We start from the raw sequence: 230,686 nt of genomic DNA on the forward strand, positions 1-230,686 counted from the left end.
TGAGACCCCGAGCTAACGCTCGGGGTTTTTTCGTTTTACGACCCCAAAAGCGTTGCTCGTCCGCTACGCTGTTCGTGCTTCGTCCGCTACGCTATTCGAACAGCGAACGTAGCGAGCGGACCAACAGCGCAGCGTACGAACAACGAATAACGCTTTTATCTTTCTTAGACTAAAGTCAACTAAGCATTTGCCTGATCCATTGCTATGCTGAATGGACTATAAGAAGTACTCATCTAGGAGAGGTAATTAGCATGAAAACGAACAAGACGTTGCTCGCAATGTTGAGCACCGGCGCGCTGTCCGGCTTAACCGTAATGAGCCCCGCCGCATTGGCACAAGACGAAAATGGCACGAATGTTGAAGCAGAAGAGCGCATTCAAGTTATCGGTTCACGCTTGTCGATGCGCACAGCCACCGACGGCACAGCACCAGTTGATATCATTTCAGGCGAAGAGCTATCAGCCAGCGGTATTACCGAAACTGCTCGTGCACTGCAATATGCAGTTCCTAGTTTTAACTTCCCAAGCTCATCGATCACTGATGGCTCAGACGCAGTGCGTCCAGCATCGTTGCGTGGACTGTCTCCGGACCATACACTGGTACTCGTAAACGGCAAACGCCGCCATATGAGTGCATTGGTTCACCTAAATGGTACCACCGGTCGCGGCAGTTCTAACGTTGATCTAAACGCGATTCCAATTTCTTCTATCAAACGTATCGAAGTGCTGCGCGACGGTGCAGCAGCGCTGTATGGTTCTGACGCGATTGCTGGTGTTATTAACATCGTGCTCAAGGATCAAGCTGAAGGTGGCTCGATCACCGCAAATGCCGGGCAAACCTATGAAGGCGACGGCGAACAGTACAAAGTTCATGGTAGCACCGGATTTGCCTTGGGCGATGATGGTCACTTTACCGTTGCCGCTGAATACCACCACAAAAATAAAACCAATCGTGCCGGCCTTGATCCGCGTCAACAATACCCTCTTGTTGATGGTGAACTCGACCCGCGTGAAGAAACGTTTGATCGATTGAACCACCATGTAGGTGCTGCATCCTTCGAGAACAAAGCCGTCTTTTTCAATGCCGCACTGGCAGTAGGTGAGGGCGAACTCTATGCCTTTGGTGGTGCGAGTGATCGAACGTCGCAAAGTGGTGCATTTTATCGTCGTGCGCTCGACAACCGAAATATTGTAGAAATTTATCCTGATGGTTTCTTGCCGTTATTGAGCCCTGAAACCCAAGACATGTCAGCTTATGTTGGCTATCGTTTTGATCTGTCAGGCTGGGCGGTCGATGCTAGCGCTGGTGTTGGCGAAAGTGAATTCCAGTACCGCTTAGAAAACTCTTTAAATGCTTCGATTGGTCCTAGCTCACAAACCGAATTTGACGCGGGAACCCTAACCACTGATGAATTTAACGCGACAATCGATTTTCAGCGTTTCTTTCCGTTCGTCAACAACTCCGATCTCGCCGTTGCCTTTGGTGTAAGTTACCGTGAAAACAGCTATCAAATCGCTGCAGGTGAAGAAGCTTCTTATCTTAACGGTGGCTATCAGAACCGTCCTGCGGGTAGTCAGGGCTTTACCGGTTTTAAACCTGAGTCAGAGGTTGATGAATCCCGTGATAACACTGGTTTCTACTTAGAAGTCGAAAATATGCTGACCGCCAATTTTCAATGGGGTGCAGCTGTTCGATACGAGGATTATTCGGACTTCGGTAGTAATACCAGCTGGAAGGTATCTGGTCGTTACGATCTAAATGATGAATGGGCAATTCGTGCGACGGCAAATACTGGCTTCCGTGCGCCGAGCGTACAACAGTTGTATTTCTCGAATATTTCTACCCTGTTTGTCGATCGTGGTGATGGCCTTCAGGCAGAGCAAAGCGGTACCTTTAATAATATTAGTCCAGTTGCCCAAGCTTTAGGTATTGAAGGTTTAGAGCCGGAAGAGTCGCAAAGCTTTAGCGCAGGTGTGGTCTATAACGGTTACGAGGGCTTTACCTTAACCATTGACGCTTTCCAGATCGCTATTGACGACCGCATTATCCTTTCCGGAGATTTGAGCCCAGAAGATTCTCCCGCCGTTGGCGATGCTCTTGCCGCAAGCGGTGCTGACAATGCGCGCTTCTTTGTAAACGCCGTTGATACCACCACCCAAGGTGTTGATGTGGTTGCTTCGCAAACATTTGAGCTTGAGCAGATGGGGTCTTTACGCGCACAACTTGCGTATGGCTACAATAAGACTGAGATCGATGACATTAATCTACCGGTCCTGCTCGACGGGTTAGAGGATAATCTGTTTGATGGTGTTGAGCGCACGCGAATGACACGTTCAGTGCCGCGCAATAGCGGTAGTGTTGCGTTTACCCATAATCTAGGTGATCTAGAAACTCGTCTAGCATTCAATTACTTCGGTGATTATGTTCTCGAGAACAACCAAGGTGTGCAAACTGAATTTAGCGCGAAATGGGTTACTGACTTGTCTGCCAAATACTTGCTTACTGACCAGTTAACGGTGAGTGCGGGCGTGCAGAACTTGTTCGATGAATATCCAGACAAGCAACGTCCAGAAAGTCAGTTCAACGGCATCTTTATGTATCCAAATACCAACGCGCCATTCGGCTTTAACGGTGGGTATTACTACGCTGAACTAACGTACAACTTCTAAAACTAACTGTGAATCGAGTTGTGAAAACCGCCACATAGTGGCGGTTTTTTTATGCCTCACACTTTTCCATAAACATAACCTGTTGAATAAAAAGAAATAAAAAGATGGCACGAATATTGAATAGACAAAGCATAGAAGTACAACATAAAACGTAGCAACCGCTTGAAGTGGTTTAGTTGGAGAACACTATGCGTAAACAATCAACTTGGCTTTGGGTTATCGCCGGACTGTTAGCTTTATTTCTTTTTGGTGACGAGATTTTAGGACTGATCGGTGCTGTGGTCGGTTTAGTGATTAGTATCGGCGTAACGGGTTTGGTTTTGGTCGCTATAGCGCTTGGCGCTTTTGCTCTGGTAGTTGCCATTGGAGGGAGCATCGCAGTCGGTGTTGCTGTTGCCGGCGTGGCATTGGTAGCAGTTCTCTTTAGTTGGCTATGGCCGTACCTGTTGCTGTTAGGGATTCTGTATTTGTTAGTTCGAAAACGCCCAAAAGCTGTGTAAACTAACCCCATGAATTAGCATGGGAGAATCTTGTGAAGCGATTACAACTATTGGCACTGGCAGCATGTTTTGTTTTGCCGCTGAGTGCTTGGGCCGATGTTACGGTCAGCGATGCTTGGGTAAAACCGACGATCCCAGGTACAGAAAATGGTGCAGGCTATTTTGTTATTCGTAACGACGGCGCTCAGGCCGTTACATTAATTGGCGTCAATAGTGATGCTTCACGTGCCAGCGAAGTGCACCAGCATGTTATGAATGAAGAAGGTATGATGCGCATGCGCCGCGTGCCTGAGCTTACTATTAATGCTGGAGAGCAGGTGGTTTTCCAGCCGGGTAGCTATCACATTATGTTTTTTGGTGTAAAAAATCCGTTTAGGGTGGGCGAAAGCGTTGCTTTTCAACTGCAATTCACCGATGCTGACGCGCTAGACGTTGTGGCCGAAGTGCGGTCGCTAAAATGATAGCTAGTCGAGTTTAAAGGAGTAAGGCATGCGCAAAGTAACTATGGCTATGGCGTTACTAGCCAGTAGCGTTGGTGTTGTGGTAGCACCGCAAGCGAATGCGGATACCGTATTCGGTGTTTATGCAGGTGTACAGGCTTGGCAAACGGATACCAGTGGGTCTTTTGGCTCTGAGCAAATGAGTCCTGATTTTTCGTTTGGTGATGAACAGCAGGGCAGCGCTTACATTGCCTTTGAACATCCAATCCCGCTCATCCCTAACGTGAAAGTTCGGCAAAATGACCTTACAACCGACGGTAGTCAGCTGCTCAACGAAGAATTTTCGTTTTTCGGCACAACATTTGCGGCCGATAGTCGCCTTGACTACACAGCTGACCTGAGCCACACCGACTACACGTTTTACTATGAACTCTTCGATAATGACTTAGTGTCGTTCGACCTTGGTGTAACTGCGAAACGCGTGGATGGTAGTATCGAAGTCCGAGGCCAACAAACGCTACAAGGGCAAAGTACCGACGGTTGGATCCCAACACTGTACAGTCAAGTGCGTGTTGGCATTCCAGCGACAGACCTTACGCTATATGGTCTTGCTAATGCGGTCAGTATTGAAGACTCAAAAGTAGAAGATTACGAGTTTGGTGTTGAGTATCGCCCTATCGAGAATCTCGCAGTCGATGTGAATCTGCAGCTGGGTTATCGCGTTTTCAATGTTGAGCTAGACGACCTTGATGGTATTTACTCAAACTTAGAGTACAAAGGGCCTTATTTAGGCGTTGAATTTCATTTCTAAGCGGTGCTAGCAATAAGCGCCGTTATTGATACGGCGCTACATTCACTGCATCCATTTGATAAGCGACAACAGCTAAATCACCTTCAGCACGTTCAACCTTAATCGTGCCTTCAACCCATACTGGATTAAAAGCTTGGCGAATCGGATAGCCTTCCGGAAAGCGCACGAGCACAACCTGATTGGGCGGTGGTGGTGGTACGTGGATGCAAGCTCCCTCATACGGCACTAACAGAAACTCCGTTACCTTGCTGTCTTCAGCTTGCAACTGCACCACGAAGCCTGGGATACGGATTTTCTTACCATCTAATGCTTCAACCACTGGCGCATTCATATCGGGCTGACCCATTGCTTCCGGGTTCATGTCGTAAAAGGCCTGACTGCGGACCGGTGGGGGCTTGTAGCCCTCAGGGACGAGGTCTTTCCATTCTGTTTCAGCAAACTCCTGTCCGTAAGCTGGCAGCGCAAACGCCACGCAGAACGACAACATACTTGCAAATAACCACTTCATAGCTTCACCGTAAGTCCGTCCGCTAACGCGTTGCGATAAGCGCGCCATGCGGGAAATAAACTGAGTACCGTTGCAGCAAGTAAGATTGCTAACAAAAGATACAACTCGCGCAAGGTTAGTACACTTGCGCTAACGTGGATACCGAGCTGTTGTTGCAATAGTTCGGCGCCAAAAATTAACACACTATAGAGGCCGACGGTACCCAACATGACACCGACCAAGGTTACGACAAATGCCTCAACGACTAATAACCCCAAAATCGTAATAGGTCCTGCGCCAATAGAACGTAAGACTGCCATTTCGCGGCGGCGTTCACGTAAACTCGCCAACAGTGTCGTCAACATCCCTAACAGACCCGTAATAACCACGAGTACTGAGATAGCGACCAGAGCGCGTTCAAACAGACTTAAGGTACGCCAAAAATTTTGTAATGCGAGGCCAGGCATTATTGCTGATAAAGCTTCACCACGATACGTGTTGATGGTGCGTTGCAGGCGTAAAGCAAGAGCGGGGTTTTCAAGGCCCAGCAATACCGCACTCAGGGTATAAACCGGAGGCTCTTGATGCGCTTCATGTTCATGTCGGTCATGTTGATGGTCTTCACCGGCGTGATCATCATGCTCATCGGCGGGAAGGTACTCACCATGGACAAGCCCTTGTGCCTCTAGCGGAATAAAAACGCCCCGATCAATAGGCGTGCCTGTTCGTTTAAGTACACCGACGACGCGAAATGGATGCGCATCGTGCTGGCTAAAGCTGATCTCGCCGGTACCGTGAGCGACGATGAGGTCATCATTGACTTGCAATTGCCGCTCACTTGCGGCTTCGGCGCCTAATACCGCAATGGTCAGCTCGTCGTGCTGCTGGAATGAGCCTCCTGCGGCAAACTGCAACGGCCGTTTGTTACCGTATTTAAAGCGCTCAAACAAAGCATCGGTGGTCGCAATGACCGGAAAGCCGTGAACACTGTCGCCCATCGCCATTGGAATATGCCAAGTCACGCCGGGTAGCTCGCGTAAATGCTCGTAGCTTTGCCAACTTAAAGTATTCGAAAGATTGCCAATATGGAAAACACTACTTAGCAATAATTCAGTTGAGCCAGTACGGGCTCCAACAATTAAGTCCGTTCCTGAAATTGTATTTGAGAAATTCGCTTGGGTTTGCACGCGTATACGCTCAACCCCGAGTAATAATAAGGTGCTTACCGCAATGGCTAAGATCGTCAGCCACACGCTACCGCGACGGTTCCACAGACTGGCTATTGCGAGTTTAAACATCGCGTCCTCCGCCGCCGTGGTTGATGTCGCTCAATTCGATAGCCCGCGGAAACAAAGGCGCTAACGTAGCGTCATGCGTGACGAACAATAACGTTGTTTGTTGCGCATCGCAGGCCTCAAAGAGGAGTTGAATAAAGTCATCGCGATGGGCTTGGTCAAGCGCAGACGTTGGCTCGTCGGCGATAATCAGAGCAGGGCTGCCAAGTAGCGCTCGCGCAGCAGCCACGCGCTGCTGTTGCCCCACGCTTAACTGGTGTGCGGGTTGCCGTTGTTGTGCCGCGGTTAACCCTAAACGGGTTAATAAGTTCTCTGCTTCCGCTGATATGGATTGTTGCGCAAGTCGTTGACGACGTGCTGGGGCAAACTGGCATGCGAGGGTCACGTTAGCCATTGCCGATAAATAGGGTAAGAGATTAAATTGTTGGAAAATATAGCCAATGTCATTTGCCCGCAAGCGATCGCGGCGATGCTGACTGAGACCTGCAAGATCCTCGCCAAGCACCTTTACTTGGCCTGGGCCACTGGTGTGAATGCCCGCAATAAGGCCCAGCAACGTTGACTTGCCGCTACCACTTGCACCCCGCAGTAAAACGCGTTCACCACGATTGATCGTTAGCTCTGGAATGCTCAGCAGCGGCAACTGAGCACCCGGCCACGTAAACTGAAGTTGCTTCAGCTCGACACAGGTGCTCATAGGCTTTATTTGGCTTGCGCGCGTTTAAACGAAGAAACGATTTCTTCTTTTGCTTCGTTGATATCGCCCCAGCCCTCAACTTTCACCCATTTGCCTTTTTCGAGCTCTTTGTAACGCTCGAAGAAGTGAGTGATTTGCGCTTTAAGCAATTCTGGCAAGTCGTTCACGTCTTGAATGTGATCGTACTCTTTGCTCAGCTTGCTGATAGGTACGGCGATAACTTTCGCATCTTCACCTGACTCGTCCGTCATTTTCAAAACACCAACTGGACGGCATTTGATGACCGAACCAGCTTGCAGTGGGTACGGTGTAGGAACCAGAACATCAACCGGGTCACCGTCGAGCGATAAAGTATCGTTGACGAAACCATAGTTCGCTGGATAGAACATCGGAGTCGCCATAAAACGGTCAACCCAAAGGGTACCGGTATCTTTGTCGACTTCGTATTTGATCGGATCTGCGTTCGCAGGGATCTCGATGATCACATTCACTTCATCTGGCAGGTTCTTGCCTGCACTTACATCACTCAAGCTCATGGTGTTTCCTATTGATAACTTAAAGTCAGAATAAAAGTTTTGGCCGCTTATTATACGTTGCTTGGCGCGGAATGCGAACCTTGCAGATAGCTCAAACAGGTATCTACTTCGTTTGCTGAGCCCAAAATAACGCCAATACGTTGATGGATGTGCTCAGGTTGTATATCTAAAATACGCTGTTCGCCGCTATGGGCTCGACCACCGGCTTGCTCAACCAGATAGGCCATTGGATTACCTTCGTACATCAAGCGCAGTTTGTAGGGTTTACCTGGCTTACGTTTGTCCCAAGGATAGGTAAATAAACCGCCGCGACAGAGAACGCGATGCACGTCGGCAACCATTGCGGCAATCCAACGCATATTAAAGTTCTTGCAACGTGGCCCAGTATCGCCTGCTAATAAATCGTCAATGTATGTACGCATTTCTGGCTGCCAATGACGGTAATTCGACATATTGATAGCGAACTCGCAGGTGTCTGCTGGGATCTCGACATCTTCATCGGTCAGCAAGAACTCGCCAACGGTCGTGTCTAGAGTGAACACTCGAACGCCCTTGCCGGTAGTGAACACTAACATCGTTGAAGGGCCATAAAGAACGTAACCCGCCATCACTTGTTCGCGACCTGGCTGTAAGAACATTTCAGTACCGGAGCGACCATCAGTTGGCGTTGGTAAGACCGAAAAAATCGTCCCGACCATGCTATTGATGTCGATATTTGAGCTGCCGTCGAGCGGGTCAAAGGCGACCAAATAACGACCGTCGTCAAAGCCTTCAACAATGCCTTCTTCTTCTTCGGAGGCGACCGCGCGGACAAATTTATTTTCGAGCAGAATATCTTTTAGCAGCTGATTGGCGAGCACATCGAGTTTTTTCTGTGTTTCGCCTTGGATGTTTTCGTCAAGCGTTGAGCCGAGAACACCGGCAAGTTCTCCCTGATGGAGTCGGTAGGAGATTTCTTTTGCACAAATCTGCAAAGTATTGATGACTGAGATTAGGCCTTCGGCGACTTGATCACGGCGTAACGTCGGTATTAAACGCTGCATAACATCCTCATTTGGTGGGCTGCTCAAAATCGCGGCTAAGTTTACCGCAAAAATAGGTAAATTGCCTGCAAGAATCTCCGTAAAAGTGTCTTGCATGCTACACTAGCCGCATTTTCGTGCACCGATAACGTAGAACGAGCTAAATTTTTATGCACATTCATATTCTAGGCATTTGCGGTACTTTCATGGGAGGAATTGCCGCTCTGGCAAAGGCGATGGGACATCATGTCACCGGTAGCGATGCCCACGTTTACCCACCGATGAGTGACCAACTGGCAGCATTAGGGATTACTGTTTATCAAGGCTACGACGCCTCACAGCTCGAGCCACGACCTGACCTTGTTATCATTGGTAATGTGCTGAGCCGCGGCAATGCCGCGGTGGAAGCGGTGCTTAACCAACGCATTCCGTATCGGTCTGGGGCACAATGGCTGCATGATGAATTACTGCAAGATAAATGGGTTTTGGCGGTGGCTGGCACCCATGGCAAAACGACAACCTCGAGCATGTTGGCGTGGATTTTGGCTTTCGCAGGTTATCAACCGGGGTTTTTAGTGGGTGGCGTGTTAGCTAACTTTGGTTGCTCGGCACAGCTCGGTAACAGTGATTTCTTTGTCATTGAAGCCGACGAGTATGACACAGCGTTTTTTGATAAGCGTTCGAAATTTGTACACTATCAGCCGTCGACCTTGATCCTCAATAATCTCGAGTATGATCATGCTGACATTTTCCCCGATCTCGCGGCAATTCAAACGCAGTTTCACCATTTAGTGCGAATTATTCCCGGCTATGGTCAAATTATTTATCCACAACAAGATGAAAATCTAAAAGAAGTTCTCAAGCGAGGCTGTTGGAGTGAACTGCAGACCCTAGGTGGTGACTGGCAATTTAAATTATTAAGCGACGATGCCACGCAATTCGAAGTCATGCATGGCAATGAGTGCGTCAAAGTGCAATGGCAAATTGTTGGTACGCATAATGCGACCAATGCCATTATGGCGATGGCTGCAGCGCATCACGTTGGCGTGCCACTTGATGTGGCTGGCGCAGCACTTACCGAGTTCAAAAATACCAAACGTCGCTTGGAGTTACTCGGTAGCCCCAATAACGTTGCGGTTTATGATGATTTTGCGCATCATCCAACCGCTATTCGACTAACCATCGATGCGCTTCGCGCAAAAGTGGGTGCCGAGCGCATTGTGGCTGTGTTGGAACCACGTTCGAACACCATGAAACGTGGTGTGCATGCGGCGGAACTTGCGCCAGCATTGGCGACTGCCGATGCTTGTTATTTGCTGCAGCCGGAAGGCATCGAGTGGCAGTTGAGTGACTATGTGCCTAATGCAGACATTAGCCACACCACCGATGAACTACTCGAGAAATTGGAACGTACTCTATCGCCTGGTGATCACGTTTTGATCATGAGCAACGGTGGCTTTGGCGGTTTGCACCAACGCTTGCTTAAGGCGTTAACAGCAGCAGAGGAGAATCACCATGAGTCGATCTAGTCAGGCAATAACACTCGCGATTACTGGCGCCTCGGGTGCACCTTATGCAGTGCGTTTGTTAGAATGCTTGCTGCAACAGCAGCAACAGGTTCATCTGCTGATGTCCAGTGCGGCGCGCGTGGTCTTTGCAACCGAGCTGAACTGGCAGTTACCGGCTGCGCCAAAAGCGATGGGTGATGCCTTGCGAGAACGCTTTCAGGTCACCGCTGAGCAATTGCAGGTTTATGGCAAAGAGCAGTGGTTCTCGCCTGTCGCCTCCGGTTCAGCAGCGCCGAAACGTATGGTGATTTGCCCATGCTCAACGGGAACCTTGTCGGCTATTGCCCACGGTGCTAGTGACACACTACTCGAGCGTGCTGCGGACGTGGTTATCAAAGAGCGCGGGCAATTGATTGTGGTACCACGTGAAATGCCGCTGTCGGCGTTACATCTAGAGAACATGCTTAAGCTAGCGCAATTGGGTGTCACGGTCATGCCTGCTGCACCTGGCTTTTACCATCAGCCGCAAAGCATCGATGATTTGGTTGATTTTGTGGTGGCGAGAATTCTTGATCATTTGCAGTTAGCACAAGAGCTGCAACCGCGTTGGGGCTACGATCAGTCAGCAGCGCGAGAGGAGTCATAACAGTACATGAAAGCTTTATCGATAAAAGACTTACGGAAGACGTATAAAGGTGGTTTCGAAGCGTTAAAGGGGATCAACCTTGAAGTTGAAGAAGGTGACTTCTTTGCGTTGCTAGGCCCGAATGGGGCCGGCAAGTCGACAACCATCGGCATCATTTCATCATTGGTGAACAAAACCTCGGGTGAAGTGAATGTTTTCGGCTATGACCTCGATACTCAATTAGTTGAACTGAAGCGACAAATTGGTTTGGTGCCGCAAGAGTTCAACTTTAATCAGTTTGAAACGGTGCGCCAGATTGTGGTGAACCAGGCTGGTTATTATGGTGTACCGCGTGAAGTGGCTCATGAACGAGCAGAACATTACCTCAAGCAGTTGGGCTTATGGGATAAGCGAGACTCACCTGCGCGCATGCTCTCGGGCGGCATGAAACGTCGTCTGATGATCGCTCGTGCCTTGTTACATGAGCCGCGGTTATTGATTCTTGACGAGCCCACCGCTGGGGTTGATATCGAGCTGCGACGCAGCATGTGGGATTACCTTGAAGAGATTAACAAGCAGGGTATTACCATCATTCTAACGACACATTATCTCGAAGAAGCTGAAACTTTGTGTCGCAACATCGCGATTATCGATCACGGAACCATTGTGGAAAACACCTCGATCAAGCGTTTGTTAGCTACCTTGAACCGTGAAACCTTTGTTTTGGATATCAGTCGGGGTGACGAGCAGCGTATTGAACCGCAACTCGATGGCTTTACCATGCGCCAAACCGATGATCACACTATTGAGGTAGATGTCGAAAAGTCGCAAGGCTTAAACAAGGTGTTTGAGCAACTAAGCGCACAAGAAATTAAAGTACTGTCGATGCGTAACAAAGCAAATCGCCTGGAAGAGCTGTTTGTTGATCTGGTAGAGCGTGGGCGAGCAAACAAATCTGCAGCAGGAGCGAAATAATGGCAGCGTCGTATAGTTTTATTGCCTTAAAAACCATCTGGATCAAAGAGTGCACCCGCTTTCTACGGATTTGGATTCAGACCTTGGTACCGCCAGCGATCACCATGACCCTGTATTTCATCATTTTCGGTAGCATCGTTGGTGAGCGGATTGGGGATATGAGTGGGCGGCCTTATATGGAATTTATTGTGCCTGGCCTGATCATGATGTCGATCATCACCAACTCCTACTCGAATGTTGCATCATCGTTCTTCAGTGCGAAGTTTCAGCGCAACATCGAAGAAATGTTAGTCGCGCCGGTATCGACACCGGTGATTATCGCTGGCTACGTTGGCGGTGGCTTGGCACGTGCGTTGATTGTCGCCGTGATCGTGACCGTGGTATCGTTCGCTTTCGTCGAAAACGTCAGTATTAATCACGCTGGGATTTTAGTGCTTACGGTGATTTTAACCTCGACATTGTTCTCGTTGGCCGGGCTTATCAACGCCGTTTATGCCAAAACCTTTGATGATATCTCAATTGTACCGACCTTCGTATTAACGCCGCTGACGTATTTGGGCGGGGTATTTTTCAGCATTAGTCTACTCCCCGGAGTGTGGCAAACCGTTGCGCAAGCGAACCCTATTTTGTACATGGTAAATGCGTTCCGTTATGGCTTTTTGGGCGTGTCGGATGTGAACGTCGGCGTGGCGCTAGGCGTGATTGTCGCGTTTAACATTGGCTTCTTCTTGACGGCGTACACGTTATTACAGCGTGGCGTGGGGATTCGCTCGTGACAGCAAAGGAATCGCGTCCAGTAACGACGAACCAGCACGGCAATCATGAAGATCTCACGCAAGTCGTTATGCGGCATTTGCGCTCGCCATTTAAAAAGCCGATTCAAGAACATAACCGTGAGGCTTTTGAGCAGGCTGCGCAACAGGTTGCGCAATGGTCCGGTCCGATCATATTGGATAGCTGCTGTGGCGTAGGTGAGAGTACTGCATGGCTGGCGCAGGAGCATCCCGAAGCACTGGTGATCGGCGTCGATAAATCCGCCCATCGCCTGCAGCGGCACGCCAATTATGAAACTTCTGAGCAAGGGCAGCGCTACTTGCTGGTGCGCGCCGATCTACAGGATTTCTGGCGACTTGCAGTCGAGCAACATTGGCAACTCGAGAAACATTACATTTTGTATCCAAATCCTTGGCCTAAAGCTGCTCACCTTAGCCGCCGTTGGCACGGCAGCCCAGTCTGGCCTTATGTTCTGGGCCTTGGTGGTGAGTTGGTCATGCGTTCAAATTGGGTCACCTATTTAACCGAAGTTGCGAGTAGTTTGGCGTTAGTGAACTGTGCCGCGAGTTTACAGCCGTTATTGGCCAAGCACGCAGCAATCACCCCGTTTGAGCGCAAATATCAACGCAGTGGCCAGCAACTTTGGCAATTGACTGCTAACCTACCCGAAGACGGTCGCTATTTTTCCGCGATCGAGGCAGAATAAGCAGTCCTGTAACCGTTGAGTTTCAGCTCTAAGGATGAAGCGTTGAGTGACCAAGTTTTTGCTGAAGTAAGTGAAGAAGCTCTCTTAAAGATCTTTACTTTGCCAGAGGCTCCAGAGTCGACCCTCGGTCGCATCGAAAAAGATCTTTCAGAAAACCTAATGGGCTTTCTTGGTGAGCATATTGTCGCGCGTGAGAAGCCTTTGCACGAGATCGAGCAGAACTTTTCGGCAAGTGAGGTACCGGAACAGCCGCGCTATGTATCTGATCACACAGAATTCTTATTGAATAACTTGGTTGCGCATTCGGTACACACCTCATCACCGCGCTTTATTGGGCATATGACCTCAGCCTTGCCTTACTTTCTGTTACCCCTGGCCAAACTCATGGTCGGCCTAAATCAGAATTTGGTGAAGATTGAAACTTCGAAAGCGTTTACGCCGTTAGAGCGCAACGTTTTGGGGATGTTACATAACCTGGTTTACGGCCGTGATGCAGATTTTTACCGACGTTGGATGCACAGCGCGCAGCATTCGCTAGGAGCAATGTGTTCTGGCGGAACAGTGGCAAATATCACTGCGCTCTGGGTCGCACGTAACTTGCTGTTAAAACCGACCAATGGCTTCGCTGGTGTCGCCGCTGAGGGGTTAGCGGCCGGTTTGTCGCATTATGGCTACCGTCGTTTAACGGTGATGGTGTCGGAGCGCGGGCACTATTCGTTGGCCAAGGCTGCCGACGTACTTGGTATTGGCCGCCACAATTTGATTGGTGTTGCCACCGATGACCACAACCGTATTCGTCTGGATAAACTACGTGAAGCCTGCGATCAAGTCGCCGCCGATGGTGGCAAAGTGCTTGCTATCGTGGGCGTTGGTGGCACTACTGAAACAGGTCATATTGACCCGTTGAATGAGTTGGCCGACTACGCCGCAGAGATCGGCGCACACTTCCATGTAGATGCCGCATGGGGCGGAGCCACGCTAATGTCGGCAAAACATCGTCAGCTCCTCGCTGGAGTCGAACGCGCGGATAGCGTGACGATTGATGCGCACAAGCAAATGTATGTGCCGATGGGTGCGGGCATGGTGCTGTTTAAAGAGCCAGGTATGGTCCGAGCGATTGAACATCATGCGGAGTATGTCATTCGTCACGGCTCGAAAGACCTTGGTGCGCATACCATGGAAGGCTCGCGTCCGGGGATGGCGATGCTGGTTTATTCAGCGATGCATGTGATGGGTCGCCGTGGCTACGAGCTACTTATTGATAAGAGCATTGAAAAGGCCAAAGCTTTTGCAGCGTTGATCGCCGCACAAGACGACTTTGAGGTGATTACTGAACCGCAGTTGTGCTTGCTGACCTACCGTTTTGTGCCGCGCCAAGTCAAAGCGGCGTTACAGCACGCAACTCCTGAACAAGTCAAGCGCTTAACCCCGCACTTGAATGCCATTACGCGGTTTATTCAAAAACGTCAGCGTGAAACCGGACGTTCGTTTGTGTCACGAACCAAACTGAACCCTGGTCATTATCATCGCGAGCCGACCGTGGTGTTTCGTGTGGTCTTGGCAAATCCATTAACGACCATAGAGATGTTGCGAGAGGTGTTGGAGGAGCAACGCGAAATCGCTAACGAGGCGATGAGTTTACGCGGTGCTCTCCATACCGAAATGCGTGAACTAGGGCTGTTAGCGCGCCAAGGGTAGCTTAGCGCGCGAACTGCAGGTTATCGATTAAGCGCGTGCGGCCTAAGAACGCAGCGACCAGCACGACTAATTCTTTATCGTCGGCCGTAGCGGCTTGCAAGTCTGCTTGCCGACGTAGTTCGAGATAATCCACCCGAAATCCGTTGTTTTCAAGCTGGTGTCGAGCGGTTGCGAGCGCAACCTCGTGGTCTACCCTTTGCTCAACAATGGCGGCCGCCAAAGCTCGAAGCGTTTGATAAATGAGCGGGGCTTGCTGGCGCTCAGATACCGACAGGTAACCGTTGCGCGAGCTTAGCGCCAAACCATCTTCGGCACGCTCTGTCGGCATGCCGATAACCTCCACAGGCATGCTCAGGTCTTGCGTCATTAAGCGAATCACTTGTAACTGCTGGAAGTCCTTTTCACCAAAGATGGCAACCTGGGGTTGTACCATGTTGAATAACTTGGCAACAATCGTCGCCACGCCACGAAAATGTCCAGGTCGGCTTGCGCCGCACAATATATCCGATAGCTGTGGTACTTCGATAAAGGTTTGCGCCGCTAGCCCGCGCGGGTAAACGTCGCTGACTTGCGGAGCAAAAACGCCATGCGCGCCTCGTTCGGCAAGGGCTTGACAGTCAGCGTCGAGAGTTCGGGGATAATTATCAAGATCTTCGTTGGCACCAAATTGTAGCGGATTCACAAAAATACTAGCGATCACGAGGTCAGCATGCTGTTTCGCTAAGTCGACCAACTTCAGGTGCCCTTCATGCAGGTTGCCCATGGTTGGTACCAAGGCAATGCGGCCTTGTTGCTGATCGCGCCACGCCCGTAACTCTTGCAGACTTTTAAACAATTGCATGGTCGTTAACCCTTGAAACTGTGTTCGGGGCCAGGAAAGCTGCCGTCTTTCACTTGTTTGACGTAAAGCTCAACGGCACCCGCAAGATCACCGGCCTCGGCTAAAAAGTCTTTCACAAACTTTGGTAAGTAGTCGCTATTTAAGCCCAACATGTCATGCATGACGAGGATTTGGCCATCGCAGTCTGGCCCTGCGCCGATACCGATTGTGGGGATGTCCAACGCCGCGCTAATGCGTTTGGCTAGAGAACTTGGCACACATTCAAGAACCAGAAGTTGTGCACCAGCTTCTTGTAGGGCGAGCGCTTGCCGCAACGTATTGTCAGCGGCACTTGCTTCTTTACCCTGTACTTTATAGCCACCGAGCACGTTCACTGATTGTGGCAACAGACCTAAGTGAGCACACACAGGAACACTGCGTTCGACGAGTTGGCGAATGGTTTCTAATAACCAATCACCGCCCTCGAGCTTGACCATGTTGGCCCCGGCACGCATCAATTTTGCGGCTTCTTGGCAGGCCTGTTCTGGCGTGGCATAACTCATAAAGGGCATATCCGCCATAACAAAGGCGTCTGGCGCACCGTTACGTACTGCGCGGGTATGGTAAGCAATGTCATCAACCGTCACTGGCAAGGTGCTGGACTCGCCAAGCACGACATTGCCCAGCGAGTCGCCGACCAGCATAAAATCAACACCTTGCTGCGCGAATAGTTTCGCGAAGGATGCGTCATATGCGGTGAGCGAGGCGATCTTCTCGCCTGCGGCTTTCATTTTTGCAAGTTTGGCGATGGTCGTTGCTGCCATGTTAGGTCCTTACCTAAGTACGTCGATGGCTTCGATTGTATCAGGTAATTTTTATGAGGTCATGGCTCGGTAAATGCTCGAGGAGTGAGCCGATACTTCGGCCATCAGGAAGCGTTAGGTCGGGTGCTATTTCGTGCAGCGGGACCAACACAAAATCGCGCTCGGTAAGGCCTGGGTGCGGCACGGTGAGGCGCGGATGGTGCAGGCTTACATCGGCAAACAACAGTAGGTCTAAGTCTAATGTACGTGCGCCCCAGCGACGATTGCGCACGCGACCAAATTCATTCTCGAGGTTTTGCAACAAGTCCAGTAATGCTAAAGGTGCAAGGTGTGTTTGCGCACACAACACGGCATTAACGTAATCGGGTTGATCTTGTGGACCCATCGGGGCACTACGATAAAAGCTAGAGCACTTGATGTGACTGAGTTCTGGCACCTGTTGTAGCCGCTCCAGCAGCGCAGTTAATGTCTGTACTGGATTACCTAAATTGGCGCCAAGTCCAACATAAATGGTACTCATGATTTAGGTGCATCACCGCTCGGTTTTTTACGCGGACCACCGCGGCGGCGGCCACCGCGACGGCCACGCTTTTTGCGTGCTGGCGCTGCGTTGTCATGGTTGGCGGGTGAGCTAGGCGAATGGTCTTTTTGTTGTGCGGTCCAAAATTCTGCTTGCGCAGTGAGCTGCTTGCGTTCTAACGGGGTCGCTGTTGCTGCGCGCAACAACAAGAAATCATAGGCGGCGCGAAAGCGCGGGTGGCTCAGTAGTGTTTGCACACGTTTACCTTTGGCACGCTCAAAGCGCTGCTGCATCTGCCAAATCTCCCGTGCCGGAATCGTAAAACGTTTCGGTACCGATACGGTCTGTACTTGGCGTCCCCAAACATCGGCGGCGGCGATGTTCATCGCATCAATCGGTGGCAAGCCACTCTCGAACATCAGCTGTTCCATACGTGCTTGTAACGGCCACCAAAGCAGCGCGGCGAACAAATAGGCTGGCGTTATACTCAGCCCTTGCTGAATGCGACTATCGGTGTCCGCGAAGGTCTGCCGAATCATCTGATAAGGTGCTTCATCGGGAGCTTCTAAGTAGCTTTTCAGCAACGGAAAGAGCTGTTGAAACAAATGATAGTCGCTGAGCATTTCGAAATTGGCTAACGCTTTACCGGCGGTAAAGAGCTTCAAGCATTCCTCAAACAGCCGAGCTGGGGGAATGTTTTGTAACAGTGCCGCGTGTTCGTTGATCGGCTGTGCAACGCTATCGTCCATACGCATGGACAGCTTAGTCGCGAAGCGGATGGCGCGTAACATACGCACAGGATCTTCGCGGTAGCGTGTTTCAGCATCACCAATCATTCGTAGTACGCCAGCTTCAATGTCGCGCACGCCATTGGCAAAATCGTAGATGGCGAAATCGGCAATGTTGTAATACAGAGCGTTGACGGTGAAATCACGACGTTGAGCGTCTTCTTCGATAGTGCCATATACGTTGTCGCGCACTAACATACCCTGCGCATCGCGCTTAGCATGTTTTTGTTCTTCGGTTTCATCGTCATGGTGGCCACGGAAAGTCGCCACTTCAATAACTTCGCGGCCAAACATGATGTGTGCCAAGCGAAAGCGGCGACCTACTAAGCGGCAGTTGCGGAAGAGCTTATGCACTTGCTCTGGGCTTGCATTGGTCGCGACATCGAAGTCTTTGGGCTTTAAGCCAAGCAGTAAGTCACGTACGCAACCGCCGACCAGATATGCTTCGTAACCGGCATTGTGCAACCGATAAAGCACTTTTAGCGCTGGTTCGGCAATGTCTTTACGCGAGATAGGGTGTTGATCACGGGAGATCACGATGGGTTTAGCAAGAATATTTGCCGGTAACTCGCTGTTTTGTTCTTTCGCGCCTAGCGCTTTTTTGGCGAGGGCTTTCATGCGTTTGATAATGGTTGTGTCTCCCTATTCGACAACTGTATTAAAAACCAGCGTATTGTAGCTTGTCCACGCCTTTCAGGAAAGATACTTTGCCGCCCAAACGGTCGTTGCTTGCTGCAACATTTGCGCCACGCTGTTGCCCGCATCAATATCGGTGATGCCAAGGAATTGCATGGCCTCTTGCAATTGTCGCCGAATCTCACTGCTAGCTAACGCTGGCGCATGGTTCTGCTTGCTCAACTTACGGCCATTAGCGTCAAGTGCCAATGGTACATGCATAAGTCGCGGGCGGCGGGTGCTTAATTGCTGCCACAAGGTCAGTTGCCAAGCCGTTGGCGTCAACAAATCAGCACCACGCACCAGATCGGTAATGCCTTGCTCGATGTCATCTACGACGACCGCAAGCTGGTAAGTATAAAGTTGATCGCGACGGTAGAGCACAAAATCTTCGGCAGCAAATGTCGGTTCAATCACCACTTCGTCCTGCCAGCGGTCAATAAACTGCGTTACCGGCTGGTCATTGCAAAAGCGAATCGCCGCGTTATCTGCGTTGCGATTCTTGGTACGACAATAGCCGGTGTAATAAGGGCCGCGCGTCTTTATCTGCTTGCGTGTGCAGGTACAGTAATAGCAGAGCTTACGTTCTTGTAGTTGGCTTAAAGCAGCGCCATACGCGGCGTCGCGGCGCGACTGGTAGAGTACTTCACCGTCCCAGTGTAAACCGAAGGTTTCGAGTTGCTTTAGAATGATGGTATCGGCACCGGCGACGGCTCGTGGTTTATCAACATCTTCGATACGTACAAGCCACTTGCCTTGGTGAGCTTTGGCATCGAGGTAGCTTGCGACCGCCGCAATCAACGAGCCGAAGTGTAGCGGCCCCGACGGGGTCGGGGCAAAGCGTCCACAATAAGGAAGAGCGCTGGCCACCTTAGGCGCCAGTAAGTTGCTTCTCTTTAATTTCTGCAAGTGTCTTGCAGTCTACGCAGAGGTCTGCAGTAGGTCGAGCTTCTAAACGGCGAATACCGATTTCGATGCCGCACTGATCACAGAAGCCAAAGTCATCAGCTTCGATTTTTTGCAGTGTTTTTTCGATCTTCTTGATCAGCTTGCGTTCGCGGTCACGGGTACGCAATTCAAGGCTGAACTCTTCTTCTTGCGCAGCGCGATCAACAGGGTCTGGAAAGTTAGCCGCTTCATCTTTCATGTGATGCACGGTGCGATCCACTTCTTCACGAAGCTGATTGCGCCAAACTTCCAAGATCTTGCGGAAGTGCGCACGCTGCTTCTCGTTCATATACTCTTCATTCGGCTGCTCTTGGTATGGTTCCAAGCCAGCTTGTGCCAAAATGCCATGAGCTTTTTTCGGCGTTCCTTGAGGCATTGTGGATCTCCTATATGAGATGGTTCTTCAAAAAGGTCGGTACATATACCAGAAAGCACAACCCTGCGCAATTTTATTTGTGCAACAGTCTGTTTAGTTGGTCACTGGTAAAGGTCCAACAGGGTTTATTCCATTTGCATCAATTGAACACTTAAGCGCATAAAATTCAACGCCTTTTTGCTTGGCGATTTGCGCTGTCTCGGCGTACTTTGGGTCGCAATGTCGTGCTGCGCTGACCTGTTCGACCGCACCGTGAAAGACACAATAAAGTACAATAGCACGATGCCCTTCTTCCACCATCGTCATCAGACTTCGCAAGTGGTCACTCGCACGCTGACTGACGGTGTCGGGAAAATACCCTTGCATGCCATCTGCCAGCGTTACACTTTTAACTTCAATATAAAGCTGTTGCCCTTCGGAATTACGTGCCAACCAATCAATCCGTCGATTATCGTAGCCGTAACGTTGCTCTGCTGTGAGCTCCGTGAGTTGGCCCAGTTCGGGTAAAAGCTGTTGCTTTAGGGCTTCGCCAACCGCTGTATTTGCGCGGTGGGTGTTGACACAAATGGTGTGACCATCGGAGGTTTCAGCAAGTTCCCAAGTGTAACGGTATTTGCGCTTTGGATTCCCAGAGTCACTCAACCAGACCCGCATGCCTGATGCAGCGCAGCCCGTCATCGCTCCGGTATTTGGGCAATGCACCGTCATGGAGTTATCAGGCGTGTTATGTTCGGCCCAATCCGGATGATAAACATCAGCCAGAAAGCGTTTATAGCGGCGCACTAAAAAAGCCTGCTGCAAGGGGTTGTCAAACTGCATTGTCAGCCTCATGTAGCTTAGATAGGATATACTTCAATTGATTCGCAACCATACTGGGAGCTTGTAACCATGTCTACTGCACTTGCTGTTTTTGTTGTTCAACAAGAGTTTTCGGATTCTGCTTGGAAAAAATCTGCACCGGTTATTGTCGGTGACCAAGGGGCAACGATTTATTTAGGCCAAGACGAGACCGAAAACTTACGTAAAGTGCAAAAAGCAGGTCGCCAGCTTGATAACCTAGGTGTGAGCTCAGTGCAGTTAAGCGGTGAAGGTTGGGACTTTGAGCGTCAGTGGGCGTTCGCTAATGGTTATACCGACACCCGTAGTACGAATAAGGTTGCATGGGCGAGTAACGCCGATGCGCTGAGCCAAACGCGTAACATCGTCAACTGGACGCGAGAATTGATTAACTTACCGCCGGCGGATATTTACCCAGAGTCGTTAGCACAACGGGTGGCTGACAAGTTAGCTTCGATAGCGCCAGACAAGGTCAGCAGTAAAGTCATTAAAGGTGACGAGTTGGTGCAAGAAGGCTGGATGGGCATTCATACCGTAGGCCGTGCAAGTAAACATGCACCTTGTATGTTAGTGGTTGACTATAATCCGAGTGGCGATGCAAACGCAGAGATCGACACTGTGCTGGTTGGCAAAGGCATCACCTTTGATTCGGGTGGCTATAGCCTAAAATCAAGCGAAGGTATGTTGGCAATGAAGTGCGACATGGGTGGCGCTGCCACTGTTGCTGGCGCTTTAGGCTTGGCCATCGAACAAGGTTTGCAGAAGCGCGTGCAACTGGTGCTGTGCTGTGCAGAAAACCTTGTTGACGGCACCGCCTACAAGCTTGGCGATATCATTACTTATAAAAATGGCGTCACTGTCGAAGTTGTGAATACCGATGCTGAAGGGCGTTTAGTTTTAGCTGATGGTCTGCAATACGCGGGTGAAGTCGGCGCTAAACGTGTCATGGATGCCGCGACCTTAACCGGCGCAGCGCAAGTTGCGGTGGGTAATGAGTACAACGCATTGTTTAGTGTTGACGATGAGTTGGCCAACCAAGCACTTAGTACAGCAGCTGCTCAGCGGGAAAACCTATGGCGTTTACCGTTGCAGCGTTGGCATCAGGAAAATACGCCTTCGGCGTTTGCCGACTGTGCGAATAGCCGTCCGCAAAAAGGTGGTGGTACTGGTGGTGCAAGTAACGCTGCTGGCTTCTTACTACGTTTTGCGCCAAATCAAGGCAAGGGCTGGTTGCATTTCGATATTGCTGGGGCCTATCACAACAGTGCGAACGCCATGTGGGCGACTGGAGCAACCGCTCTAGGAGTGCGCACTATTGCGGCTTTGCTACAAGACTAAGTTGGCCGCGTCAAAACTGAATGATTTACCGATAACTGCGCTGCTCCCAGAAGTAATAGCGCAGTTACCGGGACAAAAGCTGGTCTTGCAAGCACCGCCCGGTGCCGGCAAGTCGACCGCTTTACCGCTGGCCCTACTCCACGCCGAGGCGTGGCAGGGCCAACGTATTGTATTACTACAACCACGTCGGTTGGCGGCTATCGCTATTGCTCATTATCTTGCCCAACAGCTCGGTGAAGCGGTTGGCGAGCAAGTGGGTTACCATGTCCGCGGTGAGCAACGAAGCAGCTCTACAACACGACTGCTGATTGTCACCGAAGGTACCTTCACTCAATACCTACAACAAGATCCGGAGCTCACCGGCATCGGTGCCGTACTGTTTGATGAGTTTCATGAGCGCAATTTATTTAGTGATTTAAGTCTGGCGATGTTACTTGAGGCGCTGCCGTTGCGACCAGACTTAGGTTTACTGATCATGTCTGCGACACTGCCAGCGGAACATATCGCACATTGGCTTGGTGATGCGAAAGTACTCGTCAGCGAAGGTCGGCAACATCCGATCACCATGCACTACCGAGCGGTACCGCCACGCAGTGAGTGGTTACCCCATACCGCAACGGTAGTGCGTGAGGCGGTGCAGCTTGCCGAGCATGGGGTATTGGTTTTTTTACCAGGCTGGCGCGAGATCACCCACTTAGCTAAAACGTTAGACTTGGGTGCGAACATTCATGTGCAACCGCTGCATCGTCAGCTGACGCTTGCCGAACAACAGGCCGCCTTACGGGCGTTACCGTCGGGACAAAAGAAAGTGGTGCTGGCGACCAATATTGCTGAAACCAGTGTCACAATTCCGGGTATTGATGTGGTGGTCGACAGCGGCCGTGAGCGACGGGCGACGTTTTATCCGCGCCATGGTTTGACGAGACTGGCGACTGAGCGCATTAGCAAGGCGGCGGCAACGCAACGGGCCGGTCGTGCAGGACGATTGGGGCCCGGCCATTGTTTTCGAATGTGGGCTGAAGGGGATACGCAAGGTTTACGTGACTTTGATGCGCCTGCCATCGAAACCGAAGACTTAGCTGGCTTAGTGCTCGAAGCGAAACGCTGGGGTAGCGAGGTTAAGGATTTAAAGTTTCTGAGTTCACCCAATTCAGTACATTTGGAAGTAGGCGAGCACTTACTTAAGCAGTTAGGTGTGCTGGATGAGCGTGGTCATTTAACGAAGGTCGGTCAACAGGTTGCAGTCTTGGGTAATGAACCACGTATAGCGCGTATTGCGGTGGCTGCGCAGGATCTCGACGAGTGCACCCGAAGTAAGGCGGCGTTGCTGTTAGCACAACTTGACTATCCGGCAGCTCAGCAACACTTGCCGATAACCGCTCAGCAACTGGGCAAGCAAGCTCGACAGCGCTGGCAGTGGTGGCTACGTAAGTTAGATGTCACGGAGCGAGTCAACGAGATCAGTGCGGAGGAGGTCGCAACGATGGCATTGTGGGGCTACCCTGACCGGGTCGGTTTATGCCGCAGTGTATCTCGGAGCGCATCTCGAAACGCAAGTCATCGCAGTAGTAGCGATAGCTACCTTGTGGCCTACGGCGGTGGTGCTCAATTCCATGGGCAGGATACGCGCAACGGAGCTGCACTGATACTTATTCTGTCAATGCGGTTGAGTGAGCGCAGTGCCGACGCGATCATTGATGATTTTGTTGCGCTCGACCGCTCTCAGCTCGACCATCCGGCTCTCGATCTGCATTGGCAAACCGAGTTGGCGTGGCAAGGTCCACAACAACGTTTGCAAGCGGTCGAGCGGCAGCGTTTAGGAGCGTTAGTGCTGGCCGAACGGCCGGCGCAACAGCAACCTTCGGCGTCTGCGCGTGTGCATTTATTGGTGGAGTTGGTGCAACGCGAACACGCTATTTTAGCGAACTTGTTCGCGACTGATGAAGTGCAACAGTTTCTGGCGCGGGTCAATTTGGCGCGCCAGCATTTGGGCGCTGGCCAAGCGTGGCCAGACTTTCATGTTGAAGCCTTAAGGGAAGAGCTAGAAAGCTGGGCGGCGCCTTACTGGCAATCGATCCAGAGTTTTGCAGAGTTGCAACGTTGGTCACCGCTTGCGGCGCTGCAGGCGCGTTTGGATTATGCGCAACAACAGCAGTTAGAGCGCCTGTGCCCGACCCACTGGCAAGCGCCAAGTGGCGTGCGCCATCGTATCGATTATCAAAGTGAGCTGCCGACGGTTGCGCTGAAACTACAAGAAGTTTTTGGCGAACCGGTGTCTCCGACAATTTGTCAGAATCAAGTTACGCTTGTGCTGGAGTTGTTGTCACCGGCACGACGACCGTTGCAACGGACCGCTGATTTAGCAAGTTTTTGGCAAAATGCGTATCAACAAGTAAAAAAAGAGATGAAAGGGCGCTATCCTAAGCATCCTTGGCCTGATGATCCGCTACAAGCGCAAGCTACGCAAAAAACCAAGCGGATGTTAAAGCAGTAAGACAGAATTGGATATTGGAAGCTCTATGCGTTTTTTATGGGTTACTCTTGCAAAGTTAGCGGCCGTGTTTGTGGCGGTTTTAGGTTTCTATCTTATTTACCTAGATAGTTCCTTAACGAAGCGTTTCGCCAGCGAGCGTTACGAAGCATCCGCTATTGTCTATGCGCGACCGCTAGAACTTGCGCCGCAGCAACCTTTACGCCCACAACAACTGCTGCAAGAGTTACAACAACTGCGCTATCGCGAGAGTGCGACGCTGGCAGAAAGCGGTAGCTACCGTACCCAAGGCCGCAGCATTGAAGTTCATCGGCGTCCATTTGACTTTGCCGATGGCCCTGCGATGGCGCAAAAAGTTCGGGTGCAGTTTGCGCGTAATGGCGTTATTGAACAATTACAAAGTATGCCTGATGGGCGTGCATTGAATCGCTTTCAAATCGACCCTTTAGTGTTGGGACAAATCACTGCTGACAATGGCGAAGACCGCTTAATCGTTGGCCTTGAGCGATTGCCGAGTCTGCTGATCGAAACCTTATTATTGGTGGAAGATCGAGATTTTTATCATCATGCTGGTGTTTCACTAAGCTCTATCGGCCGCGCCGCGTTGGCAAATTTGGCAGCCATGGATACGGTGCAAGGTGGCAGTACCTTAACCCAACAGTTGGTGAAGAACCTTTATCTGAGCCGTGAGCAAACCCTATTGCGCAAGGCAAATGAAGCGCTGATGGCGCTGATCATCGACTTTCGTTTTAGCAAGGACGAGATCCTTGAGACCTATTTTAATGAGATTTATTTTGGTCAAGACGGCGGCCGTGCGATACATGGGGTTGGTCTTGCTAGCCGCTTCTATTTCGGAAAACAAGTCGAAGAGCTCAGTCCGGCCGAGATGGCGATGTTGGTCGCGATAGTGAAAGGCCCATCGTATTATAATCCGTACCGTTATTCTGAGCGGGTGCGAGAGCGCCGCGACATGATCTTGCAGCTCATGTTCGCGCAGCAATTGATCAATCAACGGACCTATCTAGCTGCGCTTGAAGAGCCTCTCGTTTCGTCGCGGCAAGAGCGCCAAGGGCGCACGTGGGCACCGCATTATTTAGCCCAAGTAAAACATGAACTGAGCCAGTTGCAAGTTCCTGAAGACTGGAACGAGCAAGGCTTACGCGTGTTTACTTATTTTGACCCGATGGCGCAGCAAGCGGTGGAAAACAGTATCGCCGAGCAGTTACCTCGTTTGAGCGAGAGTGAGGAATTACAAGTCGCTGCAGTGATCGCCAATCACCAACAAGCTAGTTTGAGTGCTATCGTTGGCGATCGCGACCGTCAGCAGCTGGGCTTCAATCGTGCCACCGGCGCAATGCGGCAGGTGGGTTCACTCATAAAACCCACGGTTTATGGGTTGGCTTTGGCGCAGCCTGGTAGTTATAACCTTGCCAGTATCGTGCAAGATACCCCCATAACGCTTGAGGCGGTTGATGGGCAAGTGTGGCAGCCAGAAAATTATGATGGTGAGTTTGTCGGCGCTATCATGCTTTATGACGCTTTAGCACAGTCACGCAATGTACCGGCAGTCAAATTAGCGCTGGAAGTCGGTATCGATACTATCGTGACGAAATTACGCCAAGGCGGCATAGACACGCCGATTCCGAGCGTTCCAGCATTGGCACTCGGTTCGGTGGAGTTATCCCCGTTGCAGGTGACCGAGCTCTACGGTGTATGGGCCCATTATGGTCGCTATCGTCCGTATACAACGATTGCTGCACTTACGAATCATGATGGCTTGCGCTTGTATGAACACCAGCCAAGTGCTGGGCGTGAGGTATTTGACCCGCTCAGTACGGCGTTGGTGAATTATGGTTTGCGTGGCGTAGTGAACGAGGGCACCGGCAAGCGCTTGGCAGAGCTGTTTGGGTTAGATGCTATCGCTGGTAAAAGTGGCACGACCAATGATTATCGTGATAGTTGGTTTGTTGCGTACGATGCTCAGCGCTTAATGACGGTCTGGCTCGGCCGAGACGACAATAAACCGATTCAGCTTACTGGGGCGACAGGTGCTTTGCCAGTGCTGGCCAATACCTTTAGCCAGTTGGGTGTTCAGCCCCTCGATGTTGCGCTGCCGGCGCCGCTTCAGTATCAAGCGTTCCATCCGCAAACAGGTATACCGATTCCTGATGGTTGCCGTGAACAACGAAGCTTTCCGGCATTTCCGGTGAACGTAGCCGAAGATATGAACTGTGCGGGAGAAATCGAAGAAAAGTCGTGGTGGGAGAAAATTTTCTAACCACCACGACATGCGGTATTTACAGCTCGGCAAAGGCGACTTTTGCGGCCGCCAAGGTAGCGTCGATATCGGCGTCAGTGTGTGCCGCCGACATGAAACCGGCTTCAAAAGCTGATGGCGCCAAGTAGACTCCCTGTTTCAGCATACTGTGGTAGAACTTCTTAAAGTGCTCCATGTTGCACGCAGTTGCCTGTTGGTAACTACTCACTTGCGGATCTTTGCTAAAGAAAAAGCCGAACATCGAACCCGCACGGTTGGTGGTGAATGGCACACCTGCAGCGTCAGCAAGTTGTTGCATACCAGTGACTAAGCGCTCTACTTTTGCAGTTAAGTCTGGGTAGAGCTCAGCATTATCGAGTTGATTCAGTGCAGCAAGTCCAGCTGCCATCGCAACAGGGTTGCCTGACAGTGTTCCCGCTTGGTACACAGGGCCTACTGGGGCGATATAGTCCATGATTTCACGCTTACCACCAAAAGCCCCCACAGGCATACCGCCACCAATGACCTTACCAAGGGTCGTCAGATCTGGGGTAACTTGGTAGAACTCTTGTGCGCCACCGCGGGCAACACGGAAGCCGGACATAACCTCGTCAAAAATCAGCACACTGCCGAATTCATCACAGATTTCACGCAGGCCTTCAAGAAAGCCTGGTGCTGGAGGAATACAGTTCATATTGCCAGCGACCGGTTCAACAATGATGGTGGCAATCTCGTTCCCGACTTCGCTGAAGATGGCGCGAACTGAGTTAAGATCATTAAAGGTGACCGTCAAGGTGTGCTTAGCGAAATCCTCTGGAATCCCTGGTGAGTTGGGCACGCCCAGCGTTAGCGCGCCTGATCCAGCTTTTACCAATAGCGCATCGGCATGACCATGATAGCAGCCTTCGAATTTGAGAATTTTGTCGCGACCAGTGTAACCGCGCGCCAAGCGGATTGCGGTCATCGTAGCCTCGGTACCGGAATTGACCATGCGAACTTTTTCGATCGATGGCACGAGTGAGATAATTTTCTCGGCCATGGTGATTTCGCTGGCGGTCGGTGTACCAAAGCTCAAACCACGTTCAACTGCAGCGTGGGTGGCCTCGCGAATCGCGGCGTTATTGTGCCCGAGAATCATTGGTCCCCAAGATCCGACATAGTCGATATAGCGCTGACCATCGGCGTCATACATGTAAGCACCGTCAGCCCGTTCAATGAAAATTGGCGAGCCACCGACGCCATTAAAGGCGCGGACTGGTGAGTTAACGCCACCTGGGATGGTGAGTTGGGCTTGGGCAAATAAATCTTCAGATCGAGACATCATGATCCTCTCTTGGTGAGTTAGACGTTGCGCTTGTCGCTGTACCAGTTGACTTCACATTCATACTTTTCAATTTGATCAGCGACCCCTAAGGTCAGTGCAAACAACGCCATACGAATCAGTACACCATTATCGGCTTGGCGAAAAATGGCGAGATTCGGATTTTGGTTAAGGTCATTATCCAATTCGTTGGCTTCGGCGCGCGAGTCACGCGGCAACGGATGCATAATGACGGTGTTCGGTTTGTAGTGCTTGGTGTAAATTTCGCTATTTAAACGGAATTTGCCGCGATATTGATCAGCTTCCGCAGGCGAAGTAAAGCGCTCTTGTTGAATGCGGGTCTGATAGACGATATCGGCGTCGGAACTACCACTTACTTGATCGGTAACAACAACATGGTGTCCGGCTTTCTCAATCACGTTCATCACACTATCGGGCATCATCAGTTCACGTGGTGAAATCAGCGTGAAGCGAATGTTGTTGTACAACGCCAGTAAACGCGACAGCGAGTGCACCGTGCGGCCAAATTTAAGGTCGCCCATCATGCAAATGTGCATGCCGTCGACAGCATGGCCGTGGTACGCCAGCTCTTTTTTAATCGTGTACAAGTCGAGGAGCGCTTGTGTTGGGTGCTCGTTGGCGCCGTCACCACCGTTGATGACAGGTACGCGACTACCCTCGGCAAACTCAGCTACTGAACCCGATTTGGGGTGCCGCATGGCAATGACGTCGCTATAGCTACTGAGTACTCGCGCTGTGTCATACAGCGACTCACCCTTGGCTAGTGCTGAGCTTTCCATTCCGGTGGTTTCACGAACTTCGCCACCTAGCAAATTGAAAGCCGTACCAAAACTAACGCGGGTTCGCGTCGAAGGTTCGAAAAATAAATTCCCGAGAATGGCGCCGTCGAGCACGCGTGTGCGCTTTTGTCGCCGTGCATAGGGCAGCATGCGATCCGCGACCTGAAAGATTTGCTCAATGCTATCGCGATTAAACTGCTCGACAGAGAGTATATTGGCGCCCGTAAAGTTCATAGCGTAAGGCCTCAGTGAGTTGAGAAAAGGTGTTCAAACACTGGGCCGCAATGATAGCAAAGAACGCCAACAAAAAGAATGTTGCGCTTAAAAAGGCTTCAGCACGGCTAACAGAATAATCGCAAACAATGCCAGCACCGGTATTTCATTGAAGACACGATAGAATTTATGGCTGCGGCGGTTGCGGTCGTGGGCAAAATCGGCAAGCAATTTAAAGCAATACATATGGTAGCCGTATAGCAAAGTGACGATAGCTAACTTTACGTGCATCCAACCACTAGCGGCAAACCAAGCGCTGCCGTAGGCAACGATCAACCACACCCCAAAAACGAGCGTAAGGATCGCGAATGGCGTGACAAAGTAGAGCAGGCGACGTTCCATCACCTTTAACTGCGCGCTGACTTCAGTTGATTCGGTTTGTGCATGATAGACAAACAGGCGCGGCAAATAGAAAATCCCGGCAAACCAAGCGACCATAAACGCTAGGTGTAATCCTTTGACCCAAAGCAGTGTCATTGTACGTTCCTAAGTTGTGAGTGGCGCTTCGCTAAGTTGCGACCCGAAGCGATGCTGCGTACTATGTCGTGCATTCCATGATAAGAACATCCGTTATGAATGAGAAGCAAAAATACATTTTCTTTGTGTTGCTTGGATTAGCTGGCTTAGCTATTGGCTATCTGCTCGGCGCTGGGCATAACTGGTATTTGATGCAGCGTGTTGCCGAGCTAGAGGAACGTGAGCTGACACTTTACGAGCAAGCGGAAACAGCCGATTACCAACGTCACATGGCCGAGGTAGAACTGGGCATCGAACAAGCCGCGAGCAAGCAATTACAACAGGAGCTTGCAGCTTTACAAGACGAAGTTTTAGCACAGAAACGTGAGCTGAGTTTTTACCAGAAGATTATGGCACCAGAGCTGACTGCTGCCGGTGTTGTGGTGGATGACTTTGAACTCAAACAACTGAGTGACGACAGACATTATCAGTTCCGTTTTGCGGTGTTACAAACGGAGCGGCAGCGAGGATTTGTAAAGGGGACGCTACACGCCACTGTCGAGGGGCGCGCGGAGGACGACCAGGTCATCACCTTAGACTTATATGAACTCGCCGGACTAAGCGCTGATCAACAAAGCTTCACGATGCGTTATTTTAAAGCGCAAACAGGAAGTTTTCGGTTACCCGTTGGGTTTGCCCCCGAACAGGTGCGTATTCGTGTACGTCTCGAGGATGGCTCACCACGTGAGCTCGAGCGGGTGTTTTTGTGGAGCGAACTAACGAGGGACAATACTTGACCGCTTTAGTCAGGTACGAGAAAATGAACGCCTTATAAGTGGAGGTAGTATTCGAATGACTGATGCAGCGCAAGCAATGCCGATTCAATTTACAGAAGCGGCAGCGAATAAAGTAAAAACCCTGATCGCCGACGAGGAAAACCCGGCGTTGAAGTTGCGTGTGTACGTGACTGGGGGCGGTTGTTCAGGCTTCCAATATGGCTTTACTTTTGACGAGAAAGTAAACCCTGGTGACATGGAAATCGAAAAGAACGGTGTCATTCTGGTGGTTGACCCTATGAGTCTTCAGTACTTAGTGGGCGGCACTGTTAACTACGAAGAAGGCCTGCAAGGCGCACGTTTCTTCGTTGACAATCCTAATGCGACAACTACTTGTGGTTGTGGCGCTAGCTTCTCTGTATAACTCGCAAGCGAGGTCTTCATGAGTTCTTACGCGGCGCATATTGCGACGGTTCAAGCACGTTTTGACGCAGCACTTGCTGCGACCGATTTTGACTCAGTTCTGGTGTATGCGGGACAACCTCGAGTTGCCTTCCTCGATGACAATCCCGCACCATTCAAGGTTAATCCTCTCTTCAAATATTGGATCCCAGTAACGGATAGTCCGAAAAGTGCGATTTTTTACACACCTGGCGAGCGGCCAGTTGTGTTTTTGTTCCAGCCGCGCGATTTCTGGCATGCCGCCGTAAAGATTGAGCCTGCGGAGTGGCAAGATCATGTTGAACTTGTGGTCATTGATGAGCTTGATAAGTTAACTGCTTATTTGGGTGACAAGCTAAAGGCTACTGCGTTTATTGGTGAAGATTTTGCTGAGCCAGTGAATAGCTGGCCAGTGCGTGCCCGTAACCCACAGAACTTGATTGATCACTTACATTTTCACCGTGCGTTAAAAACCGCCTGGGAAGTTGAAAACCTGCGTGTTGCCAATGAGCGAGCAGCGCAAGCGCACTTAGCGGCGAAGGACGCCTTTTTCGCTGGTAAAAGCGAATTGGAAATTCATCATGCCTACCTTGCGGCGATTAACTTTCGTGAAAGTGAACTGCCTTACAACAGCATTGTAGGGTTGAATGAGCATGGCGCAATCTTGCACTACGATGTCTATGAGACGGCCGCACCGCAAGAAAGTCGCTCATTCCTGATTGATGCCGGAGCCACCTATCGTGGTTACTGTGCTGATATCACCCGCACATACAGTCGCAGCGAAACCGGCTTCTTCGCCGACTTAGTCAACGCGGTCGACGCTGCGCAACAAGAATTGTTGAGCGAAATTAAGCCTGGCATTAACTACTATCAGTTACACGTGTCACAACATCTTAAGATCGCGCAAATACTGAGTGATTTTGAGCTCGTGCGTGGCTCTGCCGAGAGTATTTATGAGCAAGGAATTTCGAGTGCGTTCTTCCCGCACGGCTTAGGCCACTTTATCGGTTTGCAAGTGCATGATGTTGGCGGCTTCTTGCGTAACGATCGTGGCGATCTCTATGATCGTGATCCGCGTCATCCGTTCTTACGCTTGTTGCGTCCAATAGAAGCAGGGCAGGTGTTTACCATTGAACCTGGTTTGTATGTGGTTGATCAGTTGCTTGAAGCTTATGCTGATGCCAAGGAGCTGAATTGGCAACGGATTGATGAATTGCGGCCTTATGGTGGCGTGCGGATTGAAGATAGTATTGTGGTCGGTGAGAACGGCAACAATGAAAATCTTACCCGCGACGCATTTGCCAAGCTTTAAGGTAGATATAATCCGCCTAACACCGTGGCGCGGCTAGCGCCGGTCACGGTGGGTAAATTGCCAGGCTGGCGCAACATATATTGACGTGCCAGCCAGGCAAATGCCATTGCCTCTAAGTGTTGTGGGTCAACTCCAAGCTCTGCCACTGAATGCCAACTCGCCTGAGGGTAATTGTGGCGTAGACGCTGCATAAGATCCCGATTGAATGCGCCTCCGCCTGCGACATAAACTTTCTCAATACTATCTACCTGACATTGCTGTAAACCATGCGCCACTGACTGCGCAGTAAATTCCGCCAGGGTAGCTTGTAAGTCAGCACCATGCCAATGTGGAAGCTGCTCAAGATAATCCTCTAGCCATTGCTGATTAAAATACTCACGTCCGGTACTTTTCGGTGGCGCTTGCCGAATATACGGGTCTTGCATGAGCTTCTCGAGCAACCTATCGATGACTTTACCGCTGGCGGCATAATCGCCATTACGGTCAAAGGTGGTGGCAGCATCGGGATGTTGCAATTGAAACCAAAGATCAAGCAAGGTATTGGCAGGACCGGTATCAAAACCCAGCACTTCATTGTTCTGCGCTTGTAATACCGAGATATTGGCGATACCGCCGAGATTGAGTATGGCAATTGCGTTAGCGCCAGCAGCCTGTTGGCGAAAGAGCGCATCATGAAACGCTGGAACCAGCGGCGCACCTTGGCCGCCAAGCGCTATATCCTTGCGTCTAAAGTCGGCGACTACCGGAATTCCGGTAAGGGCAGCAAGCGTATTGGGATCGCCTAATTGCACGGTGTAGGGTGAAATCGCTTCGGGCATATGGCGCACGGTCTGCCCATGACTGCCAATCGCTTGGATTGCCGATGCCGGATAGCCCGCGACCTGTAGCAACCTGAGCACGAGTTCCGCTGAGAGCTCGGCGAATTGTCGGTCGGCTAAGGCCAGACGGTGCAGTTCATTATTGCCGGGCTTACATAAGGCAATGAGCTCGCTGCGTAGCGGTTCACCAAGTGGTGTATCAATGTGTTGTAGAAGCTTCGGCTGTGTGCCTTGAAAGTCCACCAGCACGGCATCAAGTGCGTCCATGCTGGTGCCTGACATCAGCCCGATATAGAGTTCCTGCTGCGCTTGCATACGACTGTATTAGCGCATGGCTAGCTGAACGCGTTTTTGGTCAGCCAGCATCGCTAAACGTTGTTCAGCGATCTTATTAAACTCAGGTAGCTCTTGCGCGGTGAGCGATTCTGCTTGTGGAAACTTCACGGTACGTGGATTGCGATGCACGCCGTCGACCAAGAATTCGTAATGTAAGTGGGCGCCAGTGACGCGACCCGTTGCGCCAACGCGGCCAATAACTTCGCCTTGCTTAACACGATCGCCGCGCTTCACGTGACGCTTGCTCAAGTGCAAGTACTTGGTCACATAGCGTTCGCCATGCTGGATAAAGACATAATTGCCATTCAAATTGTCATAGGCGCTGGCGATAACTTTACCGGCACCGGAGGACATCACCGGTGTACCAACATTCGCTGCGTAATCCGTACCGTTATGCGGACGTACCCGACCCGTCACTGGGTGCAATCGGCGCGGATTAAAGCTCGAGCTGATGTAAGTGAACTTCACCGGCGAGCGTAAGAATGACTTACGCATGGCTTTACCGTCAGCGGCATAGTATTCGCCATTATTGTGCAAAATTGCCTGATATTTGTTGCCTTGGTTGACGAATTCAGCTGCAAGAACCTTGCCATAGCCCGCAAACTCGCCATCGACATATTCTTTCTCGTAAATCACCGAAAATTCGTCGCCTTTACGTAAGTCGAGAGCAAAGTCGATGTCCCAACCAAAGATGTTGGCGATACTCATAATTTGATTATCGGTCAGGCCTGCGTTGATACCAGCGTTCCAGAAGTTGGAATCAATTTCAGCGTAGGCAAACGCTTCTTGAATCTGGACTTCTTTGGTCGCGATTTCGCTGACGTAACCTTGTTCAGTCTGGCTGACGATGAGAGTTTCAATTGGACTAATTTGGAACGCCAACTGAATGAGCTCACCCTCAGGGTCTTTGGCAAAACGCAGGGTGTCGCCAGGATGAATCTTCAGCAAATATTTCTCTGCTTGATCATCTTGCGTGAGTTTATAGAGCTGTTGCGGCGTAAAGCCCATAACATCAAAAATGCGTGCCAAGCTATCACCTGACTTCACTTCATAGCCGCTCCAGTGCACACTTGGTTGCACGGGTTCTTCAATAACCACGGTGTCGGCAGCAGTAGTGTCATCAAGCGCGGGCAATTGGCGGCCATCGACAGCTTGTGCGGCAGGTTTTGCTACGCCGCCTTTCACTTTTACTGGCACCTCAAGGCGCTCACCCAAAATGAGCTGCTTGTCGGCAAGACTTGGATCTGAGGTATTACGCGACGCTGTCGCTGGCTCTGATGGCAGCAACACAACTGTCAGTGTGGTCAACGCCACAGCGGACAAAAGAATTTGGTGACGGCGGGGCAACTGTGCGAACAGTCCTGCCATTCGTTGAGTAATGACCTTCATAAACTTCCTGCGGTTAGCGCACTTTATCTTCTTTACGACCACCTAATTTCCATTAGGTTTTGTTGCAGAATAATACGAAGTGTGACTATTTTCCAGTCGCTTTACCGTTATTTGCGCTTAAAACACCGCTTTAAATAGCATACAATGCCCCGTTTAGAGCTAAATGTTGACCGCATTTTTTGCCCAAGTTGGGGTGATGGTTTTTAATCAGGAGTGAAAAGAGCATGGCAATGTCAGTCGCGGATGCGCTTGCTGAAATCGCGCGTGGTACCGAAGAAATTCTGCTAACAGAAGAACTTAAAGAAAAGCTCGAGCAGGGTAAGCCGCTGGTGATCAAAGCCGGATTTGATCCAACTGCACCTGATTTGCATCTAGGTCATACGGTACTCATCAATAAATTACGCCTGTTCCAAGACTTCGGCCACAAAGTTGTTTTTCTGATCGGCGATTTTACTGGCATGATCGGCGATCCAACGGGCAAAAATGTGACCCGTAAGCCGTTATCGCGCGATGACGTGCTCGCCAATGCGCAGACCTACAAAGAACAGGTCTTCAAGATTCTTGATCCGACCAAAACTGAGGTACGCTTCAATTCTGAATGGATGAGTAAGTTTGGCGCTGACGACATGATTAAACTTGCAGCTCGCCAAACAGTGGCGCGGATGCTGGAGCGTGATGATTTTAAAAAGCGCTATAATACTGGCCAGCCGATCGCCATTCATGAGTTTTTATACCCTCTCGTGCAAGGCTGGGATTCTGTCGAGTTAAAAGCCGACGTTGAGATGGGTGGTACTGATCAGCGCTTTAATTTGCTGATGGGGCGTGAACTTCAGAAAGAAGAAGGCCAAAAGCCGCAAACGGTGATTATGGTTCCATTGCTCGAAGGTCTCGACGGTGTACAAAAAATGTCGAAATCCTTGGGTAACTACGTCGGCATTACCGAGCCTGCTAACGATATGTTCGGTAAGTTGATGTCGATTTCTGACGAATTAATGTGGCGTTACTACGAGTTGCTAAGCTTCCGTCCGCTTGATGAAATTGCTAGCTTTAAGCAGGCGATCGCTGACGGTGCTAACCCTCGTGATTACAAAGTTCTGTTAGCCAAAGAAATTATTGCGCGCTTCCATGATGCCGCAGCTGCGGATGCTGCTGAGCAAGACTTTGTGCAGCGCTTTAGTAAAAATGCGATTCCAGATGATATGCCTGAGCTTGAGTTGGCCAGTGACGACGGTAGTTTGGGCATTTGCAACTTACTGAAAGATGCAGGATTGGTGAATTCAACGTCCGATGGCATGCGCATGATTAAACAAAGCGCAGTCAAAATTGACGGTGAGAAAGTTACCGATGCAAAACTACAAGTACAGGCAGGAACCACGGCTGTTTATCAGGTTGGTAAACGCAAGTTTGCCCGTGTGACGCTCAACTAGTTATTTTCCGCATACCAGCGCTGGCCATCAGGCCAGCGCAAGAGCGTCATATGCTCACCCCAGACACAACCGGTGTCTAAACCAATTACATCATCACGCTGCGTGTGCCCTTGTAATGCCGCCCAATGCCCGAATACCAAGCTAAATTGTTGTGGCTGCCAGTGCGCAAACCAAGGCAATAAGCCTTGTGCCTTGGTGTCGTCGTTCGGCGCTGTTTTTACGGTTAAATTCAAACATTGCTGGTGATCAAGAAAACGCATGCGCGTGAACGCGTTAATGATGAAGCGGATGCGTTCTGGTCCGCTTAAATTGGGAGACCAGCAAGCAGGCTCATTACCATACATTTTGTTTAACCAAGGGCCGAGTTTTTGCATGCGCCAAGCGCGTTGCAGGCTCTCACTCACTTCGTCAGCGTAGCTTTTCGCTTCGGCGAGACTCCACTGGGGGAAGAGGCCCGCGTGGGTCATGACCACATCATCGGCATGTTGCAACAAAGGCTGTTGTACTAAAAAATCTATCCAATGACGTTGTTCTTCAACGGGTAGTGCAAGAATAGCGTCGAGTTTGTCTTTGGGGTTAGCCTTACGAACTCCGGTAAGTACCGCAAGGAGATTGAGATCATGATTCCCCAAGACACACTTCGCGGCACTGCCCAATTCGTGTAGACGCTCTAAACAGGCGAGTGAGTCGGGGCCGCGGGCGACGATATCACCCACACACCAAAGCTCGTCAAAGCGACGATCAAAGTTGACCGCCGCCAGTAAAGTATCGAGTTGTTTGACGCAACCTTGAAGATCACCAACGAAGTACCGAGCCATTGCGTTACCGAATTAGTGCAAAATATTCGGCACGGCAAGCCGGAACGAAGGGATTTTCGCTTCGAATTTACTGCCGTCTGCATTGACCATGCCGTAATGGCCTTCCATCGTGCCGATTGGCGTCGCTAACACCGTACCGCTGGTGTAACTGAAGGATTCGCCGGGTGCGATGTGCGGTTGTTCACCGACCACGCCATCACCAGCAACTCGGGTGATTTTGTGGTCCGCATCGGTAATTCGCCAAGCGCGATTCAAGAGCTGGACCGATTGCTCACCTTGGTTGGTGATGGTGATGGTATAGGCAAATACATATTGTCCTTTGTCCGGATCGGATTGTGCGGCAAGGTAATGGGTCTTAACGTCAATTACTATCGTACTCATAAGTCTCCTTGCTGTTCGTAATACCAGTTTGCTAAACGGCAGTAGTCGGCCACGCTCAAGGTTTCTGGACGTGCGCCAGGATCAATCCCCAGTTGTTCCAATTGCTCGGCTGGAATATGTTGCTTGAGGTTATTACGAATCGTTTTACGGCGCTGGTTAAAAGCCACTAAACAGAGTTGCTGTAGGGTTTTGCGGTCGTGGACAGGATGCGGCGGTTCGGTGTACGGAGTTAAACGTACGACCGCAGACTCAACCTTAGGCGGCGGGGTAAAAGCGCCTGCTGGCACGGTTAATACAGGTTCCACTGCACAAGCTTGCTGGACTGACACCGATAGCCGGCCATAGGTCTTACTGCCGGGCGCTGCGGCTAAGCGGTCGACCACTTCTTTTTGCAGCATAAAATGCATGTCTTGAATGCTTTCGAGTTGGTCTAAAAGATGAAAAATGATTGGCGTCGAAATGTTATACGGCAGGTTACCGAACACCCGCAACTTGCGCTCGTCGGTTTGAAACTGCCGAAAATCGGTTTTCAAGGCATCGCCGCGATAGACCGTCAGTTTCCGTTGTAAGAACGGGTGCTGTTCGAGTCGGTCGGCGAGGTCGCGATCCAGCTCAACCACCGTTAAGTGCTCGATGCGCTCGGTTACCGGCTCGGTTAATGCTGCGAGTCCAGGACCAATCTCAACTAACTGTTCATCGTTTTGCGGATTTATGGCATCGACAATGGCGTCAATGACCATGGTGTCGTGAAGAAAATTTTGTCCAAAACGTTTTCGGGCGCGATGACCGAGGTGGGTTTTACTCATGTAATTCTCATCAATTCTGTTGCTGCTGTAGTGCCATGTCGATGGCCGTCTGCAAAGCGTATTGGGCGCTGCCAATCGATATATCACCGCTGCCGGCTTTGTCTAGGGCGGTGCCATGGTCGACTGAAGTGCGAATAAAGGGTAACCCTAAGGTAATGTTCACCGCGTTACCGAATCCTCGATATTTTAGCACGGGCAGCCCTTGATCATGGTACATCGCGACCACTGCATCGGCATTTTTTAAATAGTGAGGCTGAAAAACCGTATCCGCAGGCCACGGGCCGCTTACCTTGATACCCTCTTGCTGTAACGCGTTGAGTGCGGGTGTGATGTGCTCTATTTCTTCGCGTCCTAGGTGGCCTTGTTCGCCAGCGTGAGGGTTCAAGCCACAAACTAAAATTTCTGGTTCGGCACAGCCAAATTTGCGTTGCAAATCGTCATGCACAATGCGCAACACGCGCTCAACGAGAGGGCGTTGAATGGCTTCGGCGACGCGTGTCAACGGTAAGTGCGTGGTGACGAGCGCCACGCGCAGACCGGGAGTGGCAAGCATCATTACGACTTGCTCGGTGTCACTTAACTCGGCAAAAAACTCTGTGTGACCGCTAAAGGAGATGCCAGCATCATTAATGACGCCTTTGTGGACTGGCCCAGTCATCACTGCGGCAAACTCTTGCGCAAGACAGCCACGGCCAGCATGCTCGAGTAGTTCGACGACGTAGCCGCTGTTTGCTGGATTAAGCTGTCCGGCAGTAACCGCAACTGCGGTGTCATGTTGCGCAACCACTAAGGTGCCCTGCGGCCATTGTTGTGGCGCACGCTGTGCATCATAAGCGACCAATGAAACGGCAAGACCGAGCTGTTGTGCTCGGTCTTGGAGTACTTGCTTGTCGCCCAATACCACCAGTTCGCAGGGCCAAGAATGCTGTGCTAACAGCACAGCAATGTCGGGACCTATACCGGCGGGTTCACCCGTACTGTAGGCGATGCGCATTAGCGTCACTCAGTGACCTCTTCAATGTAGGCTTGGTCGCGCATTTCTTGCTGCCAGTTTTCCAGTTCTTCTTGGTATTTACGACGGTACAGCAACTGGTATGCGCGGTTTTCTTTACTTCGCTCGGTGGCATCCTGTACTCGGCGGTCAAGCACCTCAACAATGTGCCAGCCAAATTGCGAGCGGAATGGTTCGCTGATTTCACCAAGCTCTGCGTTTTCCACAGCTTGCTTAAAGGCATCATCAAAAACGCTAGGGTCATTCCAGCCTAAGTCACCGCCTTGGCTCGCTGAACCGGTATCGTCAGAGTGCTCGAGTGCTAAGTCGGAAAACTCCGCTTCACCACTGATAATCTGTTGACGGAACTCGTTTAACTGCTCTTTGGCGCGTTTGTCAGAAAGAATAACCGAAGGGCGCAATAAGATATGGCGTGCCTTCACTTCTTCAATTTCGACGGTTTCAATACCGCGGGTATCGGCGACTTTAAGAATGTGAAAGCCAACACCACTTTTGATCGGACCAATGAGGTCACCTTTGCGTTTGTCGCGAACGGCTTCAGCGAAGAGCGTCGGCATGGCGTTAATGTTCATCCAGCCGAGGTCACCGCCTTCTAATGCCCGTGAACCAGCCGAAGAGCTGATCGCTGTTTCGGCAAAATCGCGGCCATCCCGCAATGATTGCAAAACGTTTTCAGCACGTTCTCGCGCTGTTTGCACTTCGTCACTGCTACTGCCATCACGCAGGCCAATAAGAATGTGGCTTAAGCGATACTCAACTTCATTGCTCGACATTTCTTCCATCATGCTGGTTAGGTTGGCAATTTCTTGTGGGGAAATGTAAACCCGATCGCGAACCGCATTACGCTGTAATTCACCAATGATCATCTCGCGTCGAATGGATTCGCGATAACCTTGCCACGTTGAACCAAGGCCGGTGATTTCGGCACGTAACTCTTCGACGGTGATACCTGCCTCGCGAGCGATGCTAGCAATGGTCTGCTCAAGTTGCGCATCGCTTACTTCGATACCATTGCGGCGCGCGATTTGGAGTTGAATTTCTTGTAAGACGAGGCGGTCAATTGCTTGCACTCGTAAAACATCATCACTGGGTAATTTAATATCCTGCTCAGCGGCGTTACGCTTAATTTGCACGAGCATAGTGTCGACTTCGCTTTGAAGAATGACGCCATCGTTAACGATGACGGCAACACGATCGAGCACTTCATTGGCTTGTAACGGAATGGTCAAACTTGCGAGGGTAAGCCACGCAATGCTCACTATTTTCAACATCTTAATCATGAAAACTACCTAGTTGCTTAAGTAAAACGGGTGGCGATAACCGAACAGACTCTGCTCAATGAGGTCGAATAAATTACTGTTATCGGACCCTAACCCCTTAATAATAAATTGTACACTGACGCCGTTATCAAATTCTGGTTGCTGATTCATCGGGTCAGTTGCTTGTAATTCTAAATTTCGGTTGATACGTCGATAAGCACTGACGCGTATCGCCCAACAACAATCGTTGTACTGTAACGCAAGAAGTGCGTCGTTGGTACGTTTCTGTTCAAGATCATAAAACCAGTTGCTGGCCACTTGCCAATTGGCTTTCACTTGGTAGACCGCTTGCAGGCCTAATTGTTCGATATCGTCGTTAAGAATATTTGTAACTTGCCGGTGACTAAATTGAATGAGGTTACGCTCATCGACACGGTACTCAACCGCAGTCTGACTTTTGCGGGTATTGTTTTGCTCCATGTCGTATTGCATTGCAGCATTCAAGTACACACGATTGTTGAAGCGAAAACGTGTTTCGAAAGCTAAGTCTGAGCGGTCATTCGCAATTTGACTCTCTTCCCCAAATAAGCTGACTTGGCTGTCATCAAAGTAGTAGATTTGTCCCGCACTAAAGCGCAGCAATTCACGGGCATTTTCGTTAAAGATACTGGTTGAAGCACCAACAGTAATTTGATTGGCGTCGGCGATACGGTCGAGGCCCGAAAAGCGCCGCGCGCGGAACAGACCTTGGTAGTCGTCCTGCATAAGCGTTGAATCGTAGATACCAATAGCCGATTGGTCACGGTAAGGCACGTACAAGTATTGAATTTGTGGCTGCAAAACTTGTTGGTAGCTGTCGTCACCCCAGGCAAAATCACGCTCTAGGTTCAAGCGTCCGCGGATGCGGAACTGCGGCACGGTGCGCGACGGATTTTCACCCAGCATCGGATTGTTTTGGGTACTAATTGCAGCTTGGTCGTAATAGGTGTAGCTGTAACGCAACTCGCTAAGGAAGTCGTAAGCGGGCTCTTCGAACGCGAGTTTTACTGCAGGCTCAATATGGAATCGTGTCGCGTAGTCGTTGCTATTGTCTTGATTCCGAAAATGAGTAAGTTCGGAAAACAAGTTGAGTTCAAGCGCACTTAAGGTCTGCCAGTCAAATAACGTGGTTAATTGCGGCGCCGTGCGGTACGGCGAACGATAGTCACCCAAAATCTCGAAATCTTCCGCCCGGAGCATTACCTGCGCATGCTCGCTATGATAATCAACCCGCGCGTGGCGATAGAGTTGTGCGTCGGCGCGGCCGGCAAACTCGCTACCAAAGTCATTTAAATAATCATCATCACTGGTGTCGAGAATATTAACGTACGAGCGCCAATTTGGACTCCAACGTTGTTGATGTTCGACGCGCCAAAGATAGCGTGAATCGTCGTTCGCTAAACTATCGTCGTTGTCGAGGTAAGCAACGTTAATTTGCCCAGAACCACCTTCAGTGAGTGCACGGTATTCACCTTGTAATTGCAACCCGCGTTCCGCCATATATCGCGGTGTAATCGTTGCATCTTGGTTAGGCGCAATATTAATGTAGTAAGGAATTTCAAACTCGAAGCCGTTTTTTTGCGAGGAGCGTACGGTTGGAAATAAAAAGCCTGACTTACGCTCATCGGTAATCGGGAAGTTGATGTAAGGGACGTACAAAACGGGCACACCAAAGAGTTCGAACTTCGCATGCCATGCTTCGCCCCACGCCTCGTCTTCACTTAACTTGATTTCGTCGGCACTCAGCTGCCATGCTGGTTGATCGGTTGGGCAAGTGGTGAATGTTGATCCAGCCAGCAGTACTTGTTCTGGTGAAATCGAAAGTAGCTCAGCGGTGCCGTGTGCACCGGTGTCGCGTAGCTGGTATTTGGCACCGGCTAAGTAGGCACGGTTATCGCCTGAGTTAAGCCGAAAATTATCACTACTGACTTGCACGTAGCCGTCGGTAAATTGGGTTGCACCGCTCGCATTGATATTACCCGACTCTTGATTCACTGTCGCCTGTTCGGTTAATAAGAATTGCTGATCAAGTTGAACTTGTACGTTACCGGTAAAAGATGCCAAAGTTGTCTCAGAATCGATGTCAGCTGCATCCGCACGCACGCCAATGGCTCCGGAGGCCAATTCATCAATGGGATCTAAGTCGGTGGTGACAAACAGCGGCGCTCGCACGGGGCATTGTTGCAAAAAGTCTGTGTTGTCTTGAGCTGTCGCGCGGCTGGAGAAACCAACAGTTAGCGCGAAACTTATGCCCAAGCAGGCTCCTTTGGTAATGTAATGCATGCGATAGCTGACTCAACGTTGTCCTTTCTAATGTGGAAGGTATGATAAAGCAAAATAACTAAGCCTGCCATTTGTGAACGAGGAAATAGCGTGGAAAATAAGCGAGAAGTGCAATTGCAAGCTTGGTGCGAATCGGTAACGGGTCAAGCTCAGCAGGATTTGCAGCCAGTTTTTGGTGACGCACGACCGTGGCGCTATTACCGCGTGACGGATGGTGTACGTAGCTTTATTGCGGTAGATACCCAAAATACCGAACAGGCGTTGCGTAATTATAGCGCTGTTGCTGACAGTTACAGTCAGCACGGGGTATTTGTGCCGGAGTTAGTTGCTGTTCACGAGCAACGCGGCTTTATGTTGATGACAGATTTAGGTTCTAGTCTGCTGTTAAGTCATCTTAGTGAACCTACGATGGTTTCGTGGTATTCCCAAGTGTACCCGCAACTGGCAAAAATCATGCAGGTTCAAGCGACAGAAGAGGGGCCTTTACCGACTTTTGGCGAGCAAGAACTTCGAGCCGAATTGGAACTCATGGCGCAATGGCTGCTCAAAGAGCATTTACAACTGCAACTCACTGCCGCAGAGCAAGCGTTGTGGCAAGATTTTTGTGAGCGCATGGTGAGCAATGCGCTTGAGCAGCCGCAAGTCGGTGTGCATCGAAAGCTGCACGCGCGCAATATTTTGGTGCAAGGTGAAGGCGAGCTCGCGTTTACCGGCTTTCACGATGCCGCCGTTGGACCGATCACCTACGATGCGGTAAGTTTGCTGCGCGATTGTTATGTGCGCTGGCCGCAGACCAAGGTTCAGCAACTTGCCGAGGATTGCTATTTCTATCTGCGCCAGACGCGCAGTGATCTCAACGTTGATCAAGCGACATGGCAACGTTGGTTTGATTGGATGGGCATGCAACGCCATTGCTACGTAAGTGGCCTGTTTGCGCGCCGTTATGAGCGTGATGGCAATCCCGGTTATTTACAAGATATTCCGCGAAATTTGGCTTATCTTCACGATGTTGCAGCGATTTACGCGGAGTTTGATGATTTTCGTGCATTTTTGGTTGAGCGCGTTATGCCCGCTTTTGCCCAAAGTGAGTAGTTACAGACGAGCAGTTGAGTTTGTTTTAAGGCGAAGGAGTAGACATGGTTTGGGGTAAAGTGCTGGGTGGATTTTTCGGCTACCTATTGTTGCGTTGGCCAGGTATTTTTCTGGGTGTTCTGATTGGTCACTGGTTCGACAAAGCGCTTGAGCAAAATATGCGCCAAGGTGGTGGGGCAGCAATGCAAAAGTCCTTCATCGACACCTTGTTTGCAGTGCTGGGGCATTTGGCCAAGTCCAAGGGCCGCGTAACCGAGCAAGACATCAACTATGTTTCGGCGTTGATGCAACATTTGAAACTTAACGAGTCAGCTCAGGCACAGGCACAAGAAGCTTTTCGCGAGGGTAAAAAAGCGGATTATCCGTTGGTGACCAAAGTTTCGGCGTTTCGTCGACAAGTGGGCTGGCGCAAAGATCTGTTGCAAATCTTTGTGGAACAAATTTTAGTGGTGGCCTTGCACGACGGTAAACTTGAGCAGGCGGAATACGACGTGTTGCTGCGCGTTACTCAAGCATTAGGTTTTCGCCGTGCGCAACTTGATTTGTGGCTGCAAATGGCGCAAGCGGGCCAGCGTTTTCGTGGCGGGCAAGGCGGAGCTGGGTATCAAGGCAGTGGTCCAAGCCAGAGCCCAAGTGAACGCTTAGACGATGCCTATGCCATTTTAGGGGTTACCCGCCAAGCAAGTTTTGCTGAGGTCAAAAAAGCTTATCGCAAACTGATGGCAAAGCATCATCCCGACAAATTAGCAGCACAAGGTCTTCCGCCCGAAATGCGTGAGTCAGCGCAGGAAAAAGCGCAAGAAATTCAAGCCGCCTATGAGCTTATTAAAAGTCAGCAGGGCAGTGAAAATTAATCGGCTGTTCGGTGTGCGGATGCAAGAAACCAATTTCCTCAGCATGTAATAGCAAACGTGGCGCTGCAGCATAAGCCTCAGCGTCAGCGTAAAACTTGTCACCTAAAATAGGTGTGCCGAGCACTTGCATGTGTACCCGTAATTGATGTGACCGGCCTGTTACCGGGAATAACAGTACTTCGCTTACCCCATCTTGATAGTTCACCACTTGATAACGCGTTTGCGCATGGCGGCCTTCGATCAGATCAATCATCTGTCGCGGGCGATTGGGCCAGTCGCAGCGCATGGCGAGTTCAATACTGCCACGCTGTGCCGGTAGCTGCCCAGCCACTCGTGCGCGGTAATACTTGCGTACCACCCGACGTTCAAACTGGCGCTGCAGATGCGCTTGTGCCTGCTTGTCAAGCGCCAACACCAGCAAGCCCGAGGTCGCCATGTCCAACCGATGCACAATACGCGCTTCTGGGAACACCCGCGTGACACGTGCCCAAACTGAATCGCGGTGGGCAGGATCTTTCCCCGGCACACTAAGTAGTCCCGCGGGTTTATTCACCACCACCAACGCGTCATCCTGATGCACCAGCGTCAAGTATGGGTCGGTAGGTGGCGCGTAATGAAGTAGCGTCATGCGGGCATGTTCACCATCACGCGCACACTATCAAGCTGTAACAGCGGCTGTTGGAGTGCCTGTTGCAGTTGCTGTTCACGCTCGGTCAGTGCATCAACTTCAGCTTGCCGTACCGCAGGGTTACGCTGTTTTAGTTCGTGTAACCGTTGCTGGGCAGCGTGCATGGTCTGCGTGAGTTGCTGTTGTGCTTGAACAACACGTTGCTGCTGTTGCTGTTCGGCTGGCTCCCATGCCGCCTTAATGTGCTGCTGTAGCTGCTGGCGTAATTGCTGCATAAGCTGTCGTGCTTGTTTTTTATCGACGAACTGTAATTGTTGGTCAAGGGCTCCAGCAGCAACTCGCGTGGTTAAATCACGACCTTGGCTATCTAACAGAACGCGCAAGCTTTGTTGCGGGTAAAACTCTTGTGCGACCAGATTCGCCGCAGTGGTGAGCTGGCTACTGAAGTTAAGTTCAACAAACCAAGCTCCAGCAGGTAAGGCACGGTTTTGCATCAATGCGACGCAGGTTGAACCATAGCTGTCACGTGTCAACAGCTCGAGCGCATGCTGCACTTGTGGATGGTCCCAAGTGAGGAACTCAACGTGTTCATGCGCAAGGGCATAGTCACGGGAAAAGGTTACAGTGATGCCTTCGTCGGGCAGTCCTGGCAAGGTCACGCGCATATGTTCAGTTGGCCGTAACCAACCGCTGTGATCGTTAAGGGCATCGTAATCAACCCCGAAGCGCGCCCAAAACTCTTGCATAAAGGTGGCGAGCTCAGCGCTGCGCTCATGAGCGGCGACTTCAGTGATAATGGCTTGCGCTTGCTGCGGACGAAATGCATTCAGCTCTTGCAGCTTGTCGCGACCATTGCCAATACTTTCGCGCAACTCTGCTGCGCGTTGTGCAGTAGCGTTCAGCAATGCGTCAAAAGCGTCAGCGTCATAACCGTCATCATCGCCAGAGGTGTTGATAAAACACGCCAGCTCGTTGGCAAAGGTGTCATAGATAAGTGACCCGACAGCATTGGGTTGCGCAAATGCTTGCATGGCTTCGTACCACTGCAACAAAAGGTCGTCACGCGTGCCGAGCACCACTGGCACATGAAGATGTACGGTGGCGCTTTGCCCAATTCGATCAAGGCGGCCTATACGTTGCTCGAGTAAATCTGGGTGAGTCGGTAAGTCAAATAATACCAAGTGTTGGGCAAACTGGAAGTTGCGCCCTTCGCTGCCGATTTCCGAACACAACAGAATAGGGCAACCTTCTTCAGGGCTGGCAAAAAATTCGGCGGCGCGGTCACGTTCTAGCAGCGTCATGCCCTCGTGAAACACTGCGGCATGAATGCCATGCTCGATGCGTAAATAATCGTAGAGTTCTTGTACGGTAAGTGACGAACCACAAATTAACACGACTTTTTCGTGTTTGTGTTGTTGCAGTAATTGACGTAACCAGTGTGCTTTTCCGGTAAAAGCATCAGCACCTTCGAGCTCGAGTTCAGTCAGTTCGTAGGTGTGCAAATGACGTTCCGGAAAACCGCCAATATGGGCTCGACTGTTGCGAAACATAAGCCGGCCAGTGCCGTAGAAATCAAGCAAGCGGTCGAGCAATTTCTCCGCACCATACTTGGCAAGGACTTCCGCCATTGGCGTGAGTGCTTGATAGTTTTCTTGCTCACGAAGAAATGCGGCAAAATCATGAAAGCGATCAGGGTCGAGTAACTGCAGCCGCGCAAAGTGTGCAGGCATACCTGCTTGCTCCGGTGTTGCTGTTAGGAGCAAAACGCTACTAATCGCCGCGGTAAGTTGCTGCAATTGGCTAAAGTGATCTGATGCGGGTTCGACGCGATGCGCTTCATCGACAATCAGCAGATCAAAGTCGGCGGTGAGCAATTGCGTCAACCATTGTGCGTCATCGAGTAAGCTTTGTGGCAGAAGGATGAGTTGCTCGGCGGCGAACACGTTCTCATGGTCGTCGCTTAAGGTCGCGCAGCGTTCTTTATCAAATAGGCTGAAGGCCAAAGCGAAGCGTCGTTTCAGCTCAACTAACCACTGATGGCATAGGCTATCAGGAACAATGATCAGCGCACGTTGGCTGCGACCGGTTAATAGACGGCGTTGTAAGATCATGCCTGCTTCAATCGTTTTGCCGAGTCCCACTTCATCGGCCAGTAACACGCGTGGCTGAAAGCGATCGGCAACGGTGTAGGCAATATAGAGTTGATGCGGAAGCAGTTGTGCTCGAGCGCCGATTAAGCCACTTACTTTACTTTGTTGCCAACGTTGCAGGTGTTGCTGCGCTTGTTGGCGCAGGCGATACATATCAAGGCGGTCGGTCTTGCCAGCAAGAATGCGTGTGAGCGGATGCTGGGTGGCAACCTGGGCGGCCAATTGTGCCTCGGGTAGGGTCACCTCTTCAGTCGTGTCTTCGCGCAGTCCGTGATAAGTGACAATATGATTGCTTACACTGATCTCGGTGACACGAAACCACCAGCCGTCAGCATGCTGACCGCGATCGTCGGGCAGTAACTGGTAGCGGGCCAAGGGAGCCTGTTGGCTAGCGTAGTGACGCAGCTCCCCGGTGGCGGGAAACAGCACAGTTAGCATGCGGCCATTGACCTGAGTGATCAGGCCGAGTCCTTGCTCGAGTTCGGTTTCGCTAAGCCAACGCTGGCCAGCAACAAACGCTTGTGCAGGATCTTGTACCGTGCTTTGGGTCATGCAAACTTCCTCTACTAACTGCGACTTGCAAAAAGGGCGCACATGGTAGCGAAATTTTTTTCATTCTTCACATCATTTTCATGAAATCTGCGCTAGTCTTAAAGTTGCTTGGCACGCAAAAATTATAATTAAACATTCCTGCTGCTTGAGGTTGCGCATGACAGAAACAACGCCCAAATATTATCTGTTAGACACCAACATCTTACTCCATGAACCCCTCGCTTTCCTGAATTTTGAAGAACACAACGTCGTCATTCCCATGGTCGTGCTGGAAGAGCTCGACAATATAAAAGATCGCCATAAAGATGTAAGCCGCGAAGCGCGCGTTGCCATTCGTTCGCTCGAGGATGCATTGAAAGACGCAAGTCCAGAAGAAATTTTAGCCGGTGTACCCTTGAGTCGTATGCAGGGGGCGCACCATGCTGAAGGTACGTTAGCAATTTTTCCTGACTACCAATTAAAGCAAACCGACTCGGTGCTGAACTTGTCGGAAAACGACCACCGCATTATTCAAGCAGCGCTTGAGTTACAAAAGAAGCATAGCCAAACCAAAGTGGTGTTGGTGACGAAAGACATCAACATGCGTTTGAAGGCGAAAGGTGCTGGCATCAAGTTTGTCGAGGACTATCGCACTGACCAATTGATCGATGATATTCGCTTTTTGTCAAAAGGCTTCGTCGAGTTAGAAGGCGATTTCTGGCAGAACGTTGGTGAAGTGACGAGTGTGCAAGAAGGCCGTGAGACGTTTCATGAAGTTGAACGTGCCGTGTTGCCGAGCGTGTTCCGTAATCAGTATCTAATTGATGAAACAGAGCATTTTGCCGCCAAAGTTGTGGGCTACGATAGCGAACAGGTGCGCATACACGACTTAGGTTTCGAACGCATGATGAGTTACCACGCGTGGGGTATTCATCCAAAGAATATTTATCAAGCGATGGCCATGAATGCCTTGCTCGACCCGAGTATCGATTTGGTGATTCTCACGGGGCCTGCAGGTAGTGGTAAAACCCTGTTGGCACTGGCATCAGCACTAGAGCTGGTGATTGAACAAGGTATTTACGAAAAGATCATTGTCACGCGGAACACGCCTGAGATCGCTGAGTCGATCGGCTATTTGCCGGGCACGGAAGAGGAAAAAATGGCGCCATGGCTGGCGGCCATTACCGATTCGTTAGAAGTGCTCCATAAACATGATGAAAGCATGGATTCGAGTCTTAACTACATTATGAATAAGGCGAACATTCAGTTTAAGTCACTGAATTTTATGCGCGGTCGGAGTATTCAAAACGCGATTGTCTTGCTTGATGAATCGCAAAATTTAACGGCTTCGCAATTGAAGACGATTATTACGCGTTGTGGTACGGGCACGAAGATTATTTGTTCTGGTAACTTAGCGCAGATTGATAGTTACTATTTGACGGCGGTAACTTCAGGCCTGACTTATATCGTCGAGCGTTTTAAAGATTATCCGGGCAGTGCGACCGTCAATTTGAATGGTGTAGTGCGAAGTAATTTAGCGCAATACGCTGAAGAAAACCTGTAACTCTATAGCGGTTAACGGTTCGCTAGATAGTCTTCCAAAATAAGCTGTGCGGCGGCACTATCGATTTTGTCCTTACTCAGCTCGCGGTAGCCGCCGCGAGCGAACAACTCCTCTTTCGCTGCAACCGTGGTCAAACGCTCATCTTGCAATTCAACCGGCAAGCCAAAACGACCGTGCAGGCGGTTGGCGAACTTTCTGGCTAAATCAGTAAGTGGTTGCTCACTACCATCCATGTTCAAGGGCAGGCCAACGACCAGTAATTGAGGTTGCCACTCGGCGATCATCTTCGCGACTTTCGCCCAATCGGGTTGACCATCCTTAGCTTTTAACGCCGGTAATGGCGAGGCGGTGCCGGTAATGGTTTGGCCAACCGCAACGCCGATATTGTGGGTACCGAAGTCAAAGCCCAGCAGTTGGCTCATGCGTGCCCAGCTCCCGGACCAAGTTGCCAAGCGTGAAAACCAAGCTTTTCAGTGGCTCGCTGCCAACGTTCACTACTTGGCGTGTGAAACAAGATAGCTGGGTCAGCAGGAATGGTCAGCCAACTGTTGTCGGCCAATTCACGTTCAAGTTGCCCAGCTTCCCAACCCGCGTAGCCAAGGGTAAGAATAAAGTTCTCAGGAGCTTGGTTACGTCCCATGGCTTCAAGGATGTCTTTGGATGTGGTGATCATGATGTCATCACTAATGTGCGCAGAGCTGTTCCAATCGTCGCTGGCGCCGTGCAACACAAAGCCACGGTCACGGGCTAGCGGACCGCCAGCAAATACTGGTTTGTCGAACATGACCGACTGTTCAGGCACGACGATTTCAAGTTGCTCGAGGACCTTGGCAACATTCAACTCAATCGGTTGGTTGATCACTAACCCCATGGCACCTTCTGCATTGTGTTCACAAATATAGGTGACCGAGCGATGGAAAAACGGGTCTTCCATATCAGGCATGGCAATTAAAAAGTGATTTTGTAAATTCGTCAGTGCTTCCATAAACCTCTCACCCTTAGCGCATTATGCTTTTTTACGCGCTTCAATGGCGGTAAAAAGTTGTCCAGCTATATTAATGTCATATGCGGCTTCGATCTCGCGCATACAAGTGGGGCTCGTCACATTTATTTCGGTGATGCGGTCGCCAATCACGTCCAAGCCCACCAATAACAAACCACGACGCTTTAGTTCTGGACCAACGCGGCGGGCAAGTTCCCAGTCGCTATCGCTTAGCGGTTGCGGTCGACCGCTACCGCCAGCAGCGAGATTCCCGCGGGTTTCGCCAGCCGAAGGAACGCGGGCGAGTGAGTAGGGCATGGGTTCTCCGTCGATAATCAGAATACGTTTATCGCCGTCTTTGATCTCCGGCATGTAGCGCTGAATCATGGCATAGCGGCTACCGTGGGCAGTCAAGGTTTCGATAATGACACCGAGGTTGTTACCGTCGGCACCGACACGAAAAATCGATGCGCCACCCATACCATCGAGCGGTTTCAAGATAATGTCTTGGTGTTCGTGATGAAACGCTCTAATTTGCTCGGCACGACGGGTAACGATGGTCGGTGGTGTCAGATCCGCGAACCAAGCGGTAAATAATTTTTCGTTGCAGTCGCGTAAGCTTTGCGGCTTGTTGACCACCAACGCACCGGCTTGCTCGGCCAGTTCTAACATGTAGGTTGCGTAGACATATTCGGTGTCAAACGGCGGATCCTTGCGCATCATGATGACGTCAAAGTCAGCCAACGGCTGCTCAACCACTTCACCAAGCTGATAAAAGTCGTCAGGTTGATCGACCACTTTGACCGTGCGACTGCGCGCCATGGGTTGCCCTTGTACCAATGACAAATCGTGCATCTCGAGATAATGGCATTGGTAACCGCGCGCTTGGGCTTCGAGTAACAGACGGAAGCTCGTATCCTTGTAGGTTTTTACGCTCGCGATAGGGTCCATAATCATAGCTAACTTCATGGTTGAGCTCCTGAGTAAATTAGTTTGCGCTGCCGGCGAGATCGCCGAATTGATATTGCACGACGGATAACGCTGTCAACGCTGCGGTTTCGGTGCGTAACACGCGAGGGCCTAGCTGCACCGCTTGGAATTCGGCGGCTGCAGCAGTTGCGACTTCGGCGTCGGTTAGACCGCCCTCCGGGCCAATGAGCAACTGCACCAGGTCGTTGCTAAGTTGTTGTTCACGCAAAGCCTTTGGCGCCTGCGGATCAAGCGTCAACCGCAGCGCTTGCGGTAAGTCTTGTAACCACTGCGCGAGTGACACAGGTGGATGCACCTTGGGAACCACAGCTCGGCCACTTTGTTCGCAAGCACTCACCACGATTTTTTGCCACTGCTGGCGCTTTTTTTCGAGTCGCTCACCACTGAGCTTAACGCCGCAACGTTCGGTAAATAATGGCGTGATGCTATGCACCCCCAGTTCGACAGACTTTTGCAACACAAAGTCCATACGATCACCGCGCGAAATGCCCTGGCCCAAATGAATCTTAATGGGTGATTCGCTTTGGTTGATTTGCAACCCAGTGATGCGAACCTCGACGTTTTTCTTGCTGGCGCTGACAATCTCGGCGCTGTAATCGTAGCCGTCGCCGGTAAAGACCTCGAGCGCTTGGCCCGCAGTCATGCGTAAAACACGACCTACATGGCTGGCTGCTTCATCGCCTAAAGCGAAGACTTGACCCTCTGCGAAGCTCGGTTGTTCACTATTTTCGGCTAAAGCATCAAGCAAAGGGTGATAAATTCGCGGTACTCGCATAACATGATCCTAATTAACTAACGTCATCATCTTATCAGAAGGAAACCCAACATGGCGACAAAGTACAACCTAAAACAGTGGGCGTATGCGGCAACAGTCATGGCCGCCGCCAGTAGCCAAAGCGCATGGGCTGAAGATGCACATAGCTATGCGAAATTGCAGGAAGTTACAACACCTCATCTGGAACTTGATTTGACCGTTGATTTTGAGGGGAAACAACTACGTGGTACCGCAACCTACGATTTGGTGCGCAAAAGTGACGATGCAACCACTGTGCACATGGACACGCGTGAGCTGACCATCAGCAAAGCAGAAATTTGGCAAGATAATGCGTGGCAAGAAACCAGTTTTAAACTCGCCGAACCCCATGAAACGTTGGGGCAAGAACTGACAGTAAGCATTGGTGAAGCTACGGACAAAGTACGCATTCACTATACAACTGCCCCCACGGCCAGCGGCCTGCAATGGCTGAGTCCTGAACAAACCAAAAGCGTTAAGTTTCCGTTTATGTTTAGTCAATCACAGCCGATCCATGCGCGCAGTTGGATTCCGATTCAAGACACGCCAGCGTTGCGCTTAACCTATGATGCAACCGTTCGCACTCCGGCAGGCATGTTGGCGGTAATGAGCGCTGATAATAGTCTCGATCCGGAGCTTGATGGCAACTATTCGTTTAGCATGCCACAGCCAATCCCGCCGTACCTGATTGCTATTGCTGCGGGCGAGTTAGTGGTGAAAGAGATCAGCGACAATGTCGCAGTTTTTGCTGAACCGTACATCATTGATGACGCTGCTTGGGAATGGGCAGATACCCCAGCGATGATCACCGCTACTGAAGAAATGTATGGGCCTTATCGTTGGGATCGTTATGACTTACTGGTTCTGCCACCGAGCTTCCCATTTGGCGGCATGGAAAATCCACGGTTGTCGTTCATTACCCCAACCGTGGTGTCGGGCGACCGCACCTTGATTAACCTAATTGCCCACGAATTAGCGCATTCATGGTCGGGGAACCTCGTGACCAATGCGAGCTGGCGCGATCTGTGGCTAAACGAAGGCTTCACCAGTTATGTGGAGAATCGTATTATGGAGTCGCTATTCGGTGAGCGCCGTGCGCAAATGGAATTGGCTTTAGGCTACCAAGATTTGCTCGACAATATGGAACGTTTGGCGCCGAAAGACACCGTACTCAATATCGAATTGGGCACACGCCACCCTGATGATGTGTTCTCGCAGGTTCCGTATGTAAAAGGCCAACTATTCTTGGTGTATCTCGAAAACAAGTTTGGTCGTGAGACCTTTGATAACTTCTTGCGTCAGTACTTCGATGACTTCGCCTTTCAAAGTATTTCAACTGCCGAATTCAAAGCGTATTTAGCGCGTCATTTATTGGCCAAGAACCCTGACGTCGTGTCGATGGACAAGGTCAATGAGTGGATTCATGAGCCGGGCTTACCAGCGGATGCGCCCAAGCCTACATCAAATGCGTTTGCGGAAGTTGAAAAGCAAATGCAACGTTGGTTAAAAGGTGGTCAGTTAACAACACAAGAGTGGACCACGCACGAATGGCTGCATTTCATTAACAACCTACCGCTGGATATTTCCAGCGTGAATATGCGTCGGCTTGATGAGCAGTTCAACTTGACGCAAAGCAAGAACGCAGAGATTGCGCATGCATGGTTAAAGTTAGCGATCGTAAAAAATTATGAACCAGCGCGGGATCGTTTGCGTAACTACTTGCTTACTATTGGCCGTAACAAACTGGTCAGCCCGCTTTACCGTGAGCTGGCGAAAACGCCCGACAATCTGAAATGGGCGCGCGAAGTTTATCAGCAAGCCAAGCCTGGCTATCATCCGCTCACGCAGACGGTGAATGAAGCCCTGCTTTATCCTGAACAGTAAGCAAAAAGGAGTACGCTATGCCACAAGCAATAGGTTACGCAGCACAGGCTGCAGACAAAGATCTGGAGTATTTTGAGTTTGAACGTCGCGACCCGACTGCGGAAGACGTTGAAATCGAAATTGCGTACTGCGGTGTTTGCCACTCAGACTTGCATCAGGCACGTAATGAATGGGGTGGAACTGTATTCCCATGCGTACCGGGACACGAAATCGTCGGCAAGGTTACCCGAGTCGGGGACAAGGTAAGCAAATTTAAAGTGGGTGATACTGTGGGTGTCGGCTGTATGGTCGACGCTTGTGGGCATTGTCATAGTTGTGACGAGGGCCACGAGCAATACTGTGAAAATGGTTTTGTTGGCACTTACAACGGCGAAGACAAGCATTTAGGTGGTGTCACGTATGGCGGTTACTCGAATCGCATCACCGTTAAAGAAAGTTTTGTCTTGCGCGTATCCGAAGGCCTTGATTTAGCTGGTGTTGCACCCTTGCTATGTGCCGGTATTACGACCTACTCACCATTGCGTCACTGGGGTGTTACCAAGGGCCATAAAGTCGGCGTAGTAGGGCTAGGTGGTCTTGGTCACATGGCGGTGAAGTTAGCAGCAGCGATGGGCGCCGAAGTGGTGCTGTTCACCACCTCGCCAGGTAAAGTAGACGATGGCAAGCGCTTAGGTGCTGATCATGTGGTCATTTCGAAAGACGAAGAGCAAATGAAAGCGTGGACCAATCAGCTCGACTTTATCTTAAACACCGTGGCAGCTCCGCATGACTTGGATGCTTATCTGAGCCTGTTGCGGTTGAACGGCACGATGTGTTTGGTGGGCGTCCCAGCTGAGCATCATCCGTCACCGGCGGTGTTCAACTTGATTGCTAAACGTCGCAGCTTGGCGGGTTCATTGATTGGCGGTATTGCCGAAACCCAAGAGATGCTCGATTTCTGTGCCGAACATGGCATCACCTCTGACATCGAAATGATTGCGATGGATGACATCAATGAAGCTTACGAGCGGATGCTAAAAAGCGATGTGAAATATCGCTTTGTCATTGATATGGCAACGTTGAAACAGAAATAAAGACTTTTAGACGTCTAAATGTGGAAAGTTGGGCGTGGTTTCGTTAAACTACGCCCAATTTTTTAGCTTAAAGATAAGTTGAGACCGAACACTATGGCGAAGCACCTTTTTACCTCTGAGTCAGTATCAGAAGGACATCCGGATAAAATTGCTGATCAAATTTCAGATGCAGTTCTCGATGCAATTCTTGCTCAGGACCCGCGCGCGCGCGTGGCCTGCGAAACTTACGTCAAAACCGGCATGGTGTTGGTCGGTGGTGAAGTTTCGACAACCGCATGGGTTGATATCGAAGAGTTGGCACGTAATACCGTCCGTGAAATCGGTTACACCCACTCTGACATGGGCTTTGATGGCGCTTCGTGCGCTGTATTAAATGCCATTGGTAAGCAGTCAATGGATATCAACCAAGGTGTGGATCGTGCGTCACTAGAAGAGCAAGGCGCCGGTGACCAAGGTTTGATGTTCGGTTACGCCTCGAATGAGACGGACGTGTTGATGCCTGCGCCGATTACCTATGCGCACCGACTCATGCAACGCCAAGCGGAAGTGCGTAAGAATGGTACGCTGCCGTGGTTACGCCCAGATGCAAAAAGCCAGCTGACTTTCGTTTACGAAGATGGCAAGCCTGTTGCAATTGATACCGTGGTGCTTTCTACCCAGCATGCTGAGGGCATTAGCCAAGCTGATTTGCGTGAAGCGGTGATTGAAACCATCATCAAGCCAGTGTTGCCAGAGGAATGGTTCCCAGTGAATCAAGAGCGGATTTTCATTAATCCAACTGGGAAATTCGTGATTGGCGGACCTATGGGTGACTGTGGCTTAACCGGTCGCAAGATCATCGTCGATACTTATGGCGGTATGGCGCGGCACGGTGGTGGTGCATTCTCAGGTAAAGATCCATCAAAAGTTGACCGCAGTGCCGCCTATGCGGCACGTTACGTGGCGAAAAACCTTGTTGCTGCTGGCTTGGCCGAGCGTTGTGAGATTCAGGTGTCGTATGCAATTGGTGTGGCCGAACCAACGTCGATCAGCATTGAAACTTTTGGTACGAGTCCTTATAGCGAAGAGCAATTAATCGCCCTAGTTCGCAAGCATTTTGACTTGCGCCCTTATGGTTTGATTCAGATGCTTGACCTGGAACGCCCGATTTATCAACAGACAGCAGCCTATGGTCACTTTGGTCGAGATGCCTTCCCATGGGAGAAAACTGACAAAGCGGAAGCCCTGCGAGCTGACATGTGACTGTTCCCCGTCCTTTCGGGCGAGGCTTCCAACTTCTTAGGCAGCAACCGGGGCATGGCCGGATTTACGCAAGCCTCCATTGGCAGGAACCGACAGTCCTTCGGCTCGTAGTTTAATAATACCCTGCTGCCGGATATTGATCGCGGCGTTGATGTCGCGATCAAGCCGTGCTGTACAAGCAGGGCATGTCCAGTTGCGCACCGACAATGGCAGAGCATCCACCTTGTGGCCGCAGTTGGAGCAGGTCTTGGAGCTGGCAAACCATTGGTCGACTTTGACGAGATGTTTGCCCTGCGCTTTGGCCTTGTACTCCAGCTTTTGGATCAAGCCGAACCAGCTTGCGTCTGCGATGTGCTTTGATAACTTACGGTTCTTCAGCATGTTTTTGACTTTCAATGTCTCGACCACCACCGCTTGGTTTTCGTCAATGAGTTGTCGGGACAGGTTGTGCTGGAAGTCAGCACGGACATTCGCTAGGCGTTCATACGCCTTAGCCAGTTTTAACCGTGCTTTCGTGCGACCTGTACTGCCTTTCTGGCAGCGAGATAAGGCTTTCTGCTTGCGTCGCAAGTTAGACTGGGCACGCTTCAGGAAACGGGGATTCGCGGTCTTGTTACCTTCGGAGTCGATAGCAAGATGAGTTAGCCCCATATCAACGCCCAGCACGGTATCAACAGTGTGCATTAGGGTAGGTGTTTTCAAGCCGTCGTCGAGCAACAGCGAGGCGTAGTATTTCCCTGTTACCGTGCGCGAGAGAGTGATGCTCTTGAGCTTTCCGTCCAATTCACGGTGAACCCGCGCCTTGATCGGATTCATCTTCGGCACTTTGATCCAGTTTGCGCCAGCACTCACATTCATGCAGTGGTAGCTGGATTGTTTCCCATGCTTGCGCTTGAACTTGGGATAACGGGCGGGGAGCTTCGGGTCAAAAAAGTTCTGGAAGGCTTTATCGAGGTTGATGCACGCTTGCTGGAGTGCAACTGAATCAAAATCCTTGAGCCAGTGATACTTGCGGGACTTTTTCGCCACCGCCAACAGCGGCTTAAGGTCTTTCTTGGCCTTAAGCTTCAGGCCATGGCGTTTGTATTGTGAGCTGATGACATGTAACGCCTTATTGTACACGAACCGCGTAGCACCGAACTGGCGGTTGAGAAATTCCGCCTGCTCGGGTGTCGGGTAGATGCGCACTTTGGTTGTTTTTAACATGGTCAGCAATACACTGTATATGCATACAGTATATTTGCACGTCACTACACTTGAGTCAAGACGACTTGCTACTATAAGAGAACGACTTATATCCCCTCCCGAATGAGCGAGGATTTACCGCGTAATTGCTAATTTGCTTAGAAGCCCCGAATTGTGGAGAATACGCGCACCTAGTGAGCATTTTTCTCAAGCAGCAATTTGGGGTTTTTCGTTATGACGACAGCAGTTTCTGAACGTAAGCATCTTGCCAACGCGATCCGCGCACTCAGCATGGATGCCGTACAACAAGCCAATTCCGGACATCCGGGTGCGCCGATGGGTATGGCCGACATCGCCGAGGTGCTCTGGCGGGACTACCTGAAACATAACCCTGCTAACCCCAATTGGGCTGACCGCGACCGTTTTGTCTTGTCGAACGGTCATGGCTCAATGCTGATTTACTCGTTGCTGCACCTAACCGGCTATGAGCTCAATATCGATGATCTGAAAAACTTTCGGCAGTTACATTCCAAAACCCCTGGTCACCCTGAGTACGGTTACGCGCCTGGTATTGAAACCACCACAGGCCCATTAGGGCAAGGTATCTCGAACGCTGTAGGCATGGCGCTCGCCGAGAAAGTGCTCGCGGCACAGTTTAACCGTCCAAGTCATGACATTATCGATCACTACACCTACACCTTTCTTGGCGATGGCTGCTTGATGGAGGGGATCTCCCATGAAGTTTGTTCATTGGCAGGAACGCTTGGTTTGGGCAAGCTCATTGCCTTCTATGATGACAATGGCATTTCCATTGACGGCGAAGTTGAAGGTTGGTTCACCGATGACACGGCAAAGCGTTTTGAGGCTTACGGCTGGCATGTGATTCGTGACGTAGACGGACATGATGCACAAGCCATTGACCAAGCCATACAAGCAGCGCGCGGCGAAACGGCCAAACCGACATTGATTATTTGCAAAACGATCATTGGTTTTGGGGCGCCGAATAAGCAAGGCAGCGAAAGTTGTCACGGTGCGCCGCTGGGTGCCGACGAAATTGCTGCAGCACGTAAGCAACTCGGTTGGAATTACGCTGCGTTTGAAGTTCCTGACGATGTTTATCAAGCGTGGTCGGCGAAGGACGCAGGTGCTGCGCAAGAAAACGAATGGAACCAACGGTTTGCTGCCTACGCGGATGCTCACCCAGAATTGGCGGCGGAATTGCAGCGTCGATTAGCAAACGAGTTACCGAGTGACTTTGCCGAGCACGCGCAAGCTTACATTGAGAAGTTACAAGCGGAGCCGGCAGACATTGCAAGTCGTAAAGCGTCGCAAAATGCGATCAATGCGTTTGCCCCGAAACTTCCAGAATTACTTGGCGGCTCAGCGGATTTGGCGGGCTCAAACCTGACCTTGTGGGATGGCGCGAAAGGCGTTACCGCAGAAGATGCTAGTGGCAATTATGTCTATTACGGCGTACGCGAATTTGGTATGTCGGCGATCATGAATGGTATCGCTTTGCACGGCGGTTTAGTGCCTTACGGTGCAACCTTCTTAATGTTCATGGAATACGCACGTAATGCGGTACGTATGGCGGCATTAATGAAGCAGCAAAGCATTTTCGTGTATACCCACGACTCGATTGGGCTCGGCGAAGACGGCCCGACCCACCAGCCGGTTGAGCAATTAGCTAGCTTGCGTATGACACCAAACATGAGCACGTGGCGTCCGTGCGATCAAGTTGAGTCGGCCGTCGCATGGAAAGCTGCACTGGAACGCAAAGACGGACCAACCGCACTGGTATTTAGCCGCCAGGGCTTACCACAGCAGGAGCGCAATGCAGAGCAGTTAGCGAATGTCGCGCGTGGTGGTTACGTGTTGCTTGATAGCCCCGCCGCGCCTGAACTTATTCTAATAGCTACAGGTTCAGAAGTTGCGATTACCATGGCTGCCGCGAAAACATTGCAGGCACAGGGTAAGCAGGTGCGTGTGGTATCTTTACCTGCCACCGATGCCTTTGACGCACAACCGGCCGACTACCGCGAAGCTGTGCTACCGAGTTCGGTAGCGAAACGTGTCGCGGTGGAAGCTGGTATTGCGGACTACTGGTATAAGTACGTGGGTCTGAATGGCCGCATTATCGGTATGACAAGTTTTGGTGAGTCAGCACCTGCTGGCGACCTGTTTAAGCATTTTGGTTTTACCGCGGAGCACATTGTTGCTGCTGCTGAGGAGTTACTTGCTGAATGAGCCAAGCCACTGCGCGGATAGCTATTAATGGTTTCGGTCGTATTGGCCGCAATGTATTGCGGGCCCTTTACGAGCGCGGCTATCGTGAGCAGTTGCAGGTTGTCGCCATCAATGAGCTGGCACCAGTATCGGCGATGGCGCACTTACTTAAGTACGACACCAGTCACGGTCGCTTCCAGCAGCCCGTGACGACGCCCGACAAGCATCAATTGCAAGTTGGCGATGATGTGATCAGCGTGTCTGCTGAAGCAGAGATTAGCTGCCTTGACTGGACACAACTTGGCATCGATATTGTGTTGGATTGTACCGGTGTACACGGTTCGCGCGAAGACGGCGCGCATTATCACGAATTGGGCATTTCGCGCGTACTTTACTCGCATCCAGGTGATCCAGATGTCGACTTTACCGCCATCTTTGGCGTGAATAGTGACCAGTTAACTGCGGCCCACAAAATTGTCTCCAATGGGTCATGCACGACCAACTGTAGCGTACCGGTACTGAAAGTACTCGACGATGCATTTGGCATTAAAAGTGGTGCGATTACCACTATTCATGCCGCCATGCACGACCAGCAAGTTATTGATGCTTATCACCAAGATCCGCGTTTGGCGCGTGCTGCTGGGCGTTCAATTATTCCGGTGGATACCCGTTTAGCGCGGGGTATTGAGCGCATCATGCCGCACTTTGCGGGCAAGTTTGAAGCCATTCAGGTGCGTGTGCCCACCACTAATGTGACGGCAATGGACATCAGCGTGACGGTGCGTGATGAAGTGAGTATCGACCGCGTTAACAGTCTGTTATCACAGGCGGCTCGAGGCAGTATGGCGAACATTTTGGGTTATATTGACGAGCCACTGGTCTCGATCGATTTTAATCATGACCCACGCTCAAGTATTGTGGACGGCACCCAAACACGGGTCGCCGACAAGCATTTAATTAAAGTACTGTGCTGGTGTGACAATGAGTGGGGCTTTGCCAATCGCATGCTCGATACGGCTCAAGTGATGCTTGCACAGCAGTCAGTTTCAACTTAACGAATAAGCAAGAGGGTGCAGGAATGTCTTCAGTCATCACCATGGATGATCTTGATTTAACCGATTTACGTGTTTTGATCCGTGAAGATCTGAATGTGCCGGTAAAAGACGGCAAGGTAACTTCAGACGCGCGTCTCAAAGCCGCAATTCCAACGATTCAGAAAGCACTCGATGCTGGTGCGAAGGTTATGGTGATGTCGCATTTAGGGCGTCCCGAAGAAGGCGTGTACGACGCACAATTTTCGTTGCAGCCGGTGGTTGATTACCTAAATGACGCATTGTCAGTGCCGGTTAAACTTGCCACTGATTACCTTGACGGTGTTGAGGTTGCGCGGGGCGAAGTGGTGGTTTTTGAGAACGTACGGTTTAATCAAGGCGAAAAGAAAAACAACGACGCTTTAGCGCAAAAGTTAGCAGCGTTATGTGACGTATTTGTGATGGATGCCTTCGGTACCGCGCACCGTGCCCAAGCTTCTACTCATGGTGTGGCGAAATACGCTGATGTTGCTTGTGCTGGACCATTACTTGCTGCAGAGCTTGAAGCATTAGGCAAAGCATTTGCAAATCCGGCTCGTCCATTAGTCGCCATTGTCGGTGGTTCCAAAGTCTCAACCAAGCTGACGGTATTGGAATCGTTGTCAGGGGTGGTAGACCAGCTCATCGTTGGTGGTGGTATTGCCAACACCTTTATTGCCGCGGCGGGTCATGATGTTGGCAAGTCGTTGTATGAAGCTGACTTGATGGACGAAGCAGCACGCCTAGTTGCTGCGGCACAAGCCAAAGGTGGCGATATTCCAGTGCCAACCGATGTCGTCACCGGCAAAGAGTTCAGCCCTGAAGCGGCCGCGGAAACCAAGTCAGTTAGTGATGTATGCGCGGATGATATGATTTTTGATATTGGTCCGGAGACCGCCGAGGCTTTTGCAAAAATTCTGCAAAATGCCGGAACCATCGTATGGAATGGACCGGTGGGCGTGTTTGAATTTGACCAATTTGGCGCAGGTACCAAAGCGTTAGCCGAAGCCATTGCGCAGAGCTCTGCATTTTCGATTGCTGGAGGTGGTGACACTCTTGCAGCCATTGATAAGTACGGCATCGCTGATAAAATCAGCTATATTTCGACCGGTGGCGGTGCCTTTTTGGAATTCTTAGAAGGTAAAAAACTACCTGCAGTCGCGATTCTGGAAGAACGCGCAGAGAATGGTTAAAAACCATTACGATTCAACGATCAGGAGATAACTCATGGCTTTAATTTCACTACGCCAATTGCTCGACCACGCTGCCGAGAACGGCTATGGCGTACCCGCTTTTAATGTTAATAACCTCGAGCAAATGCGCGCCATTATGGAAGCTGCGGATGCCACCGATAGCCCAGTGATCGTGCAGGCTTCAGCGGGTGCGCGCACGTACGCAGGCGCGCCGTTTTTACGTCACCTGATTCTTGCGGCAATCGAAGAATGGCCTCATATTCCAGTGGTGATGCATCAAGATCACGGCACCTCGCCTGCGGTTTGTCAGCGTTCGATTCAACTGGGTTTTAGCTCGGTAATGATGGATGGCTCGTTAAAAGAAGACGGCAAGACCCCAGCGGATTACGATTATAACGTTCAGGTTACCCAGACCGCTGTCGCCATGGCGCATGCCTGCGGTGTTTCGGTTGAAGGTGAGCTGGGTGTGTTAGGTTCATTGGAAACCGGTGAAGCCGGCGAAGAAGACGGTGTTGGTGCTGAGGGCAAACTTAGCCACGACCAACTGTTGACCGACCCTGAAGAGGCTGCCCAGTTCGTTAAGGCGACCAATGTTGATGCGTTGGCGATTGCTTGTGGTACTTCCCACGGTGCCTACAAGTTTAGCCGTCCACCAACGGGTGACATTCTTGCGATTGACCGCATCAAAGAGATCCACAAGCGCATTCCAACCACGCATTTGGTGATGCACGGGTCGTCTTCAGTACCGCAAGAATGGTTGAAAGTGATTAACGATTTTGGCGGCGAGATCCCAGAAACTTACGGTGTGCCTGTTGAGCAAATTGCTGAAGGTATCAAGCATGGCGTGCGGAAAGTAAATATCGATACCGATTTGCGTCTTGCGTCGACCGGTGCGGTACGTCGTCATCTGGCACAAAACACCAGCAACTTCGATCCACGTAAATTCTTAAAGGCCTCAACCGATGCCATGTTCGACATCTGTAAGGCCCGCTATGAGGCATTCGGCTGTGCGGGTCAAGCACATAAAATCAAGCCGATTTCGCTAGAAGAGATGTTCAAACGCTACGAAACGGGCGAATTGGACGCTAAAGTGAACTAATCGGGGTTCTTTTTCGAGGCAATCCCACGTTATACTGATGCGTAATGTGGGATTGTGAAAAAGACGAGGTGTTTGTGAACTTTAAGAAGACTTTGCCAGCGCTGGCTGTGTTTGCCTGTCTCGGCTTGCCGAGTGCCTATGCACAAGCGTCAATATTCATGTTTGACGATGCCAGCGACTTAGACACGGAAGAGAAAAAAGACTGGGATGCATCGGCTGAGCTCGGTTTGCTATTCACCTCCGGTAACACCAAAACCGAAACTTTCAAAACCAAGTTGAATGCTGCCCGTGATTATGAGAATTGGCGGCACAAGGGTGTTATCGACTATTACCGTTCAAAACAAGAAGATCAATCAACCGGTGAGACCTACACTACTGGCGATCGTTTGTTTGTTTCGGCGCAGTCTAACTACAAGTTTAGTCCGGAGAGCCGTTCTTCAGTGTTCGTGTTCGGTTCTTATGAAGAAGACAAGTTCAGTGGTTACGACTATCGCGGTACGGTTGCGGTAGGTTATGGCGCACGGTATCGATACAGCCCGACGTTATTTGCCGACTACGAAGTGGGTCCTGGTCTTTCCGTCAATAAACCGATCGTTGATGGTATCGCACAGGAGCAAGAAAGCAGCGCGATTCTTCGTCTGGCGGGAAACTTGGTCTGGGATATCACGAAAAGCTCGAAACTCAATGCGTTGGCTTCAACTGAAATAGGTGAGCAAAACACCAAGTCTCGTGGCGAGTTGTCGGTATCAGCCAACGTGAACAGCTCATTAGCCTTGAAGTTTTCCGTGGCTGCGAGCCATAACTCGTATTTAGAAGATCCCAGCAAAGAGAAGTTAGATACTGAAACCGCCGTGACCTTAGTTTACAGTTTCTAACCTCACTTGCTTTAAGCCTTCAGAGCGGGTTGCCGATTAGTCCTCGGCAATCCGCTTTTTCAAATGCACAGGTTGGTTACGTTTGCGCATGCGAATGTTGAGTAACTCAACGATCAATGAGAACGCCATCGCGAAGTAAACATACCCCTTCGGCACATGGAAGCCTAAACCTTCGCCCATTAAAGTAAAACCAATCAGAATTAAGAAGCTCAGCGCTAACATTTTGATCGTTGGGTGACGATCGACAAATTCGCCAATCGCTTTGGCGGCAAGCATCATCACCAGCACTGCAACCACCACCGCAATAATCATGACCGCGACATAATCGACTAAACCTACTGCGGTAATCACCGAATCAAGTGAGAAGACGATATCGATGACGGCTATCTGGGTGATAATGGCGCCAAACGTGGCCGCTTTCCCAGAGGTTTTGGTTTCTTCCGCACCCTCGAGACTATGGTGAATCTCTAAAGTACTTTTACCGAGTAAGAATAAACCACCGAAGAAAAGAATTAAGTCGCGCCCCGAGAAGGCAAAGCCGAGCACCTCAAATAACGGCTCTGTTAAGCCCATAACCCAGACAATACTGAGCAGTAACGCAATCCGCATGCCCATGGCGAGCAATAAGCCAATTTGACGTGCTTTCTGGCGTTGGCTTTCTGGTAAACGTCCAACCAAGATGGAAATAAAGATAATGTTATCAATGCCTAAGACAACTTCGAGTGCGGTTAAGGTCGCTAAAGCAACCCACGCCTCGGGTAAAAAGATCCATTCAAACATTTAGGTTTCTCTTACATTGTGATGGTATTGAATTACAATAAACGGGTTATTTCGCAAAAACAACGTGGAATACTCTTTGCGCAGCGCTTACATTTTGGCTAGTATGCGCACCCCGATAATGATCGGGAACACGATGATTCTAATAGCAGCAACAAAGGCGAACTTTTATGTCTGCAAACTCGTTTCTAGGTGTATTTGCAAAGTCACCGATCAAACCGATGATCGAGCACATTGAACAAGTGCATGACTGCGCAATGACTTTAAAACCCTTCTTTCAAGCCGTTTATGCCGGCAACTGGGATGACGCTGAAGAGCATCGCAAGGCGATTGTGAAAAAAGAAAAAGCCGCAGATGATCTGAAACGCGAAATCCGTTTGAACCTTCCTGGTGGTTTGTTTATGCCTGTCGAGCGCACCGATTTGCTCGAACTGGTATCGCAACAAGACCGCATCGCGAATAAAGCTAAAGATATTTCCGGCCTGATTACTGGACGTGAACTACAAGTACCAGAGTCGATGGTTGAAGGCTTTGATGCCTATCTGCAGCGCTGTTTGGATGCCACGGATAAAGCTAAAGAAACCATTGGCGAATTCGATGATCTGCTCGAAGTGGGCTTCAAAGGCCGTGAGCGTAAGATTGTTGATAGCCTGATTTCTGAGCTTGACAACATTGAGCAAGATACCGATGCCCTGCAAGTTAAACTACGCCGTCAGCTACGTGCGTTAGAGCAGGACATGAATCCGCTTGATGCAATGTTTCTCTACAAAATCCTTGATTGGGTCGGTGATCTTGCGGACCTAGCCGAGCGCGTGGGCGCGCGATTTGAGCTCATGCTTGCACGAGTCTAAGTCGGAGACAAACAATGGATATTATTTCAACTTATAACCTCACGCTGATTTTGATGGCAGCAGCGTTTGCTTTCTTTATGGCGTGGGGTATCGGTGCCAATGACGTTGCGAACGCCATGGGGACCTCGGTAGGTTCTAAAGCGTTAACCATCAAACAAGCGATTATTGTCGCGATGATTTTCGAGTTTGCTGGTGCGTATTTGGCGGGTGGTGAAGTTACCTCGACAATTCGAAAGGGTATTATTGACTCGGCGTACTTTGTCGATGCGCCTGAACTGCTCGTATTCGGGATGATTGGTGCACTCTTAGCCGCTGGTTTTTGGTTGCTTATCGCCTCTTACTTAGGTTGGCCGGTGTCGACAACTCACTCGATTATTGGCGCTATCGTTGGCTTTGCCGCCGTCGGTGTGAGCCCTGACTCGGTGGAGTGGTCAAAGGTATTAGGTATTGTCGGTAGTTGGGTGGTGACACCTATGATCGCCGGCCTCATTGCCTATTTTATTTTCATAAGTGCGCAAAAGCTTATTTTTGATCGGGAAAACCCACTCGACATGGCAAAGCGTTATGTGCCGTTTTATATGGCACTGACCGGCTTTGTTATCGCGTTGGTTACCATCAAAAAGGGTTTAAAACACGTTGGTGTGCAGTTTTCGACCTTCGACGGTATTGCCTTGGCGATAGGTATTGGTGTGGTGGTAGGAATCATCGGTAAAATCATGATCGGCCGTCTACGCTTTGACCCTTCGGCCGATAAAGACATGCATTACACTAACGTCGAAAAAGTATTTGCTGTATTGATGGTGGTTACCGCTTGTGCCATGGCTTTCGCCCACGGTTCAAATGACGTTGCGAATGCGATTGGTCCGTTAGCTGCTGTGGTGAGTGTTGTGCAAAGTGGTGGTGAGATCTCGAGCAAGGCCGCACTCGCATGGTGGGTATTGCCCGTCGGTGCAGTAGGTATCGTACTAGGCCTAGCAATGCTCGGTAAGCGCGTTATCGCAACCATTGGTAAAGGGATTACGCACTTGACCCCAAGCCGTGGTTTCGCCGCAGAATTAGCTGCCGCGTCGACGGTGGTTATTGCTTCTGGTACCGGTCTCCCGATTTCGACCACGCAAACCCTGGTGGGTGCGGTGCTCGGTGTAGGTATGGCGCGCGGTATTGCCGCATTGAACTTGGGTGTGGTTCGTAACATTGTCGTGTCGTGGGTAGTTACCCTACCGGCAGGTGCGATTATGTCGATTATCTTCTTCTTTATTTTGAAGACGGCATTTGGCGTTTAAGTCAACCTCGTCCACTATAGAAAGGCGGCTTCGGTCGCCTTTTTTTGTGCGCATAAGAAAATTTTTTGCCGTTACGAAAACTTTTTGTTGTTGGCGCTCGACTACAGTAGCAAAGAACAAAGGAACTCAATTGTGTTTGCACCATCAGATGAGCGGCTCGTGAGGCGAGCCTTAGAAAATAACAAACAGGCCTGGTTGCAATTGGTACAGCGCTACGAAGGATTAGTGTTTAACTACGCTCTGCGCATGAGCGGCAGTCGTGACGACGCCATGGATTTAATGCAGGACGTGTTTTTGTCGCTGTTCCGTAACCTAGCTGGCTGGCGTGGTGAAAGTTCATTCAAGAACTGGCTGATGAAAATCGCTCACCATCGCTGTATCGAGCACTTTCGTCGGCGTAAAGATTTTGCTGATGAACATGATTTTGAACAGCAAGAAAGTGAGCTGGATTGGCACAACCCTGAAGCAGTTTATCAAGGTCAGCAACGCACCCAGCAATTGGTGAAGGCCATGCAGGAGCTACCGATTGAGCAACGCATTGTGGTCGAGCTGAAGTTTTTTCAGCATTTGAAATTACAAGAGATTAGTCAGCAACTTGATGTACCGCTGAACACCGTGAAGTCACGCTTATACAAGGCGGTTGAACGTTTACAGCAGTTGGTGGAGGACGTATGAATAAGTCACATGAATTTGAAAATTGGATCCAGCAGACTGCCGATCAGACCAAAGCCGAACGCGTACCCGAGTGGCCGCGTGAACTGACCTTTCGCGGTCACGCCGAACAGCGTTTGCGCTGGTGGCAACGGCCTTTTTTACCACTAGCCTCACTGGCTTGCTCGGTGCTGGCGTTGCTAGCCATTGTAAGTCAGTTACAGGTGCAAGTGACCGATCAAGGCTTCAATGTTCACTTTGGTGGTGGGTTGACTGAACAACAATTACAGGCCGCAGTGACCGAGCGCATGAATGCTTACGCTGCTGAACAGCAATTGCAAATGGCCGATTACGCGGCGAACTTGCGTGAAGACTTCCGCGATGATGTGGCAGCCGCTAATCAGCAATTGGTGAATTATGTATTGACCACCAATCGCAGTGAGCGCCAAGAAGATATGGAAGACTTGATTCGTTATGTAAATGCACAGCGTGAAGACGATCAGGTTTACTTTGCTTATCAACTTTCACAAGTCACAGATCAGCTTATTGAGCCGGGTGACTTGGATACCACCCCAAATTTTGAGACGAAGGAGTAATACCATGCGCACCTTAATGGCGATTTCTGCGGTCGCGTTAGCACTGACGGCAAGTACAGTTGCTCATGCAGACCAACAACAACGTAATGAGCTGCGAAAGCAACTTGAAATCATGAACAGCATTTTTTCAACGGCACTTGAGCAGGAAAGTAAATCAGATCGACGTCATGTGATTTCACGTGACCGTTTAAGCTACAACTACTTAGCTGGTCAAGGCGTCGTGTACCGTACCCGGATCGGTGGTAACCGCATCATGTTTTTTGGCGGTGAAGTACCGATTCCCCCGATGCCTGATATGCCCAACATTGAAGGTATCGATAGTGTCGAAATTGAACTAGCGGTAACCGAAGGCTTAGCGGCAGCATCTGAAGCGCTTGAAGGCTTAGAAATTGTTACGGAAGATATTGAAGGTGACGGCGAAGGTAATATTCGCATCATTCGTACGGTGACTGATGAAGTCCGTGAATCAGCGGGTGATATGCGTGAACTGCGTCGTCGTGTACGTGACTTAGAGCTAGCCAAACGCAGTGCTGAGGGAGCTGAAAGCGAGGCGATTGAGAAAGAACTCGCACAAGCTCGGGTCGAATTGGAAGAAACCCAGCAAGCGTTGGAAACAGCGCGTGCGGAAATCGCTGAAGCGCGTCAGCAAGTGCGCAAAAAAGTAGAAGTGCGTAAAGCCGAGCGTGCAGAATTATTGCAGAAGCAACTGGCGAGTTTTGAGCAAACCATGGCGAGTACGCTGTGTGATTACGGCCGTACCTTGCGGGCGTTGCCAGCATCGGAGAACGTAACCTTTGTCCTCGAAGGCGCCGGCCAAGCAGAACAAGGCGGTAAGGACAAAATCTATATTTTCTCGAAAGGTCAATTAGATAAATGTGAATCGCCAAGTGATCTGTTAACCAAAGCAACGACGTACAACTTTTAACTGATCATTAGGATCGGTTGTCATCTCTGTTTGCACGCCTTCGGGCGTGCTTTTTTTTGCCCGTCAAAACAGGTAAAGTACGCGCTCAAAATAGCGGCAGTGATACCTATGGACGTAAAAGACTTTACCTTTGCATTACCTGATGAGCTGATTGCTCGTTATCCGCAGCCGGATCGCAGTGCGAGCCGTATGTTACGCCTTGATGGTGCAACAGGCGCAGTGGAACATTCACAATTCAAAGCGATTGTGGATGAACTGGAAGCTGGCGACCTGTTGGTGTTCAACGATACCCGTGTGATTCCGGCGCGGATGCTCGGTGAAAAGGTTTCGGGCGGTAAAATAGAAGTATTGGTCGAACGCTTGCTGGACGACCAACGAGTGCTGGCGCATGTACGTAGTAACCGAGCGCCAAAGCCTGGCGCCAAATTTATTCTCGAAGGTAAGGTTGAGGTTGAAATGGTGGCCCGTGAAGGCGCACTATTTGAACTTAAGTTTTTAACTGAAGCGCCGGTCTTAGAAGTTCTGGAAAGCTATGGGCATATGCCTTTGCCGCCCTATATTGATCGCCCCGATGAGGCGAGCGATCGTGAGCGCTATCAAACGGTCTACAATAAAAAACCGGGTGCAGTTGCCGCGCCGACCGCAGGTTTACACTTCGATGATGCGATTCTAGCGGCGCTCAAAGCGAAAGGTGTGCAGTTTGCATACGTAACCTTGCATGTCGGTGCCGGTACGTTTCAGCCGGTGCGCGTTGATAACATCGAAGAACATCACATGCACAGCGAATACGCTGAAGTGCCGCAAGAAACGGTTGCTGCGATCTTAGCGACCAAAGCTGCCGGTAAGCGTGTTGTGGCTGTAGGAACGACTTCAGTGCGCTCACTGGAGTCAGCAGCACAAGCGGCGTTAAAGAATGGTCAGCAGTTAGCGCCGTTTTTCTCCGACACCGATATCTTTATCTATCCCGGTTATGAATTCCAAATTATTGATGCCATGGTGACCAACTTTCACCTGCCAGAGTCGACCTTGATTATGTTGATTTCGGCATTTGCTGGACGCGAGCAAGTCCTCAATGCCTATGATCAGGCCATCCAAGAGCGCTATCGCTTTTTCAGTTATGGCGATGCGATGTTTGTGACCCGTAAACCGAGCTAAGGTATACTGGCGCCCTCGGACTGTTTTTCCGTGAATTAACCGAACGGTGATGAAATGAAGTTTGAATTATTGAAAACCTGTGGCAAAGCACGCCGCGGGCGCATGACTTTTGACCGCGGCGTGGTCGAAACGCCAGCTTTTATGCCAGTGGGGACGGCTGGAACCGTTAAAGGCATGACACCTGAAGAAGTGAAAGCAACAGGTGCGCATATCTGTCTTGGTAATACCTTCCACCTGATGCTACGTCCAGGTACGCAAATCATCAAACAGCATGGTGATCTGCATGACTTTATGAACTGGGATAAGCCCATTTTGACGGACTCTGGCGGCTTCCAAGTTTTTAGTCTTGGTGAATTACGCAAGATCACCGAAGAGGGCGTGACATTTCGTTCACCGATTAACGGTGAAAAAATTCTACTGACGCCAGAAAAGTCGATGGAAGTACAACGCGATTTAGGCTCTGACATTGTCATGATCTTTGACGAATGTACGCCTTATCCAGCGACGCAAGCTGAAGCGCGTAGTTCGATGGAGCTATCGTTGCGCTGGGCAGAGCGTTCGAAAACTGCCCACGGCGACAACCCTGCGGCGCTGTTTGGCATTATCCAAGGCGGCATGTATGAAGAGCTGCGGACCATTTCCTTGGATGGGCTGACCGATATCGGCTTCGATGGCTATGCAATTGGCGGACTGTCGGTGGGTGAGCCAAAAGAAGACATGATGCGCATTCTCGATCACATTGCGCCACAAATGCCAGCGGATAAGCCACGTTACTTGATGGGCGTGGGTAAGCCAGAAGACTTAGTTGAAGCAGTACGCCGTGGCGTGGACATGTTTGATTGTGTTATGCCGACGCGGAATGCGCGTAATGGCCATTTGTTTGTCAGTACTGGTGTCGTGAAAATACGTAATGCCGTACATCGCACTGATACGGGACCATTAGATCCGGAATGTGACTGCTACACCTGTAAGAATTATTCACGGGCCTACTTGCACCATTTGGATCGCAGTAACGAAATGTTAGGTGGCCGCTTGAACACCATTCACAACCTGCATTTTTATCAAAAAGTGATGCAAGACTTGCGTGATGCTATTGCCGAGGATCGTTTAGAAGCGCATGTGGCAGAATTCTATGCCAAGCGTGGTCTCGAGGTTCCGTCTTTAGCTTAAGTAACGCAGTGATCCCAGCCTTTAGGCTGGGATCGAACGTGCAATATCAATTACGTAGGGTTTGATGCCGGCGAAGAAAAACTCGACGGCAATGAGCATCACAATAAGTCCCATCAGGCGCATTAGAATCTTACTACCACTGCGGCCGAGCTTGGCTAATAATTGTCGGCCACTGGCGAGCACCACTGCCGTTAATGCGCAGACCAAGCCAATAGCGATAAACAGGCTAATGCTCGAAGAAGCTGTCGAGGCTGCGGTTTTACCTTCCTGAATGACCAAGATCACCATGGTAATGGCCCCAGGTCCGGCAATCATTGGAATGCCGATCGGCGTCACTGCCACGTCGGAGCCAAAATCCCCATCGGTTTCGCCATCGACCCGTTTAGGGACCGTGCGACCGCGTAACATCTCAAAACCCATCACAAAGAACAAAATACCGCCCGCGACCCGCAAGCCGTTCACTGAAATATTGAAGAAACTAAAAATAGCTTCGCCCAACAGCGCAAACACGCTTAAGGCAATAAAGGCTGTTACCGCAGCGCGCATCGCCACCCAGCGTGCTGCTTTGGGTGTCATGGTTTCGGTAAGTGCAATATAAATAGGTACGGCCGCGACCGGATTGATCATGGTGAACAGAGATGTGAATTGAAAAATAAAGGTTTCGAACATGCCAGACTCCCCACAAGCCTCTTGTATAGATCGACATTGCGCCGATAAGTAGCCGTATTGTATCAAGTTTTTAAAAAAGAGGTAAAAAATGTAGCAAAATAAGCTTGCTGCGACATAATTTGACGTGTAAAGGTGTCATAATCTGCTCACAAAAATAAAACATAATATACAACTTCTGTTGATCACGCTTTGGAAGCGGTGAGTCACCCGCATGAGTGTCATGTTGACCAGCCTGATTTTCATGCTTCACCGCTTCCATCCTTTCTCGCCACGCTTACCTTAAGAATTAAATTGATCGCAGGCTTTACATCAGGATCTGAACTCGCTACAATTCAGCACCATTTTTATTCGTCTTGGTCAAAAAGTGACCAAAGTTGATAACCAAACAACAGAATTTTCATTGAGGTGAGATTTTAATGCCAGTTGTTAAAGTAAAAGAAAACGAGCCGTTTGACGTGGCGCTGCGTCGTTTCAAGCGTTCTTGCGAAAAAGCGGGCGTATTGTCAGAAGTACGTCGTCGTGAACACTACGAAAAGCCAACTGCAGAGCGTAAGCGCAAGAAAGCAGCAGCGGTAAAACGTCACGCGAAGAAATTGTCGCGCGAGAATGCGCGTCGCACTCGTTTGTACTAAGTTGTTGGGTCGCATGCCGACCTTAAACTTTTACACCGCGACTGGTTACTGATGAGCAATCTGCTTTTACAGTGACTGCTGAGAGCCGAAGCCGTGTTTCACGCTTCGGCTTTTTCATTTCTGCAATAAGCGGTACAATCGTGCGACCTTCGCTCGATGACACATAAGGGAACCGCAGATACCATGGCAGGGCTGATTCCAAAAAGCTTTATCTATGATCTACTTGACCGCGCCGATGTGGTCGAAGTCGTGGATAGCCGTGTGCCGCTTAAAAAAGCGGGCCGTAATTATCAGGCCTGTTGCCCATTTCATAATGAAAAGACCCCCAGTTTCACCGTAGCTCCGGATAAGCAATTTTTTCACTGCTTTGGCTGTGGCGAGCATGGAAATGCCATTGACTTTTTAATGCGCTATGACGGTCTTGAATTCCCCGATGCAGTGGAAGAGCTTGCGGCAATGCTGGGTGTTGAAGTCCCCCGCGAAACCTCAGCCAACCCACAGGCAGAGGCGCGCAAAAGGCAGCAAGCCGCTGATGATTACCAGCAAATGGAACGTGCCAGCAAGTTTTTTGCCTATCAGTTACGCAATCATAAGAAGTCAGCTGAGGTTGTTGACTACCTTAAGGGACGTGGCCTTAGCGGCGAAGTCGTGAAGCAGTTCCAAATTGGCTATGCCCCCGATGGTTGGGATGATCTGCTGAAGAGTTTGGCAAAGGATCAAGGATCACGTGAACAGCTGGTCGACTTGAAGCTGGTTAATCGCAACGACAATGGCCGTTATTATGACTTCTTCCGCGATCGTGTGATGTTCCCTATTCGTGATCGTCGTGGCCGCGTGGTTGGTTTTGGTGGTCGTATTTTGGCCGGTGATGGGCCGAAGTATCTAAACTCTCCAGAAACGCGCATCTTTCATAAAGGCCGAGAACTGTATGGCTTCTATGAAGTAAAGCAAGCGCATCGCAATCTCGAGCAAGTCGTTATTGTCGAAGGCTATATGGACGTAGTGGCCTTAGCCCAGGCGGGGATTGACTTTGCCGTGGCATCGCTAGGCACGGCGACGACGACTGAGCAATTGCAGATGTTATTCCGCGCAACGAAGCGGGTGACCTGTTGCTACGATGGCGACCGTGCTGGCCGAGATGCGGCCTGGCGCGCGCTCGAAAATGCCTTACCGTTGTTAACCGACGGCCTTGAACTGAATTTTCTATTTTTGCCCGATGGCGAAGACCCAGATAGCTTAGTCCGCCAAGAAGGTGCCGAAGCGTTCACTGCGCGGTTAGCCGAGGCACAAAGCTTTACCCAGTACTTTTTCAATCATCTGACGGAGAGCCTTGATCTCACTACTGATAGTGGACGTGCGGCGTTGTTGAGCCAAGCGCGGCCGTTAATTGAAAAAGTGGCCAGCGATTATTATCGCGAAGAACTGTTACAGGAACTTGCCCGTTTGTTACGCCGCGAAGTCTCGCAAGTGGCGAGTCAAGTGAAGCAAAAACCACAGCATGCACAAGCGCCGGAAAAACTAAAAATGACGCCGATTCGGCGTGCCATAGCACTGCTCCTGCAGTACCCGCAACTCGGCCACGAAGTACCGCTGCACGAAGAGTTAGCGCAACTCAAATTGCCGGGCATCAACGTTCTGCTTGAACTGCATCGGCAGACGCGCGAGCAAAACGTTAACTCAGCGCAATTGGTTGAGCTTTGGCGTGGTCAGCGTGAAGAAAAGCTCTTACGGCAGTTGGTAAGTTGGGAGCATCATCTTGAGCAAGACAATATCAGCCAAGAGTTTTTCGATACCTTCTTATATTTCATTGATTTATTTGTTGAACAACGTGCGAATGAGTTGCTTGCCAAAGAGCAACAGGCGCCGCTGAGCGCAGACGAGAAGCGCGAATACATGGCATTGATGCAACATAAGGCGAAGAAGAACAGCGCACAAAGTTGAGAAAATTGACAAAAAGTAGTGAAAACCACTCCATCCTCAAGCAAACCAAAACCAATAAGCTCAAATTAAATCATTGTTTTTATTGGTAAATAGATAAATTTAAAAACTTGGCATTATCCTTGCTTAAATCCTTGGGTAACTACAAAGCTGTGAGCGTAGCGTACGCTAACTCCCTTTGTCTTCTCTGAAACTTAGTAATAAAGGAATAATAATGAAAACCATGAAAGCCTTAGCCGCTGGCGCAGTTATTTTTACTTCAGTTTTGACCTTACAAGGGTGTTTGATCGTCGCCGATGGGCACGGTGATAATGACTGGTCAACGAGCGACTTTCGTAAGTTAGAAGAAGAAAACCGTGCGCACATTGCTGCACTTTCTGCCGCAGCAACACCTGAGACAGTACGTGCGACCATGGGCACCCCAAACTTTGCTGATCGCACGACCATTGATGGCGTACGTTACGATGTACTTTACTATCGCACGCATCGCGTTGAAGGCGACGGCAACACCACTCGTGACGAGTGCACACCACTGGTTTTTGAGGATGGAAAACTCGTTGGTACCGGTCAGTTAGCATTGGACCGTATCCCACAACAGAATTGATTATTTTCTGGCTCGAAACTGCATAATCTGCTACACTATCCGGTCTTGAATTCGATACCTCAGTTTAAGACCGGTTTTTAGTTATCCATTTGAAATCACAGGTGGTAGATCTGTATGCAGCAGAGTCGTCAATCGCAACTCAGAATTCTTATTGCCAAAGGAAAAGAGCAGGGTTACCTGACTTTTGCCGAGGTCAACGATCATTTACCTTCTGAGATTGTAGATTCCGATCAAATTGAAGATATCATCGCCATGATTAACGACATGGGGATCAAGGTGTTTGAAAACGCCCCCGATGCCGATGACTTGATGATGAGCGAAGACACCGCAGACGAAGATGCTGCGGAAGCAGCGGCGGCAGCGCTCGCTAGTGTTGACGGCGAATTAGGCCGCACGACAGACCCTGTGCGCATGTACATGCGTGAAATGGGTACGGTCGAGTTGTTAACACGCGAAGGCGAAATCGACATAGCCAAGCGCATTGAAGAAGGTATTAACCAAGTTCAATGCTCAGTCGCCGAATATCCTGAAGCCATTAACTTCTTACTCGATCAGTGGGATCAATGTGAAGCCGAAGAAATGCGTCTTACCGACATCATTTCTGGTTTTATCGATCCTAACGAAGTCGACGAAGCACCGGTCGCGGCAACGCACATTGGTTCAGAGCTTTCGGAAGAAGAGCTTGAAGACGAAGATGATGATGCCGATGACGACGACGATGATGATGATGACGCAAATGAAGGCGGCATCGATCCTGAGTTCGCACGGCAAAAATTCGGTGAGCTTCGTGACCAGTACGAAAAGACCCGCGCGGCGATTAGCAAGCATGGCCGTGATCATGCCAAAGCCCGTACCGAGATTGATGCACTAAGCGATCTGTTCAAACAGTTCCGTTTGGTACCGAAGCAGTTTGACCGCTTGGTAAAAGACATGCGCGACATGATGCATCGTGTCCGTGTGCAAGAACGTTTGATTATGAAGATGAGTGTCGAACAGGCAAACATGCCGAAGCGTGCCTTCATGAAAGCTTTTGCAGGCAACGAGAACAGCACGGCCTGGATCGATGCCGCAATTGAGAGTGGCGAAAGCTACTCTGACGGCATCGCTGAGCTACGTACCGAACTTGAGCGTTGTGTGGCGAAACTGGCAGAAGTTGAGGTCGAAACCGGACTGACTATTGCCAAAGTTAAAGACATCAACCGTCGTATGTCGATCGGTGAAGCGAAAGCGCGTCGTGCCAAGAAAGAAATGGTCGAAGCGAACTTACGTTTGGTTATTTCGATTGCGAAAAAATACACCAACCGTGGCTTGCAGTTCTTGGATCTGATCCAAGAGGGTAACATCGGTTTGATGAAAGCCGTGGATAAGTTCGAATATCGCCGTGGTTATAAGTTTTCAACTTATGCGACCTGGTGGATTCGTCAGGCGATCACGCGTTCGATTGCTGACCAAGCGCGGACCATCCGTATTCCGGTGCACATGATCGAAACGATCAACAAGCTGAACCGTATTTCGCGTCAAATGCTACAAGAAATGGGCCGTGAGCCGTCGCCAGAAGAGTTGGCGGAGCGCATGGTGATGCCAGAAGACAAGATCCGTAAGGTATTAAAAATCGCTAAAGAGCCAATCTCCATGGAAACCCCCATTGGTGATGATGAAGATTCGCATCTTGGTGATTTCATCGAGGATACTACCCTCGATTTGCCAGTGGATTCTGCGACTTCGGAAAGCCTTAAAAATGCCGTTCGCGGTGTTTTGGGTGGCTTAACGCAGCGTGAAGCGAAAGTTCTGCGCATGCGTTTCGGTATCGACATGAATACTGACCATACGCTTGAAGAAGTGGGTAAACAGTTTGACGTAACCCGTGAGCGGATCCGTCAGATTGAAGCGAAAGCGTTACGCAAGCTTCGTCATCCAAGCCGTTCAGAACAGCTCAAGTCGTTCTTGGACGAGTAAGCCTGAAGTCGAACGAAAACGCCTCTGTAGTGTCGAACTGCAGAGGCTTTTTTATGCTTGAATTCGTGCTGGCCTGTAGCCAGTATAAATCCTGCTGATATGAAATTTGCCGCTATTTTTGTTAAGGTGGTGCTAATTTCGCTGAAAAGGATACTTTATGATCGCAATGGATCAGAACAAGGCTGATACACCGCAACCACGTCGTATCGTGGATGCGCATTTGCACATTTACAATGACGCGTATCCATTATTAGAAAATCAGGGCTTTTTGCCACCACCATTCTCGGTGGAGGACTACAAGCACCGTACGCGCGACTTACCTATTGTTGGTGGAGTGTTGGTGTCAGGCTCATCGCAAGGGTTTGATCAGAGTTATCTGAAGCCTGCGCTGGACCAGCTCGGTGACAATTTTGTCGCCATCACTAACTTGCCGAGTACCGTATCGGACGAAAAGATTTTGTCGTTACGTGATGCCGGAGTCCGCGGCGTACGTGTTAACTTAAAACGTCGCGTGGTCAGTGGGCTGGATAATTTAGTCGACTTTGGTATGCGTATTTGGGATTTAGCCGGCTGGCACCTCGAAATGTACGTCGACAGCCGTGAACTTGATGAAGTTGTGCCAAAGCTCATTAAGTTGCCAAAAGCATCGGTCGACCACCTTGGCATGGCACGCTCCGGTTTGTCACAGGTTCGCAAACTGGCCGAAGCTGGCGTGCACATTAAAGCCAGCGGCTTTGGTCGTACCGAAGTCAACGTAGCTGAAGCCGTACGCGCGCTCTACAAGACCAACCCAGACTGTTTGATGTTCGGTACTGACTTACCGTCAAACCGCGCTGAGCGACCATTCAACCTCAGTGACATCACCACAGTTGCAGCAGCCCTCGATGACGACGACGCCATCGACAAAGTATTCGCGCGCAACGCCGCCGAATTCTACGACATAAAGCTTTAAAAACAGCCCTTCGGGGTCATGACAAGCGGGCCAAAATTGCATATACTTGCGCCCGCTTGGTTAATCCCATGGGATTAACCACCTTCCTGAAATGGCCCCTTAGCTCAGTGGTTAGAGCAGCCGACTCATAATCGGTTGGTCCCCAGTTCAAATCTGGGAGGGGCCACCATATTTAATTGAGCCACTTCTCGGAATCGATAAGTTAGGGGAGATCCCCTATATCCCCAGTCTTCATTTGCTGCAACTCTGTAAACGTCAACAACGTTTAATTGGAGCATGATTATGAAACGAACTCTTCTTTCATTAAGTATTTTGGCGTCTGGGCTTATCAGCGTTGGGAGCGCAAATGCTGATGCATTATTGGGCCCTAAACTCTCACAAGATCTACAAAGCCTGACAGGGCCTTACGATGTAATAGTGTCATTTGAGGAGCACAACCAAATTGATGGTGTGCTACAGAACCTGGGAATTCCCTACATTGCAATGCAAACAATGCCCATGGCAGGAGCGACTGTAAGCAAGCTGCAATTGCAAGCGCTTTTGGCGAGTCCAGCTGTCAGCAGTGTCTATGCCAACACTCCATTAGAATACAGCAACTATACGTCGGGTGAAATTACTGGCGGGCATTATGTGCAAGACTTCTATGGTCTAGACGGACAAGGCGTGACAATTGCAGTGTTAGATTCTGGGGTCGATGCGACGCATCCGGATTTGGAGTTCGCAACCAAAACGATCGAGAACGTGAAAATTGTTGGCGATCTTGATTTGCTAGGCGGACGCAATGCATTTCTAGAAGGGGTACCAAACAGTGATACCTCGTCGGGTCACGGTACCCATGTTGCCGGCACCGTTGCTGGAACAGGTATGGCATCTATTGATGATACACGTAGAGCCTATTACCACGATGGTATTGCTCCAGGAGCAAGCTTAGTGGGGCTTGGCGCCGGTGAAGGCATTTCGATTCTGTATGCACTGTTGGGTTTCGATTACGCCATTGCGAACCAAGAACGGTTGGGTATCGATGTGATTACCAATAGTTGGGGCGGCGGCGACGGTGCCGAATTTGATCCAAACAACCCAATTAACAAAGCGTCATTTGAAGCGTATAAGAAGGGGATGGTGGTAAGTTTCGCCGCTTCTAACTCAGGGCCAGAAGAGGATACGCTGAATCAATATGCAATCGCCCCGTGGGTTATAAATGTTGCAGCGGGCACCAGTGATAAAAAACTTGCCGATTTTTCAAGTCGTGGCGTCGCGGGTCATCAGTATAAGTATCCCGATATCACCGCACCAGGGCAAGGTATAACCTCTACGCGCGCACCGAATACGGCAATCGGTGCGCTGGGCCCAGTAATTGACGCGGAAAACCCTGATTACCTTTTGTACTACCACACAATTAGCGGAACTTCGATGGCTACTCCATTTATTGCTGGGGTAACAGCATTGCTACTGGAAGCGAATCCAGCGTTGTCGCCGGACCAAATAGAGCAAATTATTAAAGATTCGGCTGAGCCGATGGATTATGCGCCGCATGAAGTCGGAGCTGGTTATATTGATGTTAGAGCTGCTGTAGACCTAGCAAGAGAAACGGTTGGTAATCGTATTGCATTTATGAATGGCGATACATTGTGGGCAAGTCAAGGAAGTTGGGCGCAAGCTGATGATAGTGCTCAAGAATTTGTTTATGTCGGAAAATGGCAAAGCAAAACAGATACCAGCGCATTCGAAGGAACGGTTTCTATAGCTAAAAACCCAAACTCGTCAGTTTTTGCTAAAGTACGAGGTGAACGCGTACGGCTTCATTTCTTAGCAACCAATGATCAGCCCGTCTCTATCGAACTTATTAGCGATGGCCGCGTGATGGGGGCTGAAACAATTTATGCGCGTAATGCTTCTGCAGGATCACCGCAAGATGTAGCGGTTGCATTCGATGATTTGGGTGACGGCATTCATGACTTAGAAGTTCGGGTTCTCGATAAGGGCGTGATGTTCGATCGGATGGATGTCGATGGCGCAATTTTGCCTCCTGATGTTAGCTTCACCCAAAGCCAACAAATTGATTCAGGAACAATGGGGGTTTCGGCGGAGAACCTTGAGGTTCAGGAATTCCCGCTAGAAATTGGCCCTAACGATGTCAATCTTACGTCCACATTGAATTGGACCGGCGTCGCTGACCTAGACTTTTACTTGGTTAACCCCGATGGTGTGGAAGTTGCATCAAGCGCGTCCTTGGAAAACCCTGAAGTTATCCAGTTTTGGACCGACATGGTGGGCACCTACACATTGCGTGTAACCGGTTATATTAGTGTCGCAACGCCGTTTACCATCACGACAGAAATTACTTCGGAAGTGCAATGAGCGACGCACATTAGGAAGGTTTAGATTACAGACTAAAAAGGCGCATTAAGCGCCTTTTTTAATTCAACACCTTTCGGTGCTACTATTGTGAAGCGGGGGACTTGAGTCGCCGTAAGGCGGTATAACCACTAAGAAGCGAAACGATTGTGAGAGCAACAACAAAAAGAGCGCTGGTTGTTGAAGGTGGCGCAATGCGCGGTATTTTTGCCGCGGGTGTGCTCGATGGCTTCATGCGCGATGAATTTAAGCCCTTTGATGTTGCCATTGGCGTTTCCGCGGGTTCCACCAACCTCATTGGTTATCTAACCGATGATTACCAACGCAGCTATCGCATTCTTACTGAGCTGGCGCAATCGAAAGACTTTATTGACCCAATACGCGGTATGCTCGGCGGACATTTGTGTGATGTGGAATGGTTGTGGCGTACGTCTTACGATCAAATTGAGTTGCACTTCGAGCACTATCTAGAGGGTAAAATCCCACTTTATGCGGTAACGACGCGCGTCGAAGATGGCGCACCTTGCTATATCCAAGTGAATCAGCAGAATATGCATCAACTGTTTCCGGCATCTTGCGCGATTCCGTTGGCATTTCGTGACTTCCCCGAAGTCGATGGGGTAGCGATGACTGACGGAGGTGTGGCGGATTCCATTCCGGTTTTGAAGGCTTATGAGATGGGGGCACGTGACATCACAGTGATTTTGTCGCGTGCCAAAGGTTATCGTAAAACCTCAGGTCGCTCGCTCGGCATTACTCGCCGTATCCTTAGCCAATACCCTAAGCTGTGTGACGCCATCGAAGATCGTGCTGAACGTTACAACGCCACCATCGACTTTATCGAAAATCCGCCCGCGGACTGCACGATTCACATTATTGCTCCACCCGAATATATGCCGGTCGGGCGTTTCACACGACAGCGCGAACGCCTTGAAATAGGCTACAACGCAGGCTTACGTACCGCGTTCGAGCATATCGATCACTTATAGTTTTGCGGCCCGTGCAGCATGCAGTTTTTTATAGCTTTCAACTAAGCGCAGGTGCTTGTCTAAACCGTCGAGCTGTATGTTGGTAGGGGTGAGTCCATGGAAGCGTACGCTGCCTTCGACAGAGCCTACCACAGCATCCATAGTGTCGTGGCCGTACATGCGACGAAGATTCACGATAAAGTCATCCAGCGCTAACTCATCGTCCAGTACAATCTCTAAAACGGCTTGAACGGCGCGATAGAACAGCACACGTTCAACGGTGTTGTCGTTGTACTGCAAGAACATTTCGACACAATCGAGCGCATCTTCGTGCTCGCCGAGAGCCAAGTAAATGAGCAGTTTCAGCTCTAAAATCGTCAGCTGACCCCAGACGGTGTTCTCGTCGAACTCAATACCAATCAAGGTGATGATATCGGTGTAATTGTCGAGCTGGCTTTCTTCTAAACGCTCAACAAGATCGCGTAATTGTTCGTCCGATAAGCGATGCAAATTAAGAATGTCTTCGCGGTAGTCGAGCGCCATATTGGTGTTATCCCAGACGAGGTCTTCGACCGGGTACACTTCTGAGTAGCCGGGTACCAGAATACGACATACGGGCGCGCCAAGGTCTTCATACACCGCGACATAGGCTTCTTTACCGATGTCGGCGAGGATTTGGAACAAGCCGTCGGATTCTTCGGCATTAGTGCCCGAGAAATCCCAATCGGCAAACTCGTAATCGCTGCGTGCACTGAAGAAACGCCAAGAAATCAAACCTGATGAGTCGATGAAGTGCTCGACAAAGTTATTCGGTTCGCTCACCGCCATGGAGTTAAAGGTGGGTGGCTGGAAGTCGTTTAAGCCTTCAAAACTGCGGCCCTGCATCAGCTCGGTAAGACTGCGCTCGAGTGCCACATGCATACTCGGGTGCGCACCAAAAGAGGCAAATACGCCTCCCGTTCGAGGATTCATCAACGTCATACACATAACAGGAAATTGGCCGCCTAACGAGGCGTCTTTGACCAAGATGGGATAACCCTGTGCTTCCAACGCTTGCACCGCTTCTACTAAGTCAGGATAGCGCGCCATCACTTCATTCGGCACATCGGGGAGGGCAATTTCGTTTTCGAGAATCTCGCGCTTCACGGCGCGCTCAAAAATCTCCGACAAACACTGCACTTGGGCTTCAGCGAGCGTATTGCCTGCACTCATACCGTTGCTGAGGTATAAGTTTTCAATCAGATTCGAGGGAAAGTACAGGGTTTCACCGTCGGAATGACGCTGAAATGGTAAAGCGCAGATGCCGCGGTCACGGCGTCCAGAATTGGTATCAATTAAATGTGAGCCGCGCAGCTCGCCTTCTGGATCGTAAATTGGCAGGCAATAGTCATCGAGTAATCCTTTGGGAAGGCTGTCGTCCTCGGTTAGCGCAAACCACTTTTCATTCGGATAGTGTACGAATTCGCTATTGGCAATCTCTTCGCCAAAGAACTGGTCGTTGTAGAAGAAGTTGCAGTTTAAACGCTCGATGAACTCACCTAGAGCTGACGCCAAAGCGGCTTCTTTGGTCGCACCTTTACCGTTGGTGAAACACATTGGCGATGCGGCATCACGAATATGTAGTGACCACACGTGTGGCACGATGTTACGCCACGACGCAATCTCTATTTTCATGCCGAGGTCGGCAAGAATTTGCGTCATGTTGGCAATGGTTTGCTCTAACGGTAGATCTTTCCCTTCGATGTAGGTGAGTGAGCCGCCCTCTGGTGCCCCCATCAATAGCGCCTGAGCATCTTCATCAAGGTTCTCGACCACTTCAATTTGGAATTCAGGGCCGGTTTGCACCACCTTTTTAACGGTACAACGATCAATGGATCGCAAAATGCCTTGACGGTCTTTGTCAGAAATATCCTCAGGAAGCTCGACTTGGATCTTAAAAATCTGGTTATAGCGATTCTCTGGGTCGACGATATTGTTTTGCGACAAGCGAATATTTTCGGTGGGGATGTCACGTGATAAGCAGTAGACCTTCACAAAATAGGCGGCACACATCGCCGACGACGCCAAAAAGTAGTCAAATGGGCTCGGCGCCGAGCCGTCGCCTTTATAGCGGATCGGCTGATCGGTGACCACTGTAAAGTCGTCGAATTTGGCTTCGAGGCGGAGATTGTCGAGAAAATTAACTTTGATTTCCATTGTGTGCGCTACTTATTGCGAGGGCGTGTGCCGTGAAAAGATTCAACAGCGCCTATTATCCACATTTTCACCCCTTTCGTCTGCGTGGAATTTTTCACCGTTATGTATTACGCTTGTCGGACAATAATAATTAAATAAACCGCAAAGACTTTTTTACATGACTGCATTGCTGCGCCAGCTGAGCTGGCTTCTGATGAGCTGGCTTTTGGTAGGCTGCATGGTACTGATTCTCAGTACTGCGGCGCATGCTGCCATTCCAACGAGCCAGATCGGCGCCGAGCCGATCAAGTTGGAGAGCTTTCCAATCGAGTATGCGGTTGCGCCACGTGACGCTATGAGCCTTAACGAAGTGCGCGCACTCACATTCACCCCCTATGAAAGCCAATTAGCACTCGGCACTGAAGCTAAATCAGTTTGGGTTCGGTTTCGTCTGGAGAACACTGCAAGTGTGCCACGGCGATTATTTATTCACTTCCCTGAGGCTTACCATAATCGTGCGGTAGGGTTTTATGAACTGCGCGATGGCTTGCTGAGCAACAAGGTTAAGATTGATCTGAATAACGTGACGCAACATCCGTCGATGATTCGTGAACAAGCGGTTTATGACACAACCCTTGCCGCAGGCGAAAGCGCGACGTTTTACGTGCACAGCTGGTCGTATTCGCATCAGTGGTTTGCGCTCAATGTTTATGATGAGCTGCACTCACGTAATGCCTTAGCGGGGACAATGCTTGATATCGCTCTAATGGTGGGTACCTTGCTGGCGCTGATCATTTTCAATTTCCTGCTGTATTTTTCATCACGATCAATCGAGAACGTTTACTACGCGCTCTACCTTATTTCTGGAGCAACTTGGATTGCATTATCGTACGGTTTGCTAGGCAATATGTTTGGCTTGTTCGGCGATATTGCCTTGCAGTTTCATTTATCGTTGATGGCGATGGCTGCGTTCCTGATCATGTTCATGATCGCGATCTTCGATACCAAGCGAAGCTTTCCTACCGAACACAAGATCCTTTCGTTGTTACTCGCGATCATTGTGGCTGACTTTGTCTACGGTATTTTTGATATCGTCGGCGCACTTAGCTATGCCAGCACCATTGCCGCAATCATGATTGTGGTGACCTTATCGGTTGGCCTGTCGATTTGGCGGAAAGGCCATCCGTTGGCAATTTATTTTCTTTTAGGGCACGGTTTCTTCTTTGTTTTTAATGCTCTAGCGGTGCTTTATTACAAGTCGATTCTGGATTTTAGTTATGTGACCAAGCACGGCGTAGGGATTGGCATTATGCTCGAAGCATTAATGCTGGCCTTTATTGTGGCGTATCGCATTAAGATGCTCGAACAGGTGAAAGCCAGTCAGGAGCAACTTCGTATCGAAGCACAAACGGATTCGCTTACCGGGCTCTACAACCGTCGTTACTTTCATGGCCGAGCGAATGAATTATTGGCAAAAGCTAAACATCAGGACGTGCCGTTGGTGGTGTTAGCGATAGACCTTGATGACTTTAAGCAGGTGAACGATGCCTACGGTCATTACGTTGGCGACCAAGTATTGGTGAAGCTTGCCGAGCTCTTACGTTCGTCCTGTCGCTCACACGATGTCGTGGCCCGCTTCGGTGGAGAGGAATTCGTGCTATTACTGTACCGCACGTCACTGAGCAGTGCCGAAGCCATTGCTGAAACACTGCGTCGGCAAGTACGGGAATTAAAGTTAGCGGCGGAGCAAGACGATCTTACGGTGACGGTGAGTATCGGGGTGAGCGAGGTTGACTTAAACGTGTCCTCGATCGAACTTGCGTTGCATGACGCTGATACTGCTTTGTACCAGGCGAAAGGTAATGGCCGCGATCGGGTCTGTGTGTACGGTGACGCGCAAGACGTTAGCCTTGCGCGGGAGTCGAACTAGTAGGGCAGCCGTGGGTCATTGTCAGCATAGCCACTGCCAATCACTCGATGAGCATCCAGTGAGGATAGCAACCGCGAACAGGCTCACAACTAAAGATAAGATCACACGCTGCAAAGCTTTGACTCCACAATAGCTATTTAACACTGTTTATTTCTGACAAAGATGACTAAAGGATCAATTAAACGATTGATATAATCAACGCACACGCGTTCAATTACAAATAGGATGATGAGATGGCGGATCACATCGTAGTCGTAGGTGGGGGGGCTGGCGGGTTAGAGTTAGTGACGCGGTTGGCACGTAAGTTCAAACGCGACAGTTCTGTCCACGTCACCTTAGTCGACCGTAATCTCACACACATTTGGAAGCCTTTACTTCATGAAGTTGCGGCTGGCGCTTTAGATGCAGATATGGACGGTGTTGATTATCGAGTGCAAGCAGCAACCGCGGGTTTTCGCTTTCAGCCCGGAGAGTTAATTGGTGTAGACGCAGAGAGGCAAGAAATAAAACTTGCCGCCATGTGCGATGATGCGGGTCACGAGATTGTTGCTGAGCGAGTCATTCCTTATTCCACACTCGTACTCGCAATCGGCTCGGTGACTAATGACTTTGGCACCAAAGGCGCGGCCGAACATTGCTATTTTCTTGATAGCGTTCAGCAGGCACGGCGCTTTCATCACACCCTAATGAATACGTTTTTGGCACTGCAGGCGAAGAAGTATCCTCAGCCGCTAAGTGTCGCTATTGTCGGTGCAGGTGCGACTGGTGTTGAACTTTCTGCTGAATTACATAAATCAGCGGAACTCATCCGTGCCTATGGTTTCGACGACTTTAATATGAGCCAATTACAAATTACTCTCGTTGAAGCCGGCGAGCGAATTCTACCTGCGCTACCCGAACGCATTGCCGCATCTGCGTTACAGGAATTAGAAGCACTCGGCGTACAGGTGCGAACGAATACGGCGGTCACAGAAATTAATGAACAAGGACTGATGACTCAGGATGGTGAATTGATTGCGGCACCCATTAAGGTATGGGCGGCAGGTGTTAAAGCGCCGCCTTTTCTTGCTCAACTGGCTGGGTTTGAATGTAATCGTGGTAACCAAATTCTGGCCCGACCAACACTACAAAGTTCGACCTTTGCTAATGTCTTTGTCTTAGGAGATTGTGCAGCGGTAGAGCAACCTGACGGTTCGCGCGTTCCTCCCCGTGCGCAGGCCGCACATCAGATGGCAAATCATATTTATAAAGCGATCTGTGCGCAGCAGCGTGGCATTGAATTACCGACGTTCCGGTATCGTGATCACGGCTCGCTCGTTTCTTTATCCAGTTACTCCGCGGTGGGGAGTTTAATGGGTAACTTGACCAAAGGCTCGATGAAAGTCGAAGGTTTGCTCGCTCGTATTATGTATAAGTCATTGTACCGTATGCACCAAGTCGCGGTGCACGGCTACTTCCGTACGTTGTTGTATATGCTCGCGCAGGTGATTAACCGACGTTTGCGGCCACGGTTGAAGCTTCACTAGCCCGCTCGATAGCACTGTTATTAAAATTTACTCGCTTGTTAACGCACTTTTGACGTGAACAAACACGCCATTTGCGTTAAGGTAACGTTTTTACAACAAACTGCGGAATAATAACATGAGCAAGAAAGGATGGGGCATTGGAGCCATTGTTGTGGCGGCGGGACTGATCGTTAGTCCAACAATCATTGGTTCGCAAACGGAGTCGAGTTTGCGTGAGCATGTGGAACTTTTCGATAAAGAACAGCCAGGCTACACGCTCGAAGTTGTGAGTTACGATCGCAGTTGGTTTAGTTCGCAAGTTGTTGTAAAGCTCGGTATCGATTTACCGAAGTTATTGGCCGATCCAGAGGCCGAAGTGCTGACCACTGATATTGAGTTATCGATTCAGCACGGCCCCATTCTTACCGACCAAGGTTTTTCAATGGGTTTAGCGGCGTGGCAGGCTGAGAATAGCGGTAAAGGTTTAGAAACCTATGTGCAGTGGGATCAAAGCCAGCCGTTTTACCTGCAACAAGGTAGCGTCAGCCTACTGGGCAATGCCGTCTATCAAGATTACATTCCGCGTTTGCAAAGTACCGACGCGATGCCAGAATTCGACTTCACACTGACTGAGTATCGTGGTGACGGTAACTACAGTAGTGGTAGCTTTGCTTATCAAGGGAACTACGAGCAGCTGTTATTCAATGTTGCCGAAGAGTTTGCGGTTGAGTTAAATGCGCTGGCAATGAATGTCGATGCCCAAGCCGACTTAAAGACCATGATTGTCGGCAAGTATTACCCTTCGACCGCGACGTTCACGATCGGGCAAATGCGCGCGGAATCTGCGGATGAAGAACTCTTTTTGATGAGTCATCTGGTGAGCGATATCACTCTTAAAGAAAGTGAGGATGGCCGCCTTGCCCACATACACATGGGCTATCGCGCCGAGCAAGTGTTTGTAGGAGGAACGGAGGCCACTGATCTGCGCATGCTGACTGCGGTTAATAATATCGATCGTGGTTTTATTGATGATTACTTCGAGACCATGAAGGAGTTCGTTGGTGAAGAAGATCCGCAGGTGCTTGAACAGCAAATGACGGCAATGATGGAGCGTCATAAAGAAGCTCTGTTGTTTGCACAGCCTGAGCTCGCTATCCCTGATTTTGGTTTCCGTATGCCCGAGGGCGAGCTTGACGGTTCCATGCGTATAGCTCTAGCAGAACTCGAACAAGTCCCGGCGCAGCTTGATGAACAGTTTATCCAGCAAAATATGGTTGCTAGTGCACGTGTTGCTATCGATAAGCCTTTAGCAGAGCGACTCGCTAAAACTTATGTGCTGAGCATGCTCGAAGCCAGCGGTCAAACAGAATTAGAGCCAGCGCAGTTGGAGCAAATGGCGACCCAACAAGCGACGATGCTGTTGCAAAATTTTGTGCAGCAGGGGCTGTTCAAAGTTGAGAATGAACAGTATCTGCTTGATGTCGAAGTTGCTCAAGGTTTACTAAACTTGAACGGTCAAAGCCTCCCGCTTGGCCAAATGATGTAACTTGAGCAACAGGAGTCAGCGCTATGATTCGCTCGTCGGTAAAACTGATTGGGGTGGTGCTTTTCGTCGGCATGCATCTAGGATCAGTCGAAGTTCACGCAGACGTTACCGAAGGTGTGACGATATGCCAAAGTGGTGACTGTGAGGCAGAATTGACCAAGCTTGAACGCTTTGCGCGTAAAGGTAGTGGTGACGCTGCGGCAGTGGTGGCGATTGCCTATGCGAGTGGCGATGGCGTCGAGCAGAACTTGGCGAAGGCGCAGACTTTCATTGAACGTGGTGCCAGTCGTCGTAATCCGTTGGCTATGTTCGTGCTTGCGGATTGGTATGCGAAAGGCTTTGTGGTGCAACAAGACGCAGAACAAGCACAACTGTGGCTCGACCGGGCTGCCGCCGAAAATTATGCCCCAGCTCAGTATGAAAAGGCTGTGCAGTTGTTGGCAGCAACGAATCGTACCGACCAACAGGCCGCGGTTCCCTTGCTAGAAAAGGCCGCCGAAGCAAACTTGTTAACCGCTATGTATGCGTTAGCACGGTTGTACCAAACTGGCACATTGGTTGAGCAAGACCTACCGAAAGCGGGGGCTTTGTATGCGCGTTTAGCGCGCTCAGGCCACACCAATGCACGTCAGCAACTACGTGTGGTCAACCAACAATTGGCGCCAACAGCATTTGCGCAATCAGAGCAAGGCGAGCGTTTGCAGGCCGCAGAACAGGCGATGGAGCGCATCACCGTTACTGCTGATGCTAGCTTGTATCGCACGCAACTTGGGCGTTTGGTTGAGCAACTCGAGCAGGCGCCAAATTTTGATAATCGCTCTATTGGCTCACGTATTCAGGGCGTAGGTTGTGGCGACACGGGGAGTCCGTGTGCTGTACTTCGCCCGCAGAAGGGGCAAAGTAGCCTTGCTGACGTAATGAGTGGTTCGCAGGGGAACTAATTTGAAGCTAGGGCGCTTTTGCTATATACTCCGCGCCCTATTTTCAATGCAATTGGAGAGCATCTTTTGCAACTGCTTACGCCACCCTAGACGTAACAGACCTTCCTTTTTTGCTGGCTCCCAGTGAGGCGGCACCTTTATTGATCGCAGCTCGCGATAAAACTATTTAATGAACCTTCTTTAGTTAACTTAAGTGAAAAAATATGATGAATACGATTCGTAGTCAGTGGCTAGCGAATATTCGTGGCGATGTGCTCGCGGGTATTGTGGTGGCGCTAGCGCTTATTCCTGAGGCCATCGCCTTTTCGATTATTGCTGGCGTTGATCCAAAGGTCGGTCTTTATGCCTCATTCTGTATCGCGGTGATTATTGCCTTTGTTGGTGGCCGTCCTGGCATGATCTCTGCTGCGACTGGGGCGATGGCACTGCTCATGGTGACCCTAGTCAAAGAGCATGGACTTGAATATCTGCTCGCAGCGACCTTACTGACCGGGGTGCTGCAAATCATCATGGGAGTGTTGAAACTCGGTGATTTAATGCGCTTTGTTTCGCGCTCAGTGGTCACCGGCTTCGTGAATGCTTTGGCGATTCTCATTTTTATGGCGCAGTTGCCTGAACTTACCAATGTGACATGGCATGTTTATGCGATGACCGCGGCAGGTCTTGGTATCATTTATCTGTTCCCGTACGTACCTAAAATCGGCAAGCTGTTGCCGTCGCCACTGGTTTGCATCATTGGCTTAACGGTGGTGGCGATGGTCTGGAACATTGATATCCGCACGGTTGGCGACATGGGTGAGTTACCGGATACCTTGCCGATCTTCTTATGGCCAGATGTGCCACTTAATCTCGACACCTTAATGATTATCTTTCCTTACTCTATGGGGCTTGCGGTGGTCGGTTTACTGGAGTCGATGATGACCGCAACGATTGTCGATGATTTAACCGACACGACCAGTGACAAGAATCGTGAATGTCGTGGCCAAGGCATTGCCAATATTGGTGCTGGCTTATTTGGTGGCATGGCAGGTTGTGCCATGATTGGTCAATCCGTTATCAATGTGAAATCAGGTGGTCGTGGGCGCTTGTCGACGTTGGTTGCCGGTGTCTTCTTAATGGTGATGATTGTGGTCCTTGATGAGTGGCTACGACAAATCCCAATGGCTGCGCTGGTGGCGGTAATGATCATGGTTTCTATCGGTACTTTCAGTTGGGATTCATTGCGCCAAATGCGTAAGCACCCGTTATCGACCAACATTGTTATGGTCACTACTGTCGTGGTGGTGGTGGCGACCCATAACCTAGCGATTGGTGTCGGCGTTGGGGTATTGCTAGCGGCCATGTTCTTCGCCAATAAAATTGGTCACTTTATGCACGTTAGTTCAACCATCGACAATGACGGAACTGTGCGTCATTATCAGGTTACTGGGCAAGTCTTCTTTAGTTCAGCGGACAAGTTTGTGGGGTCTTTTGACTTCAAAGAAGCGGTTGATAAAGTAGTAATTGATTTGACCAAAGCCCACTTTTGGGACATCACCGCCGTTGGCGCGCTTGATAAAGTCGTGATCAAGTTCCGTCGCGAGGGTGCCGATGTTGAAGTGATTGGCTTAAATGAAGCCAGTGCCACCATTGTCGACCGCTTTGGTGTGCACGACAAGCCGGGCGCCACCGATGAAATCATGGGCGGGCATTAAGCTGGCCGAGCAGAGGAGAATACGATGTCTTACGTAATTGGATGCATTGATGCCGCGACTGCGAACACTGCAGTCTGCGAGTATTCAGCTTGGTCGGCGAAGCAGTTATCGGCACCGTTGATGCTTTTACACGTACTCGAAGATCATGCCCGTGAGGTGAGTACCGACGTGACCGGGAATATTGGCCTCGGTACTCGCGAGGGTTTGTTGGAGCAACTTGCCGAGTTGGATGAACAACGGGCGAAGTTGGCGCTGAAGCATGGACATATGGTGCTGGAGCAGGCCGCACAAAAAATTCAGGCGTTGGGTGTTGAGAATGTACATCAACGGCAGCGCCATGGTGAGCTTGCCGAAACCTTGCTCGACATGGAAAGTGACGTTCGACTTGCGGTGATGGGCTTACATGGTGAGGACTCGGTGAACCAACTGCATAAAGTTGGCAGTCATTTGGAGACGGTGATCCGCATGGTACATCGCCCGCTGCTGCTAACCCCAGACAGTTTTAGCGAACCGAAGACGGCGATGTTGGCATTTGACGCTAGCGCAACCACCAAAAAAGGTGTCGAATTGCTGGCTCAAAGCCCGCTATTTAAAGGCATGCCAGTGCATATTGTCATGGTAGATGCGGACACTGCGGATAACCGTGAACGACTTGAGTGGGCGGCGCAACAACTGCGTACTGGTGGTCACGACGTTGCAACAGCGCTGCTTGCTGGCGATGTTGAACAAGCACTGCATACCTACCAAACTGAGCACAATATCGACATGATGGTGATGGGTGCCTTTGGGCATTCGCGCATCCGTCAGTTCTTGGTGGGCAGCACGACCATGCGTATGTTGCAAGAAAGCACAACACCGGTGTTGGTGTTGCGCTAACCTCGTTCTATGTAACTGCGTGCCGCTGTTGATACTGCGGTGCGCGGTAACGCTCTTCCCGCATAATCGCTGAAAGTCGGTCGACGGCTGTGCCGATGTCGGTATAACTGGTGTACAACGGCGTAAAGCCGACGCGTAAATAGTTAGGTGCACGAAAATCGGCAATGACTTTAGCGTCAATCAATGCTTGGCAAATGGCGTACGCTTCAGGATGCGCGAATGACAATTGACTGCCGCGTTCGGCGGTATTGCTGGGCGAGATACAGCTAAAAGTGTCCGCTAACCCGTTGGCGTCGAGTAATTCTAAAAACAACTCACTTAACGCCAGTGATTTATTTCGCAATTCCTGCAAATCAACATCAACAAATGCATCTAAGGCAGCATCGACTGCGCTCATGGCAAGTACCGAAGGTGTGCCACTCAACATCTGTTTGACTGTGGGCGAGGGCCGGTAAATGGGGTCAAAGGCGAACGGTTGGGCGTGTCCAAACCATCCGGCAATAGGCTGCTGCAGCTGTGTCAGATGACGCTCGGCAACATAGATGAAAGCTGGCGCTCCAGGACCACCATTTAAGTATTTATAGGTACAACCGACGGCGAAGTCGGTGCGCCATGCATCGAGCTCCACGGGCATTGCGCCAGCGCTATGCGCAAGGTCAACAATAACCAAAGCTCCTACCGCATGCGCCTGCTCTATCAGTTGCTGCATGGGTAAACGTCGACCGGTGCGGAAGTTAACTTCAGTCAACAAGACGACGGCTGTGGTTTCGTCGATAATGCGCTGCGGTTCAGCGAGTAAGTCAGTCTCGTCAACCTGCTGCAACTGACAACGTTGTTCGCCAAGGAGCTCGCTGAGCCCCTGCACCATGTATAAGTCCGTTGGAAAGTTATCAGCAGTAGAGACGACAGTGCTACGGCCCTTTTGTAGTCGTAGGGCAGCACTAAGCGCTTTAAAAAGGTTAACGGAAATGGAATCGCAACAGATAACCTGCCCCGGCGCAGCCCCAATCAATGGTGCAATTTTATTCCCTACGCTAAGCGGTAAATCGACCCAGTCATGCAGGTTCCAGCTCTTTATCGCATCATCGCCCCATTGCGCTTGTACCACTTCTTGCACGCGCTGCGCAGTTTGATGGGTTAATAGACCAAGCGAATTGCCGTCCAGATAAACCGTGTCTGCGGGGATTTTAAAAAGATTGCGCTTGGCCGCCAATGGATCTTCGGCATCACGGCGGGCAAGGGTGGCGAAGTCAATACTACTCATAAAAGCTTCCTAGTTCTGTGCGCTTAATTCTTTAAGTTGGGTGACGATAGTAAGCCATGCGTGGCTCTGTGGATCAATAACGTCGAAATGGCCAGCACCTGCAAGCCATTGCAGGTGCACGTTGTCGTGCTTGGCGTAGGTACGACTTTGCTGCGGTGGCACAATACTGTCAGCATCGCCGTGAAAAAGATAGACCGACTGCGCTGGTGCCATTGTAGCAGGATTGGCGGCTTGCCACGCAGCGGCGTCCGCACCCTCCATAAAGCTCTTACCCGCTTGTTGGCAGCCATTTTCGCCCTGCGCATAGGTGTGCAGATTGGTAATCGCTGCCAAACCGACGACACGGTCAACAAGCTGCGTGTTTTGCTGTGCCGCGAGCAACGCCAAATGCCCACCGGCGCTGTGTCCCATGAGGGTGACATCCCGCTGTGCGAACGCCTGCTCACCACCAAACTCTGCGACAATACGAGCTAAGCCCTGTTGGACATCGATAAATGTTCCTGGCCAACCGCCGCCGGTATCACCCACCCGACGGTACTCCAACGCCCAGACCTCAAACCCGGCCTCACGTAACGCGCTATTCATGGCATAGGTGTGGTCGATAGCGTAAGCGTTTAACCAGCAGCCGCCATGAATGCTTATGATGACCGGCGTTGATGACTGGTCTTTGCTAGTTTGCCAGCGTTCAACAAACTGTATCGGTGCTTCGCCGTAGTAATTACGTTGGTCGGGTTTGCTAAAGGGGACTTTAAGCACGTCATTAAAACTAACGTTGCTGCGCCGCGGTTGTGCGTCGTGAGCGGTTGGATCCAGTATGGCAGCCGCCGCCGGGCTGAGACTGACTAGGGCAAAAAGAAGTACCGACGCGGTAATGTGATATGCACTTAATTTTTTCATTATACAAGTTCAAGAAAATGGCTTTTTGATGTGATTTTTCCAGCATACAACTTGTAAGTCATTGAGACAATTAGAGTTGCAAAAATTCTCAAAAATGCAGCTATACTTTAGCTAGCAACAGACACCGCAGGAGGTGATTATGCGTACTTTAGTACTCACACTAGGCCTGTTGGGCGTTGCGTTGATCAGCGGATGTTCGAGCACGCACACAGCACAAGCACCAACCAAATTAGTTGTTGATCAGGACTACATCGCAGCAATTGAAGCTGCCTCAAAACGTTCAACAACCCAAAATCGTATTATTTGGGTCAACCCGCCAATGGAATATGTGGCAGATGATGGTACGAAACAACCTCAGCACTAAAGATAAGCTTGGACAGTATTGCTGACACGGACGTCATTTATTTTTGCGTAAACCGAGCCTCAATCGCTTGGTGCAACGCTTTTTTTCCGCCAAGCATAAAGACGACTTCGGCCACCACAAACAGTGGACCTATTGCTAACCCCATAATATCGTCGACAAACGCTGGCTTACGGCCTTCAAAATAATGCCCAATAAACTGAAATAGCCAGCCAATCACAAACAGGCTGATCCCCCACGTAAGCCATACTCCGGTTGCCAAAGCTGCAACTTGTAAACCAAGTATCACCGTGAGCGCAAGTAATAACGTCATGAGGATGCCGAGTGGTCGATCTAAGCGCAGATAAAAGAGTGAAGCCAAAACAGCGACGATCAGCGCAGGTGTGATAAACCAGCCATCAAAAGCCCAGTACGGGCGTGACAGTAGGATTTGCAGCGCGACGACAATCATCGGGATACCGACTAAGTGAGTGGCGATATTGCGACGATCACGATGGTAAGCCGCGTACTCTGCTAAATGGTCGGTGATTGTTTTCATGCTAGCGCTCCGCTTCTTGCTATAATTTTTTGCTACGATAAGTAACTGCTGTCACTATGCAACCTCTAACTACTATAAATAGAAATTAAACAGAAAGGAAAGAACATGCGCGATAAACTGGAACGTCGCTCATTTTTGCTGTTACTGGTATTGGTCAGTATTGCCTTTGGCTTGATCTTAGAACCCTTCTGGGGCGCCATTTTCTGGGCTTGCGCAGTAACGGTCATCTTTGCGCCGATGCAGCGTTGGGTACTCAGTAAAATCGGCGAACGGCCCAATACGGCAGCGTTACTCACCCTACTAGCACTCATGGCCATTGTTGTGATTCCGGTGATTTTACTGACCTCGGCGTTTGTCAGCGAGGGGGTACAGTTCTACCAGCGCATCGAGGCCGGTGAGATTGACCCACGGCAAATCTTACAGCGTTTGCGTGATGCCTTTCCTTGGGTGGATCAGTTGTTGGTGGAATTTGGTGTCGACACCAATAACTTAAGGGAGCGTTTGTCACAGGCGCTCGTGAGCGCGAGCCAGTTTTTGGCCAAAGAGACCTTTACCATCGGCCAGAATACCTTCAGTTTCCTGATCAGCCTTGCGCTGATGTTGTATTTAACCTTTTTCTTGCTCCGTGACGGTAAGAAGCTGGTGCACCTGATCATTAAAGCTTTACCGTTAGGTGACGAGCGCGAGCAAGCGTTGTTTACGAAGTTCGCTGAAGTGACGCGAGCAACTGTAAAAGGCAACCTTGTGGTGGCCATTGTGCAAGGCGCGCTTGGCGGCATCATTTTTTGGATTCTGGCTATTCCTGGACCATTGTTATGGGGCGTGGTCATGGCCTTCTTGTCGCTTATCCCCGCCGTTGGCGCTGCGATTATCTGGTTCCCAGTGAGTTTGTATTTGTATGCGACAGGCGCTTGGATTAGTGCAACCGTGCTAGTGGCCTACGGTGCTATTGTGATTGGCCTCGCCGACAATGTGTTGCGTCCTATTTTAGTGGGGCGTGACACTAAATTGCCAGATTACGTCGTGCTGTTTTCGACCATTGGCGGGATTGCGCTCTTTGGCATTAATGGCTTTGTGATCGGACCTTTGGTAGCAGCGTTGTTTATGGCGACTTGGCAAATCTTCATGAAGGACTTTAATGGCGAGCTGTGATGGCTCGCCGCACCACCATCCCGCGCCGTGCCACCACATAGCGCCGATGATTAGTCGAGCTGCGGTCGCTCATAGCCATGGCTCAAGCCATGCTTACTGAAGACCCATTGCCATACTTGTAAGTCACGCGTGCGGAAGGCACCGGCGCAGGAAAGTAAGTAGTAACGCCACATTCGATAAAAGGTTTCGTCGTAGTGTTTTTGTAGTTCGGGCCAATGTTGCTCAAAGTTAGCGCACCAGGCCATGAGCGTGGTGTCGTAGTCGGCACCAAAATTATGAATATCTTCCGTGCAAAAGAGCTCCCGAGAAGCATCGTCAATATGGCTCAGGCAAGGTAGTTCACCATTCGGGAAAATATAGCGATTGATCCACGGATCGGTACCGCGGACGTCGCGATTACGACCAATCGTATGCAATAAAAACAGTCCTTCATCGGCGAGGCAACGCTGGGCAACGCGCATAAAAGTGGCGTAATTCTTTTGTCCAACATGCTCGAACATACCAATGCTGACGACAGCATCAAAGGGTTCATTGATGTCGCGGTAATCCTGCAAGCGAAACTCAATGGGCAAGCCCTCACAAAGTTGCTGGCCTAATTCAACCTGGGCTTTGGACACGGTAAGTCCCACGCATCGCACACCGTAGTTCTCGGCGGCATACTTCATGAAACTGCCCCAGCCACAACCGATATCGAGCACGCGCATACCGGGCTTGAGTTGCAGTTTACGGCAGACCAGCTCAAGTTTGTCGCGCTGAGCGGCGTCGAGATTCTGCGCGCGCTGCCAGTAACCACAGGTGTACACCATGCGTTCATCGAGCATTGCTCGATAGAGGTCGTTACCTAAATCGTAATGGTGTTGACCGACTTGCCAGGCGCGGCGGGAACTCTGCAAGTTCAGAACGCGTGCCTTCAAATGGTGCCAGAGGAGCTTTAACGGGCGAATATGATCACCAAGATTGGCACGCAGAATGCGCTGAAACAGCACATCGAGCTGCTCACAGTCCCAGTCGCCGCGCATGTAAGCCTCACCAAGGCCAAGATTGCCTCGTGCGAGAACATCGGCAAACATGGCTGTATTGTGTACTTGCAAGTCCCAAGGTCGGGAACCATTCAGTTGTACATCCGCTTGTTGTAACAATTGAGCGATATAAGCTTCAGTTTTCATAACGCCTCCGCAGGTTGCCACTAAGTGTAGCTAAGCTGACAAAAAATGCAGCTAAGCGCAGGAAAGTTCTAGCTTAGTCAGAAACGGACTAGACTATTCATCATTAGCACCGTAGGGTTTCATAAAGAACACGGAAGAGGCAAGGTATGCGTAATCTAGTGATGGTGATTTTAAGTAGCGGCTTGTTGATTGGCTGCGCAACGTCGGTCGAACGCTTTCCAAAAGCGGATCTTGAGCGCAGTAAGCAGGTTGAGTTCATGCAACCTTACGAATTGTCGCGTACTGACGTCGAATTCGTAGATTTAGGTGTGGTGCGCGGCGAGTCTTGCCAGCGGCCATTACTCGACGGCCAAGCGTCGCAAGAAGAAGCCATGATTGCGATGAAATTAGCCGCTGCGGACAAACAAGCGAATCGCATCGTCTTGAAGCGTTGCCAGCAAGATAGTGAAGGTGGTTGCACCGCACGTTGGTGGTGTGAAGGTACCGCTTTTCAAGCGCGACCGTTACAATAGAACAAGCTAAACACTTAGGCTGTGAAGGAGTAGCTTATGCGTAATGCGCACCGTCCGATCGATTTGATTGGGCAGACTGACATGATCCGAGTCCGTTCATTGTCGGAACTTACCGGTTGTGAGATCTGGTTGAAACTAGAGTCGCAAAATCCGGGTGGTTCCATCAAAGATCGTGCGGCCCTGCAAATGATTCAAGATGCGCTGGCGAGTGGTGAACTGGAACCAGGAATGACCGTGGTTGAGGGCACCGCGGGTAATACCGGGATCGGTTTAGCGATTGTGGCGCGGTCACTGGGCCTCAATATGTTGGCGGTGATGCCAAACGATCAATCTCCTGAAAAAGAGCGCATGATTAGTTTGCATGGTGCTCAACTCAAGACGGTTGATCCAGTGCCGTTTCGCGACGATAACCACTTTTATCATACGGCCCGCAAACTTGCCGAAAGCCGTGATGATTACTGGTGGGCCAACCAGTTTGAAAATACCAGTAACGCGCGAGCACATTACCTGACCACGGGGCCGGAAATCTGGCAGCAGACCAACGGTGCAGTGGATATTTTTGTATCGGTTGCCGGAACTGGCGGTACTATCGCTGGTAACTCTATGTATTTGAAAGAACGTAATCCTGATGTGCAAGTTTGGCTTACTGATCCCGATGGCTCTGGTATTTATAGTTTTTTGAAGCAGGGCGAGTATGTTGCCAATGGCGGGTCTTTTACTGAAGGCATCGGCATTATGCGTCTCGTCGAAAACTTTAAACAAGCGCGCGTCGATGCTGCGGTTAATTTACCCGACCAAGACTTACTGGCATTGTCACGTTATGTGCGTGATCAGGATGCGATTGTGTTGGGCAGTAGCTCGGCACTCAACTTAGCCGGTGCGCTGCAAGCAGCGGCGTTACATGGACCGGGTAAAACCATCGTGACGTTTGCCTGTGACCTCGGCGAGCGCTCGGCGAGTAAGCTCTATAATGAAGCGTATTTGAAAAATCGCGGCCTTAACCTCGATCTTGAACCCATCAGTGAAATGTTGGCGCGCTATCGTGATAGCGGTGAACGGGTGTGGTACAAGCCTAGCTAAATGTTAACCGCATGCGGTAACCATCGGCGTGTCCGGGATAGTAGTCCGGAAGTAAATCCACCACTTCAAAGTCATAGCGGCGATAGAGTTCTATCGCCGCTTGATTATCAACTTTAACCTCAAGCGAAAGCGCTGTGGCGCCGTGTCTTTTCGCCAGTTCTATGGCGTGCTCTAACAGCATTCGGCCAACGCCCTTACCGCGCGCAATAGCAGCGACAGCGATGGAATAGAGACGCCACACCTTACTGTTTTTACGCGTCAGCAAGAGGCTGTACCCTTGCAGCTGTTGCTGTTCATAGAGCACAAACAGATGCGCACTTGGGCTAGTGATAAGTCGGCGAAAACTTTGCCGACCAAGCTGACTGTAATCAAATGTCGCCGCCTCAAGGGCAACCAACTGAGTTAAGTCGTCCGTTGTGGCGGCACGCAGTGTCGGGGTCATCACTTTTCATCCAAGCGTCGTGCGAAGTCGCGCATAATAATGTAATAAAGCTCGTCACCCAAGAGTAAGTCTTCAACACCGGCGTCAATGGACGGGTTATCGTTAATTTCAATGATCACCGGTCCTTTGTTGGTAACTTTCATGTCGACACCGTACAGTCCATCGCCGATGAGCCGTGTTGCTTGCAGTGCGGTCTTAATGACTTCTTTCGGTACTTGGTGTACGCCAACGGTTTCAAAACCGCCAGACTTACCGCGACTGCTCGCACTCGCGTGATTGTAGATTTGCCAGTGGTTGCGAGCCATCAAGTACTTGCAGGCGTAAATCGGCCGATTATTGAGTACGCCAATGCGCCAATCGAACTCTGTACGAACAAATTCTTGCGCCAATAAGATCGTCGATTTTTCAAAAAGATCGGCGGCGATCGCCTTAAGTTCGTCGATATTCTCCGCTTTTTCAACCCCAATCGAGAACGATCCGTCGGGGATCTTAAGCACCACTGGATAGCCGAGTCGTTCGCCAATCGCTTGATAGTCAATGGATTGTTGGCTCAGCAAAAGTTCAGTACGCGGCGTAGGAATGTTGTGCTTATCCAACAACTCTTTCAGGAAGACTTTATTGGCACATTGCAGAATCGAATGCGGAGCATCGATCACGACCATGCCATTCGCTTCAGCTTTCTTGGCAAAGTGATAGGTATAGTGGTTGATGCGCGTGGTCTCACGAATAAAGAGCGCATCGAACTCCAACAAGCGATTGTAATCCTCGGCAGTAATAAGCTCCGCGTCAATGTCTGCTTCTTTCGCTGCTTTAATGAATTTCTGCAACGCCTTGTTGTCACTGGTCGGAATCGCTTCTTCGGGATCATGTAAGATCGCCAAGTCATAGCGGTACTCTTTTGGCGTGCGCGCTTTACGCCAGACCCGTTTGCTGAAGCTATCGAGCGCATTCCCGAAAAACGTTTGTTGGGCGTCGTCGAGTTCACCAAGGTGACCAGCACTAATATTGGTGATAAACCAGCGCCCTTGATGGCTGAACTCGACCCACAGAATGGGGCAGGGATAACGGTCAAAAATCTGTCGCGCGAAACTGCTTAGTTGCGGGTTCTCGGCTTGACCAAAGCACACCAGTACGCGCTGCGTTTCAGTGGTGGATTGCTGACCAAGATACTTACTGATCTGTTTATCGGTATTGGCCGGTAGCACCAGTTGGTAGTGTGAGAAGTTCGCCAGATCATTAATCGTGGTTACCGATGGCAGCACGCGCTGTCCGCGGGCCTCAGCGAGTAAACTTACATAATAACCGGTCGACAAATAGCTTAAGTCACCGCACAAATTCAGAATTTGCGCACGTGCTTTGGCGTTTTGCTGGAGTAAATACTCACTCGCGGTAACAATAGATTGGCTTGGGTAGTAAGGTTGCCAATCGGTAATATCATCAAGGATGATCAAGGCTGAATTTTGCATAAGAACTCCGCACTAGAATTGCGCGCATATTTACGGCTAAATTGACGAAAATACAAGTAAAATTTTCATCTAAGCTTTACAAAAAAGGGTAGCAGATAAAAACCATTAAGCTATGCTTAAATGCAGCGTTAACTTAGGGGGCAAATGGATGCTGACTTTATTAGCTAGGCTATTGAAAGCGCTCAATTCTGAGTCCGGCGCATGGGCGTTAGCGATTGCCTTTGTGCTCGGTATGATTATGGGGTTCACGCCGTTATGGCGCGTCCATAATCTGGTGATTTTGCTGGTTGCTCTCCTCTTCCGTGTCAATTTATCCGGCTTTATTTTGAGTTTTGTCCTTTGTTCGGGGCTTGCGTACTTGTTAGACCCTGTTTTCCATTCGATTGGCTTTGCCATTTTGGCCGCTGAGAGTTGGCAGCCGGTGTGGCAGAGTATGTACGACTCAGCCTTTTGGCGCGTGGTGCAATTTCACCATACGATTACCTTAGGGAGCCTCGTTCTAAGTTTCGCCTTTGCGCCTATTCTGGCACTCGTTAGTTTTTGGATTATAAGCCAATATCGCCGGCGTATTCAGGCTTGGTTTAATAAGCTAAAAATCGTGCAGGCACTCAAGGCGAATCGCTTCTACACGATTTATGCGAACTTAAGGGGGTAAGCACATGGAACAGCATACCGTTCGTCGCAGTGCTTTTCGCTGGCCGGGTTTGGTCGCATTTCTCGTTATTGTTGGTGTCATTGCTGCCTTTTCGTGGTTGTTGCTCGACACCATTTTAAAGTGGTCGCTTGAGCGCACCTTGGGCACATTAAATGGTGCCGAGGTAAATATCGCTGAGGTAGACCATCAATGGGTACCGTTAAAAATCCGCATGAGTGATATTCAGGTGACCGACCCAGCGCAACCAGAGTTTAACCGTGTGGCCATCGGCGAAGCTTCTGGTGAGTTAAATTGGGAACAACTTTTGATGGGCCGTTTCCATTTTGAAGAAGTGGTGGGCACTGGGATCCGTGTCCACACTGAGCGTGACAGTGCTGGTGAAGTCTACCAACTACCCGATAAATCGCAGATGCAAAATTGGTTCGGCGAGAACATGGCTGACCTGCAACTGTCGATGCCATCGCTAGACGATGTTATGGCACGGGTGGATTTGCGTACCCCAGCGGCAATCAGTGAAGCGAAGGAAAGTTTTGAAACTCAGCGTCAAAGAGTTTCAGCGTTGATGGAAAAACTCCCGAGCAAAGAAAAACTGAGCCAATATGAAGCGCAGATGAAGGAATTATCTGAAGGTGATATTTCTACTCCTGCACAGTTGCAGCAACGCAAAGAAAAGTTCGAGCAGCTGAAAGAGCAATTTGCCTCGGATCAAAAGGCTCTGAAAGAATTTAAGGACGTTGCCAGTACCGCCGTCGCTGAATTAAAAACGCAAATGCAGAAAGTCAAAGCAGCGCCACAGCACGATCTTGATCGGGTTGGCGAGCTCATGCAATTGAATAGTGATGGCTTAAGTGAAATTACTGCCGTTCTTTTTGGTGAACAGGCGCGACGTTGGGCTGATTACATGTTGCTGGCCTATGAGCAAGTCATGCCCATGTTACAGCGATCAGCCGATGAGACGGCTGTTGAGCCCCCACGCGGTGAAGGCATTTGGTTTTCCTTCACCGGCGCGGATGCACCACCTGATTTTTTAATTAAAAAGGCGCGCACCGAATTTGCTGTGGGGCCAACGGTACTCGATGTCGACTGGGAAAATATTACCCACCAACATGAACAACTTGGACAGCCGACGGTCTTCCGTGCACGAGGGGAAAATAACGACTTGTGGACGCTATTGCAGCTTAATGGTGAGTTGGCACTCACTGCAGAAGGGGTCGATGCGCGGCAACAATGGAAGGTACAGGGCGTTAACCTCGCCAAGACCGCGTTAAGTGAACGTAGCGAACTTGCCGCAACCATTTTATCGGCGCTGTTAGATAGTGAGGGAAACATTGCCTTGCGGGACAGTCAATTTGACGGTAATGCCATTCTGCGCCTTGCGAATATGACCATTGAAGCGAGTGCCGAAAACCAGTGGGCGCAGGTCATAGCGAAGGCTTTAGAGAGCTTAAATCGTCTCGATATTAACGCCGACATCAAAGGTGCGTTAATGTCGCCTGACTTTAAGTTAAGCTCCGATCTTGATCGTCAGTTGGGGCAGGCTCTCAAAGCTGCGGCTATGGACGCTGCGGGCAGTGAACTCACCGAGTTACGCCAACGCTTGACGACGCAGTCAGATGGCTTTGTCGGCGAGTACGGAGATGATTTAAGCGAGTTGTCAGGCTTACTCACCGACGCCGAAAACCGTGAAGAACGCCTCCAAAGCTTACTCGAAGCGAAACTTCAGGATAAGCTCGAAGACAAAGTGAAGGACAAACTCAAAGGCATTCTCGGCGGCAACTAAACTAGAAAAGGGCGCGAAGGCGCCCTTTTTATTCACTCTCCAAAAATGCTCGTAACTCTTCAGCTTTACTCGGAATCGAAAAGAGCCCATCAAGATGCCCCCAGATGCCCTCGATTTCACTGTACTGTGGCTCCTTGCCTTGCTGCTTCAGTACGTCCACCGCTTTTTGAGCGAGATAAGGCTGTAGCAACAAATCATTGGTCGCTGGCATGAACAACGTTTTTGCTTGCACTTTTGCCAGCGCACTGGCTAAGTCACCGTCATGACCAGCGACAAACAGTTGATTCGCCCGAACCAGATAAAGTAAGTGATTACCATCTGCAAGTGGCGCACGGTTGGCGGAGTTCGCGAAAAGATAATCCAGCACAGGAGTGCTGTTCAGGACACTCTCTAACGCGGGTTTTGGCATCACTTCAGGCTGTGGCGCACGCATGTTCATAATGACTGGGTGCATGGCTTGCTGTGTGATCATGGCCAACGTACTAGTAATACCGGTCAATGGCGCTTCGCCACCGTAATAGTCGCCACCGTTAAAGTTAGGGTCGTGCATGATCGGGCGCGCCCAATGTTCAAGCGCCATAATGGTCCACGCATCCATGGCTCCAGCACCAATAACCGAAACCATTCGCTCGACCATATCGGGGTAGGCCACCGACCACTCTAGCGCTTGCAGCGAACCCATTGAGGCGCCAACCACAGCATGCAATTTCGCAATACCTAAGCTCTTGAGTAGCTCGTGCTGCACGTTCACGAAATCACGAATGGTCACTACTGGAAAATCAAGACCGTACGGTTCGCCTGTTTTTGGATTAATTGAAGCCGGACCGGTGGTAATGACGTTAGGGTCGTTGGGAAACGCATTGACTAAGGTATCAGAGCTGATGACGAAATAGTTATTGGTATCAATGGCCTTACCAGGACCGATGATACTGTCCCAATAACCTGGCATCACGTCTTCAGCAGCGTATTTACCCGCGGCATGGCTATTACCGGAGAAAAAATGGGTGATAAGAATCACATTATCTTTCGCATCGTTGAGTTCGCCGTAGCTCTCCCAGCCAATGGTCACTTGCGGGATCACTTCGCCAGCCAATGTCGTGTAGTTGTCAAAGCTAAAACGTTGCTTTTCAACTAACATCGGCGCGGCGGTTTCTTGTGCTGCACAGCTGACGCTGAACAGCACACTGCAAACAATCAGAAAACCAATCAGTAAACGTTGCATAAGGAGCTCCTAGTTAGCGTCCTGAGATTCGATAAGGTAGTTTTGGTAATGCTTACGCAGCTCGTTTTTCACCAGCTTGCCGGTACCAGTGTGGGGTAACTCAGTAACGATGAGTATGTCATCAGGCATCCACCATTTTGCGATTTTACCCTGCAAGAATTCGTACAGCGTGGCTTTATCTAACGCGTGGCCTTTGTTCGCCACCACCAGTAAAAGAGGTCGCTCATCCCATTTGGGATGTTTAACACCAATCACACAGCTTTCATTAACGGCCGGGTGTTGACTACAAATATTTTCGATATCGAGTGAGCTTATCCATTCACCGCCGCTCTTAATCACATCTTTTTTGCGATCGACCACTTTCATGTAGCCTTGCGCATCAATCACCGCGATATCGCCAGTGGCAAGCCAGCCTTCGGCAAAAGTGTCTGGGTCGTCACGTTGAAAGTAGCTACTGGCAATCCATGGTCCGCGCACCCGCAATTCGCCGCTGGTCTCTCCGTCGTGTGGCTGCGGTTCGCCGTCAGCATTGACGATCTGCATTTCCACGCCGAAGCATGCACGTCCGGCGGTGGTTTGGATGCGGTAGCGTTGCTCAGTTGGTAACGCCATAAGACTGGGTTCCGGTGGTGCTGAGCAGGCCAACGGGCCGGTTTCCGTCATTCCCCAAATGGGTTGCCAGTAGACGTCATACTGTTGGTCAAAGGTTTTCACTAGACCAAGTGGTGAGGCTGCCCCCCCGACACAAACGCGCTTCAGCGACGGTACGTTTAAGGATTTTTCACTTAAGTGATTATGCAAGGTCAACCAGATCGTCGGCACCCCGAGCCCAACGTTGACGTGTTCTTTGGTAATCAATTCATGCATGTCGGCGCCACTCATACCACTACCGGGTAACACCAGTTTCGCGCCCGCTAACGGCGCCGCATAAGGTGCGCCCCAAGCACCGGCGTGATACATAGCTACCATCGGCATGAGCACCGTGTTGGCGCGCAAGTCTAATAACTCAGCACTGGCGGTGGCTTGGGCATGTAACACCATCGCTCGATGTGAGCTGAGTACACCCTTGGGATGGCCGGTGGTACCAGAGGTATAGCAAAGTAGCGCAGCGGTGTCTTCATGCAGCGCAGGCCATGTATAGGTTGTGGGCTGGTCAGCAATTAATGGTTCGTAGGCGTACAGTGGTGTAGCCACCGCAGTAAGTGCTGGTTGTTGCTTGCTGTCGGCCAACACAACCACACCCTTCAAGTTCGGTAACTGGGCGACAACATCAGTCGCGAGTTCCGCAAAGCACGCGTCAACGAATAACCATTGCGCATCAGCATCCTGCATGATCCATGCAATTTGCTCGGCCAAGAGGCGCGGGTTGACCGTGTGCAAAACCGCCCCAATGCCACTCACCGCATAATAAAGTTCAAGGTGACGGTAAGTATTCCATGCCAAGGTGGCGACGCGTTCACCGGGCTTGATTTGCAACTCGTCGAGCGCATGTGCAAGCTGGCAGGTGCGCGCATAGCAATCTTGATAAGTGTAGCGATGAATATCACCTTCAATACGCCGACTAACAACTTCTTGCTGCGGGTGACGACGCACCCCATGACGCAGCAGATCAATGATCAATAGTTGGCTCGGCTGCATTGCTGCAGCCATCACCGGTGCGGGTTCTTGGGTTGTTTCAAACATGAATAACGACCTTCGCTTAAAACAGTTGAACTTAGAAGAAGTTGAACAACGCAATTGCGATGCTCAAGCCAATAAATGGCACTACCACTGTCACCGCAGCCACCGGCCAGTAGGCCGCCTGATGCGTTTCATTACAGATAGCGCGAATGGTCGTGACTACGTAGCCATTGTGTGGCAAGGAATCTAACGCGCCCGATGAAATTGCCACGATACGGTGGAGTTGGTCGGGATTGACGCCTTGGTCCATATAGTGCGGACCAATTTCCGGTAAGGCTATTGCTTGGCCGCCCGAGGCTGACCCAGTGAGGCCTGCTATCACGCTGACAGCCACCGCGGCGCCAACGAGTTCGTTGCCAGGCAAGCTGGTCATGAAGGTAACGGCGTCGGCGAAGGCCGGCGTCACTTTGGCAATACTGCCAAAACCTACCACGGCCGATGTATTACCAATCGCAATCAGTGCACCGGTTGAAGCTTCGCCGACTGCCCGTGACATATTCTGAAAATAGCGAAAGTTAATGACCGCAATGGCTAAAACGCCACCGCTTAAGGCGATAATCAGGGCATTTTGTTTCAAGTCTTCATGGAAGAGAAAGCTTAACGTCAGCACTACGATTAACGGAACCAAACCACTAATGGGCGAGGGCAATTCCCGTTCAACCAGCTCAGGATCGCTAGCGCGTTGCTGAAAGCTTTCACCTCGCGACACCGCGGCCTTGATCATTTTAGATAGCCACCAATAACCAATGACGAACATGATGACGGCGACCACTAATGATACCTCCCAGGCTGCATAGGGAGAGGTGCCGAGGTATTGAATCGGGATCCAGTTTTGAATTTCTGGCGAACCGGCAGAGGTCATGGTGAAGGTTACTGAGCCGAATGCCAGCGCGGCCGGAATAAACCGTCGTGGTAAGTCAGCATCTTTAAAGAGTGCTAATGCCATGGGGTAGACCGAGAAGGCAACGACAAAAACACTGACACCACCGTAGGTCAAAATGGCGCAGGCCAAAACGACGGCGAGTACTGCTTGTTTCTTGCCGAGTTTGCCGATAATCCAGTGGGCTACGCTGTCGGCGGCACCGGTATCTTCCATGAATTTACCGAAGAGTGAACCCAGTAGGAACATGAAAAACCAAGCGGCGACAAAACTAGCAAAGCCATCCATGTAGGCACTGACGAAGTTAATGTCACCTTGAAATAAGGGAACACCGCTGGTGAGCGCTACAATGACGGCGCATAATGGCGCGCTGATAAAAAGGTTCATGCCGCGCAGCGTAAGTACAATAAGAAGCACTAGGCCGCCGACTAATCCAATCATGCTTAACATGCATTACCTCGTTGTTATTATTTTTGACAGCAACATCATGCGTGAGACGCTGTTTAATTTACATAGTACTAACGTACAGAATACAAACTTGATTCTTTGCGCTAGGGTAAGCCTGCCATAAAAAAAATGTGCTCCGAAAGCACTTAACGATAACAGTACAACAATAACAGTTACCGGGAGAATGACACCATGAGTCAACCCAAGTTTCGACATTCCTTATTGGCCTTAGCAGTAGCGTCAGTGGTCAGTATGCCTGCGTACGCTCAACAAGATGAGCAAAGCGAAGAAAACGAAGCGAAAGCCTTAGAGCGTATTGAAGTTACCGCCCGCCGCAAAACTGAAAGCTTGCAAGATGTGCCAGTCTCGGTGTCATCGTTTAGTGCTGGTGATTTAGAAGAAGTGGGTGTTGAAGACATTACTGAGCTGCAGCAGCGGATTCCCAATGCAACGATTCAAGTCAGTCGCGGCACCAACTCAACATTAACAGCTTATATTCGCGGCGTCGGACAACAAGATCCACTGTGGGGCTTTGAACCAGGTGTTGGTGTTTACATTGATGATGTTTACATCGCACGGCCACAAGGCGCAGTTCTTGAAGTTTTTGACCTCGAACGCATCGAAGTGCTGCGCGGACCGCAGGGCACGCTGTACGGCAAGAACACCATCGGTGGTGCACTGAAATATGTGACTAAAGAACTCACTGGTTATGACGAGTTATCGGTGCAAGGTACCGTTGGCAGTTACAACCAACGCGATCTTAAAATTTCTGGTCAGACGGCCCTCGGCGACAACTTTTATGTAGGGGCGGCGATTGCCTCGTTACAACGTGATGGCTTCGGCGAATACGTTAATACCGGCGATGACAACTACAACAAGGACTTGTTGACTTATCGTGTTTCAGCGAAATGGCTGATCAATGACGCTATGGATCTGAAGTTTGCGTATGACAAAACCGAAGATGAGTCGAACGCGAAAGGCGCTTACCGCTTGCAAACCAGCGCCGTTACAGGGCAAGAGCCGTATGCTGATGTGTATAACTCCAACACAGCAATGCCGGTTGATAATTTAGTTGAGACTGAAGGTTGGTCGTTGACCTTCAACTGGGATTTCGATGCGAACTGGGGGTTCAAATCGGTGACTGCAAGCCGTGAAGGCTACACTAATACCAATATCGATTTTAACTCGACCGGTGAACCGATCTTCATGGTCCCAGCGATTTATGAAGATGAGCAATTTACGCAAGAGTTCCAGTTAAGTTATAGCAACAATCGTGACTTTGATTTTGTTGGTGGTGTTTACTTTTACGATGGCGAAGCCTGCGGTGTGTTTGGTACCGTCCTTCCTATGTATCTTGCGGCGTTCGGTGGTGTTACCGTGGATAACGGAGGCTGTGTAGATACCGATAGCTTGGCTTTCTATGGTCAAGGTACCTACCAAATGAATGACGACTGGAGCCTAACGCTTGGCGGTCGTTACACCAAAGACGAAAAAGAAGCTGATGTCTTCCGTTACACCTATTTAGGTGTGCACTATATCAATGACGGTACTGTCGGTACTGCCTATGACCCAGCGCAAGTTCGCGCTGCCTATGGCGACCCGTTTGCAGTGAACTCTGAGTTCAATAGTGGCGGTGACTGGAGCCGCTTCTCGCCGCATGTTGCAGTGAACTACCAAGCGACTGATGACGTGATGTTGTATGCGAGCTACAGCAACGGCTTCAAGTCGGGTGGTGTGGATATGCGCGCGGATAAGTCGCTCAACCCCACCATTGATGAGCCTTACGATCCAGAAATCGTCGACACCTTCGAGTTTGGTATGAAGTCTGAATTACTGGACGGCCGCATGCGTCTGAACAGTGCGGTGTTCTTCTCGGACTACACCGACATGCAGGTGACTGTGCAACGTGTTGTGGAAGCAGGTATCTCTTCACAAGTCCTGAATGCCGGTGAATCGACCGTAAAAGGTTTTGAAGTTGAGACCGTCTTTGCCGCAACCGACAGCCTGAACTTTACAGCGATGTTGGGTTACATCGATGCTGAATTCGATGCCGTTGTCTACACCGAGCCAGCGACTGGAGAGACCACCGATGTAACGGATGCATGGTCATTCCAAAACACCCCTGAACTCACCTACAACCTCGGTTTCAATCAAACCTTTGAGTTGGAAAGTGGACAGATCGTATGGTCGGGTAACTATGCGTTCCGTGATGACGTGCAAATGTTTGAAGCCGCCTCGCCGCTTGACCAAGACAGCTATGGTCTCTTGAATACAAGTATCGTTTGGTATTCAAACAGTGGTCAGTGGAATGTTGGGCTACATGGTAAAAACCTAACCGACGAAGAGTATCGTGTTGGTGGTTATAACTTCGGCCCAACCTTCGGTGATGACGCTGTCGTTGGCTTCTATGGCGACCCGCGTACCATCTCCCTGTCAGTGGGGTACAAGTTCTAAGCCCCCTGTTACAAGTGGTTACTTACTATCGGTGAGTTGATGGTAGGTAACCACTGACTTTTCTTTCTGGACACGCTAGCATGGTCATCAGTCTTAACCAATCCGAAACATCTATGGCTCGTGCAGTTATTGCTGATGATCATCCTTTATTTCGTGCAGCGTTAAAGCAAGCGCTGGTGGAAACCCTTTCCACTGATATCGCTGAAGCAGCAAGCTTTCCGCAGTTACTCGATGTTTTGCAGCAACAACCGCAACTTGAGTTGGTGCTGCTCGACTTATCGATGCCTGGCAACAAAGGTTTGTCGGCGATAACTTCGCTACGGAGCCGCTACCCAGACATCCTTGTGGTGGTGGTGTCGGCCAATGAGCAGTTGTCGGTGATTCGGCAGGCGATGGCCTTTGGTGCCAGTGCCTACATTCCGAAATCCATGCCGCTCGCTGAGCTGCAGGCAGCGATTCATCACGTGCTCGCTGGTGACACCTGGTTACCTGCGCATTTGCGCGACGCAGTCGCCAATAATGAAGCAACGCCTGAAGTGGATTTTGCGCAACGTCTAGAACTCCTGACGCCACAGCAATACCGGGTGCTCGAATGTTTAGCCGACGGCTTATTGAACAAGCAAATTGCCTATGAGCTGAACGTCCAAGAAACAACTATCAAACAGCATGTTTCGGCTATTCTGCGCAAGCTGGAAGTGACCAATCGCACGCAAGCCGGAATTGTGTTTAAGCAAATGTTGAGTGTTCCCGATCGTCATTCTTTGGTTGCTGACAACCAAGATTAATTCTGCAGATAACGCTTCAAAAGTCTCCGCAGCGCCGCTGGCTTTAAGGGTTTTGGCATAAAGCCAGCCTGCGCGGCAATCGCCTGTTCGCGCAGCACCTCATCTGGATCAGCGGAAATGACAATCGCATCAAGCTCCGCAAGTTGCGGTTGCTGGCGCAATTGATGAAGCACTTCAATGCCAGTCACGTTATTGTCCAAATGGTAATCGACGATTAATAAGTCAGGTTGTGCTTGGCCAGCATCATGTTGCAAGTTATCGGCGTTAACTGCACTGGTAACCTCAGCCCCCCAGCTTTCCAATAGCTGTTGCACAGCGGCCAGCATGCGCGTGTCATTATCGATAAGCCAGAAAGACCTGCCTTGCAAAAAGCTTGCCTCGCTGATGGGGTGGGGGGTAGCTATGGGAACGCTGGTGCTCCGCCAACGCTCGACGGGCAGCAACATCGAAAAGTCAGTACCTTGGCCGACCTTAGAGTTCACCTGCAGAGGAATCTCCAGTAGTTGCCCGAGGCGTTCGACAATGGCGAGTCCTAAGCCGATGCCTGGATTATCGCCTTGCGGCGAAACTTGATGAAACTCACGGAAGATCGCCTTCAGTTGATCCGGAGGAATGCCTTGACCACTATCGATAACATGCACACGGGCCGCCTTGTCAGAACGCCGACAGCCCACCAAAACTTTCCCTTGATGGGTGTAGCGAACCGCATTGGAGAGCAAGTTCTGTAACATCCGACTGAGCAGTTTACGGTCGGTGTAAACTTCCGCATTACAAGGAACATAGTGAATTTGCAGGCCTTTTTCGGCAGCGATAACACGCTGTGCCTCGACCACTGGCGCTATAACCTCATGCAAGTTTACGCGCTGCTTATTGACCGGTAAGTTACCCGCTTCCAGTCGCGTCATATCCAGCAACATCGTCAGCAGCTCCTCGGCATTTTGTAACGACTGTTGGATTTGCCGAGCAAGGACGCCGTGCTCGCCATCAAGGCGTTGGCGCAACATGTCACAGAATAGCGTTGCGGCATTAAAGGGTTGCATTAGGTCATGACTCACCGCGGCGAAGAAGCGCGTTTTACTCTCGTGCGCCCTTTCCTCAGCTTGTTTAGCTAACAAGAGCTGTTGGGTACGATCGGCGACGCGTTGTTCGAGTTCACGGTTGATGTCTTCGAGCTGCTCTTGCGCGGCCACCAAATCGGTAATATCTGTGTACGTCGTCACAAAACCGCCGCCTGGCATCGGTGCGCCTTGTAATTCGATATGGCGTTCGCCTTGCTGTCGTTGATACCGATAAGCGCTGCCTGAGCGCAGGTAATTCAAACGCTTGTCGACTTCACGCTCAAGATCAGCGGCGTGGCCACTTCCGAGTAAGCCGCGTTGTGCGTTGTAGCGCAGGAGCTCGGCGACTGGCATACCGGCATTGAGAAAGCCTTTCGGATAGCTGAAGATTTCCTCGTAACGTTGATTCCAGGCGACCAAACGTAAATCTTGGTCGACCACACTAATGCCTTGCGGAATATTCTCTACCGAGGCTTGTAATAATTCGCGATTGAATTTGTAGAGTTGCGAGGCTTGTGTGGCCCAGTTGACAACCTGCGAAATCGGCATCGCTGGCTGCTGGGTGACGGCTTCCAACAAAATCCGACTGGCGGCACTACCAATGACCGCTGCGAGCTCGCGCTCAACCCGGGCCAATATCGGTGTGGGCACCCAGTCTTCGGTGTCGGCACTGGTAAGATCAAGTTGCGCACGCTGCTGCAGTCGCTCAATCTCAACCGAGTCAAAAAAGCGCGCCAGAACTTGTCGCAACCGTCCCCAGTTGATGGGCTGATGTTGATAAAGCTCTTGGTGATGCAAGGTAGGGTTAGTCCAGTCGCGGCGCTGACTTGGCGGGGTCCGTAAGGTCGTCAACCATGACACCGCAAGATACAAGCCTAAGTTACAGCCCAGACTCAGTAGCACACCGTTCGCGAGTTCCACATCGAGTAAATCGCGCGAACTCGCCAACGAGGGCCAAAAGAGTAACCAGCCCCACAATGCGGTACCAGCCAGCAAGCCACTGACCACGCCATAATAACTACCGCGTCGCCAGACGAGGCCGCCGAGCAATGCTGGAGCCAGTTGCGCAAGGAGAGCCAAAGAGAGTAAGCCGGCGTTAACCAGCGGCAAATTCGCTTCGGTGAGTTTGTGAAAACCGAACGCTAAGACGATGATGGTGGCGATGGTCGACCGACGAATCGTTAAGATGCGATTCGGTGTGAAGGTCAATTTACGGAGTTTTCGCTGCGTGAGTTTTAGCCATAGCGGCATGATGACATCGTTCGACATCATGATGCTGAGCGCGAGTGTGGCGATAATCACCATGCTGGTCGCCGAAGCCAGGCCACCGATAAAAGCGACCGCAGTAATTGTTGGTTCATCGGCCAGCAGCAACAGTTGTAGCATGAAGGTGTCTTGCTGGGCTGCTTGCGGCACCAGTAACAGACCGGCAAGCGAAATGGGCAAAATAAATAAGTTAATGGCGAATAGGTAAAGCGGAAAAGCCCAGCGGGCGGTACGCAATTCTTCTGGGTCGGTGTTCTCGATGTAACTCACGTGAAACTGTCTTGGCAAGCAGAACATCGAGATCGCACCCAGCAGCACATGGGTAACATAGATGAAGGCGCCGTTGGGTTTGCCCTGCATCACCGTAGCTATTTCCGGTTGTTGTGCGGCTTGGGTAAATAGGTCGCCGACGCCATCAAACATGGTGTAGCTAACAAACAAGCCAACCAGTAGAAATGCGCCGAGCTTGATAACCGATTCAAAAGCAACCGCATCCATAAGTCCAGAATGCTGTTCAGCGAGGCTTAGGCGGCGGGTACCAAACAAGATAGCAAAGCCCATCATGGCTAAAGCGACGAGTGCGGCAACGTCACCAAACCACGGCAAGGGTTGGTCGACTAACCCGGTAACGGTGGCGAAGCTCCCGGTGACGGCGCGCAGTTGCAATGCGATGTAGGGGACGATGCCAATCAGCGCAAGCAGGGCCACGACGATAGCAAGGCTCGATGACTTGCCGTAGCGGTGGCTAATCACATCAGCAATCGAGGTGAGGTTCTTTTGCTTACAAACATGTAGTAAGCGCATTTGCACGCGATGAGCGAACAAAAAGACCGCGATTGCGCCTAAATACGTCGGTGCCATCGACCAGCCGTAATAGGCAGACTGCGTGATGGTGCCATAAAACGCCCAGGTGGTGCAGTGGATGCCTTGGGCGAGGGCATAGCGATAGGGCTTGATTTCATTCGGTGTTTTGCGTTCACCACGATAGGCGATACTGTAGAGCAACGCGATATACAGTATGGCAAGTATAACGGTGAGCGACGTGGGTAACATGGTTAACGCGACTCACCATGCTCTTGAAATACCGGCAAGTGCCACTGCCAGCGTATAGCACCAAGGCGCAGCAGCAAGGTGACAACACCACCGACTAACAGGGCCAGCAGCGGACTGTAGCCAGCAATAAGTACGTAAACGCTGGCGCCAATCAAACAGGTTGTGGCGTAGAGTTCGCCCTTTAACACCATGGGAATGTCGCGCGCCAGCACGTCACGTAACATGCCGCCAAAGCAAGCGGTCATGGTGCCCATGACCACGCAGATGATTGCAGGAAACTCAGCCATATGCGCTTTTTGTGCGCCCATCACAGTAAAAAAGGCCAATCCGAAAGCATCAGCCGTCAGCAAGGTTTTTTGGTGAATATAATCGCGAAAACGCAGCCACACAATGGTACCAAGCGCGGCGACAATAATTGTGTAAAGATAGGTGGGGTCGTAGGCCCAGAACACTGGTAAATCAAGAATCAAGTCGCGCAGAGTGCCGCCGCCAATAGCTGTGACCGAGGCGAGAACAATCACGCCAAAGCCGTCCATATTTTTGCGGAAGGCCAGCAGCGTGCCGGAAATAGCGAACACCGCAACGCCTAAATGATCAAACCAATAAAAAAAGAGTTCCATGGCGATAATCGACTGTTTTGCTCGATAAAAAACTCAGTTTGGCATGGATTGTTACGGATGCCTAGCAGTGACATGCGAAGATGACTCCCCTTCGCGCGATAAATTCGTTAGAATGCGGGACAATTTTTACAAAAAATTGCGATGTAGGGTTGTTTGTGTAACGAATAGCCCCATCTCAAAGTGATTCAATCTAACTCGATACGAATGAGGAAATTATGGACTTTTTAATCGGTACCGCATACGCACAAGATGGCGCAGCCCAGCAAGGTGGTGGTATGGAGCTTATCTTCATGCTGGTTATGTTCGGTTTAATCTTTTACTTCATGATTTATCGTCCGCAAGCGAAACGCGTAAAACAACATAAAGAACTTATCGCGAGCGTGAGCAAGGGCGACGAAGTATTGATGAACGGTGGCTTGGTTGGTCGCATCACTAAGATCACTGAAGACAAAGACTTTATGGTTATCGCGCTGGCTGAAGGCGTTGAAGTAACCGTGCAAAAATCGGCGGTAACAGCGGTTCTGCCAAAAGGAACCATGAAATCTCTGTAATAGAGATAAGGATGTAACGTGTTAAACAAGTTTCCGCTCTGGAAAAACCTGATGGTCATCGTCATTTTGGCGGTGGCCGCGCTGTATGCTTTGCCAAACTTGTACGGTGAAGACTTTGCGGTGCAGGTATCAGCAACCCGTACGACTACGGTGGATACGCAAGTCTTAGGCAAGGTTGAGGACACATTAGAAGAACTTAACATTGCACCTAAGTCGGTGGTCATGGAAGAAGGTCAGATTCTCGTTCGTCTGAATTCTGATAGTGAACAGTTGCGTGCTCGTGAGGCTATTTTAAAGTCGTTGGGTAGTGATTACGTGGTGGCGTTGAATTTAGCGCCGGCAACTCCTGCATGGCTTGAAGCTCTTGGTGCGACCCCGATGAAGCTCGGTCTGGATTTGCGTGGTGGTGTGCACTTCTTGATGGAAGTCGACATGAACGAAGCCATGCGCAAAATCCTCGGGCAGATGCGTGACACTATTCGTGCTGATTTGCGTGAAGAGCGGATTCGTTACACCAGTGTCGAGCGCAATGGTGATGACTTAATCGTACGCTTGCGTACCCCTGATGATTTTAACGCTGCCGCGGCCTATCTTGATGGCGCCTACGAAGGCTATATCGTCTTGGAAGACGAAGATGCACAAGAAATCACATTACGTATGACCGAAGCGCAAGTTGCCGAAACTCAAGACTATGCGATTTCGCAGAACGTTACCATCTTGCGTAACCGGGTAAATGAGTTAGGTGTTGCAGAGCCTTTGGTTCAGCGTCAAGGCGCTGACCGCATCGTGGTGCAACTGCCGGGTGTGCAAGATACCGCGCGAGCGAAAGAAATTCTTGGTGCTACGGCAACGCTTGAGTTTCGTTTAGTGGATACTGAAAACAGTGTCCGCGACGCGGAAATGGGTCGTGTACCTTTCGGTTCTGAGTTGTTCCCAAATCGTAATGGCGGCAATGTGTTGTTGGAAGAGGATGTCATTCTCACCGGTGATCACATTGTTAAAGCAAACTCAGCCTTTGATGAAAACCAACGCCCGTCAGTAAACATCACGCTTGATGGTGCCGGCGGTGACAAAATGTCGTTGGCAACGCGCGATAATGTTGGCAACCCGATGGCGACCCTGTTTATTGAGTTTAAGGCAACAGGTGAGCGTGATGCCGAAGGCAACATTATTTTTGAGCGCAAAGAAGAAGTCATCAATGTTGCGACGATCCAGTCGCGGTTAGGCAGTGTCTTTAGTATTACTGGTATCAGCTCGGTACAAGAAGCCCAGAACCTCGCGCTCCTGCTACGCGCCGGTGCCTTGATTGCACCGATTCAAATTGTTGAAGAACGTACGGTTGGTCCGAGTCTTGGTCAAGAAAACATTGATATGGGTACCCAAGCCATTATTTGGGGCTTTGTATTGGTCTTGATCTTTATGGTGATCTACTACAAAAAATTTGGTCTTGTCGCCAATCTCGCATTGGCCTCGAACTTGGTATTGATTATTGGTGTGATGTCGATGATTCCTGGCGCGACGCTGACGTTGCCAGGTATGGCAGGTATCGTCTTGACGGTGGGTATGGCGGTTGACGCCAACGTGCTTATCTTTGAGCGAATACGTGAAGAAATTAAAGCCAAGCGGAGTCCGCAGCAGGCGATTCATCACGGTTATGATAGCGCGCTATCAACCATCGCCGATGCCAACGTGACGACACTTATTGCTGCGATTATTTTGTTCGCTATCGGTACGGGACCCATCAAAGGTTTCGCCGTGACCCTAATGATCGGTATCTTAACCTCAATGTTTACGGCTATCGTGGGTACACGAGCTGTTATCAATGCCATCTGGGGTGGCAAACGCATTGATAAGTTGTCGGTTTAGGAGGCCACATGCACGAATTAATTAAAACCAATAGAACCATTCCATTCATGCGCTTTCGTTTTGGCGCATGGATCTTTAGTGGCCTGCTCTTAGTTGCGTCGGTTGTCTCTCTGGCAGTTAACCAGCTGAATTGGGGGCTCGACTTTACTGGCGGTACGGTTATCGAAGTCGGCTACGCGCAACAGGCCAACTTGAGTGAGATTCGCTCAACGCTCGATGCCAATGGCTTCGAAGGCGCTGTGGTACAAAACTTTGGCACCCAACAAGACGTTTTGATTCGTCTTGAGCCGCAAGAGGGGGTAAAAGCCCAAGAGGTTGGTGAAAACGTTTTGAGCGTATTGCGTGAAGCTTCAGCTGAAGAAGTGGCCATGCGTCGTATCGAGTTTGTTGGCCCTAATGTAGGCGACCAACTCACCGAGCAAGGCGGCTTAGCGATGCTAACCGCGCTGATCTGTATTTTGGCTTATATCGCGTTTCGTTTTGAATGGCGCTTGGCCTTAGGTGCAGTAGGCGCGTTGGCACATGATGTCATCATTACGTTGGGATTGTTTTCCGTTTTAGGACTCGAATTCGACTTGACGGTATTGGCTGCGTTGCTTGCTGTGATTGGTTACTCGATTAACGATACCGTGGTGGTATGCGATCGAATTCGCGAAAACTTTCGTAAATTCCGTAAAGGTGAATCCGAAGAAATTATCGATGGTGCACTGACCGATACCATGAGTCGTACAGTGATTACGTCATTGACGACAGTGTTAGTACTTTTGGCACTGTTCTTCCTTGGCGGTGCGCTCATTCACGGTTTTGCCACCGCATTACTGTTTGGTGTATTTATCGGTACTTATTCGTCGATTTATATTGCCAGCTCACTGGCACTTGCCTTAGGCGTAAGTCGTGAAGACCTAATGCCACCTGAAGTCGAAAAAGAAGGCGAAGATCTCGAGCCGATGCCTTAATCGGTAAGCAGGACAAAAGGAGAACGGATGATGCTTGTTGTGTTGTCACCCGCAAAAAATTTGGATTACGAAAGCCCGTTGCCGACGAAAGAGTACAGTCAGCCGCGGCTGCTTGAGTATGCCCAAGAATTGGTTGACCGTTGTCAGTCGCTAAGCCCGCAAGAACTCTCGTCGCTAATGAAAATCAGCGACAAACTTGCCGGCTTAAATGCTGCACGTTTTGCTGAATGGCATCAGCCGTTTTCTCCTGATAATGCGCGCCCAGCCGTCTTTGCTTTTGATGGTGACGTGTATACTGGCTTACAAGCTGAAAAAATGTCTGCTGAAACAATTGCCTTTGCTCAGGAACATTTACGCATTTTGTCGGGTCTATATGGAGTATTACGCCCGCTCGATTTGATGCAGGCTTACCGTTTAGAGATGGGAACCAAGCTTGACACTGCTCGTGGTAAAAACCTTTATGAGTTTTGGGGCAACGTCATTACCGATATGCTGAACGAAGATCTGAAAGCGATCGACAGCTCTATTCTGGTGAATCTGGCTTCGAATGAGTACTTTTCGAGCGTCGAGCCGAAGAATTTAACCGCCGAAGTAATTACTCCGGTATTTAAAGATGAAAAAAATGGCCAGTATAAAGTCATCAGTTTCTGGGCTAAAAAGGCGCGTGGCGCTATGGCGCGCTACATTATGAAAGAGCAGATCACTGATGTTGCGGGTTTAAAGCAATTCAATGCTAATGGCTACCGCTTCAATGCTGAGCAATCGAGTGACAACGAGCTGGTCTTTCAGCGCGCCGAACGCGATCAGTAGACGCTGGTAAAATTATCTTGAGGAGAAGACAATGAGTGATACAGACTTTAATGACCAAACAACGAATGGCGGAAAAAGTAAACTTATCATAGCCTTATTGGTCGTTATTGCGCTTGCTATCGCCATTATTTGGTATCTCTCGCAAGATTCACAGCAACCACCAGAACCAATGGAACAGCCTGTTGCGGTGACTGAGCCAGAGCCAGAGCCGGAACCTGAACTCGTCGCAGAGCCGGCGGAAACAGTGGAATTGGGCGAGCCTGAAGAAGAGCCCGAAACTGTTGAACCAGAGCCAGAAGAACCGGTTCGTGAACTTCCTCCTTTACAACAAAGTACCAGCGAAATTGTCGAGCGCTTGCGAGAACAAGAGCAGGTCGTTGAGCCTTTACAAAGCGAGCAATTGATCCGTGATGCGGTGGTGTTCGTTGATAATCTTCGCAACGGCATTGTGGTCAAAGAGGCCGCTGTTGTCGAAGGACCAAAAGCACAATTCCGCGTGTTGGAACAAGATGGCAAGATCTACATCGATCCGCGTTCGTATGACCGCTACAACACCTTAGTTGATTGGTTTGTTAGTCTCGACACTGACGTTCTTGTGAGAATGCTTGAAGATTACCGGCCATTAGCACAAGAAGCATTGGCGGAAATTGGTTATCCAGATACCGCTCCTGAAGTGGTTATCAATGAAGCCATTACGATGTTGATGGCGACACCGTCGGTGGGTACCGTCATTGAATTAACCGATGAATCGGTAATGTACCGCTTTGCGGACCCTGCTTTAGAAGCCTTACCCGATGCGCAGAAACAAATGTTGCGACTGGGTCCTGACAATATGCGTCGTGTGAAGCTAAAACTGGAAAGCTTGCGCAGCGCTTTAGAGTCAAGTCAATAAACCACGAAGATGACACACATTCCTGAGCACTTGCGTGCCCCTTTACCAACGCGTGGTAATCGGTTCAGTCGTTGGGTAGGTCGTGTTGGTATGCGCTTACTTGGCGGTTGGCGCATTGAAGGCGAGTTACCGAACACACGTCAAGCTATCATCCCGGTCGCTCCCCATACCTCAAATTGGGATTTTTTTGTCGGTGTTTTTGTGATGCTGGCATTGGGTTTAAAACTGTCTTTTCTTGGTAAGCACACCATTTTTCGTTTCCCGGTGAATGGCCTATTACGTTGGCTTGGTGGGATTCCAGTTGATCGGCGGGCTGCGCAAGGTGTTGTGGGGCAAATGGTGACTGAGTTTAGTCAACGTCACGAGCTGATTCTCGCATTGGCGCCCGAGGGCACACGCAAGAAAGTAACTGAGTGGAAGAAAGGCTTTATTCACATCGCTAAAGCTGCGCAAGTTCCCGTTGTTCCAGTTGCTATGGACTTTTCAAGGCGCGTTATCGATATCCGTCCGCCAATGCTGATCACGGGCGACATTGATGCTGAGCTAGCGCGCGTGAAGCAAGCGATTGCTCATGCACAGGGTAAAAATCCTCAACATGCCTGCTAGCAAAATTTGTGCTATTATCGCGCCGATTTCTTTAAAAGGATGCAATCATGAACGTTATTGAAGCTGGCATCGCAGCACCGGGTAAAAAATTTGCTCTGGTGGTTTCGCGGTTCAATCATTTTGTTGTCGACAGTCTTCTCGATGGTGCGGTGCAAACGCTCAAGCACTACGGGCAGGTAAGCGACGATGCGATTACTGTGGTGAAAGTGCCTGGCGCGTATGAGTTGCCTTTGGCGGCGAAAAAGCTAGCTGCCAGCGGTAACTATGATGCAGTTATTGCGATTGGTGCTGTGATTCGTGGTGGTACACCGCACTTTGATTTTGTTGCGGGCGAATGTAATAGCGGTTTGAGTCGTGTCATGCACGAGTTCAACATCCCAGTTGCGAACGGCGTTATCACCACCGATACCATTGAGCAAGCCATTGAGCGTAGCGGCACAAAAGCCGGCAATAAAGGTGCAGAAGCAGCTTTAAGTGCGCTCGAAATGGTCAATGTGCTAGAACAGCTTTAAGAGGATAGACAATGAAACCTGCTGCACGCCGTAAGGCGCGTAAATTAGCGGTTCAAGCCATTTATTCATGGCAGTTGAGTGAGAACAGTATGAGCGACATCGAAGCTCAATTTCTCACCGACAATGACACCAGTAAAATCGATGTTGATTACTTTCTGGCACTCGTACGAGGCGTTGCTGGCCAAGTCAAAACGCTTGACGAAGCTTTGTCACCGTTTCTTGATCGTCCGTTAGCGGAGCTTGATCAAGTTGAGCGTGCGGTACTTCGGTTAGCGGCGTTTGAGTTACGTGAACGTTTAGACGTGCCTTACAAAGTGGCAATTAACGAAGCTATTGAGTTAGCCAAGTCTTTCGGTGCGGATGAAAGTCACCGTTTTGTGAATGGTGTACTCGATAAAGCCATTGACAGTTTGCGCCCGACCCGCAAATAAGCTTCGCCACTATGGCATTTGGTGAATTTGATCTCATAGCCACTTATTTCACCCAGCGTTGGCCTCGTCGCGCCGATGTAGAGCTGGGTGTCGGCGACGACGGCGCCTTGCTTAAGGTGCCTGAGAATAACCAACTCGTTGTAGTTACCGACACCATGGTGTCAGGTGTTCATTTTGACCAGCAAACTCCAGCCCGCGCTATTGGCCATAAAATTGCGGCCGTCAATTTAAGCGACTTAGCTGCCATGGGGGCAGAGCCTGCTTGGCTGTCACTGGCCCTGACAATACCGGACATCGATCATGAATGGCTAACCAGCTTTAGCCATGGTTTACGCGAGATTTGCGACTATTACGGGTGTCAATTGGTAGGTGGCGACACCACCCGCGGACCCTTGAGTATTACGCTTACCGCGCACGGTTTCGTGCCCGATGGCTTGGCGCTCCGCCGTGACGGTGCGAAGCCTGGGGACTGGATCTATGTAAGTGGTACGCTTGGTGATGCAGGCTTAGCATTGGCCTGTCAGCAACAGCGTTGTGCGGTTTCGGATAGTCATTATCGGCGCGTCTTAGAGCGTTTGTACTTTCCGTCACCCCGAGTTGCCCTCGGGCAAAACCTTCGCGAAGTCGCCTCGAGTGCGATCGATATTTCAGATGGTTTGCGTGCCGATCTTGGCCATGTATTGAAAGCGTCCAACGTCGGAGCTCGCATTGATGTTGATGAAATCCCTCTAAGCTTAGCGCTCACCGAATCCGTAGCAGCGGATACAGCGATTCATTTCGCCTTGAGTAGTGGTGATGATTACGAATTGTGCTTCACGGTTCCTGAGAGTCGGCGGGGCGTATTTGACACCTTAATGGCGCGTCATCCGGCCAAACCTACCTGCATTGGGCGTATTACCAGTGAGCCTGGTAAACTGCGACTTGAGCGTGATGGTGAGCCATGGGAAAACCAAGACGCAACGCAAGCTGGTGGTTATGAACACTTCCGCTAAAGTCATGCCGAAGGTCACGGCGAAGACCTTGTTGCATCCTGTCCATTTTTTATCGCTCGGTTTTGGCAGTGGGCTGGCACCGAAAGCGCCTGGCACCTTTGGTACCTTGGCTGCTGTGCCGTTGGTGTTGCTGTTGCAAGGCTTACCGAGTTGGTTGTACGTTATGGTTGCCCTCGCCGCAGGGCTTGTCGGTATTGTCCTATGTCAACGTACGGCCCAGCATTTGGGAGTGCATGACCACCCAGCGATCGTATGGGACGAAATTGCCGGATATCTGTTGGCGTTGAGCTTTTTGCCTGCGACGTGGTTTAACTTACTCGCGGCGTTTGTGTTGTTTCGCTGGTTGGATATTCGTAAACCCGGGCCGATCGGTTGGTGTGATAAGCACCTTCACGGCGGGATGGGGATTATGCTGGACGACTTGTTGGCTGGTGTGGCCAGCGCAGCCATCCTACATCTTGGTCATGCGGTCGCGAATACGCTGCTCTAAGCCTTTAGCGTCAAGCCCAAGCTCACGGCGAACTTCATCCTGACCACCGTGTTTAATAAAGCTGTCAGGCAAGCCCAGTTGTAGCAGCGGCGTGGCAAGTCCTTGCTGATGCAGATATTCACCCACCGCACTGCCTGCGCCACCCGCAACGACATTATCTTCCACCGTTACCAGTAGGTCGTGCGCTGCGGCCAGTTCATTGATCAGTGCTTCATCGAGCGGCTTAACGAAACGCATGTCGACGACCGTGGCATCGAGTTGCTCGGCACATGGCAGAACGTCATGTAGTGCGGTACCGAAACTCAGGATGGCTACTTTGCCAGCGCCTTTCTCGCGCATTACTCGGCCTTTACCAATAGCGAGTTGCTGTAACTCGTCGTCCATGCCACAGCCAATACCATTACCACGAGGATAGCGAACAGCTGCGGGTTGTTGCAGCAGGTGGCCGGTGTAGAGCATATTGCGGCATTCGTTTTCATCGCTCGGTGCCATGATGACGAGATTTGGAATGCAGCGGAGGTAACTTAAGTCGAAGGCGCCCTGATGGGTGGGGCCGTCGGCACCAACGATACCCGCGCGATCGATGGCAAACAATACCGGTAAATTTTGTAAAGCAACATCGTGGATCAACTGATCATAACCACGCTGCAGGAATGTCGAGTAGATGGCAACAACTGGGTGATAACCACCTATCGCAAGGCCAGCACCAAAGGTCACCGCATGCTGTTCGGCAATAGCAACATCAAAGTACTGCTGCGGAAACTCTTGCGAGAACCGCACCATTCCAGAACCTTCGCGCATGGCTGGGGTAACCGCCATGAGCTTCGGATCACGCGCTGCCATGTCACACAACCAATCGCCAAACACCTGTGAATACGATGGGTAGGTGGCTTTTTTACTCGGCAGTGACGTGGTTGCAGGGTCAAACTTAGGAACCCCATGGTAACCGATAGGATCTTTCTCGGCAGGCTCGTAGCCCTTACCTTTGCGCGTTACGATATGGAGAAATTGTGGACCTTTGAGGTTGCGCATATTGCGCAAGGTGGACACCAACAAGTTGACGTCATGGCCATCAATCGGGCCGATATAGTTAAAGCCTAGCTCTTCAAAAATGGTCCCCGGCGCAACCATCCCTTTCATGTGTTCTTCGGCACGGCTGGCCAAGTGCTGAATACCTGGCATGCCTTGCAGCAGCTTCTTACTACTTTCGCGCACTGAGTTATAGAAACGGCCCGATAACACACGCGCTAGATGGTTATTCAAAGCACCAACGTTTTCTGAAATCGACATGTCATTGTCGTTCAAAATGACCAACATGTTCGGCTTGATGTCACCGGCATGGTTTAACGCCTCAAACGCCATACCTGCGGTCATTGCGCCATCACCAATAATGGCGACGACCTTTTGTTCGGTGCGTTCACGCTCAGCGGCAATCGCCATGCCAAGTGCCGCGCTAATCGAGGTACTTGAGTGACCCACGCTTAACGTGTCGTATTCGCTTTCTGGCCGCCACGGAAACGGATGCAGGCCATCTTTTTGTCGAATGCTGTGCAGTTGTTGTTTACGGCCCGTCAAAATTTTATGTGGATACGCTTGGTGACCAACATCCCACACTAACTGGTCATAAGGCGTGGCATAGACGTAGTGTAACGCCACGGTCAGCTCCACCGTGCCAAGTCCCGAAGCCAAATGGCCACTACTTTGACTCACCGAGTTCAACAAAAACTCGCGCACTTCGGCGCACAGCTGCGGCAGCTGGCGTTCGTTTAACGTACGTAAATCTGCTGGTGTATCAATGGTATCAAGCAGCGGATACGAACCGTGTGCGGTGTGCGAGGTAGATGACATGCGTTTAGTGATCCCGATTTAACAACTGTTCTGCGAACTTTTCTAGTAACTGTGTATTGTAGGGGATTCTTTGCAGGGCTTGAAGCGCTTTCTGGTGTAATTGCGTGAGCTTTACTTGGGCTTGCTCAAGACCCAGCAGCTGCACATAGGTGCTTTTATTGGCTGCTTCGTCTTTACCATTGGTTTTGCCGAGCGTTTCGGTGGAACTGGTCACATCGAGAATGTCGTCTTGCACTTGAAACGCCAATCCCAACCATGCGGCAAAATCCGTGAAGTCATCGTAGTACTGTTGGGCGTCATCATTACCGGCAAGTACGCCAAGTTGTACCGCGGCTTCTATCAGCGCCCCGGTTTTCAGTTGGTGTACTTGCGACAGTTCTGCTTCAGTCAACTGTTTACCCGTTGCCGCAAGGTCGAGCGCTTGACCACCGCACATGCCACGGCTGCCACTGGCGCGACTTAATACTTGCAACATGCGCAATTGGCGCTCCGCTGGCACCTCTAATTGAGCGCTGCTAAGGAGCTCAAACGCCAAGGTTTGTAAGGCATCACCGGCGAGGATAGCGGTTGCTTCGTCAAAGGCTTTGTGACAGGTCGGTTGGCCACGACGCAAATCATCGTCATCCATTGCTGGCAGGTCATCATGGATCAATGAGTAGGCATGGATGCACTCTACTGCTGCCGCGGCGAGATCGAGGGTCGTGTGTGGTGCGCTGCAGATGTCGCCAACCGCGTAGGTCAGAAATGGACGGACGCGTTTGCCGCCAAGCACCAACGCATAGCGCATCGCCTCATGCAGGCGAGTCGCTGGCGATGCGATGAGCTGTAATTGTTCTTCTAAAACGCGATTGATAGCTTCTCGTTGCGGTGCGGTCAAAGCTTGAAGGGTCACTACGAAGCTGCTCCTTGATCGTCTGCATCATTGGCAAAGGGTGCCAATTGTTCACCGTCTTGCTGTTGCAATAGCTGGCTTACTTTTTGCTCAGCTTGTTGCAGTTTTTCTTGGCTCACCCGCGATAAACGCACAGCCTTTTCAAACTCTTCAAGGGCTTTCTCGAGGGGGAGGTCGCCTTGTTCGAGTTGAACGACAATTTTTTCTAACTCGGCAATCGCTTGTTCTAATGTGACATCACTCATGTTGCCTACCTGACTTCGTACGTGTCTAAAAGTGCTCGCGCACAAGTTACCCTGATTCCGATGGACCGTCAAATCGGTTATACTAGCGCGTTTTTAGCATCCAATAAGTTGTTCGTTCATGAAATTTGTTATTCGCTTACACGCCGAGATCACCATTAAAAGTAAAGGTGTTCGCAAACGCTACGGCAAGGTCTTGGTAAATAACCTGAAAAAGATCCTGCAACGGGTTGAATTGCCCGCCGCGACCCCAGTAAAAGTACTCTGGTGTTGGGATCGCATTGAGGTCAATGTCGACAGTAATGATCCGCTCGTAGCCGAGCAAATAAGCGAAGAACTTCAGCGTATACCGGGCATCGCGTGGTTTAGCCGATCCCATGAGTTGCCGCTCAATGATCGCGAGCAGGCCGATTTTAAACCGATTTTAGCGCAAGTCTTAGCAACGTGGAGCGAACGGTTAACACAGCGCAGCTTTGCGGTGCGCGTGAAGCGTAAAGGCAAGCATGGGTTTAGCTCATTAGATTTGGAGCGCTATATTGGCGGTGGCGTGTTACAGCAAGTGGCAGGAACGCGGGTTGATTTAAAGCGTCCGGATGTTGAATTGCGTATCGAGATCGATAACGACGTGGTACGCGTGTTTGGTGACAAACAAGCGGGACTTGGTGGTTTTCCTTTGCCGACGCAAGAAACAGTCGTTAGTTTACTGTCCGGCGGCTTTGACTCGAGTGTTGCTAGTTTTCAATTGTTGCGACGTGGTGCGCGGACGCATTTTTGCTTCTTCAACTTAGGCGGCGATCGGCATGAAACTGGGGTACGACAGACGGCGTATTACTTGTGGGAAAACTATGCCAGCTCGCATCCATTAAAGTTTATCAGCATCGATTTTGCTCCCGTGGTTGAAGAAATTCTTACCCACGTCGACAACGGCCTGATGGGCGTGGTGTTGAAGCGCCAGATGTTGCGTACTGCACAGATTGTTGCGCGGCGTATTAATGCGAGCGCCTTAGTCACTGGTGAAGCTTTGGGTCAGGTGTCGAGTCAAACGTTGAGTAATCTTGCCGTGATTGACGAAGCCATTGATAGTCTTGTGTTACGCCCATTGATCACCATGGACAAGCAAGAAATTATCAATATTGCTGAACAAATCGGCACGGCGGATATTGCACGCAGCATGCCAGAATATTGTGGCGTGATCTCGGTGAAACCCAATGTGAAAGCGCAGCGTGATGCTGTGCTTGAGGCAGAGGCAAAACTCGACCCCGAGCTGTTGTACCAAGTCGTGCGTGCCGCCAATGTTGAAGAAGTGCGTCACATTGGTGAGCAAACAGATGAGCAAGCGCATGTGGTCGATAGCGTAGATGCGGCACAAGCGGGTGAGATTATTATTGATATTCGTAGCGCGGACGAGCAAGAAGCAAGACCACTTGACGCAAGCCAGTTAGGGGTCGCAGTGCAGCATATACCGTTTTTTAAGTTGGCTACGGCTTTTACGGAACTTGACGTTGATAAACATTATCTACTGTACTGTGAGAAAGGTGTAATGAGTAAGTTGCAGGCCTTGTACTTACAGGAACAGGGTTATGAAAACGTTGGCGTTTATCAGCCAAAACGCAAAGGTTGATGCAGTTCGTACAAGGATCAAAGATGCTGTCAAAGAATTGGGCAAGAGTTATTTTTCTAGTGTTGTTGGTAGCGGTTACCGCAGCCTTTTTAATGCAGGTTTCAAACGGCGACTTACCGCGTTTTGAACACTTGGACAAAGTCGTCCACTTTGGCGCATTCTTTGTATTGGCGTGGGCTTTTCACCATGCTTTTCCGATTCCGATTTGGCTCGCCTTATTGGTTTTAACAGGCTATGGCTTGTTGATTGAGTATGTGCAAGTGCTCTTACCTTATCGCACGTCAAGCTGGGCTGATCTGGCGGCTGATGCTGCCGGTGCTGCAACTTTTTATCTGATCACATGGTGGCGCTTTATGCGCCACCGTAAGCGCCGTACTAAGACTTCTTCTTAGACTTTTTAGCGTCGGCTTTTTTCTTTTTCTTCTTGGTTTTTTTCCGCGGGTCAGGGAATTTGTATTGCGGCTTTAACTCAGCGAAGACACGGCGTTCGATTTTACCATCTTGATAGCGTTCGATACGGCCGAGCAAATCGGCATCGTGTGCTTCAACGAGTGACACCGCAACACCATTCTTACCTGCTCGACCCGTACGACCAATACGATGTAAGTAGACGTCGGCCTGACGCGGTAGGTCATAGTTAACGACCAGTTCAACCGCTTCGATATCGATGCCACGTGCAGCTACATCAGTGGCGACCAAGGTTGCATCACCAAAGGTCTCCATGCGAGCGATGATTTTTTGCCGTTCATCTTGCGGCATATCGCCACGTAACGTCATGTTCTTAATGCCGGCACTCCAGAGTTTGCCAGAGATTTCATCGACCTTCTCACGGGTGCGTACGAAAATAATTCGTCGGCCAGGGTAATCTGGAAGTAACCGCAGCAAAAGTTGGAACTTGTGCTCAGCGGTGTCAGCTTGGTACCAGCGTTGTAAAATTTTTCCTTTCTCGCGTTTCGGCGGCTGCACAACAATATGTTCTGGGTCTTTTTGAATTGCCGCCGAGAACTTCAATACCCCAGAGCTTTCTAATGTGGCTGAAAACAGTAAGGTTTGTTTTAAGTGCAGCGCAGAGTGCACGATCATTTCAACGGCACTGGCAAAGCCCATGTCCAACATGCGGTCAGCTTCATCAATGACGAGCCATTCGATGTGCTCGAGTTCGTATTGTTCGGCGTTAAGCAGATCTAAGAGACGACCAGGCGTAGCCACCAAAATATCATGCGGCTGTTCCAACATTTGGTGCTGACTGCCATAATTCACCCCGCCAGTGACCAGCACGGTACGTAAACCTGACGTTTCTTCAAAAGCATCGGCTTGTTCGGCAATTTGCTGCGCGAGTTCACGGGTTGGGGCGAGAATCAGCACCCGCGCGCTGCCCGGTTGTTGCCTTGGAAAATCCAGCAAATGTTGCAGGGCAGGCAATAAAAACGCTAAGGTTTTGCCAGTTCCTGTGGGCGAGTTGACCAGCAAGTCCTGACCGGCCAGAGCCGCGGGGATAACCGCTTGTTGCACTTTGGCGGGCTTATTAAGCTCTGCGGCGACTAAGACGTCGATAAGGTCATCGTCGAGTTCGAGTTGATCCCAGTCAGGGGTCATGATGTCATCCTTTCATTGCAGCATCACGCTGTGGTTGGAGTCAAAATGGGCTTTCAATGCCAGCAATTTTATATCAAAGACGACCAATGTGCGATGAAAGTCAGCACCGATAGTCTGCTTTTAGGTAGTTATGTGCCCGTTAGTGGCGTTAAGCGGGTACTAGATATGGGCACCGGCAGTGGTTTGCTCGCTTTAATGGCGGCGCAACGCGCCCCTCAGGCACAGGTTGATGGTTTTGATGCTGATGCCGCGGCTGTTGCGCAGGCGCAAGACAATGCTATGCATAGTCCATGGCCAGACCGCATTCATCTGAGTCAGTGCTGTGTGACGACCTGGCAACCTGAGCAGCGTTATGATTTGGTGCTTTGTAACCCGCCTTATTTTGCCAACCACCTGAGCAGCCGTGATAGCGCGCGGGAATCGGCGCGGCAGGGCGTTGTCGCGCCGCAACAATGGTTGCTGTGTGCGCTGCGTTCGTTACATGCTACCGGTGCATTGTATTGGGTATTGCCGACCTCACAAGCGGCTGCATGGCAGACCCTCGCCGAGGCGCACGGGCTACACCTGAAGACTGAGCTAAGTATTCAAACGACGGTGAACAAACCGGTGAAGTTAGTGATTCAAGGTTGGCAGCTAGCTTCAGTTGCCGCGGTAGCAAAAGAAGCGTTGACGATTCATGATCAGAGCGGGGCGTACAGCGAGGCATTTCGAAAGCTGACCGGCGAGTTTTACCTCGCCGGTCGCAACACTTAAAGTGCGTATGATTTACAAACCGAGTGTGGCTTTACCTTGATTGAAGGTAATATCGACAGGGATGTTTGCTGCCGACAAACGATCCAGATCAGCTTGCAATTGCGGTGGTACGTTACCCATTTCAGCAAAAAGCTCACCAACGCCTGCGTAATCACCGTCACCTTGTAAGATGAGGATCTTCTCGGACAAGCTGTTCATTGCCGCTCGCATTGCTGCCATGTCGACCGCGTATTGACCTTGCTCGTTACGAGTAAAGGCACCCGCTTCAGCAAAGTAGTTAAAGCGGATCATGTTTGCTTTACCATGTGCACTTGAAGCGCCAAAACGAACTGAACGGAAGATACCTGCCAAGAAGGTGGTGTAGTAATCTTCCAATTGCCCTTCGGTAATCACGCCTTGCTCAAGCAATTGCGTCACCATGTACAGACCCAGAATGTCAGCTTTGCCTTCTTCTAGCGCAGAAGCCAGCTCTTTCAATGCCTGACGCACGGTACTCGAACCATCGATGGTGTTTTTGATGCCAAGTCCATGCGCGACTTCGTGGAACATGGTGTTCGCAAAGAACGCATCGAAGGTAATGTGTTGACGTTGTTCCGGTACGATAAGAACGTCGGCGATCGGCACGAGGATTTCGTCAAACTTCGCGCGCATCGCATTTTTTAGCTGCAAGCGGCGCGTGCCTTTTTCGAGCTGCACCTGTTCGTCGTTCGGCAGGTTGATGGCGATGGTCTTGCTACCCGCATTTGAGTGGCCAGCATAATAGACGACATCGTAGGCGTTTAATTGCGCGCCTGAACCCGGCATCTCGGCTTTGTATTCGTCGGCTACCGGCAAGCCACGTTGCAAGCTCGGCAAATACTCAGCGTATTTTTCGAGACGCTGGCTCCAGTCCATATCCTTGATAAGGACATAAGATTCAAAACCGGCGCGGTAACCATAAAGTTGATCTTCATAGGTTTCGATGGGACCCATGACGATGTCAATTTCGTTATCGGTCATGTCCATCCAAGCAAAGTCAGATGCCTGATAGCTATTGCTCTCGAAGGCATCAGCGCGCAACTTCAGGTAATTTGCAAAGGCTTGACTTTCAGCTAAGGTAGCTGCTTCACGCAATAATTCAGCGGCGGCTTTTAGTTGCTCGGTATAAGCCACGTTGTATGGAATCGAGTAAAGCTCGCCGTCTTGATTGCGACGCACCAGCGTGTACAAGTCAATTTTGCCGGCAAAAGTGGCACTTTCAAATTCCTCTTTGCTCATATCTGCAGGGTAGAAGTTGGCGCCAGCGGGCTTGGCATCAACACCCGTTAAAAACGGCTCATTATTATTGAGACGATCCCACGGTCCGTAATTGATTTCGATAAATCGCTTCACTTTCGGGTCATCAATGGCGCCAAGAAGCTCTTGCTTGTCGCCTGGGTAGGCTTGATCCCAAAAAAGCTCATCCATGATTTTTGAAGCATCGATGAGTAAGCCGATCATTTTTTTCTGGTCAGCGGAAAGATGACTTAAATCTGCAGTTAAATCGACCGGCTGGTAAATGTCCAGTCGTTGCGCGGCACCTTCCACTAGGCTGTGGCTGGTTTTCTCAGACGCCGGCTCGGTACTCGCAGGAGTTGTCTCATTTGCGGGTTGGCTGCAAGCTGACAGCAGCATCGCACTCGCAAGTGCGGTCAAAGTAAATCGTAAAGTAGTCATAATAAGTGTCTCTCTGTTTTTCTGCACATATGTTGTTGCACAAACGCACTTAATCTACGCTTATTTCGTCGTTAAATAAACCAACCAACTGTGGGTACAGTTCACGGATTTCGCCACTTAATAAAGCGAAGTCAGCGTCGATTTTTTCTTCTGCGCTGGCATCCACCAATTTGTCTTGTTCATCAAGTAGAATATCTGTCGCTTTAAAACGCTTAATCGCCATATCTTGCTCAATGACCATGGTGATGCGATCAGCCCAAGTAACGCCAAGTTTGGTGAGTTGTTTACCATGTTCAAGATGCGCCAAGATTTCCGGGCTGGTCAATTCATGGTTTTTACAACGAATGATGCCACCTTCTTGGTCACTGTCACGTAACTCGGCCTCGTCACCAAAATCAAAGTCGCCGGGGATTTCACTGTCTTTAAGCCATTTTGTAAAGTAAAGCTCGGTCGGATTATCACTAAACCACGGTTTCACCGGTAACGAGCCTAAACTACTACGTAATAAACCGAGAAAATCTTCCGCTTGGTTACTGGCTGAAGCATCGACAACGACAATACCCAACTGCATATCGAGCATACCCCAAGTTAACTTAAAGCGCGTGAAGGCCTGCGGCAGTAAGCGGTGAACCAAATCTTCTTTCATGGTTTGCTTTTCTTTACCGACGACACGCCGGCCTTGTTCGGCTTCGACGGCTTCAATTTGTTCTTCAAGTTGCGCATTAACGACGCTGCTGGGCAGCACTTTCTCTTCTTTACGTGCGCAAAATAAGTAGCTGTCACCAATTTTGTGGAACAGCACCTCACTGCGTGGGCCGAACGGCGACGACCAACCAAAGCTGGCGAGTTCACTGCGGCCACAAGGTTTAAAGCTATGCTCAGCGAGCGCTTGGTCAAGATCTGCCGATAGTTCAAAGTCTTCGGCTAACGTATAAATACGCAAATTACGAAACCACATACATCGTTCCTTGCTGTGAGAGTTGGGACCGTATTAACGATCGATAAATTGAATAGGCAGTTCGATGGTATAAGCCAAGCCCTCTTGTGGGGCCGACTTAATTGAAATTTTACCTTTGAATGTTTGTGCGACGAGGCTATGGATAATGTGCGTGCCTAAGCCACTGCCGCCACGTTCGCGGCGGGTGGTAAAGAATGGCGTAAAGAGCTGTTCTTGTTGCGACTCGGTAAGGCCTTTACCGTCATCTTGATAGTGCAAGTGAAGCACATCACCTTGCCGTGAAATGGTTAACTCAAGTTGACCTTGTTGGTCATCGTCAAAGGCATGAATAAGCGAGTTCAAGACTAAATTCGTAACGATTTGCGCTAAGGCACCAGCGTTACAGCGCACCACTATGTTGTCGGGGCAGTCGAGCGTGAATTGATGCGGTGTATTTTTAAAACGCGGGCGAAGCGCTTGCAGCACGCTCTCAATATAGTGTTTCACATTGATCTCGCGCACTGCGTCTGAGGTCTGATCCACGGCGACTTGTTTAAAACTACCAAGGAGTTCGGAGGCACGCGCCAAATTACTCTCAAGCAAAGTAATGCTTTCGCCGCCCGTGGTCAGAAAGTCACGTAGCTGACTCTCCGTCAGCTCGCGGTTCTCGAGTGCTGAACGCATGGCTTCGAGTTTTTCGCCGAGCACGCTTGCGGCGGTAATTCCAATGCCCAACGGGGTACCAACATCATGGGTAATGCCGCCGACCAAGCGGCCCAGAGCTGCCAGTTTTTCGGCTTCCAGCAATTGGTCTTGTAAGCGTTCTGAGGCGGTAACTGAGCTTTGCAATTGCAAGTTGGCTTCGCGCAAGTCTTCTTCAATGATTTTTCGTTGGCGAATTTCGCGTTCGAGCTTTTCTTGGCGTTGTTCAAGCTCATTTTTGCGCCGTTCAAGGTCGGTTAAAACTTGGCTTAAGCTCGACGTTTTTCGTGCCACCTCTTGTTCCAGCATGGCGTTTTGATCATCTAACTGGCGGTTGACTTTCAGCAGTTGCGCCTGCGTGCGTTTCAAGTCTTCTTGATAGTCTTCGATGTTATCGAGCAGTTGGTTGTAAGCTTGCTCAAGCATGGTGAATTCAGCGTGGCGGTTATTTTTCAGGTTAATCCGCGAGTGCTCGAGATCGTCCAGTCGAAAATTACGGATTTGCTGCGTTAACATTTCCATCGGACGGTTGAGCATACGACTGAAGGCAAGCGTAAACAGCACAATCAAAAAGGTACTTTTGATAATGGCATTGCCGAAAATAAAATAGAGACTAAAACGAATACGCTCGAGTGCGATATCACGCGTAGAGAATAGGGTTACATCACCGACGCGATTTGAGGTCCCAGCAAACTCAAAAATAATCGATGAGTAATAACCGAATAACCCGTTGTGTTCTTCAATCACGTAATCTTCAACGTCAGGCGCCAAATTGTAGGTGTTTACATTCTCCGTAAGCCCAAGCTTTACGATAACATCGCTGTTTTCATCGCGGATAATCACGCCAGCAATGGCAGGGATGTTGATCAAGCCCTCTGCAATGGCTTCGATCTGCGCGTTGTTGTACTCCCACAGCGAGCGCGCAACGGAGTTACTGAAGGTACTTTGCTGGTTTTGCAGTTCTTGTACGAGCTGACTTTTGGTATCGAAGTACTCGCCCATCACTTGCACACAAGTCACCACCAGTGTCAGTACAAAATAGACCGACAACACATTGGTGAGGAGGGATTTGGAAATCTTGGTGGTGCTCGACATCGACTCATCCATTAGTTAGCTGTGTTCAGTTTATCCCAACTATGGACAAGCGCAACCATTCCGATTGTCATCAAGTGTTCACATACGCGTCACCTAGGTGTCACATAACGTGCTTAAAGTGCGTTCACGAAATTCAGTTTCGGCTACAATCCAACGGAGATGAACATGAACCGCACTAAAGCTTTCGCTCTTTCTGCCTTTACCGCCTCTATGCTGCTTGCTGGCTGTGGTGGTGACATCAACCTAACCCCTACTTCAATCGATAACTCAGTGAACGAAGGTGGCGGTAGTACGCCAGACACCAACAACTGTGCATCGTATGAGTCGTCAGGCACCACCATCCGTGGTGAGAAAATCGGCGCAGACTGCGTTTATCCGCGTAGCTTCTCAACTCCAGAAAGTCCAGTGACCAGCGACATTCGTTTGGTCGAATTACCTGGTGGCGCGCACATTTTCCCAAATGGCTTGTACATCGGTGAAAACACCGAAGTCACCGCTGATGTCAATCGCGATGGACCAACATTGACCATTGATGCGGGTGTGACTGTCGCATTTGAAGATGGCGACTCGTTCGTGCGGATTGCGCGCGGTGCTAACATTATCGCTGAAGGCAACCGTAACGCACCGATCACTTTTACGTCAAAGCAAGAAGTTGAAGGTTTCGATATTGCAGAAAACGCCCGTGGTTTATGGGGTGGTGTGGTCATCAATGGCTTCGGTATCTCAAATAAATGTGACCAAAATGACCTAGCTAACTGCGTGTTACAGGGTGAAGGTGGCGCAGGTTTCTACGGCGGTGACGACAACGCCGATGATTCTGGTGTTATGAGCTATGTACTTGTTAAGTACGCTGGCTACGAAGTTTCTCTGGATAACGAATTGAACGGAATCACCTTCAATGCAGTCGGTTCAGGTACCACATTAAATCACATTCAAGTTCACAATAACCTTGATGATGGTGTTGAGTTCTTCGGTGGTGCGGCAAGCCTTAAGAATGTCGTATTAACAGGTAACGATGATGACTCACTTGACTGGGCTGACGGTTGGCAAGGTAAAGTGCAGTACATGCTTGTTAAGCACGCGGATGACCGTGCTAACCGCGCGATCGAAGGTGACGGTAACAGCGGCAATAACGATGCGACTCCGTATTCAAACCCGATCATCGCGAACTTTACGTCAATCGGTTCACTTACGGCAACCGACGGTTCTGATGAATCAGAGGGCGTATTGGTTCGTGAAGGAACGCACGGTGCGCTGTATAACTTCTTGATCACTGAAGCACGTGGTGAGTGTTTGGAAATCGACGATGCAGCAACCTTGACTGCAGCCGGAAACGGCGACCTTTCAATCCAGAACTCGGTTATCGCATGTACTGAAAACTTCAAAGACACCGAAACGCAAACGTGGTTTGAAGGTGGCACTGGCAACGTAACGCTTAGCGCTGGCGCAAGCGTGCTGACTTCAGGTTACGTTACCGCAAGCGACATGGCTGATGCTTCTGGGGCCCCAGTTACCGTTACACCAAAAACTGACTTAAGCAGCATTGACCCGTTCTTCGATGACGTTGACTTCGTTGGCGCGGTGAGCGAAGACGACGATTGGACCAACGGCTGGACCGTAGGCCTGCGCGACTAAACACGGATTAGGGGCACATGGATGTGCAGCTTTTCCCGTAATTCTCATGTCACGCAATCGGAGTTTCCTATGAAAAAGCAGGCTGTTTTAACTCAAAGTAAATTAGGCCTTGCCATCGCACTTGCGTTGTCAGGACCTATTGCTTATGCACAACAAGATACGTCAACCAGTGAAGACGCTACCATAGAAGAAGTCGTAACCACAGGAACACGCTTGCAAGGTTCGGCCGCGGCAGTGGTAGAAGAGCGCAAAGCGCAAGCCTTTGTTGCTGATATTCTTGGCGCCGAACAAATTTCGCGTACCGGTGATAGTGACGCGGCATCGGCGTTACGCCGGGTGACCGGTTTGACCCTTGTTGATGGCAAATTTATTTATGTTCGTGGCTTAGGTGAACGTTATTCAAGCACGCAACTTAATGGTGCGTCTGTACCTTCGCCCGATCCAACCCGTAACGTCATTCCTTTAGATATGTTCCCAGCAAGCATTATCGAAAGTATGTCGGTACAAAAATCGTATTCACCAGATATGCCGGCCAACTTTGGTGGCGGTAACGTGGATATTCGCACGGTTTCCATTCCAACCGAGGAAGTCTTTGATCTTTCGATCGGTACTGGCTGGAATACCAACCTTTCTGACGATGGTTTGAGCTACGCTGGCGGCAGTGATGACTGGCTTGGTAAAGATGACGGTACTCGAGCGCTATCACCTGAAATGTGGTCAGCGTTGGCGCGCTATCAAGAGTCTATCAATACCGCAAGCATCGCTAGTTTTGAGAATATTTCGTTGGCTGAAGCGGCCGAGATTAATCGTAGCTTAGCTGCTTCGTTGAATACTCAAAACGAGGTTTATACCAAGTCGATGGCTCCGGATATAAAAGGGTCTGTTACTTATGGCTCAAACTATGACCTTGGCAACGATATTACCTTTGGTTTCTTAGCTGCTGTTGACTACGACAGTGGCTGGTCAAATAACGAAGAAACCTCAGAAGTACTAGGTATTGCGAATGGTGAAGCAGTCGTAAACCAAAGCAGCGAGACGCGTGTGACGACTCAAGATGTTGAACTGAGCGGGTTGCTCAACTTTGGTATTCAAGTAGGTGATTACCATAAGCTTGAAACTTCAACGATCTTCCTACGCAACACTGCCGATCGTGTTGAGCAAGGCGGTATTGAAACGCCAAACTCAATCAATGAAGTTGGGCTTAGTTATTACGATACTGATATTCGCTACGAGCAACGCGAGCTTTTGACCAACCAGATCCGTGGCTCGCACTATTTCCCAGAACTATGGGGCTTTGCGTTGGACTGGCAGTACGCTGATTCACGCGCGAATCGTGATGCACCAGGTGAAATCTTTTACCGTCGTATCAACGACCGCGACTTAGGTGAAGGTGTGGGTGACTTAGCGTTCCAACAAACGCGCACGGCAACTACGATGCAGTTCCAGACCTTGCAAGATGATGCGCAAGACTGGCGTGTTGACGGTGAGCTGCCACTCTATCTTGCTGAGATGGAAATCTTAGTCAAAGGTGGCGGACAAGTTTCGAAAAAGGCACGTTCATCGTACTCGCGTCGTTTCGCCTTGAGTGCTGAACAGGTTAATAACGAAGACTTGGTCAATGTTGGTTATAACGATCTCTTCAGTGATGCCAACATCACCGACGCTGACTTTGGCCTTGCCCTATTTGGTGCGCCAACAGCAACTGATCCTAACTATCTTGCTGCACAGCAAATTGAAGCAGGATATGGCTTGGTTGATGTACAAGTGAATCAGGATTGGCGAGTCAGCGGTGGTTTGCGCTGGGAGCAGTATACGCAAGTTGCGGCACAGCTCGACATTCGCAATATGACCATGATTGGCGATCCCGCTGAAGCTGGTCGTATGGAAGACGACATCTACGGTTCTCTTGCCTTAACTTACCAGCTCAACGATGAAATGCAGTTACGTTTTGGTTATGGCAGCACAGTTGTACGTCCAGACTTGCGAGAGTTAACCGAAGTCATCTTCGTTGACCCGATCACCAACTTCAAAGTGCGCGGTAACAGCGAGTTGATGACCACCGATATCGATAACTTTGATGTGCGTTGGGAATGGTATCTTCCTTCTGGCGAAAATTACTCGGTAGCGGCGTTCTACAAGGATCTTGCTAATCCGATCGAGGCAGTGGAAGCGAAAGGTACCGACTCGGACCGAGTTATCACTTTCTTGAATGGTCAAGCTGGTGAAGTCTATGGCGTTGAGTTTGAATTCTTAAAAGACTTAACCCGTATCGCCGACGGCCTGTTTGTGACCGGTAACCTGACCTTGTCTGATTCTGAGATCAGCATTGCCAATACCGGTAACGTTGAGTTGACCAATAACACCCGCCGCATGACTGGCCATTCGAAATATGTGGCCAACTTGCAGCTCGGTTATGACTCGCTCAACGGCGAACACAGTGCCTCGTTGATCTACAACGTCGCCGGTGAGCGCATCGCCTTCGCGGGTGTGAGGCAGGGTGAAGTAGGTATCGATGATGCATTTGAGCAACCGTTCCATAGTCTTGATGCAGTTTACACGTACTACCCAGACTTCAATTCGAAACTGAAGTTTAAAGTACAGAACATACTGGGTGACGACGTTGAGATCGAGCAAAACGGTCGAACGATTCAGAGTCGTACGGTTGGTACTGGTATCAGTTTGGAATACAGCTACGCGTTCTGATTTGCTTGAACGTACGGGTTGATTTGGAACGGGAGCTTCGGCTCCCGTTTTTGTTTGTAGCCCGCAGTAGAACTGCGGGGAATATTGAATTTAACCTGCACAGTCGAAACGTGAGATTTGTCCCGTGGTAAAACCGCGGGCTACGCTACTTGTTGAAACCTAAGGCTAGATGGTTTCTAATCAGTAGCGAGCGAACAGCGAATAGCGAACAGTGAACTATGCAGGATTTAAAAGAAAAACTCGAAACCGCAGAGCAGTGGCTCATTGAACGCCCCGATATGGACACGCTGACCAAACTAGGCTTGTTGCTGCTTGGCGCTTGGATCGCCAATTTTGTGGTGAAAAAAATTCTGCTGCGGGGACTGCTAAACCTTATTAGCTACACGCCAGTCGGCAAAGACCGCCAAGCAATAGAACGTAATATTGTTGCGCGCATTGCCAATGTGGTGCCTGCTTTAGTCATTGCCTTTGGCATTACCTCGGTACCTAACCTCGTTGAAGAACTAACGATTGTCGTCACCAATGTTTGCTACGCATTCATTGTCATTACTATTGCGCGAGCGATTAGCGGCACGTTAACCATCGTCAATATGCTTTATGAGCGTCAGCCAGATGCGCATCAGCGGCCTATCAAAGGTTACATTCAAGTCGCGAAGATTGTGATCTATGCCGTTGCTGCGATTCTGATGATTGCGGTGCTGATCGATAAGTCGCCAGTTATCTTACTTTCCGGTTTAGGTGCAATGGCCGCAGTACTGATGTTGGTGTTCCAAGACACCTTACTGAGCCTTGTTGCCAGCGTACAGATTACCTCGAATGATATTATCCGCGTGGGTGATTGGGTCGAAATGCCGAATCTGAATGCCGACGGTGATGTGATTGATATTGCCCTGCATCAGGTGAAAGTGCAGAACTGGGATAAGACGATTACCTTTATTCCGACCCGCCGCTTTATTTCGGACCCGTTTAAGAACTGGCGGGGCATGCAAGAGTCGGGTGGTCGACGGATTAAACGGAGTTTGTTGCTGGATCAGCAAAGCGTGCACTTTCTCACTGAAGATGAGATGAAAGCGGTGAAGCGCTTTCGCTTGCTTAAGGATTACCTGAAAGACAAGCAAGCTGAAATCGATGACTGGAATCAACAGCTCAAAGATGAGGGTAAAGAGCCGGTCAATACCCGCCGAATCACCAACGTGGGTACGTTCCGCGCTTACGTGAAAAAGTATTTGGAAAATAACGAGCGTGTGCATCAAGAGATGACTTTGATGGTACGTCAATTGAACCCTACTTCTGACGGTTTACCGATTGAAGTTTATTGTTTTACCAACACCACAGCATGGACCGAGTACGAAAGTATCCAGTCCGATATTTTCGATCACCTGTTAGCGATTTTGCCAGAGTTTGGGCTTCGTGTATTCCAGCACCCTAGCGGAATTGATATGCGGGAAATGACACGAAACTTACATGAAACTGGCACAAAAGATTCATCCTGACATAAAACTGCCATAATACAGTCACCAAGCTGTCACAGAACTGACGTATCTTGCACACCATCATTCACAACGTGTGCAAGGTGTTTCCATGAACCCATGTTTCACTCGCACGCTGTTGGTGGCCAGCTTTTTCGCCACCGTTGGCGTTGCCAGTCCGCAAGTAACCGCGCAAGAGCAAGCACTTGACCCTGTGGTCGATGCTGCTAACGAAATCAACCAAGCCGCGCGCTCCTCACAACTTACTGTCGATAAGATTGCTGACACCACGCAAGAGCGCGTGCAGCAGTACAAGCAAATCAGCCGTCAAATCGAAGGTCTAGAGGTTTATGTGCAGCAATTGCAAAAGCAAATTGACTCACAACAAACCGAAAAGAGTGATTTGAATAGCTCGATCGACGAAGTGAGCGTCGTGGAGCGTCAGATCACGCCGCTGATGCTGCGTATGATCGATAGCTTAGCCACCTTTGTCGAGCTTGATGTGCCGTTCTTGCAAGAAGAGCGCACCAATCGTATCGCCAGTCTGCAGGACTTAATGGACCGCGCGGATGTTGACGTTTCGGAAAAATTCCGTCGCGTAATGGAAGCCTACCAAATCGAATCTGAATATGGCCGCACCATCGAAGCCTATAACGGTGCCAAAGAGATTGACGGGCAAAGCCAAGATGTCGAGTTCTTGCGTGTTGGTCGCACGGTACTGATTTATAAGACGCGCAACGGTGACACCATGGGTGTATGGAACCAGGAGCAACGTGAGTGGCAAGAACTGGATTCGAGCTATGCATCGAATGTGCAAGAAGCATTGCGGATTGCACGTAAACAGCTAGCGCCTGATTTACTCATGCTGCCGATTTTCCACGCCGACACCCAAGCAGGAGAATAACCTATGTTGAAGCTTAAACATTTACTCGTTGCGGCGGTGCTGGCGTTGAGTACTCCGGTGCTGGCGCAGGAACCGGTAAATCTAGATCAGCTATTGCAGCAACTCAAAGAAGGTAAATTTGCCCAATCGCAAGCCAATCAGGAGCGTGAAGCTCGCTTTCGTGCGCAAGCTGAACAGCAGCAACAAATTTTACGTGACGCGATTGCGCAACGCGATCAACTCGAAGCACTCAGTGCTGAGCTGGAGGGCGAATTTGAAGCCAATGAGCGTGATTTGGCGGCGCTCGAAGAAGCACTTACCCAGCGTATGGGGTCGTTAAAAGAATTGTTTGGTGTGTTGCAGCAAGTCGCCGGTGATACCGCAAGTACGCTGCAGAACTCCTACGTATCGGTTGAGTTTCCGGGGCGCAGTGATGCCTTGAGCGACCTTGCGCAGAAAATGGGTTCAAGCTCAAAACTCGCCAGTATTGAAGAAATCGAGTCGGTTTGGTTTGCCTTACAACAGGAAATGACCGAGTCGGGTAAAGTCAGCGAATTCGAAACCACCGTAACCTTGGCGAGCGGTGAGAAAGTCACCAAGCCAGTCGTTCGGGTTGGTACCTTCAACATGGTCGCTGACGGCAAGTACTTGGAGCTTATCCCAGGCACTGACGCTGTCGCAGAATTAGTGCGGCAGCCAAGTGGCCGTTATTTATCGACAGTTGAAGCGTTAGAGCAAGGCGATGACAATCCCGTACGCTTTGGCTTGGACCCAACCGGCGGTTCGATTCTAGGTTTATTGGTGCAAGCACCAGGAACCATGGAGCGTATCGAGCAAGGTTCAACTGTTGGGTACATTATTCTTGCGCTTGGCGCCATTGGTCTACTCATTGCCTTGGAGCGCTTTATTACCTTGACCCTGATGGGTGGCAAAGTGAAGCGTCAGTTGAAGCAGAACGAAGCGAATCAAGATAACCCGCTGGGTCGCGTTATGGCCGTGCAAGACAAGTATCCGCAAGTTGATACCGAGACCCTTGAACTGAAACTCAGTGAAGCGATTCTACGCGAAGTGCCGAAAATCACGCGCAACCTAACCTTCATCAAGATCATTTCAGTGGTCGCACCGTTGTTAGGTCTGTTGGGTACGGTGACCGGTATGATCAATACCTTCCAAGCTATCACGCTGTTTGGTACCGGTGACCCGAAACTCATGGCGGGCGGTATTTCGCAAGCGTTGGTGACGACGGTACTGGGCTTGGTTGTCGCAATCCCAATGACGCTGTTGTTTGCGACCCTAAACACACGCAGCCGAAATATTGTGCATGTCTTGCAGGAACAGGCCTCTGGCATTATCGCGGAGCGTTCTGAGCGGAGTCACTAAATATGGTGTTCTTCATCGACTTTTACAGTGCGATTCAGGACTTTGTTGAAACCGGTGGCCAGGTCTTATTGGTCATCGGGATCCTCATCTTCGTGATGTGGTTGATGATTCTGGAGCGCGTTTTTTACTACAGCCGTGGTCATCAGCAAGAGAAGCGTCGTGTACTCGAAAAATGGCAGCAGCGTGATGATAAATCATCGTGGAATGCTGAACAGATTCGGCAAGCCATGATCTCACGCGTAGCGCTCGCTTTAGGTGGCCGGGTTCCTGTTTTACAAGCCTTAGTGGCACTTTGTCCACTGCTTGGTTTGATGGGTACCGTAACCGGCATGATTGAAGTGTTTGATGTGATGGCCATCGCTGGCACAGGTAACGCTCGCTCGATGGCAGCTGGCGTATCGAAAGCAACAATTCCAACCATGGCCGGCATGGTCGGCGCTTTGTCGGGGGTGTTTGCCACCACTTGGCTACAGCGCACAGCAAAGCGGGAACGCTTAAAGCTTGAAGACCGCATGCTGATGGAACACCACTAGAGGGCTTATTTATGAAACAACATTTTGCCAATTTGATCGACGAAGAAGAAACGCAAATTGACATGACGCCCATGCTTGACGTGGTGTTTATCATGCTGATCTTCTTTATTGTTACCGCCACCTTTGTTAAGGAAGCGGGTATCGACGTCAATCGTCCAGACGCAGCAACCGCAGTGCAAAAGGATCGCGCCAATATTTTGGTGGCCATTAGTGAGACCGGTGAAATCTGGATCAACAAGCGTCAAGTGGATGTGCGTGCTGTGCAAGCCAATATCGAACGGCTTTACGCTGAGAACCCGCAAGGTTCGGTAGTGATTCAAGCCGATAAACTGGCGACCACCGAAACGCTTATTAAAGTGATGGACGCAGCCCGCGCCGCTGGCGTTTATGATGTCTCGATTGCTGCACAGGACGAATAGCTTATGCGTTTTCTAGCTGCACTTGCCGTAGCCGCTGTGGTGACACTCGGATTGTTCTATTTGATGCAATCCTTTATCACCGGTGGTGAAGGCGCAATGACCGAACCGCCAAAAGGCAGTGTGCTCGATTTTGTGCGGGTGAAGCCAGAAGAAGTGGTGCAAGAAAAGGAACGTAAGCCGCAACGGCCACCTGAGCCAGAGCAACCGCCGGAAGACTTGCCACAGCCGCAAATGGACAGCAGTGAACTCACCCCAGGTGAGGGGAGCTATGATTTCTCGGCAGTAGCGCAAGCGGACACCGGCCTTGCCGGTGGCATGAATCTTGATACCAGCGACGGCGAGTACTTGCCGATTGTAAAAGTACAAGCGGCGTATCCGCGCCGAGCTCTGCAACGGGGCATTGAAGGCTATGTAGTGGTTGAGTTTACGGTAACCAAGCAAGGTACCGTGCGTGACCCACGTGTAGTCGAGGCCGAGCCTGAGCAGATTTTCGATCAAGCCGCATTGGATGCAGTGGTGAAATTTAAATACAAACCGCGTGTCGTCAACGGCGAAACGGTAGAAGTTGAAGGCGTACAAAACCGTTTAACCTTTGAGATCGACGGTTAGGAGAAGAACCATGCGTAAATTAATCACAGCATTAGCCCTTGTCGTCCTCGCACAAGCGAACCTGCAAATTTTACACGCTCAAGAGACGAAGCGTGTACCAGCGCTGCGTGAGCAAGTGTATTCACAACTGGCACGGGCACAAGAACTCGCTGACAACGGCGATGTTAACGCCGGCTTAGCGGCGCTGAAGAACGTAGAGTCGAAGCTCAGTAGTATGAATAGCTACGAACGTGCCATGTTATGGAACTTCTACGGTTACATGTATTACGGCAAAGATCAGCTGGCGGAGGCGATTCAGTATTTCGCTAAAGTTGTTGACGAAGATCCGATTCCCGATGCGTTAAAACAAAACACCTTATTCAGTCTTGCGCAGTTAGCGTTGGGGCAGGGCGACTATGCCGCGACGCTCGAGTACCTTGACCGTTGGCAGCAAGTGGTTGGTGACGACCAGGCGCAAAAGGCCGATGTGTTGCGCGCCCAAGCACTTTATCAAAAAGGTGATTATCAACGCGCACTCAAGCCGATTCAACGTGCCATTGCCAGCGCCGAAGCAAACGGCGGGGCGGGTGACGAGAACTGGTATGTATTGCAACGGGCGATTCATTATGAGCTTGAGCAAACTGCTGCCGTAGCAACGGTTTTAGAAAAAATGATCAAGCACTTCAATAAGCCTGAATACTGGGTTCAACTTGCCGGTGTCTATGGTCAGCTCGGTAATGATGAGCAACAGTTAGCGATGCTTGAGGCTGCCTACCAGCAAGGTTTTCTGACCAAAGGCCAAGATTTGCAAATGTTGGTGCAAAGCTACTTTTTTGGCGGCATTCCTTATAAAGCTGGCAAAGTGATGGAACAAGCGCTTGCCGAAGGGAAACTCGAAGCCGATTTGCGTAATCTTAAACTGCTAGCGCAAAGCTGGATTGCGGCACGCGAAACAGACCGTGCGGTGGCGGCCCTCGAACAAGCGGCGGCGTTAAGCAATGATGGTGAGCTGGATGCCCAGCGTGCACAAGTGTTATTGAATGCGGAACGTTATCCGCAAGCAATCGCGGCTGCCGAGACCGCACTTGCCAAGGGTAATTTAGAGAAGCCGGGGACCATGCACTTGGTCATCGGCATGGCTGAATTAGAACAAGAGAACTATAATCCAGCGCTGCAAGCCTTCGCGAAAGCCAAAGCTTTTGACGATGCGCGTAAAGCAGCAGCACAGTGGGAACGTTATGCAACCTCCGAAAAAGAGCAAGCGGAGAGGATAAAACAACTGCAAGCGTCATAAATACGCCATAAAAGTTTTATCAAAACGAAAAAAAACTGACACATAGTCATTAAACTGTCATAAAAGTGCCATATGCTATGCGCGTATTGAGTAGGCGAGGGCCTATTTAACTCTCAACTTAGCAACGATGGTAACCGTTATGACAGTTAACTCTTCAATTTGGATGGTACTTCCGCTCGCACTCTTTAGTGGCGTAGCTGTAGCTCAGGACGAGAATCCAGTAAGTTTCGACTTTTATGGTCGTGCGAATGTTTCTTTGCAAAGCAGCGACGATGGGCAAGGTAGCGACAGTGAACTGAAAAGCAACGCTTCACGCATTGGCGTTAAGGGCGGTGCTCAGCTCAATGATGATCTCGAAGTCATCTATACATTGGAATGGCAGGTTGACCTTACCGATCTCGGTGGTGATGATAATTTGAAGTCACGCAACCAGTACGTGGGCTTGCGTGGTAGTTTTGGTGAGTTCACCGTCGGTCGCCGTGACACCGTACTGAAAACTGTGCAAGGTGATATTGATCAGTTCAGCGACTATGAAGCTGACGTCAAAGCCCTGTTTGAGGGTGAAAACCGCACCAGTAATACCCTGTCTTATTATTCACCTGCTTTCGCACAGTTCCGCATTGCCGGCTCAGTGGTATTAAGCGAGGGTGACGAGCAAGACGACGGTTATTCACTTGCGTTAACCTACGGCGACGAAGGCTTGGATGATACACCGTATTACTTTGGTGCAGCGATCGACCGCGACGTTGATGGTTATGATATCGAGCGTCTCGTGGGTTATACCAAAGTTGCTGATACCATGTTTGGTTTGATGTGGCAGCAGCAACAAGAAGTCATGGGTAGCAACGAAGCCGATGGTTTTGTCGCAAGCGTACAACATGCATTGGGTCAATGGCGCTTAAAAGCACAATACCAAATGATGGAATTTGTTGACGGCGACGATGACTCGATTGCGTTTGGTGCGGACTATAAGTTTAGTAAGAATACCAAAGTGTATGCTTGGTACACTGGCCGCGACTTGGACACTTTAGCGGCCGAGCAAACTTACTTCGCTGTGGGTCTTGAACACCGCTTCTAAAGTCTAATTTCTCTTGGCCGTAAAAGCCTTGTAGACTATCGCCATTATTCACCAGCTTGTTTGAACGATGGCGAACTTTCTTTATATTGCCGGCTACGTGCTGATTGGCTTACTGCTGCGACGGAGCCGGCAATTTCCGCAAAACTCTGGGCAAATCCTCAATGCCTATGTGATTTATGTTGCCTTACCGGCATTGGTACTGCAAAAAATTCCAGCCCTCACTTTTGGTAAAGAGTTGCTTTTTCCGGCATTAATACCATGGATATTACTCGCACTCACAGTACCGGTGGTCATGTGGATTGCACGGTGGCGGCAGTGGTCGCGAACGACGACAGGAGCGATGCTCATTGTCATCCCGTTGGGAAACACGTCGTTCGTGGGCTTTCCGATGATCGAGGCGTTTTTCGGCCCTGCAGGTATTCCTTATGCCTTGCTATACGATCAACTTGGCTCGTTCTTTATTCTCTCTATCTACGCCACTATTATTGCCGCAGTTTACAGTCATGCTGAAGGTGAACAGGCGCAACGCCCATCGGGCAAAACGATCGCTTGGAAGATCATTAAGTTTCCGCCCTTTGTTGCACTCATCGCTGCCTTTGCATTGCGCAGCATCGATTATCCTGACGTTATGCAGCACTTTATTGACTCGTTAGCCGTGACTTTAGTGCCAGTAATTATGGTTGCGGTTGGATTTCAGCTGCGGTTTCGCTTACCACAAGAAGATCGCGGTCCACTTGCTTGGGCGTTACTGATTAAGTTAGGCCTGATGCCGTTGGTTGCGTTATTGCTACTGTGGGGCTTTGGTTTAGAACAACTGGCGGTGCAAGTGACCATTATGGAGGCCGCGATGCCTGCCATGATCTCCGCCGGTGCCTTAGCCATTATGGCTGGATTGGCACCGACATTGTCAGCGGCAGTGGTCGGCTACGGAGTGCTGCTCTGTTTTGCGACATTACCGCTGTGGTACTTTATTTTGCAGGCTTTGCAGGGGCTTTAACCGCATCAAATTGGCCTTCAGCTACGCGTACCGAAAAAACTTCATCGGCTTTAAGCTGGGCGGGGTCGCGGATGACCTCGCCTTGTTGCGAGCGCACCACAGCATAGCCACGGGCAATCGTTTGCAAGGGACTGACTAACTGGAGGTTTTGTACGACGGTTTGTTGCCGTTGCTGCCAATGCTTTAGCAGTTGTCGCATTGCCAAGCTTTGCCGTTGCTGAAGTTGCTGCAGACGTTGATGTAATGGCGTCAGCTGCCGTTGCGGATGCACGGCAAGTAAACGCTGCTGCTGGTAGCTTAAGTGTTCGCGCGTTTGCCGTTGAGTGCGTTGCATCGCCACTGTCGCCCGTGCCACTAATTCATCAACGCGCTGACTATGTTGTTGTAAACGGCGTTGCGGGTGCTGTTGTTCAAGCCGATGTTGCCAATGTTGCAGGGTTTGTTGAATAAAGCTACGCTGCCGTTGCCAATAGTGTTGCAGTCGATGATCAAGTTGCTGCAAGCGTTGCAATACCTCACGTTGATCGCGACTGACTAACTCCGCAGCGGCTGATGGCGTAGGGGCGCGTACATCAGCAACGTAATCTGCGATGGTAAAATCGACCTCATGACCCACAGCACTGATGGTGGGCAGCGGACAGCTATGCAAAGCATAGGCTAATTGCTCATCGTTAAAACACCACAAGTCCTCAAGTGAGCCGCCTCCGCGGCTTAAAATTAAAACATCGACTTCATTACGCGCAATGGCACGTTGTAAGGCAAATAATAAGTCGTTGGCAGCAGCCTGTCCCTGCACCGCGCTGGGGTAGATGATCACTTCGAGACGCGGGTCGCGTCGTTTGAGGACTGCCAGAATATCGCGTATCGCCGCGCCGGTCGGTGAGGTAATCACCCCAACTTTACGAATCTTTTCCGGTAGTGCTTGTTTGTGTTCGGCCGCAAACAGGCCAGCCGCTTGTAATTTATGCTTTAACTGCTCATAGCGTTGCTGCAGCAAACCCGCTCCAGCGTCTTCCATGTGTTCAACGATCAACTGGTAATCGCCGCGTGGTTCGTACACGGTAAGTTTCGCGCGGACTAATACCTGCATGCCGTGTTGTGGACGAATCTTAGCGCGCTGATTAGCGTTTCGGAACATTGCAGCGCGGATCTGCGCACGCTCATCTTTGAGCGTAAAGTACCAATGACCCGACCCCGGCGCGGCAAAGTTCGAAATTTCGCCAAGCAACCAAATCGAGCCAAATCCTTGCTCAAGTACTTGACGTACTTCAGCATTCAATTGAGCAACGGTAAAAATGGCGGCATCAGGCATGAGGCGGAACCTTCGTTAAGTAGCGTTTAGCAAAAAAATTAGTTTACTGAAAAGCCGTTTACGAGTAAAATCTGCCCGCAACATTAACTCAGCTAGTGGGATGTTGCCATGCTACGAATCGCTCAAGAAGCTCTTACCTTTGACGATGTTTTACTCGTCCCCGGTCACTCGACCGTTTTACCTCATACTGCTGACCTGCGCACGCGTTTGACGCGCGGTATTGAGCTAAATATTCCAATGGTCTCTGCCGCTATGGATACCGTTACTGAAGCTGCCTTAGCTATTGCATTGGCGCAAGAAGGTGGACTGGGTTTCATTCATAAGAATATGACGATTGCCGAGCAAGCCGCCCATGTTCGTAAGGTTAAGAAGTACGAAAGTGGCATGGTTTCTGATCCTGTGACCGTCACGCCGGACACTACCCTTGGCGAAATTCGTGCGTTAAGTGTCGAACATGGCTTCCATGGATTTCCGGTCGTTGAAACCAACGGTGAGTTGGTCGGGATTATCACCGGCCGCGATGCTCGTGCCGAAAGCGACAACAGCAAGCGCGTTGCTACCATCATGACGCCAAAAGAAAATCTGATTACGGTAAAAGAAAGTGCGGAAAGCGAAGAAATTCTTGGCTTAATGCATAAACATCGTATCGAAAAGATTTTGGTCGTCGATGACGCGTTTCACCTGCGCGGTATGATCACCCTGAAAGATTTCACGAAAGCTGAAAATAAACCTAACGCCTGTAAAGACGAGTTGGGTCGTTTGCGTGTTGGCGCTGCAGTAGGCGTTGGTCCTGGTACCGAAGAACGTATCGCCGCATTAGCTGAAGCAGGTGTCGACGTATTATTGATTGATACCTCACATGGTCATTCGCAGGGCGTGATTGATCGCGTTGCCTATGTCCGCAAAGAATATCCAAACTTACAACTGATTGCTGGCAACGTTGCTACCGGCGCTGGCGCGAAAGCCTTGGCCGATGCCGGCGTTGATGCTGTTAAAGTAGGTATTGGCCCTGGTTCTATTTGTACCACACGTATCGTCACTGGCTGTGGTGTACCGCAAATTACCGCAATCAGCGATGCTGTCGATGCGCTAAAAGGCACTGGTATTCCGGTTATTGCTGATGGTGGTATTCGCTTTTCAGGTGACATCGCCAAAGCGATTGCCGCAGGCGCGGATTGCGTGATGGTGGGTAGCATGTTGGCGGGTACAGAAGAGTCGCCAGGTGAAGTTGAACTGTATCAGGGGCGTTACTACAAATCTTACCGTGGTATGGGCAGCTTAGGCGCCATGAATCAACGTCATGGTTCATCTGACCGTTATTTCCAGGCCAGCAATGAAGCCGAAAAATTGGTACCTGAAGGTATCGAAGGGCGCATCGCCTATAAAGGCCCTATTGCGACCATTATTCATCAGCAAATGGGCGGTTTGCGCTCGGCGATGGGCTTAACTGGCTGTGCCACCATCAAAGAAATGCGCACCAAGCCGCAATTCGTCCGTGTAACCTCTGCAGGTATGGGCGAATCACATGTGCACGATGTGCAAATCACTAAAGAAGCTCCAAACTACCGAATGGGTTAAGCCGACATGCAAGATATTCATGCGCATCGCATATTGATTTTAGATTTTGGTTCACAGTACACCCAGCTTATTGCGCGTCGTATTCGTGAAATAGGCGTTTATTGTGAACTTTGGGCGTGGGACGTCGACGCCGAAGACATCAAAAACTTTAACCCCAACGGCATTATTTTGTCGGGCGGTCCTGAGTCGGTCACCGAAGAAGGCTCACCGCGGGCACCTGAGTATGTGTTTGAAGCTGGCGTGCCGGTATTGGGTGTTTGCTACGGCATGCAAACCATGGCCGCGCAATTGGGCGGTAAAGTACAAGGCTCGCTTGAGCGCGAATTCGGCTACGCGCAAGTAGAGCGCACCGAACCTTGTCCATTATTCCACCACATCGAAGATGCGGTGCATGAAAATGGCAATCCGCTACTCGACGTATGGATGAGTCATGGCGACAAGGTTATTGAAGCGCCAGAGGGCTTTCATATTGTCGCACAAACGCCAACTTGCCCAATTGCGGCGATGGCTGATGACGCTCGCGACTTTTATGGAGTGCAATTTCACCCAGAAGTCACGCATACCCGTCAAGGTATGCGCATGCTTGAGCACTTTGTGGTCGAGATTTGTGAATGCGAAACCAACTGGACCGCTGCACACATCATTAATGACGCAGTGGCACGCATCCGTGAGCAAGTGGGCAACGGTAAAGTTGTTCTTGGCTTATCGGGCGGCGTCGATAGTTCGGTGACTGCGATGTTGCTGCACCGCGCCATTGGCGACCAACTTACCTGCGTCTTCGTGGATAACGGTTTATTGCGCTGGCAAGAAGCCGAGCAAGTCATGGAAATGTTCGGTGACCACTACGGACTCAATATTGTTCACGTGGACGCGGAGAATCGTTTTCTTGACGCTTTAGCGGGCGAACACGATCCAGAAGCGAAACGTAAAATCATTGGCCGAGTGTTTATTGAAATTTTTGACGAGCAAGCGACGCGTATTAACGATGTGTCGTATTTAGCACAAGGGACAATTTACCCGGACGTAATTGAGTCTGCTGGTTCGAAAACCGGTAAAGCCCATGTGATTAAGTCGCATCATAACGTCGGCGGACTGCCTGAAGATATGAAGCTTGAGCTGGTCGAGCCGTTACGCGAATTGTTTAAAGACGAAGTACGTAAGATCGGGCTCGAGCTTGGCTTGCCGTACGACATGCTGTATCGCCACCCGTTCCCGGGACCAGGCCTTGGCGTACGCGTTCTTGCAGAAGTGAAAAAAGAGTATTGCGATCTATTGCGTCGTGCTGATCATATTTTCATTTCTGAATTACGTAACGCAGGTATTTATCACGACGTAAGCCAAGCATTTGCGGTGTTCTTGCCGGTGCGCTCGGTTGGTGTGATGGGTGACGCCCGTAAATACGATTGGGTGATTGCATTACGCGCGGTCGAAACTATTGACTTTATGACCGCACGTTGGGCACATTTACCTTATGAACTATTGGAAAAAGTCTCCAACCGCATCATCAACGAAATCGATGGCATCTCACGGGTGGTCTATGACATCTCAGGTAAGCCTCCAGCCACCATCGAGTGGGAGTAAGTAGAATGGTGCGTTGGCTCGCCTTGCTAGCAATTTTGCTACTGGCTGGCTGCGCGCCGCAACCGCAGCCGGACCACCTTAGTGAAATCAAAGAACGGGGCGTGCTGCGAGTGGGAACGCTATTAGGGCCTACCACTTACTACCATGACTTCGAAAGCGAGGGCGGCCTCGAATATGCCCTCGCCGCCACTTTTGCCGAGCAACTCGACGTCGAGCTCGAAGTGGTTTCACGCTACAACGTCAATGACCTTTTCACGCTGCTCGATCAGGCGCAAGTTGATGTTGTAGCTGCTGGCTTAGATCGCACGCCACGACGTGATCGGCGCTATCGTTTTGGTCCTCCTTATCAAGAAGTCGCACAACGTTTGGTTTATCGTCAAGGCTCACGTGATCGCCCGCGCGACTGGTCACAAGTAGACGGAGAAGTGGTTGTGGTTGCCGGCAGTAGTCACCATGATTGGTTGCAACGCAATGGCAAGAATCACCCTAATCTCGAGTGGCGGGCGACCAATGAGCACGACGCCACTGAACTCCTGCGCTCAGTGATTGAAGGTGAAATCGCCTTTACCATTGCCGACAGTAATATTCTCGATATGCAACGGCGTTACTTCCCCAACATTAGTGTTGCGTTCACCGTACGTGACGACTTAGACATCAGTTGGATGCTGGCGCCTGGGCGTGATGGCTCTTTGTATGCAGAAGTCATCCGCTTTTTTGGTGAATTACGGGCATCGGGCGAACTGGCGCAACTGGTCGATAGACATTTTGGTCATGTTTCGCAGTTTAATTACGTCGATACGAGCTTTTTTATTGACGCAGTACAAACGACCTTACCCAAATATCGTGATTTCTTTGTTGAACACTCCGGACGACTTGATTGGCGTTTATTGGCGGCCATTTCGTATCAAGAAAGTTTATGGAACCCACGCGCGGTTTCACCGACCGGGGTGCGTGGCTTAATGATGCTTACTCTGCCAACGGCTGAAGCCATGGGCGTGACGAGCCGCCTGAACCCAGAAGAAAGTATTCGTGGTGGCGCACGCTATTTTGAGCGCATGCTCGATACCATTCCAGCACGTATTCCAGAGCCTGACCGCACGTGGTTTGCGTTAGCGGCCTACAATATTGGCTACGGACATTTAGAGGACGCGCGCGTATTGACTGAGCGTCAAGGTGCTGATCCTGATCGCTGGATCGATGTGCGCAAACGACTACCCTTATTACGACAGAAAAAATATTACCGTCAGACTCGCTATGGGTTTGCTCGCGGTGATGAGCCGGTGCGATACGTAGGAAACATTCGTCGCTACTACGATACCTTGGTTTGGTTGGATGAACGAGGACGCATCCCAGCTCAACCCCTAGATATTTCACTTCCAACTGGGAGTGGCGATAAGGCCCCATAATGCGAACAACAAAACGGTTAGTCCCGCATGCTCGTCGTCGAGCGTGGTTACGAAAGAAACGTCACTTGTTAAATGACCGCCGACAGAAATGGTTCCGGTTGTGTGAAAAAGAAGATTAAACCTTTATAATACGCGGCTGCGAAAAGTCGTAATTGCCATCCAATGCCAATCTGGAGAATGATCTGTGGAGATAGTACGCGGCGCCCCAGCCCTATCTGAATTCCGAACGGAAAAGTTACTGCAACGCTTACAACAAGCTAATGTGCCTGTACGCGATATTTATGCCGAATACATGCACTTTGTTGACGTTAAAGGTGCGCTTGATGAAGCCGATCGGCATGTGCTGAAAAAACTACTGACCTATGGTCCGGCATTAGCGCAGCACTTACCAGAAGGGCGCTTACTGGTAGTGACGCCGCGTCAGGGGACGATCTCGCCGTGGTCATCAAAGGCGACAGATATTGCACACAATTGTGGTTTGGCACAAATCCGCCGCATCGAGCGCGGCATCGCCTACTACTTAGAAGGCGAATTCACCGCTGAACAGGTAGCGCAGGCCGAGGCGGTTTTGCACGATCGCATGACGGAAACCGTGCTGCCAAGCCTGCAAGAAGCTGAAGTATTGTTTGCTGCGGCCGAACCAGCCCCATTGGCATCCGTTGATATTCTTGCCGGCGGACGTGACGCGTTGCAACGTGCCAATATCGACATGGGATTGGCCTTAGCTGACGACGAAATAGACTATCTGTATGAAAATTTCAGTGCGTTAGGGCGTAACCCTAACGACATCGAGCTGTACATGTTCGCGCAAGCCAACTCAGAGCATTGTCGCCATAAGATTTTTAATGCCGATTGGACCATTGATGGCAAAGAACAGCTTAAATCGCTGTTTAAAATGATCAAAAACACCTTCGAAGCGACGCCGGATCATGTGTTGTCGGCCTACAAAGATAACGCTGCAGTCATGGTAGGTTCAGAAGCGGGGCGCTTCTATCCTTATCCAGCAGGTACCGCAGCCGCAGGTGAGTACAGTTATTTTCACGAGCCTGTGCATATTTTAATGAAGGTTGAAACGCACAACCATCCAACGGCAATCTCGCCATTTCCAGGCGCAGCTACCGGTTCTGGCGGTGAAATTCGTGACGAAGGTGCAACCGGTCGTGGTGCTAAACCGAAAGCGGGTTTAGTAGGTTTTAGTGTGTCGAATTTACGTATTCCTGGTTTTGAACAACCGTGGGAAGAGGATTTCGGGAAGCCGGATCGCATTGTCACGGCGCTGGAAATTATGCTCGAAGGCCCGTTAGGTGGCGCAGCATTCAATAATGAATTTGGTCGCCCAGCGTTGACGGGGTATTTCCGTACCTTTGAAGAGCGCGTCACCAGCCATAATGGCGAAGAAATTCGCGGCTATCATAAGCCAATCATGATTGCTGGCGGTATGGGTAACATCCGCGAGAATCACGTCGAGAAGGGTGAGATCCCAGTGGGTGCCAAATTAGTGGTACTCGGTGGCCCAGCCATGAATATCGGTTTGGGCGGCGGGGCCGCTTCATCCATGACTTCCGGCACCTCCAGCGAAGATTTGGATTTTGCTTCGGTACAACGTGACAATCCAGAAATGGAACGTCGTTGCCAAGAAGTCATTGATCGCTGTTGGCAGCTCGGTGAGAAAAACCCGATTGCGTTTATTCATGACGTGGGTGCTGGTGGTTTGTCAAACGCGATGCCGGAGCTCGTTAGTGATGGCGGTCGCGGCGGCAACTTCGAATTACGTAAGGTGCCGAATGATGAGCCAGGCATGTCACCTTTAGCCATTTGGTGTAACGAATCACAAGAACGTTACGTGATGGCAATTGCGCCCGAGCGTATGGATGTATTCGCGGCCATTTGTGAGCGCGAGCGTGCGCCTTATGCGGTGATCGGTGAAGCGACCGAAGCGGAGCACCTGACTTTAACGGACGCGCATTTTAACAACAAGCCGATTGACTTACCGCTGGATGTGCTACTGGGTAAGCCACCAAAAATGCACCGTGATGTGACTTCACAGCGTGCCGAAGGTTGCGAGCTCGATAGCAAGAATATTCAGCTTGAGGAGGCTGCCGAGCGCTTGTTGCGGTTGCCTGCGATTGCAGAAAAGACTTTTTTGATCACCATTGGCGACCGTACGGTTACCGGTCTAGTGGCCCGTGATCAGATGGTTGGACCGTGGCAAATCCCAGTAGCAGATGTCGCCGTCACTGCAGCCAGCTATGACAGCTATGCTGGTGAAGCAATGGCGATGGGTGAACGCACACCGTTGGCACTTTTAGACTTTGCAGCGTCGGCCAAAATGGCCGTTGGCGAAGCGTTAACGAACATTGCCGCCGCTGATATTGGTGATCTCAAACACATAAAACTCTCAGCGAACTGGATGGCGGCAGCAGGCCACCCTGGCGAAGATGCCGGTTTATATGAAGCTGTGAAAGCCGTGGGTGAGGAACTTTGTCCTGCATTAGGTTTAACGATTCCAGTGGGCAAAGATTCCATGTCAATGAAGACCCAGTGGCAGCACGATGGTGAAGATAAAGCCGTGACTGCACCATTGAGCTTGGTGATTACTGCCTTTGGGCGCGTGCGCGATGTACGCCGCACGTTGACGCCGCAGCTACGCACGGATAAAGGTCCAACCAAGTTGCTATTGATTGACTTGGGTGCAGGGCAAGCGCGCTTGGGGGGCTCAGCATTAGCGCAAGTGTATCGTCAGCTCGGCAAGCACGCACCAACGGTTGATAATGCAGAGTTGTTGGCTGGTTTCTTTAACGCTACCCAGCAACTGGTGCGCGAGAAGAAACTTTTAGCCTATCACGACCGTTCAGATGGCGGCTTGTTTGTTACTGTTGCCGAAATGGCGTTTGCGGGTCACTGTGGTGTCAATGTGCGCCTTGATGGCATGCATGAACACGACTTAGCTGCGTTGTTCAACGAAGAACTGGGCGCAGTGATTCAGGTGCGCAGTGATGACGTTGAGAAAGTACAAGCCGTTTATGCCGATGCTGGTTTAGCTGAAGTCGTAAACGTCATCGGTGAAGCTACTGACGAAGACGTGGTGCAATTCACTCGTGATGGTCAAGTTGTGCTTGAACACGCGCGCAGTTACTATCGGAGTATCTGGGCGGAAACCACCCATAAGATGCAACGTTTACGTGACAACCCAGCGTGTGCTGACGAGGAATTTGCGGCGAAGCAGAACACCAAGGATACCGGGCTGTTTGCGGATCTGAGCTTTGACAGTAGCGAAGATATTGCGGCACCTTATATCAATACCGGTCGTGATCCAGTGGTCGCTATCATACGTGAGCAAGGCGTTAACTCGCACGTAGAAATGGCCGCGGCGTTCGATCGTGCCGGCTTTGCTGCCATCGATGTACACATGAGTGATATTCTGAGTGGTCGTGTGAGCCTTGATAAATTCAACGGCCTCGTGGCTTGTGGTGGTTTCTCGTACGGTGACGTTCTCGGTGCCGGTGAAGGTTGGGCTAAGTCGATTCTGTTTAATAGCCGTGCGCGGGACCAGTTTGCGGCATTCTTTGAGCGAGAAAAGACCTTCGCATTGGGTGTCTGTAACGGCTGTCAGATGCTCTCGAATCTACGCGACCTGATTCCGGGTGCAGAAGCATGGCCACATTTTGTCACCAACCGCTCTGAGCGCTTTGAGGCGCGCTTTAGTATGGTTGAGGTGCAGGACAGCCCGTCATTGTTCTTTAAGGAGATGGCGGGTTCGAAAATGCCGATCGCAGTATCGCATGGCGAAGGCCGCGCTGAGTTTAAGGGAAACAACCTTGCTGAAGTGAAGGCAAAAGGCCTTGTCGCAATGCGCTATATCAACAATGATGGCAGCGTTGCTAGCCAGTATCCAGCGAACCCGAATGGCTCACCAGAAGGCATTACCGGCTTAACCACCCCAGATGGTCGTGTATCGATTATGATGCCGCATCCTGAGCGTGTGTTCCGCACAATTGCCAATAGCTGGCATCCAGATGACTGGAGCGAAGATAGCCCGTGGATGCGCATGTTCCGCAACGCACGTGTGTATCTAGGTTAAGATGTCTCGTTAAAATGAAGCTTAGCGAATAAGTAATAAAAAACCCGGCGTGAAAGCCGGGTTTTTTGTTTTCGATAGTGCGACTTAGAAGTCGTACTGGAAGCCTAGGCGAACACTCCAAAGTGATGGAGAGCCGGCACGGCCTTGGACCGAGTTGATACGCGGCTTAATGTCTTCAAACACCCATTGGTTTTGGTCGTTGATATCGACTTCGGCAACGTCAACTGAACGTGGGAAGCTTGCTTCGTACAAGACACCCCAGTCGTCGTTCAACATGTTGGTAAAGTTGTCTACGACAAAGTAGATGCTTGATTTGTGACCTTCCATGAAGCCTGGTAATTCTTGCTCAACTTTAAGGTCAACTTTGTGCCACCAGTCACTGTTGAACTCGTTACGTGGTGCGATGCCGCCCGCGTATTGATCAAGACCTGCTTCTTGGATGAACGCCAAGAACTCTTCGATCTCAGCGGTTGATAAGCCATCACCCCAAACAACGTTACTGTCGTTCATACCGTCTGGTACGTACAGCAATGAACGACCGCGAGTGATATCGCCCACTGGTGCATTCATGGTGAAGCTATACGGACGACCTTTGTTGGCAGAGCCAAATACACTGAACTTGGTATCATAACCGCTCAGCCATTCTGCCGTATAAGTGCCACGGAAGGTGAAGCGATGCGGGATCTCATAGTTCGAGGTTGCAATGCCTGGATTTTCTGCGTCTGCTGTCGCTACACTTGTGTAGTTTGAGTAGGCTACAGAGCTGGTCATTGGATTCACGTCTTCAGCTTTGTTCCAAGCATAAGCAAGTGACCAATCGAAGCCCCAGTCGTGCTCTTTAGAAACTGCGAAGCTGATGCTGGTTTGGTCACCGGCATCACCATCGACGTTGGTCAGCAAGAATGCATCTGAGCCGCTACGAGAGTAGATTGGACGACCGTCGGGTGCCGTGCCTGATTGGACCGCACGTAAATCACGAATGATTGCGGCATCTTGCTTACGCGTGTGCAAGAAGTCGGCCATCAATACGTAGTCATTTTCAGTAACGTAGGTTGCGCCAACTGCGAATTTCCATTCATTTGGAATGTCGAAGCTTGGGTCTAATGCATTAACCGGACCACGACCTGCTGCTTCAGCAACTTCGTCGATCATTTCCAATGGGATATCAATAATCGGACTACCGTTGCCATAATCAAGATCGTCGAACATGTTGACGTCGAAACGGTTTGCTTCGTAAAGGGTCACACCATTGTTCGAATAGTTGTTCGACAACCAAACGTTCGGGTTACCACCTGAGTACAGACCAAAGCCACCACGAACTTCTAATTGGTCATTCACGACCCAGTTCACACCGACTCGGGGCTGTAACAACCCTTCACCATCTAGTGTTGCGGTGTTGGCATAGCCATAAGTGTCGAGGAATGACTGGTTTAACGCTGGTGCATCGCTGGTGGTGTACCAGTCGTAACGTAAACCCATTGTCAATGTCAGATCATGATCAATGAAGTAGTACTCATCCTGTGCATACAGCGTGTTGACAGCGTATTTGAATTGCGCAGCGCCATCGTCAGGGTTATTCGTACCTGCAGCGTTCTCATAAATCAAACGGTCAACGAAGCCGGCTTCAAAGTCATCGATTGAGGCGAAGCGATGCTCACCTTGGGCTTCTTGAATGAACAAGTTGAAGACGTCATAGCTTTCGTATTCATACCCAAAAGTGAAGGTATGGTCGTTGAGCAGGTAGGTCCCAGAGAGCTTATAGAAAACAGTGTCATAGGCCAGTTTGTTAGCATGACGCGAGTCGTCCGCACCAAGGTAGATGGTCGCGCCGTTGTGACGAATTTGCACTTCGCCGATTTCGTTGCCACCTAAAGGCATCACTGAGTTTTCAAGTTCTGAGTAGCCAGCACGAAGCTCGGTCGAGAAGTTGTAAGTCCAGTCAGAGTATAGCTGCGCAACGTACGAGTTAAACTCAGCACCACGTGAATAGAAGTGGTTTGAGAACTCGAGTTCGTCGTCGTCACCATCAGACTCAGCAATTGAGTAGCCATCATTAAAGTTATAGGTGAACTGTGCACGATGGTCTTGGTTGATGTACCAGTCGATCTTCGCCAAGAATTTTTCATCTTCTACGGGCAAGCTCGACGGGAAGCCACCTGGCTCAAAACCGTACACATCGCGCGCGATGCCTGCGATACGGTCAAGGTCGGCCTGCGTTACACCAAGGACTGGGGTCGCCACATTGGCATCTTCAGGACCGCGGTCGAAAGTATCAGAACCTTCAAGCTTCTCATAAGCTACAAAAGCAAAAAGTTTATCTTGAATCAGCGCACCACCGCCGTTAAAGCCGTAGCGTTTTTCATTGAACGCACCGACGTTCACTGACTCGCCTTCCAGCTCGTCGCCAGTAAGTGAGTCGTTGGTGTAGTCGAAGAAGACACTACCAAACAATTCATTCTCACCCGATTTGGTAACGGCGTTGATGTTACACGCGGTAAAGCCACCGTATTGCACGTCAAACGGTGCCAACTCTACAGCCACCTGTTCGATCGCATCGTACGAGAAAGGCATACGTTCGGTTGGGTAACCGCTCGAGTTCAAACCAAAGTTGTCGTTGGTACGCACACCGTCAACAGTTAGGCTGTTGAAACGTGGGTTCGCGCCACCACATTGAATATCGCGGGCGTTGGTTTCGTTGATGTAGATACGTGGGTCGATTTGTACCACGTCTTTGATATCACGATTCGCTGCCGGCTGCTCTTGTAGGTCGCTCAAGCTAAAGTTGGAAGCTGGGCTGCTTGAACCTGAAGTCATGGTCAAGCGACGGCCTGAAACTTCGATGCGTTCAACACTTTGTTGCGCAATTTGCACGCTGACGTTTTCAGTTTCACCAAGTGTGAGGAAAACGTTCTCGATAACTTCGCTGTTGCCCTGATTGTCAGTGACCGTAAGGGTGTATGGACCACCAACCGCAAGACCACGTGCTGAAAATAAGCCGTTAGCGTTTGCTGTTAAAGTGGTGCTGGTGCCGGTGCGCTCATCACGCAGAGTCACATTAGCGTTAGCGATAGTCTGACCAGTGTTCTCACTGGTGACCACGCCGCGGAGACTAGATGACGTTTCTTGCGCCGTTGCGGTTGCCGACAAGCCAATGGCGAGTGCGACCGCAGCAGCAATACGACTAGGTTTATTATTCAACATGATGTTGCTTTCCTGGGTTGTGGTTAGAACAAATTGTCGTTATTGGGTGTCAAATCCTAATTAACTTCTATGACAGTTTGATGAAATAGTAGTCAAAAAATAATCAATGCACACTTTTTTCTTCACGTTTCTTGTTCTTTGCATGTTCACGTTTTTTACGGAAAAAACTCTGCAAGATCGCAGCTGACTCTTGTTCGAGTACACCGCTAATCACCTCGACTTTATGGTTCATCGTGTCGTGGTTGAGAACGTCAATAGCCGTTCCAGTAGCCCCTGTACGCGGGTCGCTCGCGGCGAACACTAAGGTTTTAATGCGTGCGTGCGTAATGAGTCCAGCACACATGGCGCAGGGCTCTAGAGAAACGTACAGAGTGGTATCGACTAAACGGTAATTATTGAGAAATTGCCCAGCAGCGCGAATGGCTTGGGCTTCGGCATGAGCTGAGGGGTCACTGAGGCGAATAACTTCGTTATAGCCCTCACCAATGATGCTGTCATTGGCGACCACGACAGCACCAACAGGCACTTCACCGATAGCTTCGGCTTGCTGTGCAAGTTCAAGGGCGCGACGCATGTAACGTTCGTGGTCCATTAGCGATCTCTTAAATAAGAAAGCAATATGGCGCGCATTCTAAAAAAAAGCCCCCGCAAATGCGAGGGCTTTTTGTACATTTCTGTACTTTTTTACGTTCCAGTTGTTAGCAACTGGCTTAGAAGCGGTAGCGGATACCGATCTTCGCCTGCCACGTTGAACGCTCTGGAAGATAGCGAGTTGGTGCTTGCGTGACCAAGTCGAAGGCACGGTTGTTGTACGGCGTACCGTAAACATATTGGCCGTCATCGTTGATGTAAGCACTTACCAATTCACGTACGTTGTCACCGTATGGTAATACGTGTTTCTGACCAGCGTCTTTATCAAAAATAGCGATCAGGTTACGTACGTTGATGTACAACTCACCTTTGTGGCCTTCAGCAAACCCAGGAAGCTCTTGGGTATATTTGAAGTCCAAGTTAGTGGTCCATGGACCGCGTTCAGTGTTACGTGGCAAGTATTGACCTTCGTAACCTGTTAGGCCTGCGCGTTGGAGGTACTCCATAAATTGGTCGTAGCCAAAGCCATCTTCATATGCAACTGCTGGGTCATCAGCGCCAGTTGGAATATATGGCAAGTAAACTGATGAACGACCCAAAGGACCAAACGGCTGGTTACCAAAGCTTACGTCGCCGTAGCTATCGTACACGTAGCCCCAAGGACGACCAGAGTAACGTTCCCAGAACAGCCCGAAGGTAGAGGTGTAACCGTTAAAGATTTCAGTCTTATAGGTTACGTCCGCCATGAAGCGGTGCTCGACTTGGTAAGACGCAGTACCAGGACGAACGTTCTGACGATCCAATGCTACTGGATAACGATAGTTTGACAGTGCAGTACTTGAACTACCAGCTACAGCTTCTTGGATATCTTGGTTGGTGTAGCTAGCACGCATACTCAAACCGTTATCCCATGCTTTACCGAGCGTTGTCGTAAAGATTTGGCTCTTACCACCGTCACCATTGGTTAACATGAGGTCATAACGTTGTACGAAGCCATGATCACCAACACCGCTAGGTGTGTGGTTATCAAGTGGATCGTCGACCACGTAGATAATACGACCGCCGTCTACGGTGGTGCGTGGGTCACCATTCTCGTCTAACAATGGTACGCGAGTTAAGTCTTTCCACTGAACATCATCTTTACGACGAGTGTAGATGTACTCAACGCTTGCAAACCAATCATCGCCAAGTACTGGGATGCTGATGTTGTTGAAGTCAACAGCTAAACTTCCGCGCCAATCAGAAGGCAGGTCAAAGTCAGGATCAATGGCGTTTACATAGCCATCGGCAAGCAAACCGTCTTGGACTTCTTGCGGAACTTGAGTCGGATCAACGTTGTCGAAGAATACCGACCAAGGAACATCAGCCAAATAACGGTCAAACTGCGAGAAGGTCATCCCGTTATTGGTGTACGAGTTAGATACCCAAACATTTGGTCGGCCACCAGCGTAGCGCCCAAATCCACCGCGCAGTTGAGTATCATCGGTTAATTGATATTTGAAACCCATTCGCGGAAGGATCAAGTCCTTACCATTTAAGTTTTCAGTATTTGCAAAACCATAACGGGCCGCAAAGTTAGGGTTATAGATCGGCTTATCTTCAGCGTGCATGCGTTCATAGCGCACACCAAACATAACCTCAAGATCCCAAGTCGGCTGCCATGTATCTTGGATATACAGTGCTTGTGTACCTTGCGTGAAGTTCGCTGCGGCATCGTTGATATCGCCGGTTAAGCTTCCAGCATAATAGAAGTCACCCGCCTCTCGGTTGCGGAAATCTTCGATACTGTCGAACTCCCATGAACCTAACGCGTTCTGTACGAACAAGTTATAGATGTCGGTTTCTGAGAACGCATAACCGAAACCAATAGCGTGGTCACCCAGCAGGTATTCACCGTTAGCTTGGAATTCGATAGTGGTGTTTTCGCCTTCGTTGGCGTGACGTGAATAGTCAGGACCAAATTCGATAGCGTTACGACCGCCAACTTCCACGGTAACCATACCCATAGTACGACCGTTCAAAGGATCTTGAATCGCTTCGACGTTTTTGTGTGAAAGTTTAATGTCGCTCGAGAAGTTTGAGCTCCAATTTGAGTAAACCTGTACCGCATAAGCGTCAAGGATTTGCTCATTGTTGTACCAGCTTGATGACAACGTCAATGTGCCGTCACCGCCATATTGGTTACGAATCGAGTTACCGTCGGTGCGCTGATAAGTGAAGGCTGCACGGTGTTCGTTGCTGATGTTCCAGTCAAGTTTCACGAGAAGTTTGTTATCTTCTTCGTCTGCTGGAATATCCCAGCCGCCAAGCTGAGCATCAGTTAAACCGTAGATGTTACGTGCGATATCGAGAACTTCGTTAAGTTCTTCGGTAGTAATGTTCGCAATGTTAGCTGCATCTGAACCGATAGGACCACGGTAAGGTGCATTGCTCTCGTCTTGGGTTTCATAGTTCACGTAGAAGAACAATTTATCTTTAATGATTGGGCCGCCAAGACCAAAACCTAAAGTCTTCTCTTCATAGTCAACATTTGGTGGTAACGCATCTTCATCATAAATAGAAGCTTCTGCGTCGCCAGCCAAGCTGTCGCTGGTGTACTGATAAAAGATTGAACCAGTTAACTCGTTGGTACCCGACTTGGTTACCGCGTTAACTTTAGCACCGGTAAAGTTGGTGTCTTTGGCGTTGAAAGGTGCAACATCAACAGTGATTTGCTCGATCGCATCGATTGAAATCGGTGAACCTTGGGTTGGATAACCGTTGTTGTTCAAACCGAAGTCATCGTTCTGGTTGATGCCATCAACAGTGATAGAGTTGTATTTCGGGTTGTTACCCGCAACTACTAACTGGTCGCCGTCGCCTAACTGCGTAGCAAGTGGGTTCAAACGCACGATTTCTTTCAAATCACGGCTATAGGTTGGCAATGATTCGATTTGCTCTTCACCAAACGAGCTGCTTGAGCCGTTATTCAACTGTGCGTAGTTGATGGCCTGGCCCGTAACGCTAATGCGTTCAACGTTAGCAGCTTCAAGTTGTGCATTTAGGCGGAAAGTTTCGCCAAGCTTCAAGAACACTTCTGAATACTGTGCGTCTTGATACACGTCGGAATCGATAGTGATGCGGTAAGGACCACCAACACGTAAACCGCTAGCGATGAAGCTACCGTTATTATCAGTGTTCACCTGAGTGCGGCTACCTGATGGTACGTGTTCGATGACAACAGTGGTATTGGCTGCGCCGCTACCTTGTGGTCCAAGAATCTCGCCTCGCATTGAAGCTGAGGTGTCTTGTGCTACCGCTGTCGCTGAGGCAAAGCCTAAGGCAATTGCGACGGCACTTGCGGTGCGCGAAAATCGCAGAGATGTACTCATCTTTCTTAATTTCCTGGGTTGTGGTTTAAAAAAAATCTTGAAAGGCAATACCGCTTGATGTTGAGCCTTGTGAATTATGTCTACGCTTTTATAACACTAGCTTGTGTCAAAAATGTGACAGTATTTTAATCAACTTTGCTCGTAATTGCACCGATAAAGTGGAACTAATACAGTAAAAATATGTCATAGCGGCTCTTCAAATGTTGCAGGAATGTCTATGAAGCCTATTCTGTTCGGTGTTGTAGCTTTATTCGCTTTTTTCTTAAATGGGTGTGATGTGCCAAAAAAAAATTCTAAACCGCCGGTAACCCTGCGGGTCGCTACTTTTAATGTCAGCATGGATGCATCGAATTACCTGCCCGCAGAAAAATGGCAAAGCGAAGGGGCAGATGCTTTGCCCACGGCTCTCGCACAGCAACATCCGCAGGTTCGTGCCATCGCCGAAATCATTCAACATGTGCGGCCAGACATTATCGTCTTGAACGAGTTTGACTACCTACCTGATGCACAGGTGCTGGAGATCTTTCGTAACGAGTTCTTAGCCGTCAGTCAAAATGGTGAGGCCCCGATCGATTACCCGCATAGTTTTACCGCTCCGGTGAATACGGGGCGTGCGAGCCCATTTGACCTTAATCGCGATGGCGAAGCGAGCGGCGTAGGCGATGACGCTTGGGGCTATGGCAACTACGAAGGTCAATACGGTATGGCGGTACTATCGAAATACCCGATAGATCAGGCCGCAACGCGGACCTTTCAATTTTTTAAATGGCGCGACTTACCGGGCGCCTTGCAGCCGTTAGTGCCGAATACCCACGAGAGTTGGTATAGCCCTGCTGCTTGGGCACAAATGCCGTTGAGTTCTAAGTCCCATTGGGATGTCATGCTCGACGTTGAGGGGTATCCGTTACACCTCCTCGTAAGCCATCCGACGCCACCGGTGTTTGACGGCGACGAGAATCGCAACGGTCGTCGGAACCATGACGAGGTGCGTTTTTGGCACGAGTACGTCGGTGACCTCGACACCCAATATATCTACGATGATCAAGGTCGTCGTGGCGGCTTACCTGAGGCGCAGCGTTTCATCATTGCGGGTGATTTGAATGCTTCGATTGAAAGTGCGGATAACGTGCCGGGCACCATCGAGCAATTGCTCGAACACCCAGCTGTACAAGGTGATTTTGTACCTGAGAGTGCGGGTGGCAAGGCGCATACTCCGGACAATCCATTGGCGGCGCAGCATACTGCAGGTTGGCGTAAACGGGCGGACTATGTACTACCGTCCAGCTATGGTATTCGCATCATCGACGGAGGCGTGTTTTGGCCCACCAATGCGGAAGCGAAAGCGGACTTGGTCGCCGACCGTGAGCGTTCGTCGGATCACCGTTTAGTGTGGCTTGACATCCAATTGCAGTAATTTTCACAAAAATGTCGTAGATTCATAAAACTGTCATAAAGTAACGTAATAATGACGCTGCTTAAAAACGACTAGGTGAAGCACGATGTCACGAAAAATTCTGATTGTTGAAGATGAAGCGCCGATTCGCGAAATGCTTAGCTTTGTCATGGAACAGCATGGGTACCAAGCAGTTGAAGCGAACGATTATCAAGTTGCTTTAGAGAAAATTGTTGAGCCGTTCCCCGATATGATTTTACTCGATTGGATGTTACCGGGTGGTTCAGGCATTCAGTTAGCGAAGAAACTGAAAAGCGATGACTTTACCCGCAGTATTCCGATTATTATGCTGACGGCTCGCGGCGAAGAAGAAGACAAAGTGCGCGGCCTCGAAGTGGGCGCCGATGACTACATTACCAAGCCATTTTCGCCGAAAGAACTGATGGCCCGTATGCGTGCGGTGTTTCGCCGCGTATCGCCTACCGTTTTGGATGAACCTCTTGAAATAGAAGGTTTAAAGTTAGATCCCATTTCACACCGTGTGAGTGCCTTTAATGATCGCCTGGATATGGGGCCGACCGAATTTAAATTACTTCACTTCTTTATGACACACCCTGATCGCGTGTATAGTCGTGAGCAACTCCTCGATAATGTTTGGGGCACGAATGTCTACGTTGAAGACCGTACCGTGGATGTCCATATTCGCCGTTTACGTAAAGCTATCGAAATGCATGGCCACGACCGCTTGGTGCAAACTGTGCGCGGTGTGGGCTATCGATTCTCGCCACGTTAAAGTAGTGGCGACCGCAAGGGTAGGGCTCAATGGATAAGCGTTTTTCCGCAGTGTTTATTCTGCGCGGCTTCCTTTGGTATGTCGTGCCTTTAGCTGTGCTCGGCTGGCTGTTTGGTTATTTATGGCAAGTATTGAGCCTTGGCCTGATAGGGATTCTGGCTTGGCATTATTTCTACCAATACAAGTTGGTGGATTGGCTGTGGCACCGTCGCACCATGTTGCCGCCGAGTGCGCCCGGCAGCTGGAGTTATATCTATGATGGTATTTACCGCACCCAGCGGCGCAGTCAGCAACGGCGTCGCGCTTTAGCACGCATCTTACGCCGTTTCCGTGAAGCTTCTGAAGCTATTCCAGATGCCGCCATCGTGTTTCGTCGTGATGGCGGACTGATTTGGTGTAACAAGCTTGGGCAATTCTATTTCGGCTTAAAGTGGCCTGCCGATACCGGTATTCGTTTATCAAACTTAATTCGTCACCCCGAGTTTATTGCTTACCTGCAAAAAGGAGATTTTAGCGAAGCAATGTATTTGCCATCACCGGTGCGTGAAGACATCGAACTTGAAGTTCGTGTGATGCCCTACAGCGAAGATCAGTACCTACTGATGGCGCGTGATGTAACGCAACTGCGTCGATTAGAGCAAATGCGCAAAGATTTCGTCGCGAATGTTTCCCACGAATTAAAGACGCCATTAACGGTGATTCAAGGTTACCTTGAAATGCTTGATGATGACGTTAGTGCAATGCCTCCGGCATTAATGCAAAAAGCAGTCACCGATATGAGCGGGCAGTCAAAGCGTATGCGCAACTTGGTTGACCAACTGTTGTCGTTATCGCGTATCGACTCAGCTCGTGGTGATATTTTTGAGCGTGCCGTTGCGGTTCCCGACCTTTTACGCCGCATTCAGCAAGACGCCGAGCAGCTTAATCAAACCAAACAGCATAACTTACGCTTCGAGATTGCGGCCCAGAGCATGTACGGGCGTGAAGACGAGCTACGTAGTGTGTTTGCCAACTTAGTAACCAACGCCATTCATTACACGCAACCGGGCGGCACGATCACCGTGCGCTGGCGCCCAGTGGGCAAACAAATGGAGTTCAGTGTTACCGATAATGGTCCTGGTATCCCTGCCGAGCACATTCCTTTGTTGACGGAACGTTTCTATCGCATCGATAAAGACCGCAATAGCAGCAAAGGAGGTTCTGGGCTTGGCCTTGCCATTGTCAAACAGGCTGTTGAAAATCACCACTGTAAGTTAAACATCGACTCGGTAGTTGGCCGCGGTTCGACCTTCAGCGTGCGCGTTCCAGAGGAGTTGGTAATCACGCCTTCCTAGGCATGACAAAAAAGTGGCAGAAATATGACAAAAAAATAGAAGCTGTCATCAAAGTGTCACATTGACCTACTAAAATTCCCAGTGTTCATTAAGCAAAGCTAAGTTTTAATCCACTATTTTTGGCACTGACCTTAGCACTGACACTTGGAGTCATTATGAAAGTTAAATCAGTACTTCTTGCTTTAAGCGTAGCTGGCTTGGTAGCAACCTCTGCCCACGCCCAAAAAGCGACTGACAACCTCCCTGAATACGAGAAAGTAAGTGGTCTTTCTGGCAACCTTTCTTCTGTTGGTTCTGACACACTCGCCAACATGATGACCTTTTGGGCAGAAGAATTTAAACGTCTGTACCCGAACGTAAACATGCAAATTCAAGCTGCTGGCTCGTCAACTGCGCCACCAGCGTTAACTGAAGGCACTTCAAACTTTGGCCCGATGAGCCGTGGTATGAAATCGAAAGAAATCGAAGCCTTTGAAAAGCGTCACGGTTATAAGCCAACACCTGTTCGTGTAGCAATCGATGCCTTGGCGGTTTTTGTACACAAAGATAATCCAATCGAAGGCATGACCATTGCCCAGCTCGACGCTGTATTCAGTAACACCCGTTTGTGTGGCGCTACTGAACAAGTTCAGCGTTGGGGCGACTTAGGCTTGACTGGTAGCTGGGGCAACCGCGACTTGCAACTTTATGGTCGCAATTCAGTCTCAGGCACTTACGGTTACTTCAAAGAAATCGCGTTGTGTGATGGTGACTTCCGTGCCAACGTCAATGAACAACCAGGTTCTGCCTCAGTAGTACAGTCGGTTTCAACGTCGTTGAATGCGATCGGTTACTCAGGTATCGGTTATCTGACTTCTGGTGTGAAAACTGTACCTTTGGCGGTTGAAGAAGGTGCTGAGTATGTAGACGCAACCACAGAAAATGCGCTTGCAGGTAAGTACCCACTCTCGCGTTTCTTGTACGTTTACGTAAACAAGCATCCGAACAAGCCGCTTGACCCAGCCACCGCAGAGTTTTTGAAAATGGTGCTGTCGAAAGCTGGTCAGGTCATTGTTGACAAAGACGGTTACATTCCATTACCTAAAGTTGTCGTTGAGCAAGAGCTCGAAAAGCTCGGCTTGAACTAAAAAGAGCGCTATTTGCTATTCGCTGTTCGCTGTTTGAAAAAGCGAACAGCGTTTTTTTTGAGCTGGTGGTAGCCCGTGGTTCTACCACGGGGATTCTCGAAGTCAACGATCATGGTCAAAACGTCAGGTTTGACCCGTGATAGAACCACGGGCTACCCGAATCTCGGCCAGCAGTATTTCAATAAATTTCAGTTTTATGACGGTACTGTAACAATACTGTCATACTTTTCTACTATACTGCGCGCAATGAAATTTCTAACTTGCACAACCACTCGAGGTTATGATGGCGGCAGCAAAACCCTCTTTGGGAGCCAGCAATTATCGACTGATTAAAGATCGCGCGGCGCGCTGGGGCGTAAGCCTAGGCGGCGTGATGGTTTTAGTCGCATTGTTGCTCATCTTCTTCTATCTGCTCTATGTCATTGAGCCGATTTTCCGTGGCGTTGAAATCAACCATCAGCGTAGCTTCCAAACACCAGCCGAAAATGTCGTGGCAATGGGCATGGAAGAGCAATCGGAAATTGGTTATCAATTTACCGCAGATGGTGAACTCGTCTACTTTGCTTTACGCGCGAAAAAGGGTACCGAATGGGAGCCTGGTAAAGAGCTCATGCGTACCGCGGTAACCGCGCAAAAGCCGACGGCATTTACCAAAACTCAGCCACAAAATAACCGCTATGCGTTTGCCGTTCCTGGCGGTGCTGTGCGCATTATCGAGCCGAAATTCTCGAGCCGCTTTATTGACGGTGAAATGTTTGTTGAGCCGCGCGAAGTTGAACTCGACGCACGGGAACTACTACAGGTTGATCCGCAAGAAAACGACATCGTTAAACTTGCCTACGAATATGATGGCGAGTCTAAGCTGTTTGCGGCGCAAACCGCTGACGATCGAGTGCTCGTAAACTTCATGCAGGCGAAACGCAACTTTTTAAGTGGCGAAGTCGAAATGGAGTCGAAAGTAAGTGAATTGCCGATTAATGGCGGCGTAGATCAACTGCTCGTGACGCCAGATCTGCGCCAAGTGATGGTGCGCCAGAACAATCGCTTCTGGATTTTTGATGTGACCCGCACCGGTGCTGTAAAAGAGCGCCAACTGATTAATGTGGATAGCCGTCGATTTGGTGAAGTCACCTCGATGAGCTTATTGGCTGGCGCCAGTTCGGTATTGTTTGGCCATGCCAACGGTAAAATCACCCAGTGGTTTGAAGTGGCTGGCGATGATGGCCGTCGCTATCAGTTTATTCGTGATTTCCAAGCAGCAGAAAGTGCGATCACTGAAATCGTTGTTGAATACTATCGTCGCACCTTCTACACCATTGTCGAAAACGGCGAGGTGGGCGTCTTTCACACCACTTCTGAAGCTGAGCTTTATCGTGGTCATCCGGATGCGTTCAAAGCTCAAAACTTGGTGATTGACCCGCGCGCAAACACCCTATTGATGCGCGAAGGGCAGCAACTGCATGTTTTTAAGCTCATCAACGAACATCCAGAGGTGACGTGGAGCGGCCTGTGGCAAGAAGTTTGGTATGAAGGTTACCCAGAGCCGGACTACGTGTGGCAGTCGACCTCAGGCTCAGATGACTTTGAACCTAAATTCAGCCTCGTACCGATCTCGTTCGGTACCATCAAGGCCGCGGCCTATGCGATGTTGTTCGCGGTGCCCATTGGTCTTGCGGCGGCCGTTTACACTGCTTACTTTATGTCACCGAGCGTGCGCAAAGTAGTGAAACCTACCGTGGAAATCATGGAGGCACTGCCGACCGTTATTCTAGGTTTCTTGGCGGGTCTTTGGCTGGCTCCGTTGGTGGAGGCCTATTTACCGGGGATCATCGCGGTCATTGTGCTGGTGCCGCTGGCGATCATTCTATTCGCCATGCTCAGCTCGGTGCTACCACAGGTTATTCGCTCACGTTTGACCGATGGCAGTGCGGCGTTGGTTTTGGTGCCCTTGGTGGCCTTCGTAGGTTGGTTGTCGTTCCAGTTGTCACCGGTTATCGAGAACGTGTTATTCGACGGCAATGTGCGTCAGTACCTGACCAATGAGCTTGGCATTACCTTTGACCAGCGTAACTCGTTGGTGGTCGGTATTGCGATGGGCTTTGCTGTTATCCCGACCATTTTTTCGATTGCCGAAGATGCGGTATTTAGCGTGCCAAAACACTTGTCGAATGGTTCTTTGGCGTTGGGCGCGACTACGTGGCAAACCTTAACCAAGGTGGTGTTGCTCACCGCGAGTCCGGGGATCTTCTCGGCGGTGATGATGGGCTTAGGCCGTGCCGTTGGCGAGACGATGATCGTTCTCATGGCCACCGGTAACACACCGATCATGGATTGGAATATCTTTGAAGGAATGCGCACCCTATCGGCCAACATTGCCGTTGAAATGCCAGAGTCTGAAGTTGGCAGCTCGCATTACCGCATTCTTTTCTTAGCAGCCTTTGTGCTCTTTGTTTTCACCTTCGCGTTTAACACGGTGGCCGAACTTGTTCGTCAGCGTCTGCGCGATAAATACAGCTCGATGTAAGCGAGAGGATTTCCATGAAGCAATGGTTTAACTCAGGAAAACCCTGGATTTGGCTCACCGCAGGTTCTGTGAGTATCAGTCTGATCGCGGTTATCGGGCTGCTGATTCTGATTGGTTGGCGTGGTCTGTCATTCTTCTGGCCAGCACAAATCCATGAGATGGACGTGCGGGCGAATGATGGTTCGATTTCGACCATTATCGGTGAAGTCTACGACACTGAAACGATTCCGCTGGAACGACTGAAGGAATCAGGTGTTCAGCTGGATGACTTCAACGAAGTGGCGCTCGACCGTTGGTTGATCAAAATCGGTAACCGTGAATACGTACCGTTAGACTTTACTTGGGTACTCGAGCCGCAAATCGTGCGCGATGAAACCCCAGCGGACTTGGCTAAGCTCGAACGCTCGAAAGACGGTAACTTTTATGGTTATGTGGTCGATGTGCTGGAAAACGGCGAGTCAGTAGCGAACGGTGAGAACGTTCGTGCAGTACTTGAGCAGCGAATTGAACGCGTGGTCGAGATCAACGAGCAAGCCGCCGACCTGCAAGACAGCGAAATCGGCGCGATTAACTATCAGCTCAACCAGCTGCGGCTCGAACGCCGTGCGCTGGAACTTGAGGGCCAACTTACTGAAGCTGAAGAAGCACGCATTAGTGCTGCTGAGCAACAGCTGCGTGAAGACTACAAAGTTCTGGAAGAAGAGCTCTTCGCATTACGTGACCAAGCGAGCCGCGACGAAGTGGTGATGCGCGACATGCGTGGCGTTGAAGTCACATTGCCGATGTACCGTATGCTGGCGGTGTATTTTCCGAACGACATGAATCTGGTGGAAAAGCTCGGCCATTTCTTTGTCCAAATTGGTAAGTTCGTGAGCGAAGACCCACGTGAAGCAAATACCGAGGGCGGTGTATTCCCGGCAATTTTTGGTACGGTATTTATGGTGCTGTTGATGTCGGTTATTGTGACGCCATTCGGGGTAATTGCGGCGATTTATCTGCACGAGTACGCCGGTAAAAATGCGATTACTCGACTGATTCGTATCGCCGTGATTAACTTGGCGGGTGTACCGTCGATTGTTTACGGGGTATTCGGCTTAGGTTTCTTCGTCTACATGGTCGGTGGTTCGCTTGACCAAATCTTCTACCCAGAAGCCTTGCCGAGTCCGACGTTCGGTACGCCTGGTGTCATGTGGGCGGCGATTACCTTGGCGATTTTGACGTTACCGGTGGTGATTGTCTCGACCGAAGAAGGTTTATCGCGCATTCCAAGCACCTTGCGTGAAGGTAGCTTGGCGCTCGGCGCGACCAAAGCTGAAACCTTGTGGCGCATTATTATTCCAATGGCCTCTCCGGCAATTATGACCGGTCTCATTTTGGCCGTAGCGCGTGCCGCTGGTGAAGTTGCTCCGCTGATGTTGGTCGGTGTCGTGAAGTCGGCGCCAATGTTGCCGGTGGACGGTAACTTCCCGTACTTCCATCTGGATCGCAAATTTATGCACTTAGGTTTCCACATTTATGATGTTGGTTTCCAGAGTCCAAACGTTGAAGCGGCGCGCCCGCTGGTTTACGCCACCTCGTTCCTGTTGGTAACGGTGATTGTTGGCTTGAACTTAACGGCCATTGGCGTGCGTAACCATTTACGTGAAAAGTATCGCTCACTTGAGCATTAATTAACGAAGCAGAAGCGAAAAGGTCTTACTATGATTTCGGTAACTCCGACAAACAATCAGGCTGAGAGCCTCGATTTAGAAAATTTAACGGCGGATCAAACCGCTATGGAAATTCGCAATTTGAATCTGCACTACGGCGATGCTCAAGCTTTGCATGATATTTCCATGGCGATCCCACGTAACCGTGTGACCGCCTTCATCGGCCCATCGGGCTGCGGTAAGTCTACGTTGTTGCGTTGCATTAACCGCATGAACGATTTGGTTGAGATTTGTAAAATTACCGGCGAGATCCGTTTGCACGACAAAAACATCTACGACAAAGATGTCGACGTCGCTGAATTACGTCGTCGTGTAGGCATGGTATTCCAGCGCCCGAATCCGTTCCCGAAGTCAATTTACGAGAATGTGGTCTACGGTATGCGCTTGATGGGTGTGAACGACCGTCGTACCTTAGATGAAGTGGTCGAACGCTCATTGAAAGGCGCAGCGCTTTGGGAAGAAGTGAAAGATCGTCTAAACGCCAGTGCTTTCAGCCTATCAGGCGGTCAGCAGCAACGTTTGGTGATTGCACGTGCTATCGCGATTGAGCCAGAAGTCTTGTTGCTCGATGAACCAACGTCGGCACTAGACCCGATTTCAACACTGACGATCGAAGAGTTGATCACCGAGTTGAAAGAAAAATACACCGTGGTGATTGTGACGCACAACATGCAACAGGCGGCACGGGTTTCTGACCAAACTGCGTTTATGTACATGGGTAAGCTGATTGAGTATGCGGATACCAATACGCTGTTTACCACGCCAACGCAGAAGCAGACCGAAGATTACATCACGGGCCGATACGGCTAAGAGGAGCTGAATCATGGATAAATTAAATACTGGTAGGCACATTTCCGGCAAATTTAATGACGAACTCGATGCCGTCCGTACCCAGGTCATGAACATGGGCGGCTTGGTTGAGCAGCAATTACGTGACTCGCTGGTCGCGATTGAAAATTCGGATCACGAGCTCGCCGAGCAAGTCTTACAGCGCGACTACAAAATCAATGCGTTGGAAGTGCAGATTGACGAAGCCTGTGTGCAGATCATTGCCAAGCGTCAGCCTGCCGCTAGTGACCTGCGTTTGATCATCGCGATTTTCAAAACCATCGCTGACTTAGAGCGTATTGGTGATGAAGCCGAGCGCATTGCCCGCGTGGCCCTTGAGAGTTTCAACAACGACCAGCAGCAGTTTTTGGTCAGCCTTGAGAATCTTGGCCAGCAGGTGTTGGCGATGTTGCATGGCGTGCTTGATGCCTTTGCCCGCATGGACCTCGATAGTGCTTATGAAGTGCATCAAATGGATGCCCAAGCCGACCGTCAATACGAAGGCCTAACGCGTCAGTTGATGACTTACATGATGGAAGATCCGCGTGGCATTCCGAAGGTCATGAATGTACTTTGGTCAGCGCGTTCACTCGAGCGCATCGGTGACCGTTGCCAGAACATCGCTGAGTACATTATTTTCTTTGTCAAAGGTAAAGACGTACGTCACGTGTCGCCAGAATCCATGGCGCGCACCGTGGGGCGGCCGCAACCGAAACAAGAAGACTAAGCGCTGGAATATCCAGAAAGCCGACATTAAATGTCGGCTTTTTTATTAGTAGAGGACGCGCGCGCGAATGGTGCCTTCAATGGCGCGCATTTGCTCGAGCAAGTCGTCGGCGATGGTGCTTTCTTCTGGTGTGTCGACGTCAATGACCACGTAACCCACTTCGCTGTCGGTTTGCAGGTACTGACCGGAGACGTTGATGTTCTGCTCGGCCATGATTTGGTTAATTTTGGTCAGCATGCCCGGGCGGTTTTGGTGAATATGCAGCAAGCGACGGGCGCCGTGGTGCGCTGGCAAAGACACCTCAGGGAAATTAACTGCCGACAAGGTGGAGCCGTTGTCAGAGTAGTGGGCCAGTTTGCCTGCCACTTCAACACCAATGTTCTCTTGTGCCTCTTGGGTCGAGCCACCGACGTGCGGTGTCAGAATACAATTGTCGATGCCGCGCAATGGCGACTCAAAGATGTCGTTGTTGCTGCTAGGCTCAACTGGGAATACGTCGATGGCTGCGCCGCCTAAGTGACCGCTGCGCAGACTGGCGGCCAAATCTTCAATGTTGACCACGGTGCCGCGTGAGGCATTGATCAGCAACGCACCTTTTTTCATCTTGGCAAGCTGCGGGGCACTGATCATCCATTGGGTTTGCGCCGTTTCGGGAACGTGCAAGGTCACGACGTCGGCTTGTTCCAGCAGCGCATCGAGGGAACCTACCGAGAGGGCATTGCCCAACGGCAACTTGGTTTCGATGTCATAAAACCGCACTTGCATGCCGAGCTGTTCGGCTAAGATACTCAACTGACTACCGATATGGCCGTAGCCTACAATGCCCAACACTTTACCGCGCGCTTCGAATGAGCCATTCGCCGACTTGTCCCAGCCACCGCGATGGGCTGCAGCATTTTTCTCGGGCACGCGGCGTAACAACATAATAATTTCAGCCAAAACCAGTTCGGCAACGCTACGGGTATTCGAAAACGGTGCGTTAAAGACTACCACGCCATGACGACGGGCCGCCGCCAGATCCACTTGGTTGGTGCCAATACAAAAACAACCGACGCCAATGAGTTTTTCGGCCGCCACAAAGACCTTTTCGGTTAATTGCGTGCGTGAGCGAATACCTAAAAAGTGTACGTCTTTAATACGCTCGCAGAGTTCTTCTTCACTAAGTGAGGTTTTCACATACTCAATCGAGTCATAGCCCTGTTGTTTGAGTACGTTCACGGCACTCTCGTGCACCCCTTCAAGAAGAAGAATTTTAATCCGATCTTTGGCGAGCGATACTTGCGTCATGGTTGTTTTTACACCTTACTTCAAAGTTTCAATACCAGCGTCACTGGCCACGATAACAACGTCTGCGCCACGTTGGGCAAACAGGCCATTGGTGACCACGCCGACAATATTATTGAGCTGCTGTTCTAAATGGATAGGGTCAACAATGTCAAAGTTATGGACATCAAGGATCCAATTGCCGTTATCGGTGGTTACACCTTCGCGCCAAACTGGATCACCGCCGAGTTTGACGATTTCACGCGCCACATAAGAACGGGCCATTGGAATGACTTCAACAGGGATTGGGAAGCGGCCGAGACGGCCCACTTGTTTACTCTCATCAACAATACAGACAAACGTATCGGCCACCGCCGCAACGATCTTTTCGCGGGTGAGGGCAGCGCCGCCGCCTTTGACCATGCGTTTGTGCTCATCGATTTCATCGGCACCATCAACATAAATAGGGACTTCGCTGACGCTGTTGAGGTCGACGACGCGAATACCGTGTTGCTTTAAACGTTCGCTCGAGGCTTCTGAGCTGGAGACTGCCGCTTCAATGTCGTGTTTGATAGTGGCGAGGGCATCAATAAAAAAGTTAACCGTAGAGCCGGTACCGACACCGATGATGGCTTGCGGTGGTAGATTCGCTTTCACGTAATCCAGCGCAGCTTGTGCAGCCTTTTGTTTTAATTCATTTTTTTGTTGTTCAGATGAGGTAGCCATGCCTGCTTCCTAGGTGAGTGGGCTATGGCTTTTCAGTATACATTTTTAGCTTCTAAAGTCCCATACTTTTGTCGGGGTGATGACCCTAGGTAAGGGCACATCCCACGCTTCACAGGGCAGTCGCTCAACGAACTGGCAGTCATAGGCTAAACCGATAGGCTGTAAGTTCGGGTACAAGCCGGCGCGCCAACCCGCAAGAGTGCGATCGTAAAAGCCACCACCCATGCCCATGCGGTTGCCTTGGGCATCAAAACCGACCAAAGGAACCAGCAGTACGTTGAGTTGTTGCAACGGCACCACCCGCTGACATTGCAGCTTGGGTTCCGGAATGCCGTAGTTGTTGTGGCACCATTCGCTGTGTTCGTCAATGTGCAGCATCAGCAGGTGATGATGCACGATAGGGTGCAGCACGGGGAATGCAAGGTGATGCCCGCGGTGCTGTAGTGCTTGATTGAGCGCATGGGTTGGCAGTTCAGCGCGCACACTATAGTAACTGCCTATGGAGCAGGGTTGCTGGAGTTCTGCGAGAGCAAGTACGCGTTCTTCAATAGCTGCAGCAGCCTGCTCACGTTCTGCGGCGCTAAGCTGTTTCCGCGCGGCAAGCAACTCACGGCGCAATTGCTGTCGGCTGGGCTGGCTGCTATTCTGGGTGAATTGTCTGTTCATAGAGTGATTTATAGCATGTTGAAACGGGTTCTGACTACGCTAGTTTTGTCTACATTAATGTCTTCGCAGCTGCTGGCGGCACCGCCCAAAGCACCGCCACGTGGCGATCAAGGCGAAGGCCCCTACGACCGACTCATTTTGCGTGGCGTGAATCTGATCAACGGTGAAGGCGCACCGATGCAAGGCCCGGTGGATATCGTGATCGAGAACGATCGCATCAAAAATGTGGTCAGCGTGGGTAACCCTGGCGTTCCCATTCTTGAGCAGCGTCGCCCGAAGGCTGCGCCTGGCGATAAAGAACTCGACTTAACCGGACATTATGTACTCCCCGGCTTTATTGACATGCATGGGCACATTGGCGGCTCTGCCGATGGTATTCCTGCCGAGTACGTACTGAAACTATGGTTGGCCCACGGCATTACCACCGTGCGCGAACCGGGCAGTTTTAACGGGCTCGAGTGGACCAAATGGCACCAAGAACAGGCCGCGCAAAATACCATTGTTTCGCCGCGTATTATTCCGTATCTCGGTTATGGCATGAACAGCGACGAGCCGATTTTTAAGCCAGAGCAAGCGCGTGAGTGGGTGCGTGACATTAAACAAAAGGGCGCAGAAGGTATTAAGTTCTTCGGTGCGCGGCCGGAGATTATGGCGGCGGCCCTTGATGAAGCTGAGAAGCAGGGCCTTGGCACCATGATGCACCATGCACAGCTCAATGTGGTGCGCACCAATGTGGTCGATTCGGCACGCTTGGGTCTCGACAGCATGGAACATTGGTATGGCTTGCCGGAAGCGCTGTTCACCGAGCAAGTGATTCAGGACTATCCAGCCGACTACAACTACAACAACGAACAAGATCGCTTTGCCGAGGCAGGGCGCTTGTGGAAGCAAGCGGCTGAGCCAGGCTCAGAGAAATGGCAACAGGTACGCGATGAGCTGATTGCGCTCGACTTCACCATTAACCCGACGTTGACCATTTATGAAGCCAGCCGCGATTTAATGCGCGAGCGCCAAGCCATTTGGCACAACGAATATACCTTGCCGCAATTGTGGGAGTTCTTTGAACCAAGTCGCTATGCGCACGGCTCTTATTGGTTCGATTGGACCACCGATGAAGAAGTCGCATGGCGCAAGAATTACCAAAAGTGGATGGCGTTCCTGCAAGATTACAAGAATCACGGTGGGCGCATTACCACAGGTTCGGACGCTGGTTATATCTACAAAATCTACGGCTTTGGTTTGATTCGCGAGTTCGAATTATTACGCGAAGCGGGCTTCAATGCTTTAGAAGTGGTGCAGGCGGCAACTTTGAATGGTGCCGAAGCCTTAGGCCTTGAGCATGAAATTGGCTCAGTGGTGCCGGGCAAAAAAGCCGATTTGGTGGTGGTAGCTGAAAACCCGTTGGCGAACTTTAAGGTCTTGTACGGCACAGGGCACTTTAAACTGAACGATCAGAACGAGCCTGTGCGCACCAAAGGCGTTCGTTACACCATTAAAGACGGTATCGTTTATGATGCGCAAGAGTTATTAAGTGATGTGCGTCGCTTGGTCGCCGAAGCGAAGGCAGACCAAGAGTAAATGAAGGGAAAAGGGTGATCACCCAGGATGCCGCTGCGTGCTTTGGCCCTTGAACCCACTGGTTCAAGGCGGGGCGCAAATCAACGGCCGTAGGCTTCTCGATACATGTCGAGCTTGCACAATAGCCGGTCAGTGAGCCCCTTTACTGATGACATCGGCTCAGGGACATTAGCGTGCTGGCGCACATCCCAGGCGATCCTAACTTTTTACTTTCGCCCTGGACGCTGCTCGCTCGTGACTTGCTCCAGGGTTTCTTGCAGCAACTTAATCTTTTCTTCCAGCTCTTGAATGCGTTGGCGCTGTTCATGCTCGAGTTTGCTGCTCTCGTGGCTTAAATTTAGCGCCGCCATCACCGCAATTTGCTCCGGATGGCTGAGCTTGGTGGCTTGGCGAATATGCTCAAGCTTGTCATTCAGCTTGTCTGCTGCTTGCTGCAACGCAACTTCCTGCCCTTCAGGGCAATTCACTTTGTAGTGACGGTCCATCAACTTGATGTCCATGGTGCGTTGAGTCATTGCACAGTTTCCTTGCTGTTTTGTTGTCGTTTGCGCACATTATGCCATGCTTGAAGGGGCTTTGTCAGCTAGCCTGAAAAGTCTGACAGTGGTAGGATGCACAGCAAACCAAGCAAGAGAAGACAGCTTATGTCAGAGCGCAAATCGCCAGAAGATAAATCCGAACTCACCAGCTCGCAGAGCTATGATCGCTTAACGGAATTTTTTGAGCACCAAGGCTTACTTGCCAGTGGCGCAGAAGTCCACGGTTTGCTGACCGGCATGGTTGCCAGTGGCGCAAGCATTGAAGGTGATGAGTGGCTATTGTTACTCAGTGATTTGATTAATGAAGGGCAGTCGTTTAAGCCCGAGCTACGCGATCATGTAAAACTGATGGCGACCGAGACTTGTGCCAGTTTGCGTGATCCTGATTTGGGTTTTCAGCTTATTTTACCCAGTGACCACGAGCCGTTGCATGAACGTCTGCAAGCGCTTACCGCATGGGTGCAATCGTTCTTAGTCGGTTTTGGCGTCAACCAAACGAATTTGGCAGGACTTTCTGGTGATTTACGTGAAGCCATTGATGACATGGTCGAAATTGCCAAGCTCGATATCACTATTGAAGATGATGAAGAAGCCGAGCGTGCTTACTTTGAAATCATGGAATATCTACGGATTTCCGCCATGCTTTGCTTCAACGAACTTGGGCAAAACGCTAATACCACCTGTAAAACCAATAAGACCTTACATTAAGTTCTGCTGCAAGGAGCATTGTTGTTATGGCTGTAGCTGTGCCTGTCGAGGAATACCAACGCCGTCGCGAGCAAGTTCTTAAACGCCTTGCTGCCGGCGACGAAAAGGCGATCGCAGTGATCCCAAGCGCACACATGGTTACGCGTAGTAACGATACCGAGTATCCCTTTCGGCAAAACAGTGATTTCTTTTACCTGACCGGCTTTAACGAGCCCGATGCGGTGCTGGTGCTGGCGCCTGATGCGGAGTTGTCGGTGCAGTTGTACTGCCAACCGAAAGACCCGCAACAAGAAGTCTGGCATGGCCGCCGTTTAGGTGTCGCGCGCGCGGTAGATGCGTTAGGGGTCGATGTTGCCCACGCCGTTGATGAGCTTGATGAGCACTTGTGGCAACTATTGGATGGCGTCCACACCGTTTATTGCGACCAGAGCAATCAGGATTTTTTCCAACACCTGTTGGGCTTAGCGGCGGAATTACGTAGCAGCGGTAAACGCGGCGTGCAACCGCCACAACGCTGGCAGGATATTTCGCCGTGGCTGCACACCATGCGCTTGGTGAAGTCGAATGCCGAGCTTGAATTGATGCGTGAAGCGGCGCGAATTAGCGTGTTGGCGCATCAACGGGCGATGAAATTTGTCGCACCGGGACGTTACGAATACCAAGTTGCCGCCGAACTGCATCACGAGTTTGCTATGCACGGCGCCGCTGCACCAGCCTACGGCACCATTTGTGGCAGTGGCGAAAACGCCTGTATTTTGCACTACACCGAAAATAGTGACGCACTAACCGACGGTGATTTGATCTTGATCGACGCCGGCGCGGAATATCAAGGCTATGCTGCCGACATTACCCGCACCTTCCCGGTGAATGGCACATTTAGCGAGCCGCAAAAGCAGCTCTACGAAGTGGTGTTGCAGGCGCAATTAGTTTCGTTGGACGTTATTCGGCCGGGCGCTACCTTGCAGCAAGCCCAAGATGTTGCCGCGCATGCTTTAACCGAAGGCCTTGTGGAGCTTGGCATACTGCACGGTTCAGTAAAGGACAATATCGAGCAAGCGACTTATCGCCGCTTCTTTATTCACGGCTTAGGCCATTGGCTCGGACTCGACGTACATGATGTGGGTGATGCCCGTCGCGGCGACAAATCTACGCCGTTCAAGCCCGGTATGGTGCTGACTGTGGAGCCTGGGTTGTATATTCCGGCCGATGCCGATGACGTTGATAGTCAGTGGCGGGGCATTGGTATTCGCATTGAAGATGACGTGGTGGTGACCGCTGATGGGCATGAGAATTTGACCGCGGCGGTCCCGAAAACAGTGGCAGAGATAGAAGCGTGGATGCAGAACAAGTAACACCTGTAGTCATTGCTGGCGGTGGCCTCGTTGGCTCGCTGATGGCGTTTTTGTTTGCCCAGCAACGACCTGATGTTGTGGTGAAAGTGGTGGAGCCGCAAGCGGATGGGCCTGTGCCCGATAAGCGTACGATTGCGTTGGCTGCGGCCACCGTTGATTTGCTCAATGCACAGGGGATTTGGCAGGAGCTTACTGACGAAGCCGAAGCGATTAAGCACATTCATGTGAGTGATCGCGGCTATTTAGGCGCGACGCGGTTACACGCTGAACAAGAAGGTGTGGCGGCGCTAGGTTATGTTGTTCCCGCCGCCGCGCTCAATAAAGCCTTGTATGATCGCTTACAAGCGTTACCGCAGGTCGAGTGGCTTGCCGGCAGCCAAGTCACTGGGCTGGAACAACAGCAACCGCATTGCAATGTCACATTACAAACGCCGAATGGCGAACAGCAGTTAAAAGCCCAGTTGGTGGTGGGTGCGGATGGCCAGCGGTCATTTGTGCGCGAGCAACTTGGCATTGGCGTACAAACCACCGACTATGGGCAAGTCGGCATTATTGCCAATATTAGCTTGGACAAGCCACTGGCTGGCTGGGCCTACGAGCGCTTTACCGAGACGGGACCGCTGGCGTTGTTGCCCCTACCGAAGCAACAAGCGTCATTGGTATGGAGTGTCGCCGAAGAACAAGCTGAACAAGTGCTGGCATTGCCAGATGACGAATTCTTGGCGCAACTACAGCACGCCTTCGGTTATCGCGCTGGGCGCTTTACTGGCGTCGGCCAGCGCCTGCAATTTCCTTTGCGTCTGCATTTAGCTGAGCGCAGTGTGGCGCATCGGGCTGTGTTGATTGGCAATGCCTCGCATACCTTACATCCGATTGCCGGACAGGGCTTTAACCTTGGCGTCCGCGATGCGATTTGTTTAAGTGACCAGCTCGCCAAAGCCGATGATCTTGGCAGCTACGCAACGCTCGCCGCATATTGGCGCGAGCGTGAAGACGACTACAAAAACATCATCGGCTTGACCGACATGCTGGTGCGTGGCTTTTCCAATCACTACTGGCCGTTAACCAAGTGTCGCAACCTCGCGTTGCTCGGCCTTGATGCACTGCCACCGTTACGCCAAGCCTTTGCGCGGCAAACGATGGGGCTAGCGCCGTTAGCACGCAGAGGAGGTGCATCATGAGCCAACGTTTTATCGTCGTCGGTGGTGGCATGATCGGTCTCGCTACCGCGTTAGGGTTGCGTCAGCAAGGACATCGCGTGGTGTTGCTGGAACGCGGCGCACAGCCGCAGTACACCGAAACCACGGAATTGCGTGTGAGCGCGATTGCGCACTCTAGCCGCCAGTTGCTGGAACAACTTGGCGTGTGGCAACGCTTGCCCGCAGATCGGCTTGGGCCATACCAAGCCATGGAAGTGTGGGACCACGATAGTTTTGGCCGTATTCATTTTGCTGCGGCAGAGGTCAATCAACCGGATCTTGGCGCGATTGCTGAAAACAAAGTCATCGAGGCTGAACTCTGGCAAGCTGCCGATGAAGCGGGCGTTGAGTTACATGCCAATACCGAGGTGCGTCAACACGAAAATGCGGCACCGCAGGTTACTGTGAAAACCGCGACTGAGCAGTTCACCGCGGATTACCTGATTGCTGCCGATGGCGTGCAATCGCCACTGCGCCAAGCGGAGGGCTTACCGCTTACGTTTTGGGACTACGAACAGCAAGGCTGTGTGGCTGTGATCAAATGCGCTAAACCGCATGGCGGCTGTGCGCGGCAAGTATTTTTACCGAGTGGGCCAGTGGCATGGTTGCCGTTAGGCGATCCCCATCACGTGTCGCTGGTATGGTCTGCTGACACCGAAGTCGCCGCCGAGCTGAAAGGCTTGAACGACAAGGAATTTACCAAGCGACTGCAAGCCGCAAGTGACGGTGCGCTAGGCGAACTTGAGCTGGTGTCACAACGGGCTTATTTTCCGCTACGCATGCAATACGCGCGGCGCTGGCTAGCTGGGCGCATGATTGTGTTGGGTGATGCCGCCCATAGCATTCATCCGCTCGCGGGGCAGGGGGCAAATCTTGGCTTTGGCGATGTGCAGGCGTTGCTAGCGCTAACCACAGAAGCATTCAGCCACGCCGATTTACGCAATTGGGAACGTGAGCGCAAAGTCGCAGCAGTACAAATGATCACCGCCATGGAAAGTTTTAAACGTGGTTTTGGCCATGCCAACCCATTGCTGAAACTGGTGCGCGGCATCGGTCTGAAAATCGCCAATGACGTGGCACCGCTCAAACGCAGCCTGATCAAATCCGCTCTTGGATAAAGGCCGCTAACTGTTGTGCGGCGGAGTTTTCCGCCGCGCGCGTCGATAACATCACACCGACTTCGCCAAGCTCCGGCAACGGCGTGCCATCGGCGCAGCGCTGAATCTTTTCTAAATGCGCGGGTACCGTGCTCTGCGCCAACACGGTAATGCCCAGACCACTTTCAATGGCCGCGGTGAGCCCGCTAAAGTCCGTGTTGGTATAGGTAATGCGCGATTGAATACCGGCATTGCGCAAGGCGCGCAACGCACGACGCCGATAAATACAGCCATCAGGCGCAACCACCAAGGGCAGCGGTGCAGGTAACAAATGACTCTCACTATTTCCGACCCAGACCAGCGGCTCTTGCCGCAACTCCAGCCATTGCATGGGATTGACCCATTGCGCGGCGTCTTTGCCACCACTTTCGGTGAGCGCAATAATCACATCAAAATCATCGGCATTGGCCACCAACTGTCGACTTAAGGCAGAGCTCACTTCCAGCGCCACGTTCGGATAGCCTTGGGCGAATTGCCCTAAGACTTGCGGCAACAGCTTGCTGGCAAACTCGCTGGTCATGCCCAGTCGCACGCGACCACTCAACTCCGGCTCCGTCAGCCGCGCAATGATCTGATCATTAAGACTGAGCATCGCCCGTGCCGCCTCAAGCAGTTCGTTACCGGCAGGTGTCAGTTGAATACGCCCACCGGTGCGGGCGTACAAACGCATACTGAGCATCTCTTCGAGCCGCTGCAATTGCAAACTGATGGCCGGTTGCGAGCGGCCAAGCTGCTGCCCCGCGGCAGTGAAGCTCTGCAAATCATAAACGCTAACAAAGGCGCGAAGACTGTCCAAAGAGAGCTGTTGCATGACCCAAACACCCCAAAAATCGCAAAAATATAATTAGAAGTAATACAAGCTGAAACATTATTTACAATCCAAATAATAGCATAAGGAATTTTAATTTGTTGCCAGCGCCTTAGAGTTTTATAATTGCGCCCACTTTTACGCGAAACAACAGGACATCGATGCCATGGCAAATCGTACCCCTTTATTCGACGCGCATGTGAAAGCTGGCGCAAAAATGGTCGACTTTCACGGTTGGGACATGCCGCTCAACTACGGTTCGCAAATCGAAGAGCACAATGCTGTACGCAAAGACTCGGGTGTGTTCGATGTCTCGCACATGACCATCGTTGACGTTGCTGGCGCGCAAGCCAAAGATTTCCTGCGCAAAATGCTGGCCAACGACGTCGCCAAACTCTCAGTACCAGGCAAGGCGCAGTACAACAGCATGCTGAACGAAAAGGGCGGCGTGATCGATGACCTTATCGTGTATTACTTTTCTGACGAATCGTACCGCTTGGTCGTAAACTCAGCGACCCGTGAGCGCGACGTGGCGTGGATCGAAAAAGTTGCCAGTGCGTTCGACGTGACCATTACCGAACAAACCGAACTTGCCATGGTGGCACTGCAAGGACCAAAAGCAGCCGAAAAACTGCGTTTGGTGCTCGGCGACGAAGCCTTTGCCCCAGTGGACGGCATGCGACCTTTCATGTCGGTGCAGGTTGGCGACTTATTCATTGCCACCACCGGTTACACCGGCGAAGCGGGCTACGAAATCGTTTTACCAGCGAGCGAAGTTGAAAAACTTTGGGACGACTTGTTGAACGTTGGCGTCCAGCCATGCGGCCTCGGCGCACGTGATACCTTGCGTTTGGAAGCTGGCATGAACCTGTACGGCCAAGACATGGACGAGAACATTACCCCGCTGGAAGCCAACATGGGTTGGAGCGTGGCGTTTGAACCAGAAGACCGCAATTTCATTGGTCGTGAAGCACTCGAAAAACAAAAAGCCGAAGGCCACGACAAGTTGGTCGGCTTGGTGATGCGCGAAAAAGGCGTACTGCGTCACGGTCAGAAAGTTGTCGTTGACGGCGGCGAAGGCGTGATCACCTCAGGTACCTTCTCGCCAACGCTAGGCTTCTCGATTGCTATGGCGCGTGTGCCTAATTCTGTCGGCGAAACCGCCGAAGTGGAAATGCGCAAAAAATTCGTTACAGTTAGCGTGGTGAAGCCAAGCTTCGTACGCAATGGTAAGGGTCTTGTGTAAGCGAGCACCTGCGAAACACAACAGAACAACTAATTTGAGGATCACAACATGAGCTCAATTCCAAAGGAATTAAAGTACGCATCGACCCACGAGTGGGTCCGTAACGAAGGTGATGGTGTGTTCACCGTAGGTATCTCTGAGCACGCTCAGGACTTACTTGGTGACATGGTGTTTGTTGAATTGCCAGAAGTGGGCGACAACGTCGCAGCAGGTGACGACGTTGCCGTAGCTGAATCAGTGAAAGCAGCTTCTGACATCTACGCACCGATTGGCGGCGAAATTATTGCCATCAACGAAGACCTCGAAGATGCACCAGAAACAGTGAACAGTGATCCTTATGGCGACGGTTGGCTATTTAAGATGAAAGCCGACGACCCAAGCGAAGTAGAGAGCTTGCTTGATGCCGAAGGTTATCAAGCAGTTATCGACGAAGACTAATTTGGCAATGGATTGCAAAACCCCGGTCACGCTACCGGGGTTTTGTGTTTCCTGACCTGTGTTTTAACCCCGAACCGAGGGACGAGAAGTAAATGACCACAGCAACGCTCAAGCAGTTAGAGAATCACGGCGAGTTTATTGGCCGTCACATTGGCCCAAGCGCCGAAGAACAGGCTGAAATGCTCGCGCTATTAGGTGCCGACTCACTCGAAGCACTGACCAAAGATACGGTTCCTGGCGCGATTTTGCGCGAACCTTTCTTACAAGTGGGTGAGCCGTTATCGGAACGTGAAGCCCTGGCGAAGCTGAAGACTATTGCACAGAAAAACAAAGTGCTGACCTCGTTCATCGGTATGGGTTACTACGACACCTTGGTACCGAACGTTATTTTGCGTAACGTGTTGGAAAATCCAGGTTGGTATACGGCTTACACGCCGTATCAGCCGGAAATTGCGCAAGGTCGCCTTGAAGCGATTTTGAACTTCCAACAAATGACCATGGATTTGACCGGCCTTGACCTCGCCAGCGCGTCATTACTTGACGAAGCGACTGCTGCGGCCGAAGCTATGGCCATGGCGAAGCGCGTGAGCAAGAGCAAATCCAACGCCTATTTCGTTGCTGACAACGTGTATCCACAAACCATCGACGTGGTGAAAACCCGCGCCGAAATGTTTGGCTTCGAAATCATCGTTGCTCCAGCGCGTGAAGCGGCGGACCATGACGTGTTTGGTGCTTTGTTCCAATACCCTGACCGTTACGGCCAACTGCACAACCTCGAGCAACTCATTGCCGACGTGCAAGCCAAGAAAGGTGTTGTTGCAGTTGCGGCTGACATCATGAGCTTGGTGATGCTGAAAGCGCCGGGTGAAATGGGTGCCGACATGGTACTGGGTTCAGCGCAGCGCTTCGGTGTACCTATGGGCTACGGCGGTCCACACGCAGCCTTCTTCGCAACCCGTGACAAGTACAAGCGTTCATTGCCAGGCCGTATTATCGGTGTCTCGAAAGACAGCCGCGGCAAGCTTGCCTTGCGTATGGCCATGCAAACCCGTGAACAACATATTCGCCGCGAGAAAGCCAACTCGAACATCTGTACCGCACAGGTGTTGTTGGCCAACATGGCATCGTTCTACGCGGTGTACCACGGTCCACAGGGCTTGCGCACCATCGCTGAGCGCATCCACCGCTTGACTGACATTGTGGCACTTGGCCTGCAAGACAAAGGCGTGAAGCTGGAAACCTCACATTGGTTCGACACCTTGACCTTCAAGCTTGAAGGCAACCAGCAAGAAATCATCGACCGAGCCGTGGCGCATGGTTTGAACTTGCGTGTCGACGGCGAAAAAGTGTTTGGCGTGAGCTTGGATGAAGCCAAGACCCGCGACGACGTTGAGAACCTATTCACCGCCTTGTTCGGCGACGATCACGGCCTTGACATCGACATGCTCGACTCACGTGTCGGTTCAGGTGACGTACAGTCCATTCCATCGGAATTACAGCGCACCAGCGCCATCTTGGAACACGAAGTGTTCAACACGCACCACTCAGAAACTGAGATGCTGCGTTACATCAAAAAGCTTGAGAACAAAGACTTAAGCTTGAACCACAGCATGATCTCGCTCGGCTCGTGCACCATGAAGCTGAACGCGACCGCCGAAATGATTCCAGTAACCTGGCCAGAATTCGGTCAGTTGCACCCGTTCTGTCCTGAAGATCAAGCCGCCGGTTACTACGAGTTGCTACGCACCTTGTCGACCTGGCTCATCGACATTACTGGCTACGACGCTATGTCAATGCAGCCGAACTCGGGCGCACAGGGCGAATACGCTGGCTTGTTAGCGATTCAGAAATACCACGAAAGCCGTGGCGACGCGCACCGCAACATCTGCTTGATCCCAAGCTCAGCGCACGGCACCAACCCAGCATCTGCACAAATGATGGGCATGAAAGTAGTGGTCGTTGACTGTGACAAGAACGGTAACGTCGACCTTGACGACTTGAAAGCCAAAGCCGCTGAAGCCGGCGATAACTTGTCATGCATCATGGTCACCTATCCATCAACGCACGGCGTTTACGAAGAAGGCATTCGCACCATTTGTGACGTAGTTCATGAGCACGGTGGTCAGGTCTACCTTGACGGTGCCAACATGAACGCGCAAGTGGGCGTGACCTCGCCAGGCTACATCGGTGCCGACGTATCGCACTTGAACCTGCACAAAACCTTCTGTATTCCACACGGTGGTGGCGGTCCTGGCATGGGCCCCATCGGTGTGAAGAAGCACTTGGCGCCTTTCTTGCCAAACCACAGCGTCGTGCCGATTCACGGTACTGGCCTGAATAACGGTGCCGTATCTGCCGCACCTTTCGGTAGCGCGAGCATTTTGCCAATCTCGTGGATGTACATTGTCATGATGGGTTCACGTGGCCTGCGCGAAGCGACCGAAGTGGCGATTTTGAACGCCAACTACATCGCCAAGAAGCTGAGCGGCCACTATCCGATCTTGTACAAAGGCCGTAACGACCGCGTTGCGCACGAGTGCATCATCGACTTGCGCCAGTTGAAAGACGCCGCCGACGTTGCCGAAATCGACATCGCCAAGCGCCTACAAGACTACGGCTTCCACTCACCAACCATGAGCTTCCCAGTCGCGGGCACCTTGATGGTCGAGCCAACCGAGTCAGAGTCGAAGTACGAACTGGATCGCTTCATCGAAGCCATGATCTCGATTCGCGAAGAAGTTCGCAAAGTCGAGCAAGGCGAGTGGCCGCAAGACAACAACCCGTTGCACCACGCGCCGCATACCTTGGCCGACATCACGGACACTTCATGGGACCGCCCATACGACCGCCACACCGCCGTCTATCCAGTCGCCGCCGTAGCTGAGAACAAGTTCTGGCCATCGGTGAACCGCATCGACGACGTGTACGGCGACCGTAACCTCATGTGTAGCTGCCCGGCGATTGATGATTATCGGTAACGCCTGATGGTAGTTGATTTTGCATGATGATGAATGCCCTCCGCTTGGAGGGCATTTTTGTTTTGGGCAATAAAAAAGCCCCGAACTTTGAAAGGTTGGGGCTTTTTCGACAAATAGTTTACGAAGGATGGTGGCTAGCTGTTCGCCGCCTTTTTCTGACGCTCAACAACGGCATTTTGCTCTGCAATAGCGCCGTCAATCACGCGTGCGTAAACGCGTTTTTTCTCGCGCGATTTAGCGTTGTGTACGAAGTTCGATAGGTTCGAACTTTCGGTGGCTTTCTTTTTGAATATTCCAAGCATTGTCGATTACCTTACTATTTCCATGCTCTAACCCATCTTTGTACAGTCCTACTGTACCGTCAAGGGCGCGCTATTCTATCAGCTCAAGAAGCTGTTGGCGAGTGTATCGTTCTACAATGTAGCGCTCTATCTCGTCAACATTATCATGGTAGAAGCGCGTGTGCCCCTTATTGTTTTTTACCAACAAATCTACCTGTATTCGACTGCCAAACTTACCTTTTAGTTCAATTACGACAGTTTGCGCACCTAAGAACTGGTCAACGAACACCGCGGGTTCAATTCTACGACCTTCTTCTTTTTCCCGCTCCAGGTGAACCTGCCATAAATACTGAAACAGGTTGTTTCTCAGCTGGAAACTGTAGTTTATCCGTTAGCGTCCGCGCAATCTGCGTCCTGTTCGCTTTCGCGAACTTAATGGCTTGCGCAGCTATCTGTTCTTCATCTGGTGAGAGCTTCATCACTGCGGGCCCTCGTAATTGTAATGACGCTGCCACTGCTCTATTTCATGTGTCGTTTCGTTTAGCGTTCTAAACCAGTTCTGGTCAAGACATTCATTCCTAAACCTACCATTCAAACTCTCAACAAAGGCGTTCTGTGTTGGTTTTCCTGGCTGAATAAAACCCAACCTTACATCGTTGTTTTTGCTCTAAAAAAAACTGGCTTTGCTGGTAAATTCGGTTCCATTATCGCAGCCAATATGTTTTGGCTTGCTGCGCTCGTCGATAAACTGAGACAAAAAGCGCGATACTTGCTGTCCTGAAATCGATACTGAGACAAGTTGTCCAACCATTTCCCGGCTAAAGTCATCGACAACATTCAAGACTCTGAAACGTCGGCCACTTGCCAGCTGGTCAGACACAAAGTCCATCGACCATCGTTCATTCACACGTTGCGGTGCGTCCATAACGACGCGAGGTCGTGTCAGCTTTTTACGTTTCTTGGTCCGAACCTGAAGCCCTTGTTCAGTATAAAGGCGATGGGTTCGTTTCTTATTTTGTACAAACCCTTCGCGCTTAAGCAGCCATGCAACAGTGAATAGCTATACCGTGGATATTCCACGGCAAGCTCCTAGGCGAGTTGTTACCCGCTCGTCATCTAGCTGCTTTGGCTTATATCGGTACGTTGTTCTCAAGTTACATCTCGGATGTCTGGCAGTTGTTTGCCGAATATAGCCACAGTGACCGATTCTGATGCCTGATGGTGTTGAGCCATGGCCTGCAAATAAAGTGAACATTAAATAGACAGGAGTTTTATTGTGGTTTATATTTTTACTATTAAAAGTAAAAGTATAAACCTTTAGGGAGCAACCTGTGTTCGCAGAACGTTTCGTTCGGGCGCGTAAAGCGTCTGGCCTATCTATGCAAGCTTTGGCCGATAAGGTTGGGCTGTCGGCTAATGCGATCAAGAAATATGAGCATGGTGATGCCATGCCTTCTTCGTCTAATTTAATGAAGCTGTCCAAAGCTCTGAATGTGCGCAGTGAATACTTTTTTCGACCTACTAAAATTGAGGTTGAAGGTATTGAGTATCGTAAGCGCGCAAGCATTTCGCAAAAGATCCTGAATAAGATTCGAAGTGATGTGCTGGATCAAGCGGAGCGGTGGTACGAGCTTTTAGATCTTTTTCCTGACTCAGCTAAACCTATTGCTAACTTTGAGCTACCGCAAGATCTTCCAGAATCAATCACCGATTACGAAGAAATTGATAGCGTAGCTGATTGCATGCGTGAACATTGGCAACTTGGTTTAAATCCAGTCCAAGATATGGTCGATACTTTTGAGTCACGTGGTCTGATGGTCATCTTGACGTACATCGAGACCGACAAGAAGTTTGATGGTTTAGCGGGAACTATAAAAGAGCAGCCACTGATAGTCATTTCTGGTTCACAAGCCGGCGACCGTCAACGGTTTACCCTTGCCCATGAGCTTGGCCATTTGGTCTTACGTGACCGGTTAGCTAATTCAATAGATGAAGAGAAGGCGTGTGATCGCTTTGCAGGTGCATTTTTATTGCCGACCTCAGCTGTCAAACGCGAACTGGGCGAAAAGCGTAGTCAACTGGAATCACGTGAACTCTATATGCTCAAGGGCGAGTATGGTATCAGTATGGCGGGCATTACTATACGTGCGCAGCAATGCCGAATTATAACTAGCGGCTATTATGCTCACGTAATGCGTTACTTCAGTAAGCAGGGCTGGCGAAAGCAAGAGCCTGGCGATGCTTATCCGTCAGAGCAGACATTTTTGTTTAAACAACTGGTCTATCGAGCATTAAGCGAAGAGTACATTGGAGAGTCTAAAGCGGCTGAGCTATTAGGTATGTCATTAGCCAGCTTTCACAAGGAACGTAAGCTCGAGGTAACAGGTGACTCAACAACTACTTGTTAGCGACGCAAATATATTGATTGATATGGCAGAGGGCGGACTGCTTGAGCAATTTTTTGCATTGCCGTTTGAATTCATTATTCCTGACATCTTGTTTGAAGAAGAGCTTGCTGATGAACACCCTCACTTTCCGGAACTGGGATTAAAACTTGAGGTGCTATCGGGCGAATTGATGGTACAAGCCTTTGAAATGATTACGAGGCACTCAAAGCCAAGTAGAAATGATGTGTTCGCAATGTGTTTGGCGATGAATAAGGGGTGCCCACTACTTACTGGCGATAGAGATTTGCGAGTGGCGGCGCAACAAGAAGGTATCGTGGTAAAAGGAACAATAGGAATGGTCGAGGCCATGATTCAACACAACATCATTACAGCGGAGCAAGCGAAACATTCGTTTCAGCGAATGAAGGAAGCTGGAAGGCGTTTACCATGGGAATTGATAGAGGCACGCATTTCCCCACCCCTATGACAACCATCCTATTGACCTTATCCCTACATCGGCTACTCTGTAAGAAAAAAGTAAACCCGCTAGCGATCAATACTTTGCAAAGGAGCATGGACGATTAAACGTGTCGATATTGAAGAGGCGCTACACGGTCTAGCCGAGAATTTGCGTGAGGCGCGTGAGTTAGCCTTTATTGAAAACCTTGCAAAGCTGCTCAGTGAGTTGCTGCGGGCTGATCATGTCATGATCGCAGAAGTTTTTGATGATGCCCCCGAAACTGCCCAAATCGTCACCTTTTATTCCCGAGGCGAGTTCCAACCTCCTGTAAGTTATGAACTTAATGGCTCGCCGTGTGAGCAGGTGTTGTCGACGGAGTCCTGTGTGTTCAGGGAAGGTGTTTGCGAGTCGTTTCCGCAGGATGCGATGCTGCAGCATCTAGGCGCTGCCAGCTATATCGGGGTGCCAATGCTGACGGCGGATCAGAATAAATTAGGTTTGTTGGCGATTCTGAATGACCAACCAGCGGATTATGATAGCACGGTACTGGAGTTGCTGCAGGTGGCGGCGGCGCAAGCGGCGGCAGAGCTTGCGCAATTGCGTATTTCGCGCAACTTGCAAGAAAGCCAGCGGCGTTTGCAGACCTTGATGAACTCGCTACCGGGGATGGCGTATCGTTGCAAGAACGATGAGCATTGGACCATGGAAATTGTCAGTCGTGGGGTGTTTGACCTGACTGGCTATCGGCCGCAAGACCTGATTCAGAATAAGCGCATCTCGTGGGCGCGCTTGATTCATCCGGAAGACCAAAACACGGTGAACGAGGCGATTGAACAGGCGACGCTACGCCACCAATACTTTCGCATCGCTTACCGCATTATCTGTGCAGATGACCAGATCCGCTGGGTCTGGGAACAGGGCAAGGGCGTCGAGAATGCTGAGGGTAAAGTCACGCACTTTGAAGGCTTTATTCTGGACGTTACTGAGCAACATCAGCATCAAGAGCACATCGCCGAAATCGCCTTTCGCGACGAATTAACCGGGCTCGCCAATCGTGCAGCCTTGCTCGATCATTTGCAGAATGAATACGAGCACAACCCGCAACAAGACTATTTATTGGTGCTGCTGGACCTCAAATATTTTCGCAATGTGAACGAGCGCTTTGGCTTGCATGCCGGCGATCGTTTGTTGCGCTTGGTGGCACAACGACTGCAAGACGGGGCCAGCAGCTATGATGACATGGTCGAAATCGCGCGCGTAACCGGCGATGAGTTCGTCGTGCTGGTCAAAAATAGCGCCGAAAAAGTGGAGCAGTTTCTGACGGTTGCCGGTCACCTGAAGCAGTTTTTTGATACGCCGTTATTGATCGGTGAGCATCAACTTGATGTGCATTTGCGTATGAGTGGCTCGTTTTCGTATCGCGCCGAATCGGCTGCTGAGTTGTTACAGCAGGCAAGCATCGCGATGTATGAAGCGAAACAGCATGAGCTGAATTATTGTGTGTTTGATGAAGCCTTGCAGCGTAAGGTCTCTGCCGAGCGCCATCAAACCGAGCGCTTTTTGCAAGCGCTGGCGCAAGGTGAGCTAAGTATTGCCTTACAGCCGCAAATCGACTTAGCCACTGGGCAATGCGTCGGAGCCGAGGCACTTTGCCGCTGGCATGATCAAGAGTTAGGCCACGTCAGCCCGGGTATTTTCATCGACATTGCGCGCAAGCAAGGTGTGCTTGCCGAGCTAGGCATACAAGTGCTGACCAAAACCTGCAGCCTGATGAAACAGTGGCAGCAACGCTACGGTCAGCTCCCTAAAGTTTCGGTCAACGTGGGCGCACAACAATTTGCCGCACCCGACGTAGTGGAAGATTTTCTCAGTATTTGTAAGGGGATTGACGCACAAGCCGTCACCCTTGAAATCACCGAAAGTGATTTAATGATTGATCCGCAGTTGGCCCTCACGGTTACTCGGCGCTTGCGTGACCACGGTTTCCGCTTAGCGATTGATGACTTTGGTACTGGCTATTCGTCGCTGGCCTACTTGCAGCAATTTGCCGTCGATATTCTGAAAATCGATATGTCCTTTGTGCAAGCGATGATCAAAGATGAGTCGAGTAAAACGTTGGTGAATACCATCATCGCGATGGCGCAAACCCTCGGACTTGAAACTATCGCCGAAGGCATTGAAACTGCAGAGCAAGCGCAACTGCTGAAAGAGCTTGGTTGCCAAGGTGGGCAAGGGTATTATTTTGGTCGCCCGGTGCCGCCTGAAGAATTCGCGAAGACTTGGCTAGAATAAAAACAACAACAATTAACTAGGTCGCTATCGAAAGGTCGTTATGACTACATCCTCAACTGCTGCCAGACTGAAAAGTTTAGGGCCTGGCATTATCCTCGCCGCTGCCGCTGTGGGCGCCTCTCATCTTGTCGCATCCACACAAGCGGGCGCGTTATTTGGCTGGGAGTTATGGTGGTTAATCCTCCTCGTCAACGTTTTAAAGTATCCGTTCTTTCGTTTTGGCGTGACCTATACGCTGACCCGCAACGAAAGTTTAGTAAGTGGTTACTATCGCAAGCATAAGCTGTACTTGTGGGCCTTCACGCTGCTCAATATCATCGCTGCGGTGGTGAATACGGCGGGTGTGCTGCTGCTCACGGCGAGCCTGCTGCAGCTGTTCTTACCGGAACTAAGCTTGGCGCTGCTGTGTTGGGTCATTTTACTCGCCTGCTTACTGATTTTGCTCGGTGGCCAATACCGCAGCCTCGATGCTATTGCCAAATGGATCATGGTGACGCTGTCGCTGGCAACCATTGTGGCGGTCGTTATTGCTTGGCAAAACCATGTGCCACCTGCGACAGATTTTGTCGCACCATCGCCGTGGGAGCTGTCAGCGCTGGCGTTCTTGGTGGCGATGATGGGTTGGATGCCGGTGCCAATAGAACTCTCAGCGATTAACTCCTTATGGCTGCGCAGCAAGCAAAAGCTGACGGCGGTGACGCTGAAAGACGGCTTATTCGACTTTAATTTGGGCTATTGGAGCACGGCTTTTCTAGCTTTGGTTTTCCTCGCTTTGGGTGCCTTGGTACAGTTCGGTGCGCCGCAGCCGATTGCCATGGCCGGAACCAAATTTGCTGAGCAGTTTGTTGCCATGTACAGCGCCACCATTGGCGCTTGGTCAGAGTATTTGGTCGGCGCGATTGCGTTTTTATGCATGTTCGGCACCACCTTGGCGGTGTTAGATGGCTATGCGCGCACCTTGCGCGAGAGCCATCGCTTGATCACCAAACGCCGCACCAGCTTGCGTTACTGGGTGCTCGGCCAGTCGGTGGCAGGCATGTTAGTGATTCTTTACTTTCAGGCGGCACTCGGGCCAATGTTGAGTTTTGCGATGACACTGGCGTTTCTGACCACGCCGTTCTTTGCTTGGTTGAACTACATGCTCGTGCGCAAACAGCACATGCCTGCGGCGATGCATACATGGGCGTGGATTGGCCTGACGTATCTGCTTGGCTTCGCGTTACTGTTTATCTACTGGCGTCTGTTTACCTAAGCGCTAACTTAAGCTCTAAGTGAAAGCCCTCGCCCCTAACTTCGTGCGGGTTATCTGCAATTTAGGGGCGTTGACCTCACTGTGCTTGAGGTTTCTCTACGCATCTCTTTTAATGGGATGATTCCAACAAGAATGAGGTTGAATCCATGAAATTAGTTTCACAAGCGGTTGCGGCGACCTGTGTTGCGGCAACTTTAATGCTGAGCCCGTTCGCCTACGCCGAGCAAAGCGACAGCATACCAAGCGCAAAAATTGCTGCTGATGATGTGGTTGTGACAGAGCATCGTGCCAACATCAACGGCGAGCGCTTCGAATACACCGCAACGACCGGCACGCAGCCCGTGTTTGATGACAATGGTGATGCAACCGCAACGTTGTTTTTCACTTATTACGAGCGTCAAGACGTTAAAAACCGTGAAGAACGTCCGCTGTTGATTTCATTCAACGGTGGTCCTGGCTCGGCGTCGGTATGGATGCACATTGCCTACACTGGTCCAAAATCGTTACGCGTTGACGACGAAGGCTTCCCGATCATGCCTTACGGTGTGAAGGACAACCCGCACTCAGTGCTCGACGTTGCTGATATCGTGTTTGTGAACCCAGTCAACACTGGCTATTCACGCGTGTTGCCGAACGAGAAGGGCGAAATGCCATCGCGTGACCAGCAGCAGAAAATGTTCTTCGGCGTCAATGCCGATGTGAGTTACTTGGCGGATTGGGTCAATACGTTCGTGACCCGTCATGAGCGCTGGCGCTCGCCGAAGTACCTGATTGGTGAAAGCTACGGTACCACCCGTGTATCTGGCTTGGCGTTAGAGCTGCAAAACCGTCAATGGATGTATCTGAATGGGGTGGTTTTGGTATCACCAACCGAGATCGGCATCAATCGTGAAGGTCCAGTCGAGGCAGCCAACCGCCTACCGTACTTCGCTGCTACCGCTTGGTATCACGATGCTTTGAGCGACGATCTGCAAAGCAAAGATTTACTCGAAGTGCTTGAGGAAGTCGAAGCTTACACCCTCAACACGTACTTGCCTGCGCTTGCCAAAGGCGCAATGTTGCCTGCCGACGAGCGTGACGCCGTTGCTGCTGAAGTGGCGCGTTTCTCTGGCTTGAGCAAGCAAACCGTCTTACGTGCCAACTTAGATATTAATCCGCGCTTCTTCTGGAAAGAATTGCTACGCGACCGCGGTCAAACGGTAGGTCGTTTAGACTCGCGTTATCTTGGTATCGACCGTGACGACGTAGGCGATAGCCCAGACTACAACGCTGAGCTAACGTCTTGGTTGCACTCGTTCACACCAGCAATTAACTACTACTTGCGTGAAGAACTCGGCTACAAAACCGACGTGAAGTACAACATGTTCGGCCCAGTACACCCGTGGGATCGCACGAATAACAATACTGGCGAGAACTTACGTCAGGCGATGGCGCAAAACCCGTATTTGAACGTGCTGATTCAGTCGGGCTACTACGATGGTGCCACCAACTACTTCGACGCGAAGTACACTGGTTGGCATCTCGACCCAAGCGCACGCATGGAAGATCGCATCGACTTTAAAGGTTATCGCAGCGGTCACATGATGTATTTGCGCGCGGAAGATTTGCAGTTAGCCAACGATGACCTGCGCGACTTCATCAAAGCTACTTTGCCAGCGAAAGGCGAAGCGGCTAAATACGAATAATGGGAAGGTTCTAAAGATGACTAAATTATCAACGCTGGCCCTTGCGGTCAGCGTCGCACTTTCTGCATCTGCTGCATCTGCGGTTTCTGCGCCTGCTACGGCAATGCAGCAAGACGACGAAGTGAAGTGGGACGTACAAGCGCCACAAGGCGAATTTAAAGACATTCAAATCAAGGTCAACGAAGGCACTTGGATGAACGTCGACCTGAGCCCTGACGGTAAATACATCGTTTTTGACTTGTTGGGTGACATTTATCGCATGCCAGCTAAAGGCGGTGAGGCCGAATTGTTAGCTGGCGGTATCGCTTGGCAAATGCAGCCGGTGTATTCGCCAGATGGCAAGCACATTGCTTTTACCTCAGACCAAAGTGGCGGCGACAACATTTGGGTGATGGATGCCGACGGTAGCAACCAGCGTGCGGTAACCGACGAGACGTTCCGTCTGCTCAATAGCCCAGCTTGGAGCCCAGACAGCCAGTTTATTGTGGCGCGTAAGCACTTTACCGCACGCCGCTCATTAGGTGCCGGTGAAGTGTGGATGTACCACGTCAATGGTGGTTCAGGTGTGCAATTGACCGAACGTCCGAATGACCAGAAAGATTTGGGTGAACCTGCGTTCTCACCGGATGGCCGTTACATCTACTTCTCGCAAGACGACACGCCGGGCAAAACCTTCCACTACAGCAAAGATTCGCTCGAGGGTATTTACACCATCAAGCGCTTCGACCGCGAAACCGGCGACATCGACGTGATTCGTGGTGGTGCGGGCGGTGCCATTCGCCCAACGCCATCACCTGACGGCAAGCACTTGGCGTACATTAAGCGCGAAGACTTCAACAGTGTGTTGTATCTGTACAACCTCGAAACTGGCGAAGAGCAGCGTTTGTACACCCAGCTCGACCGCGACATGCAAGAAACCTGGGCGATTCACGGTGTTTATCCGACCATGGATTGGACGCCTGACGGCGAAGCTTTGGTGTTCTGGGCCGATGGTAAAATCATGCGCCTTGACGTCGACAGTCGCCAAGCGCGGGTGATTCCGTTTAGCGTGGAAACCACCAAGAAAGTCCAAACCGCATTGCACTTCAAACAAAACATTGAAGCCGATGACTTCAAGGTGAAGATGCTGCGCAATGTGCAAGTGTCACCTGATGGCGAACAAGTCATTTATGAAGCGCTAGGGCATCTGTATCAGCGTGACCTAGACGACAATGCTGTGGAACGTCTAACCGACCGCGAAGGCGCATGGGAGCTTTACCCAAGCTACTCACGTGACGGTAGCAAGCTGGTCTACGTGACGTGGGATGACCAAGAACAAGGTCAAGTCATCGTGCGTGACGTGCGTAGCGGCAAAGAGCAAGTGTTACCGACGGGCAAAGGCAAATTCATTGAGCCAGTATTTAGCCCAGACGGTACGTCTGTGGTTTATCGTAAAGTGCGTGGTGGTTACATCACCCCTGATACTTATGGCGTGAACCCTGGTATCTACCACTTGGCGTTAGCAGCGGATGCTGAGCCACGTTTAATTAGCGAAAACGGTTTCCAGCCGCAATTTGGCCAGCGTAATGACCGTGTCTATTTGATGGACTCAAGTGGTGCACAGAAGCTACTTGCGGTGGATTTAGAGACCAAACAACAACGTACGCTCTACACCTCTGAGCATGCGACGGAGTATCGTGTCTCGCCTGATGGTCAGCATCTCGCCTTTGCTGAACGCTTTAAAGTGTTCGTGACGCCGTTGGTTGAGCGCGGTGCGCCGATTGCGATTAGCCCAACCGACAAGCAGTTCCCGGTCGAGCAACTTTCAGTGCGTGCGGGTGAGAACATTTCTTGGACCGCAGATGGCAAGAACCTGTACTGGTCGCTGGGTCCAGAACTGTATCATGCGTCAGTCGCTGGTTTGTTTGCCATTGATAAAGCCGACAACGCCTTTGAGAAGGTCGCCAACGGTACGGATATCAGCTTTACTGCTGAGCAAGGTATTCATGATGAAACCGTTGCCTTTGTCGGCGGCCAAGTGATCACCATGAACGGTGACACCGTGATCAACGAAGGCACCGTGGTCGTGCGTGGCAACAAAATTGTTGCAGTGGGACCGAAAGACGAAGTGAACGTGCCAAACGGTGCGACCGTGATCGATACCACCGGTAAGTCGGTCATGCCTGGCTTGTTTGACGGCCACGCACATGGTCCTGCCGGCGAGTACGAGATCATTCCTGAGCAGAACTGGCAGAGTTATGCCAACTTGGCTTTCGGCGTGACTTCGATTCACGATCCATCAAATGACACTACCGAAATCTTCACCGCGAGTGAAATGCAGAAAGCAGGCTTAATCGCCGCGCCGCGCACGTTCTCGACCGGTACGATTTTGTACGGTGCTAACGGGCCGGGGTACACCTCGCACATTGATAGCCTTGACGATGCTAAATTCCATTTAGAGCGCTTGAAGAAAGTTGGTGCTTTCTCGGTCAAGAGTTATAACCAGCCGCGTCGTAACCAGCGTCAGCAGGTAATTGAAGCGGGTCGTGAGCTCGAAATGATGGTGGTGCCAGAAGGCGGCTCATTGTTGCAGCACAACTTGTCGATGGTTGCCGACGGACACACCACCATTGAGCACTCGATTCCAGTTGCCGAAATCTACAACGATATCGAGCAATTCTGGCAGCAAACCGACGTGTACTATACGCCAACACTAGGTGTGGCTTACGGCGGTATTTGGGGTGAGAACTACTGGTATGCGGAAACTGACGTGTGGAAGCATCCGAAACTGTCGAAGTTTGTGCCGCAAGATGTGCTGGTCGGCAAGTCGATGCGTCGCGAAAAGGCCCCGCATCATCATTACAACCACATCAACAACGCCGAAGTGGCAAAACGCCTAACGGACGCAGGTGTGAAAGTGGTTTCAGGTGCTCACGGTCAGCGTGAAGGTTTAGCGCAGCACTGGGAAATCTGGATGATGGAGCAGGGTGGCATGACGCCGCTTGAGGCTTTAGCAACAGCGACCATCAACCCAGCGATGGAGTTCGGTATGGACCACGCGCTTGGTTCACTCGAAGAAGGTAAGCTAGCGGATATTATCGTCATTGACGGTAATCCGTTGGAAGACATTCGTGTGACCGATCGCGTAACGCACACCATGGTTAATGGCCGCTTGTATGACGCGACCACTATGAACCAACTGGTGCCAGCGGCTGAACCGCGCGCTAAATTCTTCTGGGAATAGACGAATGTCGTAGCGATTACGGCTGTTTATTTCGCAGAAGCTCGTTATAATCCCGCTATATTCGTATAGCGGGATTTATTTTTTTTATGAATAACATCAAAGATATTGACCTCAATTTACTGGTCTATTTAGACGTGCTTTTGCGTGAGCGCAACGTTACCAAAGCCGCAGCGCAACTGAACATCACGCAACCGGCAATGAGTAATGGCCTGAAGCGTCTTCGTAGCTTACTTAATGATCCGATTTTGGTACGTACCAGTGAGGGCATGATCCCCACCGAGACCGCCTTGCGCATGCAAGAGCCGGTTCGGCAGATTCTCTATTCGGTCGAAGAAATGGTGCAGCCCGCGCGCGAATTTGATCCGTCTACAACCGATCGTGTGTTCCGTATTATGGCGTCGGATTATGCGGCCTCAACGTTGCTACCAAGGTTATTACCAGCCATCCAAGAGCAAGCTCCGTCAGTGACCTTAGATATTATGACGCCGAGCGATATTAGCTTTCACGACGTCGAAAATGGCAAAGTTGACGTGGCCATCAACCGCTTCGAAAAACTACCGCAATCGTTTCACCAAAAGGCCTTGTGGGAGGACGATTTTTCTTGCCTGATGCGCAATGACCATCCGTTGCTACAAGACTATTCGCTTGAGAATTACCTGAAAGCCGAACACGTGTGGGTGAGCAAAACTGGCTTTGGTGTCGGCGTCGGTATGGACCCACAAGACGTGCAGAAGCTAGGGTGGGTTGACGAAGCGCTCGCTGATTTGGGTCACAAACGCGACATTCGTGTGTTTACCCGTAACTACCATGTGGCGATGCACTTGGCGCGGCAGGGCTTGATCGCCACTTTACCGACCCGTGCGGCAAGTCTCTATAAAGATGACGACGAGCTCACGATGCGTGAGCCGCCGTTTGCGATTCCAGATTTAGACCTCACCATGATTTGGAGCCCATTGCTGCAGCATGATGCGGGACACCGCTGGTTCCGGCAACTCGTTGCCGAAACCGCAGCGGAGGGCTAAGCCTAGTTTAGGTGGTCCGGGTCGCCAATGCAGGAGATAGATTTGCTGCTTTGCGTGCCGGACCAAGCACGGCAAGCTGCCCGACGATGACTAACACCACCATGGCTATGGGTAGGTAATGCCAACCAATACGTGGCAGGCTAAAGGTGTCAACCAGCCAAATATTCAGCGCAATACTAGAGGCCACACCAATAATAAGGCCACTACTAGTAATCAATAGGTTCTCAAGCATAAATTGGCGCATGATGTCGCCCTTGGTCGCGCCAAGAGCACGACGTGTGCCGATTTGCTTGCGTCGCTGATTGACCGTGAAACTCACCATACCGACGATACCTAAAGCGGTAACGAGCGTTAGCACAGTCACAATGACCCAAAGCACCGTCTGTAAGGCAAAGAAGTCTTGGTAAGCGTCATCGCGCTGTTCATCCATCGCGGTCACATTCCGGATCAGCCGGCCATCGCGTTTCGCTAACAGTAACTCTTCAACCTCACGCATGAGCCGATCGCGTTCGCCTGGCTCGGTGCGAACTAAATAACGGTTGGCATTCCACAAACCACGTTGCGGTACCAACATGACATTATTAACGTTACTCCACTGCACCCAAGGTGCCTGCAGATGGTCAATAATACCTTTAATGGTCATCGGTTCGTCGTCGCGAATAAACACGGTTTGCCCAATAATTTCCGCAGGTGTGAGATCTGGGAATAGATTCTTAGCAGCCGCCTCGGTTAATAAAATATTTTGTGGCCATTGCTTGTCATTGGACAGGCGATAGGTGACTTCAGTTGGACTAAAGTTCTCACCCGCAACCAATTCGACACCCAATGTGTTTAGGCCATGGTCGTCAACGAAGTACAGCGAAACAGGGGTTCCGTCTTGGCTGTTTGGCGTCGTTGTAAGTCCCATCGACCAACCACCACCGCTCAACGGTGTCGAATTGATTTGCGTAGCATCAACCACACCGTTGAGCTTGCGGATCTCGAGCAAGTCGGTTTCCACGGCAACGCGTTCGTTGAAGCTGTCTTTGTAGCCAACGTACATTAAATGGAATTGGTTCGCTTCATCCATACCGGATTCGCGCGCCATCATACTGCTACGGTTTTCAATCATATGAATAGCATTAACGATGATCGTCATGGTTAATGCTATTTGCAATGCGAGCAATAATGCGCCAACTTTGTTACGCAGTAACGCTCTAAAAATAGGGCCAATTTGATTCATGATGCGTTTCCTTTGTAGGCGTTTTATTGCGTTTTAAGCTGACCCGCGGGGGCAATACTGCAGGCGCGCCAAGTTGGATAAAGTGCGGCGAGAATCGAGCTGACGATTGCTAGAGCAAAGCCAACGGCGATCATTGTGCCATCGAGAGAGGTGAGGCCCTCGGTGGAGTCACCATAAAGCGCGCTGATGCCTTGCAAACCAAGCCAAGCGAGGATTAAGCCAACTAAACCGCCTAGCACACCCACAATGGCGGCCTCGACCGAATAGTGCAGCATCAAGGTACGACGGCTCGCACCCACTGCGCGGCGTAAAGCGATTTCACCAAAGCGGCCGGTGAACTTGGCTAACAACAAGGCAATGGTATTGAGCAAGCAAACAATCAAGAACATTAAGGCCATGTACATCATCATTTGTGCATCATCGGCGACCACCTCTTGGTATTCCAGCCACTCCATCACGTTGTGTAGACGGTTATTTTGCTCACGAGGAAAGCGGCCCAGCTGCTTTTGTTCGGCTACGTAATTGTGCAAGAAGTCTAAATAAGCGTGCTTATCGTCAGGGTCTTCAAATTCAACCCAGAATTGCGAGTTGACGCATTCGGAATTCAAGAAAGCTTGAAAGGTTTCTTCCGCAATCGGCTTCCAACAATTGTTATTACCGCTCGTATCGAGCTCCAGCGCTTGTTTTAAGGTGTAGGGCATGTAGACATCTTCCATGTCATTAAATGCTCCCGTTGCGAGGTCGAAGAACTTCGGCTTCGGTTCCCATTCGTCGAGCACGCCGACCACCCGAAAGACATTACCACTGAACGTTACCGTCTCGCCCACCGAATTGGCGCCGCCAAAAATTTCGTTATTGGCCTCTTTACTCAGCACAATCACGAGTTCGCGTGCTTCATCTGCTTGTGCAGTCCAGCCTGAGCCATAAAGAAACGGCGGCTCGAACATGGGGAAAAAGTCGGCATAGGTGATACGAACTGAAGCCAAGTAAGGCTTTTGATCCTGCCCTTTCGGCTCAATGACACCGTAAGAAGTGCCCATGCCCGCCTGCCGATAGGCCATCTTCGCCTCGGTAAGTTGGGTAGCCTCGAGCCAAGTCACTTGGTCAGGCGGTAAATTGGGTTCGTCATAAGCTTCATTGGGCGACCAGTTATCAACCTGCACGGCAAACAACCGCTCACTTTTGTTTGGAATGGGGTCTGCTGACATCAAATAGTTGACGGTAATGGTCGTCATCGCTGCGCCAATACCTAGGCCAATCGCAGCAATCATCAGCCCGGTGAGTAACACGTTCTTCTTTAAACTGAGCAGGGCCAAGCGGCCGTAATATGCAATCATGACGACCTCACTAAACTTGCGCAGTTTGTTGCAACAGTTCTTGGATATTGGTGCCGGTCTGAACCTCAGTGACCTGACCATCGCGCACGAAGATATTGCGTTGTGCCCGCTGGGCGAGACTCGGATCGTGCGTCACCATAATAATGGTTGTGCCTTGCGCGTTGATCTCGCTGAGTAAATCGAGCACGCCGCTGGCCATATTTGAATCAAGGTTACCGGTCGGTTCGTCGGCAAGTAAAAAACGTGGCGACCCCGCTAATGCACGTGCAATCGCCACACGCTGCTGTTGACCACCTGAAAGTTGTGCTGGGTAATGGCCCATACGATTCGCGAGCCCGACGGTTTCCAGCGCCTGCTCGATACGTTGCTTACGCTCGGCGCTGTTGAATCCACGGTAGCGCAAAGGCACGTCGACGTTGTCGAATAAATTGAGGTCGGGCAATAAGTTAAAGCTCTGAAAGATAAAGCCAATTTTTTCGTTGCGAAGTTGCGCGAGCTGGCGGTCATTCATGCCTTGCACACTTTTACCGTCAAGTTGGTAGTCACCTTCGTCAAAGGTTTCTAATAAACCGGCGACATTCAGAAAAGTCGTTTTACCTGAGCCTGATGGACCGGTGACAGCAACAAAGTCGCCTTCCTCGACCTGTAGATCAAAATTCCGCAATGCGTGAGTTTCGATAGTATCGGTACGAAAAGTTTTACGAACAGAAGTCATTTTCAACATAATAGGGTTTCTCATTTTAGTTGGTCAGGCGAACGGTCTGGGCATCGCCAAAAGGTTCGATACTGGAAATAATGATGCGGTCACCTGGATTCAGGCCGGCAGTAATTTCAACGGCATTCATACTTGATGCGCCGGTACTAATCGTCGTGCGATAGGCCATGTCGTCTTGGACGACATAAGCGATTCGTCCACCACCACTCTCCAGAAACTGGCCACGACTGACTTGTAGAACGTCGGCTTTTTGCGCCAAAATAATGCGTGTAGTCAGGCGTTGATTTTGGCGCAAGGCATCGGGCATGGTATCGACAAAACGCACATTACCGATGACTTGGTTGTCACGAATTTCGGGTGAAATCGCGACCAACTGTGCTGGGTAAATGGTTCCTGAGTAGTTAATTTCTGCGGCCATACCGATGGCGAGGTCATCGGCATAACTTTCTGGGATCGCAATTTCGACTTCGAACGCAGTAAGATCGACAACCCCGAGAACCGCTTGATTACGCGCAACCTGATTCTTCTGGTCGACTTCACGGTTACCCACGAGCCCTTCAACTGGCGAATGAATTGCAAGGCTCGCGACTTGACGCTGCAAATTATCGACAAGAGCTTGCTGTCGTGCGACTTGTAACTCACTGGTTTGCAGCTCAAACACTTGTGCATCGGCTGCGAGTTGAGCACTGGCCACGGCATGTTCGTAAACGAGTTTGGCATTTTCGAGATCATCTTGCGCTTTCTCGAAATCGATTTCGCTAATCGCTTTCGCTTTCCATGCCTCGTCGGCTCGGCGCTTTTCGCGTTCAGCCGCGGTAAAGGTCACGCGAGCCATATCAATATCGCGCTGCGACTGCAGTTTGGCACTGCGGGTTTCGATGCGCTGGCGCTCAAGGTCAACGCGAGCGGCGTCGAGTGACGCTTGTTCTTGTTCCAGTCGGCTCTCTAACTCGGGACTTTCGATGGTGGCTAAGAGCTGTCCTTTGGCAACCGTGTCACCGGCATCAACATAGTAAGTGACGGTACCTTCGGCAGGACTGTACAAGGTGGGTGCCACCGCGGCAATCACGCGGCCTTCGATCGACACATCACGGGTAAGATCCGCGCGGGTAACCGCTGCGATGCGAATCCGATCAAGCGGCACAGCATGTTCAGTCTGGCTCCATTTGCTGAGCGCAGGAAACACCGCAATACAGATGAGAAGGACTATCGAAAGACTAATGATAAGCTTCCAAGGACGCTTTTTACGGGTATCCCGCACAACGTCTTGGCCGCTCGTATCGGCAAGTTTGATCAAGGCTGTTCATCCCTTTCTAAGCGTTATTTTTTTCTTAGGACGAGATGAACAGCGAAAAGGTTTACATGGCGTTTAATTGAAGATGTGGAACAAATGGTCGTTGAGCCAGATGTGGACCACGATACTGACGAAAAAGCCCACAGCAATCGCTGGCGCCCACTTTAGGTGGCTCGCAAAAGTGTAGTAGCCGCGGGCCTGGCCCATCAGCGCGACACCAGCGGCAGAGCCAATGGAGAGCAAGCTACCACCAGTACCGGCAGTAAGCGTGATCAATAGCCACTGCCCATGGGACATATCGGGCTGCATTGAGAGCACTGCGAACATCACTGGAATGTTATCAATCACTGCCGACATTAAGCCCAGTGCGACGTTGGCATAGGTGGGTGACCATTCGTTATACAGGGTGTCGGATAGCAAGTGCAGGTAACCCAAGAAGCCTAAACCGCCAACACACATAACGATGCCATAGAAGAACAGCAACGTATCCCACTCGGCCCGTTGCACACGGCTGAACACATCAAAAGGCACAACGCCACCGAGGCGCTTCAGGCGTTCCATGTCGCCAGCGCGTTCGGCCATGGCACGTTTGCGGGCGAGTGAACCTGGTAGGGTCATGCGTAAGAAGTAGCCAAAGAACTGCAAGTAACCAAGGCCCATCATCATACCTAACACCGGCGGTAGGTGCAGGAACATGTGGCAAGCTACAGCGGTAGCAATGGTCAGTAGGAACAAGCCGGTGATGCGCAATGCGCCGCGTTTCAGTTCGACTTCTTCATAAACGGCTTGTGGTTTTTTGTTCTCGATGAAAAAGTTCATGATCAATGCTGGCAACAGGTAGTTCAGCAGCGACGGGATAAACAGCACAAAGAACTCATGGAATTTAACAATACCTGCTTGCCATACCATCAGGGTGGTGATGTCACCGAATGGACTAAACGCACCTCCGGCATTGGCGGCGACGACAATACTCACACACGACATACCGATGAACTTTTTGTCGCCATCAGCGACTTTCATGACCACGGCACACATCAATAGGGCAGTGGTAAGGTTGTCGGCAATCGGTGAAATGAAAAACGCTAGAAAGCCGGAGAGCCAGAAGAGTTGGCGATAAGTGAAACCTTTCTTCACCATCCATGAGCGCAACGCATCGAACAGCCGACGTTCTTCGAGGGCATTGATGTAGGTCATTGCCACCAGCAAGAACAACATCAACTCGGCAAACTCAAGCAGGTTATGGCGAAACGCGTCTTCGGCCACGCCAGGGAAACCTTGGTCGACATAGACCCAACCGATCATAATCCAAATCAAACCCGCAGCAACCAAGACGGGCTTTGACTTACGCATGTGTAAGCGTTCTTCCCCCATGACCAAAATATAGGCTGCGGTGAAAATGATGATGGCGACAATGCCAACGGTTGAGGTGGTTAAATCGAGTGGGCCAGCAGCGGCTAATGCTGCAGGGCTCATGAGTAATGCTGCGAGCGCGATAAAGAGTAGCTTCCACATGTGTCGAAATCCTTGCACACAAAGGTTCTAGAGGAGTTTTGCGCGCGCATACTACCACAGAAACTACGAAAAGCAGCGGGCGTATTACGATTTTGTTAAAGGTCTTTGGAGGTACCTCTCAACAGGTACCTCCATTTACGAACTAATGCTATGATTTATCGTGTTTTTTAATCGATTTGTGCAGTATTCGGCGATACCACGAACGGGGCAAAAAACGCTTCAAATACCATGCGTAGCGACCTTGCTTATGAGGAATTGTATAGCTATGTTGACGCTCGATTGCGCGCATAATTGCCTTCGCGATGTCGGTGGCATTGAGTTTGCTTTTACTCATGAGTTTATCAAGCTTGGCTTCCATTCCCTCGATCGATGACCGCATACCTTGCCCAAGATTGGTTTTAAAGAAAGAAGGGCAGACCGCGGTCACGTGGATATTAGAGTCTGCAAGTTCGTTTTCGAGGGTCTCGGACAAGCTCACCACCGCCGCTTTTGTGGCATTGTAGGAAGCCATATTAGGCACATCGAGTAGTCCAGCCATTGAGGCAACGTTCACAATGTGGCCGCCGTTGCGTTGCAGTAGCGGCAGAAACGCCTTACAACCTCGCACCACGCCGAGCAGATTGATATCGATGATCCATTGCCAATCGCTAATACTGGTGTCGGCCAGTGTTCCTACCTGAGCCACGCCAGCATTATTGACCAAGATGTCGATCCCTTGCCAACGTTCATCAAGTTCTTTGGCAACATTTTCGAGGTCGCTCATCCGTGTTACGTCACAGGCAAAAAACAGCGTATCCGGTTGCCAACGCTGCAAGCTACCGATCACTGCCTCGCCGCGTTCAGTATCACGGTCTAAAATAGCGACCTGCCAACCCGCTTTCGCCGCGAGTTGTGCCAAAGCGAAGCCCAAACCACTGGCACCGCCAGTGATGACAATACGTTGCTTTTGCATGAAGAATCTAACCTATTAAATGGTTTCTATGGAAATTCGGTTACGACCCGTGTCTTTGCTTTGATACAGCAATTTGTCAGCCTCGGCAACCAAGCGGCGGAAACTTCCACCACCAAAACTGTGGCGTACCTCGGCGATGCCCATGCTGATGGTCATCGGAACGACTTGACCATTAACCTGACAGTAGGTCGCTAACGCATCTTGAAATTTTTCAACGAGCTTGCGGACATCGTCCACGTCACTGACAAAGACCGCGAACTCTTCACCACCATAACGTGCGCATAAACAGCCGCGGCGCTCAAAATGCTCTTTAAGCAATTGGCCTACACAGCGAATGCATTCATCACCCGCCGGATGCCCCATGGTATCGTTGATGCGTTTAAAGTAGTCGATATCCATTAGAATCAGCGCGACAGGTTCACGGGTCGCCATGGCTTCGTGGTAGCGCTGCTCGGCAAGATCATCAAAGGTTCTGCGGTTCAGCAGCTCGGTAAGTCCATCTTCGCGAGCGAGCTTTTGTAGTTTCATGTTCAGCTGCTCAAGATCTTTGGTCTTCTCGTTCACCTGCTGCTGCAGTTGCCGATTAAAGTTCACCATAAGCTTACGTGCTGCAGTCAGGTTCTCGGCAATAGTGCGGACTTCGCGTGTCATGTCGTGATTCGGAATCGACAGCGGGCTATCAGTATTGTCACGTAATTGCTCTGCCAATTGTTCAAGCGGGCGGTTAATATCCTGCGCAAAACGGTGCGTAACAAAAGCGAACAAAATCGCGATCAGCGTTAGGAAAATAGACAAAATGATGAGATTGTTCAGGAATAGCTGCGTGATCAAATCTGGACTAGAGAACACGTAAATATTCCAACCGTAGGCATTCACGCGTTGGGTGAACAGAAGGTCACGCTCGTTAATGCGTGTCAGTGGCAGATTTTGTGTATACAGGTTGGTAAATGTATTGGGCTCATAATGGCTAAGGGTGCGTAAACGAAGCTCATCACTGGCAAACAACACCTGATCTTGGTCGTCGGTCACCACAACGGACTGATAGTTGGGATCGATGTCGGTACGGCGGACTAAACGCACCAGCTCAGGAACATCCAGTGAGCCTTCAACGATGCCGCGAAAAGTCCCATCAACAATGAGCGGTTCACTGATGGCAATAATCGGCTGAGTACCAAAGCCGCGACCACGAAACGCACTCGAAACATAACCTAAGTTGGTGGCTTTTGGCTCACTAAAATAGCTACGGTCATTGATATCCGGTGGCGCTGTGGGGTTATCGATCAACACCTGAAAATGACGTGCGGGTACGCCATGCAAAATAGTGCCGTTGGCATCGGCAAGTAGCATCGACACAAAACCAGGAAAGTTTTCTTGGGTTAAGCGCATAAGTTCCAGATGCTCTTCGTAGCGGGTGACCGCTTGCATACTGTCGCGTAAGTTACGGACCGCGACTTTGTAATCATTAACGAAATCTTCGGTAACTTGCCTGAGACTATTCGCTTTGCCACCGATATCACTGACGATCTGTTGTTCAACCTGCTGCGCGGAACGCACTGTATAAAGTAATGAGAAGCTTAGTGAGCTCACGATGATGCATAAAAAGCTGAGGTAAAATACCCGTCCACGCAGTGAATCAGCGACAGGCTTCATGGTTACGCTGCGCCAGGTTTTCGGCACCAGTTGGTACAGTAAGATAGCGAGTGCGGTGTAGAGTAGGCCGTTTAATAACAGCTTGGCGAGAACCAAGACTAAAAAGGTAGTTGGGACATCAATAACGGTAGGTAAGTACCAATAACTTAATGGCATCCCGAAAATCAGCCAGTAGATGAGATCGGCCAATAAAATAGGAATACGGCGGCGGAACAAGAACCACACGACGATGATTTCTGCCGCTAAGGTAACGAAGAAAAACAGATTATCGGTGTACAGGTAAACCGCAATGGATGCGATAGCTGTGCTAACTAAAGCACTCGGGAGTCCGCGTGTGAACAAAGCCAAGAACACAAAAACTTGGCCTAATAAGATGGTCACCGAGCCATAAAGCTCGAAGGCGAGAAAATAATTAACGAGAGCAGCAATAGCACCAAACCCAATTCCAGCAAAAACGCTGATCAGGGTTTGGTTCATGTCATTGTTTGATGCATGTGCGTTCACGAAATTAGAAACCCGATATGAATACGTCCTCTGAGGTTACCACAATTATCTAACATGAAAATGCACTTTTTGTCTGAGTCATTAGTTATCGTCGTTCGCGTAGGGAACATGCCTAAGTAATAGGTTTAGTTTGAAGTTTTTGCTCGTGCAACATTTTCTGTAGGCATTGCAGTTTATTAACATGCTTTTACAAACTGATCGCACGCGTATCTTTCAGTTGCAATAGTTCGCTAGCGTTGTTCAATTTTTGAACTACGCTTGTTGCTCTTGGGGCAGGAAGCCCTTGCCGTAGCGGAAGGAGAACCAGTAAAGGTCGTTCAGGAGGAAAACCGATGCGGAAACTACCTTTTTATTTAACTGCCATGGCAGTTCTACTTACACCAACACTTGCTCAAGCCGATGACCATGAGGACAACGGTTACTATCTATCGATGAGCGAATTCACGTTGAAGACGGGACACGTCAAACCCTTTGGCGAAGGCGCTAAGGCTTGGCTCGAATGTTATAAGAAAGCTGGCGGCGAAAAGTCATACAACCTGTGGCGTCGCTTGCAAGGTAATGGGCACGTTGCGGTACTCACCAGCGCTTACAAAGATTGGCAGGCCTTCTTTAGTGAAGATGAAGCGGCTAAAAAATGCGAAAAAATAGTCGACGAACAAATCACGCCACATATGGAAAGTACCGCCTTCCATATGGCCGGCTTTATGCCGAAATGGAGTGGTGAGCCTGGCGGCTCAGACAAGTATGTCGCTGTTTATAACTTTAAAGTAGCCGACTATGAGCTTTTTGAAAGTACTGTTGAGGCTATCGAAGCAGCGGTAAAAGATGATGGTGGCCCTGACTCGCACTGGTACTACAGTATGGGCGGGCGTGGTGTCGCGGATTACTTTGTTGTTGAAGGATTTGCCGACACCGCCGCATTAGACGCTGACGATCCGGGCATTTGGAAACGGGTTGAAGCGAAGCTAGGCGCCGAGAAAAAAGACCAGCTACAAGGCGATTTCATGAAGTCAATCAATGAATGGTGGACCTATATGTACATTCATTTAGAAGACTTAAGCTACGCTGGAAAAACCGAATAACTGAACTAAACTTCTGCAAAGCGGCGAGTTAAGGAGCTCGCCGCAACTTTTACAACAAGGAGACATTGACAATGAACGTCGTTAAATTCTTACTTATTTTGCCCACTTTAATGTTTGCCGCCCAAGCACAAGAAACCGAACGCGTTGATCCCATAGCTGACTTGTCGCAAGCTGAGCTTGAGCAACAAGTATTAGCGGTGGATAACGCGATGTTCGAAGCTGCATTTGGGGGCTGCGATGCAGAGCTGTTGAAGAAAGTCTTTCCTGATGATCATGAGTTTTTTCACGACCTTGTTGGTGCGTCTCATGACTCTGAAGCCTACTGGATAGGCTTATTCGATGAGTATTTTTGCACCGAAAAACCCATTAAGCGCGAGCTCGTCGCTGGCAGCCATAAAGTGTATCCGATGCATTATTATGGCGCGTTGGTGTACGGTGAAAACCGTTACTACGTGAAAAACAAAGAAGGCGACTACGAACTCGATGATACTGGCAAATACATGCACCTGTGGCGCTTAAATGATGGTCAATGGGAGCTTGCTCGTGCTATTAGTTATGACCATCAACCACCTAAAGATAAGACTGAATAGAGAAAACGCCAATGCCCGTAAAACTTGAAGATCGGCCGATAGAGCAAGTCCGTGAAGAAACCATCGATAAACTTATCGTGAATTACAGTCACGAAGTGATTTCGAAAGAAGCCTTTGAGCGACGCTTAGATGCGGCGATGGCAACCGCCGTACACCAAGAGTTGGTCGACTTAGTTGCCGACCTGCCTATGGCCGCCGATGCGGACTATGAACAACAGAAGCAGGCAACATTTGGTGCAGGTTCGGCCGCCGCGGCGCAGGATGAAAAGTTGGTAAGTATTTTAAGCAGCAACACCCGCAAAGGCCCGTGGGTGATGCCAGCCCGCTTGAAAGTAGTTGATGTACTAGGCTCGGTTAAGCTGGACTTTAGTGAAGCTCATTTCACCCAACCCAACGTCGAGCTAGAACTCAACAGCGTGCTTGGCTCGGTGGATATTCTCGTTCCCGAGAACGTCGCGGTGGTATCTCGCGCTAGCCATATTTTGGGTTCCAGCGATGACCATTCGCCAGCACGCGAAGCCACCGCCACCCAAACCATCACCGTTACAGGCTGGTCGGTACTTGGGTCGGTCGACGTATCAGTGACACGCAACATGCGCGAACGCTGGCTCTCGTTTGCCAACAGCATGCGCGAAGCACTCGGCATGCAGCGCCGCTAAAACCGGTCATCTGAAACGAAAAAAGCCCCGCACGTGAGTGCGAGGCTTTCGGAATAATGGTGCCCAGAGGCGGAATCGAACCACCGACACGAGGATTTTCAATTAGTTATGAACTTAATTGGTAATCATCAATAGTTAATTAAAACAACCAGTTGCGGCGTTTCACTCTTCTCATATTTACGGTCAAATTGGTACATCCCCATCAGTACTGGTACAAATTTGGTACATCTGCTATTTTGGTTTTTTTTGTTGTTAAATCGTAAAAAGTTAGCTTGAAGCCGTTTTTAAAAGGACATTTGCATGAAAACACTATTACTAATTATCGGACTCGTTATTTTAAATGGCTGTGCGACGATGAGTATGATGCCAACAGACGTTTCCGATGTCGATTTTGATGCGGTGGAGGGCAAAACAGGTTGGTCTGAGTACCAGCATGCGGAAACCTTTTACGGTTACAGCCCAGATCAAGTGTATGAGGCAGCAAAGGTTGGCTTGGGTAATGCAGGTTTTTCATTGCGGCGCGCAGATAAAAGTAAAGGTGTGGTCATTGGTGAACACGGAATGACAGCACATGATTGGAATGTCTTAGCGGGAGTTTATTTCAAGTCCAAAAATGGCGAGGATACCCAAGTGAGGGTAGTTATCGAAGGCTCAAAAGATATCGGTTTTAGTGGTGATGTCACGTCCGACGGGTGGAGTGGAAAGATATTGAGTGGCCTTCGTACCCACCTAAATGAAACATATCAAGCAGTGCTTAAGGTTGACAAAGAAGATATTAAAACTAATCAGTAGGTATAGATACCGTAAGTGATCTACACACGTAAAACTGCACCAATAAATGCTCTTATGTGAGGTTGGTAACTATGAGAGCTGCGTTAAATATTCTTCTTTCTATTTTCTTATCGGTGATACCGTTTTTGTCAGTACATGCTAGTTCTGAGAGCGAATGGGACTCAATAAAGTACGATGTGGTCAAAAAAGCAATGGCAGAGGAGCTTACGTCGACTAGCATAAGGATGGAGTTAATGGCTACCGTGGGGCGCGTGTGTGCAAATAGAATTGGTGATATTACTGCAGAGTTCCTCGGTAAGCGAATTGATAAATTGCCCAGCGAGAGCGATCTTAAAATAACTATGTTGTATAAGAGCTCTATGATGGCATGCCATGAACAGGCCGAGCGTCAGTTGGGCATCCAACTTGATGCTCTCAGAGAACAGGGTTGGTAATCCTTTCCTCTTCAAGATATGTCTAGCTTTTTTGAACTAATTTAACGGGAAAGGTCAATTCCAGCCAAAAACAACGAGGAAATATGAAAAAACTAACCCTTTTGATCATAGCCATGATTGTGTCACCCCTATGCCACGCTGAGAACACAGAGGAGACATGGGTATTTGCTGGTTTAACGGATTCCTCTTGGAGAATCTCGTATAAAGAAGACAATTTTGAATTGGTCTTGTTTAGGCAATATTCGGAAGACCAAGAATATGATTATTTTGCTTTATTGACCAACCATCCTAACTTGCGACACCAAGAAGAATTATCCGTGGTCATTGATAGTCGGTTTTCCGAAGATAAAATAGAGCGAACCGAAGGCTCTACAAATATTGATGAGTCGGGGTATTCGTTATACCTCATAGATAACTCCCTTGTGAATGACTTAGCTATGGCTAGTTATGTCAGCTTTACGTACGAAGGGATAGTTTTTGAGTTTCCGACTGATGGGTTAAATATGGCAATCAGCGGTGCAGTCGTAACGATAAATAATGCGTTAGCGGATGAATCGATGCCCAATGCAAATAAGATATTTGCTTGCAGAGCAGAAAAAAGTTTCTCTCAATTAGCGTATATTTCAAAAGTTTCGGGAATGACGCGGAGTGACGTCATATCTCGCGCTATGCGACTCCTCGATAGAAATCACTCCTTTTATACTGATAGTTTCCCTCGGAAAGAGGCTGAAGAACGTTTGCAGCATTATGTTGATAACCTGTATGCGCTAAGTCCTAAACTCAGTGATAAGGAATATATTATAAAGTCCCTTCAAAGCGCGTATTTCAATATATGTCTCGCTGATGAAGATGAAAAGGAGCCTAAGGAACTCGGTCTTACTGAGCTTAAATCGAAATCTTTAGCTTTATTATCACGGCAATTCACCTTCGTGCTACTTGAGTCTTCGGCTGGAAAAAACTCAATGAAACTTTCTGAGATTGGCAGTTCAGCGTTAGCTCTATCCTCTTGCATGCTCAATAATCTCGAGTCTGGGCTCTCAGAGGAAGTATACCTCCAATACATGACCGAGTTAGTTGATACAGGTTACCCTTCTTTAGCTTGGGTCAATGTGGATGAGTCCACCCCTTTAACTGAAAGCTCTCTTAACATTTCACGAAGCAGTTTTGCGCGATGTGCATCGGGAATGCTGAGCGACTATGTAGAAACGTTTCCCGAATAAATAGAGCAATGAAATCGATGGAAATTAGAGTTTCATCCAAGTCATGGTTCTATTCTTGGGGGAGAGGAAACTATAGACCAAATGGATTGGTTTGCACTTGGTTGGATACGATTTTCTATAGCTATTCTCCGGCCAGCTGAGTCGATAAATTGTGCTGCTTGGACATAACTATGGTGGAGGGTTCTATGATTAAGTTTATTCTTGTATTTAGCCTTATTATTTTTTGTACTACATTTGCAGCGGCCACTCCTATGCTCGAACAAGAGCAAACTTGTCCAGCGAACGCTACATTTAACGTTGTAACTTGGTCTTGCCTGTGTAAACCGGGTTATGGCGCAGAGAATGGTGATTGCGTAAAGATTAAAGCCCCTGAAAATGCCCATTTAAGCTTATATGGAAGTTCGTGGGCATGTAATAAGGGTTTTGTTAAAGAGGGTGATAGTTGTGTAGCTGTGAAGCTTCCTAAGAATGCGGATTTTATAGTTGGAGGGCAATGGGAGTGTAACACTGGCTACATCCGCGTTGATATGTCATGCAAAGAAATGACGCGGCCTCAGCTTGTCGATGAACTAAAAAGTACTCACGAGTTACTTATGTTCTCATTGCTAACATCAAGACGAAACTGCGCATCTACTGTTGAAAGGTGTGAAGATGAGTGTGACAAACGCTTTAATTACACTGACGAGAGAAAGTGTCTAGAGATCTGTGAGGTACTGGAGGACGAATGCAAATGATGACATTTTTTATTTAGTCTATTGGTTATTGAACTGCCCCCCACCGGAGAAGCGAACACTGAATCGGCACATTTGCTAAGGAGGTCATGTATGGACTGGGATTACCATCACGGAGGTTTCCAGGTCTTTGGTAAAGTTCCGCACGATATGGACTTGCCGCCAGCGATTGGAAATCGGGCAAAAATAACAAAGGAACAATTTGAGTTTGAAGTCGAAATTGAATCAATCGAAGCTGGCAGGTTTGTTGGGAGGGTTCTGCTCATTTCGCCTGGAACGGCCTTGGAAGCATTAGGTATTAAACGTGGTGAAAAAGTTCATTTTCGAGCAAACAATATATTAGTTTTATACCGATAAAATACGATTTATTCGCTACTGTGGTTTTTTGTTGTCAGCATATTATGGCGTCATTTAGCAATGGAAAATTTAAAAGCTGAATATTTAAAAGGCGTATATAGCCTACTGAAGGAAATTAAATCTGATTCTGACGAAATTTTCCATGCGATAAGGAATGACCCAGAAGCCCGCGGTAAACTATTTTTTAAAGTATCTAATTGGTCACATTGGTACTCGCTGCCGTTTGTAAACCTTTGTGCTTTTGCTGCTAATTTATCTGGCTTAACGGAACCTCTTATCGAAGCATTTAAGGACGAGGATCTGCTTAAGGCGAGACTGTCTTTCTTAGATAAAATATCAGGCCATAAGCTTGAGTTTGAAAAACCTGAAGAGTCTTGGTCAGAGGAACAGACGGTTCAGCTATTTGTCCAAGTGTTGTTCGCCATTCACTATAGTCTTTCAGCGATCGGGCAAAGAAACCGCTCACTAAACTGCATGGTGGACGAACTCAAAAGTGGCTGTGAAAAGCCTGAAGAAGTAATTTTTGAGGCTGTCTCTATAGATCCTTCAATTATTGCAAATGCCGATGTAGCTCTTCACATCTCTCGCTGGACGCTTGAGGGCAACGCGGAATATTTCGATAGATTATCAAGAACTATAAAAGGAACCTATCCAGCAAAACGTGCGCAGTATGCGAACGATCTTAGAATTATGGCTCAGGTAGCCGAGGATCTCGAAGATGAGCTGACCGTAAAAACCATGTATGAAATGAACCAACTTCTGAATTTGATAGTTGAAGGTGAAGATCCATACGAAGCTATACGGAAGCACCTGCAAACTCGTAAGAAAGATACAAGGAGGTCGAAACGCGAATCGTCCTCCTAAACATTCCAGTTTAGGTGCATAAAGTAAGAAACCTCATTCACAATCTGAGGTTTCTACTATGTCGAAAAATGAACCAATCCAAAAAATCGAAGACGCCGACAATTTGTTTGCTTCGAAGAAGGAAACGAATTTCGGTGTCAATGCCAATCTAGCCAACGAGCAGGGTGCGCCACTTTGTAACACAGCACCCCCAAAATACAACGGAACTCAAATACTGCGATCTGGGGTCGATAGCCTCTATCTGTCGTTTAACGGCGATGTTCGTTCAGGACTCCTGAGCCAATTGCAGGATAAAAAGGCATTAGCACAAGCGGGAGGGCACAGCGGGAAGGCGTTCGCCGCGCTGGGCCTCGCGGGTATTCCGTTTAAGGTTCACGCCAAAGGCCAGAATATGCATCCTTTTGTTATCTCTAATCATCACTTCCGCATGCGTATCGCAGGCTCACAAGCTGGCAAAGTGCCACCGCTCTATGTCGAAATATCGAGTGAGCTACTTTCATGTTGTGGCTACGAGTCGTCGGTTCAGGCAGCAAGGGAGTTTGCGGAAGCGATTTTGAATGATGCCGACTCAGGTTCAATCAGTCGTATCGACCTATGCGTCGACTTTACGAGTTCGATAGATTGGCAGTCTGTTGATGCCAAGCGTTGGCGGTGTCGTTCGAATCATCGTGCTTTGTATCTCGAGTCTGAGCAGTTGCTCGGAAATGTCTTCGGTCAGTCGGGTGATGTATCGGCACGTTTGTATGATAAAACCAAAGAAATCGTCAAATCAGAGAAGTTTTTCTTCAAAGAGCTTTGGCAGCAAAACGGCTGGGATGGTGAAAGCTCTGTGTGGCGACTTGAATTCCAGCTACGTCGCGAAGCGTTGAAAACATGTCAGTCGCTTAATCCAGATTTCATTATCGAACTTTTCAATTCGCTGTGGCGTTATTACACCACACAATGGTTGTCACTTTGTAATGTTAACCCAAAGGATAGTAATCGCTCGCGTTGGCCGCTCGCTGCTGAATGGCAAACACTTTCGACTGCCAAGTTTAACCCCCAGCCAGTGGAAGACATTCGTCGGCTTAACTTCGAGTCCGTACCAAGCGATGAAACCATCTTTGTCGGTGCCACAGGCTATTTAACGAGCTTCATGGTCAAGTATGAGTATAAGTCGTTAGCAGAAGCGCTTACGGCTTATCCTGAACACGCCAAAAGGTACTTCAAAACCGCCGAAAACAAACACATCTCATTCGATGCCTACGTCGAGAAAAAAGTCGCCGAGAAAAAGGTGAAGTTCGTCAAGCTTGGTAAGCTTCTGGAGTCGGAGAAATGAGCCATGAAAACCTACGACCTTCACCAAGCAGCAAAGTACCTGTGTATGTCCGCATCCCATTTGGGCGAGTTGGCTCGCAGTCGGCGTATCAAAGCGGCAAAGCCTGGCAAGCGTTGGGTGTTCCTCGAAAAAGACCTTGTGGAATATCTGGATGCTTTATATTCTTTCGGTGTGAACACGCCGCAACAAGGTTGTGATGAGGAGGAATCATCATGGCATTGTACAAACGTGGGAACCTCTGGTGGACTCGCTTCACGGCACCAAACGGAGAGAGAGTATCGCGCTCTACTGGCACCGAAGAGAAGAAGCGGGCACAAGAGTATGAAGACCACCTAAAAAGTGAAGCTTGGCGGGTGTATAAACTGGGAGAAAAACCACGTCGCACATGGAAAGAAGCTGTTGTGCGCTGGTTACAAGAACGAGCCAGCAAAGCCGATGCAAAGAAAGATTTAGGCAAGCTCCGTTGGCTCGATAACTATCTCGGCACTTTGTACCTTGATGAAGTCAATCGTGATGTGGTGGATGCGATTAAGCATAAACGCTTGGAGATCGCTTCAACCAGTACCGCAAATCGTTACTTAGCATTGATTAGAGCGATTTTACGGGCAGCACGTGATGAATGGGAATGGATCGACCATATTCCCGCTATCAAGCTCTACAAGGAGCCAAGAAAGCGAGTACGTTGGTTACGACCCGACGAAGCACAGCGATTATTAAGTGAATTACCGCGTCATTTGCAGTTAATGGCGATCTTTTCACTGGCGACAGGCTTACGGCAATCAAATGTCAGTTACCTGCGCTGGGATCAGGTTGATTTAGAACGCGGTTATGCATGGATCCACCCCGACGAATCGAAATCAGGTCGGGCAATCAATGTACCGCTTAATAACGATGCGCTGGCAGTCTTACATGAAGTGCAGGGCGAGGATAGAGACTACTGCTTTGTCTATCAGGGCAAACCAGTCGAACGCACCTCTACCAAAGCATGGCATGCAGCACTGAAACGAGCGGGTATTGAAAATTTTCGTTGGCACGATTTACGCCATACATGGGCAAGCTGGCATGTGCAAAACGGTACAAGCTTACAAGAATTGCAGGAGCTTGGCGGTTGGGCATCTTTTGAGATGGTGTTGCGCTATGCACACCTGGCGAAAGGACAGCTTAAACGTGTGGCAAACAACGTGGGCGGTACAATTGGTACAAATCTGGTACAAAGCCAGAAAGTAAAAAGCCCCGCTGTTTCCAGCGAGGCCTTTAGAATAATGGTGCCCAGAGGCGGAATCGAACCACCGACACGAGGATTTTCAATCCTCTGCTCTACCGACTGAGCTATCTGGGCAACGGGGCGTATTAAACGAGTTTTTCGGCTCTGAGTCAACCGCTTTTTAGCGATTTTCTATGGTTTGTGTGCCGTTTGCTCAGTAAATACGCAGTTTGCTGAATTTTACGCCTTCAAGTAGGTACTGCCCGCCAAACATTTTTCGTAGTAGTCAGTCCAGCGCACGCCCTCACGAGGTGCGATGTGACCTTTACGAACTTCGCGGTCAATACACTTCTTCACGGTTTTGGCCATGAAATCGGTGTTGTATTGCATGGTTTCGAGTACTTTCTCGGCGGCGGTACCAGGCACGACTTCTTCGATGTAGAAGTCGCCAGGCTCGTCGTCGTGACAGTAGATATGCACTTCGGTTAAACGCCCGAACAGGTTATGCATATCGCCCATGACGTCTTGATACGCTCCGGTTAGGAACATGCCGACGTAATAGTCTTCACCTTTGCGTAATGCATGCATCGGAATGTTGTCACTGATTTCGGTGCCTTCGATGTACTTGCTGAGCTTACCGTCGCTATCACAGGTGATATCAACGATGGAGCAGCGCACTTCAGGCTTCTCCTGCAGACGACTGACCGGCACAATTGGCAACACTTGGCCAATAGCCCAAGTGTCAGCGGCTGACTGGAAAATCGAGAAGTTACACAAGTATTGGCTTGCTAAAGTATCTTCGAGCTCTTCAAGTTCTTGAAACACGAAAGCATCGCGGTCCAGCGAGTTGTGGATATCACTCAAAATGCGCCAATACATGGTGTCGAGCTTGGCCATTTCGCTAAGCGATAAAATGCCTAACTTAAATGCTTCGTAAGCACTCTGTTTAAATGATGCCGCATCGTTGTAGCGTTCTTGCGGATGCAAGTCAGCAGCGGAGACGAGTTCACGCATGTTCGAGACGAGAATATGCTCGCCGTCTGCAGCGGAAATATCAAACTGCGCCCCGGTGTTTTTAATTTCGCCAACAATATTGGTCACCACACAACTATGGTGAGCGGTAATGGCACGGCCACTCTCGCTCACTAGGTTCGGGTGCGGTACTTCTTCCAGATCACAGATCTGCTTCACCCCATAAACGACGTCGGCGACGTACTCCTCGGTGGAGTAGTTGCGTGACGAGTCAGTGGTCGAGCTGGTGCCATCGTAATCGATGCCTAAGCCGCCACCGATATCAAGGTATTCCAGTGGCACGCCTTCCTGAATAAGTTTGGCGTACAGGCGAGCACCTTCAGAAACGGCTTCTTTGACTTTGCGAATATCCGACATCTGACTACCAATGTGGAAGTGCAGTAACTTCGCACAGTGCAGCATGTCTTCTTTCTTCAGTAACTCGATAATGTTCAGGATCTCAGTAATGCTCAGGCCGAATTTCGCTCGGTCGCCACTGGAGCCGGCCCATTTACCGGCGCTACGCACCATCATCTTGCTACGCAAACCAATCAGCGGCTCTACACCGAGCTTTTTCGCTAGTGGAATGAGCATTTCGAGTTCGCTGTATTTTTCGATGACAATGATCATCTTGCGGCGCAACTGCCGTCCGAGCAATGCGAGCGTCAGATAGTCTTCATCTTTATAGCCATTAAGTACGGTCAGTGCATCTGGGTTCTCGTTATAGGCGAGGACGGCCATAAGTTCAGGCTTTGAGCCTGCTTCGAGGCCATAGTTGTAGGGTTCACCGGCGTCGATGATCTCTTCAACGACTTCACGCATTTGGTTGACTTTGATCGGAAACACACCGCAGTACTTGCCTTGGAAATTGGCTTCTTCGATGGTTTTCGCAAAGGTCTCGTTCAAGATTTCAACTTGTGAGCGCAAGATGTCGTGAAAACGAATAACCGCTGGCAATTGAATGCCTTCAGCACGGATCTCATCCAACACATCTTTCATGTCGATGGTGACGTCGGGCAGACGATGATTGGGTGCAATTTGAATATTGCCGTTGTCACCAATCGAAAAATAACCCGCGCCCCAACGGTTCACACCGTAGAGCTCTTCGGCGTCGTCAATGCTCCAGTCTTGAGTGCTGTCGCCCATTAGCGCGCTCCCTTTTCATTCAAAATAATCAGCAATTCACGGACAATTTTTGCCGCAAAAACATCAGAGTTACCGGTCGGGTCGATTTCGGGTGACAGTTCGACCACGTCAGCGCCAACCAAATTCTTCTCGCGCAAAATCTTCATCAAACTCACATACGAGTGAAAGTCTTCGCCGCCTGGCTCAGGTGTACCGGTGCCCGGCAAGAATGCTGGATCAAAATAGTCCAAATCGAGCGTCAAGTAGATCGGACGATCGCCAGCAATCGCAGCCACGCTATCTAAAAAGTCTTTACGCGAAGTACGCACTGTCTTGTGCTCTTTCATGTACTGATACTCTTCGCGCGTTCCCGAACGGATGCCGTATTGAATCAGTTCATGGCCCGGACCAAAGTGATCGAGCGAGCGACGAATAATCGATGCATGCGAATAGTGGTAACCCAAGAAACCGTCACGCAGGTCAGCGTGGGCATCAAGATGCAACAGCACGAGGTCAGGGTATTGAGCCAAGTACTTGCGGATTGGCGCATAAGAAATCGAGTGTTCACCACCTAAGGTAAGCACACGCACATTGTCCTTCGCCAAATCCAACGGGCCAAATAGCGCATCAAACTGATCGGTCGCGTGACGCCACTGGCCTTCTATATCGTCACCATGACCTAGTGAAAGGTTCCCGAGATCGTAAAAAGGGTGATCAAACAGGTCGGCATCAAGATAAGGTGAATACGATTCGATGTCTTCCGAAACCGCACGCAGGCCGTCAGGACCATTGCGTGTGCCTTTACGAAAACAGGCAGTGCCATCAAAACCAAACCCAATCATGTGAGTGGCGTTGGCATGGATCGCATTATCAACTTGTGCACCAAAAAATTCGCGCACTGGGGCGACCGTTTGGACGTTTACGGAAGTTACCGCGTCAGTTTGATGTTGGCTCAAGGTCAAGCACCTCCGTCGTTGCAACAGGGCAGTAAAAATGGGCAAATAAAAAAGGGGGCTATTATCTGCGCAAAAGCCCCGAAATGCTACACTTTTACCGCCTTAATTGTCTGTTTTCGTACGCCGATTTTTCTTCACTGGATTAAAAATCTCATGTTGAATGCGCAATAGGTTCTGATCGAGTGGATTTTTCTTTTGCCACGTATCCGGTAGCGGCACTGCAACACGTTCGTTGGCGCGCTTTCCTGCCATAACACGGTGCTCACCAGCAAGTAATAATTCGACGGCGTGGACCCCGAGCTCCGAGGCTAAGATCCGATCGGCTGGTGCTGGCGCTCCGCCGCGTTGAATGTGCCCAAGTAAACACGGGCGGCAGGGTAAGTGGTGTTCGGCTTCAAGCTGTTCAGCCAAGGCTACGGCGCCGCCTGGCCATTGATGTTCACTCAACACCATCACGTAACTACCTTCGCCACGAATTTCTTGCACGCGTTGGATATGTTTGACGAGGGCGGCAACGGTTAATGGCTTCTCTTTTTGCAGCTCCGGCAAAATCATTCGTTCGGCGCCCGCGGCCATGGCACTTCCGAGGCCAATGAAGCCAGCGTCACGGCCCATGACTTCGACAATAAACACGCGGTCCATCGCATCTGCCGTGTCACGGATCTTATCCAAAGCATCCATGGCAATATTGACGGCGGTGGCATAGCCGATGGTCATGTCGGTGCCGTACAAGTCATTATCGATGGTGCCAGGGACGCCGATAATTTTTCCTTGCCAATGGTTGGCTAAATGATCGGCGCCGCGAAATGAGCCGTCGCCGCCAATGATTACCAGTGCGTCGATGTTATGGCTATCAAGGTTTGCGGCGGCTTCTTGTGCGGCATCGGCCTCTTTGAAGCGTTGGCAACGAGCGCTTTTGATAATGGTTCCTGAGTACTGCAGGATATGCAGTACGTCTTTGGCTACGAGCGGCATATAGTCGTTGTCTAATAACCCCTGGTAGCCATGACGAAAGGCAATGGTTTCAATACCATAATGCTCAGCGGCGAGCACCACCGCCCGCAACGCAGCATTCATCCCTGGTGCATCACCGCCACTGGTGAGCACGCCAATCCGTTTTATTGTTTGTGAAGACACTGCGCGCTTACTCCTCTGCAATGTGTCGTATGTTACGCCTATTATTTGGTAAGCTTATCGAACTAATTACGAATAACAAGCGATGGAGCTCATGAGCGAAGAAAAAAAGCGTTCTGTACAAGCCATGACGGACTGGGCGAGCAGATGTTTAGAAAAGCAGGGTGCGACACCGAATGTCGCACAAGCGATGGCGAAGCATTTAGTTGCCGGTGATCTGCTCGGCTTTCGCACCCATGGATTGCTGCGCTTACGGTATAATTTACAAGCGCTGCAAAGCGGCCAAACCAAGCCGAGTGGGCGCGCCGAAGTGCTGCAGCAACGTGCGGCGATCGAGCTTTGGGATGCTGACCTGTTGTCCGGTTTATATGTTGTGCCGCAGGCCGTGGCGCGCGCTATTGAGATGGCGCGCGAGTGTGGCACTGGTACCGTGGTTGTGCGACGTACACAACATGTTGCAGCATTGGCCGTCTACCTAGAGCAGGCAGTCGAGGCGGGTATGCTGATTCAAATGATGTGTAGCACGCCAGCACAACAAGTGGTCGCCCCCTATGGCGCGAAGTCAGCGTGTTTTTCGCCGAATCCGTTCGCCATCGGCGCTCCCACACAAACCGATCCGATATTGCTTGATATGAGTTTGTCGATGACCGCGGCGGGTAAAGTGCGAACGGCGTTGGCCGAACAGCGGCAACTACCTTATGCGGCGCTGATTACGCCAGCGGGTGATTACAGTTGTGACCCCGCGACCTTTGTTGCCGATCCGCCAAGTGTATTGGCGAGTCTTGGTGGCAAAGAGCTTGGCTATAAAGGTACAGGTTTGAATTTGTTTAGTGAGTTGTGGACGTTGGCGCTGAGTGATTATGGCCGACAGGATGCGCTCGAGGCTGATGCAGATGCCAACACGGTATGGTTGCAAGTCGTCGATCCGACGGCTTTGGCACCGACCGGCGCATTTGAGCAACAGGCGAGTGCGTTGGTGGCGGCATTGCAAAATGCCGATCCCATTGACCCGCAACATCCGGTGCGCGTACCGGGAGCTGGCGCGTTGGCGACACGCCGGCGGCAAGTTGAGCATGGGTTAGAATACAGCGCAGCCACCTGGCGACAATTGCAGTGGTGCGCTGAATTTTGTGAAGAGCCGTTGCCTACGGCTGCAACCGCTCAATAAGCCAAGACGTATCTTTCTGTAGGCGGTAAATAAAACGGTCATGCAGCCTGAATTTGCCGCCTTGCCAAAATTCAAACAAGCTGGGCTTGATGCGATAACCGCCCCAAGTTTTCGGCATCGGTACAGGTTGCCCTTCGTACTCCTCGGTAAGCTGATGATAACGGGCTTCGAGCTCGTCGCGGGTGGCGATCGGCGAGCTTTGCGCAGAAGCTAATGCGCCAAGTTGGCTGGCGCGCGGGCGACTCTGAAAATAAGCTTCGCTGCTGGCCTGATCGATTTTTTCAATGCGACCTTCAACACGAATCTGCTGTTCCAGCGGTAACCAAGCAAAGTGCATCGCTACTTGCGGATTAGCTTCGATGTCTTGGCCCTTTTGACTGGCGTAGTTGGTGTAAAAAATAAAGCCTTCGGCATCGACATCCTTCAGCAGCACAATGCGCTGATGAGGCTGCCCCTCACGACTCACGGTCGCGAGGGTGAAGGCGGTTGGATCAACCAATAAGCCACTGGCTTTCGCCGCACTAAACCAATCAGCAAACTGCTTAAACGGGTCGTCGTTTAGAACAGCGCGGCGTAACTGTGCGCGTTCGTAGTCGCGCCGCTCATCGTGTAACTTCATAGCTTACCTCTATTGTTGAGACTGTTGGTAGACCGCTTCGCCAGCGACATAAGTCGCTAAAACGTTGGCGCGCCATAGTTTAGCGCTATCGACGGCAAACGGGTCTTGATCAAGAACAATGAAATCTGCCCATTTACCCGGTTCTAAACTACCAAGTACCTGCTCTTGCCCCGCAGCATAAGCCGCATCAAGGGTAAAGGCACGCAGCGCTTGCTCTAAAGTCATGGCCTCGTGGGCATACCAGCCACCTTTTGGCTGATTGTCACGATCTTGTCGGGTTACCGCAGCATGAACGCCAAAGAATGGGTTCGATAGCTCAACCGGAAAATCTGACCCCGCTGCAACAATGGTGCCTTGTTGCAGGAACGTCTGCCATGCATAAGCACCGCGCATGCGCGCTTTACCGAGGCGATCTTCGGCCATGTTTTTGTCGGAAGTGGCATGCGTAGGCTGCATTGAGGCAATCACATCGAGTTCGGCAAAGCGACTTAGGTCATCAGGATGGACAACCTGCGCATGTTCGATACGGTGACGAAGATTGCGTCCACCAACCGTTTCGTACGCTGCGGCGAATTTATCGAGCGCAATCCGATTCGCTCGGTCACCAATGGCATGGATATTGATTTGGAAACCATGCGGAATAATCAGTTCGAACAGGTCTTCAATGGCACCAGGTTGGGTAACCAGCAGACCACGGTTATTTGGGTCATCATGGTAAGGTTCAATCAGCGCTGCACCGCGACTGCCTAAAGCGCCGTCAGTATAGATTTTAACGCTGCGCACGGTTAAGCGATCATCGTCTGTGGTAATCGGGCCCGCGGCGAGTAACTCTGGTAGGCTTGGCTCCATTGCACTCAGCATCGCGTAAACGCGCACTGGCATTGCCTCAGCCGCTGCCAATTCTTGGTAAACCGCCAAGTTAGTGGCGTCAATGCCGGCATCGTGTACGCCAGTAATACCCTCTGATGCTAAATGGTCGAACGCCGCTGTTAGCGCACGACGGTGATAGTCCGCATCTTTTTGTGGCAGCTTTTGTTCGACCAAAGCCATGGCATTGTCGATAAGTACGCCGGTGGGTTGGCCATTATCATCGCGAATAATTTCGCCGCCTTCTGGGCTTACCGTGTTTGCTGTGATCCCCGCAAGCTCTAAGGCTTTGCTGTTGGCCCAACCGGCATGGCCATCGACGCGCGTTAACCACACCGGGCGCTCGGCCAGAAACTCATCCAGACTTGCAGTCGTCGGGAACTTGCGAACTTGCCAATTTTCTTGGTTCCAACCGCGGCCAATGACCCATTCGCCGTTTTCGGTTTCGGCAAAGGCGACCACTCGTTCAACGGCATTTTGCTCAGACGTTGCCTCACGCAAGTCCACTTGCATTAAATTTTCACCGAGACCTAGCATGTGCCCATGCGCATCAATGATGCCGGGTAAAACGGTTTTGCCTTGCAAATCGATACGGGCAAGCTCGTTACTAGCAAATAATTTGCCTAAGACTTCGGCGTCACCGGTAGCAGCGACTTTTCCGTCCTTAACCACAAGACCATCAAAGCGTTTTAGTTGAGCGTTTTCGCCGGCGGTGCCGGTAAGCGTGTAACCCTGAAAGTTAAAATAAAGGGTCGATTGTGCATTTGCGGTGTAAGCGACTAAGCTAAATGTTAGTGCTAACAAGGATGATACAATTCGCATGGCATTCTCTCTGTAGTGTTTATGACGATCAACGTATCGTTTATTTAAGGTTTATATTTGTTTACAACTATCGCTCACAAATGTTTCAAAAACGTATATGATCCGTGTAAACTGTTCACATACTAACAAGTGCGCAAAGAGCTATGAAAATTCTAATAATAGATTCTCAATTTTTTACTCGTGCTGGACTTATCCATCTTTGCACAAGCTACACTTCGGAGCTATCCATCTTCGAAGCGCCGACTTTTGAGTTAGCAAATGAGTATCTACAACACAGTAGCCAGTATAATTTAATTTTTCTCGATATGGACTTACCTGATGCAGAGTTACGTCCAACCCTAGCGCAAATAAAACATTACGCGCCAACCGCGCATGTGGTTCTTTTCTGCTGGCCACGACCGATGACCGAGATTCGTCAAGCCATGAGTGCTGGCGTACGTAGTTACTTACCCAAAGACTCAAGCGCCGAAGAAGCAAAGCATGCAGTACGCACTTTACTGCGTAACGATCGTTATGTGCCAGATGAAACGAAGCTAACCGATATGCCAATTCGTAATAGCCAAGCGGAAAATTTTCTATCGCCGCGGCAACTTGAAATTATGCAGCTGTTAGCACAAGGACTTTCAAATAAAGAGATCGCCACGATTCTCGGGATTACTGAAGGGACCATCCGCGTCCATCTTTCTGCTATATTTAAAGCGATTAAGGTTTCAAATCGCACTGAAGCAACGCTTTGGTATTTACTTCGTCAGAAACGACTTGTGAGTTAACACTATGCAATTACAGCAGCTTCTAAAATCATTAGAACTGCGCAATCACGCTCCCACCGAGCAATGGGACCCGCAGTACTGTGGTGAAATCCCACTTCACATCGACGCTAATGGCAAATGGTTTTATCAAAACTCACCGATTGGGCGCGAACGCTTGGTTAAGCTGTTTGCCTCGGTGCTGGTGTGTGAGAACGGCGAACACTTTCTGGTGACGCCGGTCGAGAAGGTGAAAATTAGCGTCGCCGATGCGCCGTTAGTGATTGTTGCTTGGCAACAGGTCAACAACGAGCAGGGCAGCGTCATTCAAGTGACCACCAACGTTGATACCCAATACCCGCTCTCCGACGATTATCCGTTGTTGGTAAAGGACCAAGTCCCCTATGTGCAGCTTGACCATGGCTTAGTAGCCAAAGTGGCGCGTACGGTTTACTACCAGTGGGCTGAGCTGGCCACGCTCGACGAGGCCACACAAACTCTACAAATTACCAGCGGCAACAGTGTTTTTACTTTAGGCCATCTTTAGTCACAGTATTTGCCCACCGCAACAGCCTGCTATATTATGCGCAGCTTAGTTACGCGCAGAGGTAAAAGTACACTATGAAACCGATAACGGTGGCAATCGCGCAGCTTGACTTCACTGTGGGTGCAATCAAGCGCAATACCGATACCATTTTATCCGCACTTGGCGAGCATGAAGAAGCCGACATTGTCGTTTTTCCAGAGCTAGCGATCACGGGCTATCCCCCCGAAGATCTGTTATTTCGTAGTGACTTTGAACGGCTTGTCGACAGCGCTTTGGAGCGGATCGCGGCTGGCGCCGAGCATCAGGTCGCGGTGGTAGGGCATCCGCAAAGGGTTGGCAACGAGCTATTTAATAGCGTTTCGGTGCTGCACCGTGGGAAATGTTTGGCGCGTTATCACAAGCAACGTCTACCGCAGTACGGTGTATTTGATGAGCAACGTTACTTTATCCCAGGCCATGCCCCCTGCGTCTTTGAATGGATGGGCCATCGTGTTGGTTTGCTTATTTGCGAAGACCTTTGGCATCCGGAACCGCTTGCAAAAACCCTCGCTGCTGGTGTCGATTGGGTGATTTCGATCAATGCCTCGCCTTTTGAAGTGGATAAACATGAGCAACGCATGCATGTGTTGCAGCAACGCGTACATGAAAGCGGTTGTCCAATTGTTTACGTCAATAATTGTGGTGGTCAGGATGAGTTGGTCTTTGATGGCCATTCGCTAGTGCTCGACAGCGATGGTGAGCTGGTTGCCGAACTCCCGCATTGCGAGCCCTGCTGTGCCGAATTGCGTTTTGATGCAACTGGAATTCGGCCGTTAGATAAAAGATATGCGTCGCAACAACGTGTCGTCGGCGAAGACTTGCGCTTGGCCGAAGTCCGCAAGGCGGTGGTGTTGTCGATTCGCGATTACGTTCGAAAGAATGGTTTTCAGGGCGTAACTCTTGGGCTTTCTGGCGGCATCGACTCGGCGTTAACCCTAGCCTTGGCTGTGGAAGCCTTGGGCGCGGCTGCCGTTCATGCGGTGATGATGCCGTTTCGCTACACCTCAAAAA

At 50.3% G+C, this 230,686-nt stretch carries 196 protein-coding genes, 2 tRNA genes, 1 other RNA gene and 2 pseudogenes (1 of these 201 cut by a window edge); 124 read left to right on the forward strand and 77 right to left on the reverse strand.

Translation table 11 applies throughout. The features are described from left to right. The first annotated feature begins 314 nt into the window (after positions 1-314). The 4 genes from NV375_RS11245 to NV375_RS11260 all read left to right on the forward strand — a co-directional run bounded on the left by NV375_RS11245 (position 315) and on the right by NV375_RS11260 (position 4,420). On the forward strand, positions 315-2,669 hold the full coding sequence (locus tag NV375_RS11245; protein WP_258808466.1) for a TonB-dependent siderophore receptor: 2,355 nt from the start codon (positions 315-317) through the stop codon (positions 2,667-2,669). Positions 2,670-2,857: 188 nt separating this feature from the next. Continuing rightward, positions 2,858-3,169, forward strand: coding sequence for a hypothetical protein (locus tag NV375_RS11250; RefSeq protein WP_126774048.1), 312 nt, complete (start codon positions 2,858-2,860; stop codon positions 3,167-3,169). A 32-nt stretch (positions 3,170-3,201) separates the two neighbouring features. Beyond that, a complete protein-coding gene (locus NV375_RS11255) occupies positions 3,202-3,630 on the forward strand; it encodes a copper chaperone PCu(A)C (protein WP_258808305.1) in 429 nt (142 codons plus the stop codon). Positions 3,631-3,658: 28 nt separating this feature from the next. Next, positions 3,659-4,420 carry a TIGR04219 family outer membrane beta-barrel protein gene (locus tag NV375_RS11260; protein ID WP_258808306.1) on the forward strand — a complete coding sequence of 254 codons (762 nt, stop codon included), beginning with the start codon at positions 3,659-3,661 and terminating at the stop codon, positions 4,418-4,420. A gap of 22 nt (positions 4,421-4,442) precedes the next feature. On the opposite strand, the gene NV375_RS11265 is transcribed toward NV375_RS11260, so the two are convergent. The 5 genes from NV375_RS11265 to NV375_RS11285 are packed head-to-tail and all read right to left on the reverse strand — an operon-like array spanning position 4,443 to position 8,478. Then, positions 4,443-4,928, reverse strand: a complete 486-nt coding sequence (locus tag NV375_RS11265; RefSeq protein ID WP_126774045.1) for a DUF3299 domain-containing protein — start codon at positions 4,926-4,928, stop codon at positions 4,443-4,445. Then, positions 4,925-6,205, reverse strand: a complete 1,281-nt coding sequence (locus tag NV375_RS11270) for an ABC transporter permease (protein WP_258808307.1) — start codon at positions 6,203-6,205, stop codon at positions 4,925-4,927. Before NV375_RS11270 ends, NV375_RS11265 begins: the two co-directional genes overlap by 4 nt. Beyond that, positions 6,198-6,899, reverse strand: coding sequence for an ABC transporter ATP-binding protein (locus NV375_RS11275; RefSeq protein WP_258808308.1), 702 nt, complete (start codon positions 6,897-6,899; stop codon positions 6,198-6,200). The genes NV375_RS11270 and NV375_RS11275 overlap by 8 nt, the downstream gene beginning before the upstream one ends. Positions 6,900-6,904: 5 nt before the next feature. Continuing rightward, on the reverse strand, positions 6,905-7,435 hold the full coding sequence (gene ppa, locus NV375_RS11280) for an inorganic diphosphatase (protein WP_258241051.1): 531 nt from the start codon (positions 7,433-7,435) through the stop codon (positions 6,905-6,907). Between the two features lie 50 nt (positions 7,436-7,485). Beyond that, positions 7,486-8,478, reverse strand: a complete 993-nt coding sequence (locus NV375_RS11285; protein WP_258808309.1) for a class 1 fructose-bisphosphatase — start codon at positions 8,476-8,478, stop codon at positions 7,486-7,488. A gap of 149 nt (positions 8,479-8,627) precedes the next feature. Between NV375_RS11285 and mpl the strand changes: the two genes are divergently transcribed. Genes mpl through panP form a run of 6 tightly spaced genes read left to right on the forward strand, consistent with a single transcriptional unit; the run spans position 8,628 to position 14,743 of the window. Next, a complete protein-coding gene (gene mpl, locus NV375_RS11290; protein WP_258808310.1) occupies positions 8,628-9,986 on the forward strand; it encodes a UDP-N-acetylmuramate:L-alanyl-gamma-D-glutamyl-meso-diaminopimelate ligase in 1,359 nt (452 codons plus the stop codon). Then, complete coding sequence (locus NV375_RS11295) at positions 9,973-10,611, forward strand: flavin prenyltransferase UbiX (RefSeq protein WP_258808311.1); 639 nt, start codon at positions 9,973-9,975, stop codon at positions 10,609-10,611. The genes mpl and NV375_RS11295 overlap by 14 nt, the downstream gene beginning before the upstream one ends. Before the next feature lie 6 nt (positions 10,612-10,617). After that, positions 10,618-11,565, forward strand: coding sequence for an ABC transporter ATP-binding protein (locus NV375_RS11300; RefSeq protein WP_126774035.1), 948 nt, complete (start codon positions 10,618-10,620; stop codon positions 11,563-11,565). Next, positions 11,565-12,341, forward strand: coding sequence for an ABC transporter permease (locus NV375_RS11305; protein WP_198677706.1), 777 nt, complete (start codon positions 11,565-11,567; stop codon positions 12,339-12,341). Before NV375_RS11300 ends, NV375_RS11305 begins: the two co-directional genes overlap by 1 nt. Further along, a complete protein-coding gene (locus NV375_RS11310; RefSeq protein WP_258808312.1) occupies positions 12,338-13,045 on the forward strand; it encodes a tRNA (guanosine(46)-N(7))-methyltransferase TrmB in 708 nt (235 codons plus the stop codon). The genes NV375_RS11305 and NV375_RS11310 overlap by 4 nt, the downstream gene beginning before the upstream one ends. A 42-nt stretch (positions 13,046-13,087) precedes the next feature. Next, complete coding sequence (panP, locus tag NV375_RS11315; RefSeq protein WP_258808313.1) at positions 13,088-14,743, forward strand: pyridoxal-dependent aspartate 1-decarboxylase PanP; 1,656 nt, start codon at positions 13,088-13,090, stop codon at positions 14,741-14,743. A gap of 1 nt (position 14,744) precedes the next feature. On the opposite strand, the gene panC is transcribed toward panP, so the two are convergent. The 7 genes from panC to sfsA all read right to left on the reverse strand — a co-directional run bounded on the left by panC (position 14,745) and on the right by sfsA (position 20,513). Next, entirely contained in the window at positions 14,745-15,584 is an 840-nt protein-coding gene (gene panC, locus NV375_RS11320) for a pantoate--beta-alanine ligase (RefSeq protein WP_258808314.1), read from the reverse strand. A 5-nt stretch (positions 15,585-15,589) separates the two neighbouring features. Next, positions 15,590-16,387, reverse strand: a complete 798-nt coding sequence (gene panB, locus NV375_RS11325; protein WP_126774027.1) for a 3-methyl-2-oxobutanoate hydroxymethyltransferase — start codon at positions 16,385-16,387, stop codon at positions 15,590-15,592. 40 nt (positions 16,388-16,427) lie between these two features. Next, complete coding sequence (gene folK / locus NV375_RS11330; RefSeq protein WP_258808315.1) at positions 16,428-16,907, reverse strand: 2-amino-4-hydroxy-6-hydroxymethyldihydropteridine diphosphokinase; 480 nt, start codon at positions 16,905-16,907, stop codon at positions 16,428-16,430. Further along, positions 16,904-18,313, reverse strand: a complete 1,410-nt coding sequence (pcnB, locus tag NV375_RS11335; protein ID WP_258808316.1) for a polynucleotide adenylyltransferase PcnB — start codon at positions 18,311-18,313, stop codon at positions 16,904-16,906. The genes folK and pcnB overlap by 4 nt, the downstream gene beginning before the upstream one ends. A gap of 75 nt (positions 18,314-18,388) precedes the next feature. After that, entirely contained in the window at positions 18,389-19,240 is an 852-nt protein-coding gene (gene gluQRS / locus NV375_RS11340) for a tRNA glutamyl-Q(34) synthetase GluQRS (protein ID WP_258808317.1), read from the reverse strand. Position 19,241: 1 nt separating this feature from the next. Beyond that, a complete protein-coding gene (dksA, locus tag NV375_RS11345) occupies positions 19,242-19,694 on the reverse strand; it encodes an RNA polymerase-binding protein DksA (protein ID WP_126774019.1) in 453 nt (150 codons plus the stop codon). Positions 19,695-19,787: 93 nt separating this feature from the next. Beyond that, a complete protein-coding gene (gene sfsA / locus NV375_RS11350) occupies positions 19,788-20,513 on the reverse strand; it encodes a DNA/RNA nuclease SfsA (RefSeq protein WP_258808318.1) in 726 nt (241 codons plus the stop codon). A gap of 69 nt (positions 20,514-20,582) precedes the next feature. On the opposite strand from sfsA, the gene pepB reads away from it, so the two are divergent. Genes pepB through mrcB form a run of 3 tightly spaced genes read left to right on the forward strand, consistent with a single transcriptional unit; the run spans position 20,583 to position 26,638 of the window. After that, positions 20,583-21,869: an aminopeptidase PepB gene (gene pepB / locus NV375_RS11355; RefSeq protein WP_258808319.1), complete on the forward strand. Its 1,287-nt coding sequence runs from the start codon at positions 20,583-20,585 to the stop codon at positions 21,867-21,869. Position 21,870: 1 nt separating this feature from the next. Next, positions 21,871-24,363, forward strand: a complete 2,493-nt coding sequence (hrpB, locus tag NV375_RS11360; protein ID WP_258808320.1) for an ATP-dependent helicase HrpB — start codon at positions 21,871-21,873, stop codon at positions 24,361-24,363. Between the two features lie 25 nt (positions 24,364-24,388). Then, positions 24,389-26,638, forward strand: coding sequence for a penicillin-binding protein 1B (mrcB, locus tag NV375_RS11365; RefSeq protein WP_258808321.1), 2,250 nt, complete (start codon positions 24,389-24,391; stop codon positions 26,636-26,638). A 19-nt stretch (positions 26,639-26,657) separates the two neighbouring features. Here the strand turns inward: mrcB and hemL are convergent, their stop codons facing one another. The 3 genes from hemL to hemJ all read right to left on the reverse strand — a co-directional run bounded on the left by hemL (position 26,658) and on the right by hemJ (position 29,488). Next, the gene (gene hemL, locus NV375_RS11370; protein ID WP_258808467.1) at positions 26,658-27,938 is read right to left on the reverse strand and encodes a glutamate-1-semialdehyde 2,1-aminomutase; all 1,281 of its coding nucleotides are present in this window, start codon (positions 27,936-27,938) and stop codon (positions 26,658-26,660) included. A gap of 20 nt (positions 27,939-27,958) precedes the next feature. Then, positions 27,959-28,972, reverse strand: coding sequence for an aspartate carbamoyltransferase (locus NV375_RS11375; protein ID WP_126774010.1), 1,014 nt, complete (start codon positions 28,970-28,972; stop codon positions 27,959-27,961). Positions 28,973-29,059: 87 nt separating this feature from the next. Further along, complete coding sequence (hemJ, locus tag NV375_RS11380; protein WP_126774008.1) at positions 29,060-29,488, reverse strand: protoporphyrinogen oxidase HemJ; 429 nt, start codon at positions 29,486-29,488, stop codon at positions 29,060-29,062. A 95-nt stretch (positions 29,489-29,583) separates the two neighbouring features. On the opposite strand from hemJ, the gene NV375_RS11385 reads away from it, so the two are divergent. Genes NV375_RS11385 through pepQ form a run of 3 tightly spaced genes read left to right on the forward strand, consistent with a single transcriptional unit; the run spans position 29,584 to position 31,996 of the window. After that, positions 29,584-30,264 (forward strand): DUF6776 family protein, encoded by a 681-nt coding sequence (locus NV375_RS11385; RefSeq protein WP_258808322.1) that lies wholly within the window; start codon positions 29,584-29,586, stop codon positions 30,262-30,264. A 55-nt stretch (positions 30,265-30,319) separates the two neighbouring features. Then, positions 30,320-30,667: an iron-sulfur cluster insertion protein ErpA gene (gene erpA, locus NV375_RS11390; RefSeq protein ID WP_126774004.1), complete on the forward strand. Its 348-nt coding sequence runs from the start codon at positions 30,320-30,322 to the stop codon at positions 30,665-30,667. An 18-nt stretch (positions 30,668-30,685) separates the two neighbouring features. After that, positions 30,686-31,996 carry a Xaa-Pro dipeptidase gene (gene pepQ, locus NV375_RS11395; protein ID WP_258808323.1) on the forward strand — a complete coding sequence of 437 codons (1,311 nt, stop codon included), beginning with the start codon at positions 30,686-30,688 and terminating at the stop codon, positions 31,994-31,996. Here pepQ and NV375_RS11400 read toward each other — a convergent pair. Both NV375_RS11400 and NV375_RS11405 read right to left on the reverse strand, forming a co-directional pair. After that, positions 31,993-33,129, reverse strand: a complete 1,137-nt coding sequence (locus NV375_RS11400) for an anhydro-N-acetylmuramic acid kinase (RefSeq protein WP_258808324.1) — start codon at positions 33,127-33,129, stop codon at positions 31,993-31,995. The genes pepQ and NV375_RS11400 overlap by 4 nt on opposite strands. A 9-nt stretch (positions 33,130-33,138) precedes the next feature. Then, entirely contained in the window at positions 33,139-34,539 is a 1,401-nt protein-coding gene (locus tag NV375_RS11405; RefSeq protein ID WP_258808325.1) for a peptidoglycan DD-metalloendopeptidase family protein, read from the reverse strand. A 224-nt stretch (positions 34,540-34,763) separates the two neighbouring features. Here NV375_RS11405 and tyrS point away from each other — a divergent pair, with 224 nt between their 5' ends. Beyond that, on the forward strand, positions 34,764-35,966 hold the full coding sequence (tyrS, locus tag NV375_RS11410) for a tyrosine--tRNA ligase (protein WP_258808326.1): 1,203 nt from the start codon (positions 34,764-34,766) through the stop codon (positions 35,964-35,966). Here the strand turns inward: tyrS and NV375_RS11415 are convergent. Genes NV375_RS11415 through NV375_RS11440 form a run of 6 tightly spaced genes read right to left on the reverse strand, consistent with a single transcriptional unit; the run spans position 35,963 to position 42,537 of the window. Next, on the reverse strand, positions 35,963-36,784 hold the full coding sequence (locus tag NV375_RS11415) for a symmetrical bis(5'-nucleosyl)-tetraphosphatase (RefSeq protein WP_258808327.1): 822 nt from the start codon (positions 36,782-36,784) through the stop codon (positions 35,963-35,965). The two genes, tyrS and NV375_RS11415, sit on opposite strands and share 4 nt — an antisense overlap. 12 nt (positions 36,785-36,796) lie before the next feature. Further along, positions 36,797-37,165, reverse strand: coding sequence for a Co2+/Mg2+ efflux protein ApaG (gene apaG, locus NV375_RS11420; RefSeq protein WP_258808328.1), 369 nt, complete (start codon positions 37,163-37,165; stop codon positions 36,797-36,799). Further along, positions 37,162-37,971 carry a 16S rRNA (adenine(1518)-N(6)/adenine(1519)-N(6))-dimethyltransferase RsmA gene (gene rsmA / locus NV375_RS11425; RefSeq protein ID WP_258808329.1) on the reverse strand — a complete coding sequence of 270 codons (810 nt, stop codon included), beginning with the start codon at positions 37,969-37,971 and terminating at the stop codon, positions 37,162-37,164. Before rsmA ends, apaG begins: the two co-directional genes overlap by 4 nt. Before the next feature lie 10 nt (positions 37,972-37,981). Beyond that, a complete protein-coding gene (gene pdxA / locus NV375_RS11430) occupies positions 37,982-38,965 on the reverse strand; it encodes a 4-hydroxythreonine-4-phosphate dehydrogenase PdxA (protein WP_258808468.1) in 984 nt (327 codons plus the stop codon). A 5-nt stretch (positions 38,966-38,970) separates the two neighbouring features. Further along, positions 38,971-40,263: a peptidylprolyl isomerase SurA gene (gene surA / locus NV375_RS11435; RefSeq protein ID WP_309491690.1), complete on the reverse strand. Its 1,293-nt coding sequence runs from the start codon at positions 40,261-40,263 to the stop codon at positions 38,971-38,973. Positions 40,264-40,272: 9 nt separating this feature from the next. Beyond that, positions 40,273-42,537, reverse strand: coding sequence for an LPS-assembly protein LptD (locus tag NV375_RS11440; RefSeq protein WP_258808330.1), 2,265 nt, complete (start codon positions 42,535-42,537; stop codon positions 40,273-40,275). Positions 42,538-42,654: 117 nt separating this feature from the next. Here NV375_RS11440 and NV375_RS11445 point away from each other — a divergent pair, with 117 nt between their 5' ends. Both NV375_RS11445 and djlA read left to right on the forward strand, forming a co-directional pair. Further along, positions 42,655-43,656, forward strand: a complete 1,002-nt coding sequence (locus tag NV375_RS11445) for an aminoglycoside phosphotransferase family protein (RefSeq protein ID WP_258808331.1) — start codon at positions 42,655-42,657, stop codon at positions 43,654-43,656. 44 nt (positions 43,657-43,700) lie between these two features. Then, positions 43,701-44,510, forward strand: a complete 810-nt coding sequence (djlA, locus tag NV375_RS11450; protein WP_258808332.1) for a co-chaperone DjlA — start codon at positions 43,701-43,703, stop codon at positions 44,508-44,510. Here the strand turns inward: djlA and NV375_RS11455 are convergent. Together NV375_RS11455 and NV375_RS11460 are read right to left on the reverse strand one after the other, a co-directional pair. Beyond that, positions 44,482-45,138 carry a pseudouridine synthase gene (locus NV375_RS11455; RefSeq protein ID WP_258808333.1) on the reverse strand — a complete coding sequence of 219 codons (657 nt, stop codon included), beginning with the start codon at positions 45,136-45,138 and terminating at the stop codon, positions 44,482-44,484. The genes djlA and NV375_RS11455 overlap by 29 nt on opposite strands. Continuing rightward, positions 45,135-47,840: a helicase-related protein gene (locus NV375_RS11460; protein ID WP_258808334.1), complete on the reverse strand. Its 2,706-nt coding sequence runs from the start codon at positions 47,838-47,840 to the stop codon at positions 45,135-45,137. The genes NV375_RS11455 and NV375_RS11460 overlap by 4 nt, the downstream gene beginning before the upstream one ends. 157 nt (positions 47,841-47,997) lie before the next feature. Between NV375_RS11460 and NV375_RS11465 the strand changes: the two genes are divergently transcribed. Continuing rightward, positions 47,998-49,383, forward strand: coding sequence for a PhoH family protein (locus tag NV375_RS11465; protein ID WP_258808335.1), 1,386 nt, complete (start codon positions 47,998-48,000; stop codon positions 49,381-49,383). An 11-nt stretch (positions 49,384-49,394) separates the two neighbouring features. Here NV375_RS11465 and ruvX read toward each other — a convergent pair whose 3' ends face one another. Genes ruvX through NV375_RS11485 form a run of 4 tightly spaced genes read right to left on the reverse strand, consistent with a single transcriptional unit; the run spans position 49,395 to position 52,130 of the window. Further along, entirely contained in the window at positions 49,395-49,805 is a 411-nt protein-coding gene (gene ruvX / locus NV375_RS11470; protein WP_258808336.1) for a Holliday junction resolvase RuvX, read from the reverse strand. Beyond that, positions 49,802-50,359, reverse strand: coding sequence for a YqgE/AlgH family protein (locus NV375_RS11475; protein ID WP_258808470.1), 558 nt, complete (start codon positions 50,357-50,359; stop codon positions 49,802-49,804). The genes ruvX and NV375_RS11475 overlap by 4 nt, the downstream gene beginning before the upstream one ends. 30 nt (positions 50,360-50,389) lie before the next feature. Beyond that, positions 50,390-51,334, reverse strand: a complete 945-nt coding sequence (gene gshB, locus NV375_RS11480) for a glutathione synthase (RefSeq protein WP_258808337.1) — start codon at positions 51,332-51,334, stop codon at positions 50,390-50,392. A 19-nt stretch (positions 51,335-51,353) separates the two neighbouring features. Next, on the reverse strand, positions 51,354-52,130 hold the full coding sequence (locus NV375_RS11485; RefSeq protein WP_258808338.1) for a 16S rRNA (uracil(1498)-N(3))-methyltransferase: 777 nt from the start codon (positions 52,128-52,130) through the stop codon (positions 51,354-51,356). A 51-nt stretch (positions 52,131-52,181) separates the two neighbouring features. Here NV375_RS11485 and NV375_RS11490 point away from each other — a divergent pair, with 51 nt between their 5' ends. The 3 genes from NV375_RS11490 (at position 52,182) to metK (ending at position 56,347) form a co-directional block, all read left to right on the forward strand. Continuing rightward, a complete protein-coding gene (locus tag NV375_RS11490; RefSeq protein WP_258808339.1) occupies positions 52,182-54,032 on the forward strand; it encodes a M1 family metallopeptidase in 1,851 nt (616 codons plus the stop codon). A 17-nt stretch (positions 54,033-54,049) separates the two neighbouring features. After that, positions 54,050-55,105 carry an NAD(P)-dependent alcohol dehydrogenase gene (locus tag NV375_RS11495; protein WP_258808340.1) on the forward strand — a complete coding sequence of 352 codons (1,056 nt, stop codon included), beginning with the start codon at positions 54,050-54,052 and terminating at the stop codon, positions 55,103-55,105. Between the two features lie 93 nt (positions 55,106-55,198). Beyond that, positions 55,199-56,347, forward strand: a complete 1,149-nt coding sequence (gene metK, locus NV375_RS11500) for a methionine adenosyltransferase (RefSeq protein ID WP_258808341.1) — start codon at positions 55,199-55,201, stop codon at positions 56,345-56,347. A 36-nt stretch (positions 56,348-56,383) separates the two neighbouring features. Here metK and NV375_RS11505 read toward each other — a convergent pair whose 3' ends face one another. Beyond that, a complete protein-coding gene (locus NV375_RS11505; protein ID WP_258808342.1) occupies positions 56,384-57,553 on the reverse strand; it encodes a transposase in 1,170 nt (389 codons plus the stop codon). 213 nt (positions 57,554-57,766) lie between these two features. Between NV375_RS11505 and tkt the strand changes: the two genes are divergently transcribed. The 5 genes from tkt (at position 57,767) to NV375_RS11530 (ending at position 63,995) form a co-directional block, all read left to right on the forward strand. Next, positions 57,767-59,779 (forward strand): transketolase, encoded by a 2,013-nt coding sequence (gene tkt, locus NV375_RS11510; protein WP_258808343.1) that lies wholly within the window; start codon positions 57,767-57,769, stop codon positions 59,777-59,779. Next, the gene (gene epd / locus NV375_RS11515; RefSeq protein ID WP_258808344.1) at positions 59,776-60,813 is read left to right on the forward strand and encodes an erythrose-4-phosphate dehydrogenase; all 1,038 of its coding nucleotides are present in this window, start codon (positions 59,776-59,778) and stop codon (positions 60,811-60,813) included. The genes tkt and epd overlap by 4 nt, the downstream gene beginning before the upstream one ends. 23 nt (positions 60,814-60,836) lie before the next feature. After that, positions 60,837-62,021 carry a phosphoglycerate kinase gene (locus tag NV375_RS11520; RefSeq protein ID WP_258808345.1) on the forward strand — a complete coding sequence of 395 codons (1,185 nt, stop codon included), beginning with the start codon at positions 60,837-60,839 and terminating at the stop codon, positions 62,019-62,021. Between the two features lie 34 nt (positions 62,022-62,055). Continuing rightward, entirely contained in the window at positions 62,056-63,120 is a 1,065-nt protein-coding gene (gene fba, locus NV375_RS11525; RefSeq protein WP_258808346.1) for a class II fructose-bisphosphate aldolase, read from the forward strand. A gap of 74 nt (positions 63,121-63,194) precedes the next feature. Continuing rightward, the gene (locus NV375_RS11530) at positions 63,195-63,995 is read left to right on the forward strand and encodes a YdiY family protein (protein WP_258808347.1); all 801 of its coding nucleotides are present in this window, start codon (positions 63,195-63,197) and stop codon (positions 63,993-63,995) included. A 36-nt stretch (positions 63,996-64,031) separates the two neighbouring features. Here the strand turns inward: NV375_RS11530 and NV375_RS11535 are convergent, their stop codons facing one another. Beyond that, positions 64,032-64,775, reverse strand: a complete 744-nt coding sequence (locus tag NV375_RS11535; protein WP_258808348.1) for a TerC family protein — start codon at positions 64,773-64,775, stop codon at positions 64,032-64,034. A gap of 167 nt (positions 64,776-64,942) precedes the next feature. Here NV375_RS11535 and NV375_RS11540 point away from each other — a divergent pair, with 167 nt between their 5' ends. From NV375_RS11540 to tgt, 7 genes are all read left to right on the forward strand, one after another. Then, positions 64,943-65,623 carry a TIGR00153 family protein gene (locus NV375_RS11540; RefSeq protein ID WP_126773957.1) on the forward strand — a complete coding sequence of 227 codons (681 nt, stop codon included), beginning with the start codon at positions 64,943-64,945 and terminating at the stop codon, positions 65,621-65,623. 14 nt (positions 65,624-65,637) lie between these two features. Further along, positions 65,638-66,906: an inorganic phosphate transporter gene (locus NV375_RS11545; protein WP_258808349.1), complete on the forward strand. Its 1,269-nt coding sequence runs from the start codon at positions 65,638-65,640 to the stop codon at positions 66,904-66,906. A gap of 132 nt (positions 66,907-67,038) precedes the next feature. Further along, positions 67,039-67,581 (forward strand): RNA polymerase sigma factor, encoded by a 543-nt coding sequence (locus NV375_RS11550; protein ID WP_198677703.1) that lies wholly within the window; start codon positions 67,039-67,041, stop codon positions 67,579-67,581. Next, complete coding sequence (locus tag NV375_RS11555; protein WP_258808350.1) at positions 67,578-68,153, forward strand: hypothetical protein; 576 nt, start codon at positions 67,578-67,580, stop codon at positions 68,151-68,153. Before NV375_RS11550 ends, NV375_RS11555 begins: the two co-directional genes overlap by 4 nt. 4 nt (positions 68,154-68,157) lie before the next feature. Further along, a complete protein-coding gene (locus NV375_RS11560) occupies positions 68,158-69,078 on the forward strand; it encodes a hypothetical protein (RefSeq protein ID WP_258808351.1) in 921 nt (306 codons plus the stop codon). A 108-nt stretch (positions 69,079-69,186) separates the two neighbouring features. Continuing rightward, positions 69,187-70,233: a tRNA preQ1(34) S-adenosylmethionine ribosyltransferase-isomerase QueA gene (gene queA, locus NV375_RS11565; RefSeq protein ID WP_258808352.1), complete on the forward strand. Its 1,047-nt coding sequence runs from the start codon at positions 69,187-69,189 to the stop codon at positions 70,231-70,233. A gap of 54 nt (positions 70,234-70,287) precedes the next feature. Beyond that, complete coding sequence (gene tgt, locus NV375_RS11570) at positions 70,288-71,403, forward strand: tRNA guanosine(34) transglycosylase Tgt (protein ID WP_126773948.1); 1,116 nt, start codon at positions 70,288-70,290, stop codon at positions 71,401-71,403. A 21-nt stretch (positions 71,404-71,424) separates the two neighbouring features. On the opposite strand, the gene NV375_RS11575 is transcribed toward tgt, so the two are convergent. After that, positions 71,425-72,072 (reverse strand): MarC family protein, encoded by a 648-nt coding sequence (locus NV375_RS11575; RefSeq protein WP_126773946.1) that lies wholly within the window; start codon positions 72,070-72,072, stop codon positions 71,425-71,427. Positions 72,073-72,488: 416 nt separating this feature from the next. Here NV375_RS11575 and rpsU point away from each other — a divergent pair, with 416 nt between their 5' ends. The 8 genes from rpsU to NV375_RS11615 all read left to right on the forward strand — a co-directional run bounded on the left by rpsU (position 72,489) and on the right by NV375_RS11615 (position 81,498). After that, on the forward strand, positions 72,489-72,704 hold the full coding sequence (gene rpsU / locus NV375_RS11580) for a 30S ribosomal protein S21 (protein WP_026860840.1): 216 nt from the start codon (positions 72,489-72,491) through the stop codon (positions 72,702-72,704). A 183-nt stretch (positions 72,705-72,887) separates the two neighbouring features. Continuing rightward, positions 72,888-74,645: a DNA primase gene (gene dnaG, locus NV375_RS11585; protein ID WP_258808353.1), complete on the forward strand. Its 1,758-nt coding sequence runs from the start codon at positions 72,888-72,890 to the stop codon at positions 74,643-74,645. A gap of 211 nt (positions 74,646-74,856) precedes the next feature. Continuing rightward, complete coding sequence (locus NV375_RS11590) at positions 74,857-75,246, forward strand: DUF3192 domain-containing protein (RefSeq protein WP_126773942.1); 390 nt, start codon at positions 74,857-74,859, stop codon at positions 75,244-75,246. 114 nt (positions 75,247-75,360) lie between these two features. After that, entirely contained in the window at positions 75,361-77,202 is a 1,842-nt protein-coding gene (gene rpoD, locus NV375_RS11595) for an RNA polymerase sigma factor RpoD (RefSeq protein ID WP_258808354.1), read from the forward strand. A gap of 157 nt (positions 77,203-77,359) precedes the next feature. Then, on the forward strand, positions 77,360-78,154 hold the full coding sequence (locus tag NV375_RS11600; RefSeq protein ID WP_258808355.1) for an amidohydrolase: 795 nt from the start codon (positions 77,360-77,362) through the stop codon (positions 78,152-78,154). 93 nt (positions 78,155-78,247) lie between these two features. After that, positions 78,248-78,323: transfer RNA gene (locus tag NV375_RS11605), tRNA-Ile, on the forward strand. A gap of 113 nt (positions 78,324-78,436) precedes the next feature. Beyond that, on the forward strand, positions 78,437-80,512 hold the full coding sequence (locus NV375_RS11610; RefSeq protein ID WP_258808356.1) for a S8 family serine peptidase: 2,076 nt from the start codon (positions 78,437-78,439) through the stop codon (positions 80,510-80,512). Between the two features lie 146 nt (positions 80,513-80,658). Then, a complete protein-coding gene (locus NV375_RS11615) occupies positions 80,659-81,498 on the forward strand; it encodes a patatin family protein (protein WP_258808357.1) in 840 nt (279 codons plus the stop codon). Here the strand turns inward: NV375_RS11615 and NV375_RS11620 are convergent. Next, on the reverse strand, positions 81,493-83,673 hold the full coding sequence (locus NV375_RS11620) for an OsmC domain/YcaO domain-containing protein (protein ID WP_258808358.1): 2,181 nt from the start codon (positions 83,671-83,673) through the stop codon (positions 81,493-81,495). The two genes, NV375_RS11615 and NV375_RS11620, sit on opposite strands and share 6 nt — an antisense overlap. 157 nt (positions 83,674-83,830) lie before the next feature. On the opposite strand from NV375_RS11620, the gene NV375_RS11625 reads away from it, so the two are divergent. The 6 genes from NV375_RS11625 to NV375_RS11650 all read left to right on the forward strand — a co-directional run bounded on the left by NV375_RS11625 (position 83,831) and on the right by NV375_RS11650 (position 92,144). Then, positions 83,831-85,582 carry a diguanylate cyclase gene (locus tag NV375_RS11625; RefSeq protein WP_258808359.1) on the forward strand — a complete coding sequence of 584 codons (1,752 nt, stop codon included), beginning with the start codon at positions 83,831-83,833 and terminating at the stop codon, positions 85,580-85,582. Positions 85,583-85,815: 233 nt separating this feature from the next. Then, positions 85,816-87,108 carry an NAD(P)/FAD-dependent oxidoreductase gene (locus tag NV375_RS11630; protein WP_258808360.1) on the forward strand — a complete coding sequence of 431 codons (1,293 nt, stop codon included), beginning with the start codon at positions 85,816-85,818 and terminating at the stop codon, positions 87,106-87,108. Between the two features lie 115 nt (positions 87,109-87,223). Beyond that, positions 87,224-88,633, forward strand: coding sequence for a YdgA family protein (locus NV375_RS11635; RefSeq protein ID WP_258808361.1), 1,410 nt, complete (start codon positions 87,224-87,226; stop codon positions 88,631-88,633). A gap of 23 nt (positions 88,634-88,656) precedes the next feature. Beyond that, positions 88,657-89,574 carry a tetratricopeptide repeat protein gene (locus tag NV375_RS11640; RefSeq protein ID WP_258808362.1) on the forward strand — a complete coding sequence of 306 codons (918 nt, stop codon included), beginning with the start codon at positions 88,657-88,659 and terminating at the stop codon, positions 89,572-89,574. A gap of 203 nt (positions 89,575-89,777) precedes the next feature. Then, complete coding sequence (locus NV375_RS11645) at positions 89,778-91,268, forward strand: SulP family inorganic anion transporter (protein ID WP_258808363.1); 1,491 nt, start codon at positions 89,778-89,780, stop codon at positions 91,266-91,268. A 24-nt stretch (positions 91,269-91,292) separates the two neighbouring features. Continuing rightward, a complete protein-coding gene (locus NV375_RS11650) occupies positions 91,293-92,144 on the forward strand; it encodes a universal stress protein (RefSeq protein WP_258808364.1) in 852 nt (283 codons plus the stop codon). 7 nt (positions 92,145-92,151) lie between these two features. Here NV375_RS11650 and kynU read toward each other — a convergent pair whose 3' ends face one another. Continuing rightward, complete coding sequence (gene kynU / locus NV375_RS11655) at positions 92,152-93,399, reverse strand: kynureninase (protein ID WP_405035624.1); 1,248 nt, start codon at positions 93,397-93,399, stop codon at positions 92,152-92,154. 18 nt (positions 93,400-93,417) lie between these two features. Continuing rightward, positions 93,418-94,305: a S9 family peptidase gene (locus NV375_RS11660; protein WP_258808366.1), complete on the reverse strand. Its 888-nt coding sequence runs from the start codon at positions 94,303-94,305 to the stop codon at positions 93,418-93,420. A gap of 139 nt (positions 94,306-94,444) precedes the next feature. On the opposite strand from NV375_RS11660, the gene NV375_RS11665 reads away from it, so the two are divergent. Beyond that, complete coding sequence (locus NV375_RS11665) at positions 94,445-94,669, forward strand: hypothetical protein (RefSeq protein WP_258808367.1); 225 nt, start codon at positions 94,445-94,447, stop codon at positions 94,667-94,669. Positions 94,670-94,706: 37 nt separating this feature from the next. Here NV375_RS11665 and NV375_RS11670 read toward each other — a convergent pair whose 3' ends face one another. Then, complete coding sequence (locus tag NV375_RS11670) at positions 94,707-95,204, reverse strand: DUF962 domain-containing protein (RefSeq protein WP_258808368.1); 498 nt, start codon at positions 95,202-95,204, stop codon at positions 94,707-94,709. Positions 95,205-95,309: 105 nt separating this feature from the next. Between NV375_RS11670 and NV375_RS11675 the strand changes: the two genes are divergently transcribed. Beyond that, positions 95,310-96,356: an AI-2E family transporter gene (locus NV375_RS11675; protein WP_258241089.1), complete on the forward strand. Its 1,047-nt coding sequence runs from the start codon at positions 95,310-95,312 to the stop codon at positions 96,354-96,356. Positions 96,357-96,406: 50 nt separating this feature from the next. Here the strand turns inward: NV375_RS11675 and cfa are convergent, their stop codons facing one another. Continuing rightward, positions 96,407-97,522 (reverse strand): cyclopropane fatty acyl phospholipid synthase, encoded by a 1,116-nt coding sequence (gene cfa / locus NV375_RS11680; protein ID WP_258808369.1) that lies wholly within the window; start codon positions 97,520-97,522, stop codon positions 96,407-96,409. A gap of 146 nt (positions 97,523-97,668) precedes the next feature. On the opposite strand from cfa, the gene rcsF reads away from it, so the two are divergent. Further along, positions 97,669-98,034, forward strand: a complete 366-nt coding sequence (rcsF, locus tag NV375_RS11685; RefSeq protein ID WP_258808370.1) for an Rcs stress response system protein RcsF — start codon at positions 97,669-97,671, stop codon at positions 98,032-98,034. A gap of 36 nt (positions 98,035-98,070) precedes the next feature. Beyond that, entirely contained in the window at positions 98,071-99,114 is a 1,044-nt protein-coding gene (locus tag NV375_RS11690; RefSeq protein WP_258808371.1) for a cysteine synthase A, read from the forward strand. Here the strand turns inward: NV375_RS11690 and NV375_RS11695 are convergent. Continuing rightward, positions 99,107-99,556 carry an N-acetyltransferase gene (locus NV375_RS11695; RefSeq protein ID WP_258808372.1) on the reverse strand — a complete coding sequence of 150 codons (450 nt, stop codon included), beginning with the start codon at positions 99,554-99,556 and terminating at the stop codon, positions 99,107-99,109. The two genes, NV375_RS11690 and NV375_RS11695, sit on opposite strands and share 8 nt — an antisense overlap. Then, complete coding sequence (locus NV375_RS11700) at positions 99,556-101,022, reverse strand: RimK family protein (RefSeq protein ID WP_258808373.1); 1,467 nt, start codon at positions 101,020-101,022, stop codon at positions 99,556-99,558. Before NV375_RS11700 ends, NV375_RS11695 begins: the two co-directional genes overlap by 1 nt. A gap of 148 nt (positions 101,023-101,170) precedes the next feature. Between NV375_RS11700 and NV375_RS11705 the strand changes: the two genes are divergently transcribed. Together NV375_RS11705 and NV375_RS11710 are read left to right on the forward strand one after the other, a co-directional pair. Then, complete coding sequence (locus tag NV375_RS11705; RefSeq protein WP_258808374.1) at positions 101,171-101,677, forward strand: TIGR03546 family protein; 507 nt, start codon at positions 101,171-101,173, stop codon at positions 101,675-101,677. 4 nt (positions 101,678-101,681) lie between these two features. Next, a complete protein-coding gene (locus NV375_RS11710; protein WP_258808375.1) occupies positions 101,682-103,457 on the forward strand; it encodes a TIGR03545 family protein in 1,776 nt (591 codons plus the stop codon). Between the two features lie 28 nt (positions 103,458-103,485). On the opposite strand, the gene NV375_RS11715 is transcribed toward NV375_RS11710, so the two are convergent. From NV375_RS11715 to NV375_RS11725, 3 genes are read right to left on the reverse strand one after another with little or no spacing between them, the layout of a single operon-like run. Continuing rightward, on the reverse strand, positions 103,486-104,679 hold the full coding sequence (locus NV375_RS11715; protein ID WP_258808376.1) for a homoserine O-acetyltransferase: 1,194 nt from the start codon (positions 104,677-104,679) through the stop codon (positions 103,486-103,488). Positions 104,680-104,688: 9 nt separating this feature from the next. Then, the gene (locus NV375_RS11720) at positions 104,689-106,362 is read right to left on the reverse strand and encodes a long-chain fatty acid--CoA ligase (RefSeq protein ID WP_258808377.1); all 1,674 of its coding nucleotides are present in this window, start codon (positions 106,360-106,362) and stop codon (positions 104,689-104,691) included. Positions 106,363-106,393: 31 nt separating this feature from the next. Continuing rightward, complete coding sequence (locus NV375_RS11725; RefSeq protein ID WP_258808378.1) at positions 106,394-107,689, reverse strand: GntP family permease; 1,296 nt, start codon at positions 107,687-107,689, stop codon at positions 106,394-106,396. 189 nt (positions 107,690-107,878) lie between these two features. On the opposite strand from NV375_RS11725, the gene NV375_RS11730 reads away from it, so the two are divergent. Continuing rightward, the gene (locus NV375_RS11730) at positions 107,879-110,140 is read left to right on the forward strand and encodes a TonB-dependent receptor (RefSeq protein WP_258808379.1); all 2,262 of its coding nucleotides are present in this window, start codon (positions 107,879-107,881) and stop codon (positions 110,138-110,140) included. Between the two features lie 113 nt (positions 110,141-110,253). Next, a complete protein-coding gene (locus NV375_RS11735; protein ID WP_126773883.1) occupies positions 110,254-110,925 on the forward strand; it encodes a response regulator transcription factor in 672 nt (223 codons plus the stop codon). Here the strand turns inward: NV375_RS11735 and NV375_RS11740 are convergent. Beyond that, a complete protein-coding gene (locus NV375_RS11740) occupies positions 110,922-114,302 on the reverse strand; it encodes a PAS domain-containing hybrid sensor histidine kinase/response regulator (protein ID WP_258808380.1) in 3,381 nt (1,126 codons plus the stop codon). The two genes, NV375_RS11735 and NV375_RS11740, sit on opposite strands and share 4 nt — an antisense overlap. Before the next feature lie 2 nt (positions 114,303-114,304). After that, entirely contained in the window at positions 114,305-114,922 is a 618-nt protein-coding gene (locus NV375_RS11745) for a trimeric intracellular cation channel family protein (protein ID WP_258241099.1), read from the reverse strand. 215 nt (positions 114,923-115,137) lie between these two features. Here NV375_RS11745 and yajC point away from each other — a divergent pair, with 215 nt between their 5' ends. The 10 genes from yajC to NV375_RS11795 are packed head-to-tail and all read left to right on the forward strand — an operon-like array spanning position 115,138 to position 123,028. Further along, the gene (yajC, locus tag NV375_RS11750) at positions 115,138-115,473 is read left to right on the forward strand and encodes a preprotein translocase subunit YajC (RefSeq protein WP_126773877.1); all 336 of its coding nucleotides are present in this window, start codon (positions 115,138-115,140) and stop codon (positions 115,471-115,473) included. An 18-nt stretch (positions 115,474-115,491) separates the two neighbouring features. Then, positions 115,492-117,339: a protein translocase subunit SecD gene (gene secD, locus NV375_RS11755; protein ID WP_258808381.1), complete on the forward strand. Its 1,848-nt coding sequence runs from the start codon at positions 115,492-115,494 to the stop codon at positions 117,337-117,339. Positions 117,340-117,347: 8 nt separating this feature from the next. After that, positions 117,348-118,295 (forward strand): protein translocase subunit SecF, encoded by a 948-nt coding sequence (secF, locus tag NV375_RS11760; RefSeq protein WP_258808382.1) that lies wholly within the window; start codon positions 117,348-117,350, stop codon positions 118,293-118,295. A gap of 27 nt (positions 118,296-118,322) precedes the next feature. Continuing rightward, positions 118,323-119,105 carry a peroxide stress protein YaaA gene (gene yaaA / locus NV375_RS11765; RefSeq protein WP_405035622.1) on the forward strand — a complete coding sequence of 261 codons (783 nt, stop codon included), beginning with the start codon at positions 118,323-118,325 and terminating at the stop codon, positions 119,103-119,105. Positions 119,106-119,136: 31 nt separating this feature from the next. Beyond that, on the forward strand, positions 119,137-119,997 hold the full coding sequence (locus tag NV375_RS11770; protein ID WP_258808383.1) for a DUF3014 domain-containing protein: 861 nt from the start codon (positions 119,137-119,139) through the stop codon (positions 119,995-119,997). A 9-nt stretch (positions 119,998-120,006) separates the two neighbouring features. After that, positions 120,007-120,603 carry a lysophospholipid acyltransferase family protein gene (locus tag NV375_RS11775; RefSeq protein WP_258808384.1) on the forward strand — a complete coding sequence of 199 codons (597 nt, stop codon included), beginning with the start codon at positions 120,007-120,009 and terminating at the stop codon, positions 120,601-120,603. Positions 120,604-120,650: 47 nt separating this feature from the next. Beyond that, entirely contained in the window at positions 120,651-121,115 is a 465-nt protein-coding gene (gene ribE, locus NV375_RS11780; protein ID WP_126773869.1) for a 6,7-dimethyl-8-ribityllumazine synthase, read from the forward strand. 11 nt (positions 121,116-121,126) lie between these two features. Then, complete coding sequence (gene nusB, locus NV375_RS11785) at positions 121,127-121,546, forward strand: transcription antitermination factor NusB (RefSeq protein WP_126834065.1); 420 nt, start codon at positions 121,127-121,129, stop codon at positions 121,544-121,546. Between the two features lie 11 nt (positions 121,547-121,557). Next, positions 121,558-122,538, forward strand: a complete 981-nt coding sequence (gene thiL / locus NV375_RS11790) for a thiamine-phosphate kinase (protein ID WP_258808385.1) — start codon at positions 121,558-121,560, stop codon at positions 122,536-122,538. Further along, a complete protein-coding gene (locus tag NV375_RS11795) occupies positions 122,522-123,028 on the forward strand; it encodes a phosphatidylglycerophosphatase A (RefSeq protein ID WP_258808386.1) in 507 nt (168 codons plus the stop codon). Before thiL ends, NV375_RS11795 begins: the two co-directional genes overlap by 17 nt. Here NV375_RS11795 and dxs read toward each other — a convergent pair. The 3 genes from dxs to xseB are packed head-to-tail and all read right to left on the reverse strand — an operon-like array spanning position 122,990 to position 126,013. Further along, complete coding sequence (gene dxs, locus NV375_RS11800) at positions 122,990-124,876, reverse strand: 1-deoxy-D-xylulose-5-phosphate synthase (RefSeq protein WP_258808387.1); 1,887 nt, start codon at positions 124,874-124,876, stop codon at positions 122,990-122,992. The genes NV375_RS11795 and dxs overlap by 39 nt on opposite strands. Before the next feature lie 4 nt (positions 124,877-124,880). Beyond that, positions 124,881-125,768: a (2E,6E)-farnesyl diphosphate synthase gene (gene ispA / locus NV375_RS11805; RefSeq protein WP_258808388.1), complete on the reverse strand. Its 888-nt coding sequence runs from the start codon at positions 125,766-125,768 to the stop codon at positions 124,881-124,883. Beyond that, complete coding sequence (gene xseB, locus NV375_RS11810) at positions 125,768-126,013, reverse strand: exodeoxyribonuclease VII small subunit (RefSeq protein WP_258808389.1); 246 nt, start codon at positions 126,011-126,013, stop codon at positions 125,768-125,770. The genes ispA and xseB overlap by 1 nt, the downstream gene beginning before the upstream one ends. Before the next feature lie 118 nt (positions 126,014-126,131). Between xseB and thiI the strand changes: the two genes are divergently transcribed. Together thiI and NV375_RS11820 are read left to right on the forward strand one after the other, a co-directional pair. Then, on the forward strand, positions 126,132-127,631 hold the full coding sequence (gene thiI, locus NV375_RS11815) for a tRNA uracil 4-sulfurtransferase ThiI (protein ID WP_258808390.1): 1,500 nt from the start codon (positions 126,132-126,134) through the stop codon (positions 127,629-127,631). A gap of 23 nt (positions 127,632-127,654) precedes the next feature. Further along, entirely contained in the window at positions 127,655-128,023 is a 369-nt protein-coding gene (locus NV375_RS11820; RefSeq protein ID WP_258808391.1) for a VanZ family protein, read from the forward strand. On the opposite strand, the gene srmB is transcribed toward NV375_RS11820, so the two are convergent. Beyond that, positions 128,007-129,227, reverse strand: coding sequence for an ATP-dependent RNA helicase SrmB (gene srmB / locus NV375_RS11825; protein ID WP_258241108.1), 1,221 nt, complete (start codon positions 129,225-129,227; stop codon positions 128,007-128,009). The two genes, NV375_RS11820 and srmB, sit on opposite strands and share 17 nt — an antisense overlap. A gap of 45 nt (positions 129,228-129,272) precedes the next feature. On the opposite strand from srmB, the gene NV375_RS11830 reads away from it, so the two are divergent. Further along, on the forward strand, positions 129,273-129,980 hold the full coding sequence (locus NV375_RS11830) for a tRNA1(Val) (adenine(37)-N6)-methyltransferase (RefSeq protein ID WP_258808392.1): 708 nt from the start codon (positions 129,273-129,275) through the stop codon (positions 129,978-129,980). Positions 129,981-129,992: 12 nt separating this feature from the next. On the opposite strand, the gene NV375_RS11835 is transcribed toward NV375_RS11830, so the two are convergent. Genes NV375_RS11835 through NV375_RS11845 form a run of 3 tightly spaced genes read right to left on the reverse strand, consistent with a single transcriptional unit; the run spans position 129,993 to position 134,409 of the window. Beyond that, positions 129,993-131,675, reverse strand: a complete 1,683-nt coding sequence (locus NV375_RS11835) for a dipeptidyl-peptidase 3 family protein (protein ID WP_258808393.1) — start codon at positions 131,673-131,675, stop codon at positions 129,993-129,995. Between the two features lie 49 nt (positions 131,676-131,724). Continuing rightward, a complete protein-coding gene (gene rdgC, locus NV375_RS11840) occupies positions 131,725-132,633 on the reverse strand; it encodes a recombination-associated protein RdgC (RefSeq protein ID WP_258808394.1) in 909 nt (302 codons plus the stop codon). A gap of 33 nt (positions 132,634-132,666) precedes the next feature. Then, positions 132,667-134,409: a sensor histidine kinase gene (locus tag NV375_RS11845; RefSeq protein WP_258808395.1), complete on the reverse strand. Its 1,743-nt coding sequence runs from the start codon at positions 134,407-134,409 to the stop codon at positions 132,667-132,669. 165 nt (positions 134,410-134,574) lie between these two features. Here NV375_RS11845 and NV375_RS11850 point away from each other — a divergent pair, with 165 nt between their 5' ends. From NV375_RS11850 to NV375_RS11900, 11 genes are all read left to right on the forward strand, one after another. Continuing rightward, positions 134,575-136,044: a hypothetical protein gene (locus NV375_RS11850; RefSeq protein ID WP_258808396.1), complete on the forward strand. Its 1,470-nt coding sequence runs from the start codon at positions 134,575-134,577 to the stop codon at positions 136,042-136,044. Between the two features lie 69 nt (positions 136,045-136,113). Next, positions 136,114-138,747 (forward strand): TonB-dependent receptor domain-containing protein, encoded by a 2,634-nt coding sequence (locus tag NV375_RS11855; protein ID WP_258808397.1) that lies wholly within the window; start codon positions 136,114-136,116, stop codon positions 138,745-138,747. Between the two features lie 218 nt (positions 138,748-138,965). After that, positions 138,966-140,240 carry a mechanosensitive ion channel family protein gene (locus NV375_RS11860; protein ID WP_258808398.1) on the forward strand — a complete coding sequence of 425 codons (1,275 nt, stop codon included), beginning with the start codon at positions 138,966-138,968 and terminating at the stop codon, positions 140,238-140,240. Between the two features lie 88 nt (positions 140,241-140,328). Beyond that, complete coding sequence (locus NV375_RS11865) at positions 140,329-141,120, forward strand: DUF3450 domain-containing protein (RefSeq protein WP_258808399.1); 792 nt, start codon at positions 140,329-140,331, stop codon at positions 141,118-141,120. 3 nt (positions 141,121-141,123) lie between these two features. Next, positions 141,124-142,479 (forward strand): MotA/TolQ/ExbB proton channel family protein, encoded by a 1,356-nt coding sequence (locus tag NV375_RS11870; RefSeq protein ID WP_258808400.1) that lies wholly within the window; start codon positions 141,124-141,126, stop codon positions 142,477-142,479. Between the two features lie 2 nt (positions 142,480-142,481). Further along, positions 142,482-143,012: a MotA/TolQ/ExbB proton channel family protein gene (locus NV375_RS11875; protein ID WP_258808401.1), complete on the forward strand. Its 531-nt coding sequence runs from the start codon at positions 142,482-142,484 to the stop codon at positions 143,010-143,012. 11 nt (positions 143,013-143,023) lie between these two features. Further along, positions 143,024-143,431, forward strand: coding sequence for a biopolymer transporter ExbD (locus NV375_RS11880; RefSeq protein ID WP_126773834.1), 408 nt, complete (start codon positions 143,024-143,026; stop codon positions 143,429-143,431). Between the two features lie 3 nt (positions 143,432-143,434). Continuing rightward, the gene (locus tag NV375_RS11885) at positions 143,435-144,040 is read left to right on the forward strand and encodes an energy transducer TonB (RefSeq protein ID WP_126773832.1); all 606 of its coding nucleotides are present in this window, start codon (positions 143,435-143,437) and stop codon (positions 144,038-144,040) included. 10 nt (positions 144,041-144,050) lie between these two features. Continuing rightward, a complete protein-coding gene (locus NV375_RS11890; protein WP_258808402.1) occupies positions 144,051-145,313 on the forward strand; it encodes a tetratricopeptide repeat protein in 1,263 nt (420 codons plus the stop codon). Between the two features lie 139 nt (positions 145,314-145,452). Next, positions 145,453-146,391 (forward strand): porin, encoded by a 939-nt coding sequence (locus NV375_RS11895; protein ID WP_258808403.1) that lies wholly within the window; start codon positions 145,453-145,455, stop codon positions 146,389-146,391. A gap of 67 nt (positions 146,392-146,458) precedes the next feature. Beyond that, positions 146,459-147,388, forward strand: a complete 930-nt coding sequence (locus NV375_RS11900; RefSeq protein WP_258808404.1) for an AEC family transporter — start codon at positions 146,459-146,461, stop codon at positions 147,386-147,388. Here the strand turns inward: NV375_RS11900 and xseA are convergent. Continuing rightward, complete coding sequence (xseA, locus tag NV375_RS11905; protein WP_258808405.1) at positions 147,360-148,700, reverse strand: exodeoxyribonuclease VII large subunit; 1,341 nt, start codon at positions 148,698-148,700, stop codon at positions 147,360-147,362. The genes NV375_RS11900 and xseA overlap by 29 nt on opposite strands. A 108-nt stretch (positions 148,701-148,808) precedes the next feature. Here xseA and guaB point away from each other — a divergent pair, with 108 nt between their 5' ends. The 4 genes from guaB (at position 148,809) to purL (ending at position 157,346) form a co-directional block, all read left to right on the forward strand. Continuing rightward, entirely contained in the window at positions 148,809-150,278 is a 1,470-nt protein-coding gene (gene guaB / locus NV375_RS11910) for an IMP dehydrogenase (protein ID WP_258808406.1), read from the forward strand. A gap of 6 nt (positions 150,279-150,284) precedes the next feature. After that, positions 150,285-151,859 carry a glutamine-hydrolyzing GMP synthase gene (gene guaA / locus NV375_RS11915; protein ID WP_258808407.1) on the forward strand — a complete coding sequence of 525 codons (1,575 nt, stop codon included), beginning with the start codon at positions 150,285-150,287 and terminating at the stop codon, positions 151,857-151,859. A gap of 5 nt (positions 151,860-151,864) precedes the next feature. Further along, positions 151,865-153,265 (forward strand): membrane-bound lytic murein transglycosylase MltF, encoded by a 1,401-nt coding sequence (mltF, locus tag NV375_RS11920; protein WP_258808408.1) that lies wholly within the window; start codon positions 151,865-151,867, stop codon positions 153,263-153,265. A gap of 184 nt (positions 153,266-153,449) precedes the next feature. Beyond that, positions 153,450-157,346 carry a phosphoribosylformylglycinamidine synthase gene (gene purL / locus NV375_RS11925; protein ID WP_258808409.1) on the forward strand — a complete coding sequence of 1,299 codons (3,897 nt, stop codon included), beginning with the start codon at positions 153,450-153,452 and terminating at the stop codon, positions 157,344-157,346. A gap of 84 nt (positions 157,347-157,430) precedes the next feature. Here purL and NV375_RS11930 read toward each other — a convergent pair whose 3' ends face one another. The 3 genes from NV375_RS11930 to NV375_RS11940 form a co-directional block, all read right to left on the reverse strand. Next, entirely contained in the window at positions 157,431-160,547 is a 3,117-nt protein-coding gene (locus NV375_RS11930) for a TonB-dependent receptor (protein WP_258808410.1), read from the reverse strand. 103 nt (positions 160,548-160,650) lie between these two features. After that, positions 160,651-161,139, reverse strand: coding sequence for a tRNA adenosine(34) deaminase TadA (gene tadA, locus NV375_RS11935; RefSeq protein WP_258808411.1), 489 nt, complete (start codon positions 161,137-161,139; stop codon positions 160,651-160,653). 118 nt (positions 161,140-161,257) lie between these two features. Further along, the gene (locus NV375_RS11940; protein ID WP_258808412.1) at positions 161,258-164,509 is read right to left on the reverse strand and encodes a TonB-dependent receptor; all 3,252 of its coding nucleotides are present in this window, start codon (positions 164,507-164,509) and stop codon (positions 161,258-161,260) included. A gap of 217 nt (positions 164,510-164,726) precedes the next feature. On the opposite strand from NV375_RS11940, the gene NV375_RS11945 reads away from it, so the two are divergent. The 8 genes from NV375_RS11945 (at position 164,727) to phoU (ending at position 174,944) form a co-directional block, all read left to right on the forward strand. Then, entirely contained in the window at positions 164,727-165,923 is a 1,197-nt protein-coding gene (locus tag NV375_RS11945; RefSeq protein WP_258808413.1) for an endonuclease/exonuclease/phosphatase family protein, read from the forward strand. An 85-nt stretch (positions 165,924-166,008) separates the two neighbouring features. After that, positions 166,009-166,695: a phosphate regulon transcriptional regulator PhoB gene (gene phoB, locus NV375_RS11950; protein ID WP_126773808.1), complete on the forward strand. Its 687-nt coding sequence runs from the start codon at positions 166,009-166,011 to the stop codon at positions 166,693-166,695. Between the two features lie 29 nt (positions 166,696-166,724). Then, a complete protein-coding gene (gene phoR, locus NV375_RS11955; protein ID WP_258808414.1) occupies positions 166,725-168,029 on the forward strand; it encodes a phosphate regulon sensor histidine kinase PhoR in 1,305 nt (434 codons plus the stop codon). A gap of 155 nt (positions 168,030-168,184) precedes the next feature. Then, complete coding sequence (locus tag NV375_RS11960) at positions 168,185-169,156, forward strand: PstS family phosphate ABC transporter substrate-binding protein (RefSeq protein WP_126773804.1); 972 nt, start codon at positions 168,185-168,187, stop codon at positions 169,154-169,156. Between the two features lie 280 nt (positions 169,157-169,436). Beyond that, complete coding sequence (locus tag NV375_RS11965) at positions 169,437-171,680, forward strand: ABC transporter permease subunit (protein WP_405035623.1); 2,244 nt, start codon at positions 169,437-169,439, stop codon at positions 171,678-171,680. 14 nt (positions 171,681-171,694) lie between these two features. Next, positions 171,695-173,350, forward strand: coding sequence for a phosphate ABC transporter permease PstA (pstA, locus tag NV375_RS11970; protein WP_258808416.1), 1,656 nt, complete (start codon positions 171,695-171,697; stop codon positions 173,348-173,350). A gap of 30 nt (positions 173,351-173,380) precedes the next feature. Next, entirely contained in the window at positions 173,381-174,199 is an 819-nt protein-coding gene (gene pstB, locus NV375_RS11975; RefSeq protein ID WP_258808417.1) for a phosphate ABC transporter ATP-binding protein PstB, read from the forward strand. Positions 174,200-174,212: 13 nt separating this feature from the next. Continuing rightward, positions 174,213-174,944: a phosphate signaling complex protein PhoU gene (phoU, locus tag NV375_RS11980; protein WP_258808418.1), complete on the forward strand. Its 732-nt coding sequence runs from the start codon at positions 174,213-174,215 to the stop codon at positions 174,942-174,944. A gap of 45 nt (positions 174,945-174,989) precedes the next feature. Here the strand turns inward: phoU and serA are convergent, their stop codons facing one another. From serA to NV375_RS11995, 3 genes are read right to left on the reverse strand one after another with little or no spacing between them, the layout of a single operon-like run. Beyond that, positions 174,990-176,231: a phosphoglycerate dehydrogenase gene (gene serA, locus NV375_RS11985; RefSeq protein WP_258808419.1), complete on the reverse strand. Its 1,242-nt coding sequence runs from the start codon at positions 176,229-176,231 to the stop codon at positions 174,990-174,992. Between the two features lie 15 nt (positions 176,232-176,246). Next, the gene (gene rpiA, locus NV375_RS11990) at positions 176,247-176,933 is read right to left on the reverse strand and encodes a ribose-5-phosphate isomerase RpiA (RefSeq protein WP_258808420.1); all 687 of its coding nucleotides are present in this window, start codon (positions 176,931-176,933) and stop codon (positions 176,247-176,249) included. A gap of 45 nt (positions 176,934-176,978) precedes the next feature. Next, positions 176,979-177,599: a 5-formyltetrahydrofolate cyclo-ligase gene (locus NV375_RS11995; protein WP_258808421.1), complete on the reverse strand. Its 621-nt coding sequence runs from the start codon at positions 177,597-177,599 to the stop codon at positions 176,979-176,981. Between the two features lie 57 nt (positions 177,600-177,656). Here NV375_RS11995 and NV375_RS12000 point away from each other — a divergent pair, with 57 nt between their 5' ends. Next, positions 177,657-179,177, forward strand: a complete 1,521-nt coding sequence (locus NV375_RS12000; RefSeq protein WP_258808422.1) for an amidohydrolase family protein — start codon at positions 177,657-177,659, stop codon at positions 179,175-179,177. A gap of 15 nt (positions 179,178-179,192) precedes the next feature. Here NV375_RS12000 and ssrS read toward each other — a convergent pair. Further along, positions 179,193-179,375: non-coding RNA, 6S RNA (gene ssrS / locus NV375_RS12005), on the reverse strand. An 8-nt stretch (positions 179,376-179,383) separates the two neighbouring features. Beyond that, positions 179,384-179,692, reverse strand: a complete 309-nt coding sequence (locus NV375_RS12010; protein WP_126773785.1) for a cell division protein ZapA — start codon at positions 179,690-179,692, stop codon at positions 179,384-179,386. 129 nt (positions 179,693-179,821) lie between these two features. Between NV375_RS12010 and NV375_RS12015 the strand changes: the two genes are divergently transcribed. Genes NV375_RS12015 through NV375_RS12030 form a run of 4 tightly spaced genes read left to right on the forward strand, consistent with a single transcriptional unit; the run spans position 179,822 to position 184,093 of the window. Next, positions 179,822-180,424: a UPF0149 family protein gene (locus NV375_RS12015; RefSeq protein WP_258808423.1), complete on the forward strand. Its 603-nt coding sequence runs from the start codon at positions 179,822-179,824 to the stop codon at positions 180,422-180,424. Positions 180,425-180,450: 26 nt separating this feature from the next. Then, complete coding sequence (gene pepP / locus NV375_RS12020; protein ID WP_258808424.1) at positions 180,451-181,776, forward strand: Xaa-Pro aminopeptidase; 1,326 nt, start codon at positions 180,451-180,453, stop codon at positions 181,774-181,776. Further along, on the forward strand, positions 181,758-182,957 hold the full coding sequence (gene ubiH / locus NV375_RS12025) for a 2-octaprenyl-6-methoxyphenyl hydroxylase (RefSeq protein ID WP_258808425.1): 1,200 nt from the start codon (positions 181,758-181,760) through the stop codon (positions 182,955-182,957). Before pepP ends, ubiH begins: the two co-directional genes overlap by 19 nt. Then, positions 182,954-184,093: an FAD-dependent oxidoreductase gene (locus NV375_RS12030; RefSeq protein ID WP_258808426.1), complete on the forward strand. Its 1,140-nt coding sequence runs from the start codon at positions 182,954-182,956 to the stop codon at positions 184,091-184,093. The genes ubiH and NV375_RS12030 overlap by 4 nt, the downstream gene beginning before the upstream one ends. Here NV375_RS12030 and NV375_RS12035 read toward each other — a convergent pair. Next, a complete protein-coding gene (locus tag NV375_RS12035) occupies positions 184,074-184,943 on the reverse strand; it encodes a LysR family transcriptional regulator (RefSeq protein WP_258808427.1) in 870 nt (289 codons plus the stop codon). The two genes, NV375_RS12030 and NV375_RS12035, sit on opposite strands and share 20 nt — an antisense overlap. A 163-nt stretch (positions 184,944-185,106) precedes the next feature. On the opposite strand from NV375_RS12035, the gene gcvT reads away from it, so the two are divergent. The 3 genes from gcvT to gcvP all read left to right on the forward strand — a co-directional run bounded on the left by gcvT (position 185,107) and on the right by gcvP (position 189,602). Further along, positions 185,107-186,186 carry a glycine cleavage system aminomethyltransferase GcvT gene (gene gcvT, locus NV375_RS12040; RefSeq protein ID WP_258808428.1) on the forward strand — a complete coding sequence of 360 codons (1,080 nt, stop codon included), beginning with the start codon at positions 185,107-185,109 and terminating at the stop codon, positions 186,184-186,186. A gap of 48 nt (positions 186,187-186,234) precedes the next feature. Next, complete coding sequence (gene gcvH, locus NV375_RS12045; RefSeq protein ID WP_126773778.1) at positions 186,235-186,624, forward strand: glycine cleavage system protein GcvH; 390 nt, start codon at positions 186,235-186,237, stop codon at positions 186,622-186,624. 92 nt (positions 186,625-186,716) lie between these two features. Next, entirely contained in the window at positions 186,717-189,602 is a 2,886-nt protein-coding gene (gene gcvP / locus NV375_RS12050; RefSeq protein WP_258808429.1) for an aminomethyl-transferring glycine dehydrogenase, read from the forward strand. A gap of 134 nt (positions 189,603-189,736) precedes the next feature. Here the strand turns inward: gcvP and NV375_RS12055 are convergent, their stop codons facing one another. The 3 genes and pseudogenes from NV375_RS12055 to NV375_RS12065 all read right to left on the reverse strand — a co-directional run. Then, on the reverse strand, positions 189,737-189,904 hold the full coding sequence (locus NV375_RS12055; protein ID WP_258808430.1) for a hypothetical protein: 168 nt from the start codon (positions 189,902-189,904) through the stop codon (positions 189,737-189,739). Between the two features lie 281 nt (positions 189,905-190,185). Continuing rightward, on the reverse strand, positions 190,186-190,362 hold the full coding sequence (locus NV375_RS12060; protein WP_258808472.1) for a zeta toxin family protein: 177 nt from the start codon (positions 190,360-190,362) through the stop codon (positions 190,186-190,188). Then, positions 190,362-191,033: pseudogene (locus tag NV375_RS12065) on the reverse strand (IS3 family transposase); the annotation flags it as partial. The gene NV375_RS12060 and the pseudogene NV375_RS12065, both read right to left, overlap by 1 nt. A gap of 181 nt (positions 191,034-191,214) precedes the next feature. Here NV375_RS12065 and NV375_RS12070 point away from each other — a divergent pair. The 7 genes from NV375_RS12070 (at position 191,215) to NV375_RS12100 (ending at position 202,204) form a co-directional block, all read left to right on the forward strand. After that, entirely contained in the window at positions 191,215-192,291 is a 1,077-nt protein-coding gene (locus tag NV375_RS12070; protein WP_258808431.1) for an XRE family transcriptional regulator, read from the forward strand. Beyond that, a complete protein-coding gene (locus NV375_RS12075; RefSeq protein ID WP_258808432.1) occupies positions 192,269-192,757 on the forward strand; it encodes a PIN domain-containing protein in 489 nt (162 codons plus the stop codon). Before NV375_RS12070 ends, NV375_RS12075 begins: the two co-directional genes overlap by 23 nt. A 141-nt stretch (positions 192,758-192,898) precedes the next feature. Continuing rightward, positions 192,899-195,022 carry a bifunctional diguanylate cyclase/phosphodiesterase gene (locus NV375_RS12080; protein WP_258808433.1) on the forward strand — a complete coding sequence of 708 codons (2,124 nt, stop codon included), beginning with the start codon at positions 192,899-192,901 and terminating at the stop codon, positions 195,020-195,022. A gap of 40 nt (positions 195,023-195,062) precedes the next feature. Next, the gene (locus NV375_RS12085) at positions 195,063-196,274 is read left to right on the forward strand and encodes an NRAMP family divalent metal transporter (RefSeq protein ID WP_258808434.1); all 1,212 of its coding nucleotides are present in this window, start codon (positions 195,063-195,065) and stop codon (positions 196,272-196,274) included. A 146-nt stretch (positions 196,275-196,420) separates the two neighbouring features. Further along, positions 196,421-197,959 carry a S10 family peptidase gene (locus tag NV375_RS12090; protein ID WP_258808435.1) on the forward strand — a complete coding sequence of 513 codons (1,539 nt, stop codon included), beginning with the start codon at positions 196,421-196,423 and terminating at the stop codon, positions 197,957-197,959. Between the two features lie 16 nt (positions 197,960-197,975). Continuing rightward, positions 197,976-201,182, forward strand: a complete 3,207-nt coding sequence (locus tag NV375_RS12095) for an amidohydrolase family protein (protein WP_258808436.1) — start codon at positions 197,976-197,978, stop codon at positions 201,180-201,182. 86 nt (positions 201,183-201,268) lie between these two features. Next, positions 201,269-202,204, forward strand: a complete 936-nt coding sequence (locus NV375_RS12100; RefSeq protein ID WP_258808437.1) for a LysR family transcriptional regulator — start codon at positions 201,269-201,271, stop codon at positions 202,202-202,204. A gap of 7 nt (positions 202,205-202,211) precedes the next feature. On the opposite strand, the gene NV375_RS12105 is transcribed toward NV375_RS12100, so the two are convergent. The 7 genes from NV375_RS12105 to NV375_RS12135 all read right to left on the reverse strand — a co-directional run bounded on the left by NV375_RS12105 (position 202,212) and on the right by NV375_RS12135 (position 211,390). After that, positions 202,212-203,426, reverse strand: coding sequence for an ABC transporter permease (locus tag NV375_RS12105; protein ID WP_258808438.1), 1,215 nt, complete (start codon positions 203,424-203,426; stop codon positions 202,212-202,214). 23 nt (positions 203,427-203,449) lie between these two features. Next, entirely contained in the window at positions 203,450-204,763 is a 1,314-nt protein-coding gene (locus tag NV375_RS12110; RefSeq protein ID WP_258808439.1) for an ABC transporter permease, read from the reverse strand. Positions 204,764-204,773: 10 nt separating this feature from the next. Continuing rightward, entirely contained in the window at positions 204,774-205,487 is a 714-nt protein-coding gene (locus tag NV375_RS12115) for an ABC transporter ATP-binding protein (RefSeq protein WP_258808440.1), read from the reverse strand. 16 nt (positions 205,488-205,503) lie between these two features. Then, entirely contained in the window at positions 205,504-206,772 is a 1,269-nt protein-coding gene (locus NV375_RS12120; protein ID WP_258808473.1) for an HlyD family efflux transporter periplasmic adaptor subunit, read from the reverse strand. A gap of 75 nt (positions 206,773-206,847) precedes the next feature. Then, positions 206,848-208,284 carry a sodium:proton antiporter NhaD gene (nhaD, locus tag NV375_RS12125; protein WP_126773763.1) on the reverse strand — a complete coding sequence of 479 codons (1,437 nt, stop codon included), beginning with the start codon at positions 208,282-208,284 and terminating at the stop codon, positions 206,848-206,850. A 148-nt stretch (positions 208,285-208,432) separates the two neighbouring features. Then, entirely contained in the window at positions 208,433-209,236 is an 804-nt protein-coding gene (locus NV375_RS12130; protein WP_258808441.1) for an SDR family oxidoreductase, read from the reverse strand. 15 nt (positions 209,237-209,251) lie between these two features. Then, on the reverse strand, positions 209,252-211,390 hold the full coding sequence (locus NV375_RS12135; RefSeq protein ID WP_258808442.1) for a diguanylate cyclase: 2,139 nt from the start codon (positions 211,388-211,390) through the stop codon (positions 209,252-209,254). Positions 211,391-211,722: 332 nt separating this feature from the next. On the opposite strand from NV375_RS12135, the gene NV375_RS12140 reads away from it, so the two are divergent. From NV375_RS12140 to NV375_RS12650, 12 genes and pseudogenes are all read left to right on the forward strand, one after another. Beyond that, a complete protein-coding gene (locus NV375_RS12140; RefSeq protein WP_258808443.1) occupies positions 211,723-212,472 on the forward strand; it encodes a hypothetical protein in 750 nt (249 codons plus the stop codon). A gap of 71 nt (positions 212,473-212,543) precedes the next feature. Then, a complete protein-coding gene (locus NV375_RS12145) occupies positions 212,544-213,062 on the forward strand; it encodes a nuclear transport factor 2 family protein (RefSeq protein ID WP_258808444.1) in 519 nt (172 codons plus the stop codon). 11 nt (positions 213,063-213,073) lie between these two features. Then, positions 213,074-213,721: a cell wall-active antibiotics response protein gene (locus NV375_RS12150; protein ID WP_258808445.1), complete on the forward strand. Its 648-nt coding sequence runs from the start codon at positions 213,074-213,076 to the stop codon at positions 213,719-213,721. A 300-nt stretch (positions 213,722-214,021) separates the two neighbouring features. After that, positions 214,022-214,513 carry a hypothetical protein gene (locus tag NV375_RS12155; RefSeq protein WP_258808446.1) on the forward strand — a complete coding sequence of 164 codons (492 nt, stop codon included), beginning with the start codon at positions 214,022-214,024 and terminating at the stop codon, positions 214,511-214,513. A 71-nt stretch (positions 214,514-214,584) separates the two neighbouring features. Continuing rightward, positions 214,585-214,947 (forward strand): hypothetical protein, encoded by a 363-nt coding sequence (locus tag NV375_RS12160; protein ID WP_258808447.1) that lies wholly within the window; start codon positions 214,585-214,587, stop codon positions 214,945-214,947. Positions 214,948-215,030: 83 nt separating this feature from the next. Then, positions 215,031-216,167, forward strand: coding sequence for a hypothetical protein (locus NV375_RS12165; protein ID WP_258808448.1), 1,137 nt, complete (start codon positions 215,031-215,033; stop codon positions 216,165-216,167). A gap of 185 nt (positions 216,168-216,352) precedes the next feature. Further along, entirely contained in the window at positions 216,353-216,901 is a 549-nt protein-coding gene (locus NV375_RS12170; protein ID WP_258808449.1) for a hypothetical protein, read from the forward strand. Positions 216,902-216,991: 90 nt separating this feature from the next. Next, entirely contained in the window at positions 216,992-217,255 is a 264-nt protein-coding gene (locus NV375_RS12175; protein WP_258808450.1) for a hypothetical protein, read from the forward strand. A gap of 60 nt (positions 217,256-217,315) precedes the next feature. Next, positions 217,316-218,119, forward strand: a complete 804-nt coding sequence (locus NV375_RS12180) for a hypothetical protein (RefSeq protein ID WP_258808451.1) — start codon at positions 217,316-217,318, stop codon at positions 218,117-218,119. 58 nt (positions 218,120-218,177) lie between these two features. After that, on the forward strand, positions 218,178-219,437 hold the full coding sequence (locus tag NV375_RS12185; protein ID WP_258808452.1) for a hypothetical protein: 1,260 nt from the start codon (positions 218,178-218,180) through the stop codon (positions 219,435-219,437). Positions 219,438-219,440: 3 nt separating this feature from the next. Further along, positions 219,441-219,773 carry a helix-turn-helix domain-containing protein gene (locus tag NV375_RS12190; RefSeq protein WP_258808453.1) on the forward strand — a complete coding sequence of 111 codons (333 nt, stop codon included), beginning with the start codon at positions 219,441-219,443 and terminating at the stop codon, positions 219,771-219,773. A 182-nt stretch (positions 219,774-219,955) separates the two neighbouring features. Next, positions 219,956-220,579, forward strand: a pseudogene (locus NV375_RS12650) (tyrosine-type recombinase/integrase); the annotation flags it as partial. A gap of 121 nt (positions 220,580-220,700) precedes the next feature. Here NV375_RS12650 and NV375_RS12195 read toward each other — a convergent pair. From NV375_RS12195 to NV375_RS12210, 4 genes are all read right to left on the reverse strand, one after another. Further along, positions 220,701-220,776, reverse strand: a tRNA-Phe gene (locus NV375_RS12195). Positions 220,777-220,881: 105 nt separating this feature from the next. Then, positions 220,882-222,798 (reverse strand): biosynthetic arginine decarboxylase, encoded by a 1,917-nt coding sequence (gene speA, locus NV375_RS12200; RefSeq protein ID WP_126773751.1) that lies wholly within the window; start codon positions 222,796-222,798, stop codon positions 220,882-220,884. Continuing rightward, positions 222,798-223,733 carry an agmatinase gene (speB, locus tag NV375_RS12205; protein WP_258808454.1) on the reverse strand — a complete coding sequence of 312 codons (936 nt, stop codon included), beginning with the start codon at positions 223,731-223,733 and terminating at the stop codon, positions 222,798-222,800. Before speB ends, speA begins: the two co-directional genes overlap by 1 nt. A 102-nt stretch (positions 223,734-223,835) precedes the next feature. Then, complete coding sequence (locus NV375_RS12210) at positions 223,836-224,870, reverse strand: ATP-dependent 6-phosphofructokinase (protein WP_258808455.1); 1,035 nt, start codon at positions 224,868-224,870, stop codon at positions 223,836-223,838. 91 nt (positions 224,871-224,961) lie between these two features. Between NV375_RS12210 and NV375_RS12215 the strand changes: the two genes are divergently transcribed. After that, positions 224,962-226,035 (forward strand): Ldh family oxidoreductase, encoded by a 1,074-nt coding sequence (locus NV375_RS12215; protein ID WP_258808456.1) that lies wholly within the window; start codon positions 224,962-224,964, stop codon positions 226,033-226,035. Here the strand turns inward: NV375_RS12215 and pdxH are convergent. Together pdxH and NV375_RS12225 are read right to left on the reverse strand one after the other, a co-directional pair. Beyond that, positions 226,013-226,654, reverse strand: coding sequence for a pyridoxamine 5'-phosphate oxidase (gene pdxH, locus NV375_RS12220; protein WP_258808457.1), 642 nt, complete (start codon positions 226,652-226,654; stop codon positions 226,013-226,015). The genes NV375_RS12215 and pdxH overlap by 23 nt on opposite strands. Before the next feature lie 9 nt (positions 226,655-226,663). Then, positions 226,664-228,343, reverse strand: a complete 1,680-nt coding sequence (locus NV375_RS12225; protein ID WP_258808458.1) for an amidohydrolase — start codon at positions 228,341-228,343, stop codon at positions 226,664-226,666. 143 nt (positions 228,344-228,486) lie between these two features. On the opposite strand from NV375_RS12225, the gene NV375_RS12230 reads away from it, so the two are divergent. From NV375_RS12230 to NV375_RS12240, 3 genes are all read left to right on the forward strand, one after another. Beyond that, on the forward strand, positions 228,487-229,113 hold the full coding sequence (locus NV375_RS12230; protein ID WP_258241165.1) for a response regulator transcription factor: 627 nt from the start codon (positions 228,487-228,489) through the stop codon (positions 229,111-229,113). A gap of 4 nt (positions 229,114-229,117) precedes the next feature. Then, complete coding sequence (locus tag NV375_RS12235) at positions 229,118-229,636, forward strand: DUF1285 domain-containing protein (protein WP_258808459.1); 519 nt, start codon at positions 229,118-229,120, stop codon at positions 229,634-229,636. A 74-nt stretch (positions 229,637-229,710) separates the two neighbouring features. Beyond that, on the forward strand, positions 229,711-230,686 hold the 5' portion of the coding sequence (locus NV375_RS12240) for an NAD+ synthase (protein ID WP_258808460.1). 701 nt of this gene lie beyond the right edge of the window; 976 of the gene's 1,677 nt are visible here — the first part of the coding sequence; it begins with the start codon at positions 229,711-229,713; the stop codon falls past the right edge of the window.

Origin of the sequence: Pseudidiomarina sp. CB1 (genome assembly GCF_024752025.1) — a bacterium.
Classification (GTDB): Bacteria; Pseudomonadota; Gammaproteobacteria; order Enterobacterales; family Alteromonadaceae; genus Pseudidiomarina.

What these genes read in the sequence shown, in the direction of transcription:
- NV375_RS12145 (WP_258808444.1), top strand. Translation starts at nt 212,544, where the DNA reads ATGAACGTCGTTAAATTCTTACTTATTTTGCCCACTTTAATGTTTGCC.
- NV375_RS11870 (WP_258808400.1), top strand. Translation starts at nt 141,124, where the DNA reads ATGTTGAAGCTTAAACATTTACTCGTTGCGGCGGTGCTGGCGTTGAGT.
- NV375_RS12030 (WP_258808426.1), top strand. Translation starts at nt 182,954, where the DNA reads ATGAGCCAACGTTTTATCGTCGTCGGTGGTGGCATGATCGGTCTCGCT.
- NV375_RS11665 (WP_258808367.1), top strand. Translation starts at nt 94,445, where the DNA reads ATGCGTACTTTAGTACTCACACTAGGCCTGTTGGGCGTTGCGTTGATC.
- mrcB (WP_258808321.1), top strand. Translation starts at nt 24,389, where the DNA reads ATGCGTTTTTTATGGGTTACTCTTGCAAAGTTAGCGGCCGTGTTTGTG.
- phoR (WP_258808414.1), top strand. Translation starts at nt 166,725, where the DNA reads ATGGATAAGCGTTTTTCCGCAGTGTTTATTCTGCGCGGCTTCCTTTGG.
- NV375_RS11400 (WP_258808324.1), bottom strand. Translation starts at nt 33,129, where the DNA reads ATGCAAGCGCAGCAGGAACTCTATATCGGGCTGATGTCAGGCACCAGC.
- hemJ (WP_126774008.1), bottom strand. Translation starts at nt 29,488, where the DNA reads ATGACACTGCTTTGGGTCAAAGGATTACACCTAGCGTTTATGGTCGCT.
- NV375_RS11895 (WP_258808403.1), top strand. Translation starts at nt 145,453, where the DNA reads ATGACAGTTAACTCTTCAATTTGGATGGTACTTCCGCTCGCACTCTTT.
- speA (WP_126773751.1), bottom strand. Translation starts at nt 222,798, where the DNA reads ATGGGCGACAGCACTCAAGACTGGAGCATTGACGACGCCGAAGAGCTC.
- NV375_RS12105 (WP_258808438.1), bottom strand. Translation starts at nt 203,426, where the DNA reads ATGAATCAAATTGGCCCTATTTTTAGAGCGTTACTGCGTAACAAAGTT.
- NV375_RS11460 (WP_258808334.1), bottom strand. Translation starts at nt 47,840, where the DNA reads ATGACCCAAAGCACGGTACAAGATCCTGCACAAGCGTTTGTTGCTGGC.
- metK (WP_258808341.1), top strand. Translation starts at nt 55,199, where the DNA reads ATGGCGAAGCACCTTTTTACCTCTGAGTCAGTATCAGAAGGACATCCG.
- pstB (WP_258808417.1), top strand. Translation starts at nt 173,381, where the DNA reads ATGATTTCGGTAACTCCGACAAACAATCAGGCTGAGAGCCTCGATTTA.
- pepQ (WP_258808323.1), top strand. Translation starts at nt 30,686, where the DNA reads ATGAGTTCTTACGCGGCGCATATTGCGACGGTTCAAGCACGTTTTGAC.
- NV375_RS11260 (WP_258808306.1), top strand. Translation starts at nt 3,659, where the DNA reads ATGCGCAAAGTAACTATGGCTATGGCGTTACTAGCCAGTAGCGTTGGT.
- hemL (WP_258808467.1), bottom strand. Translation starts at nt 27,938, where the DNA reads ATGTCTCGATCTGAAGATTTATTTGCCCAAGCCCAACTCACCATCCCA.
- queA (WP_258808352.1), top strand. Translation starts at nt 69,187, where the DNA reads ATGGACGTAAAAGACTTTACCTTTGCATTACCTGATGAGCTGATTGCT.
- NV375_RS12170 (WP_258808449.1), top strand. Translation starts at nt 216,353, where the DNA reads ATGATTAAGTTTATTCTTGTATTTAGCCTTATTATTTTTTGTACTACA.
- NV375_RS11375 (WP_126774010.1), bottom strand. Translation starts at nt 28,972, where the DNA reads ATGAACTTTACGGGCGCCAATATACTCTCTGTCGAGCAGTTTAATCGC.
- fba (WP_258808346.1), top strand. Translation starts at nt 62,056, where the DNA reads ATGGCTTTAATTTCACTACGCCAATTGCTCGACCACGCTGCCGAGAAC.
- NV375_RS12055 (WP_258808430.1), bottom strand. Translation starts at nt 189,904, where the DNA reads ATGCTTGGAATATTCAAAAAGAAAGCCACCGAAAGTTCGAACCTATCG.
- erpA (WP_126774004.1), top strand. Translation starts at nt 30,320, where the DNA reads ATGACTGATGCAGCGCAAGCAATGCCGATTCAATTTACAGAAGCGGCA.
- NV375_RS12060 (WP_258808472.1), bottom strand. Translation starts at nt 190,362, where the DNA reads ATGAAGCTCTCACCAGATGAAGAACAGATAGCTGCGCAAGCCATTAAG.
- dksA (WP_126774019.1), bottom strand. Translation starts at nt 19,694, where the DNA reads ATGCCTCAAGGAACGCCGAAAAAAGCTCATGGCATTTTGGCACAAGCT.
- sfsA (WP_258808318.1), bottom strand. Translation starts at nt 20,513, where the DNA reads ATGCAGTTTGACAACCCCTTGCAGCAGGCTTTTTTAGTGCGCCGCTAT.
- xseA (WP_258808405.1), bottom strand. Translation starts at nt 148,700, where the DNA reads ATGCCTGATGCCGCCATTTTTACCGTTGCTCAATTGAATGCTGAAGTA.
- NV375_RS11520 (WP_258808345.1), top strand. Translation starts at nt 60,837, where the DNA reads ATGTCTTCAGTCATCACCATGGATGATCTTGATTTAACCGATTTACGT.
- NV375_RS11485 (WP_258808338.1), bottom strand. Translation starts at nt 52,130, where the DNA reads ATGCGAGTACCGCGAATTTATCACCCTTTGCTTGATGCTTTAGCCGAA.
- NV375_RS12230 (WP_258241165.1), top strand. Translation starts at nt 228,487, where the DNA reads ATGAAAATTCTAATAATAGATTCTCAATTTTTTACTCGTGCTGGACTT.
- NV375_RS11900 (WP_258808404.1), top strand. Translation starts at nt 146,459, where the DNA reads ATGGCGAACTTTCTTTATATTGCCGGCTACGTGCTGATTGGCTTACTG.
- NV375_RS11770 (WP_258808383.1), top strand. Translation starts at nt 119,137, where the DNA reads ATGAGTGATACAGACTTTAATGACCAAACAACGAATGGCGGAAAAAGT.
- NV375_RS11575 (WP_126773946.1), bottom strand. Translation starts at nt 72,072, where the DNA reads ATGTTCGAAACCTTTATTTTTCAATTCACATCTCTGTTCACCATGATC.
- NV375_RS11700 (WP_258808373.1), bottom strand. Translation starts at nt 101,022, where the DNA reads ATGCAAAATTCAGCCTTGATCATCCTTGATGATATTACCGATTGGCAA.
- rcsF (WP_258808370.1), top strand. Translation starts at nt 97,669, where the DNA reads ATGCGTAATCTAGTGATGGTGATTTTAAGTAGCGGCTTGTTGATTGGC.
- NV375_RS11735 (WP_126773883.1), top strand. Translation starts at nt 110,254, where the DNA reads ATGGCTCGTGCAGTTATTGCTGATGATCATCCTTTATTTCGTGCAGCG.
- NV375_RS11385 (WP_258808322.1), top strand. Translation starts at nt 29,584, where the DNA reads ATGAATGAGAAGCAAAAATACATTTTCTTTGTGTTGCTTGGATTAGCT.
- yajC (WP_126773877.1), top strand. Translation starts at nt 115,138, where the DNA reads ATGGACTTTTTAATCGGTACCGCATACGCACAAGATGGCGCAGCCCAG.
- NV375_RS11455 (WP_258808333.1), bottom strand. Translation starts at nt 45,138, where the DNA reads ATGACGCTACTTCATTACGCGCCACCTACCGACCCATACTTGACGCTG.
- NV375_RS11600 (WP_258808355.1), top strand. Translation starts at nt 77,360, where the DNA reads ATGATCGCAATGGATCAGAACAAGGCTGATACACCGCAACCACGTCGT.
- NV375_RS11535 (WP_258808348.1), bottom strand. Translation starts at nt 64,775, where the DNA reads ATGTTTGAATGGATCTTTTTACCCGAGGCGTGGGTTGCTTTAGCGACC.
- NV375_RS12035 (WP_258808427.1), bottom strand. Translation starts at nt 184,943, where the DNA reads ATGCAACAGCTCTCTTTGGACAGTCTTCGCGCCTTTGTTAGCGTTTAT.
- NV375_RS11490 (WP_258808339.1), top strand. Translation starts at nt 52,182, where the DNA reads ATGGCGACAAAGTACAACCTAAAACAGTGGGCGTATGCGGCAACAGTC.
- tkt (WP_258808343.1), top strand. Translation starts at nt 57,767, where the DNA reads ATGACGACAGCAGTTTCTGAACGTAAGCATCTTGCCAACGCGATCCGC.
- NV375_RS12000 (WP_258808422.1), top strand. Translation starts at nt 177,657, where the DNA reads ATGTCTTCGCAGCTGCTGGCGGCACCGCCCAAAGCACCGCCACGTGGC.
- NV375_RS12015 (WP_258808423.1), top strand. Translation starts at nt 179,822, where the DNA reads ATGTCAGAGCGCAAATCGCCAGAAGATAAATCCGAACTCACCAGCTCG.
- NV375_RS11775 (WP_258808384.1), top strand. Translation starts at nt 120,007, where the DNA reads ATGACACACATTCCTGAGCACTTGCGTGCCCCTTTACCAACGCGTGGT.
- NV375_RS11860 (WP_258808398.1), top strand. Translation starts at nt 138,966, where the DNA reads ATGCAGGATTTAAAAGAAAAACTCGAAACCGCAGAGCAGTGGCTCATT.
- NV375_RS11670 (WP_258808368.1), bottom strand. Translation starts at nt 95,204, where the DNA reads ATGAAAACAATCACCGACCATTTAGCAGAGTACGCGGCTTACCATCGT.
- pstA (WP_258808416.1), top strand. Translation starts at nt 171,695, where the DNA reads ATGAAGCAATGGTTTAACTCAGGAAAACCCTGGATTTGGCTCACCGCA.
- folK (WP_258808315.1), bottom strand. Translation starts at nt 16,907, where the DNA reads ATGAGTACCATTTATGTTGGACTTGGCGCCAATTTAGGTAATCCAGTA.
- NV375_RS11690 (WP_258808371.1), top strand. Translation starts at nt 98,071, where the DNA reads ATGCGTAATGCGCACCGTCCGATCGATTTGATTGGGCAGACTGACATG.
- rpiA (WP_258808420.1), bottom strand. Translation starts at nt 176,933, where the DNA reads ATGGCTACCTCATCTGAACAACAAAAAAATGAATTAAAACAAAAGGCT.
- NV375_RS11995 (WP_258808421.1), bottom strand. Translation starts at nt 177,599, where the DNA reads ATGAACAGACAATTCACCCAGAATAGCAGCCAGCCCAGCCGACAGCAA.
- NV375_RS11635 (WP_258808361.1), top strand. Translation starts at nt 87,224, where the DNA reads ATGAGCAAGAAAGGATGGGGCATTGGAGCCATTGTTGTGGCGGCGGGA.
- NV375_RS11505 (WP_258808342.1), bottom strand. Translation starts at nt 57,553, where the DNA reads ATGTTAAAAACAACCAAAGTGCGCATCTACCCGACACCCGAGCAGGCG.
- NV375_RS11245 (WP_258808466.1), top strand. Translation starts at nt 315, where the DNA reads ATGAGCCCCGCCGCATTGGCACAAGACGAAAATGGCACGAATGTTGAA.
- NV375_RS11880 (WP_126773834.1), top strand. Translation starts at nt 143,024, where the DNA reads ATGAAACAACATTTTGCCAATTTGATCGACGAAGAAGAAACGCAAATT.
- NV375_RS11820 (WP_258808391.1), top strand. Translation starts at nt 127,655, where the DNA reads ATGCTGTCAAAGAATTGGGCAAGAGTTATTTTTCTAGTGTTGTTGGTA.
- NV375_RS12140 (WP_258808443.1), top strand. Translation starts at nt 211,723, where the DNA reads ATGCGGAAACTACCTTTTTATTTAACTGCCATGGCAGTTCTACTTACA.
- pepB (WP_258808319.1), top strand. Translation starts at nt 20,583, where the DNA reads ATGTCTACTGCACTTGCTGTTTTTGTTGTTCAACAAGAGTTTTCGGAT.
- NV375_RS11590 (WP_126773942.1), top strand. Translation starts at nt 74,857, where the DNA reads ATGAAAACCATGAAAGCCTTAGCCGCTGGCGCAGTTATTTTTACTTCA.
- NV375_RS12175 (WP_258808450.1), top strand. Translation starts at nt 216,992, where the DNA reads ATGGACTGGGATTACCATCACGGAGGTTTCCAGGTCTTTGGTAAAGTT.
- NV375_RS11875 (WP_258808401.1), top strand. Translation starts at nt 142,482, where the DNA reads ATGGTGTTCTTCATCGACTTTTACAGTGCGATTCAGGACTTTGTTGAA.
- NV375_RS11725 (WP_258808378.1), bottom strand. Translation starts at nt 107,689, where the DNA reads ATGTTAAGCATGATTGGATTAGTCGGCGGCCTAGTGCTTCTTATTGTA.
- phoU (WP_258808418.1), top strand. Translation starts at nt 174,213, where the DNA reads ATGGATAAATTAAATACTGGTAGGCACATTTCCGGCAAATTTAATGAC.
- NV375_RS11250 (WP_126774048.1), top strand. Translation starts at nt 2,858, where the DNA reads ATGCGTAAACAATCAACTTGGCTTTGGGTTATCGCCGGACTGTTAGCT.
- dxs (WP_258808387.1), bottom strand. Translation starts at nt 124,876, where the DNA reads ATGTCATCTACCTCGCACACCGCACACGGTTCGTATCCGCTGCTTGAT.
- NV375_RS11715 (WP_258808376.1), bottom strand. Translation starts at nt 104,679, where the DNA reads ATGCAACGTTTACTGATTGGTTTTCTGATTGTTTGCAGTGTGCTGTTC.
- NV375_RS11285 (WP_258808309.1), bottom strand. Translation starts at nt 8,478, where the DNA reads ATGCAGCGTTTAATACCGACGTTACGCCGTGATCAAGTCGCCGAAGGC.
- pcnB (WP_258808316.1), bottom strand. Translation starts at nt 18,313, where the DNA reads ATGAAAGCCCTCGCCAAAAAAGCGCTAGGCGCGAAAGAACAAAACAGC.
- NV375_RS11705 (WP_258808374.1), top strand. Translation starts at nt 101,171, where the DNA reads ATGCTGACTTTATTAGCTAGGCTATTGAAAGCGCTCAATTCTGAGTCC.
- nhaD (WP_126773763.1), bottom strand. Translation starts at nt 208,284, where the DNA reads ATGTGGAAGCTACTCTTTATCGCGCTCGCAGCATTACTCATGAGCCCT.
- NV375_RS11650 (WP_258808364.1), top strand. Translation starts at nt 91,293, where the DNA reads ATGTCTTACGTAATTGGATGCATTGATGCCGCGACTGCGAACACTGCA.
- dnaG (WP_258808353.1), top strand. Translation starts at nt 72,888, where the DNA reads ATGGCAGGGCTGATTCCAAAAAGCTTTATCTATGATCTACTTGACCGC.
- mltF (WP_258808408.1), top strand. Translation starts at nt 151,865, where the DNA reads ATGGTGCGTTGGCTCGCCTTGCTAGCAATTTTGCTACTGGCTGGCTGC.
- NV375_RS11850 (WP_258808396.1), top strand. Translation starts at nt 134,575, where the DNA reads ATGAACCGCACTAAAGCTTTCGCTCTTTCTGCCTTTACCGCCTCTATG.
- panB (WP_126774027.1), bottom strand. Translation starts at nt 16,387, where the DNA reads ATGGCAGCAACGACCATCGCCAAACTTGCAAAAATGAAAGCCGCAGGC.
- ribE (WP_126773869.1), top strand. Translation starts at nt 120,651, where the DNA reads ATGAACGTTATTGAAGCTGGCATCGCAGCACCGGGTAAAAAATTTGCT.
- NV375_RS12165 (WP_258808448.1), top strand. Translation starts at nt 215,031, where the DNA reads ATGAAAAAACTAACCCTTTTGATCATAGCCATGATTGTGTCACCCCTA.
- guaA (WP_258808407.1), top strand. Translation starts at nt 150,285, where the DNA reads ATGCAAGATATTCATGCGCATCGCATATTGATTTTAGATTTTGGTTCA.
- NV375_RS12235 (WP_258808459.1), top strand. Translation starts at nt 229,118, where the DNA reads ATGCAATTACAGCAGCTTCTAAAATCATTAGAACTGCGCAATCACGCT.
- NV375_RS12085 (WP_258808434.1), top strand. Translation starts at nt 195,063, where the DNA reads ATGACTACATCCTCAACTGCTGCCAGACTGAAAAGTTTAGGGCCTGGC.
- NV375_RS11890 (WP_258808402.1), top strand. Translation starts at nt 144,051, where the DNA reads ATGCGTAAATTAATCACAGCATTAGCCCTTGTCGTCCTCGCACAAGCG.
- NV375_RS11295 (WP_258808311.1), top strand. Translation starts at nt 9,973, where the DNA reads ATGAGTCGATCTAGTCAGGCAATAACACTCGCGATTACTGGCGCCTCG.
- tgt (WP_126773948.1), top strand. Translation starts at nt 70,288, where the DNA reads ATGAAGTTTGAATTATTGAAAACCTGTGGCAAAGCACGCCGCGGGCGC.
- NV375_RS11625 (WP_258808359.1), top strand. Translation starts at nt 83,831, where the DNA reads ATGACTGCATTGCTGCGCCAGCTGAGCTGGCTTCTGATGAGCTGGCTT.
- NV375_RS11965 (WP_405035623.1), top strand. Translation starts at nt 169,437, where the DNA reads ATGATGGCGGCAGCAAAACCCTCTTTGGGAGCCAGCAATTATCGACTG.
- NV375_RS11945 (WP_258808413.1), top strand. Translation starts at nt 164,727, where the DNA reads ATGAAGCCTATTCTGTTCGGTGTTGTAGCTTTATTCGCTTTTTTCTTA.
- yaaA (WP_405035622.1), top strand. Translation starts at nt 118,323, where the DNA reads ATGATGCTTGTTGTGTTGTCACCCGCAAAAAATTTGGATTACGAAAGC.
- ruvX (WP_258808336.1), bottom strand. Translation starts at nt 49,805, where the DNA reads ATGAGCCAACTGCTGGGCTTTGACTTCGGTACCCACAATATCGGCGTT.
- rpoD (WP_258808354.1), top strand. Translation starts at nt 75,361, where the DNA reads ATGCAGCAGAGTCGTCAATCGCAACTCAGAATTCTTATTGCCAAAGGA.
- NV375_RS12115 (WP_258808440.1), bottom strand. Translation starts at nt 205,487, where the DNA reads ATGTTGAAAATGACTTCTGTTCGTAAAACTTTTCGTACCGATACTATC.
- NV375_RS11560 (WP_258808351.1), top strand. Translation starts at nt 68,158, where the DNA reads ATGCGCACCTTAATGGCGATTTCTGCGGTCGCGTTAGCACTGACGGCA.
- NV375_RS11930 (WP_258808410.1), bottom strand. Translation starts at nt 160,547, where the DNA reads ATGTTGAATAATAAACCTAGTCGTATTGCTGCTGCGGTCGCACTCGCC.
- NV375_RS11645 (WP_258808363.1), top strand. Translation starts at nt 89,778, where the DNA reads ATGATGAATACGATTCGTAGTCAGTGGCTAGCGAATATTCGTGGCGAT.
- NV375_RS11305 (WP_198677706.1), top strand. Translation starts at nt 11,565, where the DNA reads ATGGCAGCGTCGTATAGTTTTATTGCCTTAAAAACCATCTGGATCAAA.
- gcvH (WP_126773778.1), top strand. Translation starts at nt 186,235, where the DNA reads ATGAGCTCAATTCCAAAGGAATTAAAGTACGCATCGACCCACGAGTGG.
- tyrS (WP_258808326.1), top strand. Translation starts at nt 34,764, where the DNA reads ATGGCAATGTCAGTCGCGGATGCGCTTGCTGAAATCGCGCGTGGTACC.
- NV375_RS11555 (WP_258808350.1), top strand. Translation starts at nt 67,578, where the DNA reads ATGAATAAGTCACATGAATTTGAAAATTGGATCCAGCAGACTGCCGAT.
- NV375_RS12215 (WP_258808456.1), top strand. Translation starts at nt 224,962, where the DNA reads ATGAGCGAAGAAAAAAAGCGTTCTGTACAAGCCATGACGGACTGGGCG.
- NV375_RS11710 (WP_258808375.1), top strand. Translation starts at nt 101,682, where the DNA reads ATGGAACAGCATACCGTTCGTCGCAGTGCTTTTCGCTGGCCGGGTTTG.
- epd (WP_258808344.1), top strand. Translation starts at nt 59,776, where the DNA reads ATGAGCCAAGCCACTGCGCGGATAGCTATTAATGGTTTCGGTCGTATT.
- cfa (WP_258808369.1), bottom strand. Translation starts at nt 97,522, where the DNA reads ATGAAAACTGAAGCTTATATCGCTCAATTGTTACAACAAGCGGATGTA.
- mpl (WP_258808310.1), top strand. Translation starts at nt 8,628, where the DNA reads ATGCACATTCATATTCTAGGCATTTGCGGTACTTTCATGGGAGGAATT.
- NV375_RS11495 (WP_258808340.1), top strand. Translation starts at nt 54,050, where the DNA reads ATGCCACAAGCAATAGGTTACGCAGCACAGGCTGCAGACAAAGATCTG.
- NV375_RS11885 (WP_126773832.1), top strand. Translation starts at nt 143,435, where the DNA reads ATGCGTTTTCTAGCTGCACTTGCCGTAGCCGCTGTGGTGACACTCGGA.
- xseB (WP_258808389.1), bottom strand. Translation starts at nt 126,013, where the DNA reads ATGAGTGATGTCACATTAGAACAAGCGATTGCCGAGTTAGAAAAAATT.
- thiL (WP_258808385.1), top strand. Translation starts at nt 121,558, where the DNA reads ATGGCATTTGGTGAATTTGATCTCATAGCCACTTATTTCACCCAGCGT.
- gcvP (WP_258808429.1), top strand. Translation starts at nt 186,717, where the DNA reads ATGACCACAGCAACGCTCAAGCAGTTAGAGAATCACGGCGAGTTTATT.
- gshB (WP_258808337.1), bottom strand. Translation starts at nt 51,334, where the DNA reads ATGAAGTTAGCTATGATTATGGACCCTATCGCGAGCGTAAAAACCTAC.
- NV375_RS12190 (WP_258808453.1), top strand. Translation starts at nt 219,441, where the DNA reads ATGAAAACCTACGACCTTCACCAAGCAGCAAAGTACCTGTGTATGTCC.
- thiI (WP_258808390.1), top strand. Translation starts at nt 126,132, where the DNA reads ATGAAATTTGTTATTCGCTTACACGCCGAGATCACCATTAAAAGTAAA.
- NV375_RS12110 (WP_258808439.1), bottom strand. Translation starts at nt 204,763, where the DNA reads ATGATTGCATATTACGGCCGCTTGGCCCTGCTCAGTTTAAAGAAGAAC.
- NV375_RS12155 (WP_258808446.1), top strand. Translation starts at nt 214,022, where the DNA reads ATGAAAACACTATTACTAATTATCGGACTCGTTATTTTAAATGGCTGT.
- panC (WP_258808314.1), bottom strand. Translation starts at nt 15,584, where the DNA reads ATGCAATTGTTTAAAAGTCTGCAAGAGTTACGGGCGTGGCGCGATCAG.
- phoB (WP_126773808.1), top strand. Translation starts at nt 166,009, where the DNA reads ATGTCACGAAAAATTCTGATTGTTGAAGATGAAGCGCCGATTCGCGAA.
- NV375_RS11695 (WP_258808372.1), bottom strand. Translation starts at nt 99,556, where the DNA reads ATGACCCCGACACTGCGTGCCGCCACAACGGACGACTTAACTCAGTTG.
- pepP (WP_258808424.1), top strand. Translation starts at nt 180,451, where the DNA reads ATGGCTGTAGCTGTGCCTGTCGAGGAATACCAACGCCGTCGCGAGCAA.
- rsmA (WP_258808329.1), bottom strand. Translation starts at nt 37,971, where the DNA reads ATGAGTAAAACCCACCTCGGTCATCGCGCCCGAAAACGTTTTGGACAA.
- NV375_RS12180 (WP_258808451.1), top strand. Translation starts at nt 217,316, where the DNA reads ATGGAAAATTTAAAAGCTGAATATTTAAAAGGCGTATATAGCCTACTG.
- rdgC (WP_258808394.1), bottom strand. Translation starts at nt 132,633, where the DNA reads ATGTGGTTTCGTAATTTGCGTATTTATACGTTAGCCGAAGACTTTGAA.
- NV375_RS11865 (WP_258808399.1), top strand. Translation starts at nt 140,329, where the DNA reads ATGAACCCATGTTTCACTCGCACGCTGTTGGTGGCCAGCTTTTTCGCC.
- NV375_RS11845 (WP_258808395.1), bottom strand. Translation starts at nt 134,409, where the DNA reads ATGTCGAGCACCACCAAGATTTCCAAATCCCTCCTCACCAATGTGTTG.
- NV375_RS11620 (WP_258808358.1), bottom strand. Translation starts at nt 83,673, where the DNA reads ATGGAAATCAAAGTTAATTTTCTCGACAATCTCCGCCTCGAAGCCAAA.
- NV375_RS11270 (WP_258808307.1), bottom strand. Translation starts at nt 6,205, where the DNA reads ATGTTTAAACTCGCAATAGCCAGTCTGTGGAACCGTCGCGGTAGCGTG.
- guaB (WP_258808406.1), top strand. Translation starts at nt 148,809, where the DNA reads ATGCTACGAATCGCTCAAGAAGCTCTTACCTTTGACGATGTTTTACTC.
- NV375_RS11940 (WP_258808412.1), bottom strand. Translation starts at nt 164,509, where the DNA reads ATGAGTACATCTCTGCGATTTTCGCGCACCGCAAGTGCCGTCGCAATT.
- secF (WP_258808382.1), top strand. Translation starts at nt 117,348, where the DNA reads ATGCACGAATTAATTAAAACCAATAGAACCATTCCATTCATGCGCTTT.
- NV375_RS11415 (WP_258808327.1), bottom strand. Translation starts at nt 36,784, where the DNA reads ATGGCTCGGTACTTCGTTGGTGATCTTCAAGGTTGCGTCAAACAACTC.
- NV375_RS11730 (WP_258808379.1), top strand. Translation starts at nt 107,879, where the DNA reads ATGAGTCAACCCAAGTTTCGACATTCCTTATTGGCCTTAGCAGTAGCG.
- NV375_RS11545 (WP_258808349.1), top strand. Translation starts at nt 65,638, where the DNA reads ATGGATATTATTTCAACTTATAACCTCACGCTGATTTTGATGGCAGCA.
- NV375_RS11830 (WP_258808392.1), top strand. Translation starts at nt 129,273, where the DNA reads ATGGGCTTTCAATGCCAGCAATTTTATATCAAAGACGACCAATGTGCG.
- NV375_RS11675 (WP_258241089.1), top strand. Translation starts at nt 95,310, where the DNA reads ATGCGCGATAAACTGGAACGTCGCTCATTTTTGCTGTTACTGGTATTG.
- pdxH (WP_258808457.1), bottom strand. Translation starts at nt 226,654, where the DNA reads ATGAAGTTACACGATGAGCGGCGCGACTACGAACGCGCACAGTTACGC.
- NV375_RS11720 (WP_258808377.1), bottom strand. Translation starts at nt 106,362, where the DNA reads ATGTTTGAAACAACCCAAGAACCCGCACCGGTGATGGCTGCAGCAATG.
- surA (WP_309491690.1), bottom strand. Translation starts at nt 40,263, where the DNA reads ATGATTAAGATGTTGAAAATAGTGAGCATTGCGTGGCTTACCCTCGCA.
- gcvT (WP_258808428.1), top strand. Translation starts at nt 185,107, where the DNA reads ATGGCAAATCGTACCCCTTTATTCGACGCGCATGTGAAAGCTGGCGCA.
- NV375_RS11300 (WP_126774035.1), top strand. Translation starts at nt 10,618, where the DNA reads ATGAAAGCTTTATCGATAAAAGACTTACGGAAGACGTATAAAGGTGGT.
- NV375_RS11540 (WP_126773957.1), top strand. Translation starts at nt 64,943, where the DNA reads ATGTCTGCAAACTCGTTTCTAGGTGTATTTGCAAAGTCACCGATCAAA.
- NV375_RS11795 (WP_258808386.1), top strand. Translation starts at nt 122,522, where the DNA reads ATGAACACTTCCGCTAAAGTCATGCCGAAGGTCACGGCGAAGACCTTG.
- NV375_RS11835 (WP_258808393.1), bottom strand. Translation starts at nt 131,675, where the DNA reads ATGACTACTTTACGATTTACTTTGACCGCACTTGCGAGTGCGATGCTG.
- srmB (WP_258241108.1), bottom strand. Translation starts at nt 129,227, where the DNA reads ATGACCCCTGACTGGGATCAACTCGAACTCGACGATGACCTTATCGAC.
- NV375_RS12225 (WP_258808458.1), bottom strand. Translation starts at nt 228,343, where the DNA reads ATGCGAATTGTATCATCCTTGTTAGCACTAACATTTAGCTTAGTCGCT.
- NV375_RS12095 (WP_258808436.1), top strand. Translation starts at nt 197,976, where the DNA reads ATGACTAAATTATCAACGCTGGCCCTTGCGGTCAGCGTCGCACTTTCT.
- NV375_RS11960 (WP_126773804.1), top strand. Translation starts at nt 168,185, where the DNA reads ATGAAAGTTAAATCAGTACTTCTTGCTTTAAGCGTAGCTGGCTTGGTA.
- pdxA (WP_258808468.1), bottom strand. Translation starts at nt 38,965, where the DNA reads ATGCGCATCGCCTACAGTACGGGTGAACCCGCCGGTATAGGTCCCGAC.
- NV375_RS12100 (WP_258808437.1), top strand. Translation starts at nt 201,269, where the DNA reads ATGAATAACATCAAAGATATTGACCTCAATTTACTGGTCTATTTAGAC.
- NV375_RS11610 (WP_258808356.1), top strand. Translation starts at nt 78,437, where the DNA reads ATGAAACGAACTCTTCTTTCATTAAGTATTTTGGCGTCTGGGCTTATC.
- ppa (WP_258241051.1), bottom strand. Translation starts at nt 7,435, where the DNA reads ATGAGCTTGAGTGATGTAAGTGCAGGCAAGAACCTGCCAGATGAAGTG.
- NV375_RS12185 (WP_258808452.1), top strand. Translation starts at nt 218,178, where the DNA reads ATGTCGAAAAATGAACCAATCCAAAAAATCGAAGACGCCGACAATTTG.
- NV375_RS11855 (WP_258808397.1), top strand. Translation starts at nt 136,114, where the DNA reads ATGAAAAAGCAGGCTGTTTTAACTCAAAGTAAATTAGGCCTTGCCATC.
- NV375_RS12010 (WP_126773785.1), bottom strand. Translation starts at nt 179,692, where the DNA reads ATGACTCAACGCACCATGGACATCAAGTTGATGGACCGTCACTACAAA.
- djlA (WP_258808332.1), top strand. Translation starts at nt 43,701, where the DNA reads ATGGTTTGGGGTAAAGTGCTGGGTGGATTTTTCGGCTACCTATTGTTG.
- NV375_RS12150 (WP_258808445.1), top strand. Translation starts at nt 213,074, where the DNA reads ATGCCCGTAAAACTTGAAGATCGGCCGATAGAGCAAGTCCGTGAAGAA.
- NV375_RS11745 (WP_258241099.1), bottom strand. Translation starts at nt 114,922, where the DNA reads ATGGAACTCTTTTTTTATTGGTTTGATCATTTAGGCGTTGCGGTGTTC.
- NV375_RS11275 (WP_258808308.1), bottom strand. Translation starts at nt 6,899, where the DNA reads ATGAGCACCTGTGTCGAGCTGAAGCAACTTCAGTTTACGTGGCCGGGT.
- tadA (WP_258808411.1), bottom strand. Translation starts at nt 161,139, where the DNA reads ATGGACCACGAACGTTACATGCGTCGCGCCCTTGAACTTGCACAGCAA.
- nusB (WP_126834065.1), top strand. Translation starts at nt 121,127, where the DNA reads ATGAAACCTGCTGCACGCCGTAAGGCGCGTAAATTAGCGGTTCAAGCC.
- NV375_RS11660 (WP_258808366.1), bottom strand. Translation starts at nt 94,305, where the DNA reads ATGAAAAAATTAAGTGCATATCACATTACCGCGTCGGTACTTCTTTTT.
- NV375_RS11640 (WP_258808362.1), top strand. Translation starts at nt 88,657, where the DNA reads ATGATTCGCTCGTCGGTAAAACTGATTGGGGTGGTGCTTTTCGTCGGC.
- NV375_RS11740 (WP_258808380.1), bottom strand. Translation starts at nt 114,302, where the DNA reads ATGTTACCCACGTCGCTCACCGTTATACTTGCCATACTGTATATCGCG.
- NV375_RS12130 (WP_258808441.1), bottom strand. Translation starts at nt 209,236, where the DNA reads ATGCAAAAGCAACGTATTGTCATCACTGGCGGTGCCAGTGGTTTGGGC.
- rpsU (WP_026860840.1), top strand. Translation starts at nt 72,489, where the DNA reads ATGCCAGTTGTTAAAGTAAAAGAAAACGAGCCGTTTGACGTGGCGCTG.
- NV375_RS11405 (WP_258808325.1), bottom strand. Translation starts at nt 34,539, where the DNA reads ATGAAGGTCATTACTCAACGAATGGCAGGACTGTTCGCACAGTTGCCC.
- serA (WP_258808419.1), bottom strand. Translation starts at nt 176,231, where the DNA reads ATGACGCAAGTATCGCTCGCCAAAGATCGGATTAAAATTCTTCTTCTT.
- NV375_RS11465 (WP_258808335.1), top strand. Translation starts at nt 47,998, where the DNA reads ATGACAGAAACAACGCCCAAATATTATCTGTTAGACACCAACATCTTA.
- NV375_RS11630 (WP_258808360.1), top strand. Translation starts at nt 85,816, where the DNA reads ATGGCGGATCACATCGTAGTCGTAGGTGGGGGGGCTGGCGGGTTAGAG.
- NV375_RS12160 (WP_258808447.1), top strand. Translation starts at nt 214,585, where the DNA reads ATGAGAGCTGCGTTAAATATTCTTCTTTCTATTTTCTTATCGGTGATA.
- apaG (WP_258808328.1), bottom strand. Translation starts at nt 37,165, where the DNA reads ATGAGTACGATAGTAATTGACGTTAAGACCCATTACCTTGCCGCACAA.
- NV375_RS12090 (WP_258808435.1), top strand. Translation starts at nt 196,421, where the DNA reads ATGAAATTAGTTTCACAAGCGGTTGCGGCGACCTGTGTTGCGGCAACT.
- NV375_RS11265 (WP_126774045.1), bottom strand. Translation starts at nt 4,928, where the DNA reads ATGAAGTGGTTATTTGCAAGTATGTTGTCGTTCTGCGTGGCGTTTGCG.